This window comes from Streptomyces sp. TOM-9, assembly GCF_056858595.1.
Genome location: NZ_JBXEQB010000001.1, coordinates 8,033,073 through 8,255,062, shown reverse-complemented (window position 1 = coordinate 8,255,062; position 221,990 = coordinate 8,033,073). Strand labels below are relative to the sequence as shown.

At 73.6% G+C, this 221,990-nt stretch carries 209 protein-coding genes, 2 pseudogenes and 1 riboswitch (1 of these 212 only partly in view); of the genes and pseudogenes, 102 read left to right on the top strand and 109 right to left on the bottom strand.

Annotated features, from left to right (window positions below; genetic code table 11):
* The first annotated feature begins 603 nt into the window (after window positions 1-603).
* The 3 genes from AC1VWI_RS38015 to AC1VWI_RS38005 all read left to right on the top strand — a co-directional run bounded on the left by AC1VWI_RS38015 (window position 604) and on the right by AC1VWI_RS38005 (window position 3,985).
* The gene (locus AC1VWI_RS38015; protein ID WP_499515577.1) at window positions 604-1,746 is read left to right on the top strand and encodes a hypothetical protein; all 1,143 of its coding nucleotides are present in this window, start codon (window positions 604-606) and stop codon (window positions 1,744-1,746) included.
* 243 nt (window positions 1,747-1,989) lie between these two features.
* A complete protein-coding gene (locus AC1VWI_RS38010) occupies window positions 1,990-3,354 on the top strand; it encodes an MFS transporter (RefSeq protein ID WP_499517011.1) in 1,365 nt (454 codons plus the stop codon).
* Between the two features lie 256 nt (window positions 3,355-3,610).
* Complete coding sequence (locus tag AC1VWI_RS38005; protein ID WP_499515576.1) at window positions 3,611-3,985, top strand: RNA polymerase-binding protein RbpA; 375 nt, start codon at window positions 3,611-3,613, stop codon at window positions 3,983-3,985.
* Between the two features lie 63 nt (window positions 3,986-4,048).
* On the opposite strand, the gene fxsA is transcribed toward AC1VWI_RS38005, so the two are convergent.
* The 8 genes from fxsA to AC1VWI_RS37965 all read right to left on the bottom strand — a co-directional run bounded on the left by fxsA (window position 4,049) and on the right by AC1VWI_RS37965 (window position 12,070).
* Window positions 4,049-4,690 (bottom strand): FxsA family membrane protein, encoded by a 642-nt coding sequence (gene fxsA, locus AC1VWI_RS38000; RefSeq protein ID WP_499515575.1) that lies wholly within the window; start codon window positions 4,688-4,690, stop codon window positions 4,049-4,051.
* Window positions 4,691-4,733: 43 nt separating this feature from the next.
* Window positions 4,734-5,528 (bottom strand): polyprenol monophosphomannose synthase, encoded by a 795-nt coding sequence (locus AC1VWI_RS37995; protein WP_499515574.1) that lies wholly within the window; start codon window positions 5,526-5,528, stop codon window positions 4,734-4,736.
* Entirely contained in the window at window positions 5,525-7,183 is a 1,659-nt protein-coding gene (gene lnt / locus AC1VWI_RS37990; RefSeq protein WP_499515573.1) for an apolipoprotein N-acyltransferase, read from the bottom strand. The genes AC1VWI_RS37995 and lnt overlap by 4 nt, the downstream gene beginning before the upstream one ends.
* Before the next feature lie 534 nt (window positions 7,184-7,717).
* Window positions 7,718-9,376, bottom strand: coding sequence for an amidohydrolase (locus tag AC1VWI_RS37985; protein WP_499515572.1), 1,659 nt, complete (start codon window positions 9,374-9,376; stop codon window positions 7,718-7,720).
* A 96-nt stretch (window positions 9,377-9,472) separates the two neighbouring features.
* Window positions 9,473-9,913, bottom strand: a complete 441-nt coding sequence (locus tag AC1VWI_RS37980) for an Lrp/AsnC family transcriptional regulator (RefSeq protein WP_361803599.1) — start codon at window positions 9,911-9,913, stop codon at window positions 9,473-9,475.
* A gap of 355 nt (window positions 9,914-10,268) precedes the next feature.
* Window positions 10,269-10,604 carry a hypothetical protein gene (locus AC1VWI_RS37975; protein WP_499515571.1) on the bottom strand — a complete coding sequence of 112 codons (336 nt, stop codon included), beginning with the start codon at window positions 10,602-10,604 and terminating at the stop codon, window positions 10,269-10,271.
* A 568-nt stretch (window positions 10,605-11,172) separates the two neighbouring features.
* Complete coding sequence (locus AC1VWI_RS37970) at window positions 11,173-11,433, bottom strand: CDGSH iron-sulfur domain-containing protein (RefSeq protein WP_499515570.1); 261 nt, start codon at window positions 11,431-11,433, stop codon at window positions 11,173-11,175.
* Complete coding sequence (locus tag AC1VWI_RS37965) at window positions 11,414-12,070, bottom strand: HemK2/MTQ2 family protein methyltransferase (protein ID WP_499515569.1); 657 nt, start codon at window positions 12,068-12,070, stop codon at window positions 11,414-11,416. The genes AC1VWI_RS37970 and AC1VWI_RS37965 overlap by 20 nt, the downstream gene beginning before the upstream one ends.
* A 139-nt stretch (window positions 12,071-12,209) precedes the next feature.
* On the opposite strand from AC1VWI_RS37965, the gene AC1VWI_RS37960 reads away from it, so the two are divergent.
* The 5 genes from AC1VWI_RS37960 (at window position 12,210) to AC1VWI_RS37940 (ending at window position 16,258) form a co-directional block, all read left to right on the top strand.
* The gene (locus tag AC1VWI_RS37960; RefSeq protein ID WP_499515568.1) at window positions 12,210-12,671 is read left to right on the top strand and encodes an SRPBCC family protein; all 462 of its coding nucleotides are present in this window, start codon (window positions 12,210-12,212) and stop codon (window positions 12,669-12,671) included.
* 76 nt (window positions 12,672-12,747) lie between these two features.
* Window positions 12,748-14,004, top strand: coding sequence for a carboxylate-amine ligase (locus AC1VWI_RS37955; protein WP_499515567.1), 1,257 nt, complete (start codon window positions 12,748-12,750; stop codon window positions 14,002-14,004).
* Window positions 13,961-15,109 carry an iron-containing redox enzyme family protein gene (locus AC1VWI_RS37950; protein WP_499515566.1) on the top strand — a complete coding sequence of 383 codons (1,149 nt, stop codon included), beginning with the start codon at window positions 13,961-13,963 and terminating at the stop codon, window positions 15,107-15,109. The genes AC1VWI_RS37955 and AC1VWI_RS37950 overlap by 44 nt, the downstream gene beginning before the upstream one ends.
* A gap of 167 nt (window positions 15,110-15,276) precedes the next feature.
* On the top strand, window positions 15,277-16,158 hold the full coding sequence (locus tag AC1VWI_RS37945; RefSeq protein ID WP_499515565.1) for a YhjD/YihY/BrkB family envelope integrity protein: 882 nt from the start codon (window positions 15,277-15,279) through the stop codon (window positions 16,156-16,158).
* Window positions 16,073-16,258 carry a CsbD family protein gene (locus tag AC1VWI_RS37940; RefSeq protein WP_499515564.1) on the top strand — a complete coding sequence of 62 codons (186 nt, stop codon included), beginning with the start codon at window positions 16,073-16,075 and terminating at the stop codon, window positions 16,256-16,258. The genes AC1VWI_RS37945 and AC1VWI_RS37940 overlap by 86 nt, the downstream gene beginning before the upstream one ends.
* A gap of 65 nt (window positions 16,259-16,323) precedes the next feature.
* On the opposite strand, the gene AC1VWI_RS37935 is transcribed toward AC1VWI_RS37940, so the two are convergent.
* The 7 genes from AC1VWI_RS37935 to AC1VWI_RS37905 form a co-directional block, all read right to left on the bottom strand.
* Window positions 16,324-17,265, bottom strand: a complete 942-nt coding sequence (locus AC1VWI_RS37935; protein WP_499517010.1) for an anti-sigma factor RsbA family regulatory protein — start codon at window positions 17,263-17,265, stop codon at window positions 16,324-16,326.
* Between the two features lie 70 nt (window positions 17,266-17,335).
* A complete protein-coding gene (gene paaE, locus AC1VWI_RS37930) occupies window positions 17,336-18,445 on the bottom strand; it encodes a 1,2-phenylacetyl-CoA epoxidase subunit PaaE (protein ID WP_499515563.1) in 1,110 nt (369 codons plus the stop codon).
* The gene (gene paaD / locus AC1VWI_RS37925; RefSeq protein ID WP_499515562.1) at window positions 18,445-18,966 is read right to left on the bottom strand and encodes a 1,2-phenylacetyl-CoA epoxidase subunit PaaD; all 522 of its coding nucleotides are present in this window, start codon (window positions 18,964-18,966) and stop codon (window positions 18,445-18,447) included. The genes paaE and paaD overlap by 1 nt, the downstream gene beginning before the upstream one ends.
* Window positions 18,963-19,820, bottom strand: coding sequence for a 1,2-phenylacetyl-CoA epoxidase subunit PaaC (gene paaC, locus AC1VWI_RS37920; protein WP_499515561.1), 858 nt, complete (start codon window positions 19,818-19,820; stop codon window positions 18,963-18,965). Before paaC ends, paaD begins: the two co-directional genes overlap by 4 nt.
* A 9-nt stretch (window positions 19,821-19,829) precedes the next feature.
* Window positions 19,830-20,138: a 1,2-phenylacetyl-CoA epoxidase subunit PaaB gene (gene paaB, locus AC1VWI_RS37915; protein WP_499515560.1), complete on the bottom strand. Its 309-nt coding sequence runs from the start codon at window positions 20,136-20,138 to the stop codon at window positions 19,830-19,832.
* Window positions 20,135-21,118, bottom strand: coding sequence for a 1,2-phenylacetyl-CoA epoxidase subunit PaaA (gene paaA / locus AC1VWI_RS37910; RefSeq protein ID WP_499515559.1), 984 nt, complete (start codon window positions 21,116-21,118; stop codon window positions 20,135-20,137). The genes paaB and paaA overlap by 4 nt, the downstream gene beginning before the upstream one ends.
* 110 nt (window positions 21,119-21,228) lie before the next feature.
* Entirely contained in the window at window positions 21,229-22,434 is a 1,206-nt protein-coding gene (locus tag AC1VWI_RS37905; RefSeq protein WP_499515558.1) for a thiolase family protein, read from the bottom strand.
* A 108-nt stretch (window positions 22,435-22,542) separates the two neighbouring features.
* On the opposite strand from AC1VWI_RS37905, the gene paaI reads away from it, so the two are divergent.
* The 3 genes from paaI (at window position 22,543) to AC1VWI_RS37890 (ending at window position 25,228) form a co-directional block, all read left to right on the top strand.
* Window positions 22,543-22,956 (top strand): hydroxyphenylacetyl-CoA thioesterase PaaI, encoded by a 414-nt coding sequence (gene paaI / locus AC1VWI_RS37900; RefSeq protein WP_499515557.1) that lies wholly within the window; start codon window positions 22,543-22,545, stop codon window positions 22,954-22,956.
* The gene (gene paaK / locus AC1VWI_RS37895) at window positions 22,953-24,299 is read left to right on the top strand and encodes a phenylacetate--CoA ligase PaaK (protein WP_499515556.1); all 1,347 of its coding nucleotides are present in this window, start codon (window positions 22,953-22,955) and stop codon (window positions 24,297-24,299) included. Before paaI ends, paaK begins: the two co-directional genes overlap by 4 nt.
* A 131-nt stretch (window positions 24,300-24,430) precedes the next feature.
* Entirely contained in the window at window positions 24,431-25,228 is a 798-nt protein-coding gene (locus AC1VWI_RS37890) for an ArsR/SmtB family transcription factor (RefSeq protein WP_499515555.1), read from the top strand.
* A 70-nt stretch (window positions 25,229-25,298) separates the two neighbouring features.
* Here AC1VWI_RS37890 and AC1VWI_RS37885 read toward each other — a convergent pair whose 3' ends face one another.
* From AC1VWI_RS37885 to AC1VWI_RS37855, 7 genes are all read right to left on the bottom strand, one after another.
* Window positions 25,299-26,642, bottom strand: a complete 1,344-nt coding sequence (locus AC1VWI_RS37885) for a COG1361 family protein (protein WP_499515554.1) — start codon at window positions 26,640-26,642, stop codon at window positions 25,299-25,301.
* Window positions 26,643-26,779: 137 nt separating this feature from the next.
* Window positions 26,780-27,745, bottom strand: a complete 966-nt coding sequence (locus AC1VWI_RS37880; RefSeq protein ID WP_499515553.1) for an acetylxylan esterase — start codon at window positions 27,743-27,745, stop codon at window positions 26,780-26,782.
* Between the two features lie 14 nt (window positions 27,746-27,759).
* Entirely contained in the window at window positions 27,760-29,373 is a 1,614-nt protein-coding gene (locus AC1VWI_RS37875) for a glycoside hydrolase family 43 protein (RefSeq protein ID WP_499515552.1), read from the bottom strand.
* Window positions 29,370-31,718, bottom strand: coding sequence for a beta-xylosidase/alpha-l-arabinosidase (locus AC1VWI_RS37870; protein ID WP_499515551.1), 2,349 nt, complete (start codon window positions 31,716-31,718; stop codon window positions 29,370-29,372). Before AC1VWI_RS37870 ends, AC1VWI_RS37875 begins: the two co-directional genes overlap by 4 nt.
* Window positions 31,715-32,533 (bottom strand): carbohydrate ABC transporter permease, encoded by an 819-nt coding sequence (locus tag AC1VWI_RS37865; protein ID WP_499515550.1) that lies wholly within the window; start codon window positions 32,531-32,533, stop codon window positions 31,715-31,717. The genes AC1VWI_RS37870 and AC1VWI_RS37865 overlap by 4 nt, the downstream gene beginning before the upstream one ends.
* Entirely contained in the window at window positions 32,533-33,462 is a 930-nt protein-coding gene (locus AC1VWI_RS37860; RefSeq protein WP_499515549.1) for a carbohydrate ABC transporter permease, read from the bottom strand. Before AC1VWI_RS37860 ends, AC1VWI_RS37865 begins: the two co-directional genes overlap by 1 nt.
* Before the next feature lie 14 nt (window positions 33,463-33,476).
* Window positions 33,477-34,781 (bottom strand): ABC transporter substrate-binding protein, encoded by a 1,305-nt coding sequence (locus AC1VWI_RS37855; protein ID WP_499515548.1) that lies wholly within the window; start codon window positions 34,779-34,781, stop codon window positions 33,477-33,479.
* A gap of 140 nt (window positions 34,782-34,921) precedes the next feature.
* Here AC1VWI_RS37855 and AC1VWI_RS37850 point away from each other — a divergent pair, with 140 nt between their 5' ends.
* The gene (locus AC1VWI_RS37850; protein WP_499515547.1) at window positions 34,922-35,971 is read left to right on the top strand and encodes a LacI family DNA-binding transcriptional regulator; all 1,050 of its coding nucleotides are present in this window, start codon (window positions 34,922-34,924) and stop codon (window positions 35,969-35,971) included.
* A 215-nt stretch (window positions 35,972-36,186) separates the two neighbouring features.
* Window positions 36,187-36,624: a hypothetical protein gene (locus AC1VWI_RS37845; protein ID WP_499515546.1), complete on the top strand. Its 438-nt coding sequence runs from the start codon at window positions 36,187-36,189 to the stop codon at window positions 36,622-36,624.
* Window positions 36,625-36,685: 61 nt separating this feature from the next.
* Here AC1VWI_RS37845 and AC1VWI_RS37840 read toward each other — a convergent pair whose 3' ends face one another.
* Window positions 36,686-37,864 (bottom strand): acyl-CoA dehydrogenase family protein, encoded by a 1,179-nt coding sequence (locus AC1VWI_RS37840; RefSeq protein WP_499515545.1) that lies wholly within the window; start codon window positions 37,862-37,864, stop codon window positions 36,686-36,688.
* Window positions 37,865-38,207: 343 nt separating this feature from the next.
* Here AC1VWI_RS37840 and AC1VWI_RS37835 point away from each other — a divergent pair, with 343 nt between their 5' ends.
* Both AC1VWI_RS37835 and AC1VWI_RS37830 read left to right on the top strand, forming a co-directional pair.
* On the top strand, window positions 38,208-38,642 hold the full coding sequence (locus AC1VWI_RS37835; RefSeq protein ID WP_499515544.1) for a hypothetical protein: 435 nt from the start codon (window positions 38,208-38,210) through the stop codon (window positions 38,640-38,642).
* Between the two features lie 190 nt (window positions 38,643-38,832).
* Window positions 38,833-38,955 carry a hypothetical protein gene (locus AC1VWI_RS37830; RefSeq protein ID WP_499515543.1) on the top strand — a complete coding sequence of 41 codons (123 nt, stop codon included), beginning with the start codon at window positions 38,833-38,835 and terminating at the stop codon, window positions 38,953-38,955.
* Between the two features lie 92 nt (window positions 38,956-39,047).
* Here AC1VWI_RS37830 and AC1VWI_RS37825 read toward each other — a convergent pair whose 3' ends face one another.
* The 5 genes from AC1VWI_RS37825 to AC1VWI_RS37805 form a co-directional block, all read right to left on the bottom strand.
* Window positions 39,048-39,422, bottom strand: a complete 375-nt coding sequence (locus AC1VWI_RS37825) for a hypothetical protein (protein ID WP_089223338.1) — start codon at window positions 39,420-39,422, stop codon at window positions 39,048-39,050.
* A 116-nt stretch (window positions 39,423-39,538) separates the two neighbouring features.
* Window positions 39,539-39,931, bottom strand: a complete 393-nt coding sequence (locus AC1VWI_RS37820; protein WP_089223339.1) for a roadblock/LC7 domain-containing protein — start codon at window positions 39,929-39,931, stop codon at window positions 39,539-39,541.
* Window positions 39,932-40,011: 80 nt separating this feature from the next.
* A complete protein-coding gene (locus AC1VWI_RS37815) occupies window positions 40,012-40,977 on the bottom strand; it encodes a transcriptional regulator (protein ID WP_499515542.1) in 966 nt (321 codons plus the stop codon).
* Entirely contained in the window at window positions 40,974-41,357 is a 384-nt protein-coding gene (locus tag AC1VWI_RS37810; RefSeq protein ID WP_499515541.1) for a hypothetical protein, read from the bottom strand. The genes AC1VWI_RS37815 and AC1VWI_RS37810 overlap by 4 nt, the downstream gene beginning before the upstream one ends.
* Before the next feature lie 135 nt (window positions 41,358-41,492).
* A complete protein-coding gene (locus AC1VWI_RS37805) occupies window positions 41,493-42,836 on the bottom strand; it encodes an aminotransferase-like domain-containing protein (RefSeq protein ID WP_499515540.1) in 1,344 nt (447 codons plus the stop codon).
* 131 nt (window positions 42,837-42,967) lie between these two features.
* Here AC1VWI_RS37805 and AC1VWI_RS37800 point away from each other — a divergent pair, with 131 nt between their 5' ends.
* Window positions 42,968-43,777, top strand: coding sequence for an alpha/beta fold hydrolase (locus AC1VWI_RS37800; protein WP_499515539.1), 810 nt, complete (start codon window positions 42,968-42,970; stop codon window positions 43,775-43,777).
* Window positions 43,778-43,807: 30 nt separating this feature from the next.
* On the opposite strand, the gene AC1VWI_RS37795 is transcribed toward AC1VWI_RS37800, so the two are convergent.
* The 3 genes from AC1VWI_RS37795 to AC1VWI_RS37785 form a co-directional block, all read right to left on the bottom strand.
* Window positions 43,808-45,964, bottom strand: coding sequence for a putative bifunctional diguanylate cyclase/phosphodiesterase (locus AC1VWI_RS37795; RefSeq protein WP_499515538.1), 2,157 nt, complete (start codon window positions 45,962-45,964; stop codon window positions 43,808-43,810).
* A complete protein-coding gene (locus AC1VWI_RS37790; RefSeq protein WP_499515537.1) occupies window positions 45,961-46,776 on the bottom strand; it encodes an SAM-dependent methyltransferase in 816 nt (271 codons plus the stop codon). Before AC1VWI_RS37790 ends, AC1VWI_RS37795 begins: the two co-directional genes overlap by 4 nt.
* A 205-nt stretch (window positions 46,777-46,981) precedes the next feature.
* Window positions 46,982-48,118 (bottom strand): transglycosylase family protein, encoded by a 1,137-nt coding sequence (locus AC1VWI_RS37785; RefSeq protein ID WP_499515536.1) that lies wholly within the window; start codon window positions 48,116-48,118, stop codon window positions 46,982-46,984.
* Between the two features lie 2 nt (window positions 48,119-48,120).
* A riboswitch (cyclic di-AMP (ydaO/yuaA leader) is annotated at window positions 48,121-48,312 on the bottom strand.
* Between the two features lie 633 nt (window positions 48,313-48,945).
* On the opposite strand from AC1VWI_RS37785, the gene AC1VWI_RS37780 reads away from it, so the two are divergent.
* Entirely contained in the window at window positions 48,946-49,953 is a 1,008-nt protein-coding gene (locus AC1VWI_RS37780; protein WP_499515535.1) for an aldo/keto reductase, read from the top strand.
* A 67-nt stretch (window positions 49,954-50,020) separates the two neighbouring features.
* On the opposite strand, the gene AC1VWI_RS37775 is transcribed toward AC1VWI_RS37780, so the two are convergent.
* Window positions 50,021-50,653 (bottom strand): GNAT family N-acetyltransferase, encoded by a 633-nt coding sequence (locus tag AC1VWI_RS37775; protein ID WP_499515534.1) that lies wholly within the window; start codon window positions 50,651-50,653, stop codon window positions 50,021-50,023.
* A gap of 93 nt (window positions 50,654-50,746) precedes the next feature.
* Here AC1VWI_RS37775 and AC1VWI_RS37770 point away from each other — a divergent pair, with 93 nt between their 5' ends.
* Window positions 50,747-51,244 (top strand): peptidylprolyl isomerase, encoded by a 498-nt coding sequence (locus AC1VWI_RS37770; protein WP_499515533.1) that lies wholly within the window; start codon window positions 50,747-50,749, stop codon window positions 51,242-51,244.
* Between the two features lie 62 nt (window positions 51,245-51,306).
* Here the strand turns inward: AC1VWI_RS37770 and AC1VWI_RS37765 are convergent.
* The 11 genes and pseudogenes from AC1VWI_RS37765 to AC1VWI_RS37715 all read right to left on the bottom strand — a co-directional run bounded on the left by AC1VWI_RS37765 (window position 51,307) and on the right by AC1VWI_RS37715 (window position 61,367).
* A pseudogene (locus AC1VWI_RS37765) lies at window positions 51,307-51,756 on the bottom strand (phospholipase).
* Window positions 51,757-52,020: 264 nt separating this feature from the next.
* Complete coding sequence (locus tag AC1VWI_RS37760) at window positions 52,021-52,695, bottom strand: cytochrome b/b6 domain-containing protein (protein ID WP_499515532.1); 675 nt, start codon at window positions 52,693-52,695, stop codon at window positions 52,021-52,023.
* Window positions 52,679-53,389 carry a molybdopterin-dependent oxidoreductase gene (locus AC1VWI_RS37755; RefSeq protein WP_499515531.1) on the bottom strand — a complete coding sequence of 237 codons (711 nt, stop codon included), beginning with the start codon at window positions 53,387-53,389 and terminating at the stop codon, window positions 52,679-52,681. Before AC1VWI_RS37755 ends, AC1VWI_RS37760 begins: the two co-directional genes overlap by 17 nt.
* Window positions 53,390-53,471: 82 nt before the next feature.
* Window positions 53,472-54,653 (bottom strand): 4-hydroxybenzoate 3-monooxygenase, encoded by a 1,182-nt coding sequence (locus AC1VWI_RS37750; RefSeq protein WP_499515530.1) that lies wholly within the window; start codon window positions 54,651-54,653, stop codon window positions 53,472-53,474.
* 8 nt (window positions 54,654-54,661) lie between these two features.
* Window positions 54,662-55,834 carry a bifunctional 3-oxoadipate enol-lactonase/4-carboxymuconolactone decarboxylase PcaDC gene (pcaDC, locus tag AC1VWI_RS37745; RefSeq protein WP_499515529.1) on the bottom strand — a complete coding sequence of 391 codons (1,173 nt, stop codon included), beginning with the start codon at window positions 55,832-55,834 and terminating at the stop codon, window positions 54,662-54,664.
* 154 nt (window positions 55,835-55,988) lie between these two features.
* Window positions 55,989-57,419: a 3-carboxy-cis,cis-muconate cycloisomerase gene (gene pcaB / locus AC1VWI_RS37740; protein ID WP_499515528.1), complete on the bottom strand. Its 1,431-nt coding sequence runs from the start codon at window positions 57,417-57,419 to the stop codon at window positions 55,989-55,991.
* The gene (gene pcaG / locus AC1VWI_RS37735) at window positions 57,388-57,960 is read right to left on the bottom strand and encodes a protocatechuate 3,4-dioxygenase subunit alpha (protein WP_499515527.1); all 573 of its coding nucleotides are present in this window, start codon (window positions 57,958-57,960) and stop codon (window positions 57,388-57,390) included. The genes pcaB and pcaG overlap by 32 nt, the downstream gene beginning before the upstream one ends.
* Window positions 57,957-58,739: a protocatechuate 3,4-dioxygenase subunit beta gene (gene pcaH / locus AC1VWI_RS37730; protein WP_499515526.1), complete on the bottom strand. Its 783-nt coding sequence runs from the start codon at window positions 58,737-58,739 to the stop codon at window positions 57,957-57,959. The genes pcaG and pcaH overlap by 4 nt, the downstream gene beginning before the upstream one ends.
* Before the next feature lie 11 nt (window positions 58,740-58,750).
* Window positions 58,751-59,944, bottom strand: a complete 1,194-nt coding sequence (locus tag AC1VWI_RS37725) for a thiolase family protein (protein WP_499515525.1) — start codon at window positions 59,942-59,944, stop codon at window positions 58,751-58,753.
* Window positions 59,941-60,597, bottom strand: coding sequence for a CoA transferase subunit B (locus AC1VWI_RS37720; RefSeq protein ID WP_499515524.1), 657 nt, complete (start codon window positions 60,595-60,597; stop codon window positions 59,941-59,943). The genes AC1VWI_RS37725 and AC1VWI_RS37720 overlap by 4 nt, the downstream gene beginning before the upstream one ends.
* Window positions 60,597-61,367, bottom strand: a complete 771-nt coding sequence (locus AC1VWI_RS37715) for a CoA transferase subunit A (RefSeq protein WP_499515523.1) — start codon at window positions 61,365-61,367, stop codon at window positions 60,597-60,599. The genes AC1VWI_RS37720 and AC1VWI_RS37715 overlap by 1 nt, the downstream gene beginning before the upstream one ends.
* A 137-nt stretch (window positions 61,368-61,504) precedes the next feature.
* On the opposite strand from AC1VWI_RS37715, the gene AC1VWI_RS37710 reads away from it, so the two are divergent.
* Together AC1VWI_RS37710 and AC1VWI_RS37705 are read left to right on the top strand one after the other, a co-directional pair.
* Window positions 61,505-63,172: an IclR family transcriptional regulator domain-containing protein gene (locus AC1VWI_RS37710; RefSeq protein ID WP_499515522.1), complete on the top strand. Its 1,668-nt coding sequence runs from the start codon at window positions 61,505-61,507 to the stop codon at window positions 63,170-63,172.
* A gap of 79 nt (window positions 63,173-63,251) precedes the next feature.
* Window positions 63,252-65,168 carry a M48 family metallopeptidase gene (locus tag AC1VWI_RS37705; RefSeq protein WP_499515521.1) on the top strand — a complete coding sequence of 639 codons (1,917 nt, stop codon included), beginning with the start codon at window positions 63,252-63,254 and terminating at the stop codon, window positions 65,166-65,168.
* A 19-nt stretch (window positions 65,169-65,187) separates the two neighbouring features.
* Here the strand turns inward: AC1VWI_RS37705 and AC1VWI_RS37700 are convergent, their stop codons facing one another.
* The gene (locus AC1VWI_RS37700) at window positions 65,188-66,582 is read right to left on the bottom strand and encodes a C39 family peptidase (protein ID WP_499515520.1); all 1,395 of its coding nucleotides are present in this window, start codon (window positions 66,580-66,582) and stop codon (window positions 65,188-65,190) included.
* A gap of 292 nt (window positions 66,583-66,874) precedes the next feature.
* On the opposite strand from AC1VWI_RS37700, the gene AC1VWI_RS37695 reads away from it, so the two are divergent.
* Complete coding sequence (locus tag AC1VWI_RS37695) at window positions 66,875-68,047, top strand: sialidase family protein (protein WP_499515519.1); 1,173 nt, start codon at window positions 66,875-66,877, stop codon at window positions 68,045-68,047.
* A 37-nt stretch (window positions 68,048-68,084) separates the two neighbouring features.
* Window positions 68,085-68,354 (top strand): chaplin, encoded by a 270-nt coding sequence (locus AC1VWI_RS37690; RefSeq protein ID WP_499515518.1) that lies wholly within the window; start codon window positions 68,085-68,087, stop codon window positions 68,352-68,354.
* A gap of 78 nt (window positions 68,355-68,432) precedes the next feature.
* Here AC1VWI_RS37690 and AC1VWI_RS37685 read toward each other — a convergent pair whose 3' ends face one another.
* The 3 genes from AC1VWI_RS37685 to AC1VWI_RS37675 are packed head-to-tail and all read right to left on the bottom strand — an operon-like array spanning window position 68,433 to window position 71,718.
* Window positions 68,433-69,512, bottom strand: coding sequence for a threonine aldolase family protein (locus tag AC1VWI_RS37685; RefSeq protein WP_499515517.1), 1,080 nt, complete (start codon window positions 69,510-69,512; stop codon window positions 68,433-68,435).
* Window positions 69,509-70,273 (bottom strand): SDR family oxidoreductase, encoded by a 765-nt coding sequence (locus tag AC1VWI_RS37680; protein ID WP_499517009.1) that lies wholly within the window; start codon window positions 70,271-70,273, stop codon window positions 69,509-69,511. Before AC1VWI_RS37680 ends, AC1VWI_RS37685 begins: the two co-directional genes overlap by 4 nt.
* 26 nt (window positions 70,274-70,299) lie before the next feature.
* Window positions 70,300-71,718, bottom strand: coding sequence for a DUF6421 family protein (locus AC1VWI_RS37675; RefSeq protein WP_499515516.1), 1,419 nt, complete (start codon window positions 71,716-71,718; stop codon window positions 70,300-70,302).
* 228 nt (window positions 71,719-71,946) lie between these two features.
* Here AC1VWI_RS37675 and AC1VWI_RS37670 point away from each other — a divergent pair, with 228 nt between their 5' ends.
* The 4 genes from AC1VWI_RS37670 (at window position 71,947) to AC1VWI_RS37655 (ending at window position 75,274) form a co-directional block, all read left to right on the top strand.
* A complete protein-coding gene (locus tag AC1VWI_RS37670; RefSeq protein ID WP_499515515.1) occupies window positions 71,947-72,642 on the top strand; it encodes a glycerophosphodiester phosphodiesterase in 696 nt (231 codons plus the stop codon).
* Between the two features lie 99 nt (window positions 72,643-72,741).
* On the top strand, window positions 72,742-73,653 hold the full coding sequence (locus AC1VWI_RS37665; RefSeq protein WP_499515514.1) for an ABC transporter substrate-binding protein: 912 nt from the start codon (window positions 72,742-72,744) through the stop codon (window positions 73,651-73,653).
* Window positions 73,650-74,525, top strand: coding sequence for an amino acid ABC transporter permease (locus AC1VWI_RS37660; protein ID WP_499515513.1), 876 nt, complete (start codon window positions 73,650-73,652; stop codon window positions 74,523-74,525). Before AC1VWI_RS37665 ends, AC1VWI_RS37660 begins: the two co-directional genes overlap by 4 nt.
* A complete protein-coding gene (locus AC1VWI_RS37655) occupies window positions 74,522-75,274 on the top strand; it encodes an amino acid ABC transporter ATP-binding protein (protein ID WP_499515512.1) in 753 nt (250 codons plus the stop codon). The genes AC1VWI_RS37660 and AC1VWI_RS37655 overlap by 4 nt, the downstream gene beginning before the upstream one ends.
* Before the next feature lie 8 nt (window positions 75,275-75,282).
* Here the strand turns inward: AC1VWI_RS37655 and AC1VWI_RS37650 are convergent, their stop codons facing one another.
* Window positions 75,283-75,828 carry a GNAT family N-acetyltransferase gene (locus AC1VWI_RS37650; RefSeq protein WP_499515511.1) on the bottom strand — a complete coding sequence of 182 codons (546 nt, stop codon included), beginning with the start codon at window positions 75,826-75,828 and terminating at the stop codon, window positions 75,283-75,285.
* A gap of 40 nt (window positions 75,829-75,868) precedes the next feature.
* On the bottom strand, window positions 75,869-76,705 hold the full coding sequence (locus AC1VWI_RS37645; RefSeq protein ID WP_499515510.1) for a hypothetical protein: 837 nt from the start codon (window positions 76,703-76,705) through the stop codon (window positions 75,869-75,871).
* A gap of 73 nt (window positions 76,706-76,778) precedes the next feature.
* On the opposite strand from AC1VWI_RS37645, the gene AC1VWI_RS37640 reads away from it, so the two are divergent.
* Window positions 76,779-77,165, top strand: coding sequence for a VOC family protein (locus AC1VWI_RS37640; RefSeq protein WP_499515509.1), 387 nt, complete (start codon window positions 76,779-76,781; stop codon window positions 77,163-77,165).
* Between the two features lie 10 nt (window positions 77,166-77,175).
* Here the strand turns inward: AC1VWI_RS37640 and AC1VWI_RS37635 are convergent.
* Together AC1VWI_RS37635 and AC1VWI_RS37630 are read right to left on the bottom strand one after the other, a co-directional pair.
* Window positions 77,176-78,314 (bottom strand): annotated as a pseudogene (locus tag AC1VWI_RS37635) (CaiB/BaiF CoA transferase family protein).
* Window positions 78,311-79,783 carry an aminotransferase-like domain-containing protein gene (locus AC1VWI_RS37630; protein ID WP_499515508.1) on the bottom strand — a complete coding sequence of 491 codons (1,473 nt, stop codon included), beginning with the start codon at window positions 79,781-79,783 and terminating at the stop codon, window positions 78,311-78,313. Before AC1VWI_RS37630 ends, AC1VWI_RS37635 begins: the two are co-directional and overlap by 4 nt.
* Between AC1VWI_RS37630 and AC1VWI_RS37625 the strand changes: the two genes are divergently transcribed.
* The 7 genes from AC1VWI_RS37625 (at window position 79,782) to AC1VWI_RS37595 (ending at window position 85,325) form a co-directional block, all read left to right on the top strand.
* A complete protein-coding gene (locus tag AC1VWI_RS37625; protein WP_499515507.1) occupies window positions 79,782-80,687 on the top strand; it encodes a DMT family transporter in 906 nt (301 codons plus the stop codon). The two genes, AC1VWI_RS37630 and AC1VWI_RS37625, sit on opposite strands and share 2 nt — an antisense overlap.
* A 100-nt stretch (window positions 80,688-80,787) precedes the next feature.
* The gene (locus AC1VWI_RS37620; RefSeq protein ID WP_499515506.1) at window positions 80,788-81,387 is read left to right on the top strand and encodes a DUF5134 domain-containing protein; all 600 of its coding nucleotides are present in this window, start codon (window positions 80,788-80,790) and stop codon (window positions 81,385-81,387) included.
* 72 nt (window positions 81,388-81,459) lie between these two features.
* The gene (locus AC1VWI_RS37615; RefSeq protein ID WP_499515505.1) at window positions 81,460-82,398 is read left to right on the top strand and encodes a M56 family metallopeptidase; all 939 of its coding nucleotides are present in this window, start codon (window positions 81,460-81,462) and stop codon (window positions 82,396-82,398) included.
* 10 nt (window positions 82,399-82,408) lie between these two features.
* Window positions 82,409-83,119 carry a phosphatase PAP2 family protein gene (locus AC1VWI_RS37610; protein ID WP_499515504.1) on the top strand — a complete coding sequence of 237 codons (711 nt, stop codon included), beginning with the start codon at window positions 82,409-82,411 and terminating at the stop codon, window positions 83,117-83,119.
* 103 nt (window positions 83,120-83,222) lie between these two features.
* The gene (locus tag AC1VWI_RS37605; RefSeq protein ID WP_499515503.1) at window positions 83,223-83,756 is read left to right on the top strand and encodes an SMI1/KNR4 family protein; all 534 of its coding nucleotides are present in this window, start codon (window positions 83,223-83,225) and stop codon (window positions 83,754-83,756) included.
* Between the two features lie 67 nt (window positions 83,757-83,823).
* Window positions 83,824-84,519: an HAD family hydrolase gene (locus AC1VWI_RS37600; protein WP_499515502.1), complete on the top strand. Its 696-nt coding sequence runs from the start codon at window positions 83,824-83,826 to the stop codon at window positions 84,517-84,519.
* Window positions 84,520-84,686: 167 nt separating this feature from the next.
* Window positions 84,687-85,325 (top strand): TetR/AcrR family transcriptional regulator, encoded by a 639-nt coding sequence (locus tag AC1VWI_RS37595; RefSeq protein WP_499515501.1) that lies wholly within the window; start codon window positions 84,687-84,689, stop codon window positions 85,323-85,325.
* Here the strand turns inward: AC1VWI_RS37595 and AC1VWI_RS37590 are convergent.
* Entirely contained in the window at window positions 85,316-86,680 is a 1,365-nt protein-coding gene (locus AC1VWI_RS37590) for an LVIVD repeat-containing protein (RefSeq protein ID WP_499517008.1), read from the bottom strand. The two genes, AC1VWI_RS37595 and AC1VWI_RS37590, sit on opposite strands and share 10 nt — an antisense overlap.
* A 112-nt stretch (window positions 86,681-86,792) precedes the next feature.
* Here AC1VWI_RS37590 and AC1VWI_RS37585 point away from each other — a divergent pair, with 112 nt between their 5' ends.
* The 3 genes from AC1VWI_RS37585 (at window position 86,793) to AC1VWI_RS37575 (ending at window position 90,482) form a co-directional block, all read left to right on the top strand.
* The gene (locus AC1VWI_RS37585; RefSeq protein WP_499515500.1) at window positions 86,793-87,470 is read left to right on the top strand and encodes a DUF305 domain-containing protein; all 678 of its coding nucleotides are present in this window, start codon (window positions 86,793-86,795) and stop codon (window positions 87,468-87,470) included.
* A gap of 142 nt (window positions 87,471-87,612) precedes the next feature.
* Entirely contained in the window at window positions 87,613-88,959 is a 1,347-nt protein-coding gene (locus AC1VWI_RS37580) for an FAD-dependent oxidoreductase (protein WP_499515499.1), read from the top strand.
* A 110-nt stretch (window positions 88,960-89,069) separates the two neighbouring features.
* Window positions 89,070-90,482 (top strand): nucleobase:cation symporter-2 family protein, encoded by a 1,413-nt coding sequence (locus tag AC1VWI_RS37575; protein ID WP_499515498.1) that lies wholly within the window; start codon window positions 89,070-89,072, stop codon window positions 90,480-90,482.
* Here AC1VWI_RS37575 and AC1VWI_RS37570 read toward each other — a convergent pair.
* A complete protein-coding gene (locus tag AC1VWI_RS37570) occupies window positions 90,384-90,779 on the bottom strand; it encodes an ArsR/SmtB family transcription factor (protein ID WP_499515497.1) in 396 nt (131 codons plus the stop codon). The genes AC1VWI_RS37575 and AC1VWI_RS37570 overlap by 99 nt on opposite strands.
* A gap of 238 nt (window positions 90,780-91,017) precedes the next feature.
* Between AC1VWI_RS37570 and AC1VWI_RS37565 the strand changes: the two genes are divergently transcribed.
* From AC1VWI_RS37565 to AC1VWI_RS37550, 4 genes are all read left to right on the top strand, one after another.
* The gene (locus AC1VWI_RS37565) at window positions 91,018-92,103 is read left to right on the top strand and encodes a sialidase family protein (protein WP_499515496.1); all 1,086 of its coding nucleotides are present in this window, start codon (window positions 91,018-91,020) and stop codon (window positions 92,101-92,103) included.
* Between the two features lie 31 nt (window positions 92,104-92,134).
* Complete coding sequence (locus tag AC1VWI_RS37560) at window positions 92,135-92,812, top strand: uracil-DNA glycosylase (RefSeq protein WP_499515495.1); 678 nt, start codon at window positions 92,135-92,137, stop codon at window positions 92,810-92,812.
* Between the two features lie 25 nt (window positions 92,813-92,837).
* Window positions 92,838-93,677: an LURP-one-related family protein gene (locus tag AC1VWI_RS37555; protein ID WP_499515494.1), complete on the top strand. Its 840-nt coding sequence runs from the start codon at window positions 92,838-92,840 to the stop codon at window positions 93,675-93,677.
* A gap of 126 nt (window positions 93,678-93,803) precedes the next feature.
* Window positions 93,804-94,679 (top strand): sirohydrochlorin chelatase, encoded by an 876-nt coding sequence (locus tag AC1VWI_RS37550; RefSeq protein WP_499515493.1) that lies wholly within the window; start codon window positions 93,804-93,806, stop codon window positions 94,677-94,679.
* Between the two features lie 91 nt (window positions 94,680-94,770).
* Here the strand turns inward: AC1VWI_RS37550 and AC1VWI_RS37545 are convergent, their stop codons facing one another.
* The 3 genes from AC1VWI_RS37545 to AC1VWI_RS37535 form a co-directional block, all read right to left on the bottom strand.
* Complete coding sequence (locus tag AC1VWI_RS37545) at window positions 94,771-95,808, bottom strand: lactonase family protein (RefSeq protein WP_499515492.1); 1,038 nt, start codon at window positions 95,806-95,808, stop codon at window positions 94,771-94,773.
* A 78-nt stretch (window positions 95,809-95,886) separates the two neighbouring features.
* Complete coding sequence (locus AC1VWI_RS37540) at window positions 95,887-97,152, bottom strand: nitric oxide synthase oxygenase (protein ID WP_499517007.1); 1,266 nt, start codon at window positions 97,150-97,152, stop codon at window positions 95,887-95,889.
* A 382-nt stretch (window positions 97,153-97,534) separates the two neighbouring features.
* Complete coding sequence (locus AC1VWI_RS37535; RefSeq protein WP_499515491.1) at window positions 97,535-99,052, bottom strand: FUSC family protein; 1,518 nt, start codon at window positions 99,050-99,052, stop codon at window positions 97,535-97,537.
* A 369-nt stretch (window positions 99,053-99,421) separates the two neighbouring features.
* On the opposite strand from AC1VWI_RS37535, the gene AC1VWI_RS37530 reads away from it, so the two are divergent.
* Genes AC1VWI_RS37530 through AC1VWI_RS37510 form a run of 5 tightly spaced genes read left to right on the top strand, consistent with a single transcriptional unit; the run spans window position 99,422 to window position 104,335 of the window.
* A complete protein-coding gene (locus AC1VWI_RS37530) occupies window positions 99,422-99,949 on the top strand; it encodes a (2Fe-2S)-binding protein (protein ID WP_499515490.1) in 528 nt (175 codons plus the stop codon).
* Window positions 99,936-100,925 carry an FAD binding domain-containing protein gene (locus tag AC1VWI_RS37525; RefSeq protein WP_499515489.1) on the top strand — a complete coding sequence of 330 codons (990 nt, stop codon included), beginning with the start codon at window positions 99,936-99,938 and terminating at the stop codon, window positions 100,923-100,925. The genes AC1VWI_RS37530 and AC1VWI_RS37525 overlap by 14 nt, the downstream gene beginning before the upstream one ends.
* The gene (locus AC1VWI_RS37520; protein WP_499515488.1) at window positions 100,922-103,129 is read left to right on the top strand and encodes a xanthine dehydrogenase family protein molybdopterin-binding subunit; all 2,208 of its coding nucleotides are present in this window, start codon (window positions 100,922-100,924) and stop codon (window positions 103,127-103,129) included. Before AC1VWI_RS37525 ends, AC1VWI_RS37520 begins: the two co-directional genes overlap by 4 nt.
* Window positions 103,130-103,149: 20 nt before the next feature.
* Entirely contained in the window at window positions 103,150-103,638 is a 489-nt protein-coding gene (locus tag AC1VWI_RS37515; protein ID WP_499515487.1) for an Lrp/AsnC family transcriptional regulator, read from the top strand.
* A gap of 25 nt (window positions 103,639-103,663) precedes the next feature.
* Window positions 103,664-104,335 carry an HAD family hydrolase gene (locus AC1VWI_RS37510; protein WP_499515486.1) on the top strand — a complete coding sequence of 224 codons (672 nt, stop codon included), beginning with the start codon at window positions 103,664-103,666 and terminating at the stop codon, window positions 104,333-104,335.
* A 53-nt stretch (window positions 104,336-104,388) separates the two neighbouring features.
* On the opposite strand, the gene AC1VWI_RS37505 is transcribed toward AC1VWI_RS37510, so the two are convergent.
* Complete coding sequence (locus AC1VWI_RS37505) at window positions 104,389-104,811, bottom strand: secondary thiamine-phosphate synthase enzyme YjbQ (RefSeq protein WP_499515485.1); 423 nt, start codon at window positions 104,809-104,811, stop codon at window positions 104,389-104,391.
* A gap of 111 nt (window positions 104,812-104,922) precedes the next feature.
* Between AC1VWI_RS37505 and AC1VWI_RS37500 the strand changes: the two genes are divergently transcribed.
* The 7 genes from AC1VWI_RS37500 to AC1VWI_RS37470 all read left to right on the top strand — a co-directional run bounded on the left by AC1VWI_RS37500 (window position 104,923) and on the right by AC1VWI_RS37470 (window position 110,875).
* Entirely contained in the window at window positions 104,923-105,006 is an 84-nt protein-coding gene (locus AC1VWI_RS37500) for a putative leader peptide (RefSeq protein ID WP_354795648.1), read from the top strand.
* 186 nt (window positions 105,007-105,192) lie between these two features.
* Window positions 105,193-106,101 (top strand): ABC transporter permease, encoded by a 909-nt coding sequence (locus AC1VWI_RS37495; RefSeq protein ID WP_499515484.1) that lies wholly within the window; start codon window positions 105,193-105,195, stop codon window positions 106,099-106,101.
* Window positions 106,074-106,868, top strand: a complete 795-nt coding sequence (locus AC1VWI_RS37490) for an ABC transporter ATP-binding protein (RefSeq protein ID WP_499515483.1) — start codon at window positions 106,074-106,076, stop codon at window positions 106,866-106,868. Before AC1VWI_RS37495 ends, AC1VWI_RS37490 begins: the two co-directional genes overlap by 28 nt.
* A 32-nt stretch (window positions 106,869-106,900) precedes the next feature.
* Window positions 106,901-107,932, top strand: coding sequence for an ABC transporter substrate-binding protein (locus AC1VWI_RS37485; RefSeq protein WP_499515482.1), 1,032 nt, complete (start codon window positions 106,901-106,903; stop codon window positions 107,930-107,932).
* An 11-nt stretch (window positions 107,933-107,943) separates the two neighbouring features.
* Window positions 107,944-109,161, top strand: a complete 1,218-nt coding sequence (locus AC1VWI_RS37480) for an LLM class flavin-dependent oxidoreductase (RefSeq protein WP_499515481.1) — start codon at window positions 107,944-107,946, stop codon at window positions 109,159-109,161.
* A 125-nt stretch (window positions 109,162-109,286) separates the two neighbouring features.
* A complete protein-coding gene (locus AC1VWI_RS37475; RefSeq protein WP_499515480.1) occupies window positions 109,287-109,742 on the top strand; it encodes a hypothetical protein in 456 nt (151 codons plus the stop codon).
* 11 nt (window positions 109,743-109,753) lie between these two features.
* Window positions 109,754-110,875 carry an NAD(P)-binding domain-containing protein gene (locus tag AC1VWI_RS37470; protein ID WP_499515479.1) on the top strand — a complete coding sequence of 374 codons (1,122 nt, stop codon included), beginning with the start codon at window positions 109,754-109,756 and terminating at the stop codon, window positions 110,873-110,875.
* Window positions 110,876-110,959: 84 nt separating this feature from the next.
* Here the strand turns inward: AC1VWI_RS37470 and AC1VWI_RS37465 are convergent, their stop codons facing one another.
* Both AC1VWI_RS37465 and AC1VWI_RS37460 read right to left on the bottom strand, forming a co-directional pair.
* Window positions 110,960-111,985 carry a LacI family DNA-binding transcriptional regulator gene (locus tag AC1VWI_RS37465; RefSeq protein WP_499517006.1) on the bottom strand — a complete coding sequence of 342 codons (1,026 nt, stop codon included), beginning with the start codon at window positions 111,983-111,985 and terminating at the stop codon, window positions 110,960-110,962.
* A gap of 177 nt (window positions 111,986-112,162) precedes the next feature.
* Window positions 112,163-112,483: an L-rhamnose mutarotase gene (locus tag AC1VWI_RS37460; RefSeq protein ID WP_499515478.1), complete on the bottom strand. Its 321-nt coding sequence runs from the start codon at window positions 112,481-112,483 to the stop codon at window positions 112,163-112,165.
* Between the two features lie 187 nt (window positions 112,484-112,670).
* Here AC1VWI_RS37460 and AC1VWI_RS37455 point away from each other — a divergent pair, with 187 nt between their 5' ends.
* Genes AC1VWI_RS37455 through AC1VWI_RS37445 form a run of 3 tightly spaced genes read left to right on the top strand, consistent with a single transcriptional unit; the run spans window position 112,671 to window position 115,590 of the window.
* Window positions 112,671-113,435, top strand: a complete 765-nt coding sequence (locus tag AC1VWI_RS37455; RefSeq protein WP_499515477.1) for a (Fe-S)-binding protein — start codon at window positions 112,671-112,673, stop codon at window positions 113,433-113,435.
* Window positions 113,432-114,946, top strand: coding sequence for a LutB/LldF family L-lactate oxidation iron-sulfur protein (locus AC1VWI_RS37450; RefSeq protein WP_499515476.1), 1,515 nt, complete (start codon window positions 113,432-113,434; stop codon window positions 114,944-114,946). Before AC1VWI_RS37455 ends, AC1VWI_RS37450 begins: the two co-directional genes overlap by 4 nt.
* The gene (locus AC1VWI_RS37445) at window positions 114,943-115,590 is read left to right on the top strand and encodes a LutC/YkgG family protein (RefSeq protein ID WP_499515475.1); all 648 of its coding nucleotides are present in this window, start codon (window positions 114,943-114,945) and stop codon (window positions 115,588-115,590) included. Before AC1VWI_RS37450 ends, AC1VWI_RS37445 begins: the two co-directional genes overlap by 4 nt.
* A gap of 11 nt (window positions 115,591-115,601) precedes the next feature.
* On the opposite strand, the gene AC1VWI_RS37440 is transcribed toward AC1VWI_RS37445, so the two are convergent.
* The 4 genes from AC1VWI_RS37440 to AC1VWI_RS37425 all read right to left on the bottom strand — a co-directional run bounded on the left by AC1VWI_RS37440 (window position 115,602) and on the right by AC1VWI_RS37425 (window position 120,206).
* Window positions 115,602-117,257 carry a bifunctional 3'-5' exonuclease/DNA polymerase gene (locus AC1VWI_RS37440; protein ID WP_499515474.1) on the bottom strand — a complete coding sequence of 552 codons (1,656 nt, stop codon included), beginning with the start codon at window positions 117,255-117,257 and terminating at the stop codon, window positions 115,602-115,604.
* A gap of 44 nt (window positions 117,258-117,301) precedes the next feature.
* Entirely contained in the window at window positions 117,302-117,676 is a 375-nt protein-coding gene (locus AC1VWI_RS37435) for a DoxX family protein (RefSeq protein WP_499515473.1), read from the bottom strand.
* A 103-nt stretch (window positions 117,677-117,779) separates the two neighbouring features.
* Window positions 117,780-118,391, bottom strand: a complete 612-nt coding sequence (locus AC1VWI_RS37430; RefSeq protein ID WP_499515472.1) for a hypothetical protein — start codon at window positions 118,389-118,391, stop codon at window positions 117,780-117,782.
* Window positions 118,392-118,400: 9 nt separating this feature from the next.
* A complete protein-coding gene (locus AC1VWI_RS37425; protein ID WP_499515471.1) occupies window positions 118,401-120,206 on the bottom strand; it encodes an ABC transporter ATP-binding protein in 1,806 nt (601 codons plus the stop codon).
* 95 nt (window positions 120,207-120,301) lie between these two features.
* Between AC1VWI_RS37425 and AC1VWI_RS37420 the strand changes: the two genes are divergently transcribed.
* Complete coding sequence (locus AC1VWI_RS37420; RefSeq protein WP_499515470.1) at window positions 120,302-120,769, top strand: MarR family winged helix-turn-helix transcriptional regulator; 468 nt, start codon at window positions 120,302-120,304, stop codon at window positions 120,767-120,769.
* Window positions 120,770-120,791: 22 nt separating this feature from the next.
* Here the strand turns inward: AC1VWI_RS37420 and AC1VWI_RS37415 are convergent, their stop codons facing one another.
* Together AC1VWI_RS37415 and AC1VWI_RS37410 are read right to left on the bottom strand one after the other, a co-directional pair.
* Window positions 120,792-122,498: a carbohydrate-binding module family 20 domain-containing protein gene (locus tag AC1VWI_RS37415; protein WP_499515469.1), complete on the bottom strand. Its 1,707-nt coding sequence runs from the start codon at window positions 122,496-122,498 to the stop codon at window positions 120,792-120,794.
* A 232-nt stretch (window positions 122,499-122,730) separates the two neighbouring features.
* Window positions 122,731-123,450, bottom strand: a complete 720-nt coding sequence (locus AC1VWI_RS37410; RefSeq protein ID WP_499515468.1) for a L,D-transpeptidase family protein — start codon at window positions 123,448-123,450, stop codon at window positions 122,731-122,733.
* 172 nt (window positions 123,451-123,622) lie between these two features.
* Between AC1VWI_RS37410 and AC1VWI_RS37405 the strand changes: the two genes are divergently transcribed.
* Window positions 123,623-125,425 (top strand): ABC transporter transmembrane domain-containing protein, encoded by a 1,803-nt coding sequence (locus AC1VWI_RS37405; protein ID WP_499515467.1) that lies wholly within the window; start codon window positions 123,623-123,625, stop codon window positions 125,423-125,425.
* Window positions 125,422-127,203, top strand: a complete 1,782-nt coding sequence (locus AC1VWI_RS37400) for an ABC transporter ATP-binding protein (protein ID WP_499515466.1) — start codon at window positions 125,422-125,424, stop codon at window positions 127,201-127,203. Before AC1VWI_RS37405 ends, AC1VWI_RS37400 begins: the two co-directional genes overlap by 4 nt.
* Before the next feature lie 82 nt (window positions 127,204-127,285).
* Here the strand turns inward: AC1VWI_RS37400 and AC1VWI_RS37395 are convergent, their stop codons facing one another.
* Entirely contained in the window at window positions 127,286-128,083 is a 798-nt protein-coding gene (locus AC1VWI_RS37395; protein ID WP_499515465.1) for a metal-dependent hydrolase, read from the bottom strand.
* 132 nt (window positions 128,084-128,215) lie between these two features.
* On the opposite strand from AC1VWI_RS37395, the gene AC1VWI_RS37390 reads away from it, so the two are divergent.
* Window positions 128,216-130,729, top strand: a complete 2,514-nt coding sequence (locus tag AC1VWI_RS37390; protein ID WP_499515464.1) for a DEAD/DEAH box helicase — start codon at window positions 128,216-128,218, stop codon at window positions 130,727-130,729.
* A gap of 37 nt (window positions 130,730-130,766) precedes the next feature.
* Window positions 130,767-131,633, top strand: coding sequence for an acyl-CoA thioesterase (locus tag AC1VWI_RS37385; protein ID WP_499515463.1), 867 nt, complete (start codon window positions 130,767-130,769; stop codon window positions 131,631-131,633).
* A gap of 81 nt (window positions 131,634-131,714) precedes the next feature.
* On the opposite strand, the gene AC1VWI_RS37380 is transcribed toward AC1VWI_RS37385, so the two are convergent.
* The 7 genes from AC1VWI_RS37380 to AC1VWI_RS37350 form a co-directional block, all read right to left on the bottom strand.
* Entirely contained in the window at window positions 131,715-133,547 is a 1,833-nt protein-coding gene (locus tag AC1VWI_RS37380; RefSeq protein WP_499515462.1) for a vWA domain-containing protein, read from the bottom strand.
* Window positions 133,544-134,605: an ATP-binding protein gene (locus AC1VWI_RS37375; protein WP_499515461.1), complete on the bottom strand. Its 1,062-nt coding sequence runs from the start codon at window positions 134,603-134,605 to the stop codon at window positions 133,544-133,546. The genes AC1VWI_RS37380 and AC1VWI_RS37375 overlap by 4 nt, the downstream gene beginning before the upstream one ends.
* Window positions 134,606-134,807: 202 nt before the next feature.
* On the bottom strand, window positions 134,808-135,692 hold the full coding sequence (locus tag AC1VWI_RS37370; RefSeq protein ID WP_499515460.1) for a DUF6397 family protein: 885 nt from the start codon (window positions 135,690-135,692) through the stop codon (window positions 134,808-134,810).
* Window positions 135,693-135,787: 95 nt separating this feature from the next.
* Complete coding sequence (locus AC1VWI_RS37365) at window positions 135,788-136,267, bottom strand: macro domain-containing protein (RefSeq protein WP_499515459.1); 480 nt, start codon at window positions 136,265-136,267, stop codon at window positions 135,788-135,790.
* Window positions 136,268-136,319: 52 nt separating this feature from the next.
* Entirely contained in the window at window positions 136,320-136,712 is a 393-nt protein-coding gene (locus AC1VWI_RS37360) for a DUF742 domain-containing protein (protein ID WP_499515458.1), read from the bottom strand.
* 6 nt (window positions 136,713-136,718) lie between these two features.
* Window positions 136,719-137,129 carry a roadblock/LC7 domain-containing protein gene (locus tag AC1VWI_RS37355; RefSeq protein ID WP_018562311.1) on the bottom strand — a complete coding sequence of 137 codons (411 nt, stop codon included), beginning with the start codon at window positions 137,127-137,129 and terminating at the stop codon, window positions 136,719-136,721.
* Complete coding sequence (locus tag AC1VWI_RS37350; protein WP_499515457.1) at window positions 137,126-139,396, bottom strand: sensor histidine kinase; 2,271 nt, start codon at window positions 139,394-139,396, stop codon at window positions 137,126-137,128. Before AC1VWI_RS37350 ends, AC1VWI_RS37355 begins: the two co-directional genes overlap by 4 nt.
* Before the next feature lie 239 nt (window positions 139,397-139,635).
* Here AC1VWI_RS37350 and AC1VWI_RS37345 point away from each other — a divergent pair, with 239 nt between their 5' ends.
* Both AC1VWI_RS37345 and AC1VWI_RS37340 read left to right on the top strand, forming a co-directional pair.
* Window positions 139,636-140,655 carry an alpha/beta fold hydrolase gene (locus AC1VWI_RS37345; protein ID WP_499515456.1) on the top strand — a complete coding sequence of 340 codons (1,020 nt, stop codon included), beginning with the start codon at window positions 139,636-139,638 and terminating at the stop codon, window positions 140,653-140,655.
* A 34-nt stretch (window positions 140,656-140,689) separates the two neighbouring features.
* The gene (locus tag AC1VWI_RS37340; protein ID WP_499515455.1) at window positions 140,690-141,118 is read left to right on the top strand and encodes a PPOX class F420-dependent oxidoreductase; all 429 of its coding nucleotides are present in this window, start codon (window positions 140,690-140,692) and stop codon (window positions 141,116-141,118) included.
* Window positions 141,119-141,145: 27 nt separating this feature from the next.
* Here AC1VWI_RS37340 and AC1VWI_RS37335 read toward each other — a convergent pair whose 3' ends face one another.
* From AC1VWI_RS37335 to AC1VWI_RS37305, 7 genes are all read right to left on the bottom strand, one after another.
* Window positions 141,146-141,817 (bottom strand): hypothetical protein, encoded by a 672-nt coding sequence (locus AC1VWI_RS37335; protein ID WP_499515454.1) that lies wholly within the window; start codon window positions 141,815-141,817, stop codon window positions 141,146-141,148.
* Between the two features lie 147 nt (window positions 141,818-141,964).
* Window positions 141,965-142,555, bottom strand: a complete 591-nt coding sequence (locus AC1VWI_RS37330) for a GTP-binding protein (protein WP_499515453.1) — start codon at window positions 142,553-142,555, stop codon at window positions 141,965-141,967.
* Window positions 142,536-142,931: a DUF742 domain-containing protein gene (locus tag AC1VWI_RS37325; protein ID WP_499515452.1), complete on the bottom strand. Its 396-nt coding sequence runs from the start codon at window positions 142,929-142,931 to the stop codon at window positions 142,536-142,538. The genes AC1VWI_RS37330 and AC1VWI_RS37325 overlap by 20 nt, the downstream gene beginning before the upstream one ends.
* A gap of 14 nt (window positions 142,932-142,945) precedes the next feature.
* Complete coding sequence (locus AC1VWI_RS37320; RefSeq protein ID WP_499515451.1) at window positions 142,946-143,368, bottom strand: roadblock/LC7 domain-containing protein; 423 nt, start codon at window positions 143,366-143,368, stop codon at window positions 142,946-142,948.
* Window positions 143,365-145,878: a sensor histidine kinase gene (locus AC1VWI_RS37315; protein ID WP_499517005.1), complete on the bottom strand. Its 2,514-nt coding sequence runs from the start codon at window positions 145,876-145,878 to the stop codon at window positions 143,365-143,367. The genes AC1VWI_RS37320 and AC1VWI_RS37315 overlap by 4 nt, the downstream gene beginning before the upstream one ends.
* A gap of 122 nt (window positions 145,879-146,000) precedes the next feature.
* Window positions 146,001-146,777 (bottom strand): MHYT domain-containing protein, encoded by a 777-nt coding sequence (locus tag AC1VWI_RS37310; RefSeq protein WP_499515450.1) that lies wholly within the window; start codon window positions 146,775-146,777, stop codon window positions 146,001-146,003.
* Window positions 146,778-146,911: 134 nt separating this feature from the next.
* Complete coding sequence (locus AC1VWI_RS37305; RefSeq protein ID WP_499515449.1) at window positions 146,912-147,247, bottom strand: YnfA family protein; 336 nt, start codon at window positions 147,245-147,247, stop codon at window positions 146,912-146,914.
* A gap of 6 nt (window positions 147,248-147,253) precedes the next feature.
* On the opposite strand from AC1VWI_RS37305, the gene AC1VWI_RS37300 reads away from it, so the two are divergent.
* Complete coding sequence (locus AC1VWI_RS37300) at window positions 147,254-147,910, top strand: class I SAM-dependent methyltransferase (protein ID WP_499515448.1); 657 nt, start codon at window positions 147,254-147,256, stop codon at window positions 147,908-147,910.
* Here AC1VWI_RS37300 and AC1VWI_RS37295 read toward each other — a convergent pair.
* Complete coding sequence (locus tag AC1VWI_RS37295) at window positions 147,859-148,632, bottom strand: alpha/beta fold hydrolase (RefSeq protein ID WP_499515447.1); 774 nt, start codon at window positions 148,630-148,632, stop codon at window positions 147,859-147,861. The genes AC1VWI_RS37300 and AC1VWI_RS37295 overlap by 52 nt on opposite strands.
* Window positions 148,633-148,703: 71 nt before the next feature.
* Between AC1VWI_RS37295 and AC1VWI_RS37290 the strand changes: the two genes are divergently transcribed.
* Window positions 148,704-149,228, top strand: a complete 525-nt coding sequence (locus tag AC1VWI_RS37290; RefSeq protein WP_499515446.1) for a PadR family transcriptional regulator — start codon at window positions 148,704-148,706, stop codon at window positions 149,226-149,228.
* An 83-nt stretch (window positions 149,229-149,311) separates the two neighbouring features.
* A complete protein-coding gene (locus AC1VWI_RS37285; RefSeq protein WP_499515445.1) occupies window positions 149,312-149,632 on the top strand; it encodes a hypothetical protein in 321 nt (106 codons plus the stop codon).
* Between the two features lie 30 nt (window positions 149,633-149,662).
* Here AC1VWI_RS37285 and AC1VWI_RS37280 read toward each other — a convergent pair whose 3' ends face one another.
* Together AC1VWI_RS37280 and AC1VWI_RS37275 are read right to left on the bottom strand one after the other, a co-directional pair.
* Complete coding sequence (locus tag AC1VWI_RS37280; RefSeq protein ID WP_499515444.1) at window positions 149,663-149,980, bottom strand: hypothetical protein; 318 nt, start codon at window positions 149,978-149,980, stop codon at window positions 149,663-149,665.
* A gap of 14 nt (window positions 149,981-149,994) precedes the next feature.
* Window positions 149,995-150,366, bottom strand: coding sequence for a hypothetical protein (locus AC1VWI_RS37275; RefSeq protein WP_499515443.1), 372 nt, complete (start codon window positions 150,364-150,366; stop codon window positions 149,995-149,997).
* Between the two features lie 160 nt (window positions 150,367-150,526).
* On the opposite strand from AC1VWI_RS37275, the gene AC1VWI_RS37270 reads away from it, so the two are divergent.
* Window positions 150,527-151,462 (top strand): hypothetical protein, encoded by a 936-nt coding sequence (locus AC1VWI_RS37270; protein WP_499515442.1) that lies wholly within the window; start codon window positions 150,527-150,529, stop codon window positions 151,460-151,462.
* 20 nt (window positions 151,463-151,482) lie between these two features.
* Here AC1VWI_RS37270 and AC1VWI_RS37265 read toward each other — a convergent pair whose 3' ends face one another.
* Entirely contained in the window at window positions 151,483-152,862 is a 1,380-nt protein-coding gene (locus tag AC1VWI_RS37265) for an FAD-dependent oxidoreductase (RefSeq protein ID WP_499515441.1), read from the bottom strand.
* A 65-nt stretch (window positions 152,863-152,927) separates the two neighbouring features.
* On the opposite strand from AC1VWI_RS37265, the gene AC1VWI_RS37260 reads away from it, so the two are divergent.
* Complete coding sequence (locus AC1VWI_RS37260) at window positions 152,928-154,166, top strand: DUF4032 domain-containing protein (RefSeq protein WP_499515440.1); 1,239 nt, start codon at window positions 152,928-152,930, stop codon at window positions 154,164-154,166.
* A gap of 22 nt (window positions 154,167-154,188) precedes the next feature.
* The gene (locus AC1VWI_RS37255) at window positions 154,189-154,977 is read left to right on the top strand and encodes a class I SAM-dependent methyltransferase (protein ID WP_499515439.1); all 789 of its coding nucleotides are present in this window, start codon (window positions 154,189-154,191) and stop codon (window positions 154,975-154,977) included.
* A 27-nt stretch (window positions 154,978-155,004) separates the two neighbouring features.
* Here AC1VWI_RS37255 and AC1VWI_RS37250 read toward each other — a convergent pair whose 3' ends face one another.
* The gene (locus AC1VWI_RS37250; protein WP_499515438.1) at window positions 155,005-155,763 is read right to left on the bottom strand and encodes a class I SAM-dependent methyltransferase; all 759 of its coding nucleotides are present in this window, start codon (window positions 155,761-155,763) and stop codon (window positions 155,005-155,007) included.
* A gap of 94 nt (window positions 155,764-155,857) precedes the next feature.
* Here AC1VWI_RS37250 and AC1VWI_RS37245 point away from each other — a divergent pair, with 94 nt between their 5' ends.
* The 3 genes from AC1VWI_RS37245 (at window position 155,858) to AC1VWI_RS37235 (ending at window position 160,751) form a co-directional block, all read left to right on the top strand.
* Window positions 155,858-156,322 carry an SAM-dependent methyltransferase gene (locus tag AC1VWI_RS37245; RefSeq protein ID WP_499515437.1) on the top strand — a complete coding sequence of 155 codons (465 nt, stop codon included), beginning with the start codon at window positions 155,858-155,860 and terminating at the stop codon, window positions 156,320-156,322.
* 171 nt (window positions 156,323-156,493) lie between these two features.
* Window positions 156,494-159,763 (top strand): carbohydrate binding domain-containing protein, encoded by a 3,270-nt coding sequence (locus AC1VWI_RS37240; protein WP_499515436.1) that lies wholly within the window; start codon window positions 156,494-156,496, stop codon window positions 159,761-159,763.
* Between the two features lie 103 nt (window positions 159,764-159,866).
* Window positions 159,867-160,751 (top strand): peptidoglycan recognition protein family protein, encoded by an 885-nt coding sequence (locus AC1VWI_RS37235; protein ID WP_499515435.1) that lies wholly within the window; start codon window positions 159,867-159,869, stop codon window positions 160,749-160,751.
* A gap of 13 nt (window positions 160,752-160,764) precedes the next feature.
* Here AC1VWI_RS37235 and AC1VWI_RS37230 read toward each other — a convergent pair whose 3' ends face one another.
* A complete protein-coding gene (locus tag AC1VWI_RS37230; protein WP_499515434.1) occupies window positions 160,765-161,841 on the bottom strand; it encodes a PP2C family protein-serine/threonine phosphatase in 1,077 nt (358 codons plus the stop codon).
* Between the two features lie 38 nt (window positions 161,842-161,879).
* A complete protein-coding gene (locus AC1VWI_RS37225; RefSeq protein ID WP_499515433.1) occupies window positions 161,880-162,899 on the bottom strand; it encodes an isopenicillin N synthase family dioxygenase in 1,020 nt (339 codons plus the stop codon).
* Window positions 162,900-163,247: 348 nt separating this feature from the next.
* On the opposite strand from AC1VWI_RS37225, the gene AC1VWI_RS37220 reads away from it, so the two are divergent.
* Entirely contained in the window at window positions 163,248-164,621 is a 1,374-nt protein-coding gene (locus AC1VWI_RS37220; RefSeq protein WP_499515432.1) for a tannase/feruloyl esterase family alpha/beta hydrolase, read from the top strand.
* A 2-nt stretch (window positions 164,622-164,623) separates the two neighbouring features.
* Here the strand turns inward: AC1VWI_RS37220 and AC1VWI_RS37215 are convergent, their stop codons facing one another.
* Window positions 164,624-165,166 (bottom strand): MOSC domain-containing protein, encoded by a 543-nt coding sequence (locus AC1VWI_RS37215; RefSeq protein ID WP_499515431.1) that lies wholly within the window; start codon window positions 165,164-165,166, stop codon window positions 164,624-164,626.
* 92 nt (window positions 165,167-165,258) lie between these two features.
* Here AC1VWI_RS37215 and AC1VWI_RS37210 point away from each other — a divergent pair, with 92 nt between their 5' ends.
* Window positions 165,259-165,759, top strand: a complete 501-nt coding sequence (locus AC1VWI_RS37210; RefSeq protein WP_499515430.1) for a VOC family protein — start codon at window positions 165,259-165,261, stop codon at window positions 165,757-165,759.
* 24 nt (window positions 165,760-165,783) lie between these two features.
* Here AC1VWI_RS37210 and AC1VWI_RS37205 read toward each other — a convergent pair whose 3' ends face one another.
* The 5 genes from AC1VWI_RS37205 to AC1VWI_RS37185 form a co-directional block, all read right to left on the bottom strand.
* Complete coding sequence (locus AC1VWI_RS37205) at window positions 165,784-165,966, bottom strand: tail-anchor membrane protein (RefSeq protein WP_499515429.1); 183 nt, start codon at window positions 165,964-165,966, stop codon at window positions 165,784-165,786.
* Window positions 165,967-166,086: 120 nt separating this feature from the next.
* Window positions 166,087-166,257, bottom strand: a complete 171-nt coding sequence (locus tag AC1VWI_RS37200; RefSeq protein ID WP_499515428.1) for a hypothetical protein — start codon at window positions 166,255-166,257, stop codon at window positions 166,087-166,089.
* A gap of 81 nt (window positions 166,258-166,338) precedes the next feature.
* Window positions 166,339-166,653 (bottom strand): hypothetical protein, encoded by a 315-nt coding sequence (locus AC1VWI_RS37195; RefSeq protein WP_499515427.1) that lies wholly within the window; start codon window positions 166,651-166,653, stop codon window positions 166,339-166,341.
* Window positions 166,654-167,522: 869 nt separating this feature from the next.
* The gene (locus AC1VWI_RS37190) at window positions 167,523-168,863 is read right to left on the bottom strand and encodes an MFS transporter (RefSeq protein ID WP_499515426.1); all 1,341 of its coding nucleotides are present in this window, start codon (window positions 168,861-168,863) and stop codon (window positions 167,523-167,525) included.
* A gap of 93 nt (window positions 168,864-168,956) precedes the next feature.
* Window positions 168,957-170,945 carry a Xaa-Pro dipeptidyl-peptidase gene (locus AC1VWI_RS37185; RefSeq protein ID WP_499517004.1) on the bottom strand — a complete coding sequence of 663 codons (1,989 nt, stop codon included), beginning with the start codon at window positions 170,943-170,945 and terminating at the stop codon, window positions 168,957-168,959.
* A gap of 308 nt (window positions 170,946-171,253) precedes the next feature.
* On the opposite strand from AC1VWI_RS37185, the gene AC1VWI_RS37180 reads away from it, so the two are divergent.
* The 4 genes from AC1VWI_RS37180 to AC1VWI_RS37165 all read left to right on the top strand — a co-directional run bounded on the left by AC1VWI_RS37180 (window position 171,254) and on the right by AC1VWI_RS37165 (window position 177,617).
* On the top strand, window positions 171,254-172,816 hold the full coding sequence (locus tag AC1VWI_RS37180; RefSeq protein ID WP_499515425.1) for an alpha/beta hydrolase: 1,563 nt from the start codon (window positions 171,254-171,256) through the stop codon (window positions 172,814-172,816).
* A 48-nt stretch (window positions 172,817-172,864) separates the two neighbouring features.
* Window positions 172,865-174,382 (top strand): alpha/beta hydrolase, encoded by a 1,518-nt coding sequence (locus AC1VWI_RS37175; RefSeq protein ID WP_499515424.1) that lies wholly within the window; start codon window positions 172,865-172,867, stop codon window positions 174,380-174,382.
* Between the two features lie 15 nt (window positions 174,383-174,397).
* Window positions 174,398-175,984 (top strand): alpha/beta hydrolase, encoded by a 1,587-nt coding sequence (locus AC1VWI_RS37170; RefSeq protein ID WP_499515423.1) that lies wholly within the window; start codon window positions 174,398-174,400, stop codon window positions 175,982-175,984.
* A 70-nt stretch (window positions 175,985-176,054) separates the two neighbouring features.
* Window positions 176,055-177,617 carry an alpha/beta hydrolase gene (locus AC1VWI_RS37165; RefSeq protein WP_499515422.1) on the top strand — a complete coding sequence of 521 codons (1,563 nt, stop codon included), beginning with the start codon at window positions 176,055-176,057 and terminating at the stop codon, window positions 177,615-177,617.
* A 75-nt stretch (window positions 177,618-177,692) separates the two neighbouring features.
* Here the strand turns inward: AC1VWI_RS37165 and AC1VWI_RS37160 are convergent, their stop codons facing one another.
* Window positions 177,693-180,092: a Tex family protein gene (locus tag AC1VWI_RS37160; RefSeq protein ID WP_499515421.1), complete on the bottom strand. Its 2,400-nt coding sequence runs from the start codon at window positions 180,090-180,092 to the stop codon at window positions 177,693-177,695.
* A 75-nt stretch (window positions 180,093-180,167) separates the two neighbouring features.
* Window positions 180,168-180,710 carry a GNAT family N-acetyltransferase gene (locus AC1VWI_RS37155; protein ID WP_499515420.1) on the bottom strand — a complete coding sequence of 181 codons (543 nt, stop codon included), beginning with the start codon at window positions 180,708-180,710 and terminating at the stop codon, window positions 180,168-180,170.
* 69 nt (window positions 180,711-180,779) lie between these two features.
* On the opposite strand from AC1VWI_RS37155, the gene AC1VWI_RS37150 reads away from it, so the two are divergent.
* Both AC1VWI_RS37150 and AC1VWI_RS37145 read left to right on the top strand, forming a co-directional pair.
* Window positions 180,780-181,649, top strand: a complete 870-nt coding sequence (locus tag AC1VWI_RS37150) for a DUF6528 family protein (RefSeq protein WP_499515419.1) — start codon at window positions 180,780-180,782, stop codon at window positions 181,647-181,649.
* 226 nt (window positions 181,650-181,875) lie between these two features.
* Entirely contained in the window at window positions 181,876-182,880 is a 1,005-nt protein-coding gene (locus AC1VWI_RS37145) for an aldo/keto reductase family protein (protein ID WP_499515418.1), read from the top strand.
* A gap of 70 nt (window positions 182,881-182,950) precedes the next feature.
* Here the strand turns inward: AC1VWI_RS37145 and AC1VWI_RS37140 are convergent, their stop codons facing one another.
* The 3 genes from AC1VWI_RS37140 to AC1VWI_RS37130 all read right to left on the bottom strand — a co-directional run bounded on the left by AC1VWI_RS37140 (window position 182,951) and on the right by AC1VWI_RS37130 (window position 187,584).
* On the bottom strand, window positions 182,951-184,909 hold the full coding sequence (locus AC1VWI_RS37140) for a primary-amine oxidase (protein ID WP_499515417.1): 1,959 nt from the start codon (window positions 184,907-184,909) through the stop codon (window positions 182,951-182,953).
* A 104-nt stretch (window positions 184,910-185,013) separates the two neighbouring features.
* Window positions 185,014-186,561: an APC family permease gene (locus tag AC1VWI_RS37135; protein ID WP_499517003.1), complete on the bottom strand. Its 1,548-nt coding sequence runs from the start codon at window positions 186,559-186,561 to the stop codon at window positions 185,014-185,016.
* Between the two features lie 57 nt (window positions 186,562-186,618).
* Complete coding sequence (locus tag AC1VWI_RS37130) at window positions 186,619-187,584, bottom strand: hypothetical protein (protein ID WP_499515416.1); 966 nt, start codon at window positions 187,582-187,584, stop codon at window positions 186,619-186,621.
* A 282-nt stretch (window positions 187,585-187,866) separates the two neighbouring features.
* Here AC1VWI_RS37130 and AC1VWI_RS37125 point away from each other — a divergent pair, with 282 nt between their 5' ends.
* The 3 genes from AC1VWI_RS37125 to AC1VWI_RS37115 all read left to right on the top strand — a co-directional run bounded on the left by AC1VWI_RS37125 (window position 187,867) and on the right by AC1VWI_RS37115 (window position 191,199).
* Window positions 187,867-189,216, top strand: coding sequence for an NsdA family TPR-like regulatory protein (locus AC1VWI_RS37125; protein ID WP_499515415.1), 1,350 nt, complete (start codon window positions 187,867-187,869; stop codon window positions 189,214-189,216).
* A 438-nt stretch (window positions 189,217-189,654) separates the two neighbouring features.
* Window positions 189,655-190,758 carry a WD40/YVTN/BNR-like repeat-containing protein gene (locus AC1VWI_RS37120; protein WP_499515414.1) on the top strand — a complete coding sequence of 368 codons (1,104 nt, stop codon included), beginning with the start codon at window positions 189,655-189,657 and terminating at the stop codon, window positions 190,756-190,758.
* A 9-nt stretch (window positions 190,759-190,767) separates the two neighbouring features.
* Window positions 190,768-191,199: an ankyrin repeat domain-containing protein gene (locus AC1VWI_RS37115; RefSeq protein WP_499515413.1), complete on the top strand. Its 432-nt coding sequence runs from the start codon at window positions 190,768-190,770 to the stop codon at window positions 191,197-191,199.
* A 75-nt stretch (window positions 191,200-191,274) separates the two neighbouring features.
* Here AC1VWI_RS37115 and AC1VWI_RS37110 read toward each other — a convergent pair whose 3' ends face one another.
* Together AC1VWI_RS37110 and AC1VWI_RS37105 are read right to left on the bottom strand one after the other, a co-directional pair.
* Window positions 191,275-192,171, bottom strand: coding sequence for a hypothetical protein (locus AC1VWI_RS37110; protein ID WP_499515412.1), 897 nt, complete (start codon window positions 192,169-192,171; stop codon window positions 191,275-191,277).
* Window positions 192,171-193,454, bottom strand: a complete 1,284-nt coding sequence (locus AC1VWI_RS37105) for a VWA domain-containing protein (protein WP_499515411.1) — start codon at window positions 193,452-193,454, stop codon at window positions 192,171-192,173. The genes AC1VWI_RS37110 and AC1VWI_RS37105 overlap by 1 nt, the downstream gene beginning before the upstream one ends.
* 428 nt (window positions 193,455-193,882) lie before the next feature.
* Here AC1VWI_RS37105 and AC1VWI_RS37100 point away from each other — a divergent pair, with 428 nt between their 5' ends.
* A complete protein-coding gene (locus AC1VWI_RS37100) occupies window positions 193,883-195,496 on the top strand; it encodes an ADP-ribosylglycohydrolase family protein (RefSeq protein ID WP_499515410.1) in 1,614 nt (537 codons plus the stop codon).
* 216 nt (window positions 195,497-195,712) lie between these two features.
* The gene (locus AC1VWI_RS37095) at window positions 195,713-196,579 is read left to right on the top strand and encodes a Sco1979 family transcriptional regulator (protein ID WP_499515409.1); all 867 of its coding nucleotides are present in this window, start codon (window positions 195,713-195,715) and stop codon (window positions 196,577-196,579) included.
* 25 nt (window positions 196,580-196,604) lie between these two features.
* On the opposite strand, the gene AC1VWI_RS37090 is transcribed toward AC1VWI_RS37095, so the two are convergent.
* Window positions 196,605-197,477, bottom strand: coding sequence for an SRPBCC family protein (locus AC1VWI_RS37090; RefSeq protein ID WP_499515408.1), 873 nt, complete (start codon window positions 197,475-197,477; stop codon window positions 196,605-196,607).
* Window positions 197,474-197,797 carry an ArsR/SmtB family transcription factor gene (locus AC1VWI_RS37085; protein WP_499515407.1) on the bottom strand — a complete coding sequence of 108 codons (324 nt, stop codon included), beginning with the start codon at window positions 197,795-197,797 and terminating at the stop codon, window positions 197,474-197,476. The genes AC1VWI_RS37090 and AC1VWI_RS37085 overlap by 4 nt, the downstream gene beginning before the upstream one ends.
* A gap of 118 nt (window positions 197,798-197,915) precedes the next feature.
* On the opposite strand from AC1VWI_RS37085, the gene AC1VWI_RS37080 reads away from it, so the two are divergent.
* Together AC1VWI_RS37080 and AC1VWI_RS37075 are read left to right on the top strand one after the other, a co-directional pair.
* Complete coding sequence (locus AC1VWI_RS37080; RefSeq protein WP_499515406.1) at window positions 197,916-198,329, top strand: PaaI family thioesterase; 414 nt, start codon at window positions 197,916-197,918, stop codon at window positions 198,327-198,329.
* Window positions 198,330-198,513: 184 nt separating this feature from the next.
* Window positions 198,514-199,869 carry a phosphodiester glycosidase family protein gene (locus tag AC1VWI_RS37075; RefSeq protein ID WP_499515405.1) on the top strand — a complete coding sequence of 452 codons (1,356 nt, stop codon included), beginning with the start codon at window positions 198,514-198,516 and terminating at the stop codon, window positions 199,867-199,869.
* Window positions 199,870-199,883: 14 nt separating this feature from the next.
* On the opposite strand, the gene pspAB is transcribed toward AC1VWI_RS37075, so the two are convergent.
* The 3 genes from pspAB to AC1VWI_RS37060 all read right to left on the bottom strand — a co-directional run bounded on the left by pspAB (window position 199,884) and on the right by AC1VWI_RS37060 (window position 202,443).
* The gene (gene pspAB, locus AC1VWI_RS37070) at window positions 199,884-200,468 is read right to left on the bottom strand and encodes a PspA-associated protein PspAB (protein WP_499515404.1); all 585 of its coding nucleotides are present in this window, start codon (window positions 200,466-200,468) and stop codon (window positions 199,884-199,886) included.
* Window positions 200,468-201,370, bottom strand: coding sequence for a zinc metalloprotease HtpX (gene htpX / locus AC1VWI_RS37065; protein ID WP_499515403.1), 903 nt, complete (start codon window positions 201,368-201,370; stop codon window positions 200,468-200,470). The genes pspAB and htpX overlap by 1 nt, the downstream gene beginning before the upstream one ends.
* Before the next feature lie 110 nt (window positions 201,371-201,480).
* A complete protein-coding gene (locus AC1VWI_RS37060; RefSeq protein WP_499515402.1) occupies window positions 201,481-202,443 on the bottom strand; it encodes a quinone oxidoreductase family protein in 963 nt (320 codons plus the stop codon).
* A 159-nt stretch (window positions 202,444-202,602) separates the two neighbouring features.
* Between AC1VWI_RS37060 and AC1VWI_RS37055 the strand changes: the two genes are divergently transcribed.
* From AC1VWI_RS37055 to AC1VWI_RS37040, 4 genes are all read left to right on the top strand, one after another.
* Entirely contained in the window at window positions 202,603-202,878 is a 276-nt protein-coding gene (locus AC1VWI_RS37055; RefSeq protein ID WP_499515401.1) for an isoamylase early set domain-containing protein, read from the top strand.
* 95 nt (window positions 202,879-202,973) lie between these two features.
* Window positions 202,974-203,996 (top strand): lysylphosphatidylglycerol synthase transmembrane domain-containing protein, encoded by a 1,023-nt coding sequence (locus AC1VWI_RS37050; protein WP_499515400.1) that lies wholly within the window; start codon window positions 202,974-202,976, stop codon window positions 203,994-203,996.
* A 22-nt stretch (window positions 203,997-204,018) separates the two neighbouring features.
* The gene (locus AC1VWI_RS37045) at window positions 204,019-205,110 is read left to right on the top strand and encodes a hypothetical protein (RefSeq protein ID WP_499515399.1); all 1,092 of its coding nucleotides are present in this window, start codon (window positions 204,019-204,021) and stop codon (window positions 205,108-205,110) included.
* A 49-nt stretch (window positions 205,111-205,159) separates the two neighbouring features.
* Entirely contained in the window at window positions 205,160-205,627 is a 468-nt protein-coding gene (locus tag AC1VWI_RS37040) for a GNAT family N-acetyltransferase (protein WP_499515398.1), read from the top strand.
* A 16-nt stretch (window positions 205,628-205,643) separates the two neighbouring features.
* On the opposite strand, the gene AC1VWI_RS37035 is transcribed toward AC1VWI_RS37040, so the two are convergent.
* Window positions 205,644-206,789 carry a citrate synthase/methylcitrate synthase gene (locus AC1VWI_RS37035; protein WP_499517002.1) on the bottom strand — a complete coding sequence of 382 codons (1,146 nt, stop codon included), beginning with the start codon at window positions 206,787-206,789 and terminating at the stop codon, window positions 205,644-205,646.
* A gap of 115 nt (window positions 206,790-206,904) precedes the next feature.
* Here AC1VWI_RS37035 and AC1VWI_RS37030 point away from each other — a divergent pair, with 115 nt between their 5' ends.
* On the top strand, window positions 206,905-208,134 hold the full coding sequence (locus tag AC1VWI_RS37030; protein ID WP_499515397.1) for a citrate/2-methylcitrate synthase: 1,230 nt from the start codon (window positions 206,905-206,907) through the stop codon (window positions 208,132-208,134).
* Window positions 208,135-208,153: 19 nt separating this feature from the next.
* On the opposite strand, the gene AC1VWI_RS37025 is transcribed toward AC1VWI_RS37030, so the two are convergent.
* Both AC1VWI_RS37025 and valS read right to left on the bottom strand, forming a co-directional pair.
* Entirely contained in the window at window positions 208,154-208,576 is a 423-nt protein-coding gene (locus AC1VWI_RS37025) for a hypothetical protein (RefSeq protein ID WP_499515396.1), read from the bottom strand.
* A gap of 99 nt (window positions 208,577-208,675) precedes the next feature.
* The gene (gene valS, locus AC1VWI_RS37020; RefSeq protein WP_499515395.1) at window positions 208,676-211,249 is read right to left on the bottom strand and encodes a valine--tRNA ligase; all 2,574 of its coding nucleotides are present in this window, start codon (window positions 211,247-211,249) and stop codon (window positions 208,676-208,678) included.
* A gap of 106 nt (window positions 211,250-211,355) precedes the next feature.
* Here valS and AC1VWI_RS37015 point away from each other — a divergent pair, with 106 nt between their 5' ends.
* Window positions 211,356-211,835, top strand: coding sequence for a MarR family winged helix-turn-helix transcriptional regulator (locus AC1VWI_RS37015; RefSeq protein WP_499515394.1), 480 nt, complete (start codon window positions 211,356-211,358; stop codon window positions 211,833-211,835).
* 9 nt (window positions 211,836-211,844) lie between these two features.
* Window positions 211,845-212,300 carry a universal stress protein gene (locus tag AC1VWI_RS37010; RefSeq protein WP_499515393.1) on the top strand — a complete coding sequence of 152 codons (456 nt, stop codon included), beginning with the start codon at window positions 211,845-211,847 and terminating at the stop codon, window positions 212,298-212,300.
* 21 nt (window positions 212,301-212,321) lie between these two features.
* On the opposite strand, the gene AC1VWI_RS37005 is transcribed toward AC1VWI_RS37010, so the two are convergent.
* Complete coding sequence (locus AC1VWI_RS37005; protein ID WP_499515392.1) at window positions 212,322-213,281, bottom strand: NADP-dependent oxidoreductase; 960 nt, start codon at window positions 213,279-213,281, stop codon at window positions 212,322-212,324.
* A gap of 215 nt (window positions 213,282-213,496) precedes the next feature.
* Between AC1VWI_RS37005 and trxA the strand changes: the two genes are divergently transcribed.
* From trxA to AC1VWI_RS36965, 8 genes are all read left to right on the top strand, one after another.
* The gene (gene trxA, locus AC1VWI_RS37000; RefSeq protein ID WP_499515391.1) at window positions 213,497-213,880 is read left to right on the top strand and encodes a thioredoxin; all 384 of its coding nucleotides are present in this window, start codon (window positions 213,497-213,499) and stop codon (window positions 213,878-213,880) included.
* Window positions 213,881-213,913: 33 nt separating this feature from the next.
* On the top strand, window positions 213,914-215,584 hold the full coding sequence (locus AC1VWI_RS36995) for an AMP-binding protein (RefSeq protein ID WP_499515390.1): 1,671 nt from the start codon (window positions 213,914-213,916) through the stop codon (window positions 215,582-215,584).
* A 221-nt stretch (window positions 215,585-215,805) separates the two neighbouring features.
* The gene (locus AC1VWI_RS36990; RefSeq protein ID WP_499517001.1) at window positions 215,806-216,393 is read left to right on the top strand and encodes an endonuclease; all 588 of its coding nucleotides are present in this window, start codon (window positions 215,806-215,808) and stop codon (window positions 216,391-216,393) included.
* A gap of 226 nt (window positions 216,394-216,619) precedes the next feature.
* A complete protein-coding gene (gene egtA / locus AC1VWI_RS36985) occupies window positions 216,620-217,897 on the top strand; it encodes an ergothioneine biosynthesis glutamate--cysteine ligase EgtA (RefSeq protein ID WP_499515389.1) in 1,278 nt (425 codons plus the stop codon).
* The gene (gene egtB / locus AC1VWI_RS36980; protein ID WP_499515388.1) at window positions 217,894-219,225 is read left to right on the top strand and encodes an ergothioneine biosynthesis protein EgtB; all 1,332 of its coding nucleotides are present in this window, start codon (window positions 217,894-217,896) and stop codon (window positions 219,223-219,225) included. The genes egtA and egtB overlap by 4 nt, the downstream gene beginning before the upstream one ends.
* 31 nt (window positions 219,226-219,256) lie before the next feature.
* Entirely contained in the window at window positions 219,257-220,012 is a 756-nt protein-coding gene (gene egtC / locus AC1VWI_RS36975) for an ergothioneine biosynthesis protein EgtC (RefSeq protein ID WP_499515387.1), read from the top strand.
* Window positions 220,009-220,971: an L-histidine N(alpha)-methyltransferase gene (gene egtD / locus AC1VWI_RS36970; RefSeq protein WP_499515386.1), complete on the top strand. Its 963-nt coding sequence runs from the start codon at window positions 220,009-220,011 to the stop codon at window positions 220,969-220,971. The genes egtC and egtD overlap by 4 nt, the downstream gene beginning before the upstream one ends.
* Window positions 220,972-221,114: 143 nt before the next feature.
* Window positions 221,115-221,990, top strand: the 5' portion of a protein-coding gene (locus tag AC1VWI_RS36965; RefSeq protein ID WP_499515385.1) for an FUSC family protein. 666 nt of this gene lie beyond the right edge of the window; 876 of the gene's 1,542 nt are visible here — the first part of the coding sequence; its start codon is at window positions 221,115-221,117; the stop codon falls past the right edge of the window.

Sequence of the window (221,990 nt, the reverse complement as noted above, 5' to 3'; positions counted from 1 at the left end):
AACGCCGCTCCGGGAGCTTCGGGTTCACCGGCGCCCGGCTCACCCGCCCCGTACCGATCGCCGGCCCGGGCCGGACCGTCGCCCTCGCCGGGAAACGGGCGTCGAGGTCGCGGGAGACCCGGGGGTCCGAGGCCCTCGTGGCGCGGTGCATGAACACCCCCGGTGAGCCGTTCTGGTGAATCTGCGTGAGATCGCCAGTCGGCAAGCCCCGTTGTCCCGGTGCCATCGCGCCCGTCCGCGCCCCGTAGGGGCGGTGTCGCAAGGCGATGCCGTGGGCTTCCCGGCAACGCGGCGTGCTGACGGCATGTCGCCTGACAGGTCATCGGCTGACTGACCATCGCCTGATGCACCGGCGGACCCGCTGCCGGTCACCCGTTTGACCAGCTCTTCACATTTTTCTGACGCCGCTGCGGGTAAGGCTCCCCACCTGCGACAACGCTGTTCCGGCCAGAATTCTGATGCCCCGTCCGGGGGAAGGCCTGTGCCGTTTCCGAGGTGCGTGAAGATCTCCGCCCTCGTGCCATGGATCTCAAGGACGCGGTCGCAGTACGTGTCGCGGTGATCTCCAATCCCGCCTGCCCCGTCCGCAAGGAGGTTCCCCCCATGCGTGGTTCACGCATTCTCGCAGCGGCGGCGATGACGGTTTCGGCCGTCGTCCTGCCGGCAAGTGTGGCGGTCGCAGACCCGATCGTCTCCGTCTCCAACAACGGCCGCGTCGCACCGGGCGAAGTGGTCACCTTCACGCTCGGCGGCTGCACCACGGCGCCGACCTACGTGACCACCATCCCGAAGGTGGAAACGGTCGGCACGGCCGCGACCAACAATCTCCGCCTCCTGGTGGACAAGACCACGCCCGCGGGTTCCTACCAGGTCCAGCTGACCTGCGACGAGGCGGACGGCACCGACGGCCAGGTCACGACGACCGTGACCGTCAGCGTCGACGGCAGCGGCAGCGGCAGCGGCCGTGGTGGCGAGGAGGGCCGTGACGGCGGGGGCCGTGACGGCGAGGGTCGCGGCGGCGAGGGTCGCGGCGGCGAGCACGGAGAGAAGGGCGGTTACGGAGGCGGCCACGGCGGCGGCCACGGCGGCGGCGGTGGCGGCTACGGGCGCGGTCACGGCTACGGCGGTGACGACCGGTGCGAGTCGTGGTGGGGCGGCGACGACGACAACGGTCGTGGCGGCGGCGGCGGTTACGGCGGCGGCAACGGCGGCGGCGGTTACGGCGGCGGTGGCGACAACGGAGGTGACAACGGCGGCGGCGGCGGTCGTGGTGGCGACAACGGCGGCGGCAACGGCGGCGGCGGCAACGACGACGGCGGTCGTGGTGGCGACAACGGTGGCGACAACGGCGGTGACAACGGCGACGACAACAGCAACGACAACGGAAGCGACGACAACAAGAACAGCAACGGCCTGACCGCCCAGAGCTTCGGCAGCGCGTCCGACGACGGCCGCAACATGGACGACTCGTGGGGCGGCAACGGCGGCGGCAACAAGGGCTGCAAGGGCGGCCACGGCGGCGGCGGCGGCAACGGCGGCGGCAACGGCGGCGGTGGCGGTGGCGGCGGCGGCAACGGCGGTGGCGGTGGGGGCGGCGGCAACGGCGGTGGCCCCGACACCGGCTTCGGCGGTTCGATGGGCATGAACACCCCGGAGACCCTGCTCGGCGCCTCGCTCCTGCTCGCCGGTGCCGGTGGCGGCGTCTACATGCTGCGTCGCCGGCGCATGAACGGCGGTCGCGCCTGACCGTCACGGACCTCCGCGACACAGGCTGACCGTTCTGCCCCCGGGCCGCCCACGCGGCGGCCCGGGGGCAGTCCCGTGCACGGGTCGGGCGGACCGGAGGCGTCCGCCGGATGAACGGAGGAATCCGGCGGATGATCCCCCTCCCCCACCCCGGCCGTGGATGGCATCATGACCGATCACATCGGCAGGGCGCACGACACGGATCGGCAGGAACCACGGGTGACCACGGGCGAGGCGCAGGACATGGCGGTGCAGGACGGAACCGCCGCCCCGGCGCACGAGCGGCGGCGCGCACAGCGCGGCTGGTACTTCTACGACTGGGCCAACTCGGTCTTCTCCACCAGTGTGATCACGGTCTTCCTGGGGCCGTACCTCACCGACGTCGCGGAGGCCGCCGCGGGCCCGGACGGCTACGTCCACCCGCTCGGGATACCGGTCCGCGCCGGGGCGTACTTCGCGTACGTGGTCTCCGCCTCGGTCCTGCTGTCCGTGCTGGTGATGCCGCTCGCCGGGGCCGTCGCGGACCGGACCGGGCGCAAGAAGGCGCTGCTCGGGACCTTCGCGTACGTCGGCGCCGCGGCGACGACGGCGATGTTCTTCGTGACCGGGGACCGCTACCTCCTCGGCGGCGGACTCCTGATCGTCGCCAACGTGGCGTTCGCGTCGGCCATGGTCCTCTACAACGCCTTCCTGCCGGAGATCGCCGAACCCCACGAGCGGGACGCGGTCTCCTCGCGGGGCTGGGCGTTCGGATACGCGGCCGGGGCGTTGATGCTTGTCGCCAACCTGGCGCTGTTCCTCGGGCACGACGCGGTCGGCGTCTCCAAGGGCATGGCGGTGCGGATCTGCCTGGCGTCGGCCGGCCTGTGGTGGGCGGCCTTCACGCTCGTCCCGCTGATACGGCTGCGCGACACCGCGCCGGGTCGGCGGTCGGCCGGGCCGGCGGTCAAGGGCGGGGGTTCGCTCCGCCAGGGCTGGCGTCAACTCGCCGACACGTTGCGGGACATGCGCCGCCACCCGCTCACCCTCGCCTTCCTGCTGGCGTACCTCATCTACAACGACGGCATCCAGACCGTGATCTCACAGGCCTCGCTCTACGGCTCGGAGGAGCTCGAGCTGGACGAGACGGCCCTGATCGGCGCGATCCTCCTGGTGCAGGTGCTGGCCGTCTTCGGCGCCCTGCTGCTGGGCCGGCTCGCGGCGCGGTACGGGGCGCGCCGTACGGTGCTGGGCTCGCTGGTGGCGTGGACGGTGACGATCGGGGCCGGCTTCTTCCTGCCGGCCGGCGAGCCGGTGGCGTTCTACTGTCTGGCCGCGGCCATCGGGATGGTCCTGGGCGGCAGCCAGGCGCTGTCGCGCTCGCTCTTCTCCCACCTGATCCCGCGCGGGAAGGAAGCCGAGTACTACTCGGTGTACGAGGTCAGCGACCGGGGCACGAGTTGGCTGGGGCCGCTGCTGTTCGGTCTGACGTACCAGCTGACCGGGAGCTACCGGGACGCGATCGTGTCCCTGGTGGCGTTCTTCGTCATCGGGTTCGTGCTGCTGGCCAGGGTGCCGATGCGGCGGGCGGTGGCGGCCGCGGGCAATCCGGTCCCCGAGACGATTTAGTGCGGATGGGTGCGGCGCGGTAGTGTACGCCGTTGGCCGTCGGACGGACCGTTACTGCGCGCTAAAGATACCAGAACGCAGGGTGACATCTCTCGCGAGATGTGACAAAACGGGCGTCGATGGGTACAAAAAGGGGCGGCACGACGGGCGACGCACCTCCCGAGAACGGGAATCTTCACCGCCGACCGGACGTTGACCGGATGACGACGACAGCGACACCTGTCCTGTGGGCGACACAGCCCGGGAGGCACGATTCATGAGTGAGCGAGCTCTCCGCGGCACGCGACTCGGGGCGACAAGCTACGAGACCGACCGCGGCATCGATCTGGCACCGCGCCAGACCGTTGAGTACGCATGCCGGAACGGACATCGATTCGAGATGCCGTTCTCGGTGGAGGCCGAGATCCCGCCGGAGTGGGAGTGCCGCGCCTGCGGCCAGATCGCACTCCTGGTCGACGGAGAGGGCCCGGAGGAGAAGACGAGCAAGCCCGCGCGTACGCACTGGGACATGCTCATGGAGCGGCGCACGGTCGAGGAGCTGGAGGAAGTCTTGGCCGAACGGCTGGCCGTCCTGCGCTCCGGCGCCATGAACATCGCGGTACATCCGCGTGACCACCGCAAGACCGCCTGACCGAAGGAACTGGGCCCGTGAGGGGCGGGCCCCATCAGACGTGCGCCCCGGGCGAGCGTGGCCTCAGTGCCGCGGCCCGGGGTTTTCGTCGTCCTGCTCGGGGCCGTGGTCGACGACCTCTCCCTGGATCACCTTGCCGTCGGGGCGGTGGATGCGCATCTGCTCCTCGGCGGCGCGCGCCTGGGCGAAGAGATCACCCAGCGAGCCCGGGCCCGCGCCCCGCTCCCGGGCGGCGGACGCCCGGCGGTCCAGAGCGCGCGCGCCCGCCCTCGTCAGCAGGGAGCGGGTCGGCGGGAAGAGGAAGAACAACCCCGCCACGTCCGAGATCAGCCCGGGCACCATCAGCAGCAGGCCGCCGATCATGATCGGCGCCGCGCCGCTGCCGCCGTTCCCGGCGCCGGAGCCCTTCGGCTCCTCCCGGTCCCGCTCCGGCCCTCCGGAGCGCATCGCCTCGTTCAGCGCCCGCCAGGCGCTGCGCCCGGCGTGCCGTACGGCCAGCGCCCCGCACACGAAGCCCGCCACGAGCAGCACGAGGACCGTGAGCCCGCCGGCGGCCCCGGCCACGAGGATGAGCAGCCAGATCTCCAGCAGCGCGTAGGCGGCCACACCGAGCGGTATCCACGTCCCGGCGCGCGAACGCCGCCGCGGACGCCCGTCACCGCCCGGTTGCCGCGGACCGGCCGGCGGCGGGGAGCTGATCGTCATACGCACCATTGTGCCTGCTCCCCGCCGGAGTCCGGAGGGCCGGTCAGCCGCGGCGCCGCCCGGACGTCAGCCGCTTCACACGGGAGCCGACGCCCCAGGCGGTGACCCGCCACAGCGCCTCGGCGACGATCTCCCGGCTCATCTTGCTGTCGCCGCGTTCCCGCTCCACGAAGGTGATGGGGACCTCGACGACGTGGAAGCCGGACTTCACCGCGCGCCAGGCGAGGTCGACCTGGAAGCAGTAGCCCTGGGAGGCCACCTCCTCCATGCCCAGGCCCAGCAGCGTCTCCTTGCGGAACGCCCGGTAGCCCCCCGTCACGTCGCGCAGCGGCACGTCGAGGAGCAGCCGCGAGTAGGTGCTGCCGCCGCGCGACAGGAACTCGCGGGACTTCGGCCAGTTGACCACCCGGCCGCCGGGGATCCAGCGGGAGCCGAGCACCACGTCGGCGCCCTTGAGCGCGGTCAGCAGACGCGGCAGTTCCTCGGGCTGGTGCGAGCCGTCGGCGTCCATCTCCACGAGCACGCCGTACTCGTGCTCGATGCCCCAGCGGAAGCCGGCCAGGTAGGCGGCGCCCAGCCCCTCCTTGCCCTTGCGGTGCAGCACGTGGACGTGGTCGTCGGAGGCGGCCAGCTCGTCGGCGAGCTTGCCGGTGCCGTCGGGGCTGTTGTCGTCGGCGACGAGGACGTGCGCCTCGGGCACGGCCGAGCGGACCCGGGCGACGACCGGCTTGAGGTTGTCGGCCTCGTTGTACGTCGGGATGATCACGAGAACCGAGCCGAGCGGCCCGAAGGCCCTCCCCTGGGCTGCGCCACGGGTGACCCCACCGCCATCGCTCACTGCTGTTCCTCCGTCTCGGTACGTCCTCGCCTGCCCAGCATGATCGCCGCGGCCCAGGACAGCAGGCCCACCATAGCGAGGGTCCATTCGGGAGCGGAGCCGACGCGGTCGGCGACGGTCAGATCGTCGCGGAGCGGCAGCCGGGCGCTGAGCACGGTCTGCGTGAACTCCTCGGTCTGCTGCTCGATCCGCCCGTCGGGGGCGACGACGGCGGTGATGCCGCTCGTCGCCGCCGTGACCACGGCGCGGCCGTGCTCGACGGCGCGCAGCCGGGACATCGCCAGTTGCTGCTCGGGCTGGCCGGTGCGGCCGTAGGTGGCGTTGTTGGTCTGGATGACCAGGGCGCGGGCGCCCGCGGTGACGGTGTCGTGGACGATCCCGTCGTACGCCACCTCGAAGCAGATGACGTCGCCGAGCTTCGCCGGGCCGATCTGCAGGACGCCGCTGCCCTTGCCCGGGTAGAAGTCGCGCGGGACCTGGTCGAGCCGCTTGATGACCTTGGTGAGCTGCTCGCGGAAGGGCACGTACTCGCCGAAGGGCACCGGGTGCTGCTTGGTGTAGTGGTCGCCGGGACCGCTCTCCGGGTCCCAGACGATGCCCTCGTTCTGGACGTGGTCCGCGTCCGGGCCGTCGACCAGGGCGCCGACGAGGACGGGCACGCCGACGGCGCGGACCGCCTTGGTGATCAGGGCGTAGGCCTGGGGCTCGGAGAACGGGTCCATGTCGGAGGAGTTCTCCGGCCAGATCACCAGATCGGGCTTGGGCGCACGGCCCGCCTTGACGTCCTCGGCGAGCTTCAGGGTCGCCTCGACGTGGTTGTTGAGGATCTTCAGGGGCCGGCCCAGGAAGTGCATGCCCGGCTGCTGGACGTTGCCCTGCACGATGGCCACCCGGACGGTGTCGTCGGCCGCGGTGGGCACCGGCACCGCGTACCCGGCGGCGAAGGTGGCCACCGCCAGCACCGCCGCCGTCGCGGCGGGCACGAAGCGCCGCGGACCGAAGACGACCGGGCCCCTGCGCAGCCGCCACACGGCGACCGCGGCCCCGGCCAGCAGCGAACCGCACAGCGCGACGGCGAAGGTCAACAGCGGCGCGCCGCCGAGCGCGGCGAGCGGGGTGAAGGGGGTGGCGGTGTTCGCGAAGGCCAGCCTGCCCCACGGGAAGCCGCCGAACGGCAGCCGGTCCCTGGCGAGTTCCTCCGCCACCCACAGGCAGGCGCCCCACAACGGCCAGGCGCGCAGCCGCGAGGTGACCGCCAGACCCGCGCCGAGCACGGCGACGAAGGCGGCCTCGATGACGGACAGGCCCACGACCGCGTCCCAGCCGATCACCCGCAGCCACACCAGGAGCCATACGAAGAACGGCAGTCCGAAGGCGAAGCCCAGCCACGCGCCCTGGCGGGCGGTACGGCCCCGGGTCAGCAGCGCCAGGCCGGCCACGGCCGCGACCGACAGCGGCCACACCCCGTACGGGGGGAACGCGGCCGCCAGGGCCAGGCCGCACAGCGCGGCGAGCGCCGACCGCCGCGCGTTCGCCCGCACGGCGCGCGCCGTGCGGGCGATGCGGCCGGGTGCCGGAGCGGGGGGCGGCGGCGGTTCTACGGACGTCGCCGGCGGCGCGGCGGGGGCCGGTGCGGCGTCGGAGCGCGGTCGCAAGGTACGCGGCCTTCCTGCAGGTGGTCACTGTGTGAGAGTGACCGTACCTCCAACGGCCCTGTCCGCGGACCCCGGGCGGGCAAAGCCTCCCGCGGCAGGTGCGCGGCGCGGGAGGGGCGTGAACTGCTCGGGGCCCGGAACGCCCTTCGGGCCGACCTGGGACCCGCTGGCTGCGGATCGGCGACAAGGCCGTTGTCTACTGGGCGTCCGGGCCCCTCCCGGGTCACACCTGCCGACCGGGCGGAGCCTCTCGATGAGGCGGACCGCGTTCCGTGCCGCGAGCGCTGGACCTGGCTGCCAGTGGCGCACGCCGTACGGCGCGACGCCCCGTGGCCCAGCTGCGGCCGTCGGCGCACGGAGATCCGGTCGGACGTCCGGTGGTGGACCCGGCCGAACCTACTCGCCCCCGACCGTCGCCTGTCAACAGCCGTTTGACCTGCGCGGATTGACCAAATCAGCAGGTCAACGCGAGGCCGGGGAAAGTTCCACGCCATCCCGACGGAGAACCGTTCGGGGGCATCGGCCGTTGACCCGTCACTCGTTCGGCCGTGCGAAGACCGTACGGCCGCCGACCACCGTGCGCAGTGCCGTCGGCAACGGCAGCCCGGGGGTGAGTTCGGGCAGACCGGGGGTGCCGGAGCGCGGGTCGGTGGACCAGTTGGCGACCCGCTCGTCGGGGGCCTGGACCACGAGGTCACCGGCCTGCCACACCACGTAGTCCGCGGGTGCGCCGGGCACGAGGACGCCCGCGTCGTCGCGGCCCACGGCGCGCCAGCCGCCGCGGGTGTGCGCGTTGAACGCGCCGCGGACGGAGATGCGGTGCTCGAGGGTCCGGTGGAAGGCGGCGGCGCGCACCGTGCCCCAGGGGTCGAGCGGCGTGACCGGGCTGTCGGAACCGAGGGCCAGGGGCACCCCGGCCCGGGTCATGGCGGCGTACGGGTTGAGGGTGCGGGCCCGCTCGGCGCCGAGCCGTTGGGCGTACATGCCCTCCTCACCACCCCAGGCGGCGTCGAAGGCGGGCTGCACGGAGGCGACCAGGCCCAGCTCCGCGAAGGCGGCGACGGTGTCCTCGGTCATCATCTCGGCGTGCTCGACGCGGTGCCGCAGCGCGCGCACCCGGTCCAGGCCCACCCGGCGGGCGGCCTCGCGGATCCCCTCCGCGACGGCGGCCACGGCGGCGTCACCGATCGCGTGGAAACCCGCCTGCACCCCCGCCTCGGTGCACAGGGCCACGTGGTCGGCGATCGCCGCCGCGTCCAGGTAGGCGGTGCCGCCGACTGCGGGGGCGTCCGTGTACGGGGCGTGCAGGCAGGCGGTGCGGGAGCCGATGGAGCCGTCCACGAAGAGGTCACCGCCCGCGCCGACGGCGCCCAGGTCCCGGATCCGCTCCAGGCCCTCGGCGCCGGTCACGGCCTCGGCCCAGTAGCCGTACACGCGCGGCCCGGGCTTGGCCGCGGCCAGCCGCAGCAGCGCGGTGAGGTCGTCCTCGGAGGAGATCTCCGGGCCCGCGCACTCGTGGACGGCGCTGATGCCGAGCGAGGCGGCGTGGGCGAGTGCGGCGCGCTGCGCGGCGGCACGCTGTGCGGGCGTGACGGCGGCGTAGGCCGCGCCCCGGACCGCGTGGTGGGCGTCGCGGGTGAGCGGCCCGTCGGGGTGGTGGCCGGCCATCGTCCCGACATCGGGGACCAGCGCCAGCAGGGCGGTGGTGACGACCGCCGAGTGGACGTCGGCGCGGGTCAGGTACAGGGGACGGCCGCCGGTCGCCGCGTCGAGTTCCGCGCGGGTCGGCGGGCGCTGCCCCGGCCAGCGGCTCTCGTCCCAGCCGTGGCCGAGCAGCACCCGGTGGCCGGGGTTGGCCTGCGCGTACGCGGCGACCCTGGCGAGGGCGTCGGCCAGGTCGCGGGCGGGGGCCAGGTCGAGGCCGGTCAGCGCCAGGCCGGTGGCGGTGGTGTGCACATGGGCGTCGGTGAACGCGGGGGTGACCAGCGCACCGGCGAGGTCGATCACCTCGTCGACGCCCGCGGCGAAGGACTCCGCGGCGCCCTCCGAGCCGAGCCAGGCGACCGTGCCGCCGTCGACGACCATGGCCGTCGCGAAGGGGTCGGCGGGGCTGTAGACGTTGCCGCCGCGCAGCAGCACGGTGCGGCTCGCGCCGGATCCGCTGGTGGTCGGCTCGTTCGTGGTGTGCGGCACTGGGTTTCGCCTCGCGATGTGATGTTGGGGCCCGCCCGGGCCCCGGTGGGGGCGAGGGGACGGGATGGTGCGGTGGGTCAGGGGGCCGTGGGGCCCTCAGACGCGCGGTGGGCGCGCCTCGTACGGCGTGGAGAGGACCACGGTGGTGCGGGTGGAGACCCCGGCCAGGGTGCGGATCTTCGCGAGCAGGTGCTCCAGCTCGATCGGGGTCGCCACCCGGACCTTGAGGATGTAGTTCTCCTCCCCCGCGACGCTGTGGCACGCCTCGATCTCGGGGACCTCCGCGAGCCGGTCGGCGATGTCGTCGGGTGCGCTCGGGTCGAAGGGCTTCACCGAGATGAACGCCGTCAGCGACAGCCCCACCGACTCCGGGTCCACGATCGCCGCGTAGCCGCGGATCACCCCGCGCTGCTCCAGGCGCCGTACGCGCTGGTGCACCGCGGACGTGGACAGGCCGGTGGCCTTGCCCAGGTCGGTGTAGCTCATGCGCCCGTCGGCCACGAGAAGTTCCACGATCTGCCGGTCCAGCTCCTCCACAGCGCAAGAACCTACAGGGTCCCCGGACGCCGACGGTATCCGGCCGCCCCGTCCCGACGACCGGGCCCGAGCGGCAACGCGGGGCCGACGTGCCGGTGCCGGGGTGAGCACGGCGGCGGCGCCGGGGTCCCGGCCTGCGGACCGCTTCGGGCCGCCCGTGCCCGGCCGCCCGGCGGGACCCCGTCCTCGCGGTCTCCCGTGCCCGCGCCGTGGCCTGCGGCGCCACGAGGCTGCGCTCCTCGACACGAGCCGGCGACCGGCGCGACCGCCAGGCGTCACCGCCGTCGAGCGGCCGCGCCCTTGCCAGGGCCGGACGGCTCTCCGCCCTGCTGGCCATCCGCGTGGCGAGTCCCGGTCAGGCGCAGATGCGGACGCAGAGCGGGCACGCGTCGTCGCGCAGGTTCGCGGGGCCCAGGGCGTGCGTGAGGACGGCGGCGACCGTGGTGCAGTCCTCCGTGGCGACGCGCTCGGCGACGGGCGCGGTCGGCGGTGCCGAAGTCGTCGGGGCGTCGGCGGAGGAATCCGTCCACGCCACGACGTCCTCGCCACGCCGCAGCGGCAGCCACGCACGGGAGACCCACGTGCCGGGGCGGTCGCAGAGGAGGGCGCGGTCGGCGCCGTGCTCGGCGAGGCCGCTGAGCCACACCGGCCGGCCCAGGCGGACCGCCTCCACCGGTGCCGGTTGCGGCAACGGCGGCAGGTGTCCCCAGGCGGACGCGGTGCCCGCGTCGATGCCGGTGTGGGCGACCAGGTCGAGTCCGCGACGAGCAGCCAGGTGAGTTCCTCGGCGGTGCCGGCGGCGGTGAGGACGCCGCCGATCCCCTGCGGGCGCGGCAGGGGGGCGGTGGTGCCGGGGTGTACGGGGACGAGGTGAAGACGGAGCGGAGATCGCCGTCGGGCGCCGTCGGGCGCCGGCGGGGGGACGTCGGCCTCGGGGGCCGGTGCCGGCGGCCGCGACGGCGGGGGTCGCGGCACGCGGGAGGTGTGGATGTGGCCGGGCAGCGCCCACGCCTCCTCCAGCACGGTGTGACCGGCCCGGCCCGCGGGCCGCTCCGGTTCCTCCTGGGCGGCACCGGGGCCCGGCCCGAGGCGTCCCATCAGCACACCCTTGGCCCGCTCGGCCGCGGCCCGGCCGGGTGCGGCGCGCAGCCGCGCGACGGTGGGAGCCAGCTGGTCGGCCACGGACCGCTCGTCCGGCCGGCCACCGGACGCGGAAGCGACCCCGACCCCGTCGGGCTCACCCTGTGGGCATCGCACGATCACCCCAGGGGGGAACTCCCGCGCCGGGCCGGCCGTGGGGGGCCGCGGCGGTGGCTGGTGTCGCACCAGGGGTAGCGCTCGCTGCGACGGCAGGCGCACACGGCCACGACGAAACGGTCGGAGCGGACGGTGCGGCCGTCGTCGAGGACGACCTCCACGGGGCCCTCGATGAGGATCGGGCCGTCCGCGGTCAGGGTCACGCGGGTGGGTGCGGGGCCGTCGGCGGCGTCGTCGAAGGGGTCATGGCGCGCGTTCGGCACGGATCACCACCAGCTCTTCCTTCTCCTCGCCTGGCTCGATGAGCCCCTGTGCCGCCAGCCATGCCGCGCGGCGCCGCAGCAGCGGCCCGAAGGGGATGCGCCGGTGCTCGGTGACGGCGGGCCGCAGCCCGGCGCCGCCGAGCCGCTGCAGCGTGCGCTCCACGCCGCTGAGCCCGGACTGGACGAGCAGCAGGGCGCCGCCGGGGAGCAGCAGGGGCGGGGCCTCCACGCAGACGCGGTCGAGCAGCGCCCGCCCGTCGGGTCCCGCGTTGCGGGCCAGGGACAGCCCCCGGCGGGCGTGGTGGGCGTGCGGCGACGGCACGTACGGGGGATTGGTGACGATCAGGTCGAAGCGGCTCCCCGCGACCGGTGCCGTGAGGTCGCCGCGCAGCACCCGTACCCGCAGGCCGTTCAGACGCGCGTTGAGCCGGGCGGCGCACACCGCCCGTGCGGAGGCGTCCACCGCGGTGACGCGGGCCGCGCCCCGGGATGCCGCGGCGAGTGCGAGGACGCCGGATCCGGTGCCGAGGTCCAGCACCTCGGCGCCGTCGGCCAGCCTCTCGCGGCGGAGGGCCTCGCCGAGCAGGGAGGTGTCGTCCTGGGGCCGGTACACGCCGGGTGGACACAAAAGCCACATCTCACTCCGCTACCCGAGGGCACCGCACCAAACATCGGACCCGGCCGACCGCCGGATCGGGACGATTAGGCACATCCGCACCGGGAAGCCGACCTTCCGACGATTCCTCGGAAGAGGATTCCTCGGAAGGAGAGGACCCATGGGCACGATCAGCGAATCCGTCGACGTCGACGTCCCGCTGCACACCGCGTACAACCAGTGGACGCAGTTCGAGGAGTTCCCGAACTTCATGGAGGGCGTGGAACAGGTGACGCAGGTCGACGACCGGCACAACCACTGGGTGACGAACGTCGCCGGTGCCCGCCGGGAATTCGACACGGAGATCATCGACCAGCTGCCGGACGAGCGGGTCGCGTGGCGCACCGTCACCGGGGACGTCAGGCAGCGCGGCGTCGTGACGTTCCAGGAGCTGGACGCCTCGCACACCCGGGTCAACCTGGCCATGGAGCTTCAGACCTCCGGCCTCGCGGAGAAGGCCGCCGACGCGCTCGGCGTCGTGGACCGGCGGGCCCGGGGCGACCTGCGGCGCTTCAAGCACTTCATCGAGGAACGGGGCAGCGAGACGGGCGCGTGGCGCGGTCGTGTCGCCCCGGGCGGATGACCCCTGTGCCCGCCCCTGAGGCCTCCGCGTGCGGCCGGCCGGGTCCGGCGCGGTGCGGGCGGGGTAAAGGGGGTGCATGGGCGATGTGGACGACCGGGCGCCGACGGGTGGCCTGACCTTCGGGGTCGAGGAGGAGTTCCTGCTGGTCGACCCGCGGACCGGACGGCTGGTCGACGGCGCCGCCGCCGTCATCGCCCGGGCCTCGTGCGTGCCGCCGCCCGCCCCGGACGTCGCGCTGCAGCACGAGCTGTCGGCCGCGCAGATCGAGTCGGCCACCGGGGTGGCCACGCGCCTGCCCGAGCTGACCGGCCAGCTGGCGGCCACGCGCCGCCTGCTGGCCGATGCCGCCGCCGCCGAGGGCACGCGGCTGGTCTCTTCGGGAACGCCCGTACTGGACGGCCCCTCCGGGATCAGTGCGGGCGAGCGTTACGCCGCGATCGCCGGCATCTACGAGAGCCAGGCGACCGGCTACCGGGCCTGCGGATGCCACGTCCACGTGGGCGTACCGGACCGGGAGACCGCCGTCGCGGTCCTCAACCACCTGCGGCCGTGGCTGCCGACGCTGCTGGCGCTGTCGGCCAACTCGCCCTACGACCGGGGCCGCGACTCCGGTTACGCCAGCTGGCGTGTGCTGGACCAGGCGCGGTTCCCCGGTTCCGGGATCCCGCCGTGGTTCGCGTCGGCGGCGGAGCACGACGCCGAGGTCGACCGGCTGGTGGCCTGCGGGGTGCTGGTGGACCACGCCATGACGTTCTGGCTGGCCAGGCCCTCGCCGCGGCTGCCCACGGTGGAGGTCCGGGCCGCGGACGCACTGGGCGCGACATGGGAGACGGCGTTGCAGGCCGCGCTCACGCGGGCGCTCGTGCGCACGGCGCTCGACGACCTCTCCAGGGGCGTCCCGGCCCCGCGCATGACGGCTCAGCTCGCCGCGGCCGCGCTCTGGTCGGCGGCCCGCTACGGCATGTCGGGCCCGGGGATCCATCCCGTCCGGGAGACCCGCGTGCCCGCCACGGCGCTGCGTGACGAGCTGCTCCGGCGCGTCGCGCCCGCGCTGGAGGACACCGGCGACCTGGCCTTCGTCCGCGAGGCCACGGCCGCCCTCGCCCGGACCGGGAGCGGCGCCGACCGGCAGCGGCGGGCCGCGGCGGCGGGCGGCCCCCGCGCCGCCGTGGACATGCTGGTCGAGCAGACGGCGACGGACGGCCGCATGCCCCCGGCGTCAGCGGGCAGGGGCACCAGCGGACGCCCGTACGCCGACGACGTCCACGCACCGACCCACGGAGGACCCGATGGACGCGGTCTCCGACCTCTCGACCGGTCCCCGGACCGCTGAGCCCACGCCACCCGCACCGCGCGGCCCCCTCTCCCGGGCCGTGCTCGGCGCCCTCACCCAGGGGCCGCCGGGTACCGCCCTTCCGGTGCCCACCGGGGCGGTCGAGGCCGCCGATCCGTACGGCGAGGACGTACAGCTCGCGCTGCACGTCTGCTACGAACTCCACTACCGGGGTTTCGCCGGGGTGCACCCCGGCTGGGAGTGGGATCCGGGGCTGCTCGCGCTGCGCGGCGCCATGGAGGGCTCCTTCGGGGCGGCCCTCCGCGCCGAGCTGCCGGCCACCCCGGGCGGCGCCGCGGCCCGCGCGGCCCTCGACCGGGAACTGGAGGGCCTGCTGCGCGAGCCGCGCGACGGGCGCGGTGTGTCGCACTTCCTCCGCGACGAGAGCACCTGGGAGCAGTTGCGGGAGTACTTCGTGCACCGGTCGGTCTACCAGCTGAAGGAGGCCGATCCGCACGCATGGGTCATCCCGAGGCTCACCGGCCGGGCGAAGGCCGCTCTGGTGGCCGTCGAGTACGACGAGTTCGGGAGCGGGCGCGCAGAGCGCGTGCACGCGAGGCTCTACGCCGACCTGCTCCGGGACGCCGGGTTGGACGCCTCCTACGGCCACTACGTGGACGCCGTACCGGCCGTCACCCTCGCCACGGTGAACCTGATCTCCTGGCTGGGCCTGCGCCGGGAACTGCGCGGGGCGCTCGTGGGGCACTTCGCGGCCGCCGAGATCTCCACCCCGCCGTCCGCCCGCCGGACGGTGGAGGCGATCGACCGGCTCGGCGGCGGTGCCGCCTGCCGGCACTTCTACGAGGAGCACGTCGAGGCCGACGCAGTGCACGAGCAGGTGCTGCGTCGCGACGTCATCGGCGACCTGCTGGCCCGCGAACCGCTCCTCACCGCCGACGTCGTCCTGGGGATCCGCGCCATGGCGCTGGTGGAGCGGCGCCTGGAGGAGCACCTGCTGGGCGCGTGGCGCGCCGGGCGCACCTCGCTGCGCGCCGCGCCGGGGCCCGCCGTGCCGTCCGGTTCGTCCGGGTCGTACGGGGAAGGTGCACCTCATGAGGCCGGGGCAGCGAGCCGCAGCGGCGTCCCGCCCGCCGAGCAGGCCTGAGCAAGGAGGACGAGCCATGCGCTCAGAACCCCTGGGGACCCGGGTGGAGACGGCACGCCTCGCGGCGGGCCGCGCCCCCGTGCGCTGAGGCCCCCACGATGGCAGGTGGGGCGGCCCGGTGGCTCCGGCATCCATACCGGTCGTGGCGGGACTCACGGGCGGGCCGCATGTGGCACCAGGGGGGCGAACTGGAGCTGCTGCAGCGCTCCATGGGGTTCGCGGCACTCGGTCTGGTGACGCTGGTCCCGCTGCTGATCGTGGTCGCCGCGGCTCTGCCCTTCCACGGCAACGGCTTCGCCCAGTGGGTCGTGGACGGCATGGGCCTGTCGGCTCGGCCCGCGGAGGCCGTGCGGGAGCTGTTCGCCGCGCCACGCAAGGTGATCAGCTCCACGAGCGGTCTGAGCCTGCTGGCGCTGGCGCTCTTCGGGCTCTCCTTCGCGGCGTGCGTCGAGGTCGGCTACACCCGGATCTGGCAGGTGCCGCCCACTCCGTGGCACCACGTGTGGCGGCGGGCGGTGTGGCTGGCGGCGCTGACCGCGTACCTGTTCGCGGAGGCGCAGAGCGGGGTGGTGCTGGGCGGCGGGTGGCCGGACACGGTGTTCCGCGGCGGCACGGCCGTCGTGCTGGGCTTCGCCTTCTTCTGGTGGGGGCAGTACTTCCTGCTGGCCGGGCAGGTGCCGTGGGCAGCGCTGGCGCCCGGGGCCGTCGCGACGATGGTCGGCCTCATCGGGCTGCGGGTCTTCTCCTCCTTCGTGTTCGCCCCGCTGATCGTGACCAACGCCGTCTCGTACGGGGCCGTCGGCACGGTGCTGATCGTGCAGTGCTGGCTGATCGGGGTGGGTTTCGTGGTGTTCGGGGGCGCCTTGCTGGGCCGCCATCTGCAGAATCCGAGCAAATGGTTTTATTCAGGACCTTCCGGGCAGGCGGAGGGGAGCGCTGATCGAGCCCTGGAAGGAGAACCCCATGGGTGCCGAGAAGAAGGTCAAGCACACCGGCCAGAAGATGAAGGGCAAAGCGGAGGAGGCCACGGGCAAGGTGACCGGCAATGAGAGCCTGCGCATGAAGGGGAAGAAGGATCAAGTCGGCAGCGACGCCAAGCAGGCCGTGGAGAAGGGCAAGGACGTGGGCAAGGACGTCTTCGGCCGCTGACCGCTCTGGTGACCACGGACCGCGGGACCGGCGGGCATGCGCGCCCGCCGGTCCCGCGCGGGCGGTCAGCCTCGCAGGTAGAAGCGGATGGTGGTGCCGTCGCCTGCGGTGCGCTGGCGCACCAGGTCGGCGATGCGGTGGACCATCAACAGGCCCCTGCCGTGGGGCCGGTCCCGTGACGCGGGGTGGCGGCCGGCGAGCGGGTCGGTCAGCCGTCCGCGGTCGTGCACCTCGCACACCACGTGGCCGTCCCCCGCCCAGACGCGGACGACGCCCGACCCGCCGCCGTGCAGCACGCTGTTCGTGATCAGTTCGCCGGCGGCGAGGGAGAACTCGGCGAGCCGCTCGCCGCCCAGGCCCAGTCGGCGTGCCTCGGCCGTCGCGGCGTGCCGGGCGTCGGCGAGTTGCGGCTCCGCGAAGCCGAAGGCGAGGGCGCCGTGCGGGGGTTGCGGCAGCCGGTTGTGCGCGGCGATCACCCGGCGCGGTGCGTAGTGCGCGCTGCGTTCCTCGCGGTCGCCGTCGACCACCACGGGATGCGTGGCGCGGGCCTCCGCCAGCACCGCGGCGTCCAGCCGGGCGGCGTCGTAGGGGCACAGGATCGTCACGGGGCGTCCGGCGAACGCCATGTTGATCAGCGCCTCGTGCTGGGCGCACGCCGGGTACTCCAGGGCGCTCCGCCCGGGCCAGACGGGCTCCCCGATGATCCGTACCCGTCCGGTGGGCCGGGTGTCGGCGAAGGACCGCAGCACACCGGGGATGATGCGACCGGGATTGCGCCCGGCCCGCTCCATGTCGACCCAGTGCACCTCGGCGCCGCGCGGGCCCAACGCGGCGCGCAACTGGGCGAGACGGGGTGGGGGAACGGCCACGGCGACCGGCTCCCCGGCGGCCATCCCGTCCAGCAGGAAAGGCACCGTGGCGGCCGTGTACTCCCGTGCGTTCCGGTAGAACAGCGCGGGGTGCACGAACGGCCCGGCGTCGGAGACCTCGCCGACCTCGCTCAGCACGTCGTCCACCTCCCACCCCCGGGCCGACCTTACCAACCGGTTCCGGGGGGTGGGGGGCGCCGACGAGGCGTCAGCTGTCGTAGTCGACCGTCAGGTTGTCGGACTCCGGGTAGCTCTGGCAGGTCAGCACGTAGCCCGCGTCGACCTCGGACGCCTCGAGGGCGAAGTTGCGGCGCATCTCGGCCTTGCCGTCGGTGACGAGCGCGCGGCAGGTACCGCAGACGCCGCCCTTGCAGGCGAAGGGCAGATCGGGCCGGGTGCGCTGGGCGCCGTCGAGGACGCTGCGGTCACGGGGCAGCGCGGCCGTGGTCGTACGGCCGTCGAGGACGATGGTGACCTGGCTGACCGGGCCCTCGGCCACGGCGTCCTCGTGGTGCACCGGGGTCACGGGCTCGTCGTCCGCGTAGAACAGCTCCTGGTGCACCCGGTCCCCGGGCACGCCGAGGCCGGCGAGGACCTGCTGGGCGTCGACGACCATGCCGTGCGGGCCGCACAGCCACCAGTGGTCGGCGTTCGGGACGTCGACGAGGCCCTCGACGAGGGTGGCGAGCCGTCCGGCGTCGAGGCGGCCGGAGAGCACCTCGGCCTCGCGCGGCTCCCGCGAGAGCACGTGGGCGAGCTGGAACCGGGCGGGGTACAGGTCCTTCAGCTCGGCGAGCTCGTCGGCGAACATCACGGTGTCGGTGCGCCGGTTGCCGTAGAAGAGCGTGACCCGGGACCCGAGATCGGCGGCGAGGACGGACTCGGCGATGGAGAGCATCGGGGTGATGCCGGAGCCCGCGGCGATGAGTACATGGTGCCCGGACGCGCTGAGGTCGGGGGTGAAGGCGCCGGTGGGGCCCATGACCTCGACGGTGTCGCCCGGACGTACCTCGTGCACCAGCCACGACGAGAACAGGCCGCCGGGCACTACGCGCACCCCGATGCGGGGGGTGGCGCCGGCGGGCGAGCAGATGGAGTACGAGCGTCGCTCGTCCCGGCCGTCGACCTCGCGGCGCAGCGTGAGGGACTGACCGGGGGCGAAGGCGAACTCCCCGGCCAGCTCCTGCGGTATGTCGAAGCTGACGGCGGCGGCGTCCTCGCAGAGCGGCTCGACCGCGGCGACCCGCAGGGCGTGGAAGGCCGGGCGGCGGCGGACGCGCGGGGCCGGCGCCTGCGGGGCGGGGATGGTCGGGGCCATCAGATCTCCTTGACGTACTCGAACGGCTCCAGGCAGGCACGGCAGCGCCACAGGGCCTTGCAGGAGGTGGCGGCGAAGCGCGAGGTCTCCTCGGTGTCCGCCGAGCCGCAGCGGGGGCAGGCGACGTCGCGCCGGGTGGCGGTGAGCACCAGCGGCACCGGCCCGGTGGCGCGCCGGGGTGCGGGACCGGGGGGTGCGATGCCGTGCTCGGCGAGCTTGCGGCGGCCCTCGGGGGTGATCCAGTCGGTCGTCCACGGCGGGTCCAGGACGGTGCGGATCTCGACCCGGTCGAAGCCCGCGGCGCGCAGCCGGGCGGCCACGTCGGCGCGCATCTCCGCCATGGCCGGGCAGCCCGAGTAGGTGGGGGTGAGGGCGGCCACGACCGTGCCGTCCCCGGTGACCTCGACGTCACGCAGGACGCCGAGATCGGCCAGGGTCAGCATGGGCAGCTCGGGGTCCGGTACCTCGGCGGCGACGCGGGCCGCCCGGTGCGCGTCGGTGAGCACGGTCACGGCGCTCACCAGACCGCTCCTGGGTGTGCGCGGGCGATGCCCTGCAACTCCGCGAGCAGCGGGGCGAGGTGTTCGGTGCGGTCGCCCTCACGGCCGTGGCCGGGCAGGGGATCGGCCTGGACCGGAGGCAGCCCGGCGGCCCCGGTGACCTGGCGCAGCGCGGCGGTCACCTCGTCCCGCACACCGGCCGGGTCGGCCCCGCACGTGGCGCCGGCCGTGAACAGTTCCTCCAGGTAGGGGGCGACCTGTTCCAGGCCGGCCCGCATGCGGCGGTGCGACTCCTCGGTGCCGTCGCCGAGCCGTACCACCCACTCGGCGGCGTACTGCCGGTGGTAGGTCAGCTCGTTGACGCCCTTGGCGGCGACGGCGGCGAGCACCGGGTCCTGCGCGGTGCGGGCGAGCCGCTCGAAGACGGCGAGCCGCCAGCAGGACGTGACGAGCAGCCGGGCCATGGAGAACGCGAAGTCCCCGCAGGGAAGTTCGGCCAGGCGGACGTTGCGGAAGTCGGCGGCGTCCCGCAGGTACGCGTAGGCGTCCTCGTCGCGACCGGTGCCGTCCACCTGACCGGCGCGGGAGTAGAGCAGACGGGCCTGGCCGAGCAGGTCGAGCCCGATGTTGGCGAGCGCCACCTCCTCCTCCAGCTCCGGCGCGCGGGTGCACCACTCGGCCAGGCGCTGGGCGCCCACCAGGGCGTCGTCGCCCAGCGCCAGGCAGTGGGCGGCCAGCTCCGCGGCGTCCACACCCTCGGGCACGGCGGTGTCGACGCCGTGCAGCGGGTCCTCGAAGCCGGTGCCGAAGGCCCAGCGGGCGTCGCTGTCCTCGTGCCCCTCGGCCAGGGACAGGTAGACGTGCTCGTCGCTCATGCCCTGCTCCTAGATGTGGGGGACGTCTTCGGGGATGTCGTAGAAGGTGGGGTGCCGGTAGACCTTGTCTGCGCTGGGCGTGAAGAAGGGGTCCTTCTCGTCCCGCGTGGACGCGGCGATGTACTCCGAGCGCACCACCCAGATGCTCACGCCCTCGTTGCGCCGCGTGTACAGGTCGCGGGCGTGGGTGAGGGCCATGCGGTCGTCGGCCGCGTGCAGGGAGCCGACGTGGACGTGGTTCAGGCCGCGCTTGCCGCGGACGAACACCTCGTACAGGGGCCACTCGGCCCGGGTCGTGCTGTCGCCGGTGGTGCTCATGCCACGGCTCCTTCCTCTGCCCGGGCCGCCTGCTTGGCGGCGTGGGCGGTCGCGGCCTCGCGCACCCAGGCGCCTTCCTCGTGTGCGGAGCGGCGGCGTTCCATCCGCTCGGCGTTGCACGGCCCGTCGCCGCTGATGACGCGCTGCAGCTCCGACCAGTCGGGGGTGCCGAAGTCGTGCCGGCCGCGCTCCTCGTTCCAGCGCAGCTCCGGGTCGGGCAGGGTCACGCCGAGCTTGTCGGCCTGCGGGACGGTCATGTCGACGAACCGCCGGCGCAGCTCGTCGTTGCTGTGGCGCTTGATCTTCCAGGCCATCGACGCGGCCGAGTTGGGCGAGTCGCCGTCGGGCGGCCCGAACATCATCAGCGACGGCCACCACCAGCGGTCCACCGCGTCCTGCACCATCTCCCGCTGGGCCTGCGTGCCGCGCATCATCGTCATCAGCAGCTCGTAGCCCTGCCGCTGGTGGAAGGACTCCTCCTTGCAGATGCGCACCATGGCGCGGGCGTACGGCCCGTAGGAGGAGCGGCACAGCGGCACCTGGTTGCAGATCGCCGCGCCGTCGACGAACCAGCCGATGACGCCGACGTCGGCGAAGCTGAGGGTCGGGTAGTTGAAGATCGAGGAGTACTTCTGACGGCCCTCGATCAGACGCTGCGTGAGCTCCGCGCGGTCGATGCCCAGGGTCTCGGCGGCCGAGTAGAGGTACAGCCCGTGGCCGGCCTCGTCCTGGACCTTCGCGAACAGGATGGCCTTGCGGCGCAACGACGGGGCACGGGTGATCCACTCGCCCTCGGGCTGCATGCCGATGATCTCCGAGTGCGCGTGCTGCGCGATCTGCCGGATCAGCGTCCTGCGGTAGCCGTCGGGCATCCAGTCCCGCGGCTCGATGCGCTGGTCCCGCGCGATCGTGGCGTCGAAGTGCTCCTGGAGCGGCGCCTGCGCGCCCTCCGGCGGCACGGTGGCGTTCGGTGTGGTCATCGATACCAGCTTCCCCTACCGACCATTCGTTCGGTTACAGTCTGACGAACTTTGCCGCACCCGGCAAGCCCTGTGGACGACGGTCGCCCGCGGTCCGCCGAAGCCTGCGCTCACACCCGCTCCACCAGCATCGCCACACCCTGACCGACGCCCACGCAGAGGGTGGCGAGGCCGCGGCGGCCACCCTCGCGCTCCAGGCGGCCGAGGAGGGTGAGCAGGATGCGGGCGCCCGAGCAGCCCAGCGGGTGGCCGAGCGCGATCGCGCCGCCGTCGGCGTTGACCCGCTCCTCGTCCAGCTTCAGACGGCGGACGACCGCGAGGGCCTGGGCGGCGAAGGCCTCGTTGAGTTCGACGGCGTCCAGGTCGCCGGTCTGCCATCCGGCGCGGGCGAGGGCCTTCTCCGTCGCCGGGACGGGACCGAGGCCCATGAGGTGGGGCTCGACCCCGGCGGTGGCGGAGGTGACGATCCTGGCGCGGGGCGTGAGGCCGTACCGCTCGACGGCCGCGCGGCCGGCGACCACGAGAGCCGCGGCGCCGTCGGAGAGCGGCGAGGAGGAGCCGGCGGTCACGATGCCGTCCTTGCGGAAGATGGTGCGCAGGGTCCCGAGCTTCTCCAGGGTGGTGGAGGGACGCGGGCCCTCGTCACGGGTGACCTCGCCGTCCTTGACGGCGACCGGCACGATCTCGCGGTCGAAACGGCCGGCCTCCTGGGCCGCGACGGCCCGCCGGTGGCTGCGCAGCGCGAAGGCGTCGGAGTCGGCGCGGCTGATCCCGTCCAGGGCGGCGACCTCCTCCGCGGTCTCCCCCATGGACAGCGTGTCCTCGGCGGTGAAGCGCGGGTTGGTGAAGCGCCAGCCCAGGGAGGTGTCGTACACCTCGCCGGGCTTGGCCCACGGGGTGCCGGGCTTGGCCATCACCCAGGGGGCACGGGTCATGGACTCCACACCGCCGGCGACCACCAGGTCGGCCTCGCCGGAGCGGATCGCCTGCGCCGCCGAGGCGACGGCGGTGAGCCCGGAGGCGCACAGCCGGTTGACGGTGTAGCCGGGCACCGTGTGCGGCAGGCCGGCCAGCAGCACGGCCATCCGGGCGACGTCGCGGTTGTCCTCGCCCGCCTGGTTGGCGGCGCCGAGGATCACCTCGTCCACGGACCCGGCCGGGATCCCGGCGCGGCTCACGGCCTCGCCGACCACCAGGGCCGCCAGGTCGTCGGGGCGCACGGAGGCCAGGGCGCCGCCGTAACGGCCCTGCGGGGTGCGCGCGCCGTCGATCAGGAAGACCTCGTCTGCGGGTAGCGCGGGGAGGTGCTGGGACATGCGTTCCACCTCTTGACAGGCAGTTCGGATGCTGGATTACCTTGGGTGCCGCACGCTAACCGAATGTTCGGTCGGTTCACAAGGGTGGTGACGATCGTGAGGGATGCCATGGACGCGACCAAGGGCCCGGCGGAGAGCATGTTCGCCGCCGACAAGGCGTCGCAGAGCCTGGGCATCGAGCTGCTGGAGACCGGCGAGGGCACGGCCGTGCTGCGCATGGCCGTCACGCCCGCGATGGTCAACGGGCACGGGATCGCCCACGGGGGCTACCTCTTCCTGTTCGCCGACACCGCCTTCGCCTGCGCCTGCAACAGCCACGGCCCGGTGACGGTGGCCGCCGGGGCGGACATCTCCTTCGTCGCCCCCGTCCACGAGGGCGACGAACTGGTCGCCATCGCACAGGAACGCACCCGCTTCGGCCGCAGCGGCATCTACGACGTGAGCATCCTGCGGGGCGACCAGGTGGTGGCGGAGTTCCGCGGGCGCAGCCGCAGCATCGGACGCACGAAGGAGAACGGATGAGCAGCGAGCCGACGGACCGGGCGACCGCGGGGGCGCGCCTGGGAGAGCCGCTCCCCGACGGCTTGCTGGACGCCGCCGAGAAGCTGGGCCCCGGAGAGCTGCGGGAGCTGCAGCTCACCCGGCTCCGGGCGACGCTGCGCCACGCGTACGACAACGTCGAGGCCTACCGGAAGAAGTTCGACGAGGCCGGACTGCGCCCCGAGGACTGCGCGGGCCTGGACGACCTGGCGCGCTTCCCGTTCACCACCAAGGCCGACCTGCGCGACAACTACCCCTTCGGCATGTTCGCCGTGCCCATGGACCAGGTGCGCCGCGTCCACGCCTCCAGTGGCACGACCGGCCTGCCGACCGTGGTGGGCTACACCGAGAACGACCTGTCCATGTGGTCCGACGTGGTGGCCCGTTCCATACGTGCCGCCGGCGGGCGCCCCGGCCACAAGGTGCACGTCTCCTACGGCTACGGCCTGTTCACCGGCGGCCTGGGCGCGCACTACGGCGCGGAGCGCGCCGGGTGCACGGTGATCCCCGCCTCCGGCGGCATGACGGCCCGTCAAGTGCAGATCATCCAGGACTTCCAGCCCGAGATCATCATGGTCACCCCGTCGTACATGCTGACCCTGCTGGACGAGTTCGAGCGCCAGGGCGTCGACCCGCGCGGCACCTCGCTGCGGATCGGCATCTTCGGCGCGGAGCCGTGGACGGAGGAGATGCGCCGGGAGATCGAGGAGCGCATGGACATCCACGCCGTCGACATCTACGGCCTGTCCGAGGTGATCGGCCCGGGCGTCGCCCAGGAGTGCGTGGAGACCAAGGACGGCCTGCACGTGTGGGAGGACCACTTCTACCCCGAGGTGGTGGACCCGATCACGGGCGAGCCGGTGCCGGAGGGCGAGGAGGGCGAGCTGGTCTTCACCTCCCTCACCAAGGAGGCGCTGCCGATCATCCGTTACCGCACCCGTGACCTGACCCGGCTGCTGCCCGGCACCGCGCGCCCCGCCTTCCGCCGCGTCCAGAAGATCACCGGCCGCTCCGACGACATGATCATCCTGCGCGGGGTGAACGTCTTCCCCAGCCAGATCGAGGAGATCGTGCTGCGCACGCCCGGTGTGGCCCCGCACTTCCAGATCCGGCTCACCAAGCGCGGCCGCATGGACCACATGGAGGTCGTCGTCGAGGCGCGCCCCGACGCCGGGGCCGTGTCGCGCGAGGAGGCGGCACGCTCCATCGCGGCGGGCGTCAAGGACGGCGTGGGCGTCAGCGTCGAGGTGACGGTCGTCGACCCCGACACCGTCGAGCGGTCCGTCGGCAAGATCCGCCGCGTACGGGACCTGCGGGCCGTGTAGCGGCGCGCCCCCACACCCTCACACCCACACCCACACCCCCTCGGCTGCATCGCGTTGACATGCAGCCGTCCGGCTGCCTATGTTCGACAGGCAGCCGGACGGCTGCGTTTCCGGGGCGGCGGGGAAGCGGGATGGACGAGGTCTTCAAGGCGCTGGCCGACGCCAGCCGCCGGCGGCTGCTGGACAGCCTCAACGCACGCAACGGGCAGACCCTGCGCGAGCTGTGCGCGGGGCTGGACATGGCCCGCCAGTCGGTCAGCAAGCACCTGGCCGTACTGGAGGAGGCCCGGCTGGTCACCACGGTCCGGCGGGGCCGGGAGAAGCTGCACTACCTCAACGCCGCACCGATCAACGCCGTCGCCGAACGATGGATCGACCGGTACGACCGCGAGCGCGCGCGGGCGCTCGCCGACCTCCAGAGGGCATTGGAGCAGCCACCCATGAGCGAGTCCGCATTCGTCTACACGACCTACGTCCGCACCACGCCCGAGCGCCTCTGGCAGGCGCTGACCGACCCGGCGTTCACGCGCCGCTACTGGGGCGTCGCCTTCGAGACCGACTGGGCGGCCGGCTCGGCCATGGTCTGGGAGGAGGGCGGCGCCCGCACCGCCGATCCCGCCCAGGTCGTGCTGGAGTCCGATCCGCCGCGCCGGCTCTCCTACACCTGGCACACCTTCACCCCTCAGTGGGCTCGGAACGCGGGGGTGAGCGAGGAGGTCCGCACCCGGCTGGCCGGGGATCGCCGCTCCCAGGTGACGTTCGAGATCGAACCGCTCGGGGAGACGGTCAGGCTGACCGTCGTCCACGAGGCCCACGACCCGGACAGCGGGGTGCTGGGCATGGTCTCCCAGGGCTGGCCCGCCCTCGTGTCGGGCCTGAAGACGCTGCTGGAGACGGGCGAGCCGCTGCCCGGGCCGCAAGGCCGCTGACCGCCCCGCCACGCCCCGCCCCGGCACATGGTGCGGGAGCCTCCCGCACCACGTGCCGGGGCGGGTCAGGTCAGTTGACCGCCAGGACCGCCGTGTTGTTGGTGGCGTCCGGGTCGTACGGGAACTCGCCGAACTCCGGGTGGATGCTCACCGCACCTGTCGTGCCGGGCACCGCGGTGTCGATCCGCAGCGAGAAGTCGTACGAGCGCTCGGTGTTCTCCAGCACCCAGTACGGCAGGGCGCAGTCGTAGCGCGGCGCCCCCGTCTCCTGCGGGTAGTAGCCGCCGGAGAGCGTGTGCGGGTCACAGCCGGACGGGACGCCGGTGACCTTGGTGCCCGCGGGGACGATCAGCCGGACCTTCGCGACGGGGTCGCCGGAGCCGAGGTTGCCGAGCCAGGCCGGACCGTTGTTGCGGAACGTGAGCCGGGCCGTCACCGTCTCGCCCGCCGCACCGGTGACCGCGTCGCCGGTCACCGCGAAGTCCGCGGTGTTGTCGGCGCTGACGCCGACCACCGTGTAGTTGTCACGGCTCTCGAGGTCCTCGGCGCCCCCGCCGGGCTCGACGCTGATGTCGAGCCGCTCGTTCATCGCGTACGGGGCGAGCACCGCCTTGAGCTTCTTGGGCAGCCGGAATGAGTCCCCCGGCGCCAGCACCCGGTCGAAGGTGCACGTCGCGAAGGTCATCGGCGCGTACTCGCCGTCGTTCGACGTCGTGTAGGTGCAGCGCTTGTACTTGGTCAGCTTCTGGATGCCGTACGAGGCCATGAACTTCAGCGTGAAGCCCTGCGCGCTCTCGTTGCCGTTGTTGGTCAGCCCGAACGGGAGCCGCACCGTGGCGCCGGGGGCGGCGTGCTGGACCGGGGCGATCTCCGCGAGCGACAGGTCCGGGCCGGAGGAGACGGTGAGCATGGTGTCGGAATCGCCCCGCGGGGCGGTGAGGGTGCCGTCGGGGCCGCCGACGGCGGTCGCCTCGTAGGTGATCCGGCCGGACGCCCCGCCCGCCGCACCGTCCGCCGCGCGTACCGAGAGGTGGATCTGCCTGCTGTAGTCGCCGCCGATCACGGGCACCTCGGGCACGTGGCAGACGGCGATCGTGCCGCTGGGCGTGCAGTTCTCCGGCCAGGTCACCTCCGCGACGCCCGCGACCCCGGAGACGTCCACGGTGACCTCGCCGTCGGTGACCGTGAAGTTGTCGTTGTCGTGGTAGATGCCGATGTCGAGCGTGCGCGTCTGCGGTTCTCCGCCGCCCGTGCCGAGGGGCAGCGGCAGTTCGGACGGTGCGTTGATCCACAGCTGGTCGGTCTCGGCGGCGGCGGCGTGCGCGGGCACGGCGAGACCGGCCACGAACAGGCCGGCCGCCGCGACGGCAGAGGCTCCACGGCGCAGCGAGCGCCCGACGGAGTCAGATCGCATGACTCTTCCCCAAGGGTGTGGCCACATCAGTGGTGCACCGGGGTCTCCGGTGCACCCCTACGACGATCAAGGAAGAGCGAAGGTTGTACGGTCTTCCACCTCAACTCCGCATGATGAGGTCGCACTTCACGTCGTCCTCAGAGGCGCGCACGCAGGAAGGCCAGTGCCTCCTCGTCGTCGTCGACGGCGCCGCCCTCGTGCCCGTTCCAGGGCCAGACGGCGATCTCCTTGGGTCCCGCGTACGCGTTGTACGCGGCGAAGACCGTGGAGGGCGGCGTGATCTCGTCCATCAGGGCCGCGGAGAAGCGGGCCGGGACCCGGGCGCGGGCGGCGAAGTTGACGCCGTCGAAGTAGGACAGGGTGCGCATGGCCCGCTCGGCGTTGCCGCGGTGCACGGCGAGGTAGCGGCCGATCTCACGGTACGGGTCCGCGTCCGTGATCACCGTGGCCCGGGGGAAGTCGCACAGGAACGGCACGTGCGCCACCAGGGCGTGGACCTCCGGGGCGAGGGCGGCCACGGCGAGCGCGGTGCCGCCGCCCTGGCTCGCGCCGAGGACGGCGATCCGGCCGGGGTCCACCGAGGGCAGCGTGCGGACCGCGTCCACGGCGCGGACGGCGTCCGTGAACAGGCGGCGGTAGTAGTACGTGCGGGGGTCGTCGATGCCACGGGTCATCATCCCGGGGGCCTGCGGGCCCGTGGTGCCGGAGTCGGGGGTGTCGCCGCGGCTCCAGCCCGATCCCTGGCCACGGGTGTCCATGTGGAGGTGGGCGAAACCCGCCGACGCCCACAGCAGGTTGTCCAGGGCGTGGCCCCGGCCGCCGCCGTAGCCGACGTACTGGACGACCGCGGGCAGCGGTCCCTCGGCACCGTGCGGCAGCCGCAGCCAGGCCCGCACCGGCTCACCGCCGTAGCCGGGGAAGGTGACGTCGAAGACGCGCACCGTGTGCAGCCGCGGCCCGGGCGCGGGGGTGACGGTGACGGCCGCGGTCCCGGCGGCGCGCGACTCGGCGAGCGTCGTGCTCCAGAAGTCGTCGAAGTCGGCGGGCGCGGTCTGGGTGCTGCGGTGATCCCGCAGTTCGGCCTCGGGGAGATCGGTGAACAACGTCGGCTCCGTGGTCAGGGGGCGAGAGGCCGGTAGTCGAACCAGTCGATGTCGGCGACGGCGGTGGAGGAGGCGCCGTGGGCGGTGGCGTACGGGCCGAGCCAGACGCCGAGGAAGCCGCCCGCGCGGGGCGAGCTGAGGAATCCGCCGTCCACGGAGGTCAGTTCGGCCTCCGCCTCGGGCCCGGCGCCGGCGGGGGCGTAGCGCAGCCCGTAGCGCTGGCCCTCGGCGTGGATGCGCAGGACCACCGGGCCAGCGGGCAACGGTGCCTGTGCGAGCAGGTGTTGCTCGCCCCGTGTACGGACCGCGGCGAGCACGCGGCGGCCGCCGCGCCCGTCACCGGCCACCGCGAGCACCAGATGGTCCGCCTCGGACTGGCGGACGGCGAGCCCCGCCCACTCCTGCGGCGTCCCGGGCGCCACGTCGAGGAGCGCGGACACGCTGACCTCCTGGTGCTGCTGGCGCCGGCCCAGGAAGCAGGGGGTGCCGGCGTCGGCGAGCGTGGAGGGCCCGAGGGGCAGCCGCAGCGAGCCGGGACGTCCGGTGAGCGACCAGAAGGGTTCCCCGGTGCGCACCTGGTTCCACCGCGGGTCCAGCCGTGGGCCGTCGAAGTCGTCGCGCACCGGCTCCGGGTGGGGATCATGAGGGGACCCGGCGACCGCGGGCGGACGGAACGGGCCGAGCGTGGTGCCGACGCCGGGCGCGAAGAGCGGCCAGCCGTCCTCCCAGCGCACCGGGACGAGGAAGGTCTCCCGCCCGAGGTTGGGGTGGTACCCGCCGTACGGGCGGCTGCCCAGCAGCACCGCCCACCACTGCCCCTGCGCCGTGCGCACCAGGTCGGCGTGGCCGACGCCCACGACGGGGAAGTCACGGCCCAGGTGCCGGTGGGTGAACACCGGATTGGCCGGGTTCCCGGTGTACGGACCGGTGACGTGGTCGGCGCGGGCGACGCTGACGGCGTGCCCGTGCTCGGTGCCGCCCTCCGCCGCCAGCAGGTAGTAGCGGCCGTCCACCGCGTACAGGTGGGGTCCCTCGGCCCACACGGCGCCGTGCAGCGCCCCGCGCCACAGCAGGTGCTCGGGGCCGGTGAGGGTCAGCTCCGCGGCGTCGAACTCCCGCAGCCAGACGTCGGTCTGCCCCTCCCACTCCCCCGGTTCCGCGAGCCGCGTGCCGGTGCACCAGGCGCGGCCGTCGTCGTCGAAGAACAGGGAGGGGTCGATGCCGGGCGCGTCGTCCAGCCACACCGGGTCGCTCCACGGCCCGGCGGGGTCGGTGGCGGTGACGACGAAGGTGCCGCTCCGGCCGGTGCCGCCCACCAGGGTGGTCACGACGTAGAAGCGGCCCTGGTGGTGCCGGATCGTCGCGGCGAAGATCCCCTCGGAGGAGGCGACGGTGCCGAGGTCCACCTGCGAGGGCCGGTCCAGGACGTGCCCGATCGGCCGCCAGTGGACCAGGTCGCGGCTGTGGAACACCGGGATGCCCGGGAAGTACTCGAACGTCGAGTTCACCAGGTAGAAGTCGGCCCCGACCCGGCAGACACTCGGGTCGGGATGGCAGCCCGGCAGGACGGGGTTGGCGACGTTCGCCGTCGACACGGCCGCCTCCCCCGTCCCTTCGGGCAGGCTCACCTGGACTCCTCCGGTGCGCCGGTGACCAGCGCGTGCAGCCGCCGGGTGTGGTCCACCTGCCGCGCCGGGCCGGTGAGTTCCGCCCGTACGGTGAACCGGACGTCGGTGCTGGAGGCCGCCAGCCGCACCTCCAGCTCCCCCGGTTCCACGACGCGGCGGCCGTCCCGGCCGGTGAAGGCGGCGACGTCGGCGGGGACCGTGACGCCGATGCGCCGCGCCTCGCCCGCCTCCAGCGGCACCCGGAGGTAGCCGACGAGCCGCTGCACCGGCTGGACGACGGAGGCGATCGGGTCGTGCAGGTAGACCTGGACGACCTCGCTGCCCGCGCGACCGCCGGTGTTGCGGACGGTGAAGGACAGTTCGACCTCGCCGTCGGTGCCGGTGACGGCCCGGCCGTCGGCGCCGCCGTGCACCTGCGGCGCCGACCACTCGAAGGCCGTGTACGTCAGCCCGTGGCCGAAGCCGAAGGCCGCGGCCGGGTCGATGTTGGAGACCTCGCTGGCCCGCGCGAGCGGCGCGGCGAGGTAGGTGGAGGGCTGGACGCCCGGGTGCCGGGGCACGCTCACCGGCAGCCGCCCGGACGGGTTGATCCGCCCGCTCAGCACTCCGGCCAGAGCCGGGGTGCCCTCCTGTCCCGGGAAGAAGGTCTGGACGACGGCCGCGGCCTCCTCCACGGCCCGTCCGAGGGCGTACGGGCGGCCGGCCAGCAGGGTGAGCACGACGGGCGTCCCCGTGTCGAGGAGCGCGTCGAGCAGCCGCTGCTGCACGCCGGGCAGGGTGAGCGACTCCGCGTCGCAGCCCTCGCCGCTGGTGCCGCGGCCGAAGAGCCCGGCGCGGTCGCCCAGCGCGGCGACCACCACGTCGGCGTCCAGGGCCGCGCGCACGGCCGCCGCGATGCCGGAGACATCGCTGTCATCGACGCCGCAGCCCGCCACGGTCACGATCTCGGAGCCGGGGAACTCCGCCACCAGGGCCTGGCGCAGCGTGGGCAGGTCGATGCCGAGCGGGGTGTCCGGGTGCTGGGCGCCGACGTGCACGGGGAAGGAGTAGCAGCCCAGCACGGCGGTCGGGGTCTGCGCCTGGGGACCGACGAGCGCGATGCGGGCGGGCCGCCCCAGGGGCAGGGTGCCGTCGTTGCTCAGCAGGACGGCGGACCGCTCGGCGAGGCGCCGCGACAGGTCCCGGTGGGCGGCGGAGTTCAGGTCGACCGTGCCGCGCAGGCCCTGCGGGTCGGTGAGGTCGGCCCCGGCGAGCGCGGACGGCACCGGGCTCCACCCGGGGTCGAGCAGGCCGAGCTGCGCCTTCTGGGTCAGGACGCGGCGCAGCGCGCGGTCCACGAGCTTCTCGTCGACCAGGCCCGCGGCGACGGCGTCCCGCAGCGGCTGCCCGAAGGTCTTGACGGTGGGGAGCTCCACGTCCACGCCGGCGTGCAGCGCGGTGCCCGCGGCGTCCGCCCAGTCGGCCGCGACGCCGTGCAGGGTCTTGAGGAAGGCGATCCCGAAGTAGTCGGCGACCACGGTCCCGTCGAAGCCCCAGGTGTCCCGGAGCAGCCCCGTGAGCAGTTCCTCGTCGGCGGCCGAAGGGACGCCGTCGGTGTCGGTGTACGCGTGCATCACGGACCGGACGCCGCTCTCCCGGACCGCCATCTCGAAGGGCGGCAGGACGACGTCGGCGCGCTCGCGCGGGCCCATGCTGACCGGCGCCAGGTTGCGCCCGGCGCGGGAGGCGGAGTAGCCGGCGAAGTGCTTCAGGGTGGCCACGATGCCCGCGGACTCCAGGCCCTGGATGTACGCGGTGGCGATGGTCCCGACGAGGTACGGGTCCTCGCCGATCGTCTCCTCGACCCGGCCCCAGCGCGCGTCGCGCACGACGTCGAGGACCGGGGCCAGACCCTGGTGGACGCCGACGGAGCGCATGTCGCGGCCGATGGCCGCGGCCATCACCCGGACCAGCTCGGGGTCGAAGGAGGCGCCCCAGGACAGCGGGACGGGGTAGGTGGTCGCTCCCCAGGCCGCGAAGCCCGCGAGGCACTCCTCGTGGGCCATGGCCGGGATGCCGAACCGGTTGGCCCCGGCGATCCGCTGCTGGGTGCGCATCAGGGACAGCGCGCCCAGGGCGGGGTCGACGGGGACGGTGCCGAAGGGGCGGGTGAGCTGTCCGAGGCCGTCCGGCAGGAGGTCGTCCAGACGGGGCGGCTCGTCCATGTCGTGCTGGTGGGGGGCCACTTCGGCGCCCTCGCTGGAGGCGCCGACCCAGACGCCGTAGAGCTGGGCGATCTTCTCGCCCAGGGTCATGTCGCGGATCAGCGCCTCGACGCGGGAGTCGGCGGTCACGTTGTCGTTCACTTTCCTCCGACGCCCATGAGCCCCTGCACGAGGGCACGGCGGGCGAACAGGTAGACGAGCAGGACGGGGATCGTGGACAGCACCACCGCGGCCAGCAGGCCGGGGATGTTGATGCCGTACTGGGTCCGGAAGTTGTAGAGGCCCAGCGTGATCACCTTGGTCTCCTCGGACTGGGTGAGCACGAGGGGGAAGAGGAAGCCGTTCCACGCCTGCAGGGCGGAGAAGACGACGATCGTCGACAGTCCGCTGCCGGACAGCGGCAGGACGAGCTGGAAGAAGGTCCGCCGGACGGAGGCGCCGTCCATGGCCATCGCCTCGAACAGGTCGGAGGTGATGTCGCGCATCGTGCCGGTCAGGATCAGCGTGCACACCGGCAGGCAGAACGCCGCCGTCGGCAGGATGACGCCGATGAGGTTGTCGTAGAGCCCGGCCTTGCTGATGACGTAGAACATCGGGACGATCACGGCCTGCGCGGGGATGGCCAGGCCCAGCAGGAAGAGCCGGAACACCCCGGAGGTGCCGCGACCCCGGTTGCGGACGATGGTGAACGCCAGCGGCGGCACGAGCAGCAGCACGATGGCCACCACGCTGACCGTGACGACGACCGTGTTGAGGAAGTACTGCCCGAAGCCGTTGCTGAAGTCCTGGACGTAGTTGTCCAGCGTGAAGGAGCGGGGGAAGGCCAGCGGGCCGCCCGCGCTGTACGCCTCGCGCGTCTGCACGGTGGCGCCGAGCATGACGTACAGCGGCAGACCCACCAGCGCGAGCCACAGCAGGGCGCCCAGGCCCGCCAGGTAGTTGGGGCGGCGCCTCATCAGAGCCCCTCCTTGGTGCCGGCCATCTTGTCGTAGCCGGAGACGCGGACGACGATCAGCGAGATCACGGTGGCGACGACGACGAGCATCAGCGCGACCCCGGCGCCCGCGCCGAAGTCGAACCCCTTGAAGGCCTTGTCGTACATGTAGTAGGCGCTGATGGTGGTGTCGGTGCCGGGGCCGCCCTGGGTGAGGATCAGCACCGTGTCGAAGGTGGTGAGACCGCCGACGATCATCAGGATCATCGAGGTGATGATCGAGTTGCGCAGCTGCGGCAGCGTGATGTGGAAGAACTGCCGTACGGTGCCGGCGCCGTCGATCTGCGCGGCCTGGTAGAGCACCTGCGGGATCGCCCGGGTCGCGCCCTGGTAGATCAGGGCGTGGAACGGGGTGAACTGCCAGGTGCTGACGAACACCAGCACGCCGATCGCGGCGGTCTGCGTGCCGAAGAGGTTGCCGTCGCCGAACAGCCAGCGCGCCTGCGAGGGCACACCGAAGTTCGGGTCGAGCAGCGCGCGCCACAGCACCGACACAGCGGTCGCGGACAGCAGCAGCGGCACGAAGAAGACCGCCGACAGCACGGCGCGGTTGCGCTGGGGACCGGCCGCCCACACGCCGAGCAGGATGCTCAGCGGGGTCTGGACGACGACGCCCAGCACGGTGAGCAGCACGCTCAGCCAGAGGCTCTTGATCATGACGGGGTCCTGGAAGACCCGGACCCAGGTGTCGAAGCCCGCGAACTCGGGCGAGCCCAGTCCGCTCCAGGTGGTGAAGGACAGGACCGCCACCAGCACCAGCGGCACGACGGCGAACAGGGCGAAGAAGATCGTGGCGGGGAGCGCCCAGGCGAGGCCCGGCCGGCCGATGGTACGGCCGACCGGGCGCTGCGTCTGCCGCTTGCCCGTCACGGAGGCAGCGAGGGAGACCATGCGGGACGTCGCTCTCAGGAGGTGGGCAGGGCCTGCATGGCCTTGATGAAGCCGTCCGCGTCGACCTGGCCGTTGAAGAACTGCTGCACGGCCTGGTGGATCGGCGTGATGCCCGACGGCGGGTAGGCCTGGTCCCACGACAGCTGGAACGAGGGCGCCTTCTGGACCAGGTCGAACTGGTACTTCAGGTAGTCCGGGTTGTCGGCCGAGTCGAGGAACTTGGTGGTGTTCGTGGTGGTCGGCAGGTTGCCGATGGCCAGCTGCTGCTTCACGAAGTCGTCGGAGTACATCAGCTTGAGGAAGTCCGCGACGGCTTCCGGGTGCTCGGTCTTCTTCAGCACCGAGTAGAAGTTGTTGGTGTTGCCGACGACGTTCGCGGCGTCACCCTTGCCGCCGGTGACGGTCGGGAAGTTGGTGTAGCCGAGGTCGTTCTTGGCGAAGTCCGGGCTGGCGTCCTGCTGCGTGGAGTACTCCCACGAGCCCATGAGCTCGAAGCCGGCCTTGCCACTGGCGAGGAGCTGGGGCGAGCCGCCGTCGGTGAACTTCACCGAGTCGAAGTTGGTGCCGAAGGCGCCGGCGTCGATGAGCTCCTTGAGCATGCCCAGCGCCTTCTTGCTGTCCTCGCTCTCCCAGGCGCTCTTGTCGCCGCCGAGCGCCTTGGTGAACAGCTCCGGGCCGGCGACGCGGTCGTAGAGGTACTCGAACCACATCAGCGTCGGCCACTGGTCGCCGCCGCCGAGCGCGATCGGGGTGACGCCCTTGGCCTTGAGCTTCTTGACCGCGTCGATGAGCTCGTCCCAGGTCTGCGGGGGCTGCACGCCGGCGTCGGCGAGGACCTTCTTGTTGTTGAACATCAGCACCGGCTGGGTGCCGCGCATCGGCACGCCGTAGGACTTGCCGTCGACGACCGCCGTGTTGAAGACCGAGGACAGGAAGTTGTCCTTCAGGCCCGGGTCCTTCTTGATGAAGTCGTCGAGCGGGAGCAGCAGACCGGCCTTCACGAACGGCTGGATGCTGCCGCCACCCCAGTTGAAGAAGACGTCGGGGGCCTGCTTGGTGTTGATGACGGTCTGCAGCTTCTGCTGGTAGTCCGCACCGGGGACCGTGTCGAGGACGGCCTTGACCTTCGAGGTCTTGTTGAACTCGGCGACGATCGCCTTCTCCACCTTGTTCGCGGAGTCGCCGTACACGAGGACGTGAATCGTCCCGGAATCGCCCCCCGCGGAGGCGCCATCACCGCCGCAGGCGGTCAGGGTCAGGCCCAGTGCCAGTGTCGCGCCGCCGGCGACGGCACGGGGGAACCACGCACGCTTCTTCATGATCGACCTCTCGAAAGTTTCGGCCGCTTTGCCGAAATTCGCCTGACGACGGACCGTAGGCTCCCTCTTCGCCGGGGTCAACAGCGTGGAATTGACGCGACCAAACCGTTACCGAATGGCGGTGCTCTATCCTGTGCCGCATGCGTGATGATGAGACCGAGGGCCGTATCACCCTGGCCGACGTGGCTTCGAAAGCGGGCGTGTCACTTTCGACAGTTTCGAAGGTGCTCAACGGACGTCCCGATGTGGCCGCGCCGACCCGGAGCAAGGTCGAGCGCCTCCTGGAGGCGAACGGCTACCAGCGCCCCTCCCCCACCCAGCCCGAGTCGCGGCTGATCGAGATCGTCTTCCACGAGCTCGAGAGCGTCTGGGCGATGGAGCTCATCCGGGGCGTGGAGAACGTCGCCAAGAGCCGCAACATGAGCGTGGTGCTCACCGAGAGCGGCACCCGCCACGCCCCCGGCCCCGAGTGGATCGAGGGCGTGCTGCGCCGCCGGCCGCTCGGCGTCGTCCTGGTCTTCTCCTCGCTGCCCGACGACATCAAGCGCAAGCTGCGCTCACGGGCCATCAACTTCGTGATCATCGACCCGGCCGGCGACCCCGAACCCGACGTCCCGTCCGTGGGCTCGGCGAACTGGGCCGGCGGCGTCGCGGCCACCCGGCACCTCATCGACCTCGGCCACCGCCGCATCGGCATCATCACCGGGCCCGACGACATGCTCTGCTCCCTGGCCCGCCTGGACGGCTTCCGCTCGGCCATGGGCATGGCGGGGCTCACCGTCGACAACGACCTGATCCGCTACGGGGACTTCCACGTCCAGGGCGGGCACGACGGGGCCATCGCCCTGCTGGAGCGGCCCGACCCGCCGACCGCCATCTTCGCCGGCAGCGACCTGCAGGCGCTCGGCGTCCTGGAGGCGGCCCGGGTCAAGGGTCTGCAGGTGCCGCGCGACCTGTCCGTGGTGGGCTACGACGACATCCCGCTCGCCCAGTGGGCGAGCCCGTCGCTCACCACCGTCAACCAGCCGCTGGTCGAGATGGCCGAGGAGGCCGCCCGGATGCTGCTCCGGCTGTCCCAGCCCGACGAGGTCGGCGACAAGAGCAACACCCGTATGGAGCTGGGCGTCAGACTGGTCGTCAGGAAGAGCACGGCACCGCCGCGCGACGCCGGGGCGACGCGCGGGGACTGACCCCCGGAAGGGCGCGGAGCAGGCGCACGGCATCGCCGGCGGGGGCGCGGGGCGCCCTCGCGGACGACGGTGTGACGAAGGCCACACCCGATGTCAACGCCTTTCGGAGTGGCGGTGATTACCACGGGCGGGTGGCGGGAAATGCTCGCTATGGCCGAGGCCGAGAGCCCGGTCTGCCCCGCTGGTGGGCGTTCTTCTGAGGGGGAGATGCACCCATGCGCACCCATGCACGACACAGCCGCGGCGAACGCACGCTGGTGGCGCTCGAGGAGGAGCACGAACGTCGCGAGCCGTTCGAGCTGCTGACGGCGGACGACGCCGAAGACGCCTTCGACGACGAAGGCTTTGAGATCTTCCGGGTGCACTGCCCCGACTGTGCCCGCCCGATCGCGCTCTTCACCGACGAGGACGTCCTGCCGCAGCACGCGCTGTGCGCCTCGCCGTGGAACCCCTTCGGGCTGACGGTCTGCCCCGGCTCGGGGCGTGCCACCGCCGAGGCCTCGCCGGCCCCCGGCGACGCCCGGGACGACGACACGGAGTGGGGCGCGCTGCTGACGCTCCCCGCCGGGCTGGACTGGCGCACGCAGCCGTTCTCCCACGTGGGCGGACCCGGTTCGCAGCCGATCCGCGTGCCGTTCCAGCGCGCGGCCTGACCCGCGCCCACCGTACGCACGGTGCCGCGCCGCCCCCGCCGGGCGGCGCGGCACGACCGTCTCAGCGCTCCTTGCTCTCCGGGCCTGCGAGGCTGCGGGCGATCACCATGCGCTGGATCTGGTTGGTGCCCTCGACGATCTGCAGCACCTTGGCCTCGCGCATGTACCGCTCGACGGGGAAGTCGGCGGTGTAGCCGTAGCCCCCGAGCAGCTGCACCGCGTCCGTGGTCACCTGCATCGCGGCGTCCGTGCAGAACAGCTTGGCCATGGCCGCCTGCCGGGAGAACGGCCGGCCCGCGTCCCGCAGCCGGGCGGCCGCGAGGTACAGCGCCCGGCCGGCCTCGATCTTGGTGGCCATGTCGGCGATCATGAAGCGCAGCCCCTGGAAGTCCACGACGGGACGGCCGAACTGCTGCCGGGTCATCCCGTACGCGAGCGCCTCGTCGAGCGCGGCCTGGGCGACGCCGATGGCGCAGGCGGCGATGCCGAGGCGGCCGGAGTCGAGCGCGGCCAGCGCGATGGTGAAGCCCTGGCCCTCGTCGCCGACGCGGCGGCTGTCGGGGACGGTCACGCCGTCGAAGTGGACCTGGGCCGTGGGCGAACCCTTCATGCCCATCTTCTTCTCCGGGACCGCCGCGGTCAGGCCCTCCGCGTCGCCGGGCACCAGGTACGCGGTGATGCCGCGCGGGCCCTCGGCGCCGCTGCGGGCCAGCACCGTGTAGAAGTCCGCGACACCGCCGTGGGTGATCCACGCCTTGGTGCCTTCGATCCGCCACGCGTCGCCCTCGCGGGTGGCACGGGTCCGCAGGGACGCGGCGTCGGAGCCGGAGGAGGGCTCGGAAAGGCTGTAGGCACCGAGCAGGGAGCCGCCGAGCATGGCCGGCAGGTGCTCGGTGCGCTGCTCCTTGCTGCCGAACTGGGCGACCGCGTGGCAGGCCAGGGTGTGCACGCTCACCCCGAGACCGACGGTCAGCCGCGCCGCCGCCAGTTCCTCCAGGACCTGCAGGTAGACCTCGTACGGCTGGCCACCGCCGCCGTACTCCTCCGGGTAGGGCAGTCCGAGCAGCCCCGCCTCGCCGATGAGGCGGAAGACCTCGCGCGGGAAGACGCCCGCGTCCTCCTCCTCGGCCGCCTTGGGCTTGATCTCCCGCTGGGCCAGCTCGCGTACGAGCGCGAGCAGGTCGCGGGCCTCCTCGGTGGGAAGCTGTCGGTCCACCGGCTGAAGGCCGTCGTGGGACATGGCGGCACTCTCCTCCCTGTCGGGCGCTGCGGCGGCGTCCGCACAGGGTGTGGCGGCGCTACCGGGTTGTCGACCGTAGACCGATGGTCTCCTGCCGGGTCACGGCATGGTCCGACCTGCGGCTTCGGCGCGTTGGAGTATGCCCGATCGGAGGTGTCGGAGTCACGGGGTGCCAGGCCCTCCGGAGCGTGCGGCGGCGGATTTTTTCATACCGCGCGCCCGTGGGCGGGCTTTTCGCAAGGCTGTACGGGTCATGGGGCCGTTCGGGTTAGCGTCGTCCCGCGCGCGGTGCGCGTGCGGGGCGTGTGTCGCCCGCGCCAGGAGTCGAGGAAAGGTGATGCCGGTGTCCGTGTTCCGTGCGTGGGGCCCGAAGGTGGCCGCGGTGGCGGTCGTCGCGCTGGCGGTGGCGGGCTGCGGCGGCCAGGACACGGATGCGGCGGGCGGTCCGGTCGCCCTGGAGCGGATCGGCGAGGCCGTCGGGTGCACCCCGCAGCTGCAGACCGACGTGAAGGAACTGCGCCAGGGGGCGTGCACGACGGCACGCGGTGCCTATGTGATGCTCACCTTCACCAGCGAGGCCGGCCAGAAGTCGTGGCTGGAGGAGGCGGAGCCGTACGGCGGCTCCTACCTGATCGGGGAGCGCTGGGTGGTGGAGGCGGATCCCGAGGCGCTGGCGCCGGTGCGCGAGAAGCTGGGCGGCAGGGTCGAGGAGGGGGCGCACCACGGCGGCCACTCCGCCGCGTCGCCCTCGGCACCCGCGTCCGCCACGAGCCGCTAGCGGGCCGGGAAGGCCCCGCCCCGTCGCCCTCCGCGGCGCTCCGCGAGCGCGGCCGCCGGTCGGACCGCACCGTCAAGTCCCGAACATCAGCGACGTGACGTGCACCGACGGCCGAAGCCTACTGGAGGCGTGTGCGCGACCTGCCGACCGGCGGGACCTGCACGCACCCGCCCCCGCAGGGAGCCTCCCCATGCCCCGCATCCCCCGTCGCACCGCCGGCACCTCGTGCCGCAGCATCCAGCCGGACGAGGCCGAACGGAGCGCCGTGGAGCGCATGTTCGCCGCACGCCTGCCGGTCGCCGGGGCCGCGTGACCCCCGGCCGCGGCAGGGCGGGGCCCGGCACACGTCGGCCTGCGCCTCATGTGCCGGGCCGCCCTCGGCCGCGGGCTCGTGGGGGGGGCGGGTCAGACCTCCAGGTCGGCTTCGATGCGCCTGAGCTGGTGGCGGGCCATCGCCAGGTTCGCCCGGTCCTTGTCCAGCGCCACGTAGAGGAACAGCCCCTTGCCCGAGCGGCCGGTCAGCAGCCGGATCATGTGGATCTGGGTGTTGAGCGTGATCAGGATGTCCTCGATGTGCTCCTTGAGGTTGAGCATCTCCATGGTGCGCATCTTGGCGCGGACCACGTCGGTGTTGCCCGCGGCCGCGACGGTCAGGTCGAGGTCCTTGGAGCCCCCGAGGGTACCCAGGGCCATGCCGCTGCCGTAGTCCACGAGAGCGACGCCCAGGACGCCCTCGATCGACGTCATTACATCCTTCAGCGCGGTCTCGGTGTTGGCCATTGCGGTCTCACTTCCTTGTCGTTGAGTTCTCTGACGTGACGAATGCCTGGGTCCGGTAACGGCGCGGCCGCGTGCGGTGCCCGACGGCTTGTCGGCTGATGAGCTGGGTCCTGCGGTCATTTCCGCTCCTGACGTTGGAGCGCGAGGTCGACGAGATCCTCGATCCGTCGACTGGACCGGCGTGCCTCCAGGTGCAGGCGGCCCACGTTGGAGCCGGGTCCCGCCACCAGGGCGAGGGCCATGGCCCCGCCGGCGGCGTACGCGGCGATGTACCCGCGGTCGCCCCTGACGAGCAGTTCCCGGAAGCCGCCGCATTCGGTGGCCTCCGTGATGCGGGCCGCCACGCCCAGTGCCGCGGCGGTCAGCGCGGCGACCCCCTCCGGTTCCGGCCCGCTCAGGTCGTGCGCGACGACCAGGCCGTCGACGCTGGCGACGAGCCCGCCCGTAAGGTGCGGCACCCTCGCCCGCAGGCTCCGGAGTTCGGCCAGTACATCGGCTTCGAGTGCCACCAGCTGTCTCCTTCCGGCGAGCTGCCGCAGAGCCTTCCTCCACGGTCGTTCGGCGGGCGCCGGGCGGGTCGGCAGGGCGCTCACAGGCGGGCCTCCAGGGCGGCACGAAGTCGTAGCAACAGGGCGACTGAGGGATCGGAGGACGACAGGACCGCCGGCTGCGGCCCGCCGTGGGCGAAGGGCGTGGGCGCCACCGGTGGCAGCGGCGCGGGCGGCACCGGCGCGGGCGGCACGGGCGCTGGGCGCGCCGGAGCCGCGGGTGCCTGGGCGCGGACCGGCATGCTGATCCGGCCGGTCGCGGCCAGCCGACGGACGTCCAGCAGGGTCGCGAAGGCGGAACGTCCCAGGTGCCAGGCGATCTGGACCGGCGTACGGGATCCGTCCGCCGCCGCCAGCACCGCCTGCTGGGCGGGCGTGGGGGCCCTGGCCCGGCCGCCCCGCGCCTCGCCCTCGGAGCGGGGGACGACGGGGCCGGCGTCGGTGTCGTCCCACGGCCAGGCCCGCTCCAGTTGCGCGCGGCGCCGCTGCGCCTCCCTGGCCACGCGCTGGGCGGGGACCGGCCGGGAGATGGGACCCAGCCGGGAGGTGGCACCCGGCTGGAACCGGTCCGGTTCCGAGTCGGGCAGCAGGGTGAAGTAGGCGGCGTCGAAGAGGGCCAGCAGGTGGCACAGCTCGAGCTCCCCGCGGGCCACCCGCCCGGTGTCGACGAGGTGCCCGCCGACGCCGCGCTCGGCGCTCGCGGTGGTGACCGCCTCGCGCCACTGGTCCGGGGAGAGCAGCCCGCAGGCCATGAGCCGTACCCCGAGGTCGGGGGCGCAGGGGCTCTCGGCGTGGACGATCGCCCCGTCGCGCAGGTAGACCGCCCCCGCCGATCCGTACAGGGCCCCGCTGGCCCCCGCCTCCGCGAGCCGGGCCAGTGCGGCGGTGAAGGCGTACGCGCCCACCACCCCGGCGCGGACCTGGGCCGGCGCGCTGCCGCGCGCCGGAATGCGCCGGGGCAGACCGCGCACGGCCAGTGCCGGCCGCCCCGCCTCCGTGCCCGTCATACGAGCACCAGCCGCTCGGCGATGGACTGCAGCCCGAGCCGTGCGACGGCAAGGTTGGCCATCGACCGGTCCAGCCACAGGTAGAGGATGACGTCGCTGTCGAAGGAGGTGTCGAGGAAGCGGATGAGGTGGTAACTCCCCGGGGCGGTGATGATGATGTCCTCGACCGGCACCCTTCCGGACTCCTTCGCGGTGAAGGTGCCGCCCTCCACGACCGCCCGCGCCGCCTCGGTGGTGTCCGCGGCGGCCGCCTCGTGACCGTGTCCCGGCTCCTGCCCGACCGCCCCGAGGAGCAGGCCGCTGCTCCAGTCGACCACGCTCGCCCCGAGCACACCGGGAATCGCCAGCGCCTCGGAAAGGCACTCGTCTATGCCGGGCACGCGCACCCCTTCGCCGCCACTTCTGGTATACGGAACAGCACGGAACGTTACTCATCCCGTACGCGAAAAAGGTGAGTTGGGGCATTTTCCGGAGGCATGTGCGGGCGACTCGCTAGGATTCGCCGCCCCTTGTGATCAGTCGGCGCAATTGTCCTCGGGACCGCCCCTGGCGATCCGTGCGAGGACGCCCAGCGCGTCGCCCAGGACCTGCGGGGACGGCGAGGCGAGGCCGATCCGTACGGCGTGCGGCGCACTGCCGCGGCCCGCGGCGAAGGCGGCCGCGGGGGTGACGGCGATGCCCTGCCGGGCGGCGGCCGCGACGAAGGTGTCGGCGCGCCAAGGCCCGGGCAGCCGCCACCAGCAGAAGCAGGCACGCGGATCCGCCGTGACCGAGAACCCGGCGAGGCGCTCGGCGGCGAGGCGGGCCCGCGCGGCCGCGTCGCGCCGCTTGGCCGCCACCACCGCGTCCACGGCGCCGTCGGCGATCCACCGGCAGGCGGCGGCCAGCGCGAAACCGGAGGCCGCCGTGCCCGCCGAGCGCAAGGCCGCGGAAACCGGGGCGGATAGCTCCCGCGGAGTGACCGCGACGCCGGCGGTGAGCCCGGGGGCGAGCCGCTTGGAGAGGCTGTCGACCAGGACCACACGGTCGGGGGCGAACGCCGCGAGCGGCGGCGGGGCGTCCGCGGCGAGGAATGCCCAGACCGCGTCCTCGACGGCGTGCAGGCCCAGCCGGCCGAGGGTGTCGGCGAGTTCGGCCCGGCGGCCCTCCGGCATGGTGACGCCGAGCGGATTGTGCAGGGTGGGCTGGGTGTAGAGCGCGTGCAGCGGGGCGGCCCGGTGCAGTTCCGCGAGGGCGTCGGGACGCATGCCGTGCTCGTCGCAGGCGACGGGGACGAGGGCGATCCCGAGCCGTGTGGCGAGCGCCTTGACCACGGGGTAGGTGAGCGCCTCCACGGCGAGCCGGCCGCCGGGCGGGACGAGCGCGGCCAGGGCGGCGGCGATGGCCTGGCGTCCGTTGCCCGCGAAGAGCAGCCGCCCGGGGTCGGGGCGTGGGCCGGTGCGGGCGAGCAGTTCGGCGAAGGCGTCGCGCGCGGCCGGGCTGCCCGCGGCCGTCAGCGGGCGCAGCGCGGCGCCGAGGACGTCGGGGCGCTGCAGCGCTGCGAGCCCGGGGGCGAGCAGCTGCGACTGGCCCTCGGCGACGGGGTGGTTCAGCTCCAGGTCGATCCGCTGGGGTGCCGGCTCGGCGAGGGCGGGCCCCGTGGCGGGCGATGCGGCACGCACGAAGGTGCCGCGCCCCACCTCGCCCACGACCAGGCCGCGGCGGGCGAGTTCGGCGTAGACGCGGATCGCCGTGGAGTTGGCGATGCCGCGCTGCCGCGCGAAGGTCCGCTGCGGTACGAGCCGGTCGCCGGGGCGCAGCCGTGCGGCGGCGATGTCGGCCGCCACGGCGTCGGCGACCGCGCGGTAGTCGTCCCTCACTGTTCCTCCCGTGGAGCGATTCCCCTATTGCACCGAGAGCAAAGATGCTATTGCACCGAGCGCGGAGGGGAACCTAGCATCGCGGTCAACTCCCCTGCGGGAAGGGGAGTATGCGAGACGAGGAGATCCCCTTGGCGACGGCACAGGTCAACGGCGTCACACTGGCGTACGACGACGAGGGGGACGGGCCCGGCACCCCCCTGGTGCTGGTGCACGGCCATCCCTTCGACCGCTCGATGTGGGCCCCGCAGGTCCCCGCGGCGGCGGCCGGCCGCCGGGTGGTCGTGCCGGACCTGCGCGGCTACGGCGCGAGCGAGGTCGTCCCGGGGGTCACCCCGCTGGAGACCTTCGCCCGCGACATCGCCGCCCTGATGGACCGCCTGGGCGTGCCGGAGGCCGTCGTCGGCGGGCTGTCGATGGGCGGTCAGATCGTCATGGAGTTCCAGCGGCTGTTCCCCGGCCGGGTGGCCGGGCTCGTGCTCGCCGACACCTTCCCCGGCGCCGAGACGGCGGAGGGGAGACGGGCCCGGGACGCGATGGCGGAGCGGCTGCTGGCCGAGGGCATGGCCGGCTACGCCGGCGAGGTGCTCGACCGGATGATCACGCCCCGCAACGTGACCGCGCTCCCAGAAGTGGCCGCGCACGTGCTGCGGATGATGCGCGGCACCTCCCCCGAGGGCGCCGCGGCGGCCCTGCGCGGCCGGGCCCGGCGGCCCGGCTACGGGACCGTGCTGACCGCGGTCCGGGTGCCCACGCTGATCGTGGTCGGCCGGGACGACGTCTACACCCCCGTCGCCGAGGCCGAGGCCATGCACGCGGCCGTCCGCGGCTCGCGGCTCGTGGTCGTCGAGGACGCCGGGCACCTGCCGAACCTGGAGCGGCCCGAGGAGTTCAACGACGCTCTGCGGCGGTTCCTCGACGTCCTCGACGTGCGTCCCTGAGCCGGTGGGCGCCGTGCCCCGCCCGCGTGCTCAGGGCGTGGTGTCGACCAGCGAGAGCGAGTGGAGGCGGTCGGGCGGGCCGGGCCTCGCGTAGTACCAGCCCTGCGCGGTGTCGCAGCCCAGCGCGCGCAGGTGCTCGGCCTGGGTGCCGGTCTCGACGCCCTCCACCGTCACCGACAGCCCGAGGGTGTGCGCCAGGTCGACGACGATCTCCACGATCTTCAGGTCCACCGGGTCGGCCTGCTGCTGCTGCATCCCGCGCGTGAAGGAGCGGTCGAGCTTGAGCGTGGTGATGGGCAGCCGGCGCAGCGAGGCGAGGTTGGAGTAGCCGGTGCCGAAGTCGTCGAGGGCGATGGCCATGCCGAGCTCGGCGAACTCCCGCAACGGGCGCAGCAGTTCCTCGTCGGCGCCGATGAAGGCGCTCTCGGTGACCTCCAGGCACAGCGCGGTCGGCTCCAGCCCGGCGTCCTTGATCACCGCGAGGGTCTCCGGGACGAGGCCGGGGTGGCCGAGCTGGGCCGGGGAGAGGTTGACGTTGATCCGCAGCGGGTGGCCGTCGCTGCGCGGGAACTGCCAGTCCCGGGCCTGCCAGGCGGCCTGCTGCAGCACCCAGTGGCCGAGCGGCACGATCAGCCCGGTGCTCTCGGCGAGCGGGATGAACTGGTCGGGACCGAGGATCCCGTGCACCGGATGGCACCAGCGCACCAGTGCCTCGGCGCCGCGGACGCTGCCGTCGCCGAGCCGTACCAGGGGCTGGTACTCGATGAAGAACTCGCCGCGCTCCAGGGCCGTCGGCAGCCGGTTGGTCAGCCCGTGCCGGGTGATGGCGCGCGCGTCGGAGTCGGGGTCGGCCAGCTCGAAGCGGTTCCCGCCCGCGGCCTTGGCCCGGTACATCGTGATGTCGGCGCTGCGCAGCACCTCGGCGGGGCCCAGGGAGCCGGCCTGGCCCTCGACGATGCCGATGCTGCACCGTACGGACAGCTCGCGGCCGTCCACCCGGATCGGGTCGGCCAGCGCGGCCAGGATCAGGTCGGCGAGGCCGGTGATGTCGGCGCGGCTGGCGGGGTTGACGACCAGTGCGGCGAACTCGTCCCCGCCGATGCGGGCCACGAGCTGGTCGGGCGAGGTGACGCAGGCCTGGAGGCGTTCGGCGACGGCGACCAGGAGCCGGTCGCCGATGGCGTGGCCGAGGCTGTCGTTGACGTCCTTGAAGCCGTCCAGGTCGAGGTAGCAGACGCCGACGCCCACGCCCTCGGGGCCGTTCAGCGTCTGCTCCAGGCGCTCGAAGAAGAGGTTGCGGTTGGCCAGGCCGGTGAGCGCGTCGTGGGTCGCCTCGTGCCGCAGCCGCTCGCTGAGCAGGCGCTCCTCGGTGATGTCCTCCATCAGCGCGAGCATGTACTGCGGGGTCCCGCCGGCGTCGCGCAGCAGGGAGACCGTCAGGTTGGTCCACAGCGCGGTGCCGTCGGGCCGGTAGTAGGCCTTCTCGATGCGGTAGTGGTCGCGCTCGCCCCGGTTGAGCTGGCGCTGCATCTCCCAGACCTCGGGGGCGTCGTCGGGGTGCGCCCAGTCGTAGACGTTCCTGCTGCGGATGTGCCGTTCCAGGCCGCCGAACATGGTGGTGAGGGCGGCGTTGACGTCCAGGATGCGGCCGTCCATGTCGGCGATGCCGATGCCTATGGAGGCGTCCTGGAAGACCGCCCGGAAGCGGACCTCGCTCTCGTGCAGGGCCTGCTCGGTGGCGGCCCGGGCGGCGAGCGCCGCCTTGGAGAGGGCCTCCTGCTCGGTCCGCGTGCGTTCCTGCAGGGCGCGGGCGTACCCGGCGGCCACCCAGTGCTGCAGGCGGTTGCAGCGGGTGCGGCCGTCCTCGGGGAACAGGGCGGGGCCGGGCGGGCAGTACAGCAGCAGGTAGGCGTCGACGACGTCGAGGATGCGGGGCAGCGCCTCGGGGTCGGTGCAGTGCGCGGCCACGAGCGCGGCGCCGACCTCCGCGGCCGGGCGGGGGTCGAAGGGCAGCGCGCGCAGCGTGGCGTCGAGACGCGCGGCGAGCGGGAGCAGGTACTCCTCGAACTCGCCGCGTGTCATGGAGGTGGCGGTGGCCGGGTAGATCGCCCGGCTCCAGATGATCGCGAAGCGCCGCAGGCTGTCGGCGGGCTCCGGCTCCGGGCCGGACTCCCTGCTCACGGTCACGCCTTGCGGCCGACGCCCGCGAACCCGCTGAAGACGACCGGGTCGAGCTCGTCGTCGTCCGTGCCGTCGGGGCGCCACAACGGCGCGGAGACCAAGCCGGGTTCGACGAGGTCGAAGCCGTCGAAGAAGCGCTCGACCTCGGCCCGCGACCGCATGATCAGCGGCGAGCTCGCGCTGCGGTAGACGTTCTCGACCCGCTCCCCCTCCTCGGGTCTGCGCGGGCCTCCCTCGACCGAGGCGTGGGTGACGACCAGCAGGCTGCCGGGGGCGATGGCGTCGCGCAGTTCGGCCACGGCCTTGGCCGGTTCGTCGGCGTCCTCGAGGAAGTGCAGGACGGCGACGAGCAGCAGCGCGACCGGGCGCTCCAGGTCGATGAGCCCGCGCACCTGCGCGCTGTCCAGGATGTCGCGGGGCGAGCGCAGGTCGGCGGCGACGATGGCGGCGTTCTCGTGGCCCTCCAGCACGGCACGGCTGTGGGCGACGGCGACCGGGTCGTGGTCGACGTAGACGACGTGCGCGCCGGGACTGGCGGCCTGGGCGACCTCGTGGACGTTGCCGAAGGTGGGGATGCCGGAGCCGATGTCGAGGAACTGGGTGATGCCCTGGTCGACGGAGTAACGCACGGCCCTGCGCATGAACGCCCGGTTGGCCTGCATGATCTTCGGCAGCCCCGGGAAGGCCTCGATGGCCCGCCGTCCCGCCTCCCGGTCGACCTCGAAGTTGTGCGAGCCGCCCAGGTAGTAGTCGTAGATGCGGGACACGCTCGGCACGGAAAGATCGATCCCCTGGGGGGCCCAGGCAGGGCGTTCCATCAACGGCTCCAGCTCTTCGGCGATCAGGATGAGTGGTCGTGGACACGACCACGTGCGAGAGAGGCTACTGACCGACCGTTCGAGAGGACACAAGAAATGGAAATATTCGATCCGTTTTCGGTCACAGACCAAAGGCATGTGCCCTGTTCCCTACAAACGGGGAACAGGGCACAGCCTACCGCCGGATGACGGTGGATCAGTTCGATCAGACGTTGACGCCGTGGGCGCGCAGGTACGCCAGCGGGTCCATGTCGGAGCCGAAGTCGGGGGTGGTGCGCACCTCGAAGTGCAGGTGCGGACCGGTCACGTTGCCGGTGGCGCCCGACAGGCCCAGCTGCTGACCGGCGGAGACCGACTGGCCGGCCGAGACCGACAGCGAGGACAGGTGGGCGTACTGCGAGTACCGGCCGTCGGCGTGCTTGACGACGACCTGGTTGCCGTACGAGCCGCCCCAGCCCGCGGAGACCACGGTGCCGCCGGCGATCGACTTCACCTTGGTGCCGGTCGAGGCGATGAAGTCGACACCGGTGTGGTAGCCCTTGGACCACATGGCACCGGCCTGGTGGTAGGCGGTGCCCAGGGTGACGTGGTCGAGCGGGGCGGTGTAGCCGGAGGTGCTGGCGGCCTTGGCGGCGGCCGGCTTGGCGGCCGGAGCGGCCTTCGCGGCCTTGGGCGCGCTCTTGGCGGCGGCCTTCTCGCCCAGGGACAGGACCTGGCCCGGGTAGATCAGGTTCGGGTCGCCGCCGATGACCGACTCGTTGTTCGCGTACAGCTTCTGCCAGCCGCCCTCGACCGACTGGGCGTCGGCGATCTTGGAGAGGGTGTCGCCGCCGGCGACCTTGTAGGCGCCGCCGGTGCTCTTCGGCTTGGCGGTGGCGGCCTTCTTGGCGGGGGCGGCGGGCTTGGCGGCCGGCTTCGCGGCGGTGCCGGAGACGCTCCCCGGGGTGGCCGACGGGTTGGCCATGGCCTTCGTCAGACCGGCCTTGGGACCGCACACGGGCCAGGCCTGCGGACCCTGGGTCGCGAGGACCTTCTCCGCGACGGCGATCTGCTCCGCCTTGGTCGCGAGGTCGGCGCGCGGGGCGTACTTCGTGCCGCCGAAGCCGGCCCAGGTGCTCTGGGTGAACTGCAGCCCGCCGTAGAAGCCGTTACCGGTGTTGATGGACCAGTTGTTGGTGCTCTCGCAGGCCGCGACCTTGTCCCAGACGCTCACGGGAGCGGCGTGGGCACCGGTGGCGCCGACGATCGGGAGCGCCACGGCGGCGCCGGTGGTGCCGGCCAGCGCGCTGATGCGGGTGATGCGGGTGTTCCGCGGACGACGGTGCTTTCCCTTACCGGGCATGCCGAATTCCTCTCCGACGCCTGCGAGGTAAGCTGTCGGGTTCGGGCTGGAGATGCCCGGCCGCAATGGGGCATGCCAAATAAAGGCATGTCGCTGCGACTTCACCCCTAGCCGTCCCGAGACCAACGGGAACGGCAAACTACCTGGGTCCCCCGCTCCTGCCGTGCGGTCTTGTCATCCGGCGTCCGGGCAGCGGCAGGACTAGGCGTTCTACCCGGAAGAATCTCGCAGGAATTTGTCCTGCGAGATCTGGAAGCTAAACGACGGAATCGTCCCGGAGCAAGGACCGGAATCACGCCCCCCGGCGGACCGCAAGTCGATCATCCGGTTCTGTGACTTTACGTGAGAAGTGTCCGCTCTGCGTAGGCGGAAAACTGGCCCACGGTAATTGCGCGATATCGCCCGGTGAAATTCGACGGGAAAATTCGACGTTGCGTCGCCCGCGGCCTCCGCTGCGTGTTCGGCACGTGACACCCATCACGCATCGATTCCCTACGCATGCACTGTGGACGCATATGTCCGGTTAGGCGGCTTAATGCCGGATAAGACAGGACGTGTTCCGGTCCAACCCGCCCCGGACCGCGTCGTCCTGAGGTCCCCCCGGAGGAACGCCCCCCGGATCCAACCGCCGAGGAGGGTCCGCGATTCCCGGACGGGCCGCTCCGGTGCGTTCCGCGGTGTGGCGTGCGCCACAACCACCCCTCCGGCGGGGCGAGAAGGGGAGGTGCACGACGGCCGCCGTCCGGAGAACGGACGTGACAGCGCCGATTGGGCGACGGTAGCCTCCCAATCCCGCACATTTTCTTACATCGCCCGGGAGCCCTCGCGTGCCCTACCTCGCCGCCGACGACCGCTACGCCTCGATGGAATACCGCAGGACCGGGCGCAGCGGGGTCCTGCTGCCCGTCGTGTCCCTGGGCCTGTGGCACAACTTCGGCGACACCTCGCCGCTGGAGAACCAGCGCGCGGTGCTGCGCCGCGCCGTCGACCGCGGCGTGGTCCACATCGACCTGGCCAACAACTACGGCCCGCCCGCCGGCTCGGCCGAGGCCAACTTCGGCACCCTCTTCGCCCAGGACTTCCGCCCGTACCGCGACGAGCTCTTCATCGCCACCAAGGCCGGGTACGACATGTGGCCGGGACCGTACGGCGAGTGGGGCAGCCGCAAGTACCTGCTCTCGTCGCTGGACCAGTCGCTGGGCCGCATGGGCCTGGACCACGTGGACGTCTTCTACTCGCACCGCTTCGACCCGGACACGCCCCTGGAGGAGACCATGGGCGCCCTGGACTCCGCGGTCCGCCAGGGCAAGGCCCTGTACGCCGGCATCTCCAACTACCCCGCCGAGGCGCACCGCCGGGCGACGGAGATCCTGCGCGAGCTGGGCACCCCGCTGCTGATCCACCAGGCCGCCTACAGCATCCTCCAGCGTGACCCGGAGGCCGGCGTCCTCGACGCCGTCGGCGACACCGGCACCGCGCTCATCGCGTACTCGCCGCTCGCCCAGGGCCAGCTCACCGACCGCTACCTCCAGGGCGTGCCGGCCGACTCGCGGATGGCGCTGGGCCACTTCCTCAAGCGCGACGCCCTGACCGAGCGGAAGCTCACCTTCCTGCACGCCCTCGACAAGCTCGCCGGCGAGCGCGGCCAGACCCTGGCGCAGCTGGCGCTGAGCTGGGTGCTGCGCGACCCGCGGGTCGTGTCCGTCCTCATCGGCGCGAGCAGCGTCGCCCAGCTCGACCAGAACCTCGCCGCCCTCGACGCGGGCCCGCTCACCGCGGAAGAGCTCGCCGAGATCGACCGCCTCTCGGCCGAGGCGGGCGTCCGCATCCCGTAACGACCGCCGCGCGCACAGGACCGGGCCGGCCCCCGCGGGGGCCGGCCCGGTCGCGTCGGTGCCGGGCTCAGGCGAGACGGGTCTCCAGCGCGCCGCGGACGCCGGGCCACTCGCCGGCGAGGATGGAGTAGTACGCGCTGTCGCGGACGGTGCCGTCCACGGCGAGGGTGTGGGCGCGGCGGATGCCCTCGAAGCGGCCGCCGATGCGCTCGATCGCCGCGCGGGAGCGCGCGTTGCGCGCGTCCGTCTTCAAAGTGACGCGCAACACGTCCCACACGTCGAACGCGTGGGTGAGCAGCAGCAGCTTCGCCTCGGTGTTGCAGGGGGTGCGCTGGGCGGAGGCGGCGAGCCAGGTGCTGCCGATCTCGGCGACGGTGGGCACCGCGCCGCTGCGCGGCACCGAGCGGCCGGCGGGCCAGGCGGGGGTGGCCGTCCAGTGGTCGAGGTCGAGGAACCGGGTGGAGCCGATCAGGGCGTCACGCTGGACGTCCCGTACGGCGAAGGGGAGCGCGGCCCCGGTCGCCTGGTCCTGGAGAGCCTCCTCGACGTAGCGCGCCATCGCCTCGCGGTCGGCCGGCACCTTTGTGTAGGCGTACGTGTCGCGGGATTCGGCGGCGGCGCGCAGCAGCCCGTCCACGTGGGCGGCGCTCAGCGGCTCCAGGCGGACGTGCTTGCCTTCCAGGGTCACGGGTTCGGGCATGCCCCGGATGCTGGTGTCCGGCCGGGTCACCCGTCAAGCGCGTTTCCGCGGGGCGCGTCGGAGGCCGGGCGTCACGGATGCGAAAATGGGGGCATGAACAGCAACGACGTGTTCTTCGACATCACGATCGACGGCGAGCCCGCCGGACGGATCGTGTTCACTCTGTTCGACGACGTGGTCCCCAAGACCGCGCGGAACTTCCGTGAGCTCGCCACCGGCGAGCACGGCTTCGGTTTCGAGGGTTCGCACTTCCACCGCGTGATCCCCGACTTCATGCTCCAGGGAGGCGACTTCACCGCCGGCAACGGCACCGGTGGCAAGAGCATCTACGGCGAGAAGTTCGCCGACGAGAACTTCCAGCTCAAGCACACCAAGCCCGGCCAGCTCTCCATGGCCAACGCGGGCCCGAACACCAACGGCTCGCAGTTCTTCATCACCACGATCGTCACCGACTGGCTCGACGGCAAGCACGTGGTCTTCGGCGAGGTCGTCGACGGCATGGACGTCGTCAAGAAGATCGAGTCGCTCGGCTCGCGCACCGGCGCGACCAGCGCCCGCGTCGAGATCGCCAAGTCCGGTACGGTCGCCTGACCCGGCTCCGCGAAGCGGCCCGGCACCGGAAAGACCGGTGCCGGGCCGCTCGGCGTACGGGCTCAGCCGAAGGCCTTGACCGCCTGGTAGTAGGTCCAGGCGGTGCTGTTGCAGGCCGTCGCGGTGGCGCCGCTGTAGCCGGCGCAGATGCGCTTGAGGTCCTCGTAGAAGGCGCTGTCGAGGCGGCTCTTGTTGGCGGAGAAGGAGCCCATCGCCTTGTAGTTGCGGTAGCCGAAGTCGTGCCGGGCGCAGGAGTTCTGGAACGGGAAGCCGAAGGGGTTGTCCGGGGAGCTGCTGCAGTAGTCGGTGGACCAGTCGAAGCCGTAGGCGGCCCAGGCGCCCTGGTTTCCGCGGGCGGACCACCAGGCGTTGTAGCTCGAGGCGCTGGTCTGGGTCCAACCGGCGAGCACCTGGGCCTTGTCGGCGGGGGCGGCCTAGGCGGGGACGGTGAAGACGACGGTGGCGACGGCGGCGACCGCGGTGGCGGCGAAACCGGTCGTGATTCGGCGCATGGGGACTCCAGTCACTGACGGGCGCGGTGTGACGCGCGGGCATGGCGGTGCAACCGGATGCGGAACCGAACAGGTGGTACTGGTGTGCGAAGCCAGAATGGGGCCCCAGGGGTCTATGCGAGTAGATGCCGGACGGCAAAACTTGCATGAACATGACGACGTGCCGCCGACGGGGAACGTCGACGGCACGTCAAGAGGCCGACACCGTTGTCTGGTTCACTGACCCGCTGGGCCCGCGGGCCGCACGTCAGCCCCTACGGGGCGTCAGGCGACGGGGGTGTGCGGCCGGTCCCCGTGCTCCCCGGACCCTCCGTGCTCCCCGGGGTCCCCGGACTCCGTGCGCTCCCACCGCGGATGGTGGCGGCGCGCCCATTCCGGCGTGACGAACCCGGTGCGCATCCCCAGCCGTGCCTGCGGGTCGTTGGCCGCCATCCACAGGTGTCCCGCGACCACCACGGCCACCGCCAGGGCCAGCCAGTCGTGGACGAAGGTCGCGCCGGTACGCCACACCAAGCCGCTCAGGTGCGGGAACATCATCAGCAGCCCGGTGCCGAGCATGACGAGCACCGCGCCCGAGGCGAAGGACGCGTACAGCTTCTGCCCGGCGTTGAACTTCCCCGCCACACGCCGGTGGTGGGGGACGCGACGCAGCGCGTCCCGCAGCCAGTCCCGGTCGTAGGGGGCGAACCGGTTGAGCAGCCGCAGGTCGCGCCGGAAGGCGCGGGAGGCGAGGCCCGCGAGGGCGGGCAGCGGCAGGGCGATGCCGGACCATTCGTGCACGGTGACCACCAGCCGCCTGCGGCCGACGAGTTCGGCGAGCGGGGGCAGGTAGAGGGCCGCCGCCGTGAAGAGGCAGACCAGCATCAGGGCGGCCGTGCTGCGGTGCACCCAGCGCTCGCCGCGGGTGAAGCGGCGCACGGTCTCAGGACGTGGGGTCATCGTGGCGTCCGTTCGAGCGGCCGACCCAGGCGTCGACGTCGTAGCCGTAGTGCTCCCAGTAGCCGGGCCGCACGTCCTGGGTGACCTCGATGCCCGAGAGCCACTTGGCGGACTTGTAGAAGTACATCGACGCCACGTAGAGCCGCACGGGGCCGCCGTGGGCCGTGGTCACCGGCTTGTCCTGCATCCGCAGGGCGACCAGGACGTCGTCCCTGCGGGCCTGTTCGAGGGTGAGGCTCTCGCTGTAGACCCCGTCGAAGCAGGTGAAGCGCACGGCGCCGGCACCGTCCTGCACGCCCGCGAGGTCGAGGAGGTGGGACAGCCGAACCCCCTCGAAGGGCGTGCCCGGCACGCGCCACCCGGTCACGCACTGCACGTCGCGCACCATCCTGGTCTGCGGCATCGCCCGCAGGTCGGCCAGGGTGTGGGTGGCCTTCCGGTCGACCAGGCCGGAGACGGTGAGGCGGTAGTCGGTCGCGTCCCGGTGGGGAACGGAGTCCGCCACGTTGTAGATGCGGAAGCCGCCGCCCCCGGGGAGCAGTCCGCTGAGCCCGGTGGGGTCCTTCCCCGCCACCTGGGAGAGCGCCGAGTCCAGGCCGTCCTGCGCGCGGCTGCCGAACGCCACCCCCAGCGCGCCCAGCCCGAGCATCCCGAGTACCACGCGCCGGCCGACCGGCGTGCCCTTGCCTTCCATACCCCTCACCGTAAGCCCGCGCGAGGTGGTTGCGGACGGCCGGGGCCGCACGTAAGCAAGGCGTAAGAGGTCCGGTCCCGGGCTAGCCGATCTCCAGGCCCGCGTAGTTCTCGGCGAGTTCGGCCGCCGCGTGCGGGGAGGCGGCGATCCTGTCGAGCTGGGAGATCTGCAGCCGGGTGTCGAAGTCGCTCTGCGCCGGGTCGGTGTGCAGGGTCGTGGTCATGAACCAGGAGAAGTGCTCGGCACGCCACACCCGCCGCAGGCACGTGTCGGAGTAGGCGTCGAGCAGGGCGGTGGAACCGGTCTCCGCCTGGGCGGCGAGGGCACGGGCCAGGACGATGACGTCGGCGGCGGCCAGGTTGAGGCCCTTGGCGCCGGTCGGCGGCACGATGTGCGCGGCGTCGCCGGCGAGCAGCACGCGGCCCCAGCGCATCGGCTCGGTCACGAAGCTGCGCATCGGCAGCACGGCCTTGGAGGTGATGGGGCCGCGCTCCAGCTTCCAGTCCCCGTCGACGGCGAAGCGGGCGTCCAGTTCGTCCCAGATCCGCTCGTCGGGCCAGTCGGCGGGGTCGGTGCCGCCCGGCACCTGCAGGTAGAGCCGGCTGACCTGGGGGGAGCGCATGCTGTGCAGCGCGAAACCGCGGGGCGAGTGTGCGTAGATCAACTCCTCGCAGGACGGCGCGACGTCGGCGAGGATCCCCAGCCACGAGAAGGGGTACACCCGCTCGTACGTCCGCCGGGCGTGCTCCGGGACCGCCGCGCGCGTCACGCCGTGGAAGCCGTCGCAGCCGACGACGTAGTCGCAGGTGAGGGTCTTCTCCCGGCCCTCGTGGCGGTAGCGGACCACCGGGCGGTCCGTGTCGGCCCCCTCGACCGCGTGCACATGGGCGCCGAACAGCAGCGGCGCCCCGTCCTGGAGCTGGAGGGCGATCAGGTCCTTGACCACCTCGGTCTGGGCGTAGACCCACACGCGCCGGCCGCCGGTGAGGGCCGGGAAGTCCAGGCGGTGGGAGCGGCGGTCCCAGCGCAGCTCGATGCCGTCGTGGACCAGGCCCTCGCGGTCCAGGCGCGCGCCCGCGCCGGACGAGCGGAGCACGTCGACCGTGCCCTGTTCCAGGATCCCGGCGCGCTGGCGCTGCTCGACGTACTCGCGGTCGCGGCTCTCCAGGACAACGCAGTCGATGCCGGAGCGATGGAGCAGACGGGCCAGCAGGAGGCCCGCGGGACCGGCGCCGACGATGGCGACGGTGGTGTGGTGCTGCATGTGTTCTCCTACTCCTCTTCCTCGAGGATGCGGTTCGCCACGGCGAACGCGGCGTTGGCCGCGGGAACGCCGCAGTAGACGGCGGACTGGAGCAGGACCTCCTGGATCTCCTCCCAGGTCAGGCCGTTGTGCCGCGCGGCGCGCACGTGCAGCGCCAGCTCGTCGAGGTGGCCGTGGGCCACCAGCGCGGTGAGGGTGATGCAGCTGCGGGTCCTGCGGCTCAGGCCCGGCCGGGTCCAGATCTCGCCCCATGCGTAGCGGGTGATGAAGTCCTGGAAGGGGGCGGTGAAGGCGGTGGTGCGGGCGACCGCCCGGTCGACGTGCGCGTCGCCGAGCACGGCACGGCGGACGGCCATGCCCTCGGTGTGGCGGGCGCCGTCGTCGGCGGCCGGCTCGGTGGCGAAGTGCTGCAGGAGCGCCGCGAGGACGGGGGCCGGACGCTCGACGCCGGCCAGGTGGGCGGCGTGCGCCACCTCGGTGAGGCTCGCGCCGGGGATGCCGTCGGCCAGGACACGGGCGTCCGCGACCGGGGTCGCCGGGTCGCCGCGGCCCGCGACGACGAGGGTGGGCGCGGTGATCCGGGGCAGGTCGGCGCGTACGTCGTAGGCGGCGAGGGCGTCGCAGAGGGTCGCGTACGCCTCCGGGTCGGCGGCGCGCAGGTCGTCCAGGAGGGCGCCGACGGCGGGGTCGCCGGCGAACTCCGGGGTGAACCAGCGGGTGGCCGCGGTGTCGGCGACGGGTCCCGTGCCCTTCGCCCTGACCAGGGCGGCGCGTTCCCGCCAGCCCTCCGGGTCGCCGAAGTCGGCGGAGGAGCACACGATCGCGAGCGCGGCGACCCGTTCGGGGTGGTGGATCGCGAGCCAGGTCCCCACGGCCCCGCCGAGGGAGACGCCGGCGTAGGCGAAGCGGTCGGCGCCGAGCGCGTCGGCGAGGGCCAGCACCGAGCGGGCCAGGTCCTCGACCGTGCCGTCCTCCGGGAGCAGCGCGGCGGGGCTGCCACCGTGGCCGGGCAGGTCCCAGCGGATGACGCGGTGGCCGCGGGCGAGGGCGGGGACCTGCGGGTCCCACACGGCGAGCGAGGTGCCCAGGCTCGGCCCGAGGATCAGCGGCGGCAGGCCCGGCGCGCCGTCCACCCGGTGGTGCGGCAGTCGGGGCTCCACGGCCTCGTACGGCGTGCTCATGCGGGCTCCTCGCGGATGGTGCTGACGGGTGCGTACGGCGGTGTCACGGCGCCCTTGCACGGCCCGGCGGCCGGGCGGGCGCCCGCCCGGGTCCGAAGTCCCCCGGACATGGCGTACCCCGATCGGCCCGGGTCGCGGAAGGGGGCGGGGGCGGTCACGAGCACGTCCCCGCGGGGCCGGGGCGGCGCAAGGCGCGGTCGACGAGCGCGCCGGCCGCCCCCGTGTAGCGGGTGGGGTCGGTGAGCTCCCGGAGGCGTCCCTCGGGGAGGAGGCCGCCGAGGGCCGGGTCCTGCGCCAGGGCGTCGTCGAGGGCGATCCCCTCCTCGGCGACGCGTCTGGAGGCCCGTGCGAGCGCGGACTTGGCCTCGCCGCGGCCCATGAGAGCGGTCAGGGCCGCTGCGAGACGTTCGGTGACCACCAGACCGCCCGTGGTGCCGAGGGTCTCGCGCATGCGGTGCGGGTGGACGCGCAGGCCCGCGGCGAGTCCGGCGGCGTCCCGGGCGGCGCCGCCGACGAGGCGCAACGCCTCGCGCAGGGGCTGCCATTCGGCGTGCCAGGCGCCGGCCGGGCGTTCGTCCTCCGCGGCCAGGGAGCCGCACAGCACGGCGGCGAGCGCCGGCACCTGGCGGGCCGTGGCGGCGATGAGCGTGGCGCGGACGGGGTTGGCCTTGTGGGGCATGGCCGAGGAACCGCCGCCGGCGCCCTCGGTGACCTCGCCGATCTCGGTGCGCGACAGCACCAGTACGTCGGCGGCGACCTTGCCCAGCGCGCCCGCCGCGAAGGCGAGTGCCCCGGCGAGGTCGGCGATGGGCGTCCGCAGGGTGTGCCAGGGGAGAACGGGCTCCGCCAGCCCGGTCTCGGCGGCGTAGGCGGCGAGGAGCCGCGGAGCGGCGGCGGCGCTCGCGCCGGGGGCGGTGCCGTCCGCCTCGGCGAAGGCGCCGAAGGCGGCGAGCGTGCCGGCGGCACCGCCGAGTTGCGCGGGCAGGTCGCCGCGGACGGCGGTCAGCCGGTCGTACGCGTCCAGGACGAGGGAGCGCCAGCCGGCCGCCTTGAGTCCGAAGGTGGTGGGGACGGCGTGCTGCGTCAGCGTGCGTCCCGCCATCGGGGTGTCGCGGTGTTCCGTGGCGAGCCGTCCGAACGCGCCGGCCGCGGCGGCGAGGTCGTCCAGGACGGGGCGCAGCGCGCGGGACGCGACGAGCATCGCCGCGGTGTCCAGGATGTCCTGGCTGGTGGCGCCGCGGTGCACATAGGGGGCGGCGTTCGCGTCCCGCTCCCCCACCGCCTCGGTCAGGTCGGCGACCAGCGGGATCACCGGATTGCCGCCGGCCCGGGCGCGTAGCGCGAGGTCGCGCGGGTCGAACCGGCCTGGCTCCGCAGCGGCCGCGGTCACCGCGGCCGCCGCGGACGCCGGCGCGAGCCCCAGCGCGGCCTGCGCCCGGGTCAGTGCGGCCTCCGCGTCGAGCATGCCCCGGACGAAGGCTGCGTCCCCGGTCGCCTCCTCGGCGGCCGACCCGGCCCGGACCGGGGAGAGCAGGCCGACGTCCGCGGCGGGGTCAGTCGAAGGCAAGGAAGACCGTCTCCTCATGCACTCCGTCGTACTGGAGCCGGACGTCGAAGCGGTGGACGCGCCCGCCCTCCGGAGTGGCGACCAGGGTGGCGCGCCGCTGCGGCTCCAGGGAGCCGAGCAGCGGGTCCCCCTCGGCGTCGCCGAGGTAGACCCGGGTGTGCAGGTGGTGGAGGAGACCGCGGGCGAAGACGATCAGCGAGAGGTACGGGACGCCGCCGGGCGGGAACGTGCGGATCACGTAGTGTCCGTCCGCGTCGGTGGCGATGCGCCCGAAGCCGGTGAAGACCAGTCCGTCGCGCCCCAGGACCGCCCCGGTGACCTGGTCGCGGCGCAGCGAACCGGGGGCGCCGTGCCGGGAGCCGTCGGGGGCGGGCTGCCAGACCTCGATGAGCGCGTCGGGGACGGGCTGCCCGGCGCCGTCGTAGACCCAGCCGTGGACGGTGACGGTGTCCGGGTGCCCGGCGGGGGCGAGGTCGCCGCCCTGGGGGAACGGCAGCGCGTATCCGTAGAAGGGGCCCACGGTCTGCGAGGGCGTGGGGGCGGGTGCCTCGCCGCTCATCGGCCCTCCTCGATCCAGGTGGCGGCCGGGCCGTCCAGGACGATGTCCCAGCGGTAGCCGAGCGACCATTCGGGGGTGGACAGGTCGTGGTCGTACGTCGCGACCAGCCGTTGCCGGGCCGAGTCGTCGGTGACGGACTGCAGGATCGGGTCGTAGGCGAAGAGCGGGTCCCCGGGGAAGTACATCTGGGTGACCAGGCGCTGGGTGAACGCCGGGCCGAAGAGCGAGAAGTGGATGTGGGCCGGGCGCCAGGCATTGATGTGGTTGCGCCAGGGGTAGGCGCCGGGCTTGATGGTGACGAACTCGTAGGTGCCGTCGTCCCCGGTCAGGGTGCGGCCGACGCCCGTGAAGTTGGGGTCCAGCGGGGCGGGATGGTCGTCCCGCTGGTGCGCGTAGCGACCGGAGGCGTTGGCCTGCCAGATCTCGACGAGCTGGCCGCGCACGGGCCGGCCCGCTCGGTCCAGGACGCGCCCGGTGACCTTGATGCGCTCGCCCAGCGGCTCGGCCTGGTGCTGCCGCGTCAGGTCGTGGTCGAGGGCGGTGACGTCGGTGACGCCGAAGACCGGGCCCGAGAGCTCCACGGCCTCGGGGTCGCCGGCCGCCGCCCCCGCCGCCACCAACGGGCGCTCGGGATGCCGCAGGACGCTGCTCCGGTAGGGCGCGTAGCCCCGGTCGGGGTGGTCCTCGGCGGCGCCGCCGTCGGCACGTCGCTTGGCGTAGGCCGCGCGCTCGTCGGCGATCTCTGCGGAGATCTCGCCCTGGGTGGGGGGGCTGCTCATGCGGAGGGCTCCTACCTTTCCAGGACGAGGGCGAGGCCCTGCCCGACGCCGATGCACAGGGCGGCGAGGCCGGTGCCCGAGCCCGCGGCCGCGAGCTGGTGGGCGACGGCGCCGGCGATGCGGGCGCCGGAGGCACCGAGCGGGTGGCCGACGGCGATGGCGCCGCCGCGCGGGTTGACGATCGAGGGGTCGAGCTCGGGCCATCCGGCGAGGCAGCCGAGCACCTGCGAGGCGAAGGCCTCGTTGAGCTCGACGGTGCTGAGGTCGCCGAAGCCCTTGCCGGCCTTGGCCAGCGCTTTGCGGACGGCCTCGACGGGGGCGAGGCCGAAGTAGTCGGGCTCGATGCCGGTGACGGCCGAGGCGCGGATGCGCGCGAGCGGCTCGCGGCCGGTGGCCTTCAGGCCCTCCTCGTCGACGACGAGCAGCGCGGCCGCCCCGTCGTTGAGGGGCGAGGAGTTGCCCGCGGTGACGGTGCCGCCGTCCTTGCGGAAGGCGGGCTTGAGGCGGGCGAGCGCCTCCATGGAGGTGGTGTCGCGGATCGTCTCGTCGCGCGGCAGGTCCACGCCGTCGACCGGGACGACCTCGGCCTCGTACAGGCCGTCCTTCCAGGCGCGGGTCGCCTTCTCGTGGCTGGCGACGGCGAAGGCGTCCTGCTGCTCCCTGGTGATGCCGTGCCGGTCGGCGATCAGCTCCGCGCTCTCGCCGAGCGGGATGGTCCACCGCGGGTCCATCCTCGGGTTGACCATGCGCCAGCCGAGGGTGGTGGAGTACAGCTCCTGATGGCCCGCCGGGAAGGCGCGTTCGGGCTTGGGCAGCACCCAGGGGGCGCGGCTCATGGACTCCACACCGCCGGCGATGGCGACGGAGACGTCGCCGACGGCCACGGCGCGGGCGGCCTGGATCACGGCCTCCATGCCGGAGCCGCAGAGCCGGTTGACCGTGGTGCCGGGCACGGTGACGGGCAGCCCGGCGAGCAGTGCGGCCATCCTGGCGACGTTGCGGTTGTCCTCGCCCGCGGCGTTGGCGTCACCGAAGAAGACGTCGTCGATCCGGGCCGGGTCGAGCTCGGGCGTACGGGCCACCAGCGAGGCCACGACGTGCGCCGCGAGGTCGTCGGGACGCACTCCTGACAGGGCGCCGCCGTACTTGCCGACCGGGGTACGGACGGCGTCGACGACGTACACCTCACGCAGCTGCCCGCTCATCGGGCGCTCCCTTCTGCGGCGACGGCGACGTGCACCGGGGCCGCGGTCTTGTCCAGGATCTCCTGCGTGGTGACGCCCGGGGCGGTCTCCACGAGGACGAGTCCCCCGTCGGTGACGTCGAGGACGCCCAGGTCGGTGATGATCCGGTCCACGCAGGCCCGGCCGGTGAGCGGCAGCGCGCACTCCCGGAGGATCTTGGGGCTGCCGTCCTTGGCGGTGTGGGTCATGGTGACGATGACCCGCCGGGCGCCGTGCACCAGGTCCATCGCGCCGCCGATGCCGGTGACGAGCTTGCCGGGGACGGCCCAGTTCGCCAGGTCGCCGCGGGCGGAGACCTGCATGGCGCCGAGCACGGCGGTGTCGATGTGACCACCGCGGATCATCCCGAAGGACAGCGCGGAGTCGAAGAAGGCCGCGCCGGGCAGGACGGTGACGGTCTCCTTGCCCGCGTTGATCAGGTCGGGGTCGACCTCCTCCTCGTACGGGAAGGGGCCGGTGCCGAGGATGCCGTTCTCGGACTCCAGGACGACCTCGACGCCCTCGGGGAGGTGGTTGGGGATCAGCGTCGGCAGGCCGATGCCGAGGTTGACGTACTCGCCGTCGCGCAGTTCCCGGGCCGCACGGGCGGCCATCTCGTCGCGTGTCCAGGCCATCAGGCCCGCACCTCCCTGGCCGTGACCGTACGGAATTCGATCTTCTTGTCGGCGGCCTGCTCCGGGGTGAGCGCCACCACGCGCTGGACGAAGATGCCGGGCAGGTGCACCTGGTCGGGGTCGATCGCGCCGGGCTCTACGAGCTCCTCGACCTCGGCGACGGTGATCCGGCCGGCCATCGCGGCGAGCGGGTTGAAGTTGCGGGAGGCCTTGTTGAAGACCAGGTTGCCGTGGCGGTCGCCCTTGGCGGCGCGGACGAGCGCGAAGTCGGTGGTGATGCCGCGCTCCAGGACGTACTCGACGCCGTCGAACGCGCGCACCTCCTTCGGCTCGGAGGCCAGTGCCACGCCTCCGTCCCCGTCGTAGCGCCAGGGCAGGCCGCCCTCGGCGACCTGGGTGCCGACGCCGGCCGGGGTGTAGAAGGCGGGGATGCCGCAGCCGCCGGCGCGCAGGCGCTCGGCCAGGGTGCCCTGCGGGATCAGTTCGAGCTCCAGCTCGCCGGCCAGGTACTGACGGGCGAACTCCTTGTTGGCCCCGATGTAGCTGCCGGTGACGCGGGCGATGCGGCGCGCGGCGAGCAGGACCGCGAGGCCCGAGTCGAGGGCTCCGCAGTTGTTGGAGACGACGGCGAGACCGCTGACCCCGGCTTCGTAGAGGGCCTGGACCAGCGTGTTCGGCACGCCGCTCAGGCCGAAGCCGCCGACCGCCAGGGACGCGCCGTCCCGGACGTCCGCTACGGCCTCAGCGGCCGAGGCGACCACCTTGTCCATCCTGCGCCCACCTTCTTGTTCGTCCAGTGAACTTAAGTTCACAAGTGCTCGTGCCCGAGTGTGATCCTCGGGCGCCCGCTCTGTCAACGTTCCGGGGCGGTACGGTTTCGACGACGTTCCGCCACGCTGGAGTGCTGATGACACCGCTGACCACCGCGACCGCTCCCCCGCCGCAGGAGGCCGTCGGCCCCCTCGTCCGGGGACTGGCGGTGCTGCGCGAGCTGGCCGCGGCCGACGGCCGGCGCTCGGTCGGCGACCTCGTGCGGGCCACCGGCCTGGCGCGGTCCACGGTGGACCGGGTGGTCAGCACGCTCGTCCGCACCGGGTACCTGCGGGTCGAGGGCCGGGACGCCGTCCTCGCCCCCCGGCTGATGGAACTCGGCAACGCCTACCTCGCCGCCAGCCGCTTCCCCGACCTGCTGGGACCGCTCGCCGACGCCCTCGCCGACGGCCTGGACGAGTCCGTGTCCATCGCCGTGCCGGACGGCGACGGGGTCCGCTTCGTCCACCAGGCGACCCGGCGCCGTGCGATGTCCCTGACCTTCCGCATCGGCGACCAGCTGCCGGCCGAGCGCGGCGCCCCCGGGGCGCTCTTCGCCGGCGACTGGGACGACGCCGGATGGGAGAGGTGGCGCCACCGCCGCGCGGCGGACCCGCAGGACACCGGCTTCCCCGCACTGCCCCGCGGACACGGGGACGCCGCCGCCTCCTTCCCGGAGCGGGTCGCCGCCGCGCGCACCCACGGCTGGTCGGCGGACGACCAGCTGATCGAACCGGGACTGATCGCCGTCGCCGTGCCCGTACGGGACACCGCCGGGCAGCCGGTGTGCGCGGTGAGCGTGGTCAGCCACACCAGCAGGCACAGCGCCGGGTCGCTGCGCGAGGCCGTGCTGCCCCGGCTGCGCGAGACGGTCGCGGCCATGGAGGACGCCCTCTCACGGCCCGCCGACGCCCCCGCCCCCTCCCCCACCGACGCGTCACCCTCGCCCGCCGCCTGGACACGGGCCTCCAAGCAGGAGCTCGGGCCGGAGTTCGTGGAGTCCCTGGCCCGCGGGCTCGCCGTGCTCACCGCCTTCGGCGGGGGCCGGGCCGAACTCCCCCTCACCGCCGTCGCCGAGGCCACCGGGCTGGCCCGCGCCACCGCGCGGCGCTCCCTCATCACCCTGGAGCACCTGGGCTACGTCGCCTCGGAGGGCCGCCTCTTCCGGCTCACCCCGCACGTGCTGGAGCTGGGCTGCGCCCACCTGTCGCGGCTGACGCTCCCCGAGATCGCCCGGCCCCATCTGGTCGAACTGGTCGGGGCGGTGCACGACTCCGCGTCGATGGCGGTGCTGTCCGGCGAGCACATCCAGTACGTGGCGCGCGTGCCCACCGTCCGCATCATGAGCGTCAACATCACGGTCGGCACCCGCTTCCCCGCCTACGCCACCGCGATGGGCCGCGTCCTGCTGGCGGGGCTGCCCGCCCGGGAACGCGCGGCACACCTCGCGCGCACCGGCTTCACACGGCTGACCCGGCACACCGTCACGGACGCACCGCGCCTGGCCCGCGTCCTCGACGAGGTCGCCGCCGAGGGGCACGCCCTGGTCAGCGAGGAGCTGGAGGAGGGCCTGCGGTCCATCGCCGTCCCCGTCCGCGACCGCGGCGGCCGGGTGGTGGCCGCGGTCAACGTCTCCATGCACGCCAGCCGCCGCTCCGTGGAGCAGTCGCGCTCCGAACTGCTGCCCCCGCTCCTCGAGGCCGCCGAGCGCATCGGCGACGACCTGTGCGTGGTGGGCCGCTACGCGCGCGTACCGGTCGGCTGAGGGGCCTGTGGACAAGTGGTCCACGCCGTCCGCGAGCGGGCATCATCGAGGGACACGGGGGACGCGAGGGGGGTGACCGATGAGCGCGGTGTGGGCGTCGTTACGGGCGCTGTTGGCGATCGTGCTGCTGGCGGGTCTGGTCGTGCTGATCGGCGGGCTCGGGCTCGGCGTGCTGGGTCTGCTCGGCCTCTTCCTGCTCGCGGCCCGGGACGGTCACGCCGACCTCGCCATGCGCGGTGTCATCGTCGCGGCCGCCGCCGTCCCGCTGCTGCTGAGCATCGTCCAGGGGCTGGGCGCGATCACCCGGGCGGCGCCGCTGCGGGCGGACGCGGTACCGGTGTCGCGCGAAGAGGCCCCCGCGCTGTGGGAGTTGGCCACCGGCATCGCCTGGCAGGTCGGGGCGCGCCCGCCTGACGTGCTGCTGCTGACCGGGGACGTCAACGCGTCCGTGTCGGAGGACGGGGCGGCGCTCGGCCTGCTGTCCGGGCAGCGCCGGCTCCACCTGGGCCTGCCCCTGCTGGCGAGCCTCACCCACGCGGAGCTGAGGGCCGTGCTGGCCCACGAGTTCGGCCACTTCTCCCACCGTCACACGCGCTTCGGGGCCGTCGCGTACCGGTGCGACGCCGCCCTGGCCACGACCCTCGGCCAGCGGAACACCGGGACGAGGTGGTTCTCCCTCCCGCACCTCGTGGTGCGCGGCTCCGTACGGCTGTACGCGCTGGTCTTCCGGTGGCTCACCTTCGCGGTACGACGCCGCCAGGAGCTGGAGGCGGACCGCACGGCCGCGCGCCTGGCCGGGCGCGAGGTGACGGCGTCGGCGCTGCGCGCGACGCACGGCACCGCGGTGGCGTGGCGGAGGTTCCAGCAGGAGTGGCTCGATCCGGCCGCCCTGGTGGGGATGCACCCCGACAACCCCTACCTGGCGTTCCGTTCGCTCCTCGGCGAGCTGGGCGTCCGGCGTGTACCGGTGGACGACGACCGCGTCCGCTCGCACCGGCGCGACTCGCACCCGCCGCTCGGTCTCAGGCTGCGCCGTCTGCGGGAGCTCGACGCCCCGCCCGGGGAGGACGACGGGAGCGGCGCGCTCCGGCTGCTCCCCGGGGACGTGGGACGTGTGCTCGGGGAACTGCGCGGTCCACTGGCCCACAGCCGGACGACCGTCCCGTGGGAGCGCTGGATCGAGCTCTCCGCCAACCGCGTGGCGGGCACGCGTGCCTGGGACCTCCTGCGTGCCGCGTCGCGCGCGACCGGGGAGCGGCTTCCGGGGCTGGACACCGTGCTGCGCCTGCTCGCCGACGACGGACCGGGCGCGCTGGCCCGGGAGTTCGACGGCACCAACGAGGAGCTGGCGCAGTCGCTGCACGCGCTGGTGGGCCACACCTTGCTCCGGGAGGGGCGGGCCGCCTGGGTCCCCCTGTGGGGCGGGAGCACCCGTCTGGTCTGCGACGGCCTGGCCGACGACGGGCTGCGCGTGCTCGTCACGGAGGCGCTCTCCGAGCCGCCCCAACTCGACCGGCTGCGGCTCCACCTCACGCTCCTGGACGTGGACCCCGACCGCTCGGGACCGCCCGATCCGGCGCATCCGTGGCTCGCGGAGGAACCGGGCGACGCGAAGGGCCCGTCGTTCCAAGGATGGCGGTTCACGACCGTGGTGGACCCAGACGCGGAGCAGCAGAGGAAGCACCAGACCCGCGTCGGGTTCGTGACGGTCGGCGCCGCCGCCCTCGTCGGGATCGTCGTGGCGGTCGCCGGCGGCGGTGACGACACGACGCCGTCGCCCGGCGGGACGCCCTGCCACGTCGTCAACGGCACTCTGGAGTGCGGCCCGGGCCTGCCCGGCGCGACCGGCTACCAGCCGGCCCAGGACTGGCGGACGGCCTTCCCCTCGTACCGCCCGACCTACCCGGTCTACCCGACCCACCTGCCGAGCCTGCTGCCCGTCCCGAGCATCAGCTTCTCGCTGCGCCCGCTCGCACCCATACCCCCCGGCGGCTGACCGCGGCCGCAGGAGCCGGCTAGAGCACCCCGATCCGCTGCAGGGCCCGGGCCTGGCGGCCCGAGGGCCGCAGCGGCCAGTAGAGGTAGCAGACGCCGCCCGTGCCGCTGCGCAGCTGCCCGTCGGCGGTGTACCGCTTCGTCCTCAGCCAGATGGTCTCGAACTGCGACCGCTTGTAGACGCGGCGCACCGAGGCGTCGTCGGGGCTCGCGGGGTCGTTGGCGATGACGTCGCCGTCGGCGGTGAAGCCGATGACGCACATCAGGTGCCCGGAGGTCCCGTACCCCGCGCCGTCGAGTTCGGAGGCGAGGAAGGACTGGGACGTTATCACCGGGATGCCGGCCCTGATCAGCAGTTCGATGTCGTTCAGGCCGCGCAGCCGGGTGATGACGGCGACCATGTCGTGGTACGTGGCCGCGTAGGCCGCGTTGAACGGCCAGTTGCCGCAGCCCTCGTACTGGCTGTCGTAGGTGTAGCGGGCGGCGTGGTCGACCTGGGGGTCCACGTAGGAGGGGTCGACCCAGGCCAGGTCGGCGGCGGCCGGCTCGCGGCCCCAGTACTCGATGACCATCTGGGAGCCCGTCGGGCTGCACCAGGCCTCGCCACCGTTGTCGTACTGCGGGTACTGACCCTTGTGGATCTCCTGCGAGTAGCGCGGCACGGGCAGTTCGACCCCCCTTGCCACGCCCGGCACGGACGCCGGCACCGTGAAGCGGTCCGGGACGTCGGAGGCCATGGCGCCGAGCCGCCAGACGGTGGGGGTGACCCGGGAGCCGGGGGTGCGCAGCAGGGTGAGCCGCAGGCGGTACGAGGCGAGCCGCAGGCCCGAGGCGGGGTCGTCGACGGAGAGGGTGTCGGTCCAGACGCTGCTCCTGCCGTCGCTCTGGTCGTCGACGGAGGTGCGCTTGATGTCGGCGTCGCCCGAGGCCCAGCGGCCCATCACGTACCAGGGGGACCGGCTGCCGTCGGTGTACCTGGCGCCCAGCTCGACCTGGATCCAGGTGCCGGGTGGCGTGCGGGCGTTCCAGGAGGCGACGATCTCGGTCGCCGGGTGCCGCGGGGTGTGCTCGGGGGAGGTCCAGGTGGCGGTCTCCCACGTCGCGGTGATCCGGGTGTGCGGGTCGGTGTACTCCATCGTGCCGGTGGGCCGCAGGATCGCCACGCCGGGGCGGGGGCCGGGCACGACGCCGGTGCCGGAGCCCCGTCCGCGGTGCCAGTCGGCCCATCGCGTCCAGGCCCGGTAGTCCACGGCGGCCACGTCGCCGTCGTGGGCGCCCGGCCTGCCCACCACGTCGTCGGCAAGGTCGCAGTCGTCCGCGCCGGACGCGGCGAAGGCTCGCGGGGCGGTCGTCGCCGCGGCTGCCGCCGCGATGGCGGCTGCCAGCACCGTACGACGTGGGGTCGGTCGGGTCATGGCGGGTGTCCCCCTGTCATGGGCATGGACGACAGGTGCACAACTATCGCTCCACGCGGGCTCTTCGACCAGCGCCCCCGAAAGGATCCGGGCATATTCATTGGTCGATACCTCTGACACAGACAAAGACGGGACCCGGTAAACCGTCAAGCATATCCGCCGCCGTTTCGGCCTAATTCCTCATATTGAACTACCGGAAAGGCATCGAACGGAGTGTCATACGGCGACTCGGGCCGACCGGTGAGAATGTGGCGCCGCTGGCCGACCGCACGCCGCCCGGAGGAATCGCCCGATGACACTCGCCGCCGCCAGGGGCAGACGCACGCTGGCCGGCCTCGCCCTGCTGCTCACCGGGGCCGCCGGGTGGCAGGCGTCCGAGGGCGAGGCGGCCACACCACTCCCGGCCGCCTGCACGACGTCGGTGCCCTTCCGGTCCGGGACGCAGGGGTACCACACCTTCCGCATCCCGGCGGTCGTACGCATCGGCGGGACCACCGTCCTCGCCTTCGCCGAGGGGCGCCGCAACTCGGGGGCGGACGACGGTGACATCGACGTCGTGCTCCGGCGCTCCTACGACGGCGGCTGCACCTGGGAGCCGCTCCAGATGATCGCCGACGCCGGAACCGAGACCTTCGGCAACCCCGCCCCGGTGGTGGATCCCCGCACCGGGCGCGTCGTGCTGCTGATCTGCCGCGACACCGGCCCGGAACGGCTCGTCTACGAACTGCACAGCGACTCGGGCGGCCTGACCTGGTCCCCGCCCCGCGACATCACCTCCGAGGTCAAACCCGCCAACTGGCGCTGGTACGCGACAGGTCCGGGGCACGCCATCGCCCTGAGGAGCGGCCCGCACGCCGGACGCCTGCTGGCGCCCGCCAACCACACGTCCGTCCTCGCCGGCGTGACGATGCACGGCGCCCACGCGCTCTACAGCGACAACGGCGGCCAGGACTGGCACATCGGCTTCGTCCAGGCGCTCCCCGGCGACTGGCTGAACCTCAACGAGAGCACGATGGCCGAACTCCCCGGCGGCCGGGTCTACATCAACAGCCGTGACGACCGCGGGTTCTCCGCCCCCACCCGCGCCGACGCCTACAGCTCCGACGGCGGGCTCAGCGTGGACGGCATCTTCCGGCCGCAGGGCGCCCTGGAAGGTCCCGAGGTGCAGGGCAGCGTCCTGCACACCCGGGACGGGGCGCTGCTGTACTCGGGCCCGGCCGACCCCGCGAAACGCCGCAGGATGACCCTCCGGGTCAGCGGGGACCAGGGCGCCTCGTGGACGTCCGAACCCCCCGTCAGCGAACGTCCCGCGGCCTACTCCGACCTCGTCGAACTCGCCGACGGCACGGTCGGTCTGCTCTACGAGACCGGGATCACCTCCCCCTACGAGTCGTTGACGTTTGCCCGGTTGACGCAAGGCCCGAACGGGTGGATTCCCACATCCGGTGCCATCAGGGGTCGTTGATCAGGGTCCGCAGAGCGATCGTCCACAAGGAGAACGAATGATGCGCATCGCGAAGGCCGCGGCCCTGACCGCTGTCGCCGGCGCCACCGTGATGGGCGCCGCAGGCGCCGCCGGCGCGACCGACCACGGTCGCGGCTACGGCCACGGCGGTGCCTCGGCCCAGGCCGCCGCCGTCGGCTCGCCCGGTGTCGCCAGCGGCAACGTCATCCAGATCCCGGTCAGCGTGCCGATCAACCTGTGCGGCAACACCATCAACGCCATCGGGCTGCTCAACCCCGCGCTCGGCAACGTCTGCGTCAATTCGTGATCCGGTGCCCCCACGCGGGACACGGAAAGCACGGAGGGGCGCACGGGAAATCCCGTACGCCCCTCCGGCTTTTCGGATTCAGGCGGAATGGGCGGCCATTTCCTCGGCCAGCGCCGCCGCGAAGGAATCCACGTCCTCCTCGGTCGTGTCGAACGAGCACATCCAGCGGACCTCACCGGTCGACTCGTCCCAGAAGTAGAAGCGGTAGCGCTTCTGCAGCCGTTCGCTGACCTCACGCGGCAGCCGCGCGAAGACCGCGTTGGCCTGGACGGGGCGGACGACGGTGACGCCCTCGACGGCGCGGACGGCCGACTCCAGGCGCCGGGCCATCGCGTTGGCGTGACCGGCGCTGCGCAGCCACAGGTCACCGGCGAGCAGCGCCTCGAACTGCACCGAGACGAAGCGCATCTTGGAGGCGAGCTGCATGGACAGCTTCCGCAGGTGCTTCATCGCCCGCACCCGCTCCGGGTTCAGCACCACGACGCACTCGCCCAGCAGCAGCCCGTTCTTGGTGCCGCCGAAGGAGAGGACGTCCACGCCCGCGTCGGTGGTGAACTCCCGCAGCGGCACCCCGAGGGTGGCCGCGGCGTTGGCGATCCGCGAGCCGTCGAGGTGGACGGCGAGGCCCCGATCGTGGGCGTGGTCGCAGATCGCGCGGATCTCCTCGGGCGTGTAGCAGGTGCCCAGTTCGGTGGACTGCGTGATCGAGACGACCTGCGGCTGCGCGCGGTGCTCGTCGTCGAAGCCCCAGGCCTCCCGGTCGATCAGCTCGGGGGTGAGCTTGCCGTCCGGGGTGGGCACGGTGAGCAGCTTCAGGCCACCCATCCGTTCCGGGGCGCCGCCCTCGTCCACGTGGATGTGGGCGGAGGCGGCGCAGACGACCGCTCCCCAGCGCTCGGTCAGCGCCTGCAGGGCCACGACGTTCGCACCGGTGCCGTTGAAGACCGGGAAGGCCTCGGCCCGCGGGCCGAAGTGGCCGCGGAAGACCTCCTGCAGGTGGGCGGTGTAGTCGTCCTCGCCGTAGGCGACCTGGTGGCCGCCGTTGGCGAGGGCGATCGCCGCCAGCACCTCGGGATGGACGCCCGCGTAGTTGTCGCTGGCGAAGCCCCGGACGCGGGGGTCGTGGTGCCGGACCGCGTCGGTCGGGGGTGCGGTCACGGACGGGGTGTCAGCCACTGGCGGGTTCCGTTCACTTCTTCGGCGGGCCGGTTCCACACGTCCGCGATGGCGTCGGCCAGATCGGTCACATCGGTGAAGCCAGCGAACTTGGCGTTCGGGCGCTCCTTGCGCATCTGCTCGTGCACCAGGGCCTTGATCACCAGCACGGTGGCCGCGGCGGTCGGGGCGTGCTCCCCCGCGAGCTTGCGGAAGGAGTCTCCCATGGCCAGCGTCCACGCCTCGGCCGCGGCCTTGGCGGCGGCGTACGCGGCGTTGCCCGCGGTGGGCTGGGTGGCCCCGGCGGCGCTGATCAGCACGTAGCGTCCGGAGGGGCTGGAGAGCAGCCCGTCGTGGAAGGCGAGCGAGGTGTTCTGGACGGTGCGGATGAGGAGCTTCTCCAGGAAGTCCCAGTCCGCGAGGTCGGTCTCCTGGAAGGAGGCCGAGCCGCGCCAGCCGCCGACCAGGTGGACCATGCCGTCGATCCGGCCGTGCTCCTTCTCGATCCGGCCCGCCCACTCACGGGTGGCGTCCAGGTCGAGGAGGTCGACGATGTCCCCGGTGATCCCGGCGCCGCCCGCGTCGAAGCGGGCCAGGTCGACGGCCTCGGCGAGCCGCTCCGGGTTGGCGTCCGCGGCGATGACCCAGGCACCGGCACGGGCGAGCCGCTGCAGCGTCGCGCGTCCGGCGGGGCCGCCGGCCCCTGCCACCGCGATCACGGCTCCGGCCAGGGGTCCCCTGGCCGCCTCGTTGGCTTCCGTCATCTCCGCCGCCTCCTCGCCTGGATCGGTCACGCGGCCACCTGACCCGTGCCGCGGGCCGTGATGCCCTTGGTCGAGGCGATCACATCACGCAGCTTCTTGGCCAGGGCCTCGTAGAACATGCTGAGCGGAAATTCGTCCGGCAGCACGTCGTCCACGAGCTTCCGCGGCGGCTGGTCGAGGTCCAGGGCCTCCGGGCCCTTGGCCCAGACCGAACCGGGGTGCGGCGAGAGGTAGCCGGCGACGAGGTCGTAGGCGGCGAACCAGTGCACGAGCTTGGGGCGGTCGATGCCGTCCCGGTAGAGCTTCTCGATCTCGGCGCACAGCTGGTTGGTCACCTGCGGGGCGCGCTGCCAGTCGATGTGGAGCTTGTTGTCCGTCCAGCGTACGGCGTCGTGCTTGTGCAGGTACGCGAAGAGCAGCTGGCCGCCCAGACCGTCGTAGTTGCGGACGCGGTCTCCGGTCACCGGGAAGCGGAAGAGGCGGTCGAAGAGGATCGCGTACTGGACGTAGCGGCCCATGCCGTGGCCCTCGGCCTCCAGCTTCACGGCCTCCTTGAAGGTCGTGAGGTCGCAGCGCAGCTCCTCCAGGCCGTACATCCAGAACGGCTGCCGCTGCTTGATCATGAAGGGGTCGAAGGGCAGGTCGCCGTGGCTGTGCGTGCGGTCGTGGATCATGTCCCACAGCGTGAAGGTCTGCTGGCTGAGGTCCTGGTCCGCCAGCAGTTCCTCGGCGTCCTCGGGGAGCGAGAGACCGAGGGTGTCCACGGCGGCGCGGCTCACGGCGCGAAAGCGGGCGGCTTCCCGGTCGCAGAAGATGCCGCCCCAGGTGAAGCGCTCGGGCGCCTCGCGGACGGCGACGGTCTCGGGGAAGAGCACCGCGGAGTTCGTGTCGTACCCGGGGGTGAAGTCCTCGAAGGTGATCGGCACGAAGAGGGGGTTGTCGTAGCGGGTGCGCTCCAGCTCGGACAGCCACTGCGGCCAGACGACGCGCAGCGCGACGGCCTCCAGGTTGCGGTCCGGGTTGCCGTTCTGCGTGTACATCGGGAACACCACGAGGTGCTCCAGGCCGTCCTGGCGGTCGGCCGCGGGGTGGAAGGCCAGCAGCGAGTCGAGGAAGTCCGGCACCGCGAAGCCTCCCTCGGCCCAGCGGCGCAGGTCAACGACCAGGGCCTCGTGGTAGGCCTTGTCGTGCGGCACGAGCGGGGAGAGGTCCTCGACGGCGCGGACCACCCGGTCCAGGGCGCTCTCGACGGCGGCGCGCCCGGGCGCACCCTCCGCGGAGAAGTCGACCGAGCCGTCCTTGCTCTGCCAGGGACGGATCTCCTCCACCGCCTGCTTCAGGACCGCCCACGCCGGATGCCGGACAATGCCGCCGCCGGACACACCGGCCTCGCTGGTGGCTGTGCTGTCCATCGATGCCGCTGCCGGCGACAGAATTTCCGTCATGACCCCTCCTTCGCTGAAGAACCTCTTGTCGGCCCACCGTATATACGGCAGCTTCTCCCGTTCAAGTGGAGGCGGAGGAGATTCTTCCGCCGGAAGGGCCCCCGGCCGTGGATCTTCCTGCGGGCGGCCGCGCCGTTCATCCCGCGTTCGGCCCCGTGCCGCAAGGGGCCGCTAGGCTGCGGGCGTCCCGTCGATCACCCGCAGCACCCAGCACGGAAGCGATCCCCCTTGAGTTTTCTCACCGTCGGCCATCGCGGTGTCATGGGCGTCGAGCCCGAGAACACCCTCCGCTCCTTCGTCCGCGCCGAGCGCGAGGACATGGACCAGATCGAGCTCGACCTGCACCTCAGCAAGGACGGCGCCCTGATCGTCATGCACGACGTGAAGGTCGACCGCACCACGGACGGCTCCGGGCCGATCGGCGACCTCACCCTGGACGAGCTGCGCGAGCTGGACGCGGGCGCCGGTGAGCGGATCCCGGTGTTCGAGGAGGTCCTGGACGCGGTCACCAAGCCGATCCAGGCCGAGATCAAGGACGTCGCGGCGGCCCGCGTACTGGCCGAGGTGATGCGCGAGCGCGACCTGGTCGGGCGTGTCGACGTGCTGTCCTTCCACGACGAGGCGCTCGCCGAGATCCGCGAGTGCCTGCCCGACGTGCGCACCGTGCTGGTCGCCCAGGGCCCCATGGGCGCGGAGATCGTCACCCGGGCGCAGGCGGTCGGCGCGAAGCTCGTCAGCCTGAGCCTGCGGCGGATCAGCCTGGCACTGGTGCAGGAGTGCCACCGCGCGGGGATCTCGGTGATCGCCTGGACCGTGAACACCCCCGCCGACCTCGCGCTGGCAAGGGCCCTCGGCCTCGACGGCGTCGTCACCGACATGCCGGCGGTCAAGCGCGCGGTCGAGGGCGGCCTCACCGCCTGGTGACCCGCCCGCCCCGCAACACGCCCGACACAACCGTCCGGCATGCGGGATCCGGCCACGATGTCGTGGACATCCGGCGCCCGGCGGTGCCAATGTCCCGCCATGCGTACCGCATTCGCCCTCCGGGTTCCCGCGCGCCTCACCTCCGCCGCGGCGGTCCTCGTCCTCGGCCTCACCGCGGCGGCGTGCGCCCCGCAGGAGGACTCCGCCTCCGACGGCCCCTCGTCGCCCGCAGGCTCCGCCCCGGCCCCGGCCGGGGCGTCCTGCGCACCGGGCAAACTGGACACCCGTACCGCGGACGTCCTGACGATCGGCACCGACAACCCCGCCTACGCCCCCTGGTTCCAGGACAACGAGCCGGCCAACGGCAAGGGGTACGAGTCCGCGGTCGCCTACGCGGTGGCGAAGCGGCTGGGCTACGGCAAGGCCGCCGTCACCTGGCGGACGGTCGCCTTCAACAACGCCTTCGCCCCGGGCGCCAAGTCCTTCGACTTCGACATCAACCAGGTTTCCGTCACGGCGGACCGCCGGAAGGCCGTGGACTTCTCCTCCGGCTACTACGACGTCCGCCAGGCCGTCGTCGCCCTGAAGGACTCCCCGGCCGCGAACGCCACGGACGTCGCCGCGCTGAAGAAGGTCAAGCTGGGCGCCCAGGTCGGCACGACGAGCCTCGACCTCATCAACGACGAGATCGAGCCGGAGCGCACCGCGGCCGTCTACCAGAAGAACGACCTCGCCGTCGCCGCCCTCAAGAACGGCCAGGTGGACGCCATCGTCGTCGACCTGCCCACCGCCTTCTACATCACCTCCGCGGAACTGGACGACGCCAAGGTCGTCGGGCAGTTCGCGACCACCGCCGGCGCACAGGAGCAGTTCGGCCTCGTCCTGGACAAGGGCAGCCCGCTCACCGCCTGCGTCACCGAGGCGGTCGACGCCCTGCGGGCGGACGGCACGCTCGCGGAGCTGGAGCAGCAGTGGCTGTCCGACGCGGTCGGCGCACCGGTCCTCAAGTGACGCTCGGCGAGGAACTGCACAAGGACGCGTACACGCCGTCGCAGCGGCGCCTGGAGCGGGAGCGCCACCGGCGCGCCCGCACGCGCCGCGCGACGGCGATCGCCGCGACGAGCACCCTGGTCACGGCGGGGGTGCTCTGCCTGGGCATCACGGGCTCCCCCGGCTGGCCGCGGGTCCGGGAGACCTTCCTCAGCGGCCACTACGCGCGCCTCGCCCTGCCGAAGGTCCTCGACGGCCTGCTCCTCAACCTGCGGCTGCTGGTCGTCTGCGGCGCGATCGTGCTGGTCCTCGGCCTGCTGCTGGCCGTGGTCCGGACGCTGCGCGGTCCGGTGTTCTTCCCGCTCCGGGCACTGGCGGTCGCGTACGTCGACTTCTTCCGCGGCCTGCCGCTGATCATCTGCCTGCTGGCGGTGATCTACGGGGTCCCGGCGCTGCGCCTGCAAGGGGTGCCCACGAACCCGGTCGTGCTGGGCGGCGCGGGTCTGGTGCTCACCTACTCCGCCTACGTGGCCGAGGTCTTCCGGGCGGGCATCGAGAGCGTCCACCCGAGCCAGCGCGCCGCCGCCCGCTCGCTGGGGCTGAGCGGTGCGCAGACCCTCCGGCACGTGGTCCTGCCGCAGGCCGTGCGGCGTGTCGTGCCACCGCTCCTGAACGACCTGGTGTCCTTGCAGAAGGACACCGGCCTGGTCTCCATCGCCGGGGTGATCGACGCCGTCTACGCGGCGCAGATCATCACCAGCCAGACCTTCAACTACACGCCCTACGTCGTGGCCGGGCTGGTCTTCGTGGCCCTCACCATCCCCATGACCCGGTTCACCGACTGGGTCACCGCGCGCATGAACCGGCGCCAGTCGCAGGGAGGCACCGTATGACCGAGGCACCCGTCCTGCGGCTGGAGTCGGTCCGCAAGGGCTTCGGCGGCTCCCTCGTGCTGCGGGACGTGGATCTGGAGGTCCCGCAGCACACCGTCACCGCCCTGATCGGCGCGTCCGGCTCGGGGAAGTCCACGCTGCTGCGCTGCGCCAACCTCCTGGAGGAGGTCGACGACGGCGCGATCTTCCTGGACGGCGAGGAGATCACCCACCCACGGGCCGACCCGGACGCGGTCCGGCGGCGCATCGGCGTGGTCTTCCAGGCCTACAACCTCTTCCCGCACATGACGGTGCTGGACAACGTCACCCTGGCGCCGCGCCGCGTGCACGGCGCCCCTCGCCGCGACGCCGAGGCGCGGGCCCACGAGCTGCTCGGCCGCCTCGGGCTCGACGGCAAGGCGCGTGAGTACCCGGACCGGCTCAGCGGTGGGCAGCAGCAGCGGGTGGCGATCGTCCGGGCGCTGGCGGTCAGGCCCCGGCTGCTGCTGCTCGACGAGATCACCGCGGCGCTCGACCCCGAACTGGTCGGCGAGGTGCTGGGCGTCGTCCGGGACCTCAAAGAGGACGGCATGACCATGCTCATCGCCACGCACGAGATGGGCTTCGCCCGCGAGGTCGCCGACCAGGTCTGCTTCCTCGACGGCGGCGTGGTGCTCGAACGCGGCACGCCCGCCGACGTCTTCGGCGCGCCCGCGCACGAGCGCACCCGGCGTTTCCTGTCGCGGATCGTCGAGGCCGGGCGGCTCTGAGGCGGCCGTCAGCCGAGCTGCTTGACCAGCAGCTCGAAGGCGAGGTCGTCGCGCGTGGGCAGCCCGAACCGCGCGTCGCCGTACGGGAAGGGGCTGGTGCGGCCGGTCCGCGCGTAGCCCCGGCGCACGTACCAGGCGATCAGGTCCTCGCGCTGCGTGATCACCGTCATGTGCATCTCGTCCGCCGCCCACTCCTCGCGGGCCCGCCGCTCCGCCTCGGCGAGCACCAGCTTGCCCAGACCGCCGCCCTGCAGGGCCGGGCGCACGGCGAACATCCCGAAGTAGGCGTGACCGTCGCGGTTCTCCAGCTGGCAGCAGGCCACGACGACGCCGTCCGCCTCGACCGCGAGGATCAGGCTGCGCTCGCCGTCGATGACGGCCGCCACGCCCTCGGGATCGGTGCGCTGGCCCTCGAGCAGGTCCGCCTCCGTCGTCCATCCGGTGCGGCTGGCCTCGCCGCGGTACGCCGACTCGATCAGCGCGACCAGGACGGGGACGTCCTCACGGGTGGCGGTGCGGAAGACGGGACGGGCGACGGGCTGCGCGGTCTCCATGGCGGGGGTGTCCTCTCTGCGGCGGCGGCTCGTCCCGAGGCTAGCCGGTCGTGTCCGGAGGCGGCACGAAACCCCTGGCCCGCACGTGCCGCACGAACTCCTCGGGCGGCGCGCACCCGCGCCGGCGCACCCACTGCTCCCAGGCCAGGTCCCACGTCCAGGTGCCGTCGGTGGCCCGCCCGAGGCGGACGTACTCGTACGGCCCCTCGGAGAGCGGATCCGGAGCGGGGCTCCCGGCGATGACGAGGATCCGGCCCCCCGCAAGGTAGTCGGCGAGCGGCTCGCGCAGTTCCCCGGGCAGGCTCCCCGGGACGAGAAGCACCTGACGGCCCCTGCCGCGGCCGACGCGGGCGGGCGCGGCGGTACGGACGGGGTGGCCTTGGGCGGCCGGGTTGGCGGGCCACCGGCGCCCGGGCGCGGTGGGCACGAAGCGCTCCTCGCCCGTGGGCGGTTCCCCGGCCTCCAACGTGACGGCGAACCCGCCCTCCCTCAGACGGGCGGCCAGCAGCGCCGTCTCCGGCTCCGTTCCCCGCTCGCCCTCACCGGCGAGCGCGCGCAACCGGCCGCGGACCTCGGTGAGCGGCACGCCGAACACCTCCCGGACGGTCTTGAGCGCACGCGCGCCCGCGGCGCCGGGGAGCGGCTCGGCACGCAGCACCACCTCGCCGTGTGCGGCGACGAGGGCGGCACTGACGTACTCGGGGACCTCGCCGCGGCCGCACTCCGCCTCGGCGGACCCGCACGTCTCGCAGGCGCCCTCCACGCTCCAGTGCGCCACGCCGTCGATGACGCACACGCCGGCGTGGTAGCCGGCTTCGGCGCCGCAGCGGGTGCAGGTCCTGAACAGCGGGGCGATCGCGCCGGGGCCGTGGTCCATGCGGGGCAGCCTCGCGGACGCGGGGGCGCCGTGTCAGCCGGTTTTCCCGGCGGCGCGTGGGTAGCTTCGGGCCGTGACGAACGTACTGAGCAGCAGGATCCTGCTCCGGCCGACCGATCTCGAAAGGTCCCGCGCCTTCTACCGCGACGACCTGGGACTGGCGGTCTACCGCGAGTTCGGGCCGTGGGAGGAGCGCGGCACCGTGTTCTTCCTGGGCGGGGGCTTCCTCGAGGTCTCGGGGCACGCCGACGGGCCGCCCGCCCCCGGGCTCCAGTTGTGGCTCCAGGTCGAGGACGTGGCGGAGTGCCACCGCCGGTTCGCCGGGCGCGGGGTCCGGATCGTGCGGGAGCCCGTGAAGGAGCCCTGGGGGCTGATCGAGATGTGGATCGAGGACCCGGACTCCGTACGGATCTGCGTGGTGGAGGTCCCCGCGGACCACCCCCTGCGCTACCGGGGGTAGGGCTCCGCGGTCACGAGTCGAGCCAGGCCGTGATGGCGTCGGTGTGGTCGCCCAGTCGGGGCGGGCGGCGGTCGTAGCGGGGCGGTGTGCGGGAGAGGCCGATCGGGTTCGCCGTGACGTCCAGGGCGGGTCCGTCGCCGTGGAGCGTGGCGCGCGGGGCGAGCCCGAGCCGTTCGGCGAGGCCGAAGGCCTGGGCCAGGTCGTTGACCGGGCCGCAGGGCACCCCCAGCGGCGTCAGGCGGTCGAACCACTCGGCCGCGGCGCGCCCGCGCAGCGAGCGGCCGAGCCGCTCGGCGAGTTCGCCGGCGTGGGCGACGCGGTCGGCGTTGGAGGCGTAACGGGGGGGGCGCGGGCGAGCTCCGGTGCGTCCAGGCCCTCGCACAGCGCCGCGAACTGCCGGTCGTTGCCGACGGCGAGGACCAGGGGGCGGTCCGCGGCATGGAAGACCTCGCCCAGGATGCCCGGCACGACCCCCGCGAGGGTGTAGCCGCCCGCCTGGTTGACCAGGCTGGACAGCAGGCAGGAGAGCAGGTTGACCTCGACGTGCTGTCCCTCGCCGGTGGCGTCCCGGTGGCGCAGTGCGGCCAGCACGCCGATCGCCGCGTGCAGGCCGGTGAGGACGTCGACGAGGGCCACCCCGGCCTTGACCGGCTCCCCGGGGCCGGGCCCGGTGACGCTCATGAGGCCGCCGACGGCCTGGATCAGCAGGTCGTAACCGGGCAGGGCGGCGCCTTCGCCGGTGCCGAAGCCGGTGACGGAGCAGTAGACGACACCGGGGTTGAGGGACCGGGCCGCGTCGTAGCCGAGGCCGTACTTGTCCATGGTGCCGGGGCGGAAGTTCTCGAACAGGACGTCGGCGCGGCGCACCAGTTCCGCTGCCCGGCGGCGGTCCGTGGCGTCGCGCAGGTCGAGCGCGACCGACCGCTTGTTGCGGTTGACGGACAGGAAGTAGGTGGACTCCCCGTGCGCGTGGGGCGGCCCCCAGGCGCGGGTGTCGTCCCCGGTGTCCGGGTGCTCGACCTTGATGACGTCGGCGCCGAGGTCGGCCGGCAGCATCGTGGCGTAGGGCGCCGCCAGGACGCGCCCGAAGTCGGCGATCAGCACGCCGGACAGGGGTGCCGCCGGTGCGGGGAGGTCCTCGCCGGTCATCGGGCCACCCCGTCCGTGCCCACCCCGTCGACGCCGCTCTCGGCGCAGGCCGCGGCGAACCGGCGGACGCCCTCGGCGATCTCCTCGGTGCCGCTGGTGTCGGCGAAGCTGAGGCGGACGTACGGGGCCGGGGCCTCGGCGGCGAAGTAGGGGCGGCCGGGAGCGACGGCGGTGCCGGCGCGCAGCGAGGCGGCGGCGAGGGCGGACTCGTCCGTACCGTCCGGGAGCCGCAGCCAGAGCTGGTAGCCGCCGACCGGGACGCGGACGCGGGACACCAGGCCCGGCAGTTCGCGGTGGAGGGCGGCGAGCATCGCGTCACGGCGGTCGCGCAGGCCCGCGGAGACGGCACGCAGATGGCGGGGCCAGGCGGGGGCGCCGACGAGTTCGAGGGTGGCCTCCTGCAGGGGGCGCGGCACGAAGAAGCTGTCGACGATCTGGATGGCGCGCAGCCGCTCCATGACCGGGCCGCGGGCGACGAGGGCGCCGACGCGCAGGCTGGGCGAGGTGGGTTTGGTCAGCGAGGTGACGTGGACGACGGTGCCGTAGGGGTCGTCCACGACCAGGGGCGGCGGCGGTTCGGCGCCGTGACCGAGGCGCCGGGCGAAATCGTCCTCGACGAGGAAGGCCCCGGCGGCGTGGGCGATCTCGGTGATCCGCCGGCGGCGGTCGGCGGCGAGGACGGCGCCGGTGGGGTTCTGGAAGAGCGGCTGGCAGAAGAAGACCCGGGCGCCGGTGGCGGCGAAGGCGTCGGCGAGCAGGTCCGGGCGCACGCCGCCGTCGTCCATGGGGACCGGGACGGGACGCAGCCCGGCCGCGCGGGCGACCGCCATGGCGCCGGGGTACGTCGGCGACTCGACCAGCACCGGTGAACCGGGCGGGGCGAGCGCGCGCAGGGCGGTGGTGAGCGCGGCCTGGCCGCCCGCGGTGACCAGGACGTTGGCGGGGCCGAGGGTGCCGCCGGGGCCGCCGACCTCGCGCGCGAACCAGGCCCGTAGCGCGGTCAGTCCCTCCAGCGGTGGCATCTGCCAGGCGCCGGGGCGGCGGGCGGCGCGGGCGAGCGCGGCCCCCAGCGCCTGCTCGGGCTGGAGCGAGGGATGCAGATAACCGCCGTTGAAGGCGATCACCCCGGGCGGCGGGACGGCGAGGCTGGCGGTCACGCCTGAGGCGTCGACGACCCTGGGGGTGGAATCGCCGTGCTCCTCGACGGTGAGGGCCACCTGCTGCCAGGAGGTGTCGACCGGACGCGGGCCGTCGGCGACACGCTGGGCACGGTAGGCGCCCGCGCCGGGGCGGGTGACGACCAGGCCCTCGGAGGCGAGCGCGGCCAGGGCCCGGGAGACCGTGACCGGGCTGACGCCGAAGCGCTCGACGAGGACACGGCTCGACGGCAGCTTCTCGCCGGGTGAGTAGCGGTGGAGCTCATCTCTCAGGGTGTCCGCAACATTTCCTGAACTGCTACCGTTGGCCATGACAGCACACAATAGCGCTACCGTCGCCCCGCCGATAGCGGTCGGGAGCCGTACAGGTGGCACCGCGCTCGCCGGGCTGGGTGTCGCCGCCTTCTCGCTGACCTTTCCCGCGACACACTGGGCGCTCACCGGGCTCGGCCCCTGGTCCGCCACCACCGTCCGGGGTGTGCTGGCCGCTGCCGTGGCGGGCGCCTGTCTGGCCGCCGCGCGGGTGCCGCTGCCCGACCGCCGGCACTGGGCGGGGCTCGCGGTCGTGGCGCTCGGTGTCGTCCTCGGGTTCCCCCTGCTCACCACCCTGGCGCTGCGCACCACCGACACCTCGCACGCCGCCGTCGTCGTGGGCGCGCTGCCGCTGGTCACCGCCGTGCTGGCCGCCGTACGCGTCGGGACGCGTCCGTCGGTGCCCTTCTGGTCGGCCGCGGTCGCGGGCGGGGCGGTCGTGGTGTGCTTCGCCCTGTGGCAGGGCGGCGGCTCCCTGACCACGGGTGACCTCTTCCTCTTCGCTTCGCTGCTGGTCTGCGCCGCCGGTTACGTCGAGGGCGGACGGCTGGCCTCGGTCATGCCGGGCTGGCAGGTCATCGGGTGGGCGCTGGTCGGAGCGCTGCCCCTGACGGTGCCGGCGGCGGGGGTGGCGCTCGCGCTCGAGCCGGTGCACCTCGGCGGCCGGGCGGTGGCCGGGCTGCTCTGGGTCTCGGTGGTGTCCCAGTTCCTCGGGCTGATGGTCTGGTACCGGGGCATGGCGGCCATCGGCGTCGCGCGCGCCAGCCAGTTGCAACTGGCCCAGCCGTTGCTGACGCTGGTCTGGGCGGCCGCGCTGCTCGGCGAGGACCTGGGCGCGCTGACCGCGCCCGCGGCGCTGGCGGTCCTCGTCTGCGTGGCGGTCACCCAGCGGGCCCGCAGCTGAGGCCGGGGGCCCGGCCGCGCTCCCCCGGTACGCCCGTGCGCTGGAGTGTGCGCCGCCGGGTCCGGGCATCCTCCGGGGAGGAGCCGAAGGAGGGCCGCTCATGCACGGACCGCCGCTGGTGGCCTGGCTGCTCGTGGTGCTGGGCGCCGCCACGGGGGCCTACTGCCTGTTCCGCACCCGGCGCGGCTGCCCCGGCACCGGTCCCGACCAGCGTCGGGTGGCGCGTGCGGAGGCGCTGATGGGGATGGGCATGGCCGTGATGGCGGTGCCGGTGTCCGTCCTCGATCCGCCGCAGTGGGTCGCCGCGGCCTTCGGTCTGGTCTTCGGTGCGGCGGCGGTGCGCGCCCTGCTGCTGGCCCGGCACGACGCGCACCATCTGCACCATGCCGTCGGCGCGGGGGCGATGGTCTACATGGCGGTGGCCATGGCCGAGGCGGGCACCGCGGGTGCCGCCGGCGGCGCGGCCCACGCCGGTCACGCGCCCGCGGGCACGCCCGCGACGACCGGACTGCTGCTGGCGTACTTCGCGATATACGTCCTGGCGGCGGGCGTCCGACTGCTCGCGGTCCCCGTCACCGTCACGGCGGCCGGTGGGGCTCCGGCGGGTGGGGTCGTGCCGGTGGCGCACGCGCCCGAACTGGCCTCGGCGTGCCGCGTGTCCATGGCGATAGGGATGTTCGCCATGCTCCTGACGCTCTGACGGCAGTGAGGCGCGTCACTTTCCCCTCGAAGAACGTACCCGTGTGCGGTGACGCCCTCATAGTGTGGCGGCATGACCGTCCCGCTCGCGCTGCTCCTGCTCGGTGCGGTGGCGGCCGCCATGGCCCCACGGCTGCTCACCCGCGCCACCTGGCCCGAGCGGGAACCGGTGCTGGCCCTGTGGGTGTGGCAGTGCGTGATCGGCGCGGTCCTGCTGTGCCTGTTCCTGGCCATGGCCCTCAGCGCCTCCGCCACGTGGACCTGGCTGCGCGAGGGACTGTTCGCCTTCGCCCCCCATGACGTCGTCGACGCCTACGAGCTGCCCGGTTACGGGCCGTGGGCGGGTTATCTGGCGGTCCTGCTGGCCTGCGGCGGCATCTGGACGGCGGCCATGCTCGCCCGGGAGATCCGCAGGGCCGGCGCCCGGCAGCGGGCGCGCCGCGCCGAACTGCGGGCCCGCTCTCCGCGGCTGCCCGGTGAGGCCGCCGCCTCCGACGAGCGGCTGGTCGTCCTGGAGAGCGACCGCCCGGACGCCTGGTGGCTGACCGGCCCGCGGCCGCAACTGGTCATCACCACGGCTGCCCTGCGCCGCCTGAAGGGCCGTCAGCTGGACTCCGTCCTCGCCCACGAGCAGGGCCACGCGCGGGCCCGGCACGACGTCCTCCTGCACAGCGCCGGCGCGCTGGCCTCGGGCTTCCCGCAGGTGCCGGTCTTCGCCGCGTTCCGCGACCAGGTGCACCGGCTCGTCGAACTCGCCGCCGACGACATCGCCTCACGCCGCTTCGGGCGGCTCACCACCGCCCTGGCCCTGGTCGAACTCAACGAGGACCGCGGCGTTTTCGGCCCCTGCCCGGCACCGGACGCGCAGGTCCCGGTCCGCGTCAACCGGCTGCTGGACCCCGCGCCGCGGCTCACCCGCCTCGGCCGCGCCCGCGCGTCCGCGTGCGCGCTGCTGATCCCGGTCGTGCCGTTGCTCGTGGCCTTCGGCCCCGGAATCGGGGCGCTCACGTAGCCTCGGCTGCATGCACGCCCCTCCCGCACCGTCCGACGTCCGGGACCCCGACCGTGCCCTGCGCACCGCGTGCCTGAGCCAGTGCGCGGCGGCCTGCGCCGCCTTCCTGCTGCTGCTCGGGCTCGTCGTGGCGCGCTGGGGGCCGCTGCTGGCCGCCGACCGCGGCATCGCCGTGGAGCTGCACGCCGTGGCGGTGCGGCACTCCGGTTGGACCCGGCTCAACCGCGTCCTCACCGACTGGGTCTGGGATCCGCTGACGATGCGTCTGCTGCTGCTCGCGGCCGTGGTGTGGCTGCTCGTACGGCGCGAGAACCGCCAGGCCCTGTGGCTGGTGCTGGCCGGCACCCTGGGCTGGGTCCTCCAGCAGTCCGCCAAGGCCCTCGTCGGCCGGGAGCGCCCGCGCTGGCCGGACCCCGTCGACTCGGCGGCTTACGCGGCGTTCCCCTCCGGCCACGCGATGACCGCCGCGCTCGTCTGCGGCGCCCTGCTGTGGCTGCTGCTGCTCCGCCTGCCGGCCCGCTCCCCGTGGCGCGTGGCCGCCTGCGCCGTCGCCTTCGTGTCCGTCGCCGGTGTCGGCTTCACCCGCGTCTACCTCGGCGTCCACTGGCCCTCCGACGTCCTGGGCGGCTGGCTGCTCGCGGCGGCCGTCCTCACCGGTACGGCAGCGCTCTGCGAACCGTGGCGGACGGGCGCCGCGGAGCAGGAGCGCACGTCCTCGTGACCCCGCCGGTCGGGGCCGGGAGTTGTGCGGGTCCAGGGGAGATCGAGGCACCCGGGCGGCTGCCCTGCCAGGCTGTCGCTACCAGCTGGTATCCATGTGCGGCATGGACACCGAACACGCCTCCCCCGAGGACCTCGCCGCGCTCCGCGCGGCCTTCGACGTCGACGACGGCGGCGCGTCGGCGCTCGGCTGGGAGGCCGTCCACGCCTTCGAGGCGCGGCACGGGGTGGTACTGCCCGAGCCTTACCGGACGTTCGTCGCCGAGATCACCGACGGCTCCTTCCAGGGGCCTCCGGACTTCGGGCTCGTGGGCCTGGAGGAGTTGCCGGACGACTGGGGCGACGACCCGGCCGGACGCGACCTCGGCCGCCCCTTCCCCCTGACGTCGGCATGGATCTGGGAGGACGACGACCGGCCCGAGGAGGAACTCGCGCCGCTGCGCGCCCAGGTGTTCGACCACGGCTCGATCGTGCTCGGCACGGACGGCTGCGGCATGAACTGGCACCTCGTCGTCACCGGTCCGCAGCGCGGCCGGGTGTGGCACGTCACCGGCGAGGGCGCCTGCCCGTTCGATGCGGGGTTCGCCGGGTGGGTCGGGCACTGGGCCGCCGGGAAGCCCTGGTTCGGCGCCTCCTGACCGGGACGCGGCCCGCACCGGGCTCCGGGGTGTTGCCCGCGAAGCCGGGGCGGGGAGGATGGCAGTCATGACCATCAAGGGATGCATGTTCGACTTCTCCGGGACCCTGCTGCGGGCCGAACCCGCCCGGCGCTGGCTGGGCGCGGTGCTGGAGCGGCTGGGGATCACCCTCGGCGAGACCGAGCTGGCGGCGTACGCGGAGCGCCTGGAGCGGGCCGGCGGGCTCCCGGGCGGAGCGGCGCCGGAGCGGGTGCCGCCACGGCTGGAGCGGCTGTGGCAGGAGCGGGACCTGTCGGCGGAGCACCACCGCGCGGCGTTCACCGCGCTGGCGCGGGAGGTGGAGCTGCCGTGGGAGGAGGCCTACGGGGCCCTGTACGACCGGCACATGGAGCCCGCCGCCTGGTCACCGTACCCGGACGCGAGGGAGGTGCTCGAGGAGTTGCGGCGCCGGGGCGTGCCGGTGGCGGTGGTGAGCAACATCGGGTGGGACCTGCGGCCGGTGTTCCGCGCGCACGGTCTGGAAGGGCTGGTGGACGTCTTCGTCCTGAGCTTCGAGCACGGCGTCCAGAAACCGGACCCACGGCTGTTCGGCATCGCGTGCGAGGGGCTGGGGCTGCCGCCGGAGCGCGTCGCGATGGTCGGGGACGACCGGCGGGCGGACGGCGGGGCGGCGGCGCTGGGCTGCACGGTGCACCTGGTGGACCACCTGCCGGTGGAGCAGCGGCCGTCGGGGCTGCTGCCGGTGCTGGACCTGACCGCGTGACGGGGATGTGAGGGCGCCGGGCCGGGCGGCGCGGAAGTGCGGTACCCGGCGGTCCCCCGCGCCGCCGGGTACGTGCACCTCACCCCCGTGACCCGCATGAGCATGCCACTCACGCACGGTCAGCCCTGAGTATATTGGCTCCGAGCCAGTCAACGCAGGAGTAAAGCATGTCCCCTCGGCGACCGTCGGTCAATGAAGCGATGCGCCGGCGTTCACGGGAACGTCTGCTGCAGGCGACGGTCGAACTGGTGGAGGAACGCGGGTTCGAGGCCACGACGCTCGGGGACATCGCCGACCGCGCGGGTTCGGCGCGCGGTCTGGTGTCGTACTACTTCCCCGGCAAGCGGCTGCTGCTGCAGGCGGCGGCCCACCGGCTGATGCACACCGAGCTGGCCGCGGCGCTGGAGCGGGAACCCGGGCCCGCCGACGGCCGCGAGGTGCTGGCCCGGGCGATCGACGCCGTCCTGGCGCTGCCCGTGCGGCATCCCGTCGTCATGCGGGCGCACATGGCCGGCATCCTCCAGGCGTCCGGGTTCAGCGAGTGCGAGGAGCGGCAGCGCCTGGCCGAGTTGCTGCTGGGCGCCGTCCGGGCGTGGGGCTCGGCGGACCCCGAGCAGGACTACCGGATGCTGCGGGCCCTGCTCATGGGCGGGGTGTTCGCGCAGTTGATCCCGGGCGCGGCGATGCCGCTGCCGCGGCTGCGGGCCGACATGTTCCAGCGCTACGGCCTGCCCTGGGAACTCGGCGTTCCGCCGGGCGACCTGCCGCCCGGCGGAACGCCGTTGCCCGGGACCGCTCAGCGGTAGTCGGGCTGGGTCTGGACGTTGAGCTCGGCGAGCCGGATGCCCCGGGCGCTGTCGGTGCGCTTGTCGGAGATCTTCAGGACGTCGAAGCCCTTGGCGATGTCGTTCGAGTAGATGTAGCCGTTGTAGTAGTAGGCGCTCCAGGAGCCCCCGAGGGTCAGGGTGTCGGTCGAGATGGGCCCGCGCTCGAAGTAGCCGATCTCCTTGGGGCGCGCGGAGTCGGTGAAGTCCCACACGGAGACGCCGCCCTGGTACCAGGCCTGGACCATGATGTCGCGACCCTTGGCGGGGATGAGCGAGCCGTTGTGGGCGACGCAGTTCTCGGTGTCGGCCTGGTGACGCGGGATCTTGTAGTAGTTCCGGAAGACCAGCTTGGACTTGCCGTGCTTGCGGACGATGTCGTAGATGCCGTCGGCACCGCGCTGCGGACCGATCGCGGTGTTGCACTCGGCGCCGCCGCCACCGCCCAGCTCGTCGGTGAAGACGACCTTGGTGCCGCGCTCGTTGAAGGTCGCCGAGTGCCAGAACGAGAAGTTGACGTTGTCCTGGACGCGGTCGAGGACCTTCGGGCGCTCGGGGTCGGAGATGTCCATCAGGATGCCGTCGCCCATGCAGGCGCCGGCCGCGAGCCCCAGCTTCGGGAACGCGGTGATGTCGTGGCAGCCGGTGGTCTCACTGACCCGGGCCTGGGTGTCGGTGGGCGGGACGCCCGGGTTGCCGCCGTCCGGGAAGAGGACCGGGAAGGCCGTCACGGCCGCCTTCTCCGGGTGGCTGCGCGGGATCTTCACCACGGAGATGCCGTCGTGCGGCGGCTGGCAGTCCGGGAAGGTGGCGCTGGGCGAGTAGGAGGACACGTAGACGAACAGGTCACGCTTGGCCGGTACGAGGGTGTGGGTGTGGGAACCGCAGGCGGTCTCCACGGCCGCGACGTAGCGCGGGTTGGCCTTGTCGCTGATGTCGAAGACCTTGACGCCCTCCCACGAGGACTTCTCGGCCGCGGACTGGCTCGTGCTCGCGCAGGAGCTGTCCGAGCGCGAGGAGTCGGTGGACAGGACCAGCAGGTTCCCGGAGACCGATATGTCGTTCTGGGATCCGGGGCACAGGACCTGGCTGACCATCTTGGGGCTGGTGGGACGGCTGATGTCCCAGATGACGAAGCCGTCGTAGTTGCCCGCGAAGGCGTATCTGCCCTGGAACGCCAGGTCGGTGTTGAATCCCCCGAGGGATTGCTTGGGTATGTTGACCAGGTGCTGAACGTTGGCGCTCGTGACGACCTCGTCGACACCCGGGATGCTCCCGTCGGCCGTGGCGGGGGCCGGAACCGCCAGTCCGAGCAGCGTGACGGCCGCGGCCGCCAGGGCCGCCAGTCGTCCGGGGCGAGCGAGGGCTGTACGTAAGCGCTTCACCGCGTCCTCCTAGTTTCCGTTCGCGGTTGAACTTCATGCGGACCCCGGCAGTATGGCCCTTCTCATGTGCGCGTCAAAAGATGACAATGCACTGGTGTTTTCTTCGTATCGTGTTGCGACGCTGTCCGCGCTGGCCCTCACCGCCTCCTTAGTCCTCGCCCTGACCAGCTGCGACGGGGGTTCCGGAAGCGGTTCCGCGTCCGCCGCGCCCTCGGTCATCGCGCCGGGAGCGCCGGGCGAGAAGGCCACCACCCTCTCCCCGGAGGAGGCGGCGAAGGCCCTGCCCGACGACTCCCCGAACCCGGCGGACCTCACCTATGTGACGAACATGATCGCCCACCACCAGCAGGCGCTTGTCATGACCGCCCTCGCGGGCACCCGCGCCTCGGACGAGAAGGTCCGCGGACTCGCCGCGCGCATCGACGCCGCGCAGGGCCCGGAGATCGACACCATGCAGGCCTGGCTCAAGACCAACGGCGGCTCCCACGCCACCGCTCACGACCATGACCACGCCGCGATGCCCGGGATGGCCACCGCGGCCCAGCTGGCGGCGCTGCACGAGGCGCGCGGCGCGGAGTTCGACCGGCAGTTCCTCCGCCTGATGACCGCCCACCACCGCGGCGCGGTGACGATGGCCACCGACGTGCTCACGCACGGCCGCAACGTCCTGGTCGCCGAGTGGGCGAACGAGGTGATCGCCCAGCAGAGCGCCGAGATCGCCCGGATGCGCGCCATGGGCTGACATCCCGGACCGCGACACGCTCCGGCGCCCTCCCCCCGGTGGTCACTCGGTGCGATGCTGGACGTGGCCGCCCGTCCCGCCCGTTCCGGGCGGCACACGGGCCGCCGAGGTGAACCCAACCCTCGCCGAAGGGGAGGCGCCCGTGCTGCGTGTGGCAGTCGTCGGATCAGGTCCCAGCGGGGTGTACACGGCCGAGGCGCTGACCCGCCAGGAGTCGGTGCCGGACGTCGCGGTCGACGTGCTCGACCGGCTCCCCTGCCCGTACGGCCTGGTCCGGTACGGGGTGGCCCCCGACCACGAGAAGATCAAGTCCCTGCAGGGCACGTTGCGGCGCGTCCTGGAGGACCCCCGGATCCGCTTCCTGGGCAATGTGACCGTCGGCGGTCCGGGGCTGTCCCCGCAAGCGCTGCTGGAGCTGTACCACGCGGTGGTGTACTGCGTCGGCGCCGCGACCGACCGCCGCCTCGGGGTGCCCGGGGAGGACCTGCCGGGCAGTTGCGCGGCCACCCACTTCGTCTCCTGGTACAGCGCCCATCCCGACGAGGCTCCCGACGGCTTCCCGCTGCACGCCCGCTCCGCGGTCGTCATCGGGGTCGGCAACGTGGCCGTCGACGTGGCGCGCATCCTGGCCCGCGGAGCCGAGGAGCTGCGGCACACCGATGTGCCCGAGGGGGTGCTGCGGGCCCTGGCGGACAGCCACGTCACGGACGTGCACATGGTGGGGCGGCGCGGGCCCTCGCAGGCGAAGTTCACCACCAAGGAGCTGCGCGAGCTCGGCGACCTGCCCGACGCGGACGTGCTCGTACGTCCCGGGGAGCTGGCGCTCGACCCGGCGTACGCCGATCCGCAGGGGCTCGTGCCGGTCGCCCGGCGCAATGTGGAGGTGCTGCGCGGCTGGGCCTCCCGGCCCGCGGCGGGCCGGCGCCGCCGCATCCATCTGCGGTTCTTCCTGCGGCCGGTGGCGGTGCTCGGCGAGGACGGGGTGACCGGGGTGCGGTTCGAGCGGACCGTGCCGGACGGGCAGGGCGGGGTGCGCGGCACGGGCGTCCTCGAGGACATCGACGCCGGACTGGTGCTGCGGTCGGTCGGTTACCGCGGCGTGCCCCTGGACGGGCTGCCGTTCGACGACCGGCTCGGCATCGTGCCCAACGCGGAGGGCCGGGTGCTGCGCGGCGGCGCCCCCTCGCCCGGCGAGTACGTCGCCGGCTGGATCAAGCGCGGGCCGACCGGCGTGATCGGCACCAACCGGCCCTGCGCCAAGCAGACGGCGGCGGCCCTGGTCACCGACGCGCGGGAGCTGCTGGCCCGGCGCACCGCGGACGCCGAACCGCTCGACGGCCTGCGGGCACTGGGGCAGGACCCCGTGGAGTGGACCGGGTGGGAGGCCATCGAGGCCGCCGAGGCGGCGCTGGGGCGGTCGCTCGACCGCGCGACCGTGAAGATTGCCGACTGGGAGGGGCTGTTGGCGGCCGCGCGCCCCACGGGGTGAGATCCGCGGGAAACACCTCCGCAATCAACAAACTGTTTACGCTCACTGGTGTCCCGGGCAACTACTTCGTCGTTCCACCGCTCACCCGCGCCGCGTTCGAGGAGCTGCCCATGGCGACGCCGCCGCACCGTCCCGCCGTCCATCCCGTCGACGAGGTCCTGCCCGCGGTCCAGCTCGGGGCGTTCGGGCTCCAGCACGTGCTGGCGATGTACGCGGGCGCGGTCGCCGTGCCGCTCATCGTCGGCGGCGCGCTGAAGCTGCCACCCGCCGACCTCGCCTACCTGATCACGGCGGACCTGTTGGTGTGCGGCATCGCCACGCTGCTGCAGTGCGTGGGCTGGTGGCGGTTCGGCGTGCGGCTGCCCATCATGCAGGGCTGCACCTTCGCGGCGGTCGCGCCCATGGTGCTGATCGGCCAGGACGGCGGACTGCCCGCGATCTACGGTGCCGTCATCGCCTCGGGAGTGGCGATGGTCCTGCTGGCGCCGGTCTTCGGGCGGCTGCTGCGGTTCTTCCCGCCCCTGGTCACCGGCACCGTGATCCTGGTCATCGGGCTCACCCTGCTGCCGGTGGCCGGCAACTGGGCGGCGGGCGGGGTCGGTTCGCCCGACTTCGGGGCGCCGCGGAACATCGGCCTCGCGGCCGCCGTGCTCCTGGCCGTCCTGCTGGTCCAGCGCTTCGCGCCCCCTGCCCTCGCGCGCGTCGCGGTCCTGGCGGGCATCGTGCTGGGCACCCTGGCGTCCGTTCCGCTGGGCTTCACCGACTTCGGCGCGGTCGGCGGCGCCGACTGGGTGGGGATCAGCACGCCGTTCCACTTCGGCACGCCCGACTTCCAGGGCGCGGCGATCGCCTCCATGCTCGTCGTGGCCCTCGTGACGATGACCGAGACGACCGGCGACATCATCGCCGTGGGCGAGCTGACCGGCCGTCACGTGGAACCACGGCGGCTCGCGGACGGGCTGCGCGCCGACGGGGTGTCCACCGTGCTCGGTGGGGTCTTCAACACCTTCCCGTACACCGCCTACGCGCAGAACGTCGGCCTCGTGGGGATGACCCGGGTGCGCAGCCGCTGGGTGGTGGCGACCGCGGGCGGCATCCTCGTTCTGCTGGGGCTGCTGCCCAAGCTGGGGGCGGTGGTCGCGGCGATCCCGGCGCCGGTGCTGGGCGGGGCGGGCCTGGTGATGTTCGGGACGGTGGCGGCGAGCGGGGTGCGGACCCTGTCCACCGTCGACTTCCACGGCAACGGCAATCTGACCGTGGTGGCGGTGTCGGTCGCGGTCGGACTGCTGCCGGTCGGCGTCCCGACGGTCTACGACGCCTTCCCCGACTGGTTCCAGACGGTGATGGACAGCGGGATCAGCGCTGGGTGCATCACCGCGATCGCGCTGAACCTGCTCTTCAACCACCTGCCCGGCGGCTCCGGTTCAGGCGCGGACGACCCCGGCGGTCCCGCCGAGCCGCCCGTCCTGCCGGTCGGCGGCGGCGAGGACGGTGTCCAGAAGCCCGGGGAAGAGCGCCTCTAGGTCCGCGCGGCGCAGCGCGTTCATCTTGGAGGTGCCCCGGTAGGTCTGGCTGATCACCCCGGCCTCGCGCAGCACCCGGAAGTGATGGGTGCAGGTGGACTTGCTGACCGGCAACTCGACCTCGGAGCACGCCGCCTCCGTTCCCCGCGCCGCCAGCGTCCGCACCACGCGCAGGCGCATGGGATCGGAGAACGCGTGCAGGACGGCCTCCAGGCGGATGTCCGCGCGGTCCGGGTGCTCGCACACCCTCCCGCCGGGGACGGGGGCGGCCGCGGTGAGGGGCTGCTGCGGGGTCATGCACCTATATTACGAGAATTCTCGTAGTTCGACCGCTGTCGTACCAGCTCTCCGCCCAGGGCCGGCGGTGACGCAAATCCCTTTCACCGCATGGCCGTTCGCCGACGCGGCCACCGCGCGCCGGGTCCGGTGCGGCACGCTTCGGCGGGGAGGAGGCGCGCCGCGGCCCCCGTTGTCGGTGGGGCGGTGCAGAATCTGTGATGCAGAACACATTCCCGTAGCTCGGAGATGGTGCGTCATGGATGACGTCGTACTCGCGATCGGCACACGCAAGGGACTGTTCCTGGGACGGCGGAGCGGCGCCGGGACGTGGGAGCTGACCGGCCCGCACTTCCCCATGCAGGCGGTGTACTCGGTGGGCATCGACACGCGCCGGGCCGTGCCCCGGCTGCTGGTCGGCGCGGACAGCTCGCACTGGGGGCCGTCGGTCTTCCGCTCCGACGACCTCGGACACAGCTGGGAGGAGCCGGCCAGGCCCGCGGTGCGGTTCCCCAAGGACACGGACGCCTCGCTGGAGCGCGTCTGGCAGATCCAGCCCGCCGGCGCCGGCGCCCCGGACCTGGTGTGGGCCGGCACGGAGCCGGGCGCGCTCTTCCGCTCGGACGACGGCGGGGTGACCTTCGAGTTCGTGCGGAGCCTGTGGGAGCACCCGCAGCGGGAGCTGTGGGGTGCCGGATTCGGCGGTCAGGCCGTGCACACGGTGCTCACCGATCCGCGCGACGCCGACGTGGTGATCGCGGCCGTCTCCTCCGGCGGGGTCTACCGCTCAGCGGACGGCGGCGCGAGCTGGGAGGCGTCCAACACCGGGATCAAGGCGGAGTTCCTGCCCGACCCGTACCCGGAGTTCGGCCAGTGCGTGCACAAGATCGACCGGGACGCCGAGGACCCGGACCGGCTGTACCTGCAGAACCACGGCGGGGTCTACCGCAGCGACGACGCCGGCGCGAACTGGACGGAGATCGGCAAGGGCCTGCCCGCGGACTTCGGCTTCGCCGTCGCCGCGCACCCCCGCCGCGGCGGTGTCGCGTACGTCTCCCCGGTCAACGACGGCAGCGACCGCTACCAGCCGGACTACCGCTGCCGGGTCTACCGCACCGAGGACGCCGGCGCCTCGTGGACGGCCCTGTCCGCCGGGCTGCCCACGGAGGAGCACTACGGCGTGGTCCTGCGCGACGGGCTGCGCACCGACGACGCGGACCCGGTCGGCGTGTACTTCGGCAACCGCAACGGCGAGGTGTACGCCAGCGCCGACGAGGGCGACACCTGGCAGCTGGTCGCCTCGCACCTGCCCGACGTGCTGTGCGTGAGGGCGGCCGTGGTCTGAGTGTCGGTGTGAGCCACTAGAGTGACTCACCGTGGCAGCACGACCGTTGAACGAAATCGTCGAAGAAGGCTGGGCCAAGGCGCTGGAGCCGGTCGCCGGGAAGATCGCCGAAATGGGCGACTTCCTGCGCGCCGAGATCGCCGCGGGCCGCACCTACCTGCCGTCGGGGGCGAACGTGCTGCGCGCGTTCCAGCAGCCCTTCGACGACGTCCGGGTGCTGATCGTGGGCCAGGACCCGTATCCCACCCCGGGGCACGCCGTCGGGCTGTCGTTCTCGGTGGCCCCGGAGGTGCGGCCGCTGCCCGGCAGCCTGCAGAACATCTACCGGGAGCTGAACACCGACCTCGGTCTGCCCCAGCCCTCCAACGGCGACCTGACCCCCTGGACGCGGCAGGGCGTCCTGCTGCTCAACAGGGCGCTCACCACCACGCCGCGCAAGCCCGGAGGTCACCGCGGCAAGGGCTGGGAGGCGGTCACCGAGCAGGCCATCCGCGCGCTCGCCGCGCGCGGCAAGCCCCTGGTGTCCATCCTGTGGGGCTCCGACGCGCGCAAACTGCGCCCGCTGCTGGGGAACCTGCCGGCCGTGGAGTCCGCCCACCCCTCCCCCATGTCGGCCGACCGCGGCTTCTTCGGCTCACGTCCGTTCAGCCGGGCCAACGACCTCTTGGTACGGCAGGGCACGAATCCGGTGGACTGGCAGCTGCCCTGACGGAGGCAGCCGTTAGTCTGCCCGGGTGACGACGCATTCGAACACCCCGGCGGGCTGGTACCCGGACCCGCACGGCACGCAGAACCTGCTGCGCTACTGGGACGGGTCCCAGTGGACGGAGCACACCCACGCGGGCGGCGCGCAGGTCCCGCCGCAGCCCAAGGACAACCCCTGGGAGCTGGGCGTCGACGGCGGTCCCGACCCGTCGCGCATCCAGCGCCAGGTGCAGCAGCAGGCCGGCGTGGCCCCCACCGGTCCGGGTGGGGGCACGCTCTTCAGCGAGCCCGTCCTGGTGGTCAACCAGAAGGCCAAGCTCATCGAGCTGAGCAACGAGTACAGCGTCTTCGACCAGCAGGGGCGCCAGCTCGGCTCGGTGCTCCAGGTCGGCCAGAGCACCGCGCGGAAGGTGCTGCGCTTCGTCGCGAGCGTCGACCAGTTCATGTCGGTGCGCCTGGAGGTACGCGACGCCCACGGGCAGCCCCAGCTGCTGCTGACCCGGCCCGCGAAGTTCATCAAGTCCAAGGTGATCGTGCAGCGCGCCGACGGCATGACGCTCGGCGAGATCGTACAGCAGAACGCCATCGGGAAGATCAACTTCTCCTTCGAGGTCAACGGCCAGAAGATCGGCGCCATCAAGGCCGAGAACTGGCGTGCCTGGAACTTCTCCATCGTCGACCACACCGACACCGAGGTCGCCCGGATCACCAAGACGTGGGAGGGCCTGGCGAAGACGATGTTCACCACGGCCGACAACTACGTGCTGCAGATCCACCGGCAGCTGCCGGACCCCCTGCTGAGCATGGTCGTCGCCTCCGCGCTCACCGTGGACACCGCCCTCAAGCAGGACTCGCGCGGACTCGGCTGACCATGGCACGCATACGGTGCCGGGGTGCGCGGACCCGGCACCGTATCGGGACAGAACCGGACAGGTAACCCCTGCGATGGACCCGCCCGAACAACAGAGCGCGCAAAGGCACTAGCATGCCTCGCCATGAGCACTGCCGAAGGGCCCGCACCCGGCCTGCCCGTTCGAATGCCCCGCCCCCGCCAGCCCGGGCGGCACCGGCGCCCGGAGCCGCTGACCACGCCCGAGGGCGCCCCCGCGCTGGTCCTCGCCGTGCCCGGCACCCCGTCCTCCGCGATACGCAGTCTCGCGGAGGAGATCGTCAGCATCGCCCGCATCGAGCTCTCCGGTCTCGACCCGCGCATCGGCTACGTCGACGGCGACGGCGAGGAGTACCCGACGCTCGAGTCCGTGGTGGCCCAGGCCGCCGCCGAGCGCGGCGACCAGGCCCCCGCGGCCGTCGTGGTCCCGCTGCTGGCCGGTCCCGAGCCGTCGGTGATGCGCCGGATCCGCCAGGCAGTGGCGGACAGCCGCTCCGCGGCCGAGGTGACCGACGTGCTCGGCCCTCACCCGCTGCTGGCCGAGGCGCTGCACGTGCGCCTCTCCGAGGCCGGACTGGCCCGCGCCGACCGCGCCCGCCTGTTCACGGTGGCCACGGCCGCCGACGGCATCATCCTGGCCACCGTCGGTGGCGAGGAGGCCGTCCAGGCGGCGGGTGTCACGGGTCTGCTGCTGGCCGCACGCCTCGCGGTGCCGGTGCTGGCCGCCGCGCTGGACATCGAGGGCTCGGTCGCCCAGACCGCCGAGCAGCTGCGCTCGTCCGGCTCGACGACCCTGGCGCTCGCGCCGTACGTGGTCGGTCCCGAGGTCGCCCCCGAGGTGCTGCACGACGCCGCCAAGGAGGCCGACTGCTCCGCGGCCGACGCGTTGGGTCCCTACCCGACCATCGGCAAGCTGGTCGTCTCCACGTACACCACGGCCCTGGGCATCGCCCAGTCGTCGCAGGGTGCTCCGCTGAGCTGAACCCGCGGGCCGTCGACGACAACGGCGTGGTGGTCCACCCCCGATCCCGGGGGCGGACCACCACGCCGTTGCGCGTACGGGGAAGCCGCCGTCAGCCGAAGACCACGCAGGACGCGGCCGGGACGGCCACCGAGCCGGCGAGCTTGGGAGTGCCGGTGACGGGGTCCACGTCGAACCAGCTGACGTCGCCGGAGCGCTCGTTGGCCGCGTAGAGCCGCTTCCCGGAGGGGTCGAGGGTCAGGTGGCGCGGCCAGTCGCCGCCGCAGTCCACCGTCTCCAGCAGCTCCAGCCGGTCACCGCTGTCGTCGACGGACAGCACGGCGATGCTGTTGTGCCCTCGGTTGGCGGCCCAGGCGAACCTGCCGTCGGGCGAGACGACCAGCTCGGAGGGGTAGTTCGGGCCGGCGGTGTCCGCGGGCAGCACGGAGACCTCGGCGACGGGCTTCAGACGGCCCACCTCCGGGTCCCAGTGACAGACCGTCACCACGGACTCCAGCTCGTTCATGACGTAGGCGCGGTCGCCGCGCGGGTGGAAGGTGAGGTGCCGCGGTCCGGTGCCGGAGCGCAGCCCCATCTCGCGTTCCACCTCCAGCTCCCCGCTGTCCGGGTCGAGTTCGCAGACGCGCACGGAGTCCGTGCCCAGGTCCACGCTCAGCACCCAGCGCCCGGAGGGGTCGGGCAGCACCATGTGGGCGTGCGGGCCCTCCTGCCGCTCCGGGTCGGGGCCGTCGCCCTCGTGCTCCAAGACGTGGCGCGGCCCGCCGAGCGCGCCACGGTCGTCGACCGGCAGCACGCTGACGGTGCCGGAGGCGTAGTTGGCGGTGAGCAGGTGTCCCCGGTGCAGGCACAGATGGGTGGGCGCGCCGCCGCCCACCGGCACCGTGGCGCCCAGCGGTTCGGGGCGGGCGGGGTCGCCCAGCGAGAACGCGGCCGCGCCGCCGGCCTCGGCGTGCTCACTGACGGCGTAGAGCAGGCCGCTGTCCTCGGAGAGCACCAGGAAGGAGGGGTCCTCCACCGCGGAGTCGGCGCGCAGCACCGTCAGCGCTCCCGAATCGGGGTCGACGGCGGCGGTGGTCAGCCCTTTGCCGCCCGCCGAGGTGAACGACCCGATGTAAACGTGCCCGGCCACTGCCGTACCTCTTCCGCTGATTGTCTGTACGGCGGCTGAGAGTAACGCAGTGGCCGGAAACCGATCCCGTTGCCCCCGTCACACCAGCGTCTCGCCGCGGGCGAGGGCGAGCGACTCGGGGTGGTGGACGTAAGCGGGGGTCAGGTCGCCGGTGTCGTAGTAGCGGTGGAAGACGCCGGTGGCCGAGCCGGAGATCGGCGGCACGATCCACGACCAGTCGGCGGGCACGGGACGGCCCTTGCGCTCCTCCCGTTCGATGTGGGCGAGGAAGCGCCGGGATTCGGTGTGGTGGTCGGTGATGGTGACGCCGACGCGGTCGAAGGAGTGCAGCACGGCCCGGTTGAGCTCGACCAGGGCCCGGTCGCGCCACAGCGAGCGGTCGCTGCCGGTGTCCAGGCCGAGGCGGTCGGCGAAGCGCGGCAGGAGGTCGTAGCGGTCGGTGTCGGCGAAGTTGCGGGCGCCTATCTCGGTGCCCATGTACCAGCCGTTGAAGGGCGCGGCCGGGTAGCAGACGCCGCCGATCTCCAGGCACATGGAGGAGATCGCCGGGACGGCGTGCCAGCGCAGCCCCCACTCCGCGAGCCAGTCGAACTCCGGGTGCGCGATGGGCACCTCCAGGACCGCGTCGGCCGGCAGCGGGAAGTGGCGCGGCGGTTCGGCTCCACCCTGCACGACCAGCGGCAGGACGTCGAAGGGCGTGCCGGGGCCGCCGGACCAGCCGAGCCGCCGGGCCACCTCGGTGATGCCGGTGTTGCCGGGGTCGCCGAGCACTCCGCCGTCGGGCCGGGGGTAGCCGGCGTAGCGGATGAGCTGGTCGTTCCAGATCCGCGGGCCGGGGCGGTCCGGCGCGTCCGGGGCGAAGACGGTGATGACCGGGCGGATCCGCCCGCCGTTGGCCGCGACCCTCAGGTGGGCGGCGGCCTCCAGGGCCACCCCGCGCGCGGTGGCGACGTGGCGGCGGTCGCGGACCTGCAGGGAGTTCCAGTACAGGCGCCCTATGCAGCGGTTGCTGTTGCGCCAGGCGACGCGCGCGCCGAAGACGAGCTCCTCGTGGGTGTGCCGGTAGGTGCCCGTCGCGTCGATCTCGGCGAGCACCGCGGCGAGCCGCTGCTGCGGGTCGCCGGCGGCGCCGGGCAGCTCGTGGTGGTACTGCCGCAGGAAGTCCGTGGCCAGCGCGCGGACGTCCACGTCCTTGTGCAGGACGGCCGGAGCGGCGCCCTGGCCGGCCGCGCCGTCGACGGGGCAGGAGGCCGCCGCGTCCTCGGGACGCCGCGCCTCGGCGTCCTCTTCCGCCGCCTGCGGGTGTCCGGCCGGACACCCGGCCAGCGGCTCCGGGCCGTCCATCCGCGCGTGCTCCGCCGGGGGCGGCACGCGGCCCGGCCCGGTACGCCGTTCGTCCTTCCCCCCGGTACGGCGCAGAAATCTCAGCACACCTGGCACCCCCAAGACCGCCCTGCGCGAACCGTTTGCCCCACGGTCCGCGGATACGGCACGAGACTGGATTCGGTCTCACCGCTTGTCCGGAGTCAGTCATCCTGGCACGCCGCGCCGAACAGGGCTCAGAATCAGGTGAATTGACACATCACGACGCAGGTTGGACACAATCCGGTCACCTGGCGACCGTGACCGGTCCCGATCCGCCCGGGGGCGCACACGAACCCGGCACGCACGCCCGGCGCCGCCGATGAGCCTGCGCGCGGCAGGGGCGCGCCCCTGCCGCGCGTGCTCAGACGGGCTCCCCGGTCCGCGCGGGACGCACGGGGGCGCCGAGGGGGGCGGCCAGGCCGCTGAGGGCCGTCTCGAGGCTGCGCAGGTGCTCCAGGGCCCGGTCGGCGTGCGGGTGCGGGCCCGCGGCGTCCCCGGTGGCCGTTCCGGGCGCCGGGGCGCCGCTCCCGGCCGTACCCGGGGGCACCAGGCGCCGGACGGCGATCTCGACCCGGTGGCAGGCCGCCGTGAGGCGCTCGTCGTGGCAGGCGTACGGGTCGGCCACGACCTCCGCGAGGCCGCGGACCTGACGGGCGCACTCGTCGAGCAGGGCGAGGACGGTACGGGCCCGGGCCTTGCGGTGCCGCATCGGGCTGAGCGGGTGCACCAGCGGGGCGACGGCGGCCCGCACCCGTTCCAGGAGGACGTCGAGTTCCGCCACGTGGCGGGCCAGGTCGTCGCCCGGGCCGCCGGCGAGGTGACGCGCGGCCTCGCCGGTGAAGTCGTGGACCGCGTGCAGCGCCCGGCGGATCCAGGCGTCGGTCGCCGCGTGCGTGGTCACCGGCAGCACCACCAGGACCGCGACGGCCGCGCCCAGGGCGCCGACGGCGGTCTCCCCCAACCGCAGCCCCAGCAGCCCGGGGTGGAGGATGCCGAGCAGGCCGTAGAGCAGCCCCGCCATCACCGTCACGAAGAACATCATCCAGCTGTACGAGACCGGGGCGGTGTAGAAGATCCCGAAGACGCAGACGGCGACCAGCGCGGCGGTCGGCGCGGGCGCCCCGTGCAGCGGGAGCGCCACCGCGAGCCCGGCGACGATGCCGGTGACGGTGCCCAGGACGCGGCGGAAGCCCCGCACGAGGGTCTCGCCCCGCGAGGCGGTGTTCACGAAGATCCACCAGGCGGTGCCGACCGCCCAGTACCAGCGGTCCTCGGACAGCGCCTGCCCCACCGCCACCGCGATCCCGCCCGCGAGCACCGCCTGGAACGCCTGCCGGGTCGTCGGACGGCGCAGCCCCCGGGGCTGGGGCAGGACGACGGCGGGCGCCGGGACGGCCCCCCGCTCGTAGCACCACAGGCCGAAGCGCACGAGGGCCGCGCAGCCCAGCCCCAGGCCCACGGCCCCGTACAGCTCCGGCAGCAGTCCCGGACCGGCCCGGAGGAACTGGGCGATGAAGAACATCATGAACGCGAAGACGCCCAGGGCGTGGCCGCGCGCCCCCCAGCGCCGGGCGTAGACCCCGGCGAAGACCACCGCGAGAAAGGCCGCGTCCCGTGCGCCCGGGTACGGATGCAGCCAGGCGGCCAGCGCGAGGACGGGGAAGCCCACCACGGGCATCAGCGCGGTCGTCGCGGCCTGCCGGGCCGGGCCGGGGTCGGCGACGACGAACAGCGCCAGCAGCGCGGCCAGACCCCCGACCACGACGGCGGGCAGCGGCAGCCCGGCCGCCGCCACGGCGGCGACCGCCCCCGCGATGCCCAGGACCGCGCGTGAGGCGCTGCGCAGCCGCGCGCGCCCCGGGTCCGGTGCGATGAACATGCGCCTCACCACGTGCCCGCCCTGCCCCCTCGTTCGTGCCGCGGTGCGTGTCCGCGCATGGAAAAGGCGCTGCGGGGCCTCGTACCTCCCGCAACGCCAGCGTCGCCCCCAGGAAAACATCCTCAGGGCCCTTGGCTCAAGCGAGCCCCGTTCCACTGGGCCATTGGCCCGGCCGTCGATCGCGCGGCCAGGGCGGGGCCGGACCACTGGCCCATGCCGAAACGCCCATTCGGCGTATATTGAGGTGAAAGGCGGACGTATTGACGCGAAAAGTCGATCCCGCCTTTTAACGGCGCCTGACGAACCAACTCACCGGATCCGCCCCAGGAGGGGCTCGAGTCGTACCCGACCCGTCCGGAGGAGGACGCGATGAGGGACGTGGCGAGCGAGCGGGACGTGGACCGTCCCGGAACCATCGAGCGGGTCGTGACACTCGACGTCAACGGCCGGTCGTACACCCTTCGCCTGGACACCCGGGTCACGCTGCTGGACGCGCTGCGGGACCGGCTGGGCCTGACGGGCACGAAGAAGGGCTGTGACCAGGGAGCCTGCGGCGCGTGCACGGTCCATCTCGACGGCAGGAGAGTACTGTCCTGCCTGACACTGGCCGCCCAGGCCGAGGGCCGGGCGATCACCACCATCGAGGGCGTCGGCGGCGCGGACGGACCGCACCCGGTGCAGCGGGCCTTCATGGACCACGACGGCTTCCAGTGCGGCTTCTGCACCCCCGGCCAGATCATGTCCGCGGTGGCGCTGATGGCCGAGGGCAGGACCGGCTCCGACGAGGAGATCCGGGAGTTCATGAGCGGCAACCTGTGCCGCTGCGGCGCCTATCCCAACATGGTGGCCGCGATCCGCGAGGCGGCGTCCGGGGGAGGTTACGATGCGCACCTTTGAGTACGTGCGGGCGACCGACACCCAGGAGGTCGTGCGGCTGCTGGCGGAGGACCCGTCGGCTTCCTGCCTCGCGGGCGGCACGACCCAGCTGGACCTGATGAAGGACGGGGTCCTGGAGCCGCCGACGCTGATCGACATCACCCGGCTCCCGCTGCACGGCATCGAGCGGCGCGGCGAGTCGCTCCACGTCGGGGCGCTGGCCACGATGGAGGAGCTGGCCGCCGACGCCACGGTCGCCGAGCGGCTGCCCGTGGTGCGCGAGGCCCTCCTGATGGGCGCCTCGGTGCAGCTGCGGAACATGGCCACCATCGGCGGCAACCTGCTGCAGCGCACCCGCTGCCGCTACTTCCGCGACCCCATGGTGCTCGAGTGCAACAAGCGCGCACCGGGTACGGGCTGCGCGGCCGTGCAAGGCGCGGCCAGGATGCACGCGGTGCTCGGCGTGAACGAGAACTGCATCGCGCTGCACGCCTCCGACCTCGCCGTCGCCCTGGTGGCGCTCGACGCGGTCGTGCACGTCCAGGGGCTGTCGGGCCGGCGCAGCGTCCCCCTCACGGAGTTCTACGTCACGGCCGACGAGAGTCCGGAACGGGAGAACGTCCTGGAGCACGCCGAGCTGATCACCGAGGTCGAGATCCCGCTCCCGCCGCCGTCCGCCCGCTCGGGTTACCTCAAGGTCCGCGACCGGGTGTCGTACGAGTTCGCCCTGACCTCCGCCGCGGTGGTGCTCGTCGTGGAGGACGGCACGATCCGTCAGGCCCGCGTCGGGCTGGGCGGGGTGGGCTCGAAACCCTGGCGGGCCTACGAGGCCGAGCACGTCCTGACGGGCGCTCCGGCCACGTCGGCGACCTTCCTGGACGCGTCCGAGGCGACGATGCGCGACGCCTGGACCGTGCCCGGCACGGCGTTCAAGGTGCCGCTGGCCCGCCGGACCCTCGTCCGCGAGCTGCAGACAGTGTCAGGAGTGACGGCATGAGCACGGTCGAGAGCAGGCCGTTGGTCGGTGCGGGCGTCAACCGGGTCGACGGACCGCGCAAGGTCACCGGCGCCGCCCCCTACCCGATGGACTTCAACGTCCACGGCCAGGCCTACGGCGCCCTGGTGCAGAGCACCATCGCCGCGGGCCGGATCGTCCGCATGGACACCGAGGAGGCCGAACGCTCGCCCGGTGTGATCGCGGTGCTCACCCACGAGAACGCCCCGCAGGTCGGCACCGGCCCCACGACGGTGCTCGGCCAGTCGCCGCCCGCTCCGCTGCGCAACGACCGGATCATGCACCACGGGCAGCACATCGCCTTCGTGGTGGCCGAGACGCCGGAGCAGGCCGCCGCCGCGGCGCGGCTGGTGCACGCCGAGTACGAGGCCGGTGAGCCGCTGCTGGACCTGCAGGACCCGAGGGCGCAGCATGTGGTCGACCCGTGGAAGATGGACCACTCGCGCGGCGACGTGGCCGCCGCCCTGGAGGCCGCCGACGTCATCGTGCGCGGCACCTACCTCACGGCGGACAACACCAACAACCCGCTCGGGCTGTTCGCCACGCTGGCCGTGTGGGAGGAGGACACCCTCACCGTCCACGACACCAGCCAGTGGCCGTCCATGGTGCGCACCACCTTGTCCATGGTCTTCGGCATCCCCGAGAGTTCGGTACGGGTGCTGGTGCCCTATGTCGGCGGCGGCTTCGGCGCCGGGCTGCGGGCGTGGCCGCACGTGATCCTCACCGCCATGGCCGCACGGTCGACCAAGCGCCCGGTCAAGCTCGTGCTGACCCGGCCGCAGATGTTCACCTCCGTGGGGCACCGTCCCAGCGGTGTGCAGTGGCTCAGCATGGGCGCCACGCGCGACGGCGACCTGGTCGCCCTCGACCACCGCAGCCTCAGCTCGCTGAGCATGGAGGACAACGACTTCGAGCCGTTCTCCCACGGGACCTCGTTCGCCTACCGGTGCCCGAACGTGATCACCCGGGACCAGCAGGCCAAGCTCAACATCGCCGTACCGACGTCGATGCGCGCCCCGGCCGAGGCGCAGGGCAGCTTCGCGCTGGAGTCGGCCCTCGACGAATTGGCGTACACCCTGCGCATCGACCCGTTGGAGCTGCGGATCCGCAACCACACCGAGGTCGACCCGCGCAACGGGCTGCCCTGGTCCGGGAAGGCGATCCTGGAGTGCTACGAGGCCGGCGCGCGGCGCTTCGGCTGGGCCGACCGGAACCCGGAGCCGCGGTCCATGCGCGACGGCAACTGGCTCGTCGGCTACGGCATGGCGAGCGCGATGTTCCCGTACTTCGCGACGCCGTGCATGGCCGAGGCGACCGTCAACCGCGACGGCAGCGCGTTCGTGCGCAGCGCGGCGACCGACATCGGCACCGGCACGTACACCGTGATGGCCCAGCTGTCCGCCGAGGAACTGGGCCTGCCCCTGGAGAGGGTCCGCTTCGACCTCGGCGACTCCGACATGCCCGACTCGATGATGGCGGGCGGCTCCGGCCTGACCGGCGCGCTCGGCAACGCCGTTCACGACGCCTGCCGCAAACTCGTGGGCCTGTTCGCGGACCTCGCGCGCGGGGACGCCGACTCCCCACTGCTGGGCGCCTCCCCCGAGGACGTCGAGGCCTCCGGCGGCAGGGTGCACCTGGTGGGCCGCCCGGACCGCGGGGAGTCCTACGCGGACATCCTCTCCCGGCACGGGCTGCCCCAGCTGACGGCGACCGGGAGCAGCACGCCTCCGGACTCCGCTGCCATAGGCATGTCCATGGCCGGGGCCTACGGCGCGAAGTTCGTGGAGGTACGCGTCGACGCCGACCTCGGCGTCGTCCGGGTCGCCCGGGTGGTGTCCGCGATCGACGGCGGCCGCATCCTCAACGAGAAGACCGCCAGGAGCCAGATCATCGGCGGGACGGTCGGCGGGATCGGCATGGCCCTGTTCGAGGACACGGTCACCGACCCGCGCACCGGCCGCATCGCCAACGCGACCTTCGCCGACTACCTCGTCGCCGTGAACGCCGACATCCCGGAGCTGGACGTGCTCTTCGTCGGTGAGCCCGACCGCGGCACACCGACCGGCACCAAGGGCGTCGGCGAGGTCGGCCTGGTCGGCATCGCACCCGCCATCGCCAACGCCGTGTACCACGCCACCGGAAAGCGCCTCCGCGAACTGCCGATCACCATCGACGCCCTCCTCTGAGCGGCGCGAGGCAGCGTCCCGTGCCCGCCGACGAGCTGGACGCCCGCATCCTGGCGCTGCTGCTGGAACAGCCGCGCACCAGCGTCCGCGAGTACGCCCGCATCCTGGGTGTGGCGCGCGGGACCCTGCAGGCGCGGCTCGACCGGCTGGAACGGGACGGGGTGATCACCGGGTACGGCCCGCGCCTGTCGCCCGAGGCCCTGGGGTACCGGGTGCTGGCCTTCGTCCACCTGGAGGTGACCCAGGGCCATCTGGACGCCACGGGCGCGGCCCTGGCCGCCGTACCCGAGATCATCGAGGCGTTCTCGATCACCGGGGGCGGCGACCTCCTCACCCGGGTGGTCGCCCGGGACGCCGCGCACCTGGAGGACGTGATCCAGCGTCTGGTCCAGGTGCCGGGTGTGGTCCGCACCCGCACCGAGGTCGCGCTGCGCGAGCGGGTGCCGCAGCGGATGCTGCCGCTGGTCCGGGAGGTCGGCCGGGACGCCGCAGCCGGGCGCACGCCGTGATCGCCGGCTTGGCATGCTGGGAGGCATGACGCTCCCCGCGGTGATATTCGACCTCGACGGCACCCTCGTGGACAGCGAGCCCAACTACTTCGAGGCGGGCCGCCGGCTGCTGTCCGCGCACGGCGTGGACGACTTCACCTGGGAGCAGCACCGGCGCTTCATCGGCATCGGCACCAAGGAGACGCTGGAGACCCTCCGCGAGGAGTACGGCCTGTCGGCCTCCGTCCAGGAGCTGCTGGACGGCAAGAACCGGCTCTACCTGGAGCTGGCCCGCGGGGCCACCGACGTGTTCCCGCGGATGCGCGCGTTCGTCGAGCTGCTGGCGAAGGCCGGGCACCCCATGGCGGTGGCCTCGGGTTCGTCGCGCGAGGCGATCCGGGCGGTGCTGGCGGGCACCGGGCTGGACGCCCTGCTGACGACCGTGGTCTCGGCGGAGGAGGTCGGCCGGGGCAAGCCCGCCCCGGACGTGTTCCTGGAGGCGGCGGCCCGGCTCGACGTGGACCCGGCGGACTGCGTGGTCGTCGAGGACGCGCCACCTGGCGCGGAGGCGGCGCACCGGGCGGGCATGCGCTGCGTCGCCGTCCCCTACCTGCCCGCGCAGACCGACGACCCCGCCTTCGCGACGGCCGGCCTGCTGGTGCGCGGAGGGCAGGACGCCTTCGACGCCCGGGCGGTCATGGACTGGCTGACGGGCTGACGGGCGGGCGGCCCGACGCGCAGGAGGCGCGGACGGCGCGGACGGCGCGGGATTCAGCCGAGGAAGCTCAGCCGGACCTGTCGCCGCGGGTTGTCGCGGTTGGTGTCGACCAGGACGACGGACTGCCAGGTGCCGAGCTCCAGCCGGCCGCCGATCACCGGGAGCGTGGCGTGCGGCGGGACGATGGCGGGCAGCACGTGGTCGCGGCCGTGGCCGGGGCTGCCGTGGCGGTGGCGCCAGCGGTCGTCGGCGGGGAGCAGGTCGTGGAGCGCGGCCAGCAGGTCGTCGTCGCTGCCCGCGCCGGTCTCGATGACGGCGATCCCGGCGGTGGCGTGCGGGACGAACACGTTGAGCAGCCCGTCGCGTCCGTGGGCGACGTCGTCGAGGAAGTCGGCGCAGGCGCCGGTCAGGTCGTGGACCGTCTCCCGGCTGCCGGTGGTGACGTCGAGGGTACGGGTGGAGAAAGCGTCGGCCATGTGACCATGGTGGCCCACCCGGGAGCCCGCCGCGTGGCGGGGGTGGCGCGGGCGTTCCGAGGGCCGAGACGCCGTTGACGCCATGCGGACGGCCTGGCTACGGTCGTGGACATGTCGCGTCCCGTTCTGCTCACCACGCGCGGTCACATCGACCTGTTGCGGGTGGCCTCCGCCGCCTGTCGCCGCGGCTGCTGACGCTTCCTCACCTCTTTGCGCGCCTTTCGAGCGCGCCGGTTCCGTGCGCCTTTGCGCGCCCTCCCCGCACCGCCCCCGTCCGCGTTCCCGTGATGAGTCGTAGCGCCCACGCCTGCGCCTGACCGGTTCCGCGGACGCAGGGGCGTGCCGCGCCCGCTCACCGCCTCCCCGACGTGGAGCCTTCTCATGAGCATCAGCAAAGCACCACCGGACATTTCCGCCATATCAGCCGACGTCCCTCCTGACGCCGTCCCTTCTGCCGTCCCTTCTGCCGTCCCTTCCACGGCCGCTCCCGAACTGCGCCCCGTGGTACCCGTCTCCGCCCGCCGCCGCTCACTGCCCCGCTGGCTGCGGCGGACCACAGGGCCGCTGCTCCTGCTCGCGGTGTGGCAGGTGCTCAGCACGACCGGTGTGCTGCGGCCGGACGTCCTGGCCTCGCCGGGCACCATCGCCGGCACGGCGGCCGACCTCGTGGCGAGCGGTCAACTGACCTCCGCCATGGCGGTGTCGCTGCAGCGCGTGGTGATCGGGCTGCTCCTCGGCGGCGCGGCCGGCATCGCCCTGGCCCTGCTGTCAGGGCTGTCCCGCCTGGGCGAGGACCTGGTCGACGCGAGCGTGCAGATGCTGCGCGCGGTGCCGTTCGTCGGCCTGATCCCGCTGTTCATCATCTGGCTCGGCATCGGCGAGGCACCGAAGGTCACCCTCATCGCGCTCGGCGTCGCCTTCCACCTCTACCTCAACGTCTACGCGGGGATCCGCGGCGTCGACGAGCAACTGATCGAGGCGGGCACCTCGCTCGGCCTGTCCCGCTGGGGGCTGGTCCGGCACGTCGTGCTGCCGGGCGCGCTGCCCGGCGCGATGACGGGGCTGCGCTACTCGCTCGCGACAGCGTGGCTCGCGCTGGTCTTCGGGGAGCAGATCAACGCCTCCGACGGCATCGGCTTCCTGATGACGCAGGCGCGGGACTTCCTGCGGACCGACGTGATCGTGGTCTGCCTCGTCGTCTACGCCTTCCTCGGCCTCACCGCCGACATCGTCGTCCGCTCCCTCGAAAGGCTGCTGTTGCAATGGCGACCGACCTTCACCGGCCAGTGAGCCACCACGCCGCCGGAACCGACGCCGGAGCCGACGCCACAGCCGCGGCCGGTCCCGCGGCCGTGCGCGTGGCGGGGCTGACCCGCTCCTTCGGCGGCCGGCCCGTCATCGACGGCCTCGACCTCACCCTGCGGCCCGGCGAGTTCACCGCCCTGCTCGGCCGCAGCGGCTGCGGCAAGAGCACGCTGCTGCGTGTCCTGGCCGGGCTCGACCGGGAGATCGAGGGCACCGTGCTGGTGCCGGACAGGCGTGCCGTCGCCTTCCAGGCGCCGCGGCTGATGCCGTGGAAGCGGGTGTGGCGCAACGTCCTGCTCGGCCTGCCGGGCCAGCCCGAACGGGCGCTGGCGGAGGCCGCGTTGGAGGAGGTCGGGCTGCGGCAGCGGTCCGGCGCCTGGCCCAAGACGTTGTCGGGCGGTGAGGCGCAGCGTGCCTCGCTCGCCCGGGCGCTGGTGCGCGAACCCGATCTGCTGCTGCTCGACGAGCCGTTCGGCGCGCTGGACGCGCTGACCCGCATCAAGGCGCAGCGCCTCGTCGCCCAGCTGTGGCAGCGCCGAGGCTGCGCGGTGCTGCTCGTCACGCACGACGTGGACGAGGCCCTGCTCCTCGCCGACAGGGCCCTGGTCATGCGGGACGGGGTCATCGCCCACGACACCCCGGTCGCGCTGCCCCGTCCGCGCGACGTCGGCGACCCCGGATTCACCGCCCTGCGCTCCCGTCTGCTGGCCGAACTCGGCGTCGACGCGCCGACGGCCGCCGAAGCCGCCTGACCCGCCCTCACGAGAAGGACGACGGACCCACCATGAAGACAACCCGGCGCATCGCCCCCGCCCTGCTGCTCCCGCTCGCCCTCCTGCTCTCCGCCTGCGGCGTCTCCTCCGCCGACAGCACCGTGGGCGGCGCCGGTGACGGCACCGACGGCAAGGGCCCGGTCACCTTGAACGTCGGCGACCAGAAGGGCGGTTCGGAGGCCGTCCTGCGCGCGGCGGGCGAGCTCGACCACCTCACGTACCGCATCAAGTGGTCGACCTTCACCTCCGGGCCACCACTGCTGGAGGCCGTCAACGCCAAGGCGGTGGACATCGGCGGGGTGGGCAACACGCCGCCGGTGTTCGCCGCGGGCTCCGGGTCGAGGATCACGGTGGTGGCGGCATCGCACGGCTCCTCCGAGGGCGAGGCCATCGTCGTCCCGAAGGGCTCGGCGCTGAAGCGGCCCGCCGACCTCAAGGGCAAGCGCATCGCCGTCGCCCAGGGCAGTTCCGCGCACTACCAGCTGATCGCTTCGCTGCAGGCCGCCGGGCTGGCGCTCGACGACGTCGACGTCAGCTATCTGCAGCCCGCCGACGCCCTGGCCGCCTTCAGCGGCGGCAAGGTCGACGCCTGGGCGATCTGGGACCCGTACACCTCCCAGGTGCTGCGCGCCAATGGCGCGCGGGTGCTGACCACCGGTACGGGGCGCGTCAACGGCCTCGCCTTCCAGGTCGCCGCACCCGGCGCGCTCGCGGACAAGGCGAAGTCCGCCGCCATCGGCGACTACCTGGAGCGTCTGCGGCGCGCCCAGGACTGGGTCTACGAGCACCCCGAGGAGTGGGCCAAGGTGTGGGCCAAGGAGACCGGGCTGCCGTACGAGGTGGCCCTGGACTCGGTGAAGCGCAGCAACGGCACCCGGGTCTCGGTGGCCGTCGACGACGCGGCCGTCGCCTCGGAGCAGGAGATCGCCGACACCTTCGCGAAGCTCGGCCTCATCCCGCGGCACGTCGACTTCTCCGACTTCGTCGACCGCCGCTTCAACGGCGACCTGCCCGCCTCGACCACCGCCGCACGCACCTACTGAGAGGGCCGCACATGTCCGTGCACCTGCACTGGTTCCTGCCCACCGGGGGCGACGGCCGCACCCTGGTGGACCGGCACGCCTACACCGACGGCGGCGTCAACCGCTCCCGCGTCACCCCTGTCTCCGGGGTGCGGGCGCCCGACATCGACTACCTGGCGCAGATCGCGCGGGCCGCCGACCAGCTCGGCTTCGAGGCCGTGCTGACGCCCACCGGCACCTGGTGCGAGGACGCCTGGCTGACCACCGTCGCGCTGTCGCAGCACACCGAGCGGCTGAAGTTCCTGGTCGCCTTCCGGCCGGGGGTCGTCTCGCCGGTGCTGGCGGCGCAGATGGCGGCGACCTACCAGCGGATCACCCGGGGCCGGCTGCTGCTCAACGTCGTCACCGGCGGGGACTCCACCGAACAGCGGCGCTTCGGCGACCACCTGGACCACGACGCCCGCTACGCGCGCACCGACGAGTTCCTGTCGGTGGTGCGCGGGGTGTGGGGTGGCCGGCCCTTCGACTTCGACGGCGAGCACTACCGGGTGGAGGGCGGACTGACCGCGCTGCCGCCGGACCCGGTGCCGCAGGTCTTCTTCGGCGGCTCGTCACCGGCGGCCGGGCCCGTCGCGGCCCGGCACGCGGACGTCTACCTGACCTGGGGCGAGCCGCCGGAGCAGGTGAAGGCGAAGACCGACTGGATCCGCGCTCTGGCCGAGGCTGAGGGGCGCACGGTGCGCTTCGGCATCCGCCTGCACGTGATCTCCCGCGACTCCGCCAAGCAGGCGTGGGCCACGGCCGAGCGGCTGCTGGACGACCTCGACGAGGACACGGTCTCCGCCGCGCAGGAGGCGCTGGGGCGCAGCGAGTCGGTGGGCCAGCAGCGGATGCTGGCGCTGCACGGCGGCTCGCGCGACGGGCTGGAGATCTCGCCGAACCTGTGGGCCGGGGTGGGCCTGGTGCGCGGCGGGGCCGGGACGGCGCTGGTCGGCAGCCACGCGGAGGTCGCCGACCGGATCGAGGAGTACCACGCCCTGGGGATCGACCACTTCGTGCTGTCGGGCTACCCGCACCTGGAGGAGGCGTACTGGTTCGGCGAGGGCGTCATGCCCGAACTGGCCGCACGGGGGCTGCTCGAGAGGGCGCCCGCCGCACCCCTCCCTGGCGTGCCGGGCGTGCCGGCGGCGAACGGCCGGCCCGCGTCCGCGCCGGGCGGGGCGCCGCTGCTGTTCTCCGGAGGCCGGTGAACGGCGCCGCACGACGGGGGCGGCTGTCCTGATCCGGGCGGCCGCCCCCGATTGGTCTGGACCACTTGCCGTCCCTCGGGATAGGGTCGGCAGCGCCCGCCCGAGCGCCAGAGGGGGACCCCCACGTGTACGCACCGCACCGCGTCGCCGCGCTGGTCGACGTCTGCCTGCTGCCCGTCGGCCGGACCCGCAGACCGCCGGAATGGCTCCGGCGCGGCCTGGAACGGGCCGGGGCGGTCACCGTCGACGTCCCGGCCGCGCTCAGCGGGCCCGCGGTCACCGAACTGCTGCGGGACGAGTTCGGCGACGGCGCGGTCGTGATCAGCGAACCGCTGGACACCGACGAGGTCGTGGAGGGCTGGGGCGTACCGGGCGCGGCCGTCCTGGCCTGGCTCTCGGGCGTGGACCTGCTGCAGCTCGGGCCCCGTTGCGGGGCGGGCGTCCTGGAGGCCATCCGGACCGCGGCCACCCGCGCGGTCGCCGACGGCGACCTGCCGCTGTCCCGCCTGGAGGAGGCCGCCGCGCGGGTGGCCCGGCTGCGGCGCGAGGTGTCCGCGGGAAGCTTCCACGAACGCCCGTAGTTAGTGGAAACGTGAACCATGTGGATGTGGACGTCGCCGTCATCGGGGCCGGGCAGGCCGGGCTCTCGGGTGCGTACTTCCTGCGACGGAACGGGATGCGGCCGGACGAGGACTTCGTCGTCCTCGACCACTCCCCCGGCCCCGGCGGCGCCTGGCAGTTCCGCTGGCCGACGCTGACGTACGGCAGGGCGCACGGGGTGCACTCGCTGCCCGGCATGGAGCTGGAGGGCGCCGACCCCGACCGGCCGTCCGCCGAGGTCGTCGCCGAGTACTTCGACCGCTACGAGCGCACCTTCGACCTGCGGGTGCACCGCCCGGTCGACGTCTCCACGGTCCGCGAGGGCCCGGAAGGGCGCCTGCTGGTCGAGTCCGACGCCGGCACGTGGGCTGCCCGCGCGCTGATCAACGCGACCGGGACCTGGGACCGGCCCTTCGTCCCCCGTTACCCGGGCCAGGAGGCCTTCCGCGGCCGCCAGCTGCACACGGCGGGGTACCGCGGGCGCGAGGAGTTCGCCGGGAAGCACGTGATCGTGGTCGGCGGCGGCACCTCGGCCGTACAACTGCTCATGGAACTCCACGAGCCGGGTGGCGCGGCCGCGACGACCTGGGTGACCCGGCGGCCGCCCGCGTACCACACGGGCCCCTTCGGGGAGGATCAGGGACGGGCCGCGGTGGCGCTGGTCGAGGAACGCGTCAAGCACGGCCTTCCGCCCCAGAGCGTCGTCAGCGTGACGGGGCTGCCCATGACCGAGGCGATGGAGCGCGCCCGCGAGCGCGGCATCCTCGAACGCCTCCCCATGTTCGACCGGATCACCCCGGACGGCGTGACCTGGGCGGACGGCCGCCACGTCACCGCCGACGTCATCCTGTGGGCCACCGGCTTCCGTGCCGCCCTGGACCACCTCGCCCCGCTGCGCCTGCGCGAGCCCGGCGGCGGCATCCGCCTGGAGGGGCTCACCCAGGTCGCCGCCGACCCGCGCGTCCACCTCATCGGCTACGGCCCCTCCGCGAGCACCATCGGCGCCAACCGGGCCGGCCGCAGCGCGGTCCGCGAGATCCGCGCCTACCTGCGGGGACGGGACCGCGCCCTGGACGCGGCCCGGACGCCGGAAGCGGTGGCCGCGGCCGGCTGACGGCCCGGCCAAGATGCGTGGTTCCGGCGGAACGGACCGACCCGAGGGCCGGGCGGACCCCCGGGCCCGGCGCTCCCGGAGGGCTCAGCGGGCGGCGCGGCCGCTCTTGCCGAGGGTGGAGCCCCGGACGACGAGTTCGGGCTGGAAGACGATGCGCCGGTGCTCGTGCTCCTCGGCCGCGTCCCCGGTCTCCTCGATGAGCAGGTCGGCCGCCGCGCGGCCCATCCGGTAAGCGGGCTGCCGCACGGACGTCAGCGGCACCGCGGCCGCCGCCGCGAACTCGATGTCGTCGTAACCGACCAGTGCGATCTCCTCGGGCACCGCGATGCCCGCCGCGTACAGCGCCTGCAGCACGCCCAGCGCGAGCAGGTCGTTGGCGCAGAAGACGGCGGTCGGGCGGTTGGCCATCCCCAGGAGCCGGGCGCCGGCGTCGCGTCCGGAGGGGACGTCCAGACGCTCCGCCTCGATGTGCGCCAGGGACTCCGCGGGGAGCCCGGCGGCGGCGAGCGCGTCCAAGGCGCCCGTGCGCCGGTCCTGGCACTGGGCGAGGTGCATCGGACCGCTGACGTAGACGATGCGTTCGTGGCCGCGTTCGATGAGGTGGTCGACCGCGAGGCGGCCGCCCTCGATGTCGTCCACGGACACCGAGCAGGCCTCGGCGCTCGGCACGACGCGGTCCACGAAGACGAAGGGGATGCCGTGGCGCCGGAAGGAGGCGATGTTCCGGCCGCTGGTGTCCGCGGGCGTCACCAGGACGCCGCGCACCCGCTGCTCGGCGAAGAGCCCGAGGTAGTCGGCCTCCTCCGAAGGGCTCTCGCCGCTGTTGCAGAGCATCACTCCGAGCCCGGTCTCGCGGGCGGCCCGCTCGGCCCCGGAGGCGACGTCCACGAAGAAGGGGTTGGCCATGTCGAGCACGAGCAGCGCGATGATCCTGCTGCGGCCCGCCCTCAGCTGCCGGGCGGACTCACTGCGCACGTAGCCCAGTTGCTCGATGACCGACAGCACGCGGGCACGCGTGTCCTCGGAGACCATGTCGGGCCGGTTGATCACGTTCGACACCGTGCCGACCGAAACGCCCGCCTGCCGGGCGACGTCCTTGATCCCCACCATGCGTGTCACGAGCTCCGCCCTACCTCCTGCCGCCGGCCCGCCGCAGGCCGCGGGTTCATGCTACGCATTCGTGACGGCGTCGGCGCCCACTGTGTCCGGCCGGCCGAACGGCAGCGGCGGAACGGCAGCGTGGCCTCCGGGGCGGGGCGGATCGTCGCGCGGGCTACGGCAGTGGCGTCATGCCAGGTGGAAGACCTCCGTGAGCGGCCGCATGGCCTCGTCGGGCCGGGCTCCGTCCAGCGCCTCGAAGAAGTCCGCCATCTCCGCCTGCCAGCGGGCATTGACGTCGGTCGCCGCCATCGCCTCCTGTGCGGCCGCGAAGTCCTCGGTCTCCAGGTAGCCGACGAGCAGGCCGTCCTCACGGAGGAAGAGCGAGTAGTTGTGCCAGCCGGTGGCGGAGAGGGCGTCCAGCATGTCGGGCCAGACGGCGGCGTGACGCTCGCGGTACTCGGCGAGCCGGTCCTTGCGGACCTTCAACAGGAAACAGACGCGCTGCACGGTCGGCCCTGGCCTCTCGGGTCTGATATGAAAGGTTTCAATCGATGGCAGGGACGTTAGGACACCCCGACATGGCTCGTCAATGGCACGTTCTGCGGCGCGCAGACATCCGATCTCTGCCCCATAGTGCGGGGCGTATACGGCAGTATGAGCCCACGGGTGGCCGTGCCGACCGTGAGGAGGCCGCATGCGCGTAGCACTGTTCGTCACTTGCGTGAACGACACGCTGTACCCCGAGACGGGGAAGGCCGTCGTGACCCTGCTGGAGCGGCTGGGGGTGACCGTGGACTTCCCCGCCGCGCAGACCTGCTGCGGCCAGCCGCAGTTCAACACCGGCTACCGCCACGAGACGGAGCCCCTGGTCAGGCGGTACGCCAAGGCGTTCGAGGGGTACGACTACATCGTCACCCCGTCCGGTTCCTGCGCCGCGATGGTGCGGGACAACTACCCCCGCATCGGCGACCGGGCCCGCGCGGAGGGGCGCGGGGAGGGTCTCACCGCCGTCGCCGCGTCCGTCGTGCCGCGCACCTACGAGCTGACCGAGTTCCTCACCGACGTGCTCAAGGTGACGGACGTCGGCGCCTACTTCCCCTATCCCGTCACCTATCATCCGACCTGTCATGGCCTGAGGATGCTGGGGCTGGGCCGCCGCCCGGTGGAACTGCTCAGCCATGTGAAGGGGCTGGAGCTGGTCGAGCTGCCGGGCGCCGAGGAATGCTGCGGATTCGGCGGCACCTTCGCCGTCAAGAACGCGGCCGTCTCCGCGGCGATGGGCGCGGACAAGGCCCGCAACATCACCTCCACCGGCGCTCGCGCCGTGTGCACGGTGGACAACTCCTGCCTGATGCACATCGGCGGCACCCTCGCCCGGCTCGGCTCCGAGGTCCGGCCGGTCCACCTCGCCGAGATCCTCGCGTCGACCGAGGAGCAGCCCTACGGAGGCATCCGATGAGCGGCACCTACCTGGGCATGCCCGCCTTCCCCGTCGCCGCCGGCGAGGCCGTGCGCAACACAACCCTGCGCGGCAACCTGCGGCACGCCACCCACACCATCCGGGACAAGCGGGCCCGCGCCGTCGCCGAACTCGACGACTGGCAGCAACTGCGGGCGGCGGGCAAGCAGATCAAGGACGACGTGCTGCGCCATCTCGACCACTACCTGGTGCGGTTGGAGGAGGCGGTCACCGCCGCGGGAGGCACCGTCCACTGGGCCGTCGACGCGGACGAGGCCAACCGCATCGTGACGGACCTGGTCCGCGCCACCGGTGAGACCGAGGTCGTCAAGGTCAAGTCCATGGCGACCCAGGAGATCGGTCTCAACGAGGCGCTCGCCGAGGCCGGGATCTCCGCCTACGAGACGGACCTGGCCGAGCTGATCGTGCAGCTCGGCGACGACCTGCCGAGCCACATCCTGGTGCCCGCGATCCACCGCAACCGCTCCGAGATCCGGGACATCTTCAACGAGGCCATGGGCCGCTGGGGCCGTCCGGCGCCCGAGGGGCTCTCCGACTCCCCCGCCGAACTGGCCGAGGCCGCCCGGCTCCACCTGCGGGAGAAGTTCCTGCGTGCCAAGGTCGGCATCTCGGGCGCCAACTTCATGATCGCCGAGACCGGCACCCTGGTCGTGGTGGAGTCCGAGGGCAACGGCCGCATGTGCCTGACGCTCCCCGAGACCCTGATCTCGGTGGTCGGCATCGAGAAGGTGCTGCCGAGCTGGCAGGACCTCGAGGTCTTCCTGCAGCTCCTGCCGCGCTCCTCCACGGCCGAGCGGATGAACCCGTACACGAGCACCTGGACCGGGACCACCGACGAGGACGGACCGCGCGCCTTCCACCTCGTCCTGGTCGACAACGGCCGCACCGACACCCTCGCCGACGAGGTGGGCCGGCAGGCCCTGCGCTGCATCCGCTGCTCGGCCTGCCTCAACGTCTGCCCCGTGTACGAGCGGGCCGGCGGGCATGCGTACGGGTCCGCCTACCCCGGGCCGATCGGCGCCATCCTCACCCCGCAGCTCCGCGGCACGGACACCGCGATCGACGCCTCGCTGCCGTACGCCTCGTCCCTCTGCGGCGCCTGCTACGAGGTGTGCCCGGTCGCCATCGACATCCCGGAGGTCCTCGTCCACCTGCGGGAACGCGTCGTGCAGGGCGGCGAGGCCACCCGGGCGGGCAACAAGGTGACGCTCAGGCCCGCCAAGGGCCACGCGGCCGAGCGGGCGGCCATGCGCGCGGCGCGCTGGACGCTGGACCACCCGGCCGCGCTGCGCGCCGGTCAGCGGCTGGCGTCGCGGACCCGCAGGTTCCACCCCAGCCGGCTGCCAGGGCCCGGGAAGGCGTGGACCGACACCCGGGACGTCCCGTCGGTGCCGGCGGAGTCCTTCCGCGACTGGTGGCGGCGCACCCGGGGGCCGGGCACCGCCGGCGCCGGCAGCGGCAGCACCGAGAGCAGGGAGGGCACCAAGTGAGCACCCGTGACCAGGTCCTGGGGCGGATCCGCCGCGCCCTCGCCGACGCGCCCCACGGGTCGGCACCGGCGCGCGGCGCGGTGGACCGTGACTATCTGCGTGTCCACGGACGGCGGGACGCCGCGCAGACCGCCGATCTGCTGGCCGAGAACCTCGCCGACTACCGTGCCATCGTCCACCGCGCCACCGTCGGGGAGCTGCCCGGCCGCCTCGCCGGCCTGCTGGCCGCGCGCGGCGCCCGCCGGGTCGTCGTCCCGCCCGGCCTTCCGGAGCAGTGGCTCTCGGCGGTGCAGGACGTGGAACGGGTGGCCGATTCCGCGGCGCTGACGGCCCGCGAACTGGACGCCGTCGACAGCGTCGTCACCGGTTGCGCGGTGGCGATCGCGGAGACCGGCACCATCGTGCTGGACGCCGGGCCCGACCAGGGGCGGCGCAGGATCACGCTCGTCCCGGACCACCACGTCGTCGTCGTGCGCGTCCCGGAGCAGGTCGTGGACTCGGTGCCGCAGGCGCTGGAACGGCTGGATCCCGTCCGGCCGTTGACGTGGATCTCCGGACCCTCCGCCACCAGTGACATCGAACTGGACCGGGTGGAGGGCGTGCACGGGCCGCGCACCCTGGAGGTCGTCCTCGTGACGGACTGACCGCGCGCCGCTCACTTGGCGTCCGCGTAGCACTCGACGACATGGGTGTGCAGCGGGAAGGGCACCGGCGTCGGGCCGAAGAGCAGGCGCCGGGCCTCCTCCGCGGACTCCGCGACGGCGTGCTCCACGGCGGGGGCCAGCTCCTGGGGGGTGTGCACGATGACCTCGTCGTGCAGGAAGAACACCAGGTGCGGCCGTCCGTCGAGCGCGGCCAGGCGGCGCCGCAGCGAGGCCAGCACGGCCAGCGCCCATTCGGCGGCCGTGGCCTGGATGACGAAGTTGCGGGTGAAGCGGCCCCAGGCGCGGGCCTGGGCGTCGGTGAGCTCCTGGCGGTCGGCGGACGGCGCCGGTGACGTACGCCCGAGGTGGGACCGGACGACACCGCCGCCCTCGCCGGTGCGGGCGGCGGACTCCACCAGGCGCATGGCGTCCGGGAAGCGGCGGCGCAGGACCTCGAGCAGCGGCCCCACCTCACCGCTGGTCTGGCCGTACATCGCGCCCAGCAGGCCCAGTTTGGCCCGCGCGCGGTCGCCCCCGAACGCGGTGCGCGCCAGGGCCGCGTACAGGTCGCCCTCGGCGGCGGCCGCCGCCAGCCCGGGATCGCCGGAGAGGGCGGCCAGGACGCGGGGTTCCAGCTGGCCCGCGTCGGCGACGACCAGCCGGTGCCCGGGGTCGGCGACCACGGCGGCGCGGATCTGCCGGGGGATCTGCAGGGCTCCGCCGCCGCGGGTGGCCCAGCGGCCGGATACGACACCGCCGACGACGTACTCGGGGTGGAACCGCCCGGCGGGCGCCCACTGTTCACGCCAGGCCCAGCCGTGGGCGCTGTGGATGCGGGAGAGCTCCTTGTAGCGCAGCAGCAACGCGGCGGCCGGATGCCCGACCTCCCTCAGCACGTGGGAGCGGGTCGAGGTGATCCGCACGCCCACGCGCTCGAAGGCGGGCAGCAGTTGGGCCGGCGAGTCGGGGTTCACCGGGCGGCCCAAGGCCTCATGGATGCCGGTGGCGAGCTCGGACAGCACCTTGGGACGGACGCCGCCCGCCGGGCGGGGGCCGAGCAGCCCGGTGAGCACCGCGTCGTGGGCGGCGGCGCTCCAGGGCAGGCCGTCCCGGGCCATCTCGGCGGCGGCCAGGGCGCCGGCGGACTCGGCGGCGGCCAGCAGGCGCAGCCGGTCGGGGTGCTCGGACAGGGCGATCCGGCGCTGGTGGTCGGCGTGCACGGCGACCACCGCCTCCAGCGGGTCGGTGCCCGGCGGCAGATGATGGCGGTCGGCGGCGAAGAGCACCGGCTGGTCGTCGGAGCCGCCTTCGCGCGCGTCGTCCGGCACGGGGAGTCCGCGTAGCCGGGCCCAGCCGGCGCCCAGCGAACGGGGCAGGCCCCAGCGCTCCTCGGAACCGAGCAGCAGGGCCTCGACGAGCTTGAGGTCGTGGCACCGGGCCGGACGGGCCGGGAGCCGCTCCAGCAGCGGCGGGTAGATCTCGTCGGTGGCGGCCCACACCCAGCGCGGCGCCTGCCGGGCCTCGCGCTCGGCGACGGCCTCCACGAGGTCGCCGACGGTCTGCGGGGGTCCGTCCGCGGTGCCGTCCTCGCGCAGCGCCTGCAGCCGCCCGCCGGTCCCCAGGGGGTCGGCGACGACGGCGACGGACGGGCTCCTGTGCGAGGTCACCGTCCGAGGGTAGAACGGGGCACCGACAACGCCCCGTGGGCCGGTCAGGGGCGGCTGTCGCGGCTCACCTTCAGGGCCCACAGCACCAGCGGTGCCTGGAGCGGCAGCCGGGCGTAGGCGGCGTTCCGCAGGGGCGCGGGCCGGTCGCGCCAGTCCCGGGCCATCTTCACGTTGGCCGGCAGCACGGCGGTGAAGAAGCCCGCCGCCAGCAGGGCGCTCGCCCGGCGGGTACGGGGCAGTGCGATGCCCGCGGCGAGCGCCAGTTCCACCGCGCCGCTGACGTAGGTCCAGGTGCGGGGCTCGCCGGGCAGGACGCGCGGGACGATCGCGTCGAAGGGCCGGGGCGCCACGAAGTGGGCGGTGCCCGTGGTGGCGAGCAACCTGGCCAGCAGCACGGCGGAACGGTCGGACGCGGCCATCGGTTGCCTCCTGCGGTCGGCGCGGCGCCGCTCACCCTAGCGCCGGTGCCGGGCACCGGACGGACGATCGGCGGGGGCGGAATGTGCGCTTGCTCACCCGGGTCTACGGCGTGGTGGTGACCGGTCCCGCGAAGGGAGGCAGGGCCGCGTACTCCGGGGCCACCTGGAGCGAGACGGCGAGCTGGGCCAGTGCGTCCCGGACCCGGGTGAGCGGGTGGTCGGGGAAGTGCGCGTCGTAGTGGGGGGCGTCGCCCCAGTGGAAGGGCAGGCCCTGCCGCAGGTCGGAGGCGTAGGGGTGGGGCATGAAGTAGCGCTCGGGGCCGAGTTCGATGAGCACCTGCGCCTCCCGGACGCCGGTGGTGCCCTGCTCCAGGGCCTGGACCTTCACGACGGCGCTGCAGGAGGCCCGGGGCAGGGTGTAGCTGCCGAGGAACGCCTGGCCGGTGGGGCGGTCCGGCAGGGGGACCTTGATGACCTGGCGCAACGTGGGGACCGTTCCCAGGTGCAGGACGTCGGCCTCGATGAGGCCGCCGCCCGCCCCGGCCGTGTAGTGGGCCAGGGCGTGGCGCAGGCGCGGCAGGTCCTCCAGGGGCGCGGGGATGTCCGGCGGCACGTCGAACCAGTGCAGGCTGACGAGGTCGCCGTGGTCATTGGTCCAGGCGTCCGTCTCGATCTGCCGGTAGCCGGGGAGTTCCGCCCCCGCGATGGGTCCCATGGCCGAGGATCATGCCGTATGGACGAGTTGGGCGTCACGGCGGACCAGGGCGGCGTAGCGGCCGTCCAGGGCGAGCAGTTCGTCGTGGCTGCCGCGTTCCACGATCCGGCCGTGGTCGAGGACGACGATCTGGTCGGCGTCGCGGACGGTGGACAGCCGGTGGGCGATGGTGAGGGTCGTGCGGCCCGCCGAGAGGGCGTCGATGGCGTCCTGGACGGCGTGCTCGGTACGGGTGTCCAGCGCGCTGGTGGCCTCGTCGAGGATGAGGACCGGCGGGTCGCGCAGGATCGTCCGCGCGATGGCCAGGCGCTGCTTCTCTCCGCCGGAGAAGCGGTAGCCGCGTTCGCCGACGACGGTGTCGTAGCCGTCGGGCAGCCCCGCGATGTGGTCGTGGATCTGCGCGGCGCGGGCGGCGGCGACGACCTCCTCGTCGGTGGCGTCGGGCTTGGCGAAGCGGAGGTTCTCGGCGACCGAGGCGTGGAAGAGGTACGTCTCCTGGGAGACGACGCCGACCGATGCGGCGAGCGTGTCGAAGGCGAGGTCGCGGACGTCGACGCCGTCGAGCCTGACGCGGCCCTCGGTGACGTCGTACAGCCGGGGCACGAGGTAGCTGAGGGTGCTCTTGCCGGAGCCGGTGGCGCCGACGACGGCGAGGCTGCCGCCGGCCGGGACCGCCAGGTCGATGCCGTCGAGGGTGCGCCCGGGCGTGGCCGGGTCGTAGGAGAAGCCGACGCCCTCGAAGCGGATGTCGCCGCGGACCCGCGGGAGGCGTACGGGGTCGTCCTTCTCGGTGATGTCGACGGGCAGGTCGAGGTACTCGAAGATGCGCTGGAAGAGCGCGAGCGAGGTCTGCACCTGGACACCGGTCGACAGCAGGCTGACGGTGGGCCGGAACAGGCCCTGCTGGAGCGAGACGAAGGCGACGAGCGTGCCGATCGACACCGCCCCGCCCGCTCCGTTGACGGCGATGCCGGCGACCCAGTAGATGAGCGCGGGCATGGCGGCCATGACGACGCCGATGGTGGACATCCGCCAGCGGCCTGCCATGTTGGAGCGCACCTCGAGGTCGACCAGCCGGTCCGACTCCTCGGCGAAGGAGCGGGTGAGGGAGTCGGCGCGTCCCATGGTGCGGCCGAGGAGGATGCCGCTGACGGACAGCGACTCGGTGACGATGGCGGACATCGCGGCCATCTGCTTCTGGCGCTGGGTGGTGATCTTCTTGCGCTCGGTGCCGACCCGGCGGCTGATCCACACGAAGACCGGGAGCAGCAGCAGGGAGGCGATGGTCAGGCGCCAGTCCAGGGCGATCATCGCGACGACGGTGGCCACGACACTGGTGAGGTTGGACACCAGCGAGGTCGCGGTGGAGGTGACGGTGGCCTGCATGCCGCCGATGTCGTTGGCGATGCGGGACTGCACCTCTCCGGTGCGGGTCCGGGTGAAGAAGGCCAGCGACATGCGCTGCAGTTGCTCGTAGACGGCGGTGCGCAGGTCGTGCATGACGCGCTGGCCGACCGTGGTGGAGATCAGGGTCTGCAGGACGCCGAAGACGCTGTTGAGGACGGCGGTGGCGATCATGCCGAGGGCGAGCAGGCTCAGCAGCCCGGTGCGGCCCTGCGGGATCGCGGTGTCGAGGATCTCGCGCAGCATGAAGGGCGAGGCGACCGAGACGAGTGAGGCGGCGCCGACGAGGAGCCCGACGACGGTCAGGCGGGCACGGTAGGGGCGGAAGAGCCGCAGGACGCGGCGCACGTCGTTGGGTCGGGCGGGGTCCTTGGGCGGCGGGGTCCACCTCGGGGATTGATCGGGGTGCAAAGGGCCTCCGAAAGGTCCGGGCATGTCAAGGCGATGAGAGTGTAGTTCATTGTTACCTATACTCACAATGAACCGCATCCTGATACCCTCTGACCATGGAATCCCGCACCTCCGCCGCGGACACCGACGAGAGCACCGGGCGCCTCGCCGACCAGTTGCTGTGGCTGACCCGTCGGCTGCACCGCGCACAGCGGCGGCACCTGGAGCCGGTGGGCATCACCCCGGCCCAGGCACGCATGCTGCGCACGGTCGCGCACATCCTCAAGAGCGGGACCGCGCCCCGGATGGCCGACCTCGCCGAGCGGCTGGACGTCGTGCCGCGCGCGGTGACGAGCCTGACCGACGCCCTGGAGGAGCGGGGGCTGGTCCGCAGGGCGCCCGACCCGGTCAACCGCAGGGTGGTGCGCATCGAACTCACCGAGGAGGGCGACGACGCCGTGCGGCGGCTGCGCCGCGCCCGCCGGGCGGCGGCCGAGGAGCTTCTCTCCCCCCTGGACACGGACCAGCGCGATGCCCTGACGGCGTTGCTCGCCGTCCTGGACACCGCGCCGGGTCGCTGCTGAGGCGCTGGAGCGCAGGGAGGGGTCAGGCGCGCCAGGTGTCGCCCATCGTCACCTTGCCGCTCGCGGGGACGGTCGCCGTACGGTTGGCGCCGGACTCCCAGGTGACGTTCCCGCTGCCGTCCTTCTTGATGTACTTGTACTCGAAGGACGTGCCCGCGCCCATGGAGACGTCGAGCTTCCACACCGGGTAGGCCGCCGAGGACAGCGGCAGGGCGTTGCCGGTGTTCCAGTTGCCGAGGGCGGTGTTGTTGCCGACGACGTAGACGTTCTGGCCCCCCACCGTGGTGGCGTTCACCGAGAAGGACGCACCGCTCGCGGGCGTCGTGCCGCCGCCTCCGCTGCCGCAGGGGGCGCCGGTGTAGAGCGCCACCGCGTCGTTGGCGCCGATGGTGGCGGTGAACCTGCCGTCCGAGCCGACGGTGTAGGTGGCGCCGCTGTGCTGCACGTCGCAATAGGTGCCGGCGGGCAGCGAGGTGGTGAAGGTCTGCGTGAGGGAGCCGCTCTCGTGGTTGATCGCGACGTAGCCCTTGCTGCCGCGCCCGAAGGCGATGGCGTTGTTGCCGTTGGACCACCAGTTGGTCACCGCGGTGCCGGCGACCGCGTTGCGGAAGCCGACCATGCCCGAGATCTGCGGCCAGGCGTGCTGGCACTTCCAGCCGTCGCTGTAGCAGGCGTTGACGGTGCCGCCGTTGGGCGGGCCGGCGTCGTTGTCGGAGAACTCGTAGCCGGAGTACACGTTGGGCGAGCCGTAGGGCCAGGCCAGCATGTAGACGTTGGCCAGGGTGTAGGTCGCGCCCGCCTTGTAGGTGAGGGTCGAACCGTTGCGCTCGGTGTCCCAGTTGTCGACGAAGGTGCGCGAACTGCCGCTCGCGAGGTAGCCCGCACCCCATGACGCGCCCCAGTTGCTGAGGTAGGCGAGCTTCTCGCCGGTGAAGATCCGCTTGAGGTCGTAGGCGCCCTGGAAGGCGTCGACGTCACCGGTGCCGGTGTACTCGCCGGGCTGGACGGCCTCCCCGGAACCGTAGATGACCTCCTGCGCCCAGAAGACGGAGGGGTTGCTGAGCTTGGCCTTGATCGCGGAGAGGTCGGCCGCCGCGATGTGCTTGGCCGCGTCGATGCGGAATCCGTCGACGCCCAGCGCGATGAGGCCGTTCAGGTACGCCGCGATCGTCGAGCGCACGTAGTCGCTACCGGTGTTCAGGTCCGAGAGCCCGACGAGTTCGCAGTTCTGGACGTTGTCGCGGTTGGTGTAGTCGGAGATGTTCGTCCGGCAGGAGTGGAAGTCCTGGTCCTGGTAGTACCCCGGGTAGTTGTACTTGCTGTACGACGTGCCTCCGGTGCCGGTGCCCGAGCCGGCGCTCATGTGGTTGACGACGGCGTCGGCGATGACCTTGACCCCGGCCGCGTGACAGGTGTCGACCATGTTCTTGAAGGCCGTCCCGTCACCCAGCCGGCCCGCTATGCGGTAGCTGACGGGCTGGTAGGAGGTCCACCACTGCGCGCCCTGGACGTGCTCCTGGGGCGGCGACACCTCGACGTAGCCGTACCCGGCCGGGCCGAGGGTGTTGGTGCACTCCTTGGCGACCGAGGCGAACTTCCACTCGAAGAGGGTGGCGGTGACGTCCTTGCTTCCGGGCGGTGCTGCCTGGGCCGGCTGCTGCGAGACGCCGACGAGCCCGGCCGTGCTGAGCAGGGCGGCCAGACCCGCGCGCAGAAAACGCGATCTCATGGTGCGGCTCCTTCGTGTTCGGGCACAAAGGTGCCCCGAAGACAGCCACGCGCCGGGCCATCGAGTGTGGGGGCGGAGTTCCCGCCCGTGGGAACTCCGGGTAGGAGACTGGCCCCGCTGACGGGTAGCGTCAATATGTCGCGTGGAAAAACTTTCAACTTCTTGCGGAAACAGTCTGCTTCGCTCTTGCAGAAGGCCTACCGGCCCTGCGGCACGACGTCCTGAGTCGCCGTCAGGCCGCCAGGTGCTCCCGGTCCCCCATCACCACGACCGGGTGCAGCGCCGGATCGAGCGTGCGCAGCAGGTACTCCATGTCGGCCTTGGACTGGCTGACGCACGCCGACGTGCCGCTGCCGTGGTCCATGTGCAGCCAGATGCTGCCGCCCTTGGACTGGCCCTGGGGGCGGGTGGGATCCAGCGGGGAGGTGCCCTTGACCCGGTTGTAGTCGATGGCGATGACGAGGTCGAAGTCGTGCCGGTACGGCTTGGCCCAGTAGCTCGGCGCGGCGAAGGCGGACGAGTGGTGGTAGGGGAGCCGGGCCTGCGGCTCGGGCAGGACACCGCCCGCGTCCGAGAGCGTGAAGACGCCCACGGGGCTCTTCTTGTCCCCCTCGTGGTGGTCGGTCGTCCAGCCGCCCCTGCCGTTGTGCCCGGACCACGAACGCTCGCGCTTCCACAGGTCGCCCTGCCGGGTGTACAGCACGATGGTCGAGTCGGCCGATCCCGCACCCTGCCCGTACACCGCGACGACCTGGCGGGAGTCGGCCGGGATACGGGACCGCAGCGCGGGGCCGACGCCCGGTATCCCGCGCGTGGCGCCCGCCTGGGTGGCGCGCGGCGGCTGCTTCACGGCGTGCGCCGACGTGTCCCGGTGCTCCTCCGCGCCCCCGGCACAGCCGGCGAGCAGCACCAGCGCCGCCGCGACGGCCACCGTCCCCGCCCCATGCCTCACTCGAACCGCCCCTCTTCCCTGAAGTCGCGTCCCATCTTCGCACCCTTCGATGAGGACGGATGCGGACCGTGTCCCGTTCCCCCCGCCCCGGGAAAAAACGGGTTGAATTCATCACCTCTGTGACGCGACGCTGGCACGTCTCCTCCCACCCCAGCATCGATGTCGGGATGTCATGTCGCTACGCGCTCTCCCCCATGCCGACCCGGGTGTCCCCGACACCCGCTCCGGCTTCCGTTTCCTGCTCTGGCTGGAACAGCGCCAGATCGGCGGCCAGATCAAGGCCACGCTGTGGGGCACCCTCCACATGGCGGCCGTGGCCTGCTTCCCGGCCGCCGTCGGCATCGCCGTGCAGGCCGTCGTCGACGGCTCCGGCGGACGGCTCGCGCTCGCGGGCGGCCTGATCCTCGCCCTGGGCGTGGTGACCGCCGTCGGCGACACCATGCTGCACCGCACCGCCGTCACCAACTGGATCTCCGCGGCCGCCCGGGTGCAGCTCCTGCTGTCGCGCAAGACCCTGGAACTGGGCTCGCTGCTCACCCGGCGGGTCGCGGCGGGCGAGGTCGTCGCGGTGAGCACCGGCGACGTCGAGAAGATCGGCTGGTTCGTCGAGGCACTGGCCCGCTTCGCCTGCTCCCTGCTGGCGACCGTCGGCGTCACCGTCGCCCTGCTGGTGTACCGGCCCGAGCTGGGGCTGATCGTGGCCGCGGGTGTCCCCGTACTGGCCTTGGCGGTGCTGCCGTTGCTGCCGCACGCGACGCGGCGCGCCGACGAGCAGCGTGCCAAGGCGGGCAAGGCCACGGAACTCGCCTCAGACACCGTGGCCGGACTGCGGGTGCTGCGCGGCATCGGCGGCGAGGAGCTGTTCCTGTCCCGCTACCGGCGGGCCTCGCAGGAGGTCCGCAGCGCCGCCGTCCGCAACGCCCGGATGTGGGCGCTGATCAGCGCCGTGCAAGTGGCCCTGCCCGGCCTGCTGCTGCTCGCGGTGACCTGGTACGGCGCGCGGCTGGCGCTGGACGGACGGATCACGGTGGGCGAACTGGTCACCGTCTACGGGACGGTGGTCTTCCTGCTGTTCCCGCTGCGGGGCTTCGAGGAGATCGCGATGGCGTACTCCTTCTCCCGGCCGTCCGCCAAGCGCGCCGCCGCCGTGCTGGCGCTGCGGCGGGACACCGCGGGCGACGACGGCGGAGCCACGGCGGGCACGGGACCGCTGCCGGCGGGCGACCTCCACGACCCGCTGACGGGGCTGCTCGCCCCGGCCGGGGAACTGACCGCCGTGGTGTGCGGGGACCCGGACGCGGCCGGCGCCCTCGCGGACCGGCTGGGCGGGCACAGCCCGGCCGGGACCGGGGACGGCCCCTCGGTGCTGCTCGGCGGGACGGCGCTGGACGACCTGCCGCTCGCGGCGGCCCGCGCGGCCGTGCTGGTCCAGGACAAGGACCCGGTGCTGCTGTCGGGAACGCTGACGCAACTGCTGGACGTGCCCGCCTCCGGCCAGGTCACCGCGGCCGAGGCCCTCGCGGCGGCGCAGTGCGGCGACGTGCTCGACGCACTGGCCCAGGCCTCGGTGGACGACTCGGGCGACCCGATGCGTTCCCGCATCACCGAGCGCGGACGGTCCCTGTCGGGCGGCCAGCGGCAGCGGCTGGCGCTGGCCCGGTCACTCGTCGCCGATCCGGAGGTCCTGGTGCTGGACGAGCCGACCAGCGCCGTCGACACGCACACCGAGGCCCGGATCGCCCAGGGCATCAGGGCGCTGCGCGACGGGCGGACGACGGTGGTCCTCACCTCCAGTCCGCTGCTGCTGGACCGCGCCGACCGGGTGGTGTTCGTCGAGGACGGCACGGTGCGCGCGTCCGGCACGCACCGCGAACTGCTCCGGGCCGACCTCGGCTACCGCGCGGTGGTCACCCGCGAGACCGAGCAGGCGCCCGAGGAATCCGCACGTCTCGAGAAAGCCGAGGAAACCGCATGATCGGCGTGGAACCGCCGGAGTACGACCCGGCCGCGCCACGGCACGTGACGACCTTGCCGGTGGGCTCGCCCGCCACGGTGCGCGGTTACGTCGGCGAGCTGGCCCGGCGGCACCGGGGTGCGTTCGCCGTGCTCGTCTCGGTGAACACCGTCGCCGTCGTCGCCTCGATGGTCGGCCCCTATCTGCTGGGCGGGCTCGTCGAGGACCTGGCGGCGGGCCACCGCGACCTGCACATCGGACGCACCATGGCGCTGTTCGCCGCCGCGCTCGCCGTGCAGACGGTGTTCGTCCGGGAGGTGCGGCTGCGCGGCGCGATCCTGGGCGAGCGGATGCTGGCGGACCTGCGCGAGGACTTCCTCGTACGGTCCGTGGGGCTGCCCCCCGGTGTCCTGGAGCGGGCGGGCACGGGCGACCTGCTGTCCCGCATCACCACCGACATCGACCGGCTGTCCAACGCGATGCGGGAGGCCGTGCCGCAACTGGCGATCGCCGTGGTGTGGAGCGGCCTGCTGCTCGGCGCGCTGACGGTCACCTCGCCGCCGCTGGCACTGGCGGTGCTGGTGGCCGTACCGGTGCTGCTCGCCGGCTGCCGCTGGTACTTCCGGCGCGCGCCGCGGGCGTACCGATCAGAGGCCGCCGGCTACGCGGCCGTCTCGGCGGTCCTCGCGGAGTCGGTGGACGCCGGGCGCACCATCGAGGCGCACCGGCTCGGCGACCGCCGCGAGGAGCTGTCGCGCATCCGCATCCGCCAGTGGGTGGCGTGGGAGCGCCACACGATGTGGCTGCGCAGTGTGCTCTTCCCGGTGATCAACGTGACGTACATGCTGATCCTCGCGGCGGTGCTGCTGATCGGCGGGACGCTGGTCCTGCACGGCCGCGTGACGGTGGGCGAGCTGACGACGGGCGCGCTGTACGCGCAGATGCTGGTCGACCCGATCAACCTCATCCTGCGCTGGTACGACGAGCTGCAGGTGGCCCAGGTGTCGCTGGCCCGGCTCGTCGGCGTCCGGGAGGTCGAGCAGGGTTCCGGGGACGAGCGGGTGGCGCCGGACGGCCGCGACGTCCACGCCGACGAGGTGCGCTTCGGCTACCGCGCCGGCAGCGACGTGCTGCACGGGGTGAGCCTGCGGGTCCGCCCCGGCACGCGGCTGGCCCTGGTCGGCCCGTCGGGGGCGGGCAAGTCGACGCTGGGGCGGCTGCTGGCCGGGATCTACAGCCCGCGGGCCGGCGAGATCACCCTGGGCGGCGCACAGCTGGCCCGGATGCCCGCGGAACGGGTCCGCGAGCACGTGGCCCTGGTCAACCAGGAGCACCACGTCTTCGTCGGCACGCTCCGCGACAACCTGCTGCTGGCACGCGCGGGAGCGGGTGACGACGAGCTGTGGGCAGCGCTCACCGCGGTCGACGCCGAGGGCTGGGCACGGGCGCTCGACGACGGCCTGGACACCGAGGTCGGCTCGGGCGGCGCCGCGCTCACCCCGGCCCAGGCGCAGCAGGTGGCGCTGGCGCGGCTGGTCCTCGCCGACCCGCACACCCTGGTGCTGGACGAGGCCACCTCGCTGCTGGACCCGCGCGCGGCCCGCCATCTGGAACGGTCGCTGGCCCGTGTGCTGGACGGCAGGACCGTGGTGGCCATCGCGCACCGCCTGCACACCGCGCACGACGCGGACCTGATCGCAGTGGTCGAGGACGGGCGGATCAGCGAGCTGGGCAGCCACCACCAGCTGGTGGAGGCCGACGGCGCCTACGCCGCCCTGTGGCGGTCCTGGCACGGTTAGGCCTGTGCTCGTCCGTGATGATGCGCGTGGCCCCGGCCGTCCTGCGACGGCCGGGGCCACGGGCGTGACGGGGATGGCGGGCTCAGCCGCCGAAGATGCCGAGTGCCCCCAGCGCGCCCAGTCCGCCGGCGGCGAAGAAGATCGGCGTGAGCACCTTGATCTCGACCCAGCTGCCCGCGCGGAACCGCATGGCCTTCGGCGGGCCCAGCGGGAACCAGCGCTTGCGGCCGATCGGGATGGGCCACAGGATCGGGCAGCCCGAGACGGTCAGGGCGTCGCCGATGCAGTGCACGAGGGCGCCGAGCACGATGGGGATGCCGATCCACAGGTACTGCTGCCCGGGCTCGGTGAACAGCCAGCCCTTGCCGTTCTCGGTGCCGTCCAGCACGTCGGCCAGCACCCAGGCGCTGGTGGCGCCGAGCAGCCACACCAGGATGTCGCTGGAGACCCGGGCCTGCCGCCACAGCAGTCCTTCGACGGCGAGCACGGCGTGCACGAACAGGATCACCAGGACCCCCCAGCGCCCGCCGTACACCGCGATCAGCGAGGCGCCCCCGCCGATCGCGACGGCCCACACCCAGGTATGGGTCAGTGTGCGGTGACCACCGGAACGGCGCGGGTCACCGGCCTTGCGCGTGGCCTTGTAGGTCGCGTACGAGAGCTTGTCGACGATCTCGCAGAACCACCGGGAGACCGGCCCGAAGGCCCGCGATATCGTGGCCGCCTTGTGGTCGAGGTCGGGGGCGAGGGCGGCGCCGGCACAGATCAGTGCGCCGACCACGAGCGTCGGCCAGGGCATCGGGTGGTCGAGCGCGGCGGCGAGTGCTCCCACCCCCAGCCATGCCGCCGCTCCGGAGATAGAGTGCGCCGGTCCCATCATGGTGTGCCCCGCCCCTTTCGACCCGCCTGCAGGCGGAGTTGACGCGTAATCGACGGCACACCATACCGCCGGTCGATCTTCCTCCGTACCGCCGGTTCCTCCCCTGGTCCCGGGGACAGGCAAGATGGGGGTGTGACCCTCATCGATCAGCTGCCTGCAGAGCCCGATCCCGACGCCCTCTTCGAGGCCTTCTCGTCCTGGGCGGAGGGCCGGGGCATCTCCCTCTACCCCGCCCAGGAGGAAGCGCTGATCGAGGTGGTCTCGGGGGCGAACGTCATCCTGTCCACCCCCACCGGCTCGGGGAAGAGCCTGGTCGCGGCCGGTGCGCACTTCGCCGCGCTCGCCCGGGACGAGGTCACCTTCTACACCGCCCCGATCAAGGCGCTGGTGTCGGAGAAGTTCTTCGACCTGTGCAAGCTCTTCGGCACCGAGAACGTCGGCATGCTGACCGGCGACGCCTCCGTCAACCCGGACGCGCCCGTCATCTGCTGCACGGCCGAGGTGCTGGCGTCGATAGCGCTCCGGGACGGCAAGGACGCCGACGTCGGCCAGGTCGTCATGGACGAGTTCCACTTCTACGCCGAGCCGGACCGGGGCTGGGCGTGGCAGATCCCCCTGCTGGAGCTGCCGCAGGCGCAGTTCCTGCTGATGTCGGCGACGCTCGGCGACGTCACGCGCTTCGAGAAGGACCTCACCCGCCGTACCGGCCGGCCCACGTCCGTCGTGCGCTCGTCGACGCGGCCGGTGCCGCTGTCGTACGAGTACCGGCTGACCCCGCTCACCGAGACGCTGACCGAGCTGCTGGAGACCCGCCAGGCCCCGGTCTACATCGTGCACTTCACGCAGGCGGCGGCCGTGGAGCGGGCGCAGGCGCTGATGAGCATCAACATGTCCACGCGCGCCGAGAAGGACGCCATCGCGGAACTCATCGGGAACTTCCGCTTCACCACGAAGTTCGGCCGCAACCTGTCGCGTTACGTCCGGCACGGCATCGGGGTGCACCACGCCGGCATGCTGCCCAAGTACCGGCGCCTGGTGGAGAAGCTGGCGCAGGCGGGCCTGTTGAAGGTCATCTGCGGCACGGACACCCTCGGTGTCGGCGTCAACGTGCCCATCCGCACGGTGCTCTTCACCGCCCTCACCAAGTACGACGGCAGCCGCGTCCGCGTGCTGCGCTCCCGTGAGTTCCACCAGATCGCGGGCCGCGCCGGGCGGGCCGGGTTCGACACGTCGGGCTTCGTGGTCGCCCAGGCGCCGGAGCACGTGATCGAGAACGAGAAGGCCCTCGCGAAGGCCGGCGAGGACCCCAAGAAGCGCCGCAAGGTGGTGCGCAAGAAGGCGCCCGAGGGCTTCGTCGGGTGGACGGAGAGCACCTTCGAGAAGCTCATCGCCTCCGATCCCGAGCCCCTGACCTCCCGGTTCCGGGTCACCCACGCGATGCTGCTGTCGGTCATCGCCCGCCCCGGCAACGCCTTCGACGCCATGCGGCGGCTGCTGGAGGACAACCACGAGGACCGCAGGTCCCAGCTGCGGCACATCCGGCGGGCCATCGCGATCTACCGCTCCCTGCTGGCCGGCGGGGTCGTGGAGCGGCTGGACGAGCCCGACGAGGAGGGGCGCATCGTCCGGCTGACGGTGGACCTGCAGCAGGACTTCGCGCTCAACCAGCCGCTGTCCACCTTCGCGCTGGCCGCGTTCGAGCTCCTGGACCCGGACTCGCCCTCCTACGCGCTGGACATGCTGTCGGTGATCGAGTCGACCCTCGACGACCCCCGGCAGATCCTCGCCGCCCAGGAGAACAAGGCGCGCGGCGAGGCCGTCGCCGCCATGAAGGCCGACGGGGTGGAGTACGAGGAGCGGATGGAGCGGCTCCAGGACATCTCCTACCCCAAGCCGCTGGAGGAGGTGCTGTCGCACGCCTACGGCGTCTACCGCAAGAGCCACCCGTGGGTCGGCGACCACCCGCTGTCGCCCAAGTCGGTCGTACGCGACATGTACGAACGGGCGATGACCTTCACCGAGTTCGTCTCGCACTACGAGCTCGCCCGGACCGAGGGCATCGTGCTGCGCTACCTGGCGAGCGCGTACAAGGCGCTGGAGCACACCGTCCCGGACGACCTGAAGTCCGAGGACCTGCAGGACCTGATCGCCTGGCTCGGCGAGCTGGTCCGTCAGGTCGACTCCAGTCTGCTGGACGAGTGGGAGCAGCTCGCCAACCCCGGTGAGATGACGGCCGAGGAGGCCCAGGAGCGGGCCGACCAGGTCAAGCCCGTCACGGCCAACGCCCGGGCCTTCCGGGTGCTGGTGCGCAACGCCCTGTTCCGCCGGGTGGAGCTGGCCGCGCTGGAGCGGTTCGGCGAACTCGGCGAGATGGACGCCGGGTCCGGCTGGGACGCCGACGCCTGGGCCGAGGCCATGGACGCCTACTGGGACGAGTACGAGGACCTGGGCACCGGGCCCGACGCGCGCGGCCCGAAGCTGCTGCAGATCGAGGAGCGTCCCGACGAGGGGCTGTGGAAGGTCCGCCAGACCTTCGCGGACCCCGACGGCGACCACGACTGGGGCATCTCCGCCGAGATCGACCTCACCGCCTCCGACGAGGAGGGCCGCGCGGTGGTCAAGGTGACGGCCGTGGGCGCGCTGTGACCGCGAGGACGAGCACCCGCACGAAGGAGCACGCCCGATGACCAACCCCGCCGAGCGGCTGGTGGACCTCCTCGACCTGGAGAGGATCGAGGAGGACATCTTCCGCGGGCAGAGCCCCCAGGAACGCCTCCAGCGGGTGTTCGGCGGACAGGTGGCGGGCCAGGCGCTGGTCGCGGCCGGGCGCACCACGGACGGCAGCCGTCCGGTGCACTCCCTGCACGCGTACTTCCTGCGCCCGGGGCGCCCCGGGATGCCGATCGTGTACCAGGTGGAGAGGATCCGCGACGGCCGCTCCTTCACGACGCGGCGCGTCGTCGCGGTGCAGCAGGGCCGGACGATCTTCAACCTGACCGCCTCCTTCCACGCGCCGGAGCCCGGGTTCGAGCACCAGCTGCCGATGCGCGAGGTCCCGGACCCGGAGAGCCTGCCGAAGCTGAGCGACGAGCTGCGCGAACACCTCGGCGAACTGCCCGAGCAGTTGGAGCGGATGGCGCGACGGCAGCCGTTCGACATCCGCTACGTGGACCGCCTGCGCTGGACCGCCGAGGAGATCGAGGGCGCCGAGCCGCGCAGCGCGGTCTGGATGCGCGCGGTGGGCCCGCTCGGCGACGACCCGCTGGTGCACACCTGCGCCCTCACGTACGCCAGCGACATGATGCTGCTGGACGCCGTGCGCGTACCGGTCGAGCCGCTGTGGGGGCCGCGCGGCTTCGACATGGCCTCCCTGGACCACGCGATGTGGTTCCACCGGCCGTTCCGTGCCGACGAGTGGTTCCTGTACGACCAGGAGTCCCCCGTCGCGACCGGCGCGCGCGGCCTGGCCCGCGGCCGCATCTACGACCGCGAGGGCCGGCTGCTGGTCTCCGTGGTCCAGGAGGGGCTGTTCCGGAAACACGGCGCCTGAGGGTCCCGGGAGCCGGTGCCCGTCCGGTACCGGCTCCGGCTCCGGCTCCAGCTCCGGGGGCCTCCTTGCGCCGACCGGGCCTCAGCGCATGCGGAAGACCGGTCCCTTGGGCGTGAACGGAAGGCGGGCGTCCTGGGGGATCAGGAAGGCGTGTTCGCGGCGTATCCGCAGGACGTCGCATTCGCCGTCCGTGATCAGCAGGACCGGGGCCGTCGGCGGGAAGTCCGGGGCGCGCTGGAGGAGGTCGACACCGGGCTGCAGCACGGTGCCGCCACGGCCCCTGACGCGTACCCGGTGGGCGATCTCGGTCACCGCCAGGTAGCCCGCGTCGAAGGGGGCGGCGTCGCAGAACACCACGCGGGCGGCCGTCACGTCGCGGGCGGTGGCGTAGGACGCGATGGCGCCGAGCGCCTTGCCGAGCAGCGCCCGGCTCATGGACCCGGAGGTGTCCAGCACCACACCGAAGGTGCAGCGGACCACTTCCTGCGGCGGGTGGCTGCGGCCGGCCCGGGGGATGTCCGGTGTGGAGGCCTGCCGACGGGCCGGGCGGGCGAAACTGCGCACCGCCTCGGGACGGGGCACGTACTCGTCGAACCAGCGGGCGAGCCTGGCGTCCCACGGCAGCGGTGGGTGGGACAGCGCGCGGATCTCCTCGACGAGTCCGGCGGGCAGGAGTCCGCGCTCGCGGTGGTGCAGTTCGAAGCCCTGGAGCAGCCCGCGCCGGTAGAACTCGTCCAGGTCGACCCACGTGGGGGCGGTCTCCCCGGGGCGCGGCAACGGCTCTCCGAGCACGTCCCCGAGGCCCTTGCCGCGCAGCGTGGCGAGCCGGCGCAACCGCCGCTCGTCCCGCGCGATACGGTCGTAGACCTCCTCGCTGGACAGTCCGGCCAGGGCGGGGTCGTGCAGCAGGCCCTCGGGCATCTGCCCGACGCCCATCTCCAGCAGCCAGCCGTTGATCACGTAGTCGGCGGCGACGTTGAACAGGTACGGGTCCCGGCCGCCCCGGCGGTCGCCGTGGCGCAGCGCGGCGTGCAGCATCTCGTGGGCGAGGATGAACCGCCATTCCTCGTCGGTGTACCGGCACAGGGGGTTGAGGTAGATCTCCCCCGCCTCGGCGTTGACCGCCGCCACCGAGATCCGCTGGGCGCGGGCGAGTTCGGCGTCGGCGACCAGGGTCATCCCGGCGGCGATGCCGCCGAGCAGCGGGTAGGAGGAGACGAACCAGCTCAGGGCGCGCTCCCAGGGACGCAGCGGGCGCCGGGCCCCGGTGAGCTCCTCGCGGCGGCCTCCGGCGACGTCCATGGCCGCCGATATCGTCCGGGTCAGGGCGCTCGCGAAGGCGAGGGTCCAGTCCTCCGGTGCCCTCCAGGACGGTTGCCAGGGGTGGAGCACCTGGTCCGGCTGCGGGCCTGCGGTGCCGCACGCCGAGAAGCCGGTGGGGATGCCGTCGCGGCGCCAGCGGGCGGCCAGTTGTTCCTCGTCGCCGTCCGGGAACACCGGGGGCAGCGCGACGGGCGCCCGGCCCACGGGGAAGGTGTCCAGGAAGCGGTTGACCACCGCGCAGCGGGCGGCCAGGTCGAACCGGTCGGGCTGTTCTCGCGGGCCCCTGGCGGCCGGCACGTGCCCGAAGCCCAGGTGCAGGAGGCAGTGCGCCAGCACCCAGGCCCACTCCTGCGGGTCCGCGCGGCGCCGGGGGTCGGCGTGCACGACGCCGTTGGAGGTGACGCAGGCCCAGCCGTCGCGAGGGTGCTCCTCGCACTCCTCACTGCGGCACAGACGGCCGTTGACGGCGGAGAGCGCGGCGAGGGCGGTGTTGCGGCGCAGCAGGTCGACGCCGGCGGCGAACGCCTCGGCCGCGGGGTCCTTGCGGGGTGCCGACCGCGCCCGGGACCTGTCGCCGCGCGCGCCGCTCACCGGCGCGCCTCGACCAGGCGCGGCATGTCGCGGGCGGCCTCCAGCAGGAACCAGGAGGGCAGCACCGGGTTGTCGTCGTCACCGTCGGCGATCACGGTCTGGGCGACCTCGACCGAGATCTCCGCCAACTGCACCAGCAGCGACTTGGCCCGGTAGGCCATCTGCCGCACGGCCGGGGACGCGTGCTCCCGCTGCGCCGGCAACTCCTTGATCAGACGCCCGCGGAAGGAGTCGGCGAGGTAGTAGAGCAGGTCGCGGTCCTCGATGCGGCGCGGCCAGGAGGCGTCCCCCTTGAGGATGGCGTCCAGCCCGTACGAGTGCCGGACGATCTTGACGTAGCCGCAGAAGGCCGTGGCGTGCGCCGGGGTGAGCGTCCCGTACGCCAGCACCTTCAACGTCTCCTCGTCCAGAGCGGGTCCGAAGGAGTGCAGCGCGTCGGAGAGCATGTGCCAGGCGCGCGGGGTGGAGAACGGCTCCTCGGTCTTGGGCGGCGCGGACCACAGGTGGTCCGGCCGGTCGGTGAGGTGGTCGGTGATCCACGGATGGATACCCGCGCCCGCCGCCCAGACCAGCCAGTCCGCAGCGGATGCCCGCAGATGGACGTGCGCGAGCCGGTTGACCAGGGCGGAGGCCATCGGCCGTGCCAGCGCGTTGTCGGTGGCACGGTTGCCCGCACCGATCACGATGCTGCCGGGCGGCAGCTCGTACGAGCCGATACGGCGGTCGAGGATCAGCGAGTAGAAGGCCTTCTGGACATCGGGGGTGGCCGCGTTCAGCTCGTCGAGGAAGAGGCAGTACGGCTCGTCGCGGGCGATCGTCTCCGGCGGGCAGAAACGCGAGCGGCCGTCGACGATCTGCGGTACGCCGATGAGGTCCTCCGGAGCCAGCTGCGTCCCGATGAGACTGACGCAGTCCAGCCCCAGCGAGTCGGCGAACTCCCTGACCAGGGACGACTTCCCGATGCCCGGGGCGCCCCACAGGAAGACCGGGCGGACGGTGGCCAGGTTGAGCAGCAGCTCGGGCACCTGGGAAGGAGAGACGGTGACAACACCCTGCAAGCGCGGGCTCCTCGGAGATGAAGGGGATGGCGGGCACTCGACGGGCGCCGGCCGGCCCGAGCAGTCTCACCCCTGTCCCCACCCCGTCGCACCTGCTTTTCGGTGCATCGTCGGCCTCGCACTCCACCGCGCCCTCGACGAGTCGATCGGTCACGACGTCGGCATCACCGCCTGGTAACGCGCGGTGTGAGGGCCTGTCCGGTCACCCCAGTCCGAGGAGGCGTCGCCAGCGGCTGCGCGGCGCCGTGGGTGGTGGGGGAGGCGGGGCAGGGGGCGGCGTGGCGGTCGGCGGGGCTGGGGTGTCGGCTGGGGTGGCGCGGTCGGGACGCGGGGCGGGGCGGGAGGCGCGGGCTCTGAGGAGTGCGTCGGCGAGCGAGACCTGGGCGAAGGTGATCTCGTCGGGGTGGCCGGCGACAGTCTGGGCCTCGATGAGCTCACGTGTGGCGTAGGAGCCCGTACTCCCCGGTGGGAGCGCCGGGCAGAGCCGACGCAGGTAGGCCCGTTCACGGGTGTCCGGCACCGCGTCGGCGGCACGTTCCGGGCCGAGCAGGGCGGACCAGGCGGCCGCCTCGCCCCAGGCGCCCTCCGCGTCGCGCACGAGTTCCTCGACACGGCGGGCCCGCCAGCCGCGGGCGCGGTGGTCCTCGCCCTCGTCGAGGGCGTCGCGCAGCTCGGCGGGCAGCCTGCCCTCCAGCAGGGTGGGATGGGCCCGGGCGAACCGCCGTACGTCCTCGGCGAGGTAGAGCCACACCACGGCGCGGTAACGGTTGACGTACCAGCGGACGGGGCGGAGGAAGCCGCCCTTGGCGAGCCGGGTGAAGCGCTCCCGGCTGATCCCGATCAGCGCTGCGCCCTCGATGCTGCCCACCAACTCCAGCCGCGCGCGCAGCCGGTCGGGAAAGCCCTCCTCCGCGCGCAGCCGGTCCACGTCCTCCCGCACGACACGCCGGCGCCCGCCGACGGCCGGTGCGGTGCGTACCTCGCCGGTCTGCAGCGCGACCTCGAACTCCTCGACCTCCAGGCACAGTTCCTCCCGGGCGCGCTGCATGCCGAGAGCCTCCCGGACGACGGTCTCCTTGACAGCCATGCCACTCCCCTGACCTTCCGTAGCGACTCATCACTGACAGTCACGACGATAGGTCCTCCCGGCGACATCCGCCCGGGCCTGTGGATAACTCCGCTTCACGCCCCGTGGTCGTACACGGTCACGGAGATCCCACGGCGCACGAGCCGCTCCTCGACCGACGGCGCGACCCGCTCCCACCGTCCGCCCGCGAGCCCGCACCCGATGCGCGGCATGTGCACGGACGCGCCCAGCTCCGCCGCCTTCTCAGCCACCAGGGCCAGCCCCGCGTCGATCGCCTCGTACCGCACGGGTACGCCTTGGCTGCCCCTGCGGATGCCGCGCTGCCCGACGAGATTGGCCACCCAGACCCACTCGCCGACGCGGACGAACTGGACAGCACCCAGGGCGAAGTCGTTGCCGGCGCGTTCGCGGTGCCACCGCCGGTACGCGGCCTCGGGTTCCGGCCAGCGGCGGGAGAGCGCGACCACGAATCCCTTGCCCCAGCCGCCCAGGTCGTTGCAGACGTGGACGATCAGCTTGACGCCCTTGCCCTGCGGCGCGGTGGCGTCCCCCCGGACGTACGTGATCCCCTCCATGCGGTCACCGTACGCCCGGGGTCCGACAACGCCGCCGCAGCGGCGGCACGGCTCACAGGGCGCGCAGGCCGTCGATGACGTCCTTGAGCAGCCCCACGTCGGGCAGTTCGGCCGGCGGCACGGGCCGGATGGCCCGCAGGTGGCCGTCCCGGAGGAGGTCGCCGAGCAGCACGCGGACGACCCCGAGCGCGAGGTCGGCGTCCGCGGCCAGTTCTGCCACGGTGAGCGGGCTGTCCCGGCACAGGTCCAGGAGGGCCAGGTGCTCCTCGTCGAGGTGGTCGTCCGGGGCCGTACCGACGGCCGGGACCATGACGGCGATCAGGTCGACGTCACCGTCGGAGTCCGGCCGGGTGCGGCCGCCGGTGATGGTGTAGGCGCGCACCATCGGACCGGCCTCGTCGTCATACCAGAGCGCGCCCTCGTCTCCCGGCGGGCTCGGGTTCATGCTTCATCACTCCCCCGGTGCCGCCGCGTCGTGCCGGCGCGGCGTGACACCGAGGTGTTCACCGACCCGGTGGACCATGAGGGTCATCTCGTAGGCGATCTGCCCGACGTCGGCCTGCACACCGCTGAGCACCGACAGGCAACTGCCCTCGCCCGCGGCCGTGACGAACAGGAAGCCGTCGTCGAACTCGACCATCGTCTGCCGCACGCCGCCCGCGTCGAAGTGCCGGCCAGCGCCCTTGGCGAGGCTGTGGAACCCGGACGAGACGGCGGCCAGGTGCTCGGCCGTGGCACGGTCCAGACTGGTGCTCGCCCCGGTCACCAGACCGTCGCCGGAGAGCACCAGCGCGTGCCTGACGTGCGGCACCCGCTCTGTCAGATCGTCCATCAGCCATGTGAGTCCACTGCTCACCGTCATCCCCCGTTCTCCCCGGTCTCCGCTGTCCCTTGCGGTGCTGCGGCGTCCCTGCCGCGGGCCAGGCCGCGGGCGAACGCCGTGATGGTGGAACGAGCCTCTTCCGGAGATCGTTCCCTTTCCTCTCCCCCGCCAAGCGACTCCGCCGGGCTCTGGTGCGCCCCGTCGTCCCTCAGTTGCGCTACGAGACTGGCCTGCCGCTGCCGCTTCGGCAACCCCGTCCCGGTGCGCCCCTCCTCGCGCGGCCTGGTCGGTCCCCGCCGCGGCCGTGGTGTGCGCGGCGCCGTGTCGGCCCGGTCCGGCCCCGGCGGCTCGGGCACGGCCCGCGGGCGCAGCACCTGCTCGCCGGTCTCCAGGTCGTCGCCCGAGGCGTCCACGAGCACCGACTGCGGGACGAACACCACCGCCACCGTGCCGTCGAACCGCCCGCGGCGCAGGGTGACGCGCACCCCCTGCCGCGCGGCGAGCCGCCCGACGGTGAACAGGCCCAGCCGGTCCGTCTCCGGGAGCTCCGTTCCCGCGCCGGCCTCGCCGAGTTCGTTGTTGGCCTGGGCGAGCCGCTCGGCGCTCATGCCCAGGCCGCGGTCCTCGACCTCCAGGACGTAGCCACCCGCGACGACCTCACCGCGCACCTCGACCTTGGTGTCGGGCGGCGAGAAGGCGGTGGCGTTGTCGATGAGTTCCGCCAGCAGGTGCAGCACGTCGGCGATCGCGGGGCCGGTCAGCGCCACCCGGGGCATGCGCCGGACGACGACCCTCTGGTAGTGCTCGACCTCGCCGACCGCGGCACGCGCCACCTCCGCGAGCCGGACCGGGCGGCGCCAGGCGCGGCCGGGTGCGTTGCCGGAGAGGATCAGCAGGCCCTCGGCGTGCCGGCGCATGCGGACGGCGATGTGGTCGACGCGGAACAGGTCGTCCAGGTCCGCCGGGTCTCCGGAGCGGCGTTCCATGGCGTCGAGCAGCGTCAGCTGACGGTGCAGCAGCACCTGGCTGCGGCGGGCCAGGTTGGTGAAGACGGCGGAGACCCCGCGACGCAGCTTCTCCTGGTCAACGGCGGCCTGGACGGCGGCGCGCTGGGCGTTGTTGAAGGCCCGGCCGACCTGCCCGATCTCGTCGGCGCCGAAGCGCAGGTCGGGTGCGGCCCGGGCGACCGCGGCGTCGTCGAGTTCCTCGCCGGCGCGGAGCCTGCGGAGCACCTCCGGCAGGCGCCTCCCGGACAGCTCCAGGGCCTGGTTGCGCAGCAGCGTGAGCCGGCGGGCGATGCCGCGCCCGATGAGCAGGGAGATGACGACCGACAGGACGACGAGGAACAGTCCGGCGAGGCTGACCGCGCCGGTCCGCACGAGCACGTCCATGCCGTCGTCGCGGGCCCGCTCGCCGACCTCGCGGGCGGCGTCGACGTTGATGTCGCTGAGTTCGGCGAGGGCCCGGTCCGCGTTCTGGCGCCAGCGGTCCTGGGAGACGACCAGGCCGACGTCCTTGGCGCCCGCCCCACGCGCCGCGGCCTCCATGGAGTCCAGCGTCCAGGCGACGCTGCCGCCCTCGAACTCGTCGAGCCGCTCCTTGGCGGCCTTGGTCAACTCCGGGTCGACGATGGAGTGCAGCAGCTTGCGCCCGTCGATGGTGCCGATGAACTCTCGGTACTGGCTGCCCGTCATGGCGGGACCGAGCTGCGCGGCGGTGAGCATGGCGTCCTCGCGGGACAGCAGTTCCCTGGCCCGGACCAGGTCGATGACGAAGCCGCCCTGCCGGGCGACCTCGCCGCTCTGGAGCGCGGCGAGCGATCCGCGCAGCCGGAAGATGGGGTCGATCACAGCCGAGTAGCGGTGGAGCGTCATCGACCAGCCGACGTCGCGCTGCCGGACGTCCTCGCGCAGCGGCGCCAGGTCCTTCGCGGCGGTGACCAGTTCGGTGATCCGCTGCCGCTGGGCGAGGTCGAGCTCGGTTCCCTGCGCCTGCTCGCGCGCGTGGTCGCGGACGACCGCGAGCATCCGGTCGGTGGTGCGCTCGGCGCTCTCCAACTCGGGCCCGCCGCTCGCGCCGTCGGACGCCACATAGGCGACGGCGACGCGCCGCTCGACCTGCAGGGCGCGCCCCAGGTCGTCCGCGGGGGTCCCGTAGTAGCGGTAGGTGTCGGCGATCCCCATGAGGGCGAAGGCCCCGCGCACCGAGGTGAAGGTGCTGTATGTCCACAGACCCGCCAGCGAGAGCAGCGGCACCAGGAGAAGTACCACGAGTTGCGTGCGGATGGTGCGGGGGCGCAGGCGCATGCGTGAGGTCCTCGGTCGACCATGGGTTCGATGGGGAGGGGCACAGTCTGACCCACGAACGCCCCCTTCGTGGCGCCGACTGTGACATCTCACAATCCCTTTCCACCGGACGCCCTCAGGTGCGGGACGCGGCGGAACGACGTACCCTGCCGGGCCCCACTCCTCCCACCGCAAGCGCGTTCACGTCGCGCTAACGGCGCGGCATTGCGGGGGAAACCCCGCTGTCGCACGCTGGACGCATGGAACGGGGACAGGTCGTACGCCGGGTCTACGGTCCCGCCCCGGACACGGAGGACGGTTCGCAGGGCGTTCCTCTGGTCCATCGCGACATCCACGGCTACCGGCGTGCGTTCCGGCTGGGCGGCAGCGGGCCGCCGCTGCTGCTGATCCACGGCCTCGGCGACTCGTCGGCGACGTGGGCGCACATCCTGCCCCGGCTGGGGCGGCGGCACACGGTCATCGCGCCCGACCTGCTGGGCCACGGTGACAGCGAGCAGCCCCGCGCCGACTACGCGGTGGCGGCGTACGCGTGCGGCATGCGCGACCTGCTGGGCGTGCTGGACGTCGACCGGGTGTCGGTCGTGGGCCACTCGCTCGGGGCGGGCGTGGCGATGCAGTTCGCCTACCAGTTCCCGGAGCGGTGCGAACGCCTGGTGATCGTGGGCGGCGGCGGTCTGGGGCCGGAGGTGCACCCGCTGCTGCGACTGGCAGCGGGACCGGGTTCCGAAGTGACGCTGCCGCTGGCGACTTCGCCGCCCGTGCGCGGGGCGCTGCGGCTGCTCGCGCCGCTGCTGCGGACCACCGGCGGGCTCGGGCTGGGCCGCCACGACTTCGACTACGTCCTGGAGCGCTACCTCATGCTGGACAGCTCCAAGGCGCGTCAGGCCTTCCTGCGCACCCTGCGCGCCGGCGTGGACCTGCGGGGGCAGGTCATCACGATGATGGACCGCAGTTATCTGACGGCGGGCCTGCCGACCCTCATCATGTGGGGCGAGCACGACGGGGTGATCCCGGTCCGTCATGCGCTGAGGGCGCACACCGCGATGCCGGGCAGCCGGCTGGAGCTGTTCGAGGACGCCGGGCATTTCCCGCACCATGACGCGCCCGGGCGATTCGTCGACGTACTGGAGGACTTCCTCGCCACCACCACGCCGCAGGAGTACGACCCGGTCCTCTGGCGCCGGCTGCTGCGGCGCGGTCGGGTGGACGTGCCGCTCTACCAGGAGGTCGAGCCGCCGCACCCCTCCAGCGGGTCCTGAGGCCGTCCGCCGCCGTCCGGGGCAGGATGGGGGCATGGGACACAGGATGACCGAGGAAGAGTGGCGGGCCTTCGTCTCCGCCGGGACGCGTACGGGGAAGCTGGCGACGACGCGGGCGGACGGCACGCCCCATGTGGCGCCCGTCTGGTTCCTGCTGGACGGCGACGACGTCGTGTTCAACACGGGCAAGGAGACGGTCAAGGGTCGCAACATCACGCGCGACGGCCGGGTCGCCCTGTGCGTGGACGATGACCGGCCGCCGTTCGCGTACGTGGTCCTGCGGGGACGGGCGGAGGTGAGCGAGGAGCCCGGTCCCTTGCGGGAGTGGGCCACCCGGCTCGCCGCCCGCTACATGGGCGAGGACGTCGCCGAGGAGTTCGGGGCGCGCAATGGGGTGCCCGGTGAACTCCTGGTGCGGGTGCGGATCGACAAGGTGCTCGCCGAGTCCGGTGTGGCGGACTGAGCGTCGGGCGCCCGCCACCGGCCCGGGTCAGCGGATCGGCTTGCCGCCGTTGGCCTTCTTGCCGTTGGCGCCCATCGCCCACCAGGTGCCGCCCACGCCGTGGCCGTTGGTGTCACCGGGCTTGGTGTCACCGGTGTACCAGTAGACGGGCCAGCAGTTGTACGACAGCTGCTTGGTGCCGTCCGGACGGGTGTAGGTGCTGACGAGCTTGGGGTTGAGACCGGCGGCCTCGGCCTGCGCCTTGGTGACGGGCTTGGCCGCCGGCCACTTCTTGAGGCACTCGCCGGTGCAGTTGGACACCATCGGCCAGTCGGTGTCCTTGTCGAAGCGGTACAGGGTGCGGCCCTTGGAGTCGACCAGGATGTCGCCCAGGTTGGCGTCGTTGACGACGGAGAGGATGGGCCACTTCTTGTCGGAGGCGGCGTCCGCGCTGCCGCTGTCGGAGCTGTCGTCCGTACCGCCGGCGTATCCGTCGTCGGTGCCCGAGGAGGGGTCGGCCGAGGTCTCGCTGTCGTACCCGTAGTCGCCGGAGGTGGTCCCGGAGCCGGGCTGCGAGGTGGCCGACTGGGCCGCGTCCTGTTGCTGGGCCGCCGGCGCCACGCTGCTCGCCTGGTCGTAGCCGTTCGACCCGCCGCAGGCGGTGACGAGGAGGAGGGCAGCGGCCGTTCCGGCGACTGCGGCACCGATCCGCTTGTGCATCTGGACTCCTTGCGCGGTAGGGGCGTCGGGGCCCGTGCGCCCCGTCTGGCCACCTGTACGCACTCGGTTCGGCTGCCTCTCAATGCACTGTGAATTCCTTTTTCGGCGGCGCCGTTCTGCTAGGGTGCCCCGCCGCTCCACGGAGCGTCAGCGCACCGACTCCAGCAGGCGTGCCGCGTGCATCCGCCCGGCGTGCTCGACGAGGGCGATCAGCACCTCCTTGCCCGATGCGCGGTCCCGTGCGTCACAGAGGACGACGGGGGTGCCGTCCTGCAGGTCCAGGGCGCGTGAGATGTCCTCCGGGCGGTGCTCCAGCGCGCCGGGGAAGCGGTTGACGGCGACCGCGAACGGGATCCTCCGGTGCTCGAAGAAGTCCACGGCGGGGAAGCAGTCCTCCAGGCGGCGGGTGTCGGCGAGCACGACCGCGCCGAGCGCCCCTTGTGACAGCTCGTCCCACAGGAACCAGAAGCGGTCCTGGCCGGGGGTGCCGAAGAGGTACAGCGACAGACCCGCCCTGATGGTGATCCTGCCGAAGTCCATCGCCACGGTGGTGGTGGACTTCCGCTCCACTCCCCCGGTGTCGTCCACGTGACGCCCGGCCTCGGTCAGTTGCTCCTCGGTGCGCAGCGGCCGGATCTCGCTCACCGCGCCCACCATGGTGGTCTTGCCGACCCCGAAGCCCCCCGCGATGAGGATCTTCAGGGCCATGACCGGCGTCTCAGAGTGCCCGGAGTCCATTGATCACCTCTCGCAGGATGCGCTCGTCGGGTAGGTGCGCGGGTGGTACGGGATTGCTCACCCGTACGCTGCCGAGCGTCAGGAGGTCGCCGAGGAGGACGCGTACGACGCCCACCGGCAGGTCGGCGTCGGCCGCCAGCTCCGCGACCGACAGGGGCTCTTCCCGGCACAGCACGAGCAGCGCGGTGTGCTCGGGCTCCAGCGTGGGGTCGTCGGCGGCGCCGGGTTCGGCGAGCACCAGGGCGATGAGGTCCAGGGCTGCGACGGCCGTGCCGGGCCGGGTCCGGCCGCCGGTCATGGCGTACGGGCGCACCAGGGGCCCGGCCGCGTCGTCGTACCAGTGGCCGTCCGGACTCCGCGGGTGCGCGCCGTTCATCACCTGTGCGCCGGTCAGCCGGCGGCCGGGCCGGCGGCGCCGAGGCGCGGCGGGGTGTGCAGGTGCTCGCCCACGCGCTTGACCAGGCGTGCCATCTCGTAGGCGATGAGGCCGACGTCGGCGCCCGCGCCGGTGAACACCGCGAGGCAGGAGCCCTCGCCGGCGGCCGCCACGAAGAGGAAGCCGTGGTCGAGTTCGACCATGGTCTGCCGGACCTGGCCGGCCGCGAAGTGGCGTCCGGCGCCCTTGGCGAGGCTGTGGAAGCCCGAGGCGACGGCCGCCAGGTGCTCGGCGTCCTCCCGGGTCAGCCCGCGGGAGGAGCCCACGGCCAGGCCGTCGCCCGACAGCACCACGGCGTGGCGGACGTTGTCCACCCGGTCGGTGAGGTCGTCCAGCAGCCAGTCCAGTTCACCGGACCGGTTCGATGCGTCGATCATCCGTGCTCTCCTTCGCGGGGTGCCCGGGCCGAGGTGCGGGCGTGGTCCTGCTCGCCGTCCCCGGGCATCGTGTCCGGACCGTCGTGGTGGCCCGGCCCTCCTGGGCCGGGCCGGGTGCCGCCGGGCTGTGGGGCGGGCCGCAGGGGGCGTGGGCCGGCGGGTGCCGGTTCCCCGTCGGCGGTGTCACGGGCTCCGGCGCCGCCACCGCGGATCCAGCCCCGGCGGAAGGCGGCCATCGTCGAGCGCGCCTGCTCGGCGGTCCGCTCCGGGACGTCCGGCCCCGTGTCCTGCGGCCCGGGGCCGCGTTCGGGTGCGCGGGGCTCCAGCAGCTGCGGGGCGAGGCTCGCACGGCGTACGCGGCGCGGGAGTCCGCCCTCGGCGGGAGGCGTGCCCACAGGGGCGCCCACGGGCGCGGGAGCGGGCGCCGCGCCGCAGGCCGGTGCGGGCACGGATACGGGCGCGGGCACTGGCACTGGCACGGGCAACGGCCCGTGCTCCGGAGGACGAACGGAACGGGGCGCGGAGGGACGCGGCGGCCCGTCGCCGGCGCCGCGCGGGGAGGCCGCCACCAGGGGCGGGACCTCCGCGGACCCCTGGCGGGGTCCGTGCGGGCCGGACGCCGCGCCCCCCGTCCCGGCACCCCGTGGGGCGCGGGCTTCGGGGGCCCTCATGTCGAGCAGGGCGGTGGGCAGCAGGACGACGGCGGTGGTGCCGCCGTACGGGGAGGAGCGCAGGGAGACCCTGACGTCGTGCCGCCGGGCGAGCCTGCTGACGACGAACAGGCCGAGCCGGTCGCTGTCGAACAGGTCGAGCGCCTGGGTCTGGGCGATGCGCCGGTTGGCCTCGGCCATGGCCTCCTTGCCCATGCCGAGCCCACGGTCCTCGATCTCCAGGGCGTAGCCGTTGCCGACCTGCTCGCCATAGACGCGCACCTTGGTGTGCGGCGGGGAGAACTGGGTCGCGTTCTCGACGAGTTCGGCGATCAGATGGGTGAGGTCGGCGACCGCGGAGCCGACGACCGCCGCAAGGGGGAGCCTGCGGACCTCGACGCGGGCGTAGTCCTCGACCTCCGCGACCGCGGCGCGCACCACATTGGTGAGGGGTACGGGCTTGCTCCAGGCGCGGCCGGGAGCGGAGCCGGAGAGGATGATCAGTCCCTCGGCGTGCCGCCGCATACGGGTGGTGAGGTGGTCGAGCTTGAACAGGTCCTCCAGCTCGCCCGGGTCCTCGGTGCGCCGTTCCATGCTGTCGAGCAGCGCCAACTGACGGTGCACCAGGACCTGGCTGCGGCGGGCGAGGTTGACGAAGACGCCGGAGACCCCGTTGACCAGTTCGGCGCGTTCCGCGGCGGCGCGCAGCGCGGCGCGCTGCACGGTGGCCAGGGCCTCGGCGACCTGGCCGATCTCATCGGCGCCGTGCCTGCCGAGGGGCGCCTCCTTGCCGAGGTCGATCTCCTCGCCGGCGCGGAGCCGCCGCATGGCGCGCGGCAGTTTGCGGCGGGCGAGTTCGAGCGCGGTGTTGCGCAGGCCGACGAGTTCGACGACGAGACCGCGGCCGATCCGTACGGAGATGAAGAGGGAGGCGACGACGCCGAGGAGGCCGAGCAGGACGGCGATGCCCGAGGTGCTCAACAGGCCGTGCGCGAGGGGCCGGTCGGCGGGTGCGGCGGCCTCGGCGGACTTCTCCAGCCCGGACAGCACCTGTCCGGTGGCCCGGTCCCATGTGGCGAGGCTCGCACCGTCCACGGCGGCCTTGCCCGGTCCGGCGTCGAGGACGGCGTCCTCCATGGCCTCGAGGTCCGTGTACGCGGTGGAGCGGGCCAGCCGCACCCAGGCGCTGCGACCGGCACCGCCGAGGTCGGCCGTGGCACCCGCGAGCAGGGCGCGGCGGGCCGTGACGGCACCGCTCAGATCGCGGTAACGGTCCGTTGGCAGGCCGCGGGTGAGCGCGGCCGCGGCGAGCAGGGCGTCCTCGCGGGACAGTTGTTCCGCGGCACGGCCGATCTCCAGGGCGGCACGCTCGCCGCGGCCTGCGGAAAGGGCGCCGCCGATCGCGAACCCGTCGGTCACGGCGTCGGTGTAGGCGCGGTACGTCTGCCGCCAGTCCGCCGCTCCCTGGGTGATGACCGGGCGCTGCCTGCGCAGGCGCTCCAGGTCGCCGACGAAGGTCCGGACGCGCACCGCGGCGGTGCCCGGCAGGCCGGTGCCGTCGGCGACCGTGTGGCCGCCGCCGAGCTGCAGCAGGGCGGCGGCACGGTCGGTGGCCGTGGCGCGTCTGCTCAGTTCGGCGGCGGCCTCGGTGGTGGGCCGGGCCAGGTAGCGGGCGGCGGCACGACGTTCGGCCTGCAGGGTGGTCACGGTGTCGGCGACCGGCTCACGGATCGTTTCTGCAATGCGCTGGGCGCGCAGCCGACCGGAGACGTCCTGGGCCGTGGTGACGGCGGCGAAGGCCCACAGCGCCATCAGGGACACGACGGGCACCATGAGGAGGGACACGATCTTCGCGCGCACGGTCCTCGGGCGCAGGCTCAGCCGGTCGGCCGCCCCGCCGCTCCGCCCGCCGTCGGTGGCGCGGGAGGACGGTTCCTCGTACGCGGGGAGTCCCGCGTGCGCTCTGCGGCCCCGTGGCGGCGTCACAGGGCACCCTCGCCGATGCGCTGGGCGGTCGCGGAGGCGGAGGCGATGTGTTCCCTCGCCGTCGGGGAGAGCGCGACGAAGGCGGAGGTGAGGAAGAGGTAGGAGCCGAGGCCGACGATGAGGGGGAAGAGGAACGCCGTCGCGCCGGAGCCGGTCAGCACCTCCGCCGAGGGCCGGACCCGGACGTGCACGGCGAGCATCCCGGTGTAGTGCATGCTGCTGACCGCCGCGCCCATCACCAGGGAGGCGCCGGCGACGACCACGGGCCGGTGGATGGTGAGCGCGGCCCACAGCGCGGCGGTCGCGGCGGCCCAGGCGATGGCGACCGACAGCGCCACGAGCCACGGTTCGTAGGACACCGCGCCGTGAAGGCGTACGGCGGCCATGCCCAGGTAGTGCATGCTGGCCACACCGACCCCCGTGGTGAGGCCGCCGATCGCGAGGGCCCGGAAGCGGCCGTGGCCGTACCCGACGGCGAAGACGCCGAGGCCGACGACGACCATGGCGACGGCGAGGCTGAGGACGGTCAGGGGGACGTTGTAGCGGATCTCGGTGCCGGTGACGCGGAAGCCGAGCATGGCGACGAAGTGCATCGTCCAGATCCCGGTGCCGAGGGCGCTCGCGGCGGTGATCAGCCAGTTGCGCCGGGAGCGGCCGGTCGCGGCCAGGGCCCGTACGGTGCAGCGCAGTCCGAGCGCCGCGCCGACGCACGCCATGGCGTACGAGAGCAGCGGGGTCAGCCAGCCGAAGGCGGCGTGGTCGATGTGTCCCATGGCCCCGGGACGCTAGTGCGGGGGTGGTCGCACGCTCGGGCCATGACGGAACCCTGCCTTATTTGACCACCTGCTTTCCGGATGCGGCCCCCGACGATCGCGTGCGGCACGAACCTGTACGCGGGTAGCGTGTTTCAGCCGCTGCGTGGCCCGTACATGATGATCCCCACACCCGCCAGGCACACCAGCGCGCCCACCACGTCGTAGCGGTCGGGCCGGTAGCCGTCCGCCACCATCCCCCAGGCGAGCGAGCCCGCGATGAACACCCCGCCGTAGGCGGCGAGGATGCGGCCGAACTCGGCGTCCGGCTGGAGGGTGGCGACGCACCCGTACAGGCCCAGGGCGATCACGCCGGCCCCGATCCACGCCCATCCGCGGTGCTCCCGCAGCCCCTGCCAGACCAGCCAGGCGCCGCCGATCTCCAGCAGCGCGGCCAGCACGAAGAGGGCGGCGGAACGGAACGGGATCATGCGACCATGATGCCCCGCGTCCCGTGCGCCCCGGCGCGCGCCCCGAACCGGAGGTGGACCGTCGTGCACACCGACCCCGCGCAGATCCGCGCGTTCTTCGCCGCCCGCGCCGCCGACTGGGAGACCCGCTACCCCGACGACGCCCCCGTCTACCGTGCCGGTGTCGCCGAACTGGGCCTGCGGGAGGGCCAGACGGTCCTCGACGCGGGATGCGGCACGGCCCGGGCGATGCCCTTCCTGCGCGCGGCCGTGGGGGCGTCCGGGACGGTCGTGGGCGCCGATCTGACGCCCGAGATGCTGGCCGCGGCGGCACGGGCCGGGCGCCGGGAGCACGGCGCCCTGGTGCTGGCCGACTGCGCCCTGCTGCCGCTGCGCGACGCCACCCTGGACGCCGTCTTCGCCGCGGGGCTGATCGGGCACCTGCCGGACCCCCGGGCCTGTCTGCGGGAGCTGGCCCGGGTCACCCGGCCCGGCGGCCGGCTGGCGCTCTTCCACCCGATCGGACGGGCGGCGCTGGCCGCCCGACAGGGCCGCGAGCTGACCCCGGACGACCTGCGCGCCGAGCCCAACCTGGGGCCCTTGCTGGAGTCCTCGGGGTGGACCCTGACCTCCTACACCGACACCGACGAGCGGTTCCTCGCGATGGCCTCGACGAAGGCGTAGGCGTTGTCGAACATGATGTTGTGACCGGCGCCGGGGACCGTCACGACCGACACCCCGGCGGCCTCCAGCTCCGCCCGGCCGCTCAGGTCACCGCTCGACTCACCCTGCAGGAAGGTGCGCGGGACGGGCGACGCGAGCAGCAGTTCGCGCATGACCGGATCGCTCCCCCGCAGCAGTGACGAAGCGGTGCGGTGCAGGGCGACCGGGTCGGCCAGGCGCATCGTGGCGGCCCAGCGCGGGCCGACCCGCTCCAGGACGCGGGCGAAGCCCCCGCCGTGGACGAACTCCTCCTCGGTGAAGGCCGCGATGCCGCTGCTGCCGGCCGTCACGCGCGGACGCGCGTCGAGGTTCGCCTCCGCCAGCACCAGGCGCGCCACCAGATCGGGTCGGCGCGCGGCGAGGACGATCGCCACGGCGCCTCCCATGCTGTGGCCGACCACCTCGGCCGGGCCCGTCGCGGCGGCGTCGAGTGCCGCGGCGAGCGCGTCCGCGTGCTCCTCCAGCGTGTAGCCGAAGGCGGCGGGCCGGTCGCTGATGCCGTGGCCCGGCAGGTCGACGAGGAGTGAACGTCGCCCGGTGAGGGCCGGATCCGCCGCTATGTGGGCGAAGTAGACGGAGGAGGCCGCGCCCAGCCCGTGCACATAGACGAGCGCGGGGCCGGTCCCGGGTGTCCCGGTCCATCGGATGCACGCCCCGTCCTCGGTGAATCGTGTCTGCTGCATGGAGGAGACTATACATCGGCGCCGATGTATTACGTCAACGAGGTACAGCGTCGCTGCGGCACAATGGCACCATGCTGGAGCTCGCGATCCTCGGATTCCTCTACGACGCCGCCCTGCACGGCTATGAGCTGCGCAAGCGCATCGCCGCACTCACCGGGCACGTCAAACCGGTGGCCGAGAGCACGCTCTACCCGGCCATCAAGCGGCTGGAGAAGGCCGGTCTGCTGCGCCGCGAGACCCAGCCGGGCGCCGTGGCCGCGCCGCGCCACGTGCTGACGCTGACCACCGAGGGCCGCGCCGAGCTGCGCCGGCGGCTCGCGGAGCCGGACGCCGCCGACATCTCCGACGAGAACCGCTGGTTCACGCTCCTCGCCTTCCTGCGCCATCTCGACGACCCCGCCCTGCAGAGCGCGGTGCTGCGTCGCCGGCTCGCCTTCCTGGAGGAGCCCACGAGCTTCTTCCACGACGGCGACCGCCCGCTGCGGGCGGAGGAGCTCGACGACCCGTTCCGGCGGGGCGTCCTGACGATCGCCCGGGCCACCACGCGGGCGGAGCTCGGCTGGCTGCGCACCACCCTGGACGCCCTGGGGTCCTGAGTGCGGCCCCGGGCGGGTCCGGCCGGCGCGGCGGGGACGGTAGCCTGCGGCACGTCCGACCGAGGAGAACTGCGAGGCCGCGCGTGACCCGAGAGCTGTACAACGTCCGGCTGGTACCCCGCGAGGGGGACCCGACCCCGCTGACGGACGAGGAGGAACGGCGCGCGCGGACCACGCTCTTCAACGACCTCGGCCGCGCTGTCTCCGACCGCGGCTGGGTGCGCTTCCCCGCCTACTCGCCCGAGGAGCGGCGGCGGCTGGTCGACGTCGCCGGCCGGCTGAGCGCCTACTGGGGCGTCGAGGTCGGCGTGGCGGCCGAGGACCCCTGCTCCATGCGGCTCTTCCTCCCCGGGTACGGTCCGCGGGAGGCCGCGGTCACCCCGGCCGTGGAAGGCCGCTCGTGACGGCCCGGGCCCGGTAGGGCGACGGACGCCTCACGCTTCGGGGAGGCCGAGCAGCGACCGGGCGACCGCCCGCGGCGGTACGCCACGCTCCTGGGCGAGCACCGCGACGGCACGCCGGGCGAGTTCACCGATCCCGAACATCAGCGCCTCCGGCGCGACGCGCGCCGCAGCGGCCTCGAGCGCCTCCTCGTCCCCCTCGACGGAGGCCGCGACATGGGCGGCGGCCGCCTCGAAGAGGTTGCGCTCGCGTGATGCCCGGCGTGAGGGCTCCGCCCCGGCCGTCGGCGGGGGCTTCGCGGGCCTCGCCGGCGTGCGCGCCGCGGTGAACCTCCGGAGCCAGGTGGCCATCCGCATCACCCCTCTCACCCAGGGGCGTTCCCGCCCGCGGGCAGCCGGAACCCCGGAAGGCCCGGGTCGCCGCTCTCCGCGGTGAGCACGAGAGGGGGGCCGTGTACGCCGGGCTCCCAGCCGACGGCGAGCGCGTGCTCGACGAGCAGGCGGACGTCGCGAGGAGTCGGGTGGGCGGTGTCGGTGACGCAGTATCCCCACGGACCGGGCTCCGAGGCCGACACCAGATCGACGGCGAGGGCACGGCCGCCGGGAGCCGCCCCGTCCGTGACGCGGACGAAGACGACGCGGCGGCAGGTGCCGTCGGGCTGATCGGCGTGCCCGATGCGCGCGGTCCAGAGGAACTCGCGCCCGTCGAAGCGGAGGCGACGGCGCCGTTTCCTCACGGGCGGCCGCCCTGGTGGGCAAGGAAGTTGGCCATGGCGTCAGCGTAGAGGCCGGCGATCCGGCCACCGAACGGTTTTCCACAGGGCGCGCCCCGGTCTCGACGCGGGTGTTACCGGGTGGTTAGGGTGCGCCCACCACTGAGAACTCACTGGAGAGGGGATGCCCGTGTCCGCGACGGACGACGACGCGCTGTTCGTGCTCACCGCGGCGATGCTGACGCCCGCGCAGTTCCCGGGCGTCCTGGCCGACGACTATCCGGCCGCGTGCGCCGAGCTCGGGCTGGAACCGGCGGACGACGGCTACGGCCTCGTCTTCGGCCAGGACGGGACGGGCGCCCGGTGGACGGTCGCCATCAGCGACACGGCGCTGGTCGCGTGCGCCCTCGCCGCGTGGGACTGCGGGCTGGAGTACGACCTCTCCCCCGACGAGCGCTCGGTCGTCGCCGCGCTGCCCGGCTGGCCGCTGCCGGTCGCGGTGGCCGCGCCCGGCGTGCCCGCTCCGCACGATCCGCCCGAGGCCGAGGACGGCCCGCCGCTCTCACCGCCCGACACCGGGACGTGGGGGCCGGCGCAGCGACGCCTGGGGGCCGACGAGATAGCCCTCCAGTGGCGGATCTGGCGGGAACAGCTCGACGCCGGGGACGAGTCCGACACTCCGGACGCCGTCGGCAGCTCGAGCAGCTCGGACGTATCGGCTGCAACCGTCACGGACTCCGCGTCTGACGGCACGGAGAAGGAGCCCGTGGACAGGGCGCCCACCGAGAAGGAGCCCACGGAGAACGAGTCAGGCGAAGGGACAGGGGCCACGGCTGTCGCCGCCGACGGCATCCACCCCGGGGTGCGGCGCGCGCTGGAAGCCGCCCAGGAGTATCTCCGTACGCCCCCGCCGCCCGGCCGCATACGCTCGACCGCGGCGGGCGAGGGCGTACGCACCCTGCGTGTGGACGGCGAGGGCTGGAGCCTGGTGGCCCGCACCGACGACATCGCCTTCGTGCTGCTCGACGAGGAGCCCGGCGAGGTGCTGCCGGTGGGCCGGGGGCCGGAACTCCCCAGCCTGCTGGAGGGCCTGGAGAAGCTGGCCGTACGGCCCGCCTGAGCGCCGCCCCCGGTCACGGCTCAGGCGTCCGGGCCGTCCGCGCGGACCTTCCCGTCGACCTTGCGCGCGGCGATCAGGACCGGGTCCCACACCGGGGAGAACGGCGGGGCGTAGCCCAGGTCGAGCCCGGTCATCTGCTCCGCGGTCATGCCCGCGGTGAGCGCCACCGCACCGATGTCCACGCGCTTGGCCGCGCCCTCGCGGCCGACGATCTGCAGTCCGAGCAGCCGTCCGGTGTGCCGCTCCGCGATGGCCTTGACCGTCATCGGCGCGGCGCCGGGGTAGTAGCCGGCCCTGCTGGTGGACTCGATGACCGCGGTGACGTACTGCAGCCCGGCGGCCCGGGCCTGGGACTCCTTCAGTCCCGTACGGGCGATCTCCAGGGAGCAGACCTTGCTGACGGCCGTGCCCACCACGCCCGGGAAGGTGGCGTAGCCGCCGCCGATGTTGGTGCCGATGACCCGGCCCTGCTTGTTGGCGTGGGTGCCCAGCGCGATGTGCTGCATCCCGCCGGAGACCAGGTTGAGGACCTCCACGCAGTCCCCGCCCGCCCAGACCGCCTCCTCCCCGCGCACACGCATCGCGCGGTCGGTGAGCAGCCCGCCGTGCGCACCCAGCGGCAGCCCCGCGTCGCGGGCGAGGCCGGTGTTGGGGGCGACGCCGAGCCCGAGCACGACCACGTCCGCGGGGTACTCGCCCTGGTCGGTGGCCACCGCGCGGACCCGGCCGTCCGCCCCGGTGAGCACCTCGCGCACCGGGGCTCCGGTGACGACGGTGATGCCGAGGCCCTCCATGGCCTCCCGCACGAGCCGGCCCATGTCCGGGTCGAGGGTCGCCATCGGCTGCTCGGAGGCTTCGACGAGGGTGACCCGGAGGCCGCGCCGCAGCATGGCCTCGGCCATCTCCACGCCGATGTAGCCGCCGCCGACCACGACGGCGGTCCTGACATGCCTGTTGCCGAGGGCGTCCAGGATGTCCTCGCCGTCGTCGAGGATCTGCACGCCGTGCACGCCCCCGGCGTCGATCCCGGGGATCGGGGGGCGCTTGGGCACGGCGCCGGTGGCGATGACGAGCTGGTCGTACTCCGTCCATCCCTCGGCCCCGAAGGCGTCCCGGGTGCGCACCCGGCCGCGGTCGCGGTCGATCTCGACGACCTCGGTGCCGAGCCGCACGTCGATGTCGTGGGCCCGGTGCTTCTCGGGCGTGCGGGCGATCAGCTTGTCGGGGCCGGTGGCGTCCCCGGCGATCCAGTACGGGATGCCGCAGGCGGAGTAGGAGGTGCGGCGCCCGCGTTCGAAGGCGACGACCTCCAGTTCGTCCGGCCCCTTCCTCCTGCGCGCCTGCGACGCCGCCGACATGCCCGCGGCGTCCCCGCCGATGACCACAAGCCGTTGCCTCATGCCCCGCAGCGTATGCGCCGCCCCGGTGTCCCGCGCGATCACCCCGTTGCCGCAGACTGGGCGCCATGGACCTGCAGATCACCGCGACCTCCCCGGACCATCCGGCGACCCTCCTCGACCTGCCGTGGAACGTGCCGCTGGAGGAGTGGCCGGAGGAGTACCTGGTGGCGCTGCCGCGCGGCATCTCGCGGCACGTCGTCCGGTTCGCCCTGGCCGGCGACGAGGTGGTGGCGGTCAAGGAGGTCGGCGAGTGGGCGGCCGTCCGCGAGTACGGGCTGCTGCGCGACCTGGACCGCATGGGCATACCCGCGGTCGACGCCCTCGCCGTCGTCACCGGCCGCACCGACGACCGCGGCGAGCCGCTGGAGCCGGTGCTGATCACCCGCCACCTGGGCGGCTCGCAGCCGTACCGCTCGATGTTCGAGACGACGATGCGCCCGGGCACGGTCAACCGGTTGCTGGACGCGCTCGCCGTGCTGCTGGTCCGGCTGCACCTGGCGGGCTTCGCCTGGGGCGACTGCTCGCTGTCGAACACCCTCTTCCGGCGTGACGCGGGTGCCTACGCCGCCTACCTGGTGGACGCCGAGACCGGGCAGATCCAGCCCAGCCTCTCGCGCGGCCAGCGGGAGTACGACATCGAGGTGGCCCGGGTGAACATCGCCGGCGAGCTGATGGACCTGGAGGCGGGCGGCTCGCTGCACCCTTCCGTGGACCCGGTCACCTTCGGGCAGGCCATCGCCGACCGCTACGACGAGCTGTGGCACGAGCTCACCCGCGAGTCGGTGTACCCGGTGGCCAAGCGGCACTACATCGACCGGCGCATCCGGCGGCTGAACGACCTCGGCTTCGACGTCGCGGAGATGCAGATCCAGCGGTCGCCCGACGGTGACGACGTCACGTTCCTGCCCAAGGTCGTGGACGCCGGCCACCACCAGCGCCAGCTGCTCCGCCTCACCGGCCTGGACGCCGAGGAGAACCAGGCCCGCAGCCTCCTCAACGACCTCGAGACGTGGATGGCCGGCCAGGAGGACTACGCCCCCGGCGACCCGCTGGGCGCCCGCCCCGAAGTGCTGGCCCACCGCTGGGTCCGCGACGTCTTCCGGCCGACGGTCCGCGCCGTGCCGCGCGAGCTGCGCGGCTCCTTGGACACCGCGCAGATCTACCACGAGCTGCTGGAACACCGCTGGTTGATGTCCGAGCGGGCGCAGCGTGACGTGGGTCTCGACGCGGCGGTCGAGGACTACGTCCGGAACGTGCTCCTCTCGTCGCCGCAGGGTCCCGCCGTTCCGCTGCCGCCCGACTAGCGCCGGGCCCTAGTCTCGACGGGTGACCGACCGGACTTCGCTGAGGGGTGTCTTCGACGAGGACGCCGAGCTGTACGACCGGGTGCGCCCGGGGTATCCCGGCGTGCTCTTCGACGACCTGGCCAAGGTGGCGGGGCTCGGCCCCGGCGCGCGCGTGCTGGAGATCGGCTGCGGGACCGGGCAGGCCACCGTGCCGCTCGCGGAGCGCGGCTTCCGCGTCACGGCCGTCGAGCTGGGCCCGTCGATGGCGGCGGTCGCCCGGCGCAGGCTGGCCGGGTTCCCGGACGTCGAGGTGGTCGTCTCCGCCTTCGAGGACTGGCCGCTCCCGGAGGAGCCGTTCGACGCGGTCGTCTCGGCCACGGCGTTCCACTGGATCGACCCCGCCGTGGCGGTCGTCAAGTGCGCCGACGCGCTGCGGCCCCGCGGGGTGCTGGCCGTCATCGCCACCCATCACGTGGACGGCGGCACCCGGGCCTTCTTCGCGGACGTGCAGGAGTGCTACGAGCGCTTCGACCCGGCGACGCCCCCGGGGCTGCGGCCGCGCGCGGCGGCCCTGGTCCCCACCGACAGCGAGGAGACGGACCGCTCCGGGCGCTTCGGGCCGGCCGTCTTCCACCGCTACGAGCGCGAACTGCCGTACACCACGGCCGAGTACCTCGACCTGCTGCTCAGCTACTCCAACCACCGCGCCCTTCCCGCGGCGCGGCGGGCGGGCCTGCTCGCCTGCATCCGGGCGCTGGCCGACGGCCGCTACGGCGGCCGCGTCGTCAAGCGGTACCTGACGGAACTGCGGATCACGCGGCGGCTGTGACGGTGACGGACCGGGCGGGCACGCGGATCACCCCCGTGTGCCCCCGGGGCCGCGCGTCGCGGAGATCGTCAGGCGGACGTAGTCCACGACGGGCTCCGGCAGGCGCGCGGCCACGGCGCGGACGAAGGCCTCGTGCTCCGCGCCGGGGAGGCGTTCCAGCTGTCCGCCGAGGACGACGACGGCCAGGTACGAGAGCAGTTGTGCGCCCGGTTCGAGACGGGCGGGGTCGGGGACGAGGGCGACCTGGACGTCGGTGAAACCGGCGTCCCGCAGGCGACGTTCGGTCTCCTCGACGCCCGCGAAGTTCCAGACGGCGGGCTGCGGGCCGAGGACGTCGTCGACGGCGGCCGAAACGCCGGCGATGTTGCCGAGTCCGCCGCATTCGGCGACGAGGCGTCCGCCGGGGCGCAGGACGCCTGCGACACCGCGGAAGAGCGCGGCGTGGTCGGGGATCCAGTGGAAGGTGGCGACGCTGGTGACCGCGTCCACCGTGCCCGTGACGGGGAGCGGGCCGGTGATGTCGGCGTGCACGACCTCGACGCGGTCCAGGCGTCCGGCGAGGCGCCGGCGGAGCTGCTCCAGCATGCGCAGCGAGCCGTCGAGGGCGACGACGCGGCCGTGCGGGAGCAGGTCGAGCAGCGCTTCCGTGTCGCGTCCGGTGCCGCAACCGAGGTCGAGCACCCGCTCGTCGCCGCGCGGCGCGAGGCGGTCCAGGGTCCCGCGGCCCCACTGCACGTGGGGCAGCGGCAGGCTGTCGTACGTGGTGGCGTCCCATTCCCGCGTCATGACCTCCACGCTAGCCAGCGGAGTCCACCAAGTGATACCCATATCTCACATAGTGGTCAACGAGAGACGCATCGGCGGCAGCGGAGGAGCACACATGACGGCGATCGAGGTACGGCCGGTGGGATGGGTGACCGGCGGCCGCGTGCCGGTCGAGGACGACGACTGGGGCGGCGTCGAGGCGGTGATCCGGCTGGACGGGGAGCAGTTCGGCCCGGAGGCGCTGTACGGCCTGGACACCTTCTCCCACCTGGAGGTCGTCTTCCACTTCGACCGGGTCCCCGAGGAGCGGGTGGAGACCGGCGCACGCCATCCGCGCGGGAACACCGGGTGGCCACTGATCGGCATCTTCGCCCAGCGCGGCAAGAACCGGCCCAACCGCCTGGGTGTGTCGCGTTGCAAGATCTTGCGCGTCGACGGGCTGGATGTCCACGTCGCGGGGCTGGACGCCGTGGACGGGACGCCGGTACTCGACCTCAAGCCGTGGATGACCGAGTTCGGCCCGCTGGACACCGCGTTCCAGCCCGCCTGGGCCACCGAGCTGATGCGCGACTACTACTGAGCGTCCCACCGCGGGACCTCTTTACCGACCTGTCATGTCCCAGTAACCTCATGAAGATTCTTGCAGCAACTTGCAGGAAACTCATGGTTGTTCCTTTCGTGGCGCGCGGGAGGGCCTGCCTCACCCGCACCGGCCGCCGCCCCCGGCGGCCCCCGCCCGAGGAGCCCCCGTATGACCCGACCCGCGCGCCCTGTACGCCATCGCGCGCTGCACACCGTGCTGTTGCTCGTCGGCGGCCTGCTGCTCGGCCTGCTGCCGACGGGCCTGTCCTTCGCCACCACCTCGGCGACGGTCTACTACCGTCCCGCCTCCGCGTGGACCACCGTCAACCTGCACTACGCGCCCACCGGCGGCGCCTGGACCACCGTGCCGGGCGTCGCCATGCAACCGGCCTGCACCGGCTGGTACTCCAGGACCGTCGACCTGGGCGGCGCCACCGGCCTCTCCGCCACCTTCACCAACGGCAGCGGCACCTGGGACAACAACGGCGGCGGCAACTACCGGCTCGGCACCGGCACCAGCGCCGTCTCCTCCGGAACGGTGACCACGGCCGACCCGTGCGCCGGCGCCACCGCGACCAGTGCCACCGTGTACTACGCGACCGCGGGCCGCGACTGGCCCTCGTACTACCTCCACTGGGCCCCCTCGGCCGGCTCCTGGACCACCCCGCCCGGTACGCGGATGGCCGCGGGATGCACCGGCTGGGTCAAGCTGACCGTGGACCTGGGCACCGCGACCACCTGGCAGGCCACCTTCACCAACGGCAGCGGCACCTGGGACAACAACGGCGGCGGCAACTACCAGCTGGGCACCGGCACGATCACGGTGAAGGACGGCGCCGTCGCCCACAGCGACCCGTGCAGCGGCACCGGGGAACCTGCAGGTCACGGCGCCACCGTCTACTACGCCACGGACACCGTCGGCTGGGCGGCGTACAACCTGCACTGGGCGCCGGCCGGGGGCGCCTGGACGGCCGTGCCCGGCGTCGCCATGGAGGCCGCCTGCACCGGCTGGGTGAAGAGGACCGTCGACCTCGGCACCGCCACCGCCTGGCAGGCCGCGTTCAACAACGGCAACGGCACCTGGGACAACAACAACGGCGCCAACTACCAGCTCACCGAGGGCGTCAGCACCGTCCGGAACAGGGTCGTGACGCGGGACGCCGACGACCCGTGCGCCGCATCCGAGCCGGACACGACGGCGCCCACCGCCCCCACCGGGGTGACCGCGCAGGCGACCGGCACGTCGGTCGTGGTGAGCTGGACCGCCGCCACCGACGACACCGCCGTCACCGGCTACGAGGTCACCCGCACCGGCGGCACCAAGGGCACGTCGATCGCCCACGTCACCTCGACCGTGACGACCCAGACCGGCCTGGAGGAACGCACCGCCTACCGCTACACCGTCAAGGCCCTCGACGCGGCCGGCAACATGTCGCCCGCCTCCTCCCCCGCCACCGTCACCACCGGTGAGGCCCCGCGGACCACCCCGGGCGAGCCGCTGGGCGGCGACCCGCGCAAGGACCCGATCTACTTCGTCCTCACCGCCCGCTTCTACGACGGCGACACCTCCAACGACCGCGGTGGCAGCCAGCACGTGAAGTCGGGCAACGCCGCGGACGGCGACCCCATGTTCCGCGGCGACTTCAAGGGGCTGGTCGACAAGCTCGACTACGTCAAGGGCCTCGGCTTCTCCGCGATCTGGATCACGCCCGTCGTCCTCAACCGCTCGGACTACGACTACCACGGCTACCACGGCTGGGACTTCTACCGGGTCGACCCCCGCCTGGAGTCGGCCGGCGCCTCCTACCAGGACCTGATCAACGCCGCCCACGCCAAGGGCATCAAGGTCTACCAGGACGTCGTCTACAACCACAGTTCCCGCTGGGGCGCCAAGGGGCTGTTCACGCCCACCGTCTACGGCGTGCGCGACGCCCAGTGGAGCTGGTACTACGACCAGGAGCAGGACGGCTTCGCCTACGACGGCCTCACCGTCGAGCCGGTCTCCGGCAAGTCGTACTACAACGGCGACCTGTGGTCGACCGCCGAGCCCACCGGCAACACCTGCGTCAACTGGGGCGTCCCCACGGGCGGGAGGAGCGCCGAGGGCTACACCCTCTACAACTGCCAGTGGCCGAGCCCGACCTCCGGCATGTTCCCCTCCAGGTACTACCACCAGTGCTGGATCGGCAACTGGGAGGGCGAGGACTCCCGCTCCTGCTGGCTCCACGAGGACCTGGCGGACTTCAACACCGAGAACGCGCAGGTGCAGAACTACCTGATCGGCGCCTACGACAAGTACATCGACATGGGCGTGGACGGCTTCCGCATCGACACCGCCGTGCACATCCCCCGCGTCACCTGGAACCGCCGATTCCTGCCCGCCATATACGACGAGGTGACGGCGAAGTTCGGCGCGGACAAGGCGAAGGACTTCTTCGTCTTCGGCGAAGTCGCCGCCTTCGTCAACGACAAGTGGAACCGCGGCTCGGTCAACCACTCCGCGCAGTTCTACACGTGGAAGGAGCGCAGGACCTACAGCGACGACGACACCACCGCCGCACTGGAGCAGTACACCTACGAGGAGCAACTGGGCACGGGCGACCAGCCGACGTCCACGAACGCCTTCCTGGACGGCAACGGGTACCACACCCCGGACCACAGCCGGTTCTCCGGGATGAACGTCATCGACATGCGGATGCACATGAACTTCGGCTCCGCGTCGAACGCCTTCAACAACGGCAAGGACTCCGACGACAGCACCAATGACGCGACCTACAACGTCGTCTACGTCGACAGCCACGACTACGGCCCCAACAAGTCGTCCTTCCGCTACGCCGAGGGCACCGACGCGTGGGCCGAGAACATGTCGCTGATGTGGACCTTCCGCGGCATCCCGACGCTCTACTACGGATCGGAGATCGAGTTCCAGAAGGGCAAGCAGATCGACTGCGGCCCCACCTGCCCCCTGGTGTCCACGGGCCGCGCCTACTACGGGGCGCACCTGGAGGGCGACGTCACCGCCTCCGGCTTCGGCACGGTGAGCTCCGCGTCCGGGCAGGTGGCCACCACGCTCTCGCAGCCGCTGGTCAAGCACGTGCAGCGGCTGAACCAGATCCGGCGGGCGGTCCCGGCACTGCAGACGGGCCAGTACTCCACCGCCGGGGTCAGCGGCGAGATGGCCTTCAAGCGCCGCTACACCGACGCCGCCGGCGGGGTGGACAGCTTCGCCCTGGTCACCGTGAGCGGCGGCGCCACGTTCACCGGGATCCCCAACGGCACGTACAAGGACGCGGTGACCGGCGTGGTGAGGACCGTGAGCGGCGGGAGCCTGTCGGTCGACGCGCCCGGCAAGGGCAACCTGCGCGTGTACGTCCTCGACCTGGGCGGGGCCAACGCCGCACCGGGCAAGGTCGGCTCGGACGGGCTGTACCTGAGGTAGCGCACCGTACCCGAAGGGGTGGGGAGGGCATCCGGGTGAGGTCTCCGGGCCGCCCGGCGTGTCCTCCCCACGTGATCCGGTCATATGAGCTGATGTTCATTTCATGGGTTCACACCGTGCGGCCAAGCACGCGCGCCGCCGCGCGGCCGGACGTCCGCGGCGTGCCGCACGTGTCTGGGCGACCGCCGCGGGGACGGCCGGTGTCGTCGCCGTGGCCGCCCTCGGGGTGCACACCGCGATCATCCACACCGACCCGCCCTCGGTGCACGCCCGCCCCGCACCGAGCCCGCAGCTCATGCCCTTCCCCGACCTGGCCGCCCGGGCCAGGCTGCAACGCGTCCCGCTCTACCCGGCCCACGAGCCCGCCATCGTCCCGCGCAAGAGCTGGGGGGCCGACGAGTCGCTGCGCACCGAGCCCCCGCACTACAGCACCACGGTCAAGGCGGTGTTCCTGCACCACACCGACAGCGGCAACGACTACAAGTGCGCGGACGTACCCCGGATCATCCGCGACATCTACTCCGGCCACATCCAGAGCCGCCACTGGGACGACGTCGCCTACAACTTCTTCGTGGACAAGTGCGGCACGATCTACGAGGGGCGCGCCGGCGGCTCCGACCGCCCCGTCACCGGGGCCCACTCGATCGGCTTCAACAAGGACACCATGGGCATCGCCGCGATCGGCACCTACGACGCCAAGGGCAGCGTGCCGCAGGCGATGACCGAGGCGATCGCCCGGATCGCCGCCTGGAAGCTCGGGCTGTCCGACATCGATCCCCGGGGCGAGGTCGCCCTGGTGTCAAGCAGCAGCAAGAGCCGCTTCAAAAAGGGCAAGCAGGCGGTCTTCCACGTCATCGCGGGCCACCGCGACGCCTACATGACCGACTGTCCCGGCAAGGAGCTGTACGCCAAGCTCCCGGAGATCCGCACCGAGGCCGCCCGGCTGCAGGGCCGCCCCCCGCTGCGCGCCGCGAAGAGCAAGGGCTGACGGCCTGCCCGCGTCAGCGGGGCGCCAGCGCCAGCAGGGCGACGTCGTCGCCCACCGCGCCCGCGTACCGGTGCAGGTCCTCCCAGACCGCGTCGACGACCGCCTCCGGGGAGAGGCCGGCGCCCTCCGCCAGCCGGGCGGCGAGACGTTCGGCGAGCGGGTAGAAGGTGCCCGAGGCGTCGCGCGCCTCGGTGACGCCGTCGGTGTACGCGAGGATCACGTCCCCCGGCAGCAAGGACACCACCGACAGCGGGGCCGGTGCCTGTCCCGGCGGCCCGGCCCCGAGCGGGGGACCGGGATCGCACTCCAGCTCCCGCACCTCGCGGCCGCGCAGCAGCAGCGCGGGCGGATGCCCCTGGCAGACCAGCCGTACCCATGACCCGTCGGCGGGGAACTCCAGCAGCAGGGCGGTGGCGAACAACTCGCTGTTCCCGGCGGCGTCCAGACAGAGCCGCCGTTCCAGGCGCCCCGCCACACCGCGCAGCTCCCGCTGGTCGAGCACGGCCTCGCGGAAGGCGCCGAGCAGCCCCGCGACCGTGCCGACCGCGGCGAGGCCGTGCCCTTGGACGTCGGCGACCAGCGCCCGTACGCCGTAGGGCCCGGTCCGCACGTCGTACAGGTCGCCGCCCACCAGGGTGCCGCGCTGCGCGGCCCGGTACAGGGCGGCGCAGCGCACCTCCCCCACGGTGCCGGGCACCGGGGCGAGGACGGCGAGCTGCGCCGCCTCGGCCACCGACCGGGCCAGCACCAGGCGGCCCCGGAACCGCTGCTGCACCGCGGAGATGACCACGCTGAGGGCGCCGATGAGGACGACGGCGCCCAGTTCGGCGCCGACGAACGTCCCCGAGCCCACCACGGGGAGCTCCATGACGACCACGACGGCCGCGGCCAGGACCGCGGTGCCCGGCACGCCGTAGGTGAGCGCGGCGAGCGGGGCCACCGCCGCGTAGTAGGCGCCGAGCTCGACGTCGCCGGGGGTGACGCCCTGGGCCAGGATCAGCACGCCGAGCAGGGCGACCGGGAGCACGCGCAGCCAGCGTGGCGGTGCGCCGATCCGCAGTGTGCCGTCCTCGGTCGGAGCCGTGCCCATGCAGGCACGGTAACCGCGGGCGGCGCGGGCCGCGCGTCTCAGCCGGTGGGTACGGCCGCCGCCGCGACGAGCTCCGGATGGTGCTTGCGGGCGACCTCGGGGTGGGCGCGGAGCCAGCCCTTGAGCTCGTTGCGGCCGTACTCGGAGAAGAGCGGGTTGGCCGGGTCCCGGGTGGCGCCGGGCGCGCGGTGGACGTGCTCGAACGGCAGCGGGGCCACGCGAGCGTCGAGGCGGGGGTTGTAGAAGAAGGGCACGGAGTAGCGCTCGCGGGCGCCGGCCGGGCTGACCACGCGGTGGTTGGTGGCCTTGAGGTAGCCGTCGGTGGCGACCTCCAGCAGCTCGCCCAGGTTGACGACGAAGGCGCCGGGCAGCGGCGGCACGTCGTGGAAGCGGCCGTCGGAGCGTTCCACCTGCAGGCCGCCGACCTCGTCCTGGAGCAGCAGGGTGAGGAAGCCGTAGTCCTTGTGCGCGCCGACGCCCTGGTCGCCGCCGGTGGGGGCGGTGCCGGGGTAGCGCACGAGCTTCAGGTGCAGGTGCGGCACGTCGGCGAAGGCCTCGTCGTAGAAGTCCTCGGGGGCGCCGATGGCGGCGAGCAGTTCGTGCAGCAGCCGGTGGGCGACACGGCTGAGCCGGTCGATCCAGGCCAGGGAGAGCTCGCGGAGCTCGGGCAGGTCGGCGGGCCACTGGTTGGGGCCCTCCAGCCACCAGTACGGGGGCTCGCCGGCGGCCGGGACGTGCTGCGGGCGCTCGGCGCCGATGTCGAGCTGGTCGCGCCAGTCCTGGCTGCCGCCGGTGCGCTCGTCGCCGGTGCGGGTGTAGCCGCGGAAGTGCGGGGAGTTCAGGTTGCCGATGGCGAGCCGGTCGGCCTCGGGCAGGGCGAAGAACGCGCGGATCGCCCGCATCAGGGCGGCGGTCTCCTCGGCGGTCACGCCGTGGCCGGTGAGCTGGAAGAAGCCGACCTCGTGGGCGGCGGAGTGCAGTTCGCGGTGGAGCCGGGCGCGTGCCTGGGGGCCGCGGTCCGCGGCGGAGAGGTCGATCACGGGAAGCTGGAGCGTCATGGTGTGGTGTCCGCAGGGTGAGGACCCGGCACGCCGGCGATGACCGGGCGCTGCGCGACGCGCCCTGGTGGGGCGGCGTCGCGGGGCCGAGTGGGAGGAAAGGGCGGGGTGGGGTCAGCCGCTGCGGCGACAGGACATGCTCGTGACGCGGACGAAGTCCACATGACGGCGGCGCACGAGCAAGAGCATGGGCCAAGGGTACTGCGCAGCGTCGTCCCTGGCGGTGACGCATGTCACGCGGCCCCATGAGCCGGGCGGTACGGGCGTGGGGCGACGCCATGGTCGCGCCGGGTGCGGGCGGCCACGATGTGGCGGCAGCCATCCCCGACGTGCAAATGGAGGCTCCCCATGCGCCCCTGGAGAGGCGTCCCCCTGCTCGCCGCCGCCGTGCTCGCGCTCGGCGCCGCCGCGGTCCCCGCCGGTGCGGAGGCGGCCGCGGGTACGGCAGGGCACTGCGCCCGGCTGGCCCGGGTCACCGTGCCCGGCGCCGAGCACCAGCAGAAGGCCTGCCTGCCCGACATGACGACCACCGCGCTGGCGGGCACCACGTACACCGACACCGCCGACCAGGCGGGCCTGGCGGCGGCCGGCACCACCCGCCCGTCCGGCGTGCCGGGCGTACAGGTCGACGGCTACTTCCCCGACACCTCGGGCTTCAACACCACGCACGGCTGGCAGCACGACGCCCAGTTCGTGCTGCGGCTGCCGGACCGCTGGAACGGCGGCCTGATCGTCACCGGCGCGCCCGGCACCCGCAAGCAGTACTCGCTCGACGTCCTGATCTCCGACTGGGCGATCGCCCAGGGCTACGCCTTCGCCTCCACCGACAAGGGCAACAGCGGGCCGGACTTCTACACCGACGGCCGCCGCCCGGGTGACGCGATGGCCGAGTGGAACCGGCGCACGACCCAGCTCACGGTGGCCGCGAAGGCGGCGGTGGCCTCCCGCTACGGCCGCGCGCCGCACCGTACGTACATGACCGGCATCTCCAACGGGGGCTACCTCACCCGCTGGCAGCTGGAGCACCACCCGGCGCTCTACGACGGCGGCGTGGACTGGGAGGGCACGCTCTGGACGGCGGACGGTCCCAACCTGCTGACCTCGCTGCCGGTCACGGTGGCCCGCGCCCAGGGCCGGGCCACCGACGCCGACCTGCTGGCGGCCGGGTTCGCGCCCGGCTCGCAGTTCCTGTGGGCCTACCACCAGCAGGCTTACTGGGGCCTGACCCAGAAGGTGTACCGCGCCGAGTTCGACCCCTCCTACGACCCCGCCTGCCCGGGCGCGAGCGCGGGTGCGACCGTGCCGGAGATCCTGGCGCCCTGCGCCTCGGACGCCGACTACGACTACGCGGCGCGCCCGGCCGCCGTGCACCGTGCCGTCGGCCGGGTGTCGCTCACCGGGCGCATCGGCAAGCCGATGATCACCCTGCACGGCACCCTGGACACGCTGCTGCCGATCGCGACCGACTCGGACGTCTACGCGCGCATGATCGACTCCGCGGGCCGGGGCGTGCTGCACCGGTACTACACGATCGAGGGCGGCAACCACGTCGACGGCCTGTACGACACGTATCCGGACCGGCTGCGCCCGATCCTGCCCTGCTACCGGGCCGCGTTCGACGCGCTGACCTCATGGGTGGAGCGGGGCCGGACACCGCCCGCGGACCGCACGGTGCCCCGGCCGGCGAGCGGGGACGTGATCAACTCCTGCGCGCTGTCCTGAGGTCAGACCCGCTCGAGCGGACGGTGCGGCCCTTCGGGGAGCTCGACGGCGATCGGGTCGCCGGGCCGCACCTCTCCGCCGTGCAGCACCACGCCCATGATCCCGCCCTTGCGGACGACGGCGCCGTGCTCGTCCCGGCCGACGACCTGCTTGAGCAGGCCCTGCCGGAAGCCGTCGATCTGCAGGCAGGGGTTGCGCAGACCGGTCACCTCGACGACGGCCTCCGCGCCGAGCCGCAGCCGCGTCCCGACGGGCAGGCCCAGCAGGTCGACGCCACGCGTGGTGACGTTCTCGCCGAGCTCGCCCGGGGCGACCTCGAAGCCGGCCGTGAGCAGCTCGTCGTGGAGCTCGCCGTGGATGAGGTGGACTTGGCGCAGATTGGGCTGCGTCGGGTCCTGGGCCACCCGCGACCGGTGCTGCACCGTCACCCCGAGGTGGGCGTCGCCCTCCACGCCGAGCCCGGTCAGCAGCCGGATCCTGTCGTGGGTGGGCTTGCTGAAGTGGTGTCCCTCGTCGCGGCTGACGGCGGTGACGGTCGCGGTCATGCTCACCCTGTTCCCCTCGGTCGGTCGATCGCGCGATCATTCTAACGACCATATTCATTGAACTTTCAATGATGACCGCGTAACCTGGAGCCATGCCTGTTCGCCGTCTGAACCACGCCGTGCTCTACATCCGTGACGTCACGCGGTCCGTCGAGTTCTACACCGCCGTCTTCGGCTTCGAGGTCGACGTGGAGATCCCCGGCCGCGCCGCCTTCCTCAGCGCCGAGGACACGCTCAACGACCACGACCTCGGGCTGTTCGCCATCGGCCCGGACGCGCCCGGCCCCGAGCAGGGCCGCGTCGGGCTGTACCACCTGGCCTGGGAGGTCGGCACGCTCCGCGAACTGGCCGACACCGCGCAGCTGCTCACCGAACGGGGCGCCCTGGTCGGCTCCAGCGACCACCTCGTGTCGAAGTCGCTGTACGCCAAGGACCCCGACGGGAACGAGTTCGAGGTCATGTGGCGCGTCCCCCGCGAGGACTGGCCCACGCAGCAGGAACTCAGCGGCCCGCGCCCGCTCGACCTGCAGGCGGCGCTGGACCGCTGGGGCCCCGACCTCAGGACGGGCGCCGCCGCGGGCTCCGTCACCTGAGCCCCGACCGCGCCCCGCGCCCCGTCACCTGCCGATCTGGCGCCTGCCGCCCCGGCGCAGCCTGCGCCGCTGGGAGGGGTCCAAGGTGAGGTAGGCGGCCACGGGGACGCCCACGATGACCAGCAGGGCCAGCCACGTCGGCAGGACCCACAGCAGGATCAGGCCGACAGTCACGCCGCCAACGGCGACCTTCGCGCGATTGGACATCTTCCCGCCTCCGTCTGCGGCGCGTGCCGCACTCACTGGGGTAAACGCGGCATCACGCGCCGCGGTTCCCCCGTACGGCGCGCCCCGCCCGGCACCGGGCAGGGCGCGACCGCCGGGGCGTCACTCGTGGTGGCGTTCGGTCAGTTCCCTCGGTTCCTGCGGGGCCGCGTCCGGCGCCGTCGTCCGTTCGGGGGCGGTCTCCGGCCGGTCGGCGGCGACCGGCCGCTCGCGGTCGCGGACCGCCTCGGCGCGCACGATCGCGCCCAGGGCTGCGTAGATGTCCACGGGCATGGTGGGGTTCCTCCTGCGGTTGTCGTCCTGCTGACGGGCATGGCTGCGGGCCGCCGCGCGGGCGGCGACGGCCGGGCGCGGTCAGCAGCGCAGGACGAGGTGCAGGTGGTCGGGTCTGCCCGCGGGGGCGACGTGCCGGGCGGGACCGCGGAGCGCGGCGCCCACGGGATCCGGGGGGCAGGTGTCGTGGACGATGTCGGCGGCGTGCCCCTGGACGGTCCCGGCACGCTGCTGGGGGCCCGCCTGCGGGACGGTGCGCCGCCCGACGCTCGCCGGGGGGTGGTGCATCTGCTTGCCGGGTTCGTCCGTGGCGGCGGCGACGGCGACGGCCGCCGTCCGCTCCAGGGGCTGCAGTGCCGCGGCTCCCGGCGCGCACAACGCGTGGAGCAGGCACACCAGTGCCGCGAAAAGCCCGACCGCGGCCCCTGCGGCCCCTGCGGCCCCTGCGGGGGCCCGACGGGGACGTCCCGCTGCGGGCCCTGCGGGGGCCCGACGGGGGGGTCCCGCTGCGGCATGCGGCATGCGTTGCTCCTCCGGATGCGTACCCCCCACTCTTAACCGGGCGGGCACCGGAACCCCGTGGGTCACTGGGCTGATCGGCGCACGCGTTCACCCGGGGGGCGCAATCCGCGTCCCCGCGTGGGTGTGTGCGGCGCGGCTGTGGTTGTGGTTGCGGTTTCTCCCCCGCCCGCCCTCCCGATTGCCCGGCGCGGTTGGTGCGGGCCTGCGCTGCGTACGTGTGGGGTCGGTGCCGCGCCGGCGCACGTCCTCAACGCTCGCGGTTTACCCCAACATCGTTCGGCACCGCGTTCGCCGCTCGTCTCCCCCAGCCTTCGGCCGGGGGGACCCCCATGGGCGCACCCCGCCACACCCCCTCCTGTTGTGCGGGGCGACTACTAACGGCCGGTGGGGGTTCAGTAAGGCACTCGGGGCGACCCCGGACCGCCTTCTGACCCCCCACCGGTCGTTGGTTGCCCGCGATAGGGAGGGGGCGGGGGAGGTGGGGGCACCCCCGGCCGAAGGCTGGGGGAGGGAGGGCGGGCGGGGAAACCGCCCGCCGCAGGCACAAACAACCCGCACGGGGCGACACGGGGTACCCCGGACGACTTCGCGGCGTACCAAACCGGTACGATCAGGCCCGGCGCGCCGCCCGGAACCTCGCGGACGTGCCCCCGCCCCCCGTGTGCCCGACCGGGACGGGGCGGCGGCCGGGTCGCCGCCGGAATCCGCCACAGCGGGCCCGGGGCGCTCGGCACCCCAACGGCTCAGGCACCCCGGTAGCGGGTGAACGCGGGGAACGCCGCCGCCAGGCCGAGCATCGCGACCACGACGAGCACACCGCCCGCGGTGACCGCGGTACGCGTCCCGAACGCGGAGCCGCCCGTGCCGTGCAGGAGGTCGGCCACCCGGGGACCGCCCGCGACGACGACCGTGAACACGCCCTGCATGCGGCCGCGCATGTCGTCCGTCGCGACCGACTGCAGGATCGCGCTGCGGAACACCATCGAGACCATGTCGGCGAATCCGGCCAGCGCCAGGAAGGCCGCCGCCCACCACAGGCTGCCGCTCAGTCCGAGTCCGGCGATCGCGGCGCCCCAGCCGCAGACGGCGATGACAACCATCAGACCGTGCCGCTTCGAGCGGGAGAAGGTGCCGGAGAACAGCCCGCCGGCGACCGCGCCGATGGGGATGGCGGCGAACAGCAGGCCGAGCGCGAAGCCCTCGCCCCAGGGGGCGTAGGTGGTGTCGGCGAGCTGGGGGAACAGGGCGCGCGGCATGCCGAAGACCATGGCGACGATGTCGGCGAGGAAGGACATCAGCAGGATGCGCTGGGCCGTGATGTAGCGGAAGCCGGCGCCGACCTCGCGCCAGCCGCCGCGCCGGGCGACGGGGGCGCCGTTGGCCTCCAGCGGCGGCAGCGCGGGCAGCCGCCACACCGCCCACACGGTCGCGGTGAGGGCGATCGCGTCGATCAGGTAGAGGTCGGGCAGGCCGATGACGGGGATGAGCACACCCGCGAGCAGCGGCCCCACGACCAGCCCGGTCTGCATGACCGTGGAGCCGAGCGCCATGGCCGCGGGCAGTTCCGCCGGCGGGACCAGGCGGGCGATGGCGGCGCTGCGGGCGGGGGCGTTCATGCCGGCCGCCGCCTGCTGCGCGGCGAGCAGCACCATGAGCAGCCAGACGGAGTGGGCGCCCGCGAAGGCCTGCACCCAGAACAGCAGGGAGGTGACGGCGATGCCGATGTTGGTGTACAGCATCAGCTTGCGGCGGTCCACGCTGTCGGCGACGGCCCCGCCCCACAGGGCGAAGACCACCAGTGGGACCAGCCCGGCGATGCTCGCGTAGCCGACCCACGCGGACGAGCCGGTGATGTCGTAGATCTGCTTGGGCACGGCGACCGCGGTGAGCTGGCTGCCCACGGCGGTCACGGTGGTGGAGCTCCACAGGCGGCGGTAGGCGGGGTGGCGCAGGGGGCGGGTGTCCATGAGCCAGCGGCGCCAGCGGGTGCGGCTGCCGGGTATGCCGGGCTCGGGCTCCGCGCCGCGGTCCGCGGTGGGATCGTCCGCCGGGGCGTCGTCGGCGGTCTTCTTGGTGCTGTCCACGGGTGCTGTTGCTTCCTTGTACAACTATCGCTGACCCGCTGACACTACCCGCCCGCCCTCGTCATGCGTGAGGGCGGACGGGCAGGGCCTGGGTCAGCGCCCCGCGGGGACCGTGCGGGCGGTGCGGGGCGGGGCCGCCGGGACGTCCGCGGCGCGGCGCGCGACGGAGGCGTGCGGGGTCGTGGCGGCGAGGCCGCGCGCTCCGCCGACGAGCGGCAGCAGGGCATGCGAGCGGGCCAGGTCGAGGGTGACGGTGGGGGTGGTGCCGGGGGGCTCGACCAGTCCCGCGTCGGTGCCCGCGACGATCAGCGCGAGCCGGTGCCCGGCGGGTACGACGTGGTCGGTGGCGCCCAGGGTGACGGTGGCCGTGTAGGCGCGGCCCGGGACGAGCGGACGCCCGTGCCATGCGGACGTGGTGTGCCCGAGGTCGGCCCAGCCGCGGCTCACCACGGTGTGGGCGACGTCGGCGGTGTCGGCCGCGGTGTCGCGGAAGCAGGCGCTGTCGCCCGCCGTGCTCTCGCCCCAGCACGAGCGCGTGGCCAGGTCGGCGATGCCCTCCTTGGCGCCCAGGAAGTCCCGGACGGTGTCCGGCCCGAGGTCGACCAGGACCGCGGAGAGGTGGGCGCTGGTGGTCGAGGAGGACGCGGTGAGGGTGACCGTGCCGCTGCCGGACAGCCGCAGGTCGCGGGTGAGGGTGCCGGTGGTGAAGACGGCCCGGGAGGCGCTCGGGGTGTCCGCGCCGGCGGCCCAGTCCTCCTCCCACTCCTGCGGCGCGTCGGTGAAGGCCGCCGTGCTGCCGGGCGCGGCCGGGACGGGCCCGAGGGTGCCCAGGCCCGGGGTGGTGCCGGGCCGCAGGCCCAGCCGGGCCGGTCCGGTGCCGGCGGGGGGCCAGGAGCGGTCGGTCGTCCAGTGGTCGGGGGAACGTTCGACGTCGGCGCCGGGCTCGCGCTCCACGCCGTTGCGGACGCCCAGCAGGTAGTGGTCGAACCAGCGGTGCAGGGTGGACACCCATGCCTCGCGCCGGAAGTCGAAGGGGTCGACGTGGCCGGTCTGCGACAGCCACACCTTGCGCTCCACGCCGTGCGCGGCGAGCGCGCTCCACCACTGGCCGAAGTGCTTGGTGCGGACGTTGAGGTCCTGCATGCCGTGGACGGCGAAGACGCTGGCGCGGACCTTGCCGGCGTCCTTGGTGTAGTCGCGTTCGCTCCAGAACGCGGTCCGGTCCCCGCTGCGCGGCGCCCCGTCCACGATGCGCTGCTGCACCGCGGCGCAGCGGGCGCGGGCGGCCGGGCTCTCGACGTAGTCCGACAGCCAGTCGGGGCCGGAGTCGTAGAGGGCGGCGCCCTGCTGGAAGTAGTAGTCGTACCAGGAGCTGATGGCGCTGATCGGCACGATCGTGCGCAGGCCGCGCACCCCGGTCGCGGCGACGCCGTTGGCGATCGTCCCGTCCCAGCTCTTGCCGATCATGCCGACGTCGCCGGTGGACCAGCGGGCGCTCGCGGGCCGGGAGCCGGTACGGGAGGTGTAGCCCTTGGCCCGGCCGTTCAGCCAGTCGATCACCGCCTTGGCCGAGCCGATGTCGGAGGGGCCGCCGACGTCCACGCAGCCGTCGGAGCGGTTGGTGCCGGCAAGGTCGACCAGGACGACGGCGTAGCCGCGAGGGACGAAGTAGTTGTCGTAGTACAACGGGGCCTGGACCATGCGGCCCTGGTCGTCGTAGGTCTTCAACTGGCTCTCGTTGCCGCGTCCGCAGCACGAGTAGTAGGGACTCGCGTCCATGATCACCGGCACCTTGCGGCCGGCGGCCGCGAGCTCGCGGGGCCGCACGATGTCGGCGGCGACCCGGTCGGTGCGGCCGTCGCCGTCGTCGTCGCGGCCCGTCTCGACCCAGACCGCCTCGCGGATCGCGTCGGCGTACGAGTAGTCCGGCCGGCTCAGTCCGTGCCGGACGGTCCCGCCGGCGGAGGCGGCCTGCACGGTGGCCACGGGGAGGAGGACGGCGGCGAGGGCGGCGATCACGGTCGCCACCAGGGAGGTCGTCCGTATGCGGATGCCGTCGGTACGGGGGTGGGTGGTGCGCATGGGTGAGGGCACCCGCGGACGCTAGCCGCGGCCCGGTCCGGGGGGCCAGAGCGATACCGGTCAACTTGCGGGAGCGTACGGGTGCTTGTGGTGCGCGCCGGCACAGGGGTGGCACGGCGGGTTCACGCGTTCGGCCCAGCTCGGCGATCCCCCGTGCACGATCTGTGATGACCTGGTTACGCAGCGAAGGGTGGGGGGACGGCGCGGCCGCTCCCTGCCGGGACGCGGCGCCCGGGCCCGCCCCCGCGGCCGCTCACCGATGCCGACCAGCCCCGCGTCTCGCAACGGGCGGAAACGAAGGCGTGGCGATGAAAGCTGTCCCGGCCACCGGCCGAATACCCGGGCGCGGACTGCTCTGCGCACTCGCCGTACTGGTCGCCTTCGGGCTGCTGCTCGCCACCTGCACCGCCGCGACGCACACGCGCAGGACCGCCGCACCCACTCCCGCCGGGGCCTCCGCGAGCGCGGCGGACGACGCGATCCGCGTGGACCTGCGGCCCTACTACACGCAGGAGTTGCGCTGGCTGCCCTGCCGGGACCGGTCGTTCCAGTGCACGAGGCTCAAGGTGCCGCGGGACTACGCGCACCCGGGGTCGGGTGACCTCTCCCTGGCCGCGATCCGCAGGCAGGCCCGCGGTCACGGCGCCGCCCGCATCGGCGCACTCCAGATCAACCCCGGCGGCCCCGGTCTGTCCGCCATCGACGACCTGCGGGCCTACGCCGACCGGTACTCCCCCGCCCTGCGCGCCGCGTACGACCTGGTCGCTGTCGACCCGCGCGGCGTCGGCCACAGCTCGCCGGTGGACTGCGGCTCCGCCACGCCCCCGGGCGCCGGGACGCGCGGGGCGATCCCCTCGGACGAGGCCACGGTCATCAACACGTGGGCCGCCTACCACGCGGAGGTCGCCGCGGACTGCGTGCGGCACGCCGGGCGGCTGCTGCCGCACGTCGGCACCCTCGACGCGGCCCGGGACATGGACGTCGTACGCGCCGCGCTGGGCGAGGACCGCCTGCACTTCCTCGGCTTCTCGTACGGCACCTACCTGGGAGCCACCTACGCCGAGCTCTTCCCCTCCCGCGTCGGCCGGGTCGTCCTGGACGGCGCGGTCGACCCGGCCATGGACGGCTACCACGCCTACCTCAACCAGGCCCGCGGGTACCAGATCGCCTGGGAGTCCTTCGCCGCCGACTGCGCCCGCCGCAGGCACTGCCCGGTCGGCCACTCCGTCAAGGAGGCGGGCCGCACGCTGGACTCCCTCGTGGCCGCCCTCGACCGCGCCCCGGTGCGGCAGGGCAAGGAGGGTCGCCTCGACGGCGAGACGCTGCTCGGCACGGTCGTCACCGCATTGCGCGCGCCCGACTGGGAGACGCTGCGCGCGGTGCTGGACGGGGTGACGTCGGGTGACACCACCGTGCTGCGGGAGCTCGTGGGCTCCGAGGACGACACCGCGTCCGGTGACGAGTCCATGACGGCGGTCAACTGCCTGAGTTCCGCGCTCGAATCGCGGTCCACCCCCGCCCAGACGCTCGCGGCGCTGCCCGAATTCCTGCGGGCCTCGCCCCAGTTCGGGGCGTTCTACAACGAGGACCTGTCGACGTGCGCCCACTGGCCGACGCGGCCCACGCAGCTCCCGCGGCGCGTCAGCGCCCGGGGCGCCGGGCCGATCCTCGTGATCGGCACCACCCGCGACCCCGCCACCCCCTACGACCAGGCCCGGGCACTGGCCGCCCAGCTCTCCTCCGGGCGGCTCCTGACCTGGGACGGCGACGGGCACACCGCGTACCAGCGCGGCATCCGCTGCGTCGACACGGCCGTCGACGACTACCTGTTGCGCGGTCTGCTCCCGCCCACCGGCGCGATCTGCCACTGACGCGACCACCCGCCCCGCGATCCGCGCGGCGCACAGAAAGGCGTGGCCATGAACGCACCCCGACGCAGGCTCCACGGCTTCATCGCCGTGCTCGGCAGCTGCGGGCTGCTGCTCACCGCGTGCGCGGCGGGCGACCTCCGGCAGACGCCGGCCTGGGCACCCGCCGGGGGCGCCGCCACCGCCGCACCGGCGGACCTGGCCCGCTACTACGGGCAGAAACCGGGCTGGAAGGCCTGCGCCGCGGTGCCGTCCTTCCAGTGCGCCACCATCACGGTGCCGCTGGACTACGACCACCCCGAGGGGGGCGACATCACCCTGGCCGCCATACGCCAGAGGGCCACCGGGAACGGCGCCGCACGCGTCGGCTCGCTGCAGATGAACCCCGGCGGACCGGGCTCGTCCGCGATCGCCTACCTGCTCGGCAACGTGGACTCCTTCTCCCCCGCGGTGCGCGCCGCGTACGACCTGGTGGCGGTCGATCCGCGCGGTGTCGGCGCCAGCACCCTGGTGGACTGCGCCGCGGACACCCCCGTGGCCGCCGCGGACCCCGGCGCGCGCAGGGCGGACATCGACGCCTCGGCCGCGGGCTACGCGGAGCTCGCGGCCGAGTGCGGCCGGCACGCGGGGCGGTTGCTGCCGCACGTGGGCACCGTGGACGCCGCCCGCGACATGGACGTCGTACGTGCCGTGCTGGGCGACGAGCGGCTCCACTACCTGGGCTTCTCCTACGGCACCTACCTGGGCGCCACCTACGCCGAGCGCTTCCCCTCCCGCGTCGGCCGCATGGTCCTCGACGGCGCCGTCGACCCCGCCCTCGACGGGTACGACTTCACCATCGGCCAGGCCCGGGGCTACGAGGTCGCCTGGAAGTCCTTCGCCGCGGAGTGTGCCACCCGGCCCGACTGTCCCGTGGGCCGCTCGGTCCAGGAGGCCGGCCGCATCCTCGACACCCTGGTGGCCACGCTGAACCGCACCCCCCTGCGGCAGGGCAAGGACATCACCGTCTCGGGGGACTCCCTCCTCAGCGCGGTCGTCCTCGGTCTGCGGGCCCCCGCCTGGGAGGCGTTGCGCGCCGCGCTGGAGGGGGTGCGGGCCGGTGACACCACGGCCATACAGGCACTCCTCGGCGTGGACGAGGAAACCGATCCGGGCGACCAGTCGTACTACGCGGTGTCGTGCCTGAGCTCCACCCTGGGCACGTGGTCGACCGTCGCGCAGGCGAAGGCGGCGCTGCCCGAATTCCGCCGCGAAGCACCGCAGTTCGCCGAGTACTACGCCGGGACCCTGCCGATGTGCACCCATTGGCCCGTCCGCCCTGACCAGCCGGCGCGGCCGATCACCGCGGCCGGCGCCGCACCGATCCTGGTCGTGGGCACCCTCCGCGACCCGGCCACCCCGTACCCGTGGGCACAGGCGCTCGCCCGGGAGCTCTCCTCCGGGCGGCTCCTCACCTGGGACGGCGACGGGCACACCGCCTACCACCAGGGCAGCACCTGCGTCGAGAGCGCCGTCGACAGCTACCTGACGAAAGGTCAGCTCCCGCTCGCCGGCACGGTCTGCGTCTGACGGGCGGTGGCCGCCGTGCAGGCCACACGTCCCCCGTCCGGCCGGGGCAGGCGCATCGCGGGCGGGCTGCTGAGCGCCTGCCTGGTGCTGACCGCCTGTTCGCCCCAGCGCCCGCACCGGACGGCGGGCGCGAAGCGGTCCGCGTCCGCGTCCGCGGCGGCCCCGGCCACTCCGGTCGCCTCGGCAGCGTCGGCGGCGGCGTCGGCGGCGTCGGCGGCCTCGGCAACGGCCTCGGCCGCGCCGCCCGACGTGTCCCGCTACTACCGGCAGAGGCTCGACTGGCAGCCCTGCCGGGAAGGGGCGTCGTTCCAGTGCACCACGGTGGCGGTGCCCCTGGACTACGCCCACCCGCAGGCAGGCGACATCCGGCTGGCGGTCGTCCGCCACAGGGCCACCGGTCCGCGCGCGGCCCGCATCGGCTCGCTGCTGCTCAACCCCGGCGGGCCCGGCGTGTCGGCGGTCGACGATGTGCTGTCCTTCGCCGACGGCTTCTCCCCCGCGATGCGCGCCGCATACGACCTGGTCGGCGTCGACCCCCGGGGCGTGGGCCGCAGCGCCCCGGTCGACTGCGGGACGGGCCCGTCGGTCCCCGAGGCCGGGGCCGAGGGCCCCGAGCCGGGCCTCGCTCTGGTCGCCGAGGCGTGCGCACGTCGCGCGGGCCGGCTCCTGCCCCATGTCGGCACCCCCGACGCCGCACGGGACATGGACATCGTACGGGCCCTGCTCGGCGACGACCGGCTGGGCTTCCTCGGCTACTCCTACGGCAGTTACCTGGGGGCCACCTATGCGGAGCTCTTCCCCTCCCGCGTCGGCCGCATGGTCCTCGACGGCGCCATCGACCCGGACATGGGCGCCTACCGCGCCACCCTCGGCATGGCACGCGGTTACCAGGTGGCCTGGGAGGCCTTCGCCGCCGACTGCGTCACCCGCCCCGGTTGCCCGGTCGGCCACTCGGCCGAGGAGGCGGGCCGCATCCTGGACGGCCTGGTCGCGGGACTCGACGAGGCCTCCGGAAGTGGGGACGGCCACGGCGTCTCCCCCACCGGCGACGATCTGCTCACCGCGGTCACCTCGGCACTCGCGGCTCCGGCCTGGGGCGGGCTGCGCAACCTGCTCCGCGAGGTGGCGGCGGGCGACGCCACCACCTGGCGACCGCTGCCCGGCACGGAGGACGACGGAGGGCCGGGTGAGCAGTCCCTCGCCGCGATCAACTGCCTGAGCTCCGCGCTGGGACCGCGGTCGACCGCAGCGCAGACGCTCGCAGCCGTGCCCGAGTTCCGCCGCGCGGCCCCCCAGTTCGGCGCGTACTACGCCGGGTTCCTCCCCATGTGCGCCCACTGGCCGACGCGGCCCACGCAGGTCCCGCACCGGATCAGCGCCCGCGGCGCCCCGCCGATCCTCGTCGTCGGCACCACCCGCGACCCCGCCACCCCCTACGACCAGGCCCGGGCACTGGCCGCCCAGCTCTCCTCCGGGCGGCTGCTCACCTGGGACGGCGACGGACACACCGCCTACCAGCAGGGCAGCGCCTGCGTCGACACGGCCGTCGACGGCTACTTCCTGCACGGCCGTCTCCCACCCGACGGCACCGTCTGCGGCTGACGGGCACCAGGACGCCAAGACACCAGGGCACCAGGGCACCAGGGCACCAGGGCACCAGAAAGGCTGAGCGATGGACGCTGTCCGGCACACCGGCCACGTACGCGGGAGGGGACGACGCCGCACCGTCGCGGTGCTGGGCGCGTGCGCCCTCCTGGCGACCGCGTGTTCCTCCCTCCGCGGCGGGGCGTCACCCGTGACCCGCCTGGCGCCGGCCGGCTCCGTGCACACCGAGGCCGTGCCGCCGCGACTGACCCGCTACTACGCGCAGCGGCTCGCCTGGAGACCGTGCGAGGACAAGCCGTCCTTCCAGTGCACGACCCTCAAGGCGCCGCTGGACTACGAACACCCCGAAGCGGGCGACATCACCCTGGCCGCCACCCGCCTGACGTCCACGGGGAGCAGGGCGCAGCGCATCGGTTCGCTGCTGTACAACCCCGGCGGGCCCGGTGACTCCGCCATCGGCGGCCTGCAGGACCTCGCCGAAGATTTCCCGCCCCCGGTACGCGCCGCCTACGACCTGGTCGCCGTCGACCCGCGTGGCGTCGGCGCCAGCACCCCGGTGGACTGCGGCACCGAGGTTGCGGCGGACCTCACCGGGGCCCGCCCGCTCACCGCCGGCAAGCCGGACTTCGAGGCCCTGGACGAGGCCCGCGAGGAGACCGCCGACGCGTGCCGGCGGCACGCCGGGTGGCTGCTGCCGCACATCGGCACCCCGGACGTGGCCCGCGACATGGACCTGATGCGCGCCCTCGTCGGGGACGACCGCCTGCACTTCTTCGGCTTCTCCTACGGCACCTACCTGGGCACCCTCTACGCCGGTCTCTTCCCCTCCCGCGTCGGCCGCATGGTCCTCGACGGCGCCGTGGACCCCACGATCGACGGCTACCACCGCTTCCTGGATCCCGCACACGGCTACCAGGTGGCCTGGGAGGCCTTCGCCGCCGACTGCGCACGCCGCCCCGACTGCCCGGTCGGCCACTCCGTCGAGGAGGCGGGCCGCGTCCTGGACGCCCTGGTAGCCCGCCTCGACCGGAGCCCGCGGCAGGAGGGCAAGGACGTCAGCGTCACGGGGGACGACCTGCTCGTCACCGTCGTGTCGGGGCTCAAGCAGCCCGCGTGGGAGGAACTGCGCCTGGCCCTGGGCGAGGTGGTGTCCGCCGCCGGTGGCACCGCCGCGCTCCAAAGGCTCTCCGCCCCGGAGGAGGAGGCCGTCGCCGACGTGGGGTTCACGGCCGTCAGCTGTCTGAGCGCGGCGCTCGGGCCCGTGTTCACCCCGGCGCAGGCCGAGGCGCTGCTCCCCGCGTTCCTCCGTGCCTCGCCCCAGTTCGGGGCGTACTACACCGGGCTGCTCAGCACCTGCGCCCACTGGCCCGTCGGCCCGGCCCGGCCCGCGCGCGCCGTCACGGTCCCTCCCACGGCGCCGATCCTGGTCGTCGGCACCCTGCGCGACCCGGCCACCCCGTACGCCTGGGCGCGGGCACTCACCCGGCAGCTCCCCTCGGCCCGGCTGCTGACCTGGGACGGCGACGGGCACACCGCCTACCTGCAGCCCGGAAGCGCGTGCGTCGACGCCGCGGTCGACCGCTACCTGCTGAGCGGCGCGCTCCCGCCGGCGGGGACGGTCTGCCCCTGAGAACACGCCGAGGCGCGCTCCCCCGGTCCGTCGGGGAGAGCGCGCCTCAGGGCCTCAGGGGCTCAGGCGGTGGGATCAGCCGCGGCGGCCGTTGTTGCCTCCGCCGAGGCCCTTGTCGAGCCCGGCACGGCGCAGGGCGTCGGCCATCGCGCCGCCGGGGGCCGGGCGGTCGCGGTCGCGGTCGCCGCCGCGGGACTGGCGGGGCGGGTTGCCGCCGCGGCGGTCGGGCCGGTCGGGGCGGTCGGGGCGGCCGCCGCGCTCGGGGCGTCCACCGCCGGCGTTGCCCTTGGGCGCGCTCGCCTCGTCCTCCAGACGGAGGGTGAGGGAGATGCGCTTGCGGGGGATGTCGACGTCGAGCACCTTGACGCGGACGATGTCGCCGGGCTTGACCACCTCGCGCGGGTCGCTGACGAAGTTCCTGGACATCGCCGAGACGTGCACGAGCCCGTCCTGGTGGACGCCGACGTCCACGAAGGCGCCGAAGGCCGCGACATTGGTGACGACGCCCTCCAGGAGCATGCCGGGCCTGAGGTCCTTGAGTTCCTCGACGCCCTCCTTGAAGGCGGCGGTCTTGAAGGCGGGCCGCGGGTCGCGTCCGGGCTTCTCCAGTTCGGAGAGGATGTCGGTGACCGTCGGCAGACCGAAGGTGTCGTCGACGAACTCCCGTGGCGCCAGCCCGCGCAGCACCGTGGTGTTGCCGATGAGCGCCCTGATGTCGGTGCCCGCCGCCGTGCTCATGCGGCGTACGACGGGGTAGGACTCGGGGTGCACGCTGGAGGCGTCCAGGGGGTCGTCGCCGTCGGGGATCCGCAGGAACCCGGCGCACTGCTCGTACGCCTTGGGGCCGAGCCGGGCCACGTCCTTCAGGGCGGTGCGCCGGCGGAACGGGCCGTTGGCGTCGCGGTGGGCGACGATGTTCGCGGCCAGGCCCTCGGTGATGCCGGAGACGCGGCGCAGCAGCGGCACGGAGGCGGTGTTGACGTCGACGCCGACGCCGTTCACGCAGTCCTCGACGACCGCGTCGAGGGAGCGCGAGAGCTTCACCTCGGACAGGTCGTGCTGGTACTGGCCGACGCCGATCGACTTGGGGTCGATCTTGACGAGTTCGGCGAGCGGGTCCTGGAGGCGGCGGGCGATGGAGACGGCGCCGCGCAGCGACACGTCGAGCTCGGGGAGCTCGGCGGAGGCGTAGGCGGAGGCGGAGTAGACCGAGGCGCCCGCCTCGGACACCACGGCCTTGGTGAGCTTCAGTTCCGGGTGCCGCTTGATGAGGTCCGCGGCGAGCTTGTCGGTCTCGCGGGAGGCGGTTCCGTTGCCGATGGCGACCAGGTCGACCTTGTGGGCGGCGGCGATCCGGGCGAGCGTCGCGATGGAGGCGTCCCACTGGTTGCGCGGCACGTGCGGGTAGATCGTGTCGGTGGCGACGACCTTGCCCGTCGCGTCGACCACGGCCACCTTGACGCCGGTGCGGAAGCCCGGGTCCAGGCCCATGGTGGCGCGCGTGCCGGCGGGGGCGGCGAGCAGCAGGTCGCGCAGGTTGGCGGCGAAGACCCGGACCGCCTCGTCCTCGGCGTCCTGGCGCAGCTGGACGCGCAGGTCGAGGCCGAGCCGGACGAGGAAGCGGGTGCGCCAGGCCCAGCGGACGCTGTCGGCGAGCCACTTGTCGGCGGGGCGGCCGCGGTCGGCGACGCCGAAGTGGTGGGCGATCGTGCGCTCGAAGCTGGAGGGGCCCTCCGCGACCGGCTCCTCGGGCTCCATGGTGAGGTCGAGGACCTCCTCCTTCTCGCCGCGCAGCATGGCGAGCACACGGTGCGAGGGGAGCTTGGTGAACGGCTCGGCGAAGTCGAAGTAGTCGGCGAACTTCGCGCCCGCCTCCTCCTTGCCCTCGCGCACCTTGGCGACGAGCCGGCCCCGCTCCCACATCCGGGTGCGCAGCCCACCGACGAGGTCGGCGTCCTCGGACCACCGCTCGGTGAGGATCGCGCGGGCGCCCTCCAGCGCCGCCGCGGCGTCGGCGACGCCCTTGTCGGCGTCGACGAACCCGGCGGCCTCGGCCTGCGGTTCCAGGGACGGGTCGCCGAGGAGGCGGTCGGCGAGCGGCTCCAGGCCGGCCTCGCGGGCGATCTGCGCCTTGGTGCGCCGCTTGGGCTTGTAGGGCAGGTAGATGTCCTCGAGGCGGGCCTTGGAGTCCGCGGCGAGGATCTGCGCCTTCAGGGCGTCGTCGAGCTTGCCCTGGGACTCGATGGACTCCAGGATGGCGGCCCGCCGCTCGTCCAGTTCGCGCAGGTAGCGCAGGCGCTCCTCCAGCGTCCGCAGCTGGGCGTCGTCGAGGCCGTCCGTCGCCTCCTTGCGGTACCGGGCCACGAACGGCACGGTCGCGCCGCCGTCGAGCAGCTCGACCGCCGATCTGACCTGACCTTCCCGTACGCCGAGTTCCTCGGCGATCCTGCGCTCGACCGAGACCGTTGTCGTCACGATGTGCGACCTGCTTTCTGGCTGGACTACCGGTGCATTATTGCGGAGCCCGGCCGCCCGGCCGCGAGCCTGGGCCTATGCCGCGCCGGAGTCCGGGCCCAGACGCTTCTCGAACCAGTGGTCGGCGTAGCGTTCGCCGTTGTAGTCGGGGACCTCGTGGTAGCCCAGTTTCGCGTACAGGGCCCGTGCCTCGACCAGGTCGGCCCGGGTGTCGAGGCGGATCACGGCGGCGCCCAGTCGTTCGCGGGCCACGTGTTCGGCGGCGGTGACCAGCAGTGCGGCGCCGCCGGTGCGGCGGGCGCCGGGGACGACCCACACGCGGCGCAGCTCGGCGACGCCGGGGGCCAGGAGGCGGACGCCCGCGCAGCCGGCCGGCTCGCCGCCGCGGCGGCCGACGAGGAAGTGCCCGTGGGGGCCGGCGAGGTCGTCACTGGTGTGCTCGGTGAGCAGGTCGTCGATCTCCCGCGGGGTCATCGGCCTGCCGTAGTAGCGGCTGACGATGTCGTCGTAGTACCGCCACAGCAGCTCCCTCGACACGGGGTCGTCAACGGCGAGCGGGGCGATCTCCCATACGGGCGAAGCGTGGACGTTCGGTCGCGGTACGGTCACGCGGCCCATCGTGGCAGCACCCGGCGTCGCTATCCTCCGAATATTCGTTGGCACGTCAACGACATACGGGGGCACGACATGACGCGGCACGCCGCGCGGAAGAGCCATCCCATCGCCACCGCCGACCAGTCCTGCAACGGCGTCCTGGTCTTCGACCCCGACGCACCGGACTGGTCGCGGCCCGGGGCCGTGACCTGGCACTGGAGCGCGCCGGGCGGGGCCGGCACGAGCTGGCAGCACCTGTCGGACGTGCGGCTGCGCAGGACGCAGGCGTACGGGCGGGTCGTGCTCGTGGCCGCGTCCGGCGGCCGGGCGGCGATGGTGCGCGAGGACACCGGGGCCATCGTGTGGCAGACGGTGACCCCGGCCGACAGCCCGCACGCCATCGAGCGCATCCCGGGCGGGGTGATCGTCGTGGCCTCCGGGGCGCCCGGCCGGCTGCGGCTGTACGCGGACACGGAGCAGACCGCGCCGTTCCGCACCGTGCCGCTGCCGAGGGCGCGGGGTGTGCTGTACGACCCGGAGCACGGGGCGCTGTGGGCGATCGGCGCCGAGCGGCTGGTGCGCTACGCGGTGTCGGGCCGGGGCACGGCGACGACGCTGACGGAGCACAGCGCCGTGGGCTTCGAGGGCGAGGGCCGTGATCTGCAGCCGGTGTACGGCGACCCGGGGTCGCTGTGGTTCACCGACACCTACGGGGTGTACCGGCTGGACGTCGCGTCCCGCAGGTACCGGCAGGTGGACGGGGAGAGCGGGGTGAGCGCCTACACCAACCAGCCGACGGGGACGCGCATCCGGGCCAGGTCGCAGGCGACCGGGCCCCGTGGCCGGGGCGGGGGCGGGCCGACGGTCGAGTTCCTCGACGCCGACGGGACCCCCGCGTACGCACGGACCCGCCCCGGCGCCGCCTTCGCCACGGTGCGCCTGTGGACCCCGGACTTCCGCTGAGGCCCGTCGCGGCCGGGGCACCCGGCGACCGGGGGACCGGCCGGCGCGGGCCACCGGGGGACCGGCCACCGCGCCGGTGGGGAGGCATGTAATGATCAGATGTATTTGCCCCTGCCATCTTTCCTGCGGCCGACGCCCGACCGGGCGCCGCGCCCCCGGCGGGCCCCGGTGCGCCAGCACCCGGCCGGCCGGCACCCACGGACACGCCAACGGAGGCTTCGCTCCCATGGAATACCGCCATCTCGGCCGTAGCGGCCTGGTCATCAGCGAGATCGCGTACGGCAACTGGCTCACCCACGGCTCGCAGGTGGAGGCGGACGCCGCCACGGCGTGCGTGCGCGCGGCGCTGGAGGTCGGCATCACCAGCTTCGACACCGCCGACGTCTACGCGGGGACGCGCGCCGAGTCCGTCCTCGGCGAGGCGCTGAAGGGCGAGCGCCGCGAGGGCATCGAGATCTTCACCAAGGTGTACTGGCCGACCGGGCCGGGCCGCAACGACCGCGGGCTGTCGCGCAAGCACATCATGGAGTCGATCGCCGGCTCGCTGCGCCGCCTGCAGACCGACTACGTGGACCTCTACCAGGCGCACCGCTACGACGTGGACACCCCGCTCGAGGAGACGATGGAGGCGTTCGCCGACGTCGTGCACTCGGGCAAGGCCCTGTACATCGGCGTCTCGGAGTGGCCGGCGGAGCAGATCCGGCGCGCCCACGCGATGGCGCGGGAACTGCACGTCCCGCTGGTGTCGAACCAGCCGCAGTACAACGCCCTGTGGCGGGTCATCGAGGGCGAGGTCGTCCCGACCTGCGAGGAACTGGGCATGGGCCAGGTGGTCTTCTCGCCGATCGCGCAGGGTGTGCTGACCGGCAAGTACCGGCGGGGGCAGGAGCCCCCGGCGGGCTCGCGGGCCACCGACGACAAGGGCGGCGCGGGCATGATCTCGCGGTGGATGAGCGACGAGGTGCTCGACGCCGTCCAGCGGCTCCAGCCGCTCGCCGCCGAGGCCGGCCTGTCGCTGGCCCAGCTCGCGGTGGCGTGGGTGCTGCAGAACTCCAATGTCTCGGCGGCCATCGTCGGCGCGTCCCGTCCCGAGCAGGTTGCGGAGAACGCCAAGGCGGCGGGCGTCGTCCTGGAGAAGGGCCTGATGGCGCGGATCGAGGAGATCCTTGAGCCGGTCGCGGTCACCGACCCCAAGCGGGTCCACGACAACGTCCCTGCGCACCGCCCCTGAGCCGGCGTGCCCCGGCCCCGCGGTCCGTGCGGACCGCGGGGCCGGGGCACTGCTCGGGAGCCGCGCCGCGTTAGGCGGTGTGGCAGTGGCCCTCGCCGCGCGGGGTCTCCTTGGGGAGGTCGAGCGCGGGGTTGCGGTCGAAGAAGCCGGTGGGCTTGAGGGTGAACCCGCTGTGGTCGACGGGCATGACCGGCCACTCCTCCAGCCGCGGGAGGTGGGTGGGCCCGAAGGTGTGCCAGACGGTCAGCTCGGTGTCCTCCAGCGACTCGCCCGCCGCGGTCCAGCGGGGCAGTCCGGCGCCGCCCGCGTTCTGGTTGGGGTAGTCGCCCGCGGGGAAGCGCCGCTCGGGACGGTAACGGGTGACCCACACGTGCTTGGTGCCGTAGGCCATGCGCCGGGCGACCGCCGAGTCGGGCTGGGCGAGGACGACCGGGCCGGGCTGCGGCACGAGCGTGTACGCCACGGGCTTGCCCATGCGGTTGAGGGAGCCGGGGTTGGTGATCCGCCAGCGGCGGCCCGCCAGCGGGTCGGCGAGGCGGCCGCCCTCGGCGCTGTCGGCGACGGGGGTCACCCGGGTGGTGAAGACGTTGCCGTTGGGGTTGTCCGGCCCGCTCGGGACGGGGACGACGTCCACCTCCTCCACGGTGTTGGCGTGGCCGTCGACGGCGGCGTCCAGCCGTACGCAGAACAGGTGCTGGTGGAACGGGGCGAGCAGGCCGGGCGCGACCTCCGTGCCGACCGCGTCGGCGGTGCCGGGCTCGACGGCGGAGGTCTGCACGATGCCGGTGGACTTGGCCTCGAAGCCGATCGTGCCGTCCTGGTGGAAGTACCAGTAGAAGCCGTAGTCGTAGTTGCCGACGGTGGCGATGTAGGAGACGACGAGGCGGCGGGCGCGACGGCTGTCGGCGGCCATGTCGTTGAAGATGTCGGTGTGCTTCCACAGGAGGCCGTAGTCCTCCTCGTGGATGCAGATGGCGTTGGGCAGCGTCTCGGGGTTGCCGAGGTCGTCGGAGAGGACGGCGTCGAGGTAGGTGATCTCGCCGAGGCAGTCGCAGCCGAGCTTCAGGGCGTTGGCGTTGCGGCCGAGGGAGTACTCGCCCGCGTCGAGGAAGGCGACCCAGTTGCGGTCGTCGCCGGGTTCGGCGTAGGCGACGGCCATCTCGGCGAGCGAGGCGCGGTGCAGGACCGGGCGGACGCGGTCGCCGTCCTCGTAGCCGATCTGGTGCAGGACCAGGCCCTCGCGGCCGTTGAAGTCGATGCGGAAGCGCCACTTCTGCCAGGTCATCAGCCGGCCGCTGAGGGTGAAGGACGGCCCTTCGGGCTGGGTGATCTCCAGCGGGCGCAGGTCGGTGCGGGCCGGGCCGTTGAACTCGGCCTCGTAGCGGCCGCATTCGGACGGGATCGGCACGGCGCCGGTGTCGATCAGGCGGACGACCTTCCGCTCGATGACGTCGACGTCGGCGACGAGCCCGGCCACCGGGTGCGCCCAGGGGCTGTCGGAGGCGTTGCAGCGGAGCCAGGTCAGGGAGCGCATGAGGCGGGCGCCGGGCCGGTCCTCGAAGCGCAGCGGTCCCGCTCCGAGGGGGGCGGCGACGGCGAGGTCGAGGTCGGTGACGCCGCGTTCGGCCATGGCCTTGCGCCAGCCCGGGTCGGCCTTGACGACCTGCTCGACGATCTCGTACTCCTCGAAGGTGACCGGGGGCTGGCCCTCCTCGGCGGTGTCGAGCGCGCGGTGGGCGACGACGACGCCCGCCGTGACGTCGACCAGTGCCTCGGCGGCGGCGCCGGTGGCCGAGTCCAGCAGGGTCACGCGCAGCCGGCGCACCACGGGGTCGCCGTCGCGGTGGGCGTCGGCGGCGTGCCGGTCGGGCTCGTCGAGCAGGACGAGGGGGAAGCGGGTCGTGTCGGTGACCCGGCCGTCCTCCGCGAGGATGCGGCGGGCGGCGGATATCTCGTCGGCGGTCAGCGGGTCGAGGGGGTGGGGCGCGGCGGGCGCGGCGTCGGCGTCGGTGTGGCAGCAGGAGGACATCGGGGCAACCCTCTTGTCGGCGTTGGTCGTTGCGCTGTCGGGCGCTACGGACATGGAACCGGCCCGCCGCTCCCCCGGCCAGGGGTGCGACGGGCCGGTCGGGGTCAGGAGGCGCTGGTCTCCGCGTCGGTGGCGGGCACGGCCTCGCGCGCCTGCTCGATCCGGAACGCCTCGTTGCCGAGGCCGATGCGGGCGTGCACCTCGGGACGGGTGGCCCGCAGGACCGCGCCGTACACCAGGCCGCCGACGACGGTGACGCCGATGATGGCGGGCAGGGTCCAGGAGACGGCGGAGCCGTCGCCGGCGACCAGGACGTCGAAGTCCTTGACGGCGTAGACGGCGATGACGACCAGCGCGATGCCCGCGAGGGCGGAGGCGACGATCCGCGGTGCCTGGGTGCGCAGCGCGCCGCGCCGGACGAAGTAGCCGATGACGGCGAAGGACGCGGTCGCCAGCAGCACGATCACGCCCAGGGCGCCGACGTTGCCGAACCAGGTGAAGAGCTTCAGCACCGGCGCGGTGGGGTCGTGGTCCGCCGCGGCGCTGCCGTCGGTGACGGCGAAGGCGACCACGAAGCCGAGGGACACCAGGGTCTGCAGCAGCGAGCCGAAGGCGGGGGCGCCGCTGTTGGGGTTGGTACGGCCGAAGGCCTGGGGCAGCAGGCCCTCGCGGCCCATGGCGAAGGCGTAGCGGGCGACGACGTTGTGGAAGCTGAGCAGGCAGGCGAACATGCCGGTCACGTACAGCACGTGCAGGACGTCGGTGAAGGCGGCGCCGATGATCGACTCGCTGAGGCCGAAGAGCAGTCCCGGTCCCTGCTTCTGCGACACCTCCACGATCTGCGACGGGCCGGCCGCGATGCTCAGCGCCCAGGAGCTGATGGCGAAGAAGACGGCGACGAAGGTGACGGCGAGGAAGGTCACCCGGGCGACCACGACCTGCGGGCGACTGGTCTCCTCGGCGTAGACGGGCGACTGCTCGAAGCCGACGAAGCTGGCGATGCAGAAGCACAGGGCGGTGCCCAGGCCCGCGCCGCTGAGCGTGCTCGGGTCGAAGGCGTGCAGCGACAGGCCCTCCTTGGCGGGGCTGCCGATGGCGGCGACGTCGAAGATGACGACGAGGGCGATCTCGATCAGCAGCAGGACGCCGAGCACCTTGGCGTTGACGTCGATCTTGAGCCAGCCGAGCGCACCGACCGCGAGGACGCCGAGTACGGCCGGGATCCACCAGGCGATCGTGGTGTCGAGGTAGGTCTGGAAGAGCCCGGAGATCTCGAAGCCGAAGAGGCCGAAGACCGCGAACTGCATCGCGCTGTACGACACGAGGGCGACGAGCGACGCGGCGGCGCCCGCGGTGCCGCCGAGCCCGCGGGCGATGTAGGCGTAGAAGGCGCCCGCGTTGTGGACGTGGCGGCTCATCTCGGCGTAGCCGACGCTGAAGAGGAGGAGTACCACGCCGAGGATCACGAACAGCAGCGGCTGCCCGACGATGCCCATGACGCCGTACGTGGTGGGCATGACGCCCGCGACCACCATCAGCGGCGCACTGGCGGCGACCACGGAGAGGAGCAGGCCGGACATGCCGAGGCGGTCGGCCCGCAGGGCTCTCTCCTCGCCTTTGAACGTGCTGATCCCGCTGTTGCCCGTCAGCATGGCGGTTCCTTCCTGGGAGGGGTTGGGGTGGTGCTGGTGCGTCATGCGGTGCGGGCCCTACGGGGAGCCGGGGCCGAGCACGGCCTCCCGCGCGGCGCGGAAGGCCTTCTTGGGGTCGCGGTCCGGGTAGGCCCACGGGGTGCGGGTGGCGTGCGCGCCGATCCGGTTGAACAGGGCCGCCGCCTCGGCGTTGCGGCCCTGCAGGAACTGCGCGTGGACGAGGAAGTTGAGGTCGAGGTGGAGGCGCGGGTGGTCGTGCCCGGCACCGTCCCACTCCAGCCACCAGTCGAAGCCCCGCTTGAGTGCCTGCCGGGCCCGCCAGCCGTCCCAGTGCCCGGAGGCCGCGGGATCGGCGGGCAGGGTCCCGGCGGTGGCGAGGACCCGGTACAGCTCGGCGTGGGCGACGACCGGGAGGACGGCCAGCGGTGAGCCGGCGGGCGCCTCGCCCGCGGCCCAGTCGGCGAATTCGTACACCTCGTGGAAGGGCCCGCCGTCGGAGGCGGCCTGCGGGCGTTCGGCGAGGCAGGCGGCCATCAGATGGTGACCGTGGTGATGGCCGCGATGGCGGCCCCGGACCTGGTCGAAGGCGCGCATCTGCTCGTCGTCGGTGCCGGTGTGACGGGCCAGGATCAGCAGGCAGAGCCACGGCGTGGGGTCGGCCGGGGTGAGCGCGGCGGCGGCGAGGCAGGTCTCGCGGGCCCGTTCGGGCTTCTCCTTGCCGGCGACGGCGCGGAACACCGTGGCGCAGGCCAGCAGCGCGGCCGCGTCGGTGCTGCCGGGTTCGGCGAGCTGCCACTCGCGGGCCCAGGTGGCACTGGCGCCGCCCTCGCCGAGGACGACCAGGCGGTGGCCGCGCCGGTCCCAGTCGTCGCCGGTCTCGGCGAGCAGGCTGCGGGCGGTGGTCCAGCGTCCCTGGGCGAGCGCAGCGCGGGCGTCGGCCAGTGGCTCGTCGTCCAGGGCAGGGTCGAACCGCAGGTCGTCCCGGGAGCGGGAGAAACCGAACGGGGGTGGAGGAGGAGTCATCCTCGGGGTGCCTCCACGGCGCGCACGTGATGTCCGGCCCGGGGCGGGGCATCCCGTTCGGCGTCCGGTGATCGCTTGATCACACAAAGCCAACCGGTATGAGCAGGTCCACTTCAAGTCCGGGCCTGTTGTCTCGATGTAGTCCCGCACACGCGTCCGAACGGCGGCGGGCGCCGCCGGACGTCGCGGGACACGGATCGGGACGGATCGCGGCGATCGCCTGCGCCGCACCGCCCGCGCCTGATATTCGAACGTACGAATATGAGACGAAGGAGCAACGCCGTGGCGGACGACACCGCGCCGGCACCGTCCCACCCCCTGGCGTCCGTCCGGCGCAGCCACGGCTGGAGCTACCAGGACCTCGCCCGGGTCGTCGCCGACAACGCCCGTGCCCTCGGCGTGCCCATGGCGGCCCGTCGGGAGAAGGTGTGGCGCTGGGAGCACTGGGGCGTGGTGCCGGAGAGGGACAGCCAGCGGGCCCTGGCCCGGGCCCTGGGCGTACCGCTGCGGGAGGTGGACACCCGCCCGTGGCCCGGCTGGTTACCGTCCTTCGACGGCATCCCCGACGGGCTGCCGTGGACCCGGGCGGGCGGTCTCGACGCGCTGGACGCCCTGCTCGACGGCGGCGGACGCGACCTGCGGGGCCACCCCGTGCTGGAGGGAGCGGAGTTCGGCGACGCCGTCGCCGACTGGACGGCCGCGACGGACGGCGGGAAGGACCGCGGAAGCGACGGCGGGAGGGACGAGCTGCCGCGGGACGACCCCGACGCCGGCCGGGAAGGGGCTGCGGCCGACGAGGAGACCGTGGCCTGGCTGGAACGCGGCGTGTACGGCCTGCGCCGCCTGGACGACCGGCTCGGCGGCGCGGCCGTACGGCACCGGGTCGAGGCGGATCTGCGGATCGCCCTCGACCTGCTGCGCCGGGGACCGTACCGGGGCGGGCTCGACGCCCGTCTGCTGCGCATCGCCGCCGGACTGGCCCAGTTGGGCGGTTGGGCGGCGACGGACTGCGGACGGCACGGGGCGGCCCAGTGGCACTACCTCACCGGGCTGCGCCTCGCGCACGGCGCGCGGGACCGCTCACAAGCCGCCAACCTGTGGGCGGGACTGAGCCTTCAGGCGGTGGTCGCGGGCCGTCACGACGACGCCCTCGCGGCGGCCCGTGCCGCGGAGTCCGCCGCGACCGGGGCGACCTCGCGCACCCGCGCGATGCTCGCCACCCGCCGGGCCCGGGCCCACGCCGGGCTCGGCGAGGACGCGGCGTGCCGCCGGTCGCTGGAGGAGGCGGGACGGCTGCTGGACACCGCGCCCGGCGACGACGACCCGTCGTGGATCTACTGGTTCGACGAGGCGGAGCTGTGCGCGCAGAGCGGGATCGCGCTGCTGGACCTCGGCCGTGCGCAGGAGGCGGCCCCGCTGCTGGAGAATGCACTGGCGATCCAGGACCCCCTCTACCGGCGCGACCGCACCCTCTACACCGCGCGCGCCGCCCTCGCCCGGGCGCGGACCGGCGACCTCGACACCGCCCGAGCCCTCACCGAGGACGCCGTGGACCTCGCCCGCGACTGCGGGTCGCCCCGGGTGGCCATCGCCGTCGAACAGGCCAGGACGACGCTGTCGCAGGCCGGCTGACGGGCCGGCCCCGCCGGCAACCCGACCCGGGGCCCCGACAGCCGCAGTTGGGGTCCGGGGGCCGCGCGGCGCATCGCGTCGCGCGGCCCGGAAGCCCCAAGCACCCTGGGGCGGCAACGGCCCACGGCCCCGGACAACCCACCCAACGCGGAAAGTCCGCACACGCCCGGCCACGCCCCACCGCCCGGCACAACGGTCACCCCCGCCACCGGCGACCGGACCGCCCGCCGGCGGGGACACCACGGCGCGACCGCAGTCGGCGTCGCGACCGCAGGTCCCGGGCCGCACGGCACATCGCACCGCCGACCCGGAAGCCCCAAGCACCCTGGGGCGGCAACGGTCCACGGACTCACGGAAGGCGCACCAGCGAGGGGATGTCCGGTCGCGCGCCGGAGGCGGTCTGGTGCGGTGCCGCGCGGTGGGCTACGTTGCCGCGGCATGACGCCGATGGGGACGATGAGACGGGTGTGGACGGCCGTGCTGTGCGGGGCGGCGCTCGCCGCGCTGACGGCGGTCCCGGCCCACGCGGCGGGTGAACGGCCCGGTCCGCGCTGGGAGCTGAAGGAGACCGGCAGCACCGCGCGGTTCCGCGGGCTGGCGGCGGTCAGCAGGAACACCGCCTGGGTGGCCGGGTCCGAGGGCAAGGTGCTGCGCACGATGGACGGCGGACGCCACTGGGCGGACGTGTCGCCACCGGGCGTCGCCGAACTGCAGTTCCGCGACGTCGAGGCGTTCGACGCGCGGCGCGCGGTGGTGCTGGCGATCGGCGAGGGCGAGGCGTCCCGCGTGCTGCGCACCCAGGACGGCGGCGCGACCTGGACGGAGACCTTCCGCAACACCGATCCCCGCGCCTTCTACGACTGCGTCACCTTCTTCGACGACCGGCACGGCCTCGCCGTCAGCGACCCGGTCGACGGCAGGTACCGGATGCTGTCCACCGGTGACGGCGGCCGCAGTTGGCGGGTGCTGCCCTCCGCCGGCATGCCCCCCGCGCTCCCGGGCGAGGCCTCGTTCGCGGCGAGCGGTCAGTGCCTGGTGAGCCGTGGCCCGCGCGACGTGTGGCTGGCGACCGGCGGGGCGTCGCAGGCCCGCGTCCTGCACTCCCGCGACCGGGGGCTGACCTGGACCGTGGCGTCGTCCACCCTGCCCGCGGGCGATCCCGCGAAGGGCGTGTTCGCACTGGCGTTCCGCGACGCGCGGCACGGGATCGCCGTGGGCGGGGACTACCGCCCCGACCAGGCCTCCCCCGACGCCGCCGCGGTGTCCCGCGACGGCGGCGCCACCTGGACCGGCTCCGCACGCCCCCCGGCCGCCTACCGCTCGGGGGTGACCTGGCTGCCGTACTCCTCGCGTGCGGCGATCGCGGTCGGGCCGTCCGGCAGCGACCTGAGCCTGGACGGCGGCCGGACCTGGCGGACGTTCGACTCCGGGTCCTACGACACCGTCGACTGCGCCCCGGACCTGGGCTGCTGGGCCGCGGGTGAGCAGGGCCGCGTCGCACGCCTGGGAATCGGCTCCGGCGGCGGGGCCTCCCGCCCGTAGCCTGCGTTCGTGAACCGCAGACGCCGCAAGAAGCTGAGCCGAGCCCTCGTGTGGGCCGCGGGGAACGGTGAGACCGGGACCGTGCGCCGGCTCCTGCGGCGCGGCGCCTCCCCCGAACTCCCGGACGCGGACGGCACGACACCGCTGTACGCGGCGTCGGTCCACGGCGCGGCGGACGTGGTGGGGCTGCTGCTCACGGCGGGGGCCCTGCCCGACACCGAGAGCGGCCACGGGGACGAGGGCACACCCCTGTGCGGGGCCGCGTGCTGGGGACACACCGAGACGGTGCGCCGGCTCCTCGCCCAGGGTGCCGATCCCCGCCTGCGCGAGGACCGGGGCACGGGGCTCACGCCGCTCGCATGGGCCGAGCGCGGCCCGTACCCGCAGACGGCGGCACTGCTGCGCGCCGCGGCGGACTCCCGTCCGCCCACGGCCGGGTAGGACGGCCGGATGGCACGGCACGCCGGTACGGTCCCGCGGTGCGGGACCGTACCGGCGCGCCGCCGGACGTCCTGGTTACGCGACCGGGCGGGGGCGTCCCCGTCCACGGGTGAGGCTGTAACCGCCGATGCCCGCGAGCGCGCCCAGCACGCCCCCGGCCGCGGTCCAGATCCAGCGGTCGGACCACCAGCCGCCGCCCCAGCCGTCCTCGGGCTGGGCCAGCCCGGCCGGCACCGGCGAGGCGCTCGGGTCGGCCCCGTCGTCCGCCGCCTCGTCGGACTTCTCCGTGGCGGAGACGGACGGCACGGCGTTGGGGTCGAGGGTGGCCCCGGCCTTGGCGACGGGGGTGAGCGGGGCGGCGAGTTCGCCGTCGACGGCCTTGGAGCCGCCCGCGTCCGTCGAGGTGGTGCCGACCTGTGCCTGGACCGGCAGGCCGAGGTCCTCGTCCGGGAGCCGCAGCACGGTCAGGCGGATGTAGTACGCGCCCGGGAGCGGGTCGTCGGCCCATGCCTCGGACCACGCACGGACGGTGCGCAGCCGGCAGCTCAGCTCCAGCTGGGTGTCCTGCGCGGACGCCGTCCTGGTCGGCTTGCCCGCGGTGCACGCCTGACGGCGGCGCAGGCCGTCGTAGACGTCGAGCTGCCAGGTCTGGTCGCCGTGCCGGCTCGCGGACTCCGGCAGGCCGACCGTCGCGGAGACCGTGGGCACCTCGCCCACCGCGGCCGGGAACACCCAGTACAGGTAGTCGCCGGTGGAGGCGCTGGCCGGGACGGTCCGCACCCCCGGCCGGAGGTTCCCTGCGGTCCGGAAACCGGTGCCGGGCTGGACGGTCTCCTCGGTGGTCCCCGTGCCGCTCGCACCCGGGCTGGGCGTGGCGTCGTCCGCGGCGGCGGTGCCCGCTCCGGCGGCGAACAGGGCCGTGCCCGCGAGCAGTACGGCGGCCGCCCGGCGCGCCGTTCGGATGGTACGCATCAGTTGGTCCTCCAGACGGCGACGCGCCAGCGCGAGATCCAGCCCCACAGCACACCGGCGACGAGGCCGGTCACGACCAGCAGGGCCAGCAGCCACCAGCCGCGGCCCAGGCCGAAGGAGGCGACGTCGGACGGCTCATCGGGCGAGGAGACCAGGTCGACGCTGAGCTCGAGCGGCAGGCCGGGGGTGCGCTTCACGGCGTCCGGGGCGGAGAAGGAGTTGCTGACCTCGATGCACACGGTGCGGGCGGCCGCGGCGGCGTCGTCGTCGTCGCGCTCCGGCCAGGCGTAGCGCAGACCGGAGGAGATGACGTCGGTGCGCCCGCTGCCCGCTTCCGAGCCGCGGACGAGTTCCCGGCCGCCGGAGGTGACGGCCCGTACGAGGACGCCGTAGTCGCGGTTGACGGCGCGGTCGGCACCGACGCTGACGGAGGCGCGCAGTTCCTGGCCGTCGGTGACGCTCACCCGGTACCAGCGGTGCTCGGTGAACGCCTCGCGGTCGCTGTAGACGCCGGCCCCGAGCAGCGGGGCGTCGGCGCAACGGTCGGCACCCTGGGTCACGGTGGGGGTGACGACCACGTTGTCGGCGGAGCGGTCGACGAGTTGCTTGATGCGGTCGGAGAGCTGGTCGGCGTGGTCGACGGCGGTGTAGGTACCGCCGGTCGCCTCGGCGATGCAGCTCAGCTGCTCGCGGATCTTGGTGTTGGGCACCAGGCCGAGGGTGTCGACGACCAGGTGGGTGCCCTCGGCGGCGAGTTCACGCGCGACCTCGCACGGGTCGAGCGGCTGGCAGGTGTCCTCGCCGTCGGTGATGAGCACGATCCGGCGGGTGCCGTCACCGCCCGCGAGGTCCTTGCCCGCGGCCTGCAGGGCGGGGCCGATCGGCGTCCAACCGGTGGGGGCGAGGGTGGCGACCGCGGTCTTGGCCTCGGTGCGGTCGACGCTGCCGACCGGGTAGAGGGCCTCGGTGTCCTTGCAGCCGACCACCTTGTCCTTGCCGGGGTAGTTGGCGCCGAGGGTGCGTATGCCGAGCCGGACCTCGTCCGGTACGGCGTCGATGACCTCGTTGAACGCCTGCTTGGCCGCCGACATGCGGGACCTGCCGTCGATGTCGTTGGCCCGCATCGAGCCGCTGACGTCGAGCACGAGCTCGACCTTCGGGGCCTCGTGCGCGGTCTCCGGCCCGTCGTCCGCGGCGGCCGGCGCCGCGGCCGGGAAGAGCGCGGTGGCGAGGGTGGCCGCGAGGCCGCACAGCCCCACCGCCAGCCGTTTGCTTGTGATCATTGGCGGATCCTATGGAAGATCCGACTCCGCCCCCAACTCGGCCCGGGCCGCTCATCCGTGACCCTCCCCGCAGCGGACCACGCCTCGGGCCCGGGACACGGCGCTGACCAGCGACGGTCCACGGTCACCCCTCGCGTTCGGCTCGGCCGACCGGCCCGACGGACCGTCAGGCCAGATGTCCGACCCGTCGCCGCCACACCTGCGGGAACCACTCCGGCCACCTCCCGGCCTCCATAGCGTCCCATTGACGATAAGTGGCTCCTCGTGCCAGGCTGACGCGGCATCACGCCGGAGATCCGTCCTGAACCGGCAGTCCCCGGGATGCCCCGGAACCGCTGTATCCGGTGTATCCGGCCAGGACGGCGCTCGCTCCGCACCCGCCGTTCGGCCCGTCCCGCACGTGCCGCCGGATCACCTGGAGGACGCCCATGGCCCACGCCCCCACACCCCATCCCCACCTGGACGCGCGGGCCGCCGACCGGGCCGCCGGGGTGTTGCTCGGCGCGGCCGTGGGCGACGCGCTGGGTGTGCCGTACGAGTTCAAGGCGACGCTGAGTGAGGATCAACAGCCGCGGATGATCGGCGGCGGCCTCGGTCCGTACGAGCCGGGCGAGTACTCCGACGACACCCAGATGCAGGTCTGCATCGCCCAGGTCGCGGCGACCGGAGCGGATCTGCGCGACCCGGAAGCCCTGGACGCGATCGCCGCCAACTTCCAGGGCTGGCTGAGCGAAGGCGCCAGCGACGTCGGCAACCAGACCAGCCTCGTCCTGAGCACCGCCGCCCGCGCCCCCGGGTCGGCGGGCACGGCGATGCGGGAGGCCGCCCGCGAGTACACCGCCGGCAACGCGCGCAGCGCCGGGAACGGCTCGTTGATGCGGACCGGGATCGTCGCCCTCGCACACCTCGGTGACCCCGCCGCGATGGCCGAGGCCGCCATCGCCGTCGGCGCGCTCACCCACCCCGACCCCGACTGCGCCGACGCCTGCGTGCTGTGGTGCTCCGGCATCCGCACCGCGGTGCTGTACGGCACCTTCGACGGCGTGCGCGACGGCCTGGCCCTGCTCCCGCCCGAGCGCCGGGAGACGTGGGCGAAGCGCCTTGACGCGGCGGAGGCCCATCCGCCGCACCACTTCGGCAACAACGGCTGGGTCGTCCACGCGCTCCAGGCCGCCTGGTCGGCCATCACCCGCACCGCCGTTCCCGAACTGAACCCTGCCGAAGGCGGCTTCCCCGCCCGGCACCTGCGCCTCGCGCTGGAGGCGGCGGTACGCGCCGGAACGGACACCGACACCGTCGCGGCGATCGCGGGCGCCCTGCTCGGCGCGCGCTGGGGCTGCTCCGGCATCCCTCTGGAGTGGCAGCAGGCCGTCAACGGCTGGCCGGGGCTCACGGGTGCCGACCTGGTCCGGCTGGCCGTGCTCACCGCCCGGGGCGGGAACGACGACGACGCCGGCTGGCCCTCGGCGCCGCGCTTGCCGGACGGTGGCCACCCCGGCTTCGCCATCCCCCACCCGCACGACGACGGGGTGATCCTGGGCAACCTGGCCCTGGCCCAGGGCACCGAGCCGGTCGACGTCGACGCCGTGGTCTCGCTCTGCCGCGTCGGTTCGGACCCGCTCCTGCCCCGCACACCCGACGTCGAGCAGGTACGCGTCTGGCTGGTCGACAGTGAGGGAGCGAACGCCAACCTCCACCACGTCGCGGACCAGGCCGCCCGCCAGGTGCTACGGCTGCGCCAGGAGGGCAAGCGGGTCCTGCTCCACTGCCATGCCGGGCAGAGCCGCACCCCGGCCGTCGCCGCCGTCTACAGCCACCTGGCCAAGGGCACCGACGCGCAGAGCGCGTTGCGGGACCTGCGCCGGGCGCTGACCGGTGGCTGGCACCTCCACGCGCACCCCGAACTCCAGTCGGCGGTCCACGCTCTCACCGCCCCGGCGGCGGCCGCCGGAGCCCGGATCGACGAGGGCGGACGGGAGGCGTCCGATCCGGAACCCGACGCCGGGCAGCGGTCCCGGTGGGATCGCCACCCCGGTTGGTGAGCCGCGTCCCGCGCCGAAACCCCGGCCCCGGCCCCGCGTGAAACCGGGGCCGAGTCCGGGGCCGGGGCGGTGGCCGGCTGGACGTGGGCCCGCCTGCCTCCGGGCCGCCGCGGTACGGTGCGTTCTGCACATTGCAAAGCGTCCCCAACATGCTGTGCCAGGCCCTGACGTCATGACAAACTACGCGGGGATCAGCGGTGTTGGAGGGGATGGACCGTGACTGAAGCCCGGGCGGCAAGTGCTCCCACCGTGCTGCGGGTGGTGCTCGGCAGACGCCTCCAGGACCTCCGCGAGAGGGCCGGCCTCTCCTACGAGCAGGCGGCCCGCGCCCTGGACGTCACCCACGCCACGGTCCGCCGCATCGAGAAGGCCGAGGTGGGCCTGCGCATCCCGTACGTGGAGAAACTGCTCCTCACCTACGGCGTCACCGAGCCCGCCGAGATCGCCAACTTCCTGGAACTGGCCCGCGAGGCCAACCGTCCCGGCTGGTGGCACCGCTTCCGTGACGTGCTCCCCGAGTGGTTCAGCGCCTTCGTCAGCCTGGAGGGCGCCGCGGAGCTGATCCGCGCCTACGAACCGCACTACGTCCCGGGGCTGCTGCAGACCCCGCAGTACGCGGAGGCCGTGCTGCGCGCGGGGCGGCCGCACGCCTCGCGGGAGGAGATCGAGCGCGGCGTCGCGCTGCGCATGCAACGGCAGGCGCTGCTCACCCGCGACGACCCGCCGCTGCTGTGGGTCGTGATGGACGAGACGGTGCTGCGCCGCCCCATCGGCGGCCCCGAGGTGATGCGCCTGCAGATCGACCGCCTGATCGAGGCGTGCGGGATGCCCCAGGTGCGACTGCAGGTGCTGCCCTTCGCGTCGGGGCCGCACCCGGCGATGTACGGCCCGTTCCACATCTTCCGCTTCCCGCTGCCGGAACTGCCGGACATCGCGTACGCGGAGAGCCTGATCGGCGCCGTCTACCTCGACGAACGCGAGGACGTCTCGCGGTTCCGCGAGGCCCTGGACCGGATGAGCGCCCAGGCCCTGCCCGCGGGCCCCACCCGGGAGTTCCTGGAGGAGGCACGGGGCCGGCTGTGAGGCCGGGCGCCGTGCCGTCCACCGGTCAGCGGGGCATCGCGGCCAGCTTCGCCGCGAGGCTCTCGACGCGGTCCCGCCAGACGTCCAGCGCCAGGGCGGGGGGCACCTCGGGGACGCCGGTCTGGGTGAGGACCAGTCGCGCGCCGTGCCCGGTGCCGCGGGTCAGCTCCCAGCGCACGGTGCCCTCGTGGCGGCCGTGGAGGTCCCAGGGGTAGGCGAGCGCCTCCTTCGGGCGCAGTTCGCTCACCGGTCCGGGGGCGAAGTCGCCCACGACGAAGCCGCGCGGCACGGGTCCGCCCACCTCGGGCGCGGACACCCCGCCGAGCAGGGTCTTCCACACCGTGGCCGCGGGCTGGGTCAGCTGCCGCTCGAAGCGGACCTTCCAGCCGACCGGCAGCTCCTCCACGGTGCCGTGGTCGAGCCCGAACTCCTTGACGTAGCGCTCGTGGGCCGCCTTCATGTCGCCCGGCCCGGGCACCGGCTCGCCCTCCAGCTCGGGGTCGATGCCGGCGATGCAGGCGTCCCAGCCCGCGGCGAAGCTGGCGGCGCCGGGGCGGTCGCCGAAGGTGTGGGTCAGGGTCAGCACCGAGCCCAGGGACTCCGGCACCAGCTCCCAGCGCAGCAGGTCCTCGCCCCAGGTGTAGGCGACGACGTGCGGCGGGTCCCACTCGGTGACCTCGCCGTCCATGGCCTCGCCCTCGCCGTGCCGGAAGGGGAAGCGCACCTTGCCGCCCACCCGCGGCTCCATCTCCACGTCGGAGGGGAACCACTTCGACAGGTGCCCCGGCTCGGTCAGGGCCCGCCACACCTTCTCCGGCGGGTGCGCGAGCCGCCTCTCCATCCGCAGCGCGGTCCGGCCGTCCGCGGTGGTCAGCGTCTCGCCGGTGTCCGTGGTCATGGCTCCTCCATCTCGTCGGGCATGGCGTCCAGGTGCCGCTCCAGCGCGTCCAGGCCGGTGCCCCACAGCCTGCGGTAGGGCGCCAGCCAGGCGTCGACCTCCCGCAGGGGCTCGGGGCTCAGCTCGTACCAGCGCCGCTGCGCCTCGGCACGCACCCGGACCAGGCCCGCCTCACGGAGCACGCGCAGGTGCTTGGACGTACCGGGCTGGCTGAGGCCGAGGTGCTCGGTGAGCTCGCCGACGAGGCGGGGGCGCTCCAGGAGCAGATCGAGGATCCGCCGTCGCGTCGGCTCGGCCAGCACGTCGAAGGGTATGGACACGTTCCCCAACATACTCCTCAAGCTATATACCCACAACGGCATGTGCACGCGGCGGGCACGCGCCCGGGCCCCGTCGCGCCCTGGTGCGCGCCCCCGACGGTGGGTCAGAATGTCCGCCGTGACGATCACCACCGCCGAGGCGGACAAGGTCCTGGCCGACAACTTCGCGCCCTGGGTGCAGGACCTGGGGCTCTCCGTCGAGGAGACCGGGGAGCGGCACGCCGTGCTGCGGCTGCCCTGGTCGGACCGGCTGGCCCGGGAGGGCGGCGCGCTGTCGGGCCAGGCGCTGATGGCCGCCGCCGACACGGCGACCGTGATCGCGGTGTCCGCGGCCCGCGGGGGCTACGGGCCGATGACGACCATCCAGCAGTCCACGACCTTCCAGCGGGCGGTCATGGGCACCGACGTCCTGGTCACGGCGCGTGTCACCAAGCTCGGGCGGCGGCTGGCGTTCATCGACGTCGAGCTCACCCCCGAAGGCGCCGCCGAGCCCGCGGCGCAGGCGGCCACGGTCTACGCCTTCCCCGGCTGAGACGGCTGGGGCGGCAGGAGCGGCAGGGGGCGCCCCGGTAGACCCCCTGCAGATCCCCTCCTGCCCGCTTTTCACCGTATCGAGTCGGATTCCCCGTCACGCGCGGCGTGGTGGTGCGACAACCCAGCCGGTCCGGGCAACCATTGACCTTTCGTCAGATAATCGGTTTTCGGGCTGGAGCGACGTGACTCGACGACCCCGCCGGGTGCGCCTGGCGATCTCCGCGACGCTGGCGTGGAGCGCCGTGCTCGGCGGCGCCGGCGGGGCCGCCGCCGCGGTCGCCGGGGACGGGCTGCGCTACGGCGCGACCACCCGGCTCGCCTCGGGCGTGGACTACCGGACGTTCACCTACCGGGGAGCCCACGGCACGGCCCGCGGGCACCTGCTGACGGTGGACCTGCGCACGCCCGGCGTCACGGTGGACCTGCTGCACCCCGGTGTCGTCGCCGGACGCGGCACGGTCTCGGGGCTCGCCGACGCCGCGGGCGCGGTGGGCGGCATCAACGCCGACTTCTTCAACATGAGCGAGGCCCAGCACCCCGGGGTGCCCGCGACCGGTGCCGCGGTCGGCCCGGCGGTCGCCGCGGGACGGGCCCTGAAGTCGGCGGTGCCGCCGGCCCAGCGCTTCGGCCCCAAGCTGCCGCCCGGCGCGACCACCGAGGACGTCCTCGCGGTCGGCACCGACCGGATCGCCCGGCTCGACCGGCTCCGGCTGGCCGGCTCGGTCAGCTTCGAGGCGGGCACGGTGCCGCTCGCCGGCCTCAACCAGTACGCGCTCCCGGTCGGCGGCGTCGGCCTGTACACCTCGGACTGGGGCAGCGCCTCCCGGCTCCGCGCCGGCTGCGGCGACGACACCAGGCGCGCGGCGCCCTGCAGCGACGACACCTACGAGGTCATGGTCAGCCGGGGCGAGGTGGTGGCCGTCGGCGAGGGCCCGGGAGAGGGCGAGATCCCGCCCGACGCGGTGGTCCTCGTCGGCCGCGAGGCGGGGGCGGAGGCGCTGCGCCTGCTGGAGCCCGGCGACGCGGTCGACGTGCAGCAGCGCCTGGCGGCCTCCGCGTACGGCGGCGGGTACGGCTTCGCCGTCGGGGGCTACCCGATCCTGCGCGACGGCTACCCCCTGGCCGGCCTGGAGAACGGCGTCACGGCGACCCGCACCGCGGCGGGCTTCGGCGACGACGGGCACGTGATGTACCTGCTGGCGCTGGACGGGAAGGCCGAGTCGGGCGCCGGCCTCACGGTCCGCGAACTCGCCTCCCTGATGTCCGGCATCGGCGCCCAGGCCGCCGTCAACCTCGACGGCGGCGGCTCCTCCACCCTCGTCACCCGCGCCCCCGGCGCGTCCCGCGTCAAGGTCCGCAACCACCCGGCGGGCGGCACGGAACGCCTCGTCGCCAACGGCATCGGCGTCTTCACCACCGGCGGCCCACAGCGCCGCGGCCGGACCCTGGACCCGGCCCGGCCCGGCATCGAGGAGTTCCCGCATGTGCAGGGGCCCGTGGCGGTCGAGGCCGTGGTGGACGTGCAGCCCTGGAGGTGAGAACCGCCTGCCCTTCAGCCCCCCAGACCCGGCGCGCCCCAGAGGGGGAACCAGCGGCCCAGGTCTTCCTCGAGGCGGAGGTCGTTCCCGAGCAGGGCCTTGACCTGGAGCTCCAGGGGGTTGTCGCGCTTCTCCCCCGGAAGCGGGGCGAACGGGTAGAACGAGCCTCGTTTGTAGAGGTAGACCAGTGCCAGCGACCGCCCGGCGTCATCGCGGAAGGCGGCCAGGGAGCAGAGCAGCTGGGGGCCGAAGCCGTGCCCCTCCAGGGCCGAGTTGACCGCGTGGAGGTCGCCGACCAGGACCGGCAGGTCCTCGGCCGGACGCCGGACGACCAGCCATGTGTACCCGTACGCGTCGCGGACGGACTCCACCGGCACGGCGCCCCGGCCGGTGTCCATGTCGAGGAGCGCCCGCACGTCCTGCTGGACCTCGGCGAACGCGCCGCCCTCCACGGCGGCGAAGCACACCGAGCCCACGCCGGTGGGCCGGAAGCCGGCTGCGGCCTCCAGGGTCACCGCCGCTGAGGGGAGCCCGAACAGCTGGTCCAGGTCGGGTCTGACGGGCTTGCTGCGGCCGAGCAGCGCGTCCAGGAACCCCATCAGCGCCGTCCCAGCTCGACGGAGATCCGGCCGAGCTGCGCCAGCCGCTGCTCCAGCGTGGGATGCGTGGACAGCAGCTGGGCCAGGCTCTGGCCGCCGGCGAGGGCCGGGACGAAGTAGAAGGCGTTGAAGGGCTCGGCCTTGCGCAGGTCCTCGGTGGGGATGCGGGCCATCTGCCCGGAGACCTTGGTCAGCGCCGAGGCCAGGACGGAGGGCCGCCCGGTGAGCAGCGCGGCGGAGCGGTCGGCGGACAGCTCGCGGTAGCGGGACAGCATCCGGGTCAGCAGGAAGCTGACGCAGTACACGAGCGCGCTGACCAGCGGGATCAGGATGACCACGATCGCGGTGCCGGGGTCGCGGCTGTTGCGGCCGAGGCCGCCCCACAGTCCGATGCGGGTGACCACCCCGGCGAGGACGCCCAGGAAGGAGGCGATCGTCATGACCGCCACGTCGCGGTGGGCGACGTGGGAGAGTTCGTGGGCGATGACGCCCTCCAGCTCCTCGGGCTCCAGCCGGCGCAGCAGGCCGGTGGTGGCGCACACCAGGGCCGCCTTCTCGTTGCGTCCGGTGGCGAACGCGTTGGGGACGTCGCTGTCGGCGATCGCGACGCGGGGTTTGGGCATGTCGGCCAGGGCGCAGATCCGGTCGACGACTCCGTGCAGTTCGGGGGCCTGCTCGGGCGTGACCTCGCGGGCGCCCATGCTGAAGGCGGCGATCCGGTCGCTGAACCAGAACTGGGCGATGAACAGCCCGCCCGCGACGATCAGGATCAGTGGCCAGGCACCGCGCAGCAGGGCCAGCAGGACGCCCACGAACACGACGTACAGCAGCCCGATCATGAACATGGTGACCACCATGCGGGTGGTCAGCCCCCGGTCGGGGGCGAAGCGGGTCCTGTCCATGGCCCCTCCCGTTCCTCCGGGCCGCCGGCCGCGGCTTCGTGCTCCGCTGTCGATTGTGCCTCCGCCGGAACGCGAACGGCGGGGGCACAGGCGCGGCCGGCCCGGAGCGATCAGCCTGCCGGGTCGAGCGTGAGCTTGCCGTAAGTACGGCGGGCCCGCAGGTCCTCGTGGGCGCGGGTGGCCTCGGAGAGCGGGTACCTGCCGCCCTCCTGCGGCTTCAGCCGTCCGTCGGCGGTCATGGCCAGCAGCTCGGCCATCGGCTCGCGGTACATGCCGGGACGCCCCAGGCAGTGCATCAGCCAGAAGCCGACGACGGCCCGGGAGCGGCCCATGAGCTGCGCGGCCTGCACCGGGGTCGGGGGGACGCGGGAGGCGAGTCCGTACGTCACCAGGCGGCCGAAGGGGGCGAGCGCGGCCAGCGAGGCGTCGAAGACCGGGCCGCCGGTCATCTCCAGCACGATGTCGACCTTCTTGCCGCCGTTGGCCTCGACGAGCCGCTCCTTCAGTCCCGCGGCGTCCGTGGGGTCCGCCTCGATCGCGACGTCCGCGCCGAGCTCCAGCGCGAGGTCGCGCTTGTCCTTGGAGGAGGCGGTGGCGATGACCCGTCCCGCGCCGAGCTCCTTGGCGAGCTGCACGGCGAGCGAGCCGGTGCCGCCCGCGGCGGCGTGCACGACCACCGACTCGCCCTCGGCCATGCGGGCCGAGGTGCGCAGCAGGTGCCAGGCGGTGAGGCCCTGGACGACCAGGGCGAGGGCCTGGCCGTCGGTGACGCCCTCGGGCACCTCGTGGGCGAGGTACTCCTCGGCGACGGCCTTCTGGGCGTAGCCGCCGTTGTCGGTCAGGGCGACCACGCGGCGGCCGCCGGCGGTGCGGCCGACCACCTCGGCGCCGGGCACGAGGGGCAGGGTGGCCTTGGAGAGGTAGGAGTTCTCCACCAAGTGCGTGTCGGCGTAGTTCACCCCCGCCGAGGAGACCTCGACCAGCAGTTGCCCCGGCCCCGGCACGGGATCGGGCAGCTCGACCTGCCGCAGCACCTCCGGCCCGCCGAATTCGGTGATCTGGATCGCGCGCACCGCGACTCCCTCCGCGTACGTACCAACGTCGTCCGGGGTCACGATAGCCCGTAACACCGACCAGTCGGTATGTGACTTTCCCCGGGGCACCGGAAGAATGTGGGGCACCCGAGCACCGCACGTGTCCTCCGTCCCTCGTCCGCCCCGCAGGGAGAGCCCATGCTCAGGCGCAGCAAGCTGTTCGGCCGCAAGACGCGGATCACCTTCGCCCTCCCCGTCGACCACCCGCCCGGCACCGTGAGCGTGGTCGGCGACTTCAACGGCTGGGAGCCCGGCCGGCACACCCTCGTCCCCCGCCGCGACGGCACCCGCACGGTGTCGGTGATCCTCCCGGCGGGCGTGCACCGCTTCCGCTACCTCGCCACCGGCGCGGTCTGGTTCGACGACGAGTCGGCCGACCGCGTGGACGACCAGGGCGGCCTCCTGGAGCTGTAGGCCGTCCCGCGCGCCGGGGGCGCCGTCCGGTCCCGCCCCGTACCACGGGGCGGCCGGACGCGCCGCCGGATGAGCGCTACGGGTCGCCGCACCGTATGGTCGTGCGTAGGTACGGCCGGGGCTGCGCCGGGGAGCACCTCACGGCAGCGGGCGACCGCGGCGACCGGAAGGGCACGAACGGCATGTGGCGGCGCCTCCCAGTACGTCAGATCGTCGGTGTGGCACCGCTGTTGCTGGTGGCCCTGATCGTCCTGCGGCAGTGGCCGATGGTGGACGCCGGTACCGACCGGCTGGGTTCCGCCGACGCCGAGTGGCTGCTGGCGGCCGGGGCCGCGACGCTGCTCGCCTGGGTGTGCTCGGCGGCCGCCCAGCAGGGTGCCGTGCTGGAGCAACTGCCCACGGGGCGCCTGCTGGCCACCCAGTTCGCCGCGTCCGCGGCCAACCACATCCTCCCGGCGGGCGTCGGCGGCAACGCCGTCAACCTGCGCTTCCTGCTGCGCTGCGGCCTCTCCCCCAGTCGTTCGGCGGCCGCGCTGACCGTGCGGGCGCTGGCGGCCTGCGTGGTGCGCATCGGGCTGCTCGTGGTCCTGTTCGCGACCTTCCCGCACGCCCTCGACCTGCGCAAGGTCGCACCCGGGCGGCCCGGTCCCACCGTCGCCCTCGTGGCCGGCGCGGCGCTCTGCCTGGTCCTGGTGGTCCTGCTGTCGGTGCGCCACGTCCGCCGCACCGTCCGCTCGTTCCTCGGCACGGTCGCCACCGACGTCCGCGCGGTGCACGGCCGTTCCGCGCGGGTGGCGGCGCTGTGGGCGGGTTCCCTGGCCTTCCCGGTGATGCACGCCGCGGTACTGGTCGCGGTCGTACGGTCGCTGCACGCGCCGGTGCCGGCCGCGCACGTCGCGGTGGCGTACCTGGCGGGCAGCGCGGCGGCGGCCCTGCTGCCGACCCCGGGCGGAATCGGCTCGCTGGACGTGGCCCTGGTCCTGGCGCTGGTCACCGCGGGCGCCACCGGGGTGGCGGCGACCTCCGCGGTGCTGGCGTACCGCATCGTCACCGTATGGTTGCCCCTGCTCCCCGGTGTGCTGGTGCTGGCCGCGCTGGTCCGCCGGCGGGTGCTGTGAACCGTCCGGGGAGGGAAGTCCAGTGCGCGTCCTGATCGGTCTCGTCGGGGCGCTGGTCGTCGCCGGGACCTTCTCCTCGGTGCTGCGCACGCTGGTGATCCCGCGGCCGACCCGGTCCAGCTTCACCCGCCTGGTGCACGCGGCGGTCCACCTGCCCTTCCAGTTCGTCGCGGACCGCTGCCGGACGCCGGAGGCCAAGGACCGGGTCCTCGTCCCGGTGGCCGCGGTGTCCATCCTCGCCAACCTGATCGGCTGGCTGGTCGCGTTCTGGGCGGGCTACGCCATGCTGCAGGCGGCGGTCAGCGACCTCGCCCCGCTCGACGCGCTGCGGGAGGCGGGGTCGTCGCTGTTCACGCTGGGCTTCGCCAGCAGCCACCACGTCGACCTCACGGTGATCGACTTCATCGCCGCCGCGACCGGCCCGATCACCATCGGCCTCCAGATCGGCTACCTGCCGACCCTGTACGCCGCCTACTCGCGCCGCGAGGCGGAGGTGACCCTGCTGCAGGCCCGGGCGGGCAACCCGCCCTGGGGGCCGGAGATCCTCGCCCGCTACGCCCAGATCGGGCTCACCGACAGTCTCACCGAGCTGTTCCGCAACTGGGAGCGGTGGGCGGCGGAAGTGAGCGAGAGCCACACCAGTTACACGGTGCTCAGCCGGTTCCGCTCGCCGCAGCCCGACCGCAGCTGGCTGATCGCGCTGCTCGCCGTCATGGACGCCGCCGCCATGCAACTCGCCCTCAACCCCGGGCGCCCGCAGGCCGAGGCCCGGCTCGCCCTGCGGGCCGGCTTCGTCTGCCTGCGCGACATCGCCGCGGTCTGGCGGATCCCGTACGACGCCGACCCCTCGCCCAACGCGACCATCAGGCTGCCGTACGAGGAGTTCGCCGCGGCGGTCGCCCACGCCGCGGCCAACGGCTACCCGCTGGAGCGCACCCCCGAGGAGGCGTGGCCGCACTTCCGCGGCTGGCGGGTCAACTACGAGGAACTGGCCTACCGTTTCGCCTACCTCTTCGACGCGGTCCCCGCCCCCTGGTCCGGCCCCCGCCGCACCATGGAGGAGACCGTCACCCCGGTCACGCCGGTCGACCGCAAGCCGGCCGCCCGGGAGTAGCGGCGGCCCGGCCGCCGGCGGGCGCGGCAGGGGCGTTACGGTGACCACCGTGCCCAGCAGCCCCGGCCCGACGGCCGTCACCCGCCCCGCGCGGCCCACGGACCTGCCGCACCTCCTGCGGTGGGAACGCGACTACGTCCGTACCGTGGAACCCGCCGCCGAGGCGGCCTGGACCGAGGCGATCGACCTCAACCTCGGCCTGTGGGTGGAGTGCCTGGACCGCACCCTCGTGCTGGAGGCCGGCGGCGGGCCGGGCGGCTCGATGATGTGGATGCCGGCGGACGACGGCAAGGCCCTGCTGGTCGGCCTGCACGTGGTGCCCACCCTGCGGCGCCGCGGCTTCGGCCGACTCCTCCTCGACGCGTTCGCCGCGCAGGCCCGCGCGGCCGGGCACGGGACGCTGGCGCTCGGTGTCCACCGCGTCAATCCGGCCCTCCGCCTCTACGAGGGCGCCGGCTACCACCGCACGGGCGAGGACGGCGACTACCTCCTGCTGGAACACCCCTCGGCGCTCTGAGGGGCCCGCGGAACCCTCAGGTCGCCGGCACCGGCTGGGGAGGCACCGGGCCGACGTAGCGGGCGGCCGGACGGATGATCTTGCTGTCCTCGGCCTGCTCCAGGACGTTGGCGCACCAGCCCACGACACGGGCGCAGGCGAAGGTGGGGGTGAACATCTCGCGCGGCAGGCCGCACAGCTCCATGACGACGCCGGCGTAGAACTCGACGTTGGTGTGGAGTTCGCGGCCGGGCTTCAGCTCGGCGAGGATCGCCTCGACCCGCGCCTCCACCTGGACGGCGAGGTCGACGAGCGGGCCGCCGAAGGACCGGGCGATCTCCTTGAGCATCCGGGAACGGGGGTCCTCGGTGCGGTAGACGGGGTGGCCGAACCCCATGATGCGGTCGCCCGCCAGGACGCGTTCACGGATCCACGGGCCGATGCGGTCCGGGGTGCCGATGGCGTCCAGGGTGTCCAGGGCCCGGCTCGGGGCGCCGCCGTGCAGCGGGCCGGACAGCGCGCCGACGGCGCCGGTGAGGCAGGCGGCGAGGTCGGCGCCGGTCGAGGCGATGACGCGGGCGGTGAAGGTGGACGCGTTGAAGCCGTGGTCCACGGTGGAGATCAGGTAGCGCTCGACGGCCCGGGCGCGGGCCGGGTCGGGCTCCTCGCCGGTCAGCATGTACAGGTAGTTGGCCGCGAACGGCAGGTCGTCGCGCGGTTCCACCGGCTCCAGGCCCTGGCCCAGCCGGTACAGGGCGGTCAGCAGCGTGGGCACGGCGGCGGTCGCGGCGAGCGCGTCGGACAGCCGCCGCTCCGGGTCGACGTCGTACAGCGGGCGGAACCCCTCGGCCGCCCCCAGTAGGGACAGCGCCGAGCGCAGCCCGGCGAGCGGGCCGCTGAGCGCTCCGGAGCGGGCGACGGCCGGCAGCGCGTCGCGGACGGCGGCGGGCAGCCGGCGCAGCGGGGCGACGCGCCGGGCGAAGGCGGCGCGCCCGGCGGCGTCGGGCAGCGTGCCGAGCAGCATCAGGTGCCAGACGTCCTCGAAGGTGCGGCTCTGCGCCAGGTCGACGGCCGAGTACTGACGGTAGTGGTAGAAGCCCTCGGTGCCGCGGACGTCGCCGAGCGCGGTCTCGGTGACGACGACTCCCTTCAGGCCGCGGGGTACGTCGGGGGTGACGGGCATGACGGTCACGGTGGTCCTCCGGTGCTGCTTCGACGACTCGGCGTTGACTCGACCATCCATCATTGATTCAATCCCCGTCAATATTGATTGGATCAATGTGTGATGGGATGGAGTCATGACGACGGAGGAACGGCTGAGCACCCGCGAGGCGGCCGGGCGGCTCGGGGTCAAGCCGGAGACGGTGTACGCCTACGTCAGCCGCGGCCTGCTGAGCAGCCGGCGCGCCCCCGGCGGGCGCGGCAGCACCTTCGACCCCGGGGAGGTCGACGCCCTCGTGCGCCGCAACCGGCGCGCGGCGCAGCCGCCCCCCGAGGACGACGGCACGGGCCCCGTGCGCACCGCGATCACCCTCATCGACGGGGACCGCTACTACTTCCGCGGGGTCGACGCGACGGCCCTGGCCGAGCGGTACGGCTACGAGGAGGTGGCGGAGTGGCTGTGGACCGGCGTCCTGCGTTCCGGGGTGCGTTTCACCGCGCCACCGCAGGCGCTGCAGGCCGCCCGGCGGGCGGTCGGGGTGCTGCCCGGGCACAGCGGCCCGATGGACCGGCTGCGGGCGACCGCCGTCGCGGCGGCCGTGGCGGACCCGCTCCGGTTCGACCTCTCCCCCGAGGCCGTGCTCGGCGCCGCCCGGGGCCTCATCCCCACGCTGGTCCGGGCTCTGCCCGCGGCAGGCACCCCGCACCGGGGCGAGGGCCGGCTGGCCTGGCGGCTGTGGTCGCGGCTGTCCGGCCGCCCGGCCGACGACGCGTCACTGCGCGCGCTGGACGCGGCGCTCGTCCTGCTCATCGACCACGACCTGGCCGCCTCGACGCTCGCCGTGCGCGTGGCCGCCTCCGCCCGCGCGCATCCGTACGCCGTGGTCTCGGCCGGCCTCGGGGCCCTCGACGGCCCGCTGCACGGGGCCGCGAGCGGCCTCGCCCACCGCATGCTGGCCGAGGTCCTCGACCGCGGCAGCGCGGCGGCCGTCGTCGCCGACCACCTGCGCGCGGGCCGCCGTGTGCCGGGGCTCGGCCACCGCCTCTACCGGGCCGAGGACCCGCGCGCGGTCATGCTCCTCCGGCTGCTCGAGGACGTCCCGTACGCGGAGCGGGCGCTGACCGCCGCCCGCGAGGTGGCCGCCACGACGGCCCGTCACACCCCGGTCCACCCCAACGTCGACCTCGCCCTGGCGGTGCTCTCCGTCTCCGCCGGCATGGTCCCCGAAGCCGGCGAGACGGTCTTCGCGGTCGCCCGGACGGCGGGCTGGATCGCCCACGCCCTGGAGGAGTACGAGGAACCCCCACTGCGCATGCGCCCGAGCGGGCACTACGTGGGCCCGCGCCCTCCGCAGCCGCTGCCCTGAGGCCCGCCGCGGGGGTCCGTCAGCCGAGTTGCGTGGGCATCGGCACCTCGACGGCGTCGGTGGGGAAACCGGTGGCCGGCGTCCAGTCCGGTGTCGGCGGTGTGCGCGGCACCGGCGTTCCGTAGCCCTTGGGGTTCTGCTCGATCGTCGTTCCGGACCCGTGCCCGCGGCCGGCCGTCCCGCCCTGGGTGGGGCGCGGCGGCGCCGCCGTCCGCCCGGGCCGGGGCGCGGAGCGCGCAGGGGACGCGGACCGCGTGGGGGAGGCGGAGACCGAGGGCGACGCCGACGGCGACGGTGACTGCGAGGGCGACACCGTGGCCGGGGCCGACGGCTCGGGTGGTGCGGAGGACGTGCCGCCCTCCCCCGAGCATCCGGCCACCGCCAGCGCTGTGAACAGCCCCGCCCCGGCCGCCAGTCCCCACCGGCCCGTTCTGTCGTTCACCGATCCACCCGCCCCGCACCGCTCACCGGTCCCATGACGGGCGCAATCTACCGGCTCCGGGCGCGGGCGGGGCGGGCGGGCCCGGCATGTCGCGGGCGTTCAGGGCGAGTCCGGGAAGCGCACCTCGTACGCCAGGGCGTCGCCGGCCGCCGGGAGGCGTTCCACCGCCGCCGCGCGGGCCGCGGCGCGGACGTCGTCCTCGGCCAGGGCGAGGAGCGCCAGCTGCGGGGCCGGGCCGGTGACGACGAGCCGGGCGACCTCCGCCCGCATCGACAGCCGTGCCTCGGACTTGGCCTTGCGGACCGCGGTGATCGCGTCGCGGGCGGTGGCCAGGACGCGGGGGTCGCCGTCGCCGGCGAGCGACCGCAGGGCGTCCGCGTCGGGCCAGTCGGCGCGGTGGACCGATCCCTCGCGCCACCACGACCAGACCTCCTCGGTGACGAAGGGCAGGAAGGGCGCGAACAGCCGCAGCAGGACCGACAGGGCGGTGGACAGCGTCGCGAGGGCGGAGGTGTCGCCGTCGTACGCGCGGCCCTTGACCAGTTCGACGTAGTCGTCGCAGAAGTCCCAGAAGAAGGACTCCACGCGTTCCAGGGCGCGGGCGTGGTCGAACTCCTCCAGGGCGTCGGTGACGGCGCGGACGGTCGACGCGAGGCCCGCGAGGAGGGCGCGGTCCAGCGGTGCGGCGACCGCCGGTGCGGCGCCGTCCACGACCGCGCCGGAGGTGACCGCGCCGGAGGTGACGACGAAGCGCCCGACGTTGAGGACCTTGGTGGCCAGGCGGCGGCCGATCTTCATCTGCCCGGTGTCGAAGGCGGTGTCCGTGCCCGGCCGGGCGGCGGCCGCCCAGTAGCGGACGGCGTCGGAGCCGTGCTGCTCCAGCAGGTCGCCCGGGGTGACCGCCTTGCCCCGGGACTTGGACATCTTCTTGCGGTCCGGATCGAGGATCCAGCCGGAGATCGCGGCGTGCCGCCACGGCAGGACGCCCTGCTCGGCGTGGGCGCGGACGATGCTGCCGAACAGCCAGGTGCGGATGATCTCGTGGGCCTGCGGCCGCAGGTCCATCGGGAAGACCTTGGCGAACAGTTCGTCGTCGGTGCCCCATCCGGCGGCGATCTGCGGGGTGAGCGACGACGTCGCCCAGGTGTCCATGACGTCCGGGTCACCGGTGAACCCGCCGGGCGCGCCGCGCTGCTCCTCGCGGTAGCCGTCGGGGACGTCGGTGCCGGGGTCGACGGGCAGCGCCGACTCGTCGGGGACCAGCGGCGTGTCGTGGACGGGCTCGCCGGCCTCGTCGAGCGGGTACCAGACGGGGACGGGGACGCCGAAGTACCGCTGGCGGCTGATCAGCCAGTCGCCGTTGAGCCCTTCGACCCAGCTCTCGTAGCGGACGCGCATGTGCTCCGGGTGCCAGCGCAGTTCGCGGCCCCGCTCCAGCAGCCGCTCGCGCAGGGCCTCGTCGCGGCCGCCGTTGCGCAGGTACCACTGGCGCGTGGTGACGATCTCCAGCGGCCGGTCGCCCTTCTCGTAGTACTTGACGGCGTGGACGACCGGTTCGGGCTCGCCCTCCAGGTCGCCGCGCTCGCGCAGCATCCCCACCAGCCGCTCGCGGCCGGTGTGCGCGGTGGCGCCGGCCAGCTCTCCGTACGCCTCACGGGCCTGCGCCGTCCGCAGGGCGGCCGGCGGCGCGGGCAGGAAGCGTCCGTCGCGGCCGAGGACCGGGCGGGTGGGCAGCCGGAGTTCGCGCCACCAGGTGACGTCGGTGGTGTCGCCGAAGGTGCAGATCATGGCGATGCCGGTGCCCTTGTCCGGGTCGGCCAGCCGGTGGGTGCGGACGGGGACCTCGACGCCGAAGACCGGGGTCGTGACGCTCGTGCCGATCAGCTCCCGGTAGCGCTCGTCGTCGGGGTGCGCGACCAGGGCGACGCAGGCGGGGAGGAGTTCCGGCCGGGTGGTGGCGACGACGACCCGGCCGCCGCCGGGGCGGTGGAAGGCCAGCCGGTGGTAGGCGCCGGGCCGTTCGCGGTCCTCCAGTTCCGCCTGGGCGACGGCGGTGCGGAAGGTGGTGTCCCACAGGGTGGGTGCCTCGGCCGGGTAGGCCTCGCCGCGCGCCAGGTTGCGCAGGAAGGCGCGCTGGGAGGCGGCGCGCGAACGGGCGCCGACGGTCTGGTAGGTGAGCGTCCAGTCGACCGACAGGCCCAGGCGGCGCCAGAGTTGCTCGAACGCCTTCTCGTCCTCTGCGGTGAGGGCCTCGCACAGTTCGATGAAGTTCCGCCGCGAGACGGACTGCTGGTGACTGCCGGGACGCTCGGGCGGGGTGAAACCGGGGTCGTACGGGAGCGAGGGGTCGCAGCGGACCCCGTAGTGGTTCTGGACCCGGCGCTCGGTGGGCAGGCCGTTGTCGTCCCAGCCCATGGGGTAGAAGACGGTCTGCCCGCGCATGCGCCGGTAGCGGGCGACGGTGTCGGTGTGGGTGTACGAGAAGACGTGGCCGATGTGGAGCGATCCGCTGGCCGTGGGCGGCGGGGTGTCGATGGAGAAGATCTCCTCGCGCGGCCGCGACCGGTCGAAGCGGTGTACGCCCGACTCGTCCCAGCGCCGCGACCATTTCGCTTCGAGCCCCTCGAGGGAGGGCTTGCCGGGGACGTCGTGGTGACGGGACGGGAGGTTCATGCCGTCCCATGGTAGGCATGCGGGCCCCCGCGGCCGAACGATTTACCCGCCGGATCGTTCGTGTCACCGATGATTCGGTAACGGACCTTTTTGCTAGGCTCGGACCATGGGTCCCACGGTTTCCGCGCCCGACTTCACCGGGCTGCTGCAGTACGCCAGCCACGCCATGACGAACCGGCTGGCGACGGCGCTGGCCGAGGTCGGGCTCACCCCCCGCGGGTACTGCGTGCTGCTGCACGCGCTCCCCGGGGAGCTGACGCAGGCTCAACTGGCCGAGGTCTCCCAGCAGGACAAGACCACGATGGTGGTCACCATGGACGAGCTGGAGCGGGCCGGCCTCGCCGAGCGGCACCCCTCCCCCACGGACCGCCGGGCCCGCATCATCACCGTCACCGAGGCGGGCCGGGAGCGCGTCGCCCTCGGCAGGGATATCACCGCCCGCGTCCACGGCGACCTGCTGGCGGCCCTTCCGCAGGACGAACGGGCGGTCTTCACCTCCGCGCTGCAGCGGCTGGTGGACGGTCATCTCGCCGCGGGCGCGGATTCCCCGCGTCCGGTGCGGCGCGCGCGGCAGTCCCGCAAGTAGGCTCGGAACGTGAGCGACAAGGCGGCTTTCGAGCGGGGCACGGACGGTCCCAAGGTGATCGTGGCGGGACTGGACGGATCGGAGTCGTCGTGGCGCGCCGCGGCGTACGCGGCGGGGCTGGCGCGGCGCCAGAGGGCGCTGCTGGCGATCGTGTACGTGCAGCCGGTCCTGGCGGCGGGGGCCGCCTTCGGCGCCCCGGTCGCGGAGGCGACCGCCGAGATCGCCGACGAGCTCAAGGCGGAGATAGAGAAGGCCGCTTCACGCTTCCAGTCGGTGTCCAGCCTGCGCTGGGAGTTCCACACCTTCACGGGCGACCCGTTCAGCGGGCTGTCCCAGGCCTCCGACGAGCTCAAGGCCGACGCGGTCGTGGTCGGCGCCTCCGAGAAGGCCGGGCACCGGCTCGTGGGCTCGGTGGCGGTGCGGCTGGTCAAGGCGGGCCGCTGGCCGGTGACGGTCGTCCCGTAGGCCCTCTCCCGCCGCGGGCGGTCAGGCCCCGTCGGCGACGTGGATGACGACCTTGCCGCGGCGGTGCTCGTGCTCCAGCGCCTCGTAGGCGGCGCGGGTCTCGGCGAGCGGCACCACGCGGTCGACCCGCGGGGTGAGCTTGCCGCCGTCGATGAGCCGGGAGACCGCCTCCAGGCCCGTCCGGTCCGGCTCGACGACGAAGAAGACGCCGCGGGCACCGTGCGCGCGGGCGCTCTCCTCGTCCGGCGGGGACACGATGCTCACCAGCAGCCCGCCGGGACGCAGCACCGACCAGGAGCGGTCCTGCGTGGCGCCGCCGACGGCGTCGAAGACGACGTCCACGTCCGCCACCTCGTCCTCGAAGCGGGCGGCGGCGTAGTCGACGACCCGCTCCGCGCCCAGTCCGGCGACGAATCCCGCGTCGCGCGCGGCGGCGGTCGCCGTGACCCGCGCGCCGAGCGCGGCGGCGATCTGGACGGCGAAGGAGCCGACGCCTCCCGCCGCGCCGTGGACCAGCACGTGCCGGCCCGGGGTGACCCCTGCGTGCCGGGCGAGCGCCTGCCAGACGGTGAGCGCGGCGAGCGGGACCGAGGCGGCCGCGTCGTGGTCGAGACGCCGGGGCTTGGCGGCGAGGATGCCCGCGGGGAGGGTGACGAACTCGGCCGCGGCACCGTCGTGGACGAAGGGGATCAGTGCGTAGACGGCGTCCCCTACCCTCGGGGTGATCACCCCGGGGCCCACCTCGGCGACCACGCCGGAGACCTCGTGCGAGGGGATCGTGGGGGTGCGGTCGCGGCCCGAGCCGTCGAAGCTGTCGGTCCAGGTCGCGTCCCAGCCGAGCTCCCCGGCCGTCACGGAGGCCGCCCGCACCGCCACCAGCGCCTCACCCGCGTCCGGCTCGGGGCGGGGCACGGTCTCGTAGCGGAGCTGTTCGGGCCCGCCGCGCCGATGCGCCCGTACGGCGTGCATCGTCGTCACCATCGGCCGCTCCCGTGGGTCGCCCCCGCGTCTGACCGGCGGGGGCGACGGACGTCCCCGCTCCCTCCAGCATCCGGCCCCGCCCGGCTCCCTGCATCCCGTTCCGCGGGGCGGCGGGGGGACGCGCCGGGAGGACGGCGTTCGGAATAGCGCAGCGCTGCCCTCGGTTACGGTCAGTGGGTCCCGACCGACGGCACCCGGAAGCAGGTAAGGGAAGCATGAGCACTGTTGAGCTCACCAAGGACAACTTCGACGAGGTCGTGGGCAACAACGATTTCGTCCTGATCGACTTCTGGGCGTCCTGGTGCGGCCCGTGCCGGATGTTCGCCCCCGTCTACGAGTCGGCCGCGGAGAAGAACACCGACCTCGTGTTCGGCAAGGTCGACACGGAGGCGCAGCCCGAGCTGGCCGCCGCGTTCCAGATCCAGTCCATCCCGACGCTGATGATCATCCGCGACAAGGTGGCCATCTTCTCCCAGCCCGGCGCGCTGCCCGCACCCGCGTTCGAGGACCTGATCAAGCAGGCCCGCGACCTGGACATGGACGAGGTCCGCAAGTCCATCGCCGAACAGGGCGCGGACCAGGAGGCCCCGAAGGCCTGACATCTGACGAGGCGTCAGCTATGGTGCGGCCGTATGGGGCGCACCATAGCGGAGCTCGTCGAGGGCCAGTGGGGCGATCGGCGCCCCGGGCTGCTGTACGGGGAGCACAGGCTCAGCCGCCATGACGTGGCGGCCGCTTCCGCCGCCCGCGCCGCGCTCCTGGCCGACCTGCTGCCGTACGGCGCCGAGCCGCACGTCGGGGTGCTCCTGGGCAACGTCCCGGAGTTCCCGCTGTGGCTCGGCGCCGCGGCGTGTGCGGGGGCCGCCGTGGTGGGGGTCAACCCGACCCGGCGCGGTGCGGAACTGGCCCGGGACATCGCGCACACCGAGTGCGCGCTGCTGGTCACCGAGCGCGCGCACCTGCCCTCGCTGCGCGGTCTCGCGCTCCCCCTCCCCCCGGAACGGATCCTGGTCGTGGACGACCCGGCGTACGCGGCGCTGCTGCGCCCGTACGAGGACGCCGGTCCGCCGCGCGGCAGCCGGATACGCCCCGGTTCCCGGCTCCTGCTCTACTTCACCTCCGGCTCGACCGGCGCCCCCAAGGCCGTGGTCGTCTCCCAGGGGAGGCTCGCCGACGCGGGCGCCTCCCTCAGCGGCTTCCTGGGCCTCGGACCGGACGACGTCCACTACCTGTGCATGCCGCTCTTCCACGGCAACGCCGTGATGGCCGGCTGGGCACCCGCCCTCGCGGGCGGCGGCGCGGTCGCGCTGCGCCGGTCCTTCTCCGCCTCCCGCTTCCTGCCGGACGTACGCGCCTACGGGGCCACGTACTTCACCTACGTCGGGCGGGCCGTGCAGTACCTGCTCGCCACCCCCGAGCGCCCCGACGACCGCGACCACCGCCTGCGCCGGGGCTTCGGCACCGAGGCCGGGGCGGTCGACGCGGCCCGGTTCGCGGAGCGCTTCGGCGTGCCCCTCACCGAGGGGTACGGCTCCTCCGAGGGCGGGGCCGCCATCCAGCGCTCCCCCGGCACGCCGCCCGGCGCGGTCGGGCGCGCCGCCCCCGGAGCTGACCTCGCCGTGGTGGACCCGGCGACCGGCGCCGAGCGGCCCCGCGCGGTCCTCGACGCGGCGGGCCGGCTGCTCAACGGCGACGAGGCGATCGGCGAGCTCGTCAACCGCGGGCCCTCCCGCTTCGAGGGGTACTGGCGCAACCCCGAGGCGGTCGCCGCTCGTACCCGCGACGGCTGGTACTGGACCGGCGACCTGTTCTTCCGGGACACCGAGGGCTGGTTCCACTTCGCGGGCCGCGCCGACGACCGGCTGCGCGTGGACGGCGAGAACCTCGCCGCCGCCGTCATGGAGAACGTCCTGGCCCGCTTCCCCGCCGCCGCGGCCGTCGCCGTGTACGCCGTCCCCGACCCCGTCTCGGGCGACCAGGTGATGACGGCCCTGGCACTCCGCGAGGGCGCCGCCTTCGACCCCGGCGCCTTCGCCGCGTTCCTGGCGGCGCAGGCGGACCTCGGCACGAAGTCGGCCCCGCGCTTCGTACGGGTCGTACCGCGCATGCCGGTCACCGCCACCAACAAGGTGCGGCGCGCCGCCCTGCGCCGTGAGGGCTTCCGCTGCCCCGATCCCGTGTGGTGGTCCCCGCCCGGCGAGGGACCCTGCGGCGCGGCGTACCGCCGCTTCACCGCCGCGGACCTCGCCACGCTGCTGGAGCGCTACCGCGCCCAGGACCGCACCGGGCTCCTGGACCGCTGAGCCCACCGCCCGGACCCGCGCCCTCGGGCAGCCGTTTCATGCCGGTCCGTCCGGGAACACGCACCCCATGCGCCACGACCAGCTCCGGCCGCCGCGCCGGGCACTGCGCGCGGGAACGGGCCCGATGTGACCGCCGGCCGGAGTACGGAGAACGCCGGGGACGTGCGGGACGCCCGGGCGACGGGGGGGGGCTGCTGGCGGTGCACGGCGAGACGTACGCCATGGAGGCGGGCATCCGCTTGCGCGACACCCCGCAGCCGCTCTACCAGTTGCTCGTCCTCGCGATGCTGCTCGGTGCCCGCATCCGCACGCGGACGGCGATCGCCGCGGCCCGCGCCCTGTTCGCGGCGGGGCTGCGCAACCCCGCCGCGACGGCCGGCGCGACCTGGCAGCGGAGACGGGACGTGCTGGACGAGGGCGGCTACCGCCGGTACGACGAGCGGACCGCGACCCGGCTCGGCGACGCGGCGCAGTTGCTGCTGGACCGGTACGACGGCGACCTGCGCAAGGCCCGCGCGGCGGCCGAAGGGGACGCGGAGCGGCTGTGCCGGCTGCTGCGGGAGGTGCCCGGCATCGGCCCGGTCGGGGCGGGCGTCTTCCTGCGGGAGGTGCAGGCGGTGTGGCCGGAATTCGCCCCCGCCTTCGACGGGAAGGTGCTCCAGGGTGCGCAGCGGCTGCAGCTCCCCGGCACGGCCGGCGAGCTGGCGGAGCTGGTGCCGGAGGGCGAGGAGGCCGTCCTGGCCGCGGCGCTGGTGCGCGCCGCGGTGGACCGGAAGATCGCCGGGGAGGTCCTGGCATCCACCCTCTGACCTGCACGGACGCGCTCTGGAGATGCGGGCCGCCAGGTCGCGGTCCACGCTTGATTCGGACCGGACGGCAGAGGCCGCCCTCGACTCGGGTGTCATCTACCGTCCCTCGGCCGTTCGTCCGGGGCGCTCTTGAGCGACCCGCACCGAAGGGCTTAGGTGGTACGGACACCGCCCGGCCGTGGCCGGGCGGGACACGGAAAGCCGCCTTCGACGGGAGGTCCCGGCCATGCCCGGCACCAGCCAGCGGATGGAGACATCCGAACCGATCACCGAGACAGCGGCGGAGGAACACATCCAGGGCATCTGTTTCAAGACCGGCCCGCCGCGCCGCATAGGCGTGGAACTGGAATGGTTCCTCCACGACCCGCACGACCCGGCCCGCCCGGTGGGCCCCGCACGGCTCGGCGCCGCCGTCGCCGCACTGCACGACCTGTACCTCCGCTCCCGGCTCACGACCGAGCCCGGCGGCCAGCTGGAGCTGAGCTCGCTGCCCGCCCCCTCGCTCACCGCGTGCGTCAACGCCGCGGCCGCCGACCTCCACTCCGTACGCCACCGGCTCCGCCGGGAGGGCCTGGCCCTGGCGGGCCACGGCCACGACCCCTGGCGCCGGCCCCGGCGGCTGCTGGACGAGCCCCGGTACGCGGCGATGGAGACCTACTTCGACCGCTCAGGACCCGCGGGCCGGTCCATGATGTGCTCCACGGCCTCCGTCCAGGTCTGCCTGGACTCGGGTACGGAGGAGCCGGGCCCCTTCGGACTCGGCAGACGCTGGCTGCTGGCGCACCTGCTGGGCGCGGTCCTGGTCGCCGCGTTCGCCAACTCGCCGCTCAGCGCGGGCCGCCCGACCGGCTGGCGGTCCACGCGGCAGGCGGTGTGGGCCGCCCTGGACCCGGGGCGCACCCTCGCCCCGCCCACCGGGGCCGACCCGCGGACGTCCTGGACCGCCTACGCCCTGGACGCCCCGGTGCTGTGCATCCGCGGCGACGAGGCACCCTGGGCGGTGCCCGACGGGCTCACCTTCCGCGACTGGATCCGTGACGGGTCGTACCGGCCTGCGACCGCCGCCGACCTGGACTACCACCTGTCGACGCTGTTCCCGCCGGTGCGGCCACGCGGCTACCTGGAACTGCGCATGATCGACGCGCAGTCGGGGCGGGACGGCTGGATCGTGCCGCTGGCCGTGGCCGTGGCGCTCTTCGACGACGCCGCCGCCTCCGAGGTCGCCTACCGGGCGGTGAAGCCGCTCGCCGACGCGGCGGGCCGGGACCCGGCGCCGCGCAACCCGCTGTGGCGGCGCGCCGCCCGGCACGGCCTGGCCGACCCCGAACTCCACGCCACCGCCATGACCTGCTTCGCCGCGGCCCGGGAGGCCCTGCCCCGGCTCGGCGCGGACCAGGCCGTGCAGCGGGCGGTGGACGACTTCACCGAGCGCTACGTCCAGCGCGGCCGCTGTCCCGCCGACGACATGCTCGACGCCTTCCTACGCAAGGAGAGCCGCACGTGACCGCACCCGCGCTCGACCCCGAGACCCTGCGCCGGCGGGCGCTGGACGCCCTGACCACCGCGCGCGACCGCACCCGGGCGCTCACCACCTGCGTCGACGACCACGAACTCGCCGCGCAGCACTCCCCGTTGATGTCGCCCCTGGTCTGGGACCTGGCCCACATCGGCAACCAGGAGGAGCAGTGGCTGCTGCGGAACGTCGGCGGCCGTGAGGCCCTGCGCCCCGACATCGACCCGATCTACGACGCCTTCGAGCACCCGCGCTCGGAACGGCCCACCCTGCCGCTGCTGCCGCCCGCGGAGGCGCACGCGTACGCGGCCGAGGTGCGCGGGCGTGTGCTGGACATCCTGGAGCGGGCACCGCTGCACGGCACGCCGCTGACCGACGCGGCCTTCGCCTTCGGCATGATCGCCCAGCACGAACAGCAGCACGACGAGACGATGCTGATCACCCATCAGCTGCGCCGCGGCCCGGCGGCACTGACCGCCCCCCCGCCGCCGCCCGCACCCGCGGACGCTGCGCTGCTGCCGGCCGAGGTCCTGGTCCCCGGCGGTCCGTTCACCATGGGCACCTCGGCCGAGCCGTGGGCGCTGGACAACGAACGTCCCTCGCACGTGCGCGAGGTGGCCCCGTTCTTCATCGACACCGTGCCGGTGAGCAACGGCGCGTACCTCGCCTTCATCGAGGACGGCGGCTACGGGGACGAGCGCTGGTGGACCCCGGCGGGCTGGGCGCACGTCCGCGAGCACGGCCTGTCCGCCCCGCTGTTCTGGCACCGGGAGGGCGGTACGTGGCTGCGCCGCCGCTTCGGGGTGACCGAGCCGGTGCCGCGCGAGGAGCCCGTGCTGCACGTGTGCTGGTACGAGGCCGACGCGTACGCCCGCTGGGCCGGGCGCCGGCTGCCCACCGAGACGGAGTGGGAGAAGGCCGCCCGGCACGACCCGGGGAGCGGCCGCTCCCGCCGCTACCCGTGGGGCGACGCCGACCCCGGCCCGGAGCACGCCAACCTCGGGCAGCGGCACCTGCGGCCGGCCCCGGTGGGCAGCTACCCGGCCGGTGCCTCGCCGCTGGGCGTACGGCAGTTGGTCGGCGACGTGTGGGAGTGGACGGCGAGCGACTTCCTGCCCTACCCGGGCTTCGCCCCGTTCCCGTACAAGGAGTACTCGGAGGTCTTCTTCGGCCCCGACCACAAGGTGCTGCGCGGCGGTTCGTTCGCCGTGGACCAGGTGGCCTGCCGGGGCACGTTCCGCAACTGGGACTACCCGATCCGGCGGCAGATCTTCTCCGGCTTCCGCACCGCCCGCGACGCCCGCCCGGAGCAGGTGTGAGCGCCGCCCCGAGCAGACGGGGGCGCGGCTGATGTGCCGGCACCTGGCGTACGTCGGGCCGCCCGTCGCGCTCCGCGAGCTCGTCATCGACCCGCCGCACTCGCTGTACCGCCAGTCGTGGGCGCCGCGCCGGCAGAAGTACGGCACGGTCAACGCCGACGGCTTCGGGCTCGGCTGGTACGCGGACGGGGATCCGCTGCCCGCGCGCTACCGGCGCTCCGGGCCGGTGTGGGACGACCCGTCCTTCGCGGACGTGTGCCGGGTGACGCGCTCCGGAGCGCTGCTCGGCGCGGTCCGCGACATCACCGAGGGCTCGGTGGCCGACGAGTCCGCCGCCGCGCCGTACACGGCGGACCGCTGGCTGTTCAGCCACAACGGCGCGCTGCGCGGCTGGCCGCACTCGGTCGCCGAGGCGGCCCGCACGCTGCCCCCCGAGGAGCTGCTGACCTTGGAGGCACGCTGCGACTCCGCCCTGGCCTGGGCGCTGACCCTGCACCGGCTGCGCGCCGGCGCCGGTGCGGACGAGGCGCTCGCCGACACCGTCGGCCGGCTGGCCGCGCTGACCCCCGACTCACGGCTCAACTTCCTGCTGACCGACGGCCGGGCGATCACCGGTACCGCCTGGGGCGACACGCTCTGGTACCTGGACACGCCCGGCCGCTCCCTCGTCGTGGCCTCCGAGCCGTACGACGACAGTCCGCGCTGGACCGAGGTCCCCGACCGCCACCTGCTGTACGGCGATCCCACCGAGGTCCTGCTGATCCCGCTCAAGGAGCCGCACCTGTGAGCCCGTTCACCCTCACCCGCACCCTGCCCGCCGACGCCACCGCGGCCGCGCTGCGCGCCGACGTGGCGTACGGGCTGACCCGCAGCCCCAAGCAGCTCCCGCCCAAGTGGTTCTACGACGCCCGCGGCAGCGAGCTGTTCGAGGAGATCACCCGGCTGCCCGAGTACTACCCGACCCGCGCCGAGCGGGAGATCCTGCACGCGAGGGCGCCGGAGATCGCCAAGGCGACCGGCGCCCGCACCCTCGTCGAGCTGGGCTCCGGCTCCTCGGAGAAGACCCGGCTGCTCATCGGCGCGCTGGGCGCACCGCTGACGTACGTGCCGATCGACGTCAGCGAGTCCGCGCTCAGAGGGGCCGGCGACGCCTTGCTCGCCGACCACCGGGAGCTGACCGTGCACGCGCTCGTCGCCGACTTCCAGCACGGCCTGACCCTCCCCGGGACTCCCGGGCCGCGGCTGGTCGCCTTCCTCGGCGGCACGATCGGCAACCTGCTGCCGCAGGAGCGGGCACGTTTCCTCTCCTCGGTCCGGGCCCTGCTCTCCCAGGGCGACGCGCTGCTGCTCGGCACCGACCTGGTCAAGGACGAGGCGACGCTGGTGGCGGCGTACGACGACGCGCAGGGGGTCACGGCCGCCTTCAACAAGAACGTCCTGTCGGTCATCGACCGCGAGCTCGGCGCGGACTTCCACCCGGACGACTTCGACCACCTCGCCGTGTGGGACCGCGAGGAGGAGTGGATCGAGATGCGTCTGCGGGCGCGCGCGGACGTGACCGTGAAGGTCCCCGCGCTCGACCTGTCCGTGGACTTCGCCCGCGGCGAGGAGATGCGCACCGAGGTCTCCGCCAAGTTCCGCGAGGAGGGCGTGCGGGCCGAGCTGGGCGCCGCCGGTCTCGCCCTGCGGCACTGGTGGACGGATGCCGAGGGGCGGTTCGCGCTGTCGCTGGCGTTCCCCGCCTGATCCGCGCGGGTCCGCGTGTGGCCGGTCCCGGGGGCCGGCCACCGCGTTCGTCGCGGGTCCGTCCGTCCGGGTCCGTCCGGGTCCGTCCGGGCCGGCCGGCCGGATTATCTTTCACGAGTAAAACATCTGCTAAGCTTTCCCCTATGCCCGCTTTCCCCCTCCCCGTCCGCGGCGCCTTCCGGCTCCGCACCGTCCAGGACCTCTGGCACCGCCGGGCCCTCAGCGTCGTCGTCGCCGTGGGCCTGATCGAGGTGACGCTGCTGGCCCTGGGGCGCCTGGACCTGGTGCTGTACGCCGCCGGCGGCGGACTGTGCGCCCTGTACGCGCACGGGCTGCCCTTCGGCGCCCGGGCCCGGACGCTCGCCCTGGTCGTCCTGGGCATGGCCGCCGGGGCCGGGGTGGCGCTGACCACCGCGGCGCTGACCCAGTCGACGCCGGTCCGGGTGGCGGTGGCCGCTCTGCTCGCGGCGGTGCACAAGGTGGTGTGCGACGCGACACGGATCGGGCCGCCCGGGAACGTGATCTTCACCTTCGTGGCCGCGAGCGCGGCCTTCGTCCCGCAGACCCTCGGGCAGGTGCCCGCGCACACCGGGCTGGTGCTGCTCGGCGGGGCCGTCGCCTGGCTGGTGTGCATGGCCCCGGTGCTCGTGCGGCCGCACGCCCCCGAGCGCACCGCCGTCGCGCGGGCCCTGGAGGTCCGGGCGCGCGCGCTGACCGACGGGGGCGCCCCCGGCAGCCGCCACGAGGCCACCCTGGCCGTGCACACCGCCTGGCACACCCTGCGGGCGGCCCGGACCACCGTCCATCTGGTGGGCCTGGAGCGGCTGCTGGCACGCGCCGAGGCCGCCGAGCCGGCCGACGCGGACCGGCTCACCGAGTGGGCCCGCACCCTGCGCCGTACCCGCACCCTGCCGGACCCCGGCCCCGCCGCGCGCACCCCCGCCCCTTCCGTCGGCACCCGGACCGGCCGGGCGGGGCGGCCCCACCGCCCCGGCCTGCGGCATCTGCTCCCCGTCGGG

What these genes read in the sequence shown, in the direction of transcription:
- AC1VWI_RS38015 (WP_499515577.1), top strand. Translation starts at nt 604, where the DNA reads ATGCGTGGTTCACGCATTCTCGCAGCGGCGGCGATGACGGTTTCGGCC.
- AC1VWI_RS38010 (WP_499517011.1), top strand. Translation starts at nt 1,990, where the DNA reads ATGGCGGTGCAGGACGGAACCGCCGCCCCGGCGCACGAGCGGCGGCGC.
- AC1VWI_RS38005 (WP_499515576.1), top strand. Translation starts at nt 3,611, where the DNA reads ATGAGTGAGCGAGCTCTCCGCGGCACGCGACTCGGGGCGACAAGCTAC.
- fxsA (WP_499515575.1), bottom strand. Translation starts at nt 4,690, where the DNA reads ATGACGATCAGCTCCCCGCCGCCGGCCGGTCCGCGGCAACCGGGCGGT.
- AC1VWI_RS37965 (WP_499515569.1), bottom strand. Translation starts at nt 12,070, where the DNA reads ATGTGGCTTTTGTGTCCACCCGGCGTGTACCGGCCCCAGGACGACACC.
- AC1VWI_RS37960 (WP_499515568.1), top strand. Translation starts at nt 12,210, where the DNA reads ATGGGCACGATCAGCGAATCCGTCGACGTCGACGTCCCGCTGCACACC.
- AC1VWI_RS37955 (WP_499515567.1), top strand. Translation starts at nt 12,748, where the DNA reads ATGGGCGATGTGGACGACCGGGCGCCGACGGGTGGCCTGACCTTCGGG.
- AC1VWI_RS37950 (WP_499515566.1), top strand. Translation starts at nt 13,961, where the DNA reads ATGGACGCGGTCTCCGACCTCTCGACCGGTCCCCGGACCGCTGAGCCC.
- AC1VWI_RS37945 (WP_499515565.1), top strand. Translation starts at nt 15,277, where the DNA reads ATGTGGCACCAGGGGGGCGAACTGGAGCTGCTGCAGCGCTCCATGGGG.
- AC1VWI_RS37940 (WP_499515564.1), top strand. Translation starts at nt 16,073, where the DNA reads ATGGGTGCCGAGAAGAAGGTCAAGCACACCGGCCAGAAGATGAAGGGC.
- paaE (WP_499515563.1), bottom strand. Translation starts at nt 18,445, where the DNA reads ATGGCCCCGACCATCCCCGCCCCGCAGGCGCCGGCCCCGCGCGTCCGC.
- paaC (WP_499515561.1), bottom strand. Translation starts at nt 19,820, where the DNA reads ATGAGCGACGAGCACGTCTACCTGTCCCTGGCCGAGGGGCACGAGGAC.
- paaB (WP_499515560.1), bottom strand. Translation starts at nt 20,138, where the DNA reads ATGAGCACCACCGGCGACAGCACGACCCGGGCCGAGTGGCCCCTGTAC.
- paaA (WP_499515559.1), bottom strand. Translation starts at nt 21,118, where the DNA reads ATGACCACACCGAACGCCACCGTGCCGCCGGAGGGCGCGCAGGCGCCG.
- AC1VWI_RS37905 (WP_499515558.1), bottom strand. Translation starts at nt 22,434, where the DNA reads ATGTCCCAGCACCTCCCCGCGCTACCCGCAGACGAGGTCTTCCTGATC.
- paaI (WP_499515557.1), top strand. Translation starts at nt 22,543, where the DNA reads ATGGACGCGACCAAGGGCCCGGCGGAGAGCATGTTCGCCGCCGACAAG.
- paaK (WP_499515556.1), top strand. Translation starts at nt 22,953, where the DNA reads ATGAGCAGCGAGCCGACGGACCGGGCGACCGCGGGGGCGCGCCTGGGA.
- AC1VWI_RS37890 (WP_499515555.1), top strand. Translation starts at nt 24,431, where the DNA reads ATGGACGAGGTCTTCAAGGCGCTGGCCGACGCCAGCCGCCGGCGGCTG.
- AC1VWI_RS37885 (WP_499515554.1), bottom strand. Translation starts at nt 26,642, where the DNA reads ATGCGATCTGACTCCGTCGGGCGCTCGCTGCGCCGTGGAGCCTCTGCC.
- AC1VWI_RS37865 (WP_499515550.1), bottom strand. Translation starts at nt 32,533, where the DNA reads ATGAGGCGCCGCCCCAACTACCTGGCGGGCCTGGGCGCCCTGCTGTGG.
- AC1VWI_RS37860 (WP_499515549.1), bottom strand. Translation starts at nt 33,462, where the DNA reads ATGGTCTCCCTCGCTGCCTCCGTGACGGGCAAGCGGCAGACGCAGCGC.
- AC1VWI_RS37855 (WP_499515548.1), bottom strand. Translation starts at nt 34,781, where the DNA reads ATGAAGAAGCGTGCGTGGTTCCCCCGTGCCGTCGCCGGCGGCGCGACA.
- AC1VWI_RS37850 (WP_499515547.1), top strand. Translation starts at nt 34,922, where the DNA reads ATGCGTGATGATGAGACCGAGGGCCGTATCACCCTGGCCGACGTGGCT.
- AC1VWI_RS37845 (WP_499515546.1), top strand. Translation starts at nt 36,187, where the DNA reads ATGCGCACCCATGCACGACACAGCCGCGGCGAACGCACGCTGGTGGCG.
- AC1VWI_RS37840 (WP_499515545.1), bottom strand. Translation starts at nt 37,864, where the DNA reads ATGTCCCACGACGGCCTTCAGCCGGTGGACCGACAGCTTCCCACCGAG.
- AC1VWI_RS37830 (WP_499515543.1), top strand. Translation starts at nt 38,833, where the DNA reads ATGCCCCGCATCCCCCGTCGCACCGCCGGCACCTCGTGCCGCAGCATC.
- AC1VWI_RS37825 (WP_089223338.1), bottom strand. Translation starts at nt 39,422, where the DNA reads ATGGCCAACACCGAGACCGCGCTGAAGGATGTAATGACGTCGATCGAG.
- AC1VWI_RS37815 (WP_499515542.1), bottom strand. Translation starts at nt 40,977, where the DNA reads ATGACGGGCACGGAGGCGGGGCGGCCGGCACTGGCCGTGCGCGGTCTG.
- AC1VWI_RS37790 (WP_499515537.1), bottom strand. Translation starts at nt 46,776, where the DNA reads ATGGAACGCCCTGCCTGGGCCCCCCAGGGGATCGATCTTTCCGTGCCG.
- AC1VWI_RS37785 (WP_499515536.1), bottom strand. Translation starts at nt 48,118, where the DNA reads ATGCCCGGTAAGGGAAAGCACCGTCGTCCGCGGAACACCCGCATCACC.
- AC1VWI_RS37775 (WP_499515534.1), bottom strand. Translation starts at nt 50,653, where the DNA reads ATGCCCGAACCCGTGACCCTGGAAGGCAAGCACGTCCGCCTGGAGCCG.
- AC1VWI_RS37770 (WP_499515533.1), top strand. Translation starts at nt 50,747, where the DNA reads ATGAACAGCAACGACGTGTTCTTCGACATCACGATCGACGGCGAGCCC.
- AC1VWI_RS37760 (WP_499515532.1), bottom strand. Translation starts at nt 52,695, where the DNA reads ATGACCCCACGTCCTGAGACCGTGCGCCGCTTCACCCGCGGCGAGCGC.
- AC1VWI_RS37755 (WP_499515531.1), bottom strand. Translation starts at nt 53,389, where the DNA reads ATGGAAGGCAAGGGCACGCCGGTCGGCCGGCGCGTGGTACTCGGGATG.
- AC1VWI_RS37750 (WP_499515530.1), bottom strand. Translation starts at nt 54,653, where the DNA reads ATGCAGCACCACACCACCGTCGCCATCGTCGGCGCCGGTCCCGCGGGC.
- pcaDC (WP_499515529.1), bottom strand. Translation starts at nt 55,834, where the DNA reads ATGAGCACGCCGTACGAGGCCGTGGAGCCCCGACTGCCGCACCACCGG.
- pcaB (WP_499515528.1), bottom strand. Translation starts at nt 57,419, where the DNA reads ATGAGGAGACGGTCTTCCTTGCCTTCGACTGACCCCGCCGCGGACGTC.
- pcaG (WP_499515527.1), bottom strand. Translation starts at nt 57,960, where the DNA reads ATGAGCGGCGAGGCACCCGCCCCCACGCCCTCGCAGACCGTGGGCCCC.
- pcaH (WP_499515526.1), bottom strand. Translation starts at nt 58,739, where the DNA reads ATGAGCAGCCCCCCCACCCAGGGCGAGATCTCCGCAGAGATCGCCGAC.
- AC1VWI_RS37725 (WP_499515525.1), bottom strand. Translation starts at nt 59,944, where the DNA reads ATGAGCGGGCAGCTGCGTGAGGTGTACGTCGTCGACGCCGTCCGTACC.
- AC1VWI_RS37720 (WP_499515524.1), bottom strand. Translation starts at nt 60,597, where the DNA reads ATGGCCTGGACACGCGACGAGATGGCCGCCCGTGCGGCCCGGGAACTG.
- AC1VWI_RS37715 (WP_499515523.1), bottom strand. Translation starts at nt 61,367, where the DNA reads ATGGACAAGGTGGTCGCCTCGGCCGCTGAGGCCGTAGCGGACGTCCGG.
- AC1VWI_RS37710 (WP_499515522.1), top strand. Translation starts at nt 61,505, where the DNA reads ATGACACCGCTGACCACCGCGACCGCTCCCCCGCCGCAGGAGGCCGTC.
- AC1VWI_RS37705 (WP_499515521.1), top strand. Translation starts at nt 63,252, where the DNA reads ATGAGCGCGGTGTGGGCGTCGTTACGGGCGCTGTTGGCGATCGTGCTG.
- AC1VWI_RS37700 (WP_499515520.1), bottom strand. Translation starts at nt 66,582, where the DNA reads ATGACCCGACCGACCCCACGTCGTACGGTGCTGGCAGCCGCCATCGCG.
- AC1VWI_RS37695 (WP_499515519.1), top strand. Translation starts at nt 66,875, where the DNA reads ATGACACTCGCCGCCGCCAGGGGCAGACGCACGCTGGCCGGCCTCGCC.
- AC1VWI_RS37690 (WP_499515518.1), top strand. Translation starts at nt 68,085, where the DNA reads ATGATGCGCATCGCGAAGGCCGCGGCCCTGACCGCTGTCGCCGGCGCC.
- AC1VWI_RS37680 (WP_499517009.1), bottom strand. Translation starts at nt 70,273, where the DNA reads ATGACGGAAGCCAACGAGGCGGCCAGGGGACCCCTGGCCGGAGCCGTG.
- AC1VWI_RS37675 (WP_499515516.1), bottom strand. Translation starts at nt 71,718, where the DNA reads ATGACGGAAATTCTGTCGCCGGCAGCGGCATCGATGGACAGCACAGCC.
- AC1VWI_RS37665 (WP_499515514.1), top strand. Translation starts at nt 72,742, where the DNA reads ATGCGTACCGCATTCGCCCTCCGGGTTCCCGCGCGCCTCACCTCCGCC.
- AC1VWI_RS37655 (WP_499515512.1), top strand. Translation starts at nt 74,522, where the DNA reads ATGACCGAGGCACCCGTCCTGCGGCTGGAGTCGGTCCGCAAGGGCTTC.
- AC1VWI_RS37650 (WP_499515511.1), bottom strand. Translation starts at nt 75,828, where the DNA reads ATGGAGACCGCGCAGCCCGTCGCCCGTCCCGTCTTCCGCACCGCCACC.
- AC1VWI_RS37645 (WP_499515510.1), bottom strand. Translation starts at nt 76,705, where the DNA reads ATGGACCACGGCCCCGGCGCGATCGCCCCGCTGTTCAGGACCTGCACC.
- AC1VWI_RS37625 (WP_499515507.1), top strand. Translation starts at nt 79,782, where the DNA reads ATGACAGCACACAATAGCGCTACCGTCGCCCCGCCGATAGCGGTCGGG.
- AC1VWI_RS37630 (WP_499515508.1), bottom strand. Translation starts at nt 79,783, where the DNA reads ATGGCCAACGGTAGCAGTTCAGGAAATGTTGCGGACACCCTGAGAGAT.
- AC1VWI_RS37620 (WP_499515506.1), top strand. Translation starts at nt 80,788, where the DNA reads ATGCACGGACCGCCGCTGGTGGCCTGGCTGCTCGTGGTGCTGGGCGCC.
- AC1VWI_RS37615 (WP_499515505.1), top strand. Translation starts at nt 81,460, where the DNA reads ATGACCGTCCCGCTCGCGCTGCTCCTGCTCGGTGCGGTGGCGGCCGCC.
- AC1VWI_RS37610 (WP_499515504.1), top strand. Translation starts at nt 82,409, where the DNA reads ATGCACGCCCCTCCCGCACCGTCCGACGTCCGGGACCCCGACCGTGCC.
- AC1VWI_RS37605 (WP_499515503.1), top strand. Translation starts at nt 83,223, where the DNA reads ATGGACACCGAACACGCCTCCCCCGAGGACCTCGCCGCGCTCCGCGCG.
- AC1VWI_RS37600 (WP_499515502.1), top strand. Translation starts at nt 83,824, where the DNA reads ATGACCATCAAGGGATGCATGTTCGACTTCTCCGGGACCCTGCTGCGG.
- AC1VWI_RS37595 (WP_499515501.1), top strand. Translation starts at nt 84,687, where the DNA reads ATGTCCCCTCGGCGACCGTCGGTCAATGAAGCGATGCGCCGGCGTTCA.
- AC1VWI_RS37585 (WP_499515500.1), top strand. Translation starts at nt 86,793, where the DNA reads ATGTGCGCGTCAAAAGATGACAATGCACTGGTGTTTTCTTCGTATCGT.
- AC1VWI_RS37575 (WP_499515498.1), top strand. Translation starts at nt 89,070, where the DNA reads ATGGCGACGCCGCCGCACCGTCCCGCCGTCCATCCCGTCGACGAGGTC.
- AC1VWI_RS37570 (WP_499515497.1), bottom strand. Translation starts at nt 90,779, where the DNA reads ATGACCCCGCAGCAGCCCCTCACCGCGGCCGCCCCCGTCCCCGGCGGG.
- AC1VWI_RS37565 (WP_499515496.1), top strand. Translation starts at nt 91,018, where the DNA reads ATGGATGACGTCGTACTCGCGATCGGCACACGCAAGGGACTGTTCCTG.
- AC1VWI_RS37550 (WP_499515493.1), top strand. Translation starts at nt 93,804, where the DNA reads ATGAGCACTGCCGAAGGGCCCGCACCCGGCCTGCCCGTTCGAATGCCC.
- AC1VWI_RS37540 (WP_499517007.1), bottom strand. Translation starts at nt 97,152, where the DNA reads ATGGACGGCCCGGAGCCGCTGGCCGGGTGTCCGGCCGGACACCCGCAG.
- AC1VWI_RS37535 (WP_499515491.1), bottom strand. Translation starts at nt 99,052, where the DNA reads ATGTTCATCGCACCGGACCCGGGGCGCGCGCGGCTGCGCAGCGCCTCA.
- AC1VWI_RS37530 (WP_499515490.1), top strand. Translation starts at nt 99,422, where the DNA reads ATGAGGGACGTGGCGAGCGAGCGGGACGTGGACCGTCCCGGAACCATC.
- AC1VWI_RS37525 (WP_499515489.1), top strand. Translation starts at nt 99,936, where the DNA reads ATGCGCACCTTTGAGTACGTGCGGGCGACCGACACCCAGGAGGTCGTG.
- AC1VWI_RS37520 (WP_499515488.1), top strand. Translation starts at nt 100,922, where the DNA reads ATGAGCACGGTCGAGAGCAGGCCGTTGGTCGGTGCGGGCGTCAACCGG.
- AC1VWI_RS37510 (WP_499515486.1), top strand. Translation starts at nt 103,664, where the DNA reads ATGACGCTCCCCGCGGTGATATTCGACCTCGACGGCACCCTCGTGGAC.
- AC1VWI_RS37505 (WP_499515485.1), bottom strand. Translation starts at nt 104,811, where the DNA reads ATGGCCGACGCTTTCTCCACCCGTACCCTCGACGTCACCACCGGCAGC.
- AC1VWI_RS37500 (WP_354795648.1), top strand. Translation starts at nt 104,923, where the DNA reads ATGTCGCGTCCCGTTCTGCTCACCACGCGCGGTCACATCGACCTGTTG.
- AC1VWI_RS37495 (WP_499515484.1), top strand. Translation starts at nt 105,193, where the DNA reads ATGAGCATCAGCAAAGCACCACCGGACATTTCCGCCATATCAGCCGAC.
- AC1VWI_RS37490 (WP_499515483.1), top strand. Translation starts at nt 106,074, where the DNA reads ATGGCGACCGACCTTCACCGGCCAGTGAGCCACCACGCCGCCGGAACC.
- AC1VWI_RS37485 (WP_499515482.1), top strand. Translation starts at nt 106,901, where the DNA reads ATGAAGACAACCCGGCGCATCGCCCCCGCCCTGCTGCTCCCGCTCGCC.
- AC1VWI_RS37480 (WP_499515481.1), top strand. Translation starts at nt 107,944, where the DNA reads ATGTCCGTGCACCTGCACTGGTTCCTGCCCACCGGGGGCGACGGCCGC.
- AC1VWI_RS37465 (WP_499517006.1), bottom strand. Translation starts at nt 111,985, where the DNA reads ATGGTGGGGATCAAGGACGTCGCCCGGCAGGCGGGCGTTTCGGTCGGC.
- AC1VWI_RS37455 (WP_499515477.1), top strand. Translation starts at nt 112,671, where the DNA reads ATGCGCGTAGCACTGTTCGTCACTTGCGTGAACGACACGCTGTACCCC.
- AC1VWI_RS37450 (WP_499515476.1), top strand. Translation starts at nt 113,432, where the DNA reads ATGAGCGGCACCTACCTGGGCATGCCCGCCTTCCCCGTCGCCGCCGGC.
- AC1VWI_RS37435 (WP_499515473.1), bottom strand. Translation starts at nt 117,676, where the DNA reads ATGGCCGCGTCCGACCGTTCCGCCGTGCTGCTGGCCAGGTTGCTCGCC.
- AC1VWI_RS37430 (WP_499515472.1), bottom strand. Translation starts at nt 118,391, where the DNA reads ATGGGACCCATCGCGGGGGCGGAACTCCCCGGCTACCGGCAGATCGAG.
- AC1VWI_RS37420 (WP_499515470.1), top strand. Translation starts at nt 120,302, where the DNA reads ATGGAATCCCGCACCTCCGCCGCGGACACCGACGAGAGCACCGGGCGC.
- AC1VWI_RS37415 (WP_499515469.1), bottom strand. Translation starts at nt 122,498, where the DNA reads ATGAGATCGCGTTTTCTGCGCGCGGGTCTGGCCGCCCTGCTCAGCACG.
- AC1VWI_RS37405 (WP_499515467.1), top strand. Translation starts at nt 123,623, where the DNA reads ATGTCGCTACGCGCTCTCCCCCATGCCGACCCGGGTGTCCCCGACACC.
- AC1VWI_RS37400 (WP_499515466.1), top strand. Translation starts at nt 125,422, where the DNA reads ATGATCGGCGTGGAACCGCCGGAGTACGACCCGGCCGCGCCACGGCAC.
- AC1VWI_RS37395 (WP_499515465.1), bottom strand. Translation starts at nt 128,083, where the DNA reads ATGATGGGACCGGCGCACTCTATCTCCGGAGCGGCGGCATGGCTGGGG.
- AC1VWI_RS37385 (WP_499515463.1), top strand. Translation starts at nt 130,767, where the DNA reads ATGACCAACCCCGCCGAGCGGCTGGTGGACCTCCTCGACCTGGAGAGG.
- AC1VWI_RS37370 (WP_499515460.1), bottom strand. Translation starts at nt 135,692, where the DNA reads ATGGCTGTCAAGGAGACCGTCGTCCGGGAGGCTCTCGGCATGCAGCGC.
- AC1VWI_RS37365 (WP_499515459.1), bottom strand. Translation starts at nt 136,267, where the DNA reads ATGGAGGGGATCACGTACGTCCGGGGGGACGCCACCGCGCCGCAGGGC.
- AC1VWI_RS37360 (WP_499515458.1), bottom strand. Translation starts at nt 136,712, where the DNA reads ATGAACCCGAGCCCGCCGGGAGACGAGGGCGCGCTCTGGTATGACGAC.
- AC1VWI_RS37355 (WP_018562311.1), bottom strand. Translation starts at nt 137,129, where the DNA reads ATGACGGTGAGCAGTGGACTCACATGGCTGATGGACGATCTGACAGAG.
- AC1VWI_RS37350 (WP_499515457.1), bottom strand. Translation starts at nt 139,396, where the DNA reads ATGCGCCTGCGCCCCCGCACCATCCGCACGCAACTCGTGGTACTTCTC.
- AC1VWI_RS37345 (WP_499515456.1), top strand. Translation starts at nt 139,636, where the DNA reads ATGGAACGGGGACAGGTCGTACGCCGGGTCTACGGTCCCGCCCCGGAC.
- AC1VWI_RS37340 (WP_499515455.1), top strand. Translation starts at nt 140,690, where the DNA reads ATGGGACACAGGATGACCGAGGAAGAGTGGCGGGCCTTCGTCTCCGCC.
- AC1VWI_RS37335 (WP_499515454.1), bottom strand. Translation starts at nt 141,817, where the DNA reads ATGCACAAGCGGATCGGTGCCGCAGTCGCCGGAACGGCCGCTGCCCTC.
- AC1VWI_RS37330 (WP_499515453.1), bottom strand. Translation starts at nt 142,555, where the DNA reads ATGGACTCCGGGCACTCTGAGACGCCGGTCATGGCCCTGAAGATCCTC.
- AC1VWI_RS37325 (WP_499515452.1), bottom strand. Translation starts at nt 142,931, where the DNA reads ATGAACGGCGCGCACCCGCGGAGTCCGGACGGCCACTGGTACGACGAC.
- AC1VWI_RS37320 (WP_499515451.1), bottom strand. Translation starts at nt 143,368, where the DNA reads ATGATCGACGCATCGAACCGGTCCGGTGAACTGGACTGGCTGCTGGAC.
- AC1VWI_RS37310 (WP_499515450.1), bottom strand. Translation starts at nt 146,777, where the DNA reads ATGGGACACATCGACCACGCCGCCTTCGGCTGGCTGACCCCGCTGCTC.
- AC1VWI_RS37305 (WP_499515449.1), bottom strand. Translation starts at nt 147,247, where the DNA reads ATGATCCCGTTCCGTTCCGCCGCCCTCTTCGTGCTGGCCGCGCTGCTG.
- AC1VWI_RS37300 (WP_499515448.1), top strand. Translation starts at nt 147,254, where the DNA reads ATGATGCCCCGCGTCCCGTGCGCCCCGGCGCGCGCCCCGAACCGGAGG.
- AC1VWI_RS37295 (WP_499515447.1), bottom strand. Translation starts at nt 148,632, where the DNA reads ATGCAGCAGACACGATTCACCGAGGACGGGGCGTGCATCCGATGGACC.
- AC1VWI_RS37290 (WP_499515446.1), top strand. Translation starts at nt 148,704, where the DNA reads ATGCTGGAGCTCGCGATCCTCGGATTCCTCTACGACGCCGCCCTGCAC.
- AC1VWI_RS37280 (WP_499515444.1), bottom strand. Translation starts at nt 149,980, where the DNA reads ATGGCCACCTGGCTCCGGAGGTTCACCGCGGCGCGCACGCCGGCGAGG.
- AC1VWI_RS37270 (WP_499515442.1), top strand. Translation starts at nt 150,527, where the DNA reads ATGCCCGTGTCCGCGACGGACGACGACGCGCTGTTCGTGCTCACCGCG.
- AC1VWI_RS37265 (WP_499515441.1), bottom strand. Translation starts at nt 152,862, where the DNA reads ATGAGGCAACGGCTTGTGGTCATCGGCGGGGACGCCGCGGGCATGTCG.
- AC1VWI_RS37260 (WP_499515440.1), top strand. Translation starts at nt 152,928, where the DNA reads ATGGACCTGCAGATCACCGCGACCTCCCCGGACCATCCGGCGACCCTC.
- AC1VWI_RS37250 (WP_499515438.1), bottom strand. Translation starts at nt 155,763, where the DNA reads ATGACGCGGGAATGGGACGCCACCACGTACGACAGCCTGCCGCTGCCC.
- AC1VWI_RS37245 (WP_499515437.1), top strand. Translation starts at nt 155,858, where the DNA reads ATGACGGCGATCGAGGTACGGCCGGTGGGATGGGTGACCGGCGGCCGC.
- AC1VWI_RS37240 (WP_499515436.1), top strand. Translation starts at nt 156,494, where the DNA reads ATGACCCGACCCGCGCGCCCTGTACGCCATCGCGCGCTGCACACCGTG.
- AC1VWI_RS37235 (WP_499515435.1), top strand. Translation starts at nt 159,867, where the DNA reads ATGGGTTCACACCGTGCGGCCAAGCACGCGCGCCGCCGCGCGGCCGGA.
- AC1VWI_RS37230 (WP_499515434.1), bottom strand. Translation starts at nt 161,841, where the DNA reads ATGGGCACGGCTCCGACCGAGGACGGCACACTGCGGATCGGCGCACCG.
- AC1VWI_RS37225 (WP_499515433.1), bottom strand. Translation starts at nt 162,899, where the DNA reads ATGACGCTCCAGCTTCCCGTGATCGACCTCTCCGCCGCGGACCGCGGC.
- AC1VWI_RS37220 (WP_499515432.1), top strand. Translation starts at nt 163,248, where the DNA reads ATGCGCCCCTGGAGAGGCGTCCCCCTGCTCGCCGCCGCCGTGCTCGCG.
- AC1VWI_RS37215 (WP_499515431.1), bottom strand. Translation starts at nt 165,166, where the DNA reads ATGACCGCGACCGTCACCGCCGTCAGCCGCGACGAGGGACACCACTTC.
- AC1VWI_RS37210 (WP_499515430.1), top strand. Translation starts at nt 165,259, where the DNA reads ATGCCTGTTCGCCGTCTGAACCACGCCGTGCTCTACATCCGTGACGTC.
- AC1VWI_RS37205 (WP_499515429.1), bottom strand. Translation starts at nt 165,966, where the DNA reads ATGTCCAATCGCGCGAAGGTCGCCGTTGGCGGCGTGACTGTCGGCCTG.
- AC1VWI_RS37200 (WP_499515428.1), bottom strand. Translation starts at nt 166,257, where the DNA reads ATGCCCGTGGACATCTACGCAGCCCTGGGCGCGATCGTGCGCGCCGAG.
- AC1VWI_RS37185 (WP_499517004.1), bottom strand. Translation starts at nt 170,945, where the DNA reads ATGCGCACCACCCACCCCCGTACCGACGGCATCCGCATACGGACGACC.
- AC1VWI_RS37180 (WP_499515425.1), top strand. Translation starts at nt 171,254, where the DNA reads ATGAAAGCTGTCCCGGCCACCGGCCGAATACCCGGGCGCGGACTGCTC.
- AC1VWI_RS37175 (WP_499515424.1), top strand. Translation starts at nt 172,865, where the DNA reads ATGAACGCACCCCGACGCAGGCTCCACGGCTTCATCGCCGTGCTCGGC.
- AC1VWI_RS37165 (WP_499515422.1), top strand. Translation starts at nt 176,055, where the DNA reads ATGGACGCTGTCCGGCACACCGGCCACGTACGCGGGAGGGGACGACGC.
- AC1VWI_RS37155 (WP_499515420.1), bottom strand. Translation starts at nt 180,710, where the DNA reads ATGGGCCGCGTGACCGTACCGCGACCGAACGTCCACGCTTCGCCCGTA.
- AC1VWI_RS37150 (WP_499515419.1), top strand. Translation starts at nt 180,780, where the DNA reads ATGACGCGGCACGCCGCGCGGAAGAGCCATCCCATCGCCACCGCCGAC.
- AC1VWI_RS37145 (WP_499515418.1), top strand. Translation starts at nt 181,876, where the DNA reads ATGGAATACCGCCATCTCGGCCGTAGCGGCCTGGTCATCAGCGAGATC.
- AC1VWI_RS37140 (WP_499515417.1), bottom strand. Translation starts at nt 184,909, where the DNA reads ATGTCCTCCTGCTGCCACACCGACGCCGACGCCGCGCCCGCCGCGCCC.
- AC1VWI_RS37135 (WP_499517003.1), bottom strand. Translation starts at nt 186,561, where the DNA reads ATGCTGACGGGCAACAGCGGGATCAGCACGTTCAAAGGCGAGGAGAGA.
- AC1VWI_RS37130 (WP_499515416.1), bottom strand. Translation starts at nt 187,584, where the DNA reads ATGACTCCTCCTCCACCCCCGTTCGGTTTCTCCCGCTCCCGGGACGAC.
- AC1VWI_RS37120 (WP_499515414.1), top strand. Translation starts at nt 189,655, where the DNA reads ATGACGCCGATGGGGACGATGAGACGGGTGTGGACGGCCGTGCTGTGC.
- AC1VWI_RS37110 (WP_499515412.1), bottom strand. Translation starts at nt 192,171, where the DNA reads ATGCGTACCATCCGAACGGCGCGCCGGGCGGCCGCCGTACTGCTCGCG.
- AC1VWI_RS37105 (WP_499515411.1), bottom strand. Translation starts at nt 193,454, where the DNA reads ATGATCACAAGCAAACGGCTGGCGGTGGGGCTGTGCGGCCTCGCGGCC.
- AC1VWI_RS37100 (WP_499515410.1), top strand. Translation starts at nt 193,883, where the DNA reads ATGGCCCACGCCCCCACACCCCATCCCCACCTGGACGCGCGGGCCGCC.
- AC1VWI_RS37090 (WP_499515408.1), bottom strand. Translation starts at nt 197,477, where the DNA reads ATGACCACGGACACCGGCGAGACGCTGACCACCGCGGACGGCCGGACC.
- pspAB (WP_499515404.1), bottom strand. Translation starts at nt 200,468, where the DNA reads ATGGGGTTCCTGGACGCGCTGCTCGGCCGCAGCAAGCCCGTCAGACCC.
- htpX (WP_499515403.1), bottom strand. Translation starts at nt 201,370, where the DNA reads ATGGACAGGACCCGCTTCGCCCCCGACCGGGGGCTGACCACCCGCATG.
- AC1VWI_RS37055 (WP_499515401.1), top strand. Translation starts at nt 202,603, where the DNA reads ATGCTCAGGCGCAGCAAGCTGTTCGGCCGCAAGACGCGGATCACCTTC.
- AC1VWI_RS37050 (WP_499515400.1), top strand. Translation starts at nt 202,974, where the DNA reads ATGGTCGTGCGTAGGTACGGCCGGGGCTGCGCCGGGGAGCACCTCACG.
- AC1VWI_RS37035 (WP_499517002.1), bottom strand. Translation starts at nt 206,789, where the DNA reads ATGCCCGTCACCCCCGACGTACCCCGCGGCCTGAAGGGAGTCGTCGTC.
- AC1VWI_RS37030 (WP_499515397.1), top strand. Translation starts at nt 206,905, where the DNA reads ATGACGACGGAGGAACGGCTGAGCACCCGCGAGGCGGCCGGGCGGCTC.
- valS (WP_499515395.1), bottom strand. Translation starts at nt 211,249, where the DNA reads ATGAACCTCCCGTCCCGTCACCACGACGTCCCCGGCAAGCCCTCCCTC.
- AC1VWI_RS37015 (WP_499515394.1), top strand. Translation starts at nt 211,356, where the DNA reads ATGGGTCCCACGGTTTCCGCGCCCGACTTCACCGGGCTGCTGCAGTAC.
- AC1VWI_RS37005 (WP_499515392.1), bottom strand. Translation starts at nt 213,281, where the DNA reads ATGGTGACGACGATGCACGCCGTACGGGCGCATCGGCGCGGCGGGCCC.
- trxA (WP_499515391.1), top strand. Translation starts at nt 213,497, where the DNA reads ATGAGCACTGTTGAGCTCACCAAGGACAACTTCGACGAGGTCGTGGGC.
- AC1VWI_RS36995 (WP_499515390.1), top strand. Translation starts at nt 213,914, where the DNA reads ATGGGGCGCACCATAGCGGAGCTCGTCGAGGGCCAGTGGGGCGATCGG.
- AC1VWI_RS36990 (WP_499517001.1), top strand. Translation starts at nt 215,806, where the DNA reads ATGGAGGCGGGCATCCGCTTGCGCGACACCCCGCAGCCGCTCTACCAG.
- egtA (WP_499515389.1), top strand. Translation starts at nt 216,620, where the DNA reads ATGCCCGGCACCAGCCAGCGGATGGAGACATCCGAACCGATCACCGAG.
- egtC (WP_499515387.1), top strand. Translation starts at nt 219,257, where the DNA reads ATGTGCCGGCACCTGGCGTACGTCGGGCCGCCCGTCGCGCTCCGCGAG.